This is a genomic window from Mesobacillus subterraneus (assembly GCF_020524355.2).
GTDB classification, from domain to species: domain Bacteria; phylum Bacillota; class Bacilli; order Bacillales; family Cytobacillaceae; genus Mesobacillus; species Mesobacillus subterraneus_C.
Genome location: NZ_CP129019.1, coordinates 4,090,348 through 4,321,033, shown reverse-complemented (window position 1 = coordinate 4,321,033; position 230,686 = coordinate 4,090,348). Strand labels below are relative to the sequence as shown.

The window sequence follows — 230,686 nt, the reverse complement described above, 5'->3', positions numbered from 1 at the left end:
CAATCCTGAGATTATTTTTTCGGGTAAAAATAATAAACTTACAATCACAAAGGGAAGTTCATCAAGCACGCTGGAGGGAAATCCTCTTGAGTTAATGAAAAATCAAATGGAAAAGTACCAGGTGCCTGAAGTAGAAGGCTTGCCGGATTTCCAGGGTGGTGCGATCGGCTATTTGAGCTATGATTATGCCCGTTATATCGAAAAGCTTCCAGCACTGGCTAAGGACGATTCGGGAATACCGGAAGTCTACTTCCAGCTATTCAAGGAATGGTTTGTTTTGGACCATGAGACAGATATGCTGTGGCTAATGACTTTAACAGAAAAAGGACAGGAAAACCAGGCTGAGGACAGGCTTTCCAAGTGGAAAGGGCAGTGGGAGGCTGATGTTTTAGCAGTTGTTGCTGAAAACAAGCATGCTGCAGATGAGCTGCAAGTATCCATGGATGAAACGGAATTCAACGAGGCAGTTGAAAAAGTGCAGCAATACATTGCGCAGGGGGACGTATTCCAGGTAAATCTTTCTGTCAGACAGTCCAAGCCAATCGAGACGGAAGCGATCGAAGTATATCGGCAGCTGCGGAAGCTTAACCCTTCTCCATACATGGGTTACCTGCATACCCAAGACTTCCAGCTCGTCAGCGGTTCGCCTGAACTTTTAGCAAAAGTAAAAGGTTCTGAGGTCAGCACAAGGCCGATTGCCGGCACGAGATCAAGGGGCAGGACAGACGAAGAAGATTTGCAGCTTGCCAATGAACTGATCAACAATGAAAAAGAGCGCGCCGAACACGTCATGCTTGTCGACCTTGAAAGGAACGATCTTGGCAGGGTGTGCAAGTACGGCACGGTCGAAGTCAATGAGTTCATGGTCATCGAAAAGTACTCGCATGTCATGCATATCGTTTCGAATGTCCGGGGAGAGCTGGCGGAAGGCGAGAGCTGGTTCGATGTCGTCAATGCAACCTTCCCTGGCGGCACGATTACCGGTGCCCCAAAGGTAAGGACAATGGAAATCATTGAAGAGCTAGAACCGGTGAGGCGCGGACCTTATACAGGCTCGCTAGGCTGGTTCGGTTTTAATGGCAATATGGAACTGAACATCATCATTCGGACGATGCTGGTCAAAGATGGGATGGCTCATGTTCAGGCAGGTGCAGGCGTCGTTATTGACTCCATTCCTGCCAATGAATACAAAGAATCGCTGAAGAAAGCAATCGCTCTTTGGAAGGCGAAAGAGCTTGCGGAGGGTAAAGCATGATTTTGATGATCGATAACTATGATTCATTCACATATAATCTCGTTCAATATTTGGGTGAAATGGGCGAAGAGCTAAAGGTCATCCGCAATGATCAGACTTCCATTCAGGGCATTGGGGAGCTTGATCCGCACTTCTTAATGATCTCGCCGGGGCCGTGCAGCCCGAATGAAGCAGGCATCAGCCTGGAAGCGATCAAGAATTTTTCAGGCAAGACGCCGATTTTCGGTGTCTGTCTAGGGCATCAGTCGATTGCCCAGGTATTTGGCGGTGATGTGATCCGTGCGGAGCGGCTTATGCATGGCAAAACTTCTTTGGTCTATCATGATGGCAAGACGATTTTTGAAGGGTTGGAAAATCCATTCCCTGCGGCTCGCTACCATTCACTCATCGTTAAAAAAGAAACACTTCCTGACTGTCTGGAGGTCTCAGCGTGGACGGAGGAGGGCGAGATCATGGCAATCCGCCATAAAACGCTGCCTGTCGAAGGCGTCCAGTTTCATCCGGAGTCCATTTTAACAACGCCAGGAAAGCAGTTGCTACGCAATTTCATTTCCAATTACAAAGCCGCTAAGGAAGTAAGTTTATAATGTTTGTATACAGTAATGGTCAGTTCGTCTCAAAGGAAGAAATCACTATTTCCCCTTTTGATCACGGCTTCCTATACGGGTTGGGCGTGTTCGAAACGTTCAGGATTTACAATGGTCATCCTTTTCTGCTCGATGATCATCTCGAGCGGTTGAATGCCAGTCTTCGCGTTTTAAATATCGAAGCTGAATTTACGCGGGAGGAAAGTGTAAAAATCCTTAAAGGCTTATTAGCTAAAAATAATCTCAAGGATTCCTATATCCGCTTCAATGTTTCGGCGGGGAATGGTGAAATAGGCTTGCGGACTGAAAGTTATCGGGAACCGAATGTAATTGTATTTGCCAAGCCGCTGCCGCCAGCAGGAGGCTTAAGTGAGAAAAAGGCTGTTATCCTCGACTTGAGGCGCAACACTCCCGAGGGAGCTGAGCGGCTGAAATCTCATCATTATCTGAATAATGTACTCGCCAAGCGTGAGGCAGGCCCTGCGTTGGATACGGAAGGGATTTTCCTGACGAGTGAGGGCTTTTTAGCCGAAGGAATTGTCTCGAATATCTTCTGGTACAGGAATGATGTCCTGTATACGCCTGCTGTCGAAACCGGAATATTGAATGGGATCACCCGCAGGTTCGTCATCGCACTTGCCCGCAACGCAGGGGTAGAGGTTCGTGAAGGCTTTTACAAAAAGGAAGAAGCTGACGAAGCTGACGAAATATTCCTGACTAATTCAATTCAGGAAATCGTACCGGTCAGGGACTTTTCAGGAAAAAGCTTTCCCGGGAAATCAGGCGTGTTGGCGAACAGCTTGTTTGGAAAATATGAAGCTAACCGGGAAACACTATGGAGCAGAATGAAACTGGATGGAGGAGCTCATATATGAATACCGTGATAAAAGCCGGTCCTTATACACTGGACTTCACCAATAAAACACTGATCATGGGAATATTGAACGTCACTCCTGATTCTTTTTCAGACGGCGGGAAATACAATCACCTTGAACATGCTGTCTTACATGCTGAACAAATGATCGCTGACGGAGCGGATATTCTTGATATCGGAGGCGAATCGACAAGGCTTGGACATGAACGGATTTCCGATGAAGAGGAAATTAGCAGGGTGGTACCGGCAATTGAAGCCATCTCGAAAGAAGTTCAAGTACCCATCTCCATTGATACTTATAAATCAAAGGTTGCCAAAAGTGCGGTCGATGCTGGAGCTACCATCATCAATGATATCTGGGGAGCTAAGGAAGATCCGGAAATCGCCGATGTCGCGGCAGAAACCGGAGTACCAATCATTCTGATGCACAATCGGAACGACCGAAATTATACAAACTTCATTCGTGATGTGCTCAATGACTTGTATGAAAGCATCACAATCGCTAAAAAAGCAGGAGTAAGTGATGAGCAAATCATCCTTGACCCTGGAATCGGATTTGCAAAAGACCTCAGGGAAAATCTTGAGATGATGCGTCACCTTGATACGTTAGTGTCCATAGGATATCCCGTCCTACTTGGCACGTCGAAAAAGTCGATGATCGGCGGAGTACTCGACCTGCCTGTGAAGGAAAGAACAGAAGGTACGGGAGCTACCGTGTGCTACGGAATCCAGAAAGGCTGCCAGATTATCCGTATTCATGATGTGAAAGAGATGGCACGGATGGCAAAAATGATGGACGCGATGATGGGAAAGGGTGAATACAGTGGATAAAATACATGTAAACCAAATGGAGTTTTACGGCTACCATGGTGTTTTTCCTGAAGAAACAAGGCTGGGCCAGCGTTTTATTGTAGATTTAGCCGTGGAACTCGACCTTTCAAATGCAGGAAAAAGCGATGATCTTACTGAGTCCATTAACTATGCGGAGTTATATATGGTCTGCAAGGATATCCTTGAAGGCCAGCCATTTAAGCTTGTAGAATCGATTGCTGAAAAAATTGCCGGGACGATTCTTGAACGCTTTCCGCTGGTGGAAGAATGCCACGTAAAAGTAATCAAGCCAGATCCGCCTATACCTGGTCATTACAAATCGGTCGCAGTTGAGATCACAAGGAGCAGATGACAGTGGAAAAACAATAACGCATATATTGCACTAGGGTCCAATATGGGTGACCGTTTTGGGTATTTGACACAGGCAATCATTCTCCTTGAAAAGTATGAAAACATCGCTGTGGTAAAAACTTCTTCCGTCTATGAGACTGACCCGGTAGGTTACACTGACCAGGATCAATTTTTAAACATGGTAATTCAGGTTAAGACGAGCCTTGAACCGATTGAACTTCTGGATACCTGCCTTGAGATCGAATTAAAACTTGGCAGAAAAAGGGAAGTGAAATGGGGGCCCAGAACGTTAGACCTTGACATTTTGCTGTACAATAACGAAAATGTTGAAACAGAGAAGCTTACAATTCCGCACCCTCGGATGAGCGAACGGGCGTTTGTAATCCTTCCATTGCTTGAAATGGACCCAAATCTCATGCTCCCAACGATGAAGGAGCCGCTGAAAAACTGTTTACTAAGTATACCGGACAGAGAAGGAGTACGAATATGGAAGCAGAAAAATGGGGAAGGCGTATTCGCGCTTATCGAAAGCTAAAGGGTTATACGCAGGAAAGCTTCGCAAAAGAGCTCGGCGTTTCGGTCTCCATACTGGGAGAAATCGAACGTGGCAACAGGATGCCTGATGATAGACTGATTATTAGGATCGCAGAATTCCTTGATGTCGGTTTAGATGAATTAGCCCCACAGTAGGATTACTATATTAATAGGACCATAAGGAGGAATGAAATGCTCAAGATTGGCGATATTGAAATGAAAAACCAGGTCGTCCTCGCACCGATGGCCGGCATTTGCAACTCAGCATTCCGCCTGACGGTCAAAGAATTCGGTGCTGGACTTGTATGTGCCGAAATGGTCAGCGACAAAGGAATTGTTTCTCAAAACGACAGGACACTTGATATGTTATATATAGATGAACGTGAAAAGCCGCTCAGCCTGCAGATTTTTGGCGGCGAAAAGGAAACGCTTGTCCAGGCAGCACAATATGTGGACAAAAATACCAATGCGGATATCATTGATATCAATATGGGATGCCCAGTGCCGAAAATCACGAAATGTGACGCAGGTGCGAAGTGGCTGCTAGACCCAAATAAGATTTACGAAATGGTATCAGCAGTAGTAGATGCTGTTGAAAAGCCGGTTACGGTTAAAATGCGCATGGGTTGGGATGAGGATCATATATTCGCCATCCAGAATGCTCAAGCGGTAGAGCGTGCGGGTGGAAAGGCAGTAGCTCTTCACGGCCGTACGCGTGTACAGATGTACGAAGGAACAGCAAACTGGGACATCATTCGTGACGTGAAGCAGGCTGTGAATATTCCTGTAATCGGCAACGGAGATGTCCAGACTCCTCAGGATGCCAAGAGAATGCTTGATGAGACAGGTGTAGACGGAGTTATGATCGGACGTGCTGCTCTCGGGAACCCGTGGATGATCTACCGTAGTGTAAAATATCTTGAAACAGGCGAATTAATGGATGAACCGAATGCACGCGAAAAAATCGATGTCAGCATCCTTCACCTTGACCGCCTGATCGCTTTGAAAAACGAACATATTGCCGTACGCGAAATGCGCAAGCATGCTGCATGGTACCTGAAGGGAATTCGCGGCAGCGGTACAGTCCGTAACGCAATTAACGAGTGCTCTACAAGAGATCAGTATGTCAGTTTGCTGACAAACTTTGCGGATGAAGTAGAAGCGAAAGAGCAAGAAGTGCACCAGGTTGGATAAAAATTGACATTAACCGTCACTTTTCCTATAATACCTTTATCCTTAAAAGTAACTGCCAGTAGTCAAACTGGCAGTTTTTATTCTATTTAGGTATGAAAAACAGATTTTTAATGTCTGAATACGTATGATTGTGTAAAATAATAAAAGTATCCACCAAACATAATCAGGATTACATAATAAATCTATTATATATATTGGAGTGAAAGCGATATGAGTCATGAAGAATTGAATGACCAGCTCAGAGTCAGAAGAGACAAAATGAGTTCATTGCGTGAAAAGGGTATGGATCCTTTCGGTAAAAGATTTGAGCGCACCCACCTTACGGATGAGTTGGTTAGCGAATACGGTGAATTGGAAAAAGAAGAGATTGAAACAAAGAATGTATCAGTCAAGATAGCTGGACGGATCATGACAAAGCGTGGAAAAGGAAAAGCAGGCTTCGCACATATCCAGGACCTAAATGGACAAATCCAGATTTATGTTCGCCAGGATGCAGTAGGTGAAGAACAATATGAAGTATTTGATTCTGCTGACCTCGGTGACATTATCGGCATAGAAGGAACGCTCTTCAAAACAAAAGTTGGCGAGCTTTCAATCAAAGCACAAAACTTTGTGTTCTTGACGAAGGCGCTTCGCCCGCTGCCTGAAAAGTTCCACGGACTGAAGGATGTCGAGCAGCGCTACCGTCAGCGTTATCTTGACCTGATTACCAGCAATGATAGTAAAACGACCTTCATCAACCGCAGCCGCATCATTCAGTCAATGCGCCGCTATCTAGATGAGCAGGGATATCTTGAAGTAGAAACACCATTAATGCATTCCATTGCCGGCGGAGCTTCGGCACGTCCTTTCATTACGCATCATAACACGCTTGATATGCAGCTATATATGCGAATCGCAATCGAGCTTCACTTGAAGCGTCTGATTGTCGGCGGCCTTGAAAAAGTATACGAAATCGGCCGTGTATTCCGTAACGAAGGTGTCTCGACTAGACATAACCCGGAATTCACTATGCTTGAGCTTTATGAAGCGTATGCTGACTGGAGAGACATCATGTCCCTTACTGAGAACATGGTAGCGTATATCGCCCAGGATGTTCTTGGAACAACAACCATTCAGTATGGCGAGTACGAAATCGATCTTAAGCCAGAGTGGAAGAGGGTTCACATGGTAGATGCAATCAAAGAACATACAGGAGTGGACTTCTGGCCGCAAATGAGCACAGAAGAAGCTCGTGCGTTTGCGAAAGAGCACGGAGTGGATATCACTGAGCATATGCAGTATGGCCACATCGTCAATGAATTCTTTGAGCAGAAAGTAGAAGAGCATCTGATTCAGCCAACATTCATTTACGGGCATCCGGTTGATATTTCTCCTTTGGCTAAAAAGAATGACGAAGATTCACGCTTCACGGACCGCTTCGAATTGTTCATCGTTGCAAGGGAACATGCGAATGCATTTACCGAGCTTAATGATCCGATTGACCAAAGAGAGCGTTTTGAAGCTCAGCTAAAAGAAAAAGAACAAGGAAATGACGAAGCGCACGAAATGGATGATGATTTCATCGAAGCTTTGGAATATGGAATGCCTCCAACAGGCGGACTCGGAATCGGGATCGATCGATTGGTCATGCTGCTGACGAATTCACCATCCATCAGGGACGTGCTTTTATTCCCATTGATGCGTCACCGTTAATAGTAATAGAAGAAAGGCAAAACGACAGAGGTCGTTTTGCCTTTTATTATATTTACTGTACTGTTTAGATATCATATGTAAGTGTGTAGTCTCTCCTCGTTAAAAGAAACATTTATACAGAGATATTTGCCCACATAAATATGAATTATCTTTCTTTTAATTTCGCGAATAAAAATAGCAAAAAGATATTGCTATTGCAGATTAAAGGTGCTATATTTATATCTGTTGCTACGAGCTACTCAGTTAGCAACAAAGAAAATGAAAAAACTTATTGACATCGGGTTATCAACCTGATAATATATAAGAGTTGCTTCTAACGGAGCGGCAAAATAATTGTTCTTTGAAAACTAAACAAACAAGCGTCAACAAACAATATTTATAGTGACTTCTATTATATAGATGATCACTAGCCAACGTTTTAAATTATGAGCTAAACTCATACTCTTTCTTGGAGAGTTTGATCCTGGCTCAGGACGAACGCTGGCGGCGTGCCTAATACATGCAAGTCGAGCGGATCTTCATTAGCTTGCTTTTGAGGATCAGCGGCGGACGGGTGAGTAACACGTGGGCAACCTGCCTGTAAGACTGGGATAACTTCGGGAAACCGGAGCTAATACCGGATAATCCTTTCCCTCTCATGAGGGAAAGCTGAAAGACTACCGGCTGTCACTTACAGATGGTACGCGGCGCATTAGCTAGTTGGTGAGGTAACGGCTCACCAAGGCAACGATGCGTAGCCGACCTGAGAGGGTGATCACCACACTGGGACTGAGACACGGTACCAGACTCCTACGGGAGGCAGCAGTAGGGAATCTTCCGCAATGGACGAAAGTCTGACGGAGCAACGCCGCGTGAACGATGAAGGCTTTCGGGTCGTAAAGTTCTGTTGTCAGGGAAGAACAAGTATCGGAGTAACTGCCGGTACCTTGACGGTACCTGACCAGAAAGCCACGGCTAACTACGTGCCAGCAGCCGCGGTAATACGTAGGTGGCAAGCGTTGTCCGGAATTATTGGGCGTAAAGCGCGCGCAGGCGGTTCCTTAAGTCTGATGTGAAAGCCCCCGGCTCAACCGGGGAGGGTCATTGGAAACTGGGGAACTTGAGTGCAGAAGAGGAGAGCGGAATTCCACGTGTAGCGGTGAAATGCGTAGAGATGTGGAGGAACACCAGTGGCGAAGGCGGCTCTCTGGTCTGTAACTGACGCTGAGGCGCGAAAGCGTGGGGAGCGAACAGGATTAGATACCCTGGTAGTCCACGCCGTAAACGATGAGTGCTAAGTGTTAGAGGGTTTCCGCCCTTTAGTGCTGCAGCAAACGCATTAAGCACTCCGCCTGGGGAGTACGGCCGCAAGGCTGAAACTCAAAGGAATTGACGGGGTACACAAGCGGTGGAGCATGTGGTTTAATTCGAAGCAACGCGAAGAACCTTACCAGGTCTTGACATCCTCTTGATTTCCCTAGAGATAGGGCGTTCCCCTTCGGGGGACAGAGTGACAGGTGGTGCATGGTTGTCGTCAGCTCGTGTCGTGAGATGTTGGGTTAAGTCCCGCAACGAGCGCAACCCTTGATCTTAGTTGCCAGCATTCAGTTGGGCACTCTAAGGTGACTGCCGGTGACAAACCGGAGGAAGGTGGGGATGACGTCAAATCATCATGCCCCTTATGACCTGGGCTACACACGTGCTACAATGGATGGAACAAAGGGTCGCGAAGCCGCGAGGTCGAGCCAATCCCATAAATCCATTCTCAGTTCGGATTGCAGGCTGCAACTCGCCTGCATGAAGCCGGAATCGCTAGTAATCGCGGATCAGCATGCCGCGGTGAATACGTTCCCGGGCCTTGTACACACCGCCCGTCACACCACGAGAGTTTGTAACACCCGAAGTCGGTGGGGTAACCTTTATGGAGCCAGCCGCCTAAGGTGGGACAGATGATTGGGGTGAAGTCGTAACAAGGTAGCCGTATCGGAAGGTGCGGCTGGATCACCTCCTTTCTAAGGATATTGCCGTAAAGGCAATCGGAATGCGAACCTTCTGGTTCGTACTGTGGATGTAATCCACATAGTTGACCGCTTGTTTGTTTAGTTTTGAGGGCAATTGCCTCAAGACTTTTTTGTTCCTTGAAAACTAGATAATCGTAAGTAAGAAGAACCAAGAAAAAACCGAGTGATCGCCATTTTAGTTTTTCTCTCTATATAATAGAGAAATGACCTTTTAGGTTAAGTTAGAAAGGGCGCACGGTGGATGCCTTGGCACTAGGAGCCGATGAAGGACGGGACTAACACCGATATGCTTCGGGGAGCTGTAAGCAAGCTTTGATCCGGAGATTTCCGAATGGGGAAACCCACTGTTCGTAATGGAACAGTATCTTTACCTGAATACATAGGGTATTGAAGGCAGACCCGGGGAACTGAAACATCTAAGTACCCGGAGGAAGAGAAAGCAAACGCGATTCCCTGAGTAGCGGCGAGCGAAACGGGACATAGCCCAAACCAAGAGGCTTGCCTCTTGGGGTTGTAGGACACTCAACATGGAGTTACAAAGGAACGGGGTAGATGAAGTGGTCTGGAAAGGCCCGTCAGAGAAGGTAAAAACCCTGTAGTTGAAACTTCGTTCCCTCCTGAGTGGATCCTGAGTACGGCGGGACACGAGAAATCCCGTCGGAAGCTGGGAGGACCATCTCCCAAGGCTAAATACTCCCTAGTGACCGATAGTGAACCAGTACCGTGAGGGAAAGGTGAAAAGCACCCCGGAAGGGGAGTGAAATAGATCCTGAAACCGTGTGCCTACAAGTAGTCAGAGCCCGTTCATGGGTGATGGCGTGCCTTTGTAGAATGAACCGGCGAGTTACGATTACATGCAAGGTTAAGTTGAGAAGACGGAGCCGCAGCGAAAGCGAGTCTGAATAGGGCGAGTTAGTATGTGGTCGTAGACCCGAAACCAGGTGATCTACCCATGTCCAGGGTGAAGGTTGGGTAACACCAACTGGAGGCTTCGAACCCACGCACGTTGAAAAGTGCGGGGATGAGGTGTGGGTAGCGGAGAAATTCCAATCGAACTTGGAGATAGCTGGTTCTCTCCGAAATAGCTTTAGGGCTAGCCTCACGTTGTAAGAGTCTTGGAGGTAGAGCACTGTTTGGACTAGGGGCCCTCATCGGGTTACCGAATTCAGACAAACTCCGAATGCCAAAGACTTATCCGTGGGAGTCAGACTGCGAGTGATAAGATCCGTAGTCAAAAGGGAAACAGCCCAGACCACCAGCTAAGGTCCCAAAGTATACGTTAAGTGGAAAAGGATGTGGAGTTGCTTAGACAACCAGGATGTTGGCTTAGAAGCAGCCACCATTTAAAGAGTGCGTAATAGCTCACTGGTCGAGTGACTCTGCGCCGAAAATGTACCGGGGCTAAACGTATCACCGAAGCTGTGGATTGACATCTTAGATGTCAGTGGTAGGAGAGCGTTCTAAGGGCGTTGAAGTCAGACCGTAAGGACTGGTGGAGCGCTTAGAAGTGAGAATGCCGGTATGAGTAGCGAAAGATGGGTGAGAATCCCATCCACCGAATGCCCAAGGTTTCCTGAGGAAGGCTCGTCCTCTCAGGGTTAGTCGGGACCTAAGCCGAGTAGAAAGGCGTAGGCGATGGACAACAGGTTGATATTCCTGTACCACCTCTTTATCGTTTGAGCAATGGGGGGACGCAGTAGGATAGGGTAAGCGCGCTGTTGGATATGCGCGTCTAAGCAGTAAGGCTGCAAGTGAGGCAAATCCCGCTTGCGTGAAGGCTGAGCTGTGACAGCGAGGGAAATATAGTACCGAAGTTCCTGATTTCACACTGCCAAGAAAAGCCTCTAGCGAGATAAAAGGTGCCCGTACCGCAAACCGACACAGGTAGGCGAGGAGAGAATCCTAAGGTGAGCGAGAGAACTCTCGTTAAGGAACTCGGCAAAATGACCCCGTAACTTCGGGAGAAGGGGTGCTCATTTGGGTGAATAGCCTAGATGAGCCGCAGTGAATAAGTACCAGGCGACTGTTTAGCAAAAACACAGGTCTCTGCGAAGCCGCAAGGCGAAGTATAGGGGCTGACGCCTGCCCGGTGCTGGAAGGTTAAGAGGAGGGGTTAGCTCACGCGAAGCTCTGAATCGAAGCCCCAGTAAACGGCGGTAGTAACTATAACGGTCCTAAGGTAGCGAAATTCCTTGTCGGGTAAGTTCCGACCCGCACGAAAGGCGTAACGATCTGGGCACTGTCTCAACGAGAGACTCGGTGAAATTATAGTACCTGTGAAGATGCAGGTTACCCGCGACAGGACGGAAAGACCCCGTGGAGCTTTACTGTAGCCTGATATTGAATTTTGGTACAGCTTGTACAGGATAGGTAGGAGCCTGAGAAACCGGAGCGCCAGCTTCGGTGGAGGCGCTGGTGGGATACTACCCTGGCTGTATTGAAATTCTAACCCACGCCCCTGATCGGGGCGGGAGACAGTGTCAGGTGGGCAGTTTGACTGGGGCGGTCGCCTCCTAAAGAGTAACGGAGGCGCCCAAAGGTTCCCTCAGAATGGTTGGAAATCATTCGCAGAGTGTAAAGGCACAAGGGAGCTTGACTGCGAGACCTACAAGTCGAGCAGGGACGAAAGTCGGGCTTAGTGATCCGGTGGTTCCGCATGGAAGAGTATCGCTCAACGGATAAAAGCTACCCCGGGGATAACAGGCTTATCTCCCCCAAGAGTCCACATCGACGGGGAGGTTTGGCACCTCGATGTCGGCTCATCGCATCCTGGGGCTGTAGTCGGTCCCAAGGGTTGGGCTGTTCGCCCATTAAAGCGGTACGCGAGCTGGGTTCAGAACGTCGTGAGACAGTTCGGTCCCTATCCGTCGTGGGCGCAGGAAATTTGAGAGGAGCTGTCCTTAGTACGAGAGGACCGGGATGGACGCACCGCTGGTGTACCAGTTGTCTTGCCAAAGGCATCGCTGGGTAGCTATGTGCGGACGGGATAAGTGCTGAAAGCATCTAAGCATGAAGCCCCCTCAAGATGAGATTTCCCATAGCGCAAGCTAGTAAGAACCCTGAAAGATGATCAGGTTGATAGGTCAGAGGTGGAAGCGCGGTGACGTGTGGAGCTGACTGATACTAATCGTTCGAGGACTTAACCAAATTAGATGACTCGTTTTTCTTGAATTCTTCTTACACATTATCTAGTTTTGAGGGAATAAAACCTCAAACCAAATAGTCTGGTGGCGATAGCGAGAAGGTCACACCCGTTCCCATACCGAACACGGAAGTTAAGCTTCTCAGCGCCGATGGTAGTTGGGGGTTTCCCCCTGTGAGAGTAGGACGCCGCCGGGCATATATTATGGAGGATTAGCTCAGCTGGGAGAGCATCTGCCTTACAAGCAGAGGGTCGGCGGTTCGATCCCGTCATCCTCCACCAATATTTTTTCGTTCTAGCGAAAATAATCTTCATTATAAATGCCGGTGTAGCTCAATTGGTAGAGCAACTGACTTGTAATCAGTAGGTTGGGGGTTCAAGTCCTCTTGCCGGCACCATCTTTCTCATTTCCCTGAATAGACTTCAGTGGAAAGATGCGAGAAAGACCGAAGGTCTTTTGAGTATGAAATGTACGAGCCATTAGCTCAGTCGGTAGAGCATCTGACTTTTAATCAGAGGGTCGAAGGTTCGAGTCCTTCATGGCTCACCAAGTTTTTTTTCGCACAAGCGAAAATTTATTATTTCATATGCGGGTGTGGCGGAATTGGCAGACGCACCAGACTTAGGATCTGGCGCCGCAAGGCGTGGGGGTTCGACTCCCTTCACCCGCACCATTTTTTGACTGTCAAAATAAAATTCCATAAATGCGGAAGTAGTTCAGTGGTAGAATACAACCTTGCCAAGGTTGGGGTCGCGGGTTCGAATCCCGTCTTCCGCTCCATTTCTTAGCCGGGGTGGCGGAACTGGCAGACGCACAGGACTTAAAATCCTGCGGTAGGTGACTACCGTACCGGTTCGATTCCGGTCCTCGGCACCAAGTTAGCTAAATTATTAAATATGCGCCCGTAGCTCAATTGGATAGAGCGTCTGACTACGGATCAGAAGGTTATGGGTTCGACTCCTTTCGGGCGCGCCATTATTTTTTCTCATATAACGGGGAGTAGCTCAGCTTGGTAGAGCACTTGGTTTGGGACCAAGGGGTCGCAGGTTCGAATCCTGTCTTCCCGACCATCTTCATTTCATATGGGGCCTTAGCTCAGCTGGGAGAGCGCCTGCCTTGCACGCAGGAGGTCAGCGGTTCGATCCCGCTAGGCTCCACCAAAAAAACATTTGACCATTTAAACCATACGTGTTAGTATATTAAAGCTGACGTGATGAACTGGTCGGTGAAATTGTTCTTTGAAAACTAAACAAACAAGCGTCAACAAACAATATTTATAGTGACTTCTATTATATAGATGATCACTAGCCAACGTTTTAAATTATGAGCTAAACTCATACTCTTTCTTGGAGAGTTTGATCCTGGCTCAGGACGAACGCTGGCGGCGTGCCTAATACATGCAAGTCGAGCGGATCTTCATTAGCTTGCTTTTGAAGATCAGCGGCGGACGGGTGAGTAACACGTGGGCAACCTGCCTGTAAGACTGGGATAACTTCGGGAAACCGGAGCTAATACCGGATAATCCTTTCCCTCTCATGAGGGAAAGCTGAAAGACTACGGCTGTCACTTACAGATGGTACGCGGCGCATTAGCTAGTTGGTGAGGTAACGGCTCACCAAGGCAACGATGCGTAGCCGACCTGAGAGGGTGATCACCACACTGGGACTGAGACACACCAGACTCCTACGGGAGGCAGCAGTAGGGAATCTTCCGCAATGGACGAAAGTCTGACGGAGCAACGCCGCGTGAACGATGAAGGCTTTCGGGTCGTAAAGTTCTGTTGTCAGGGAAGAACAAGTATCGGAGTAACTGCCGGTACCTTGACGGTACCTGACCAGAAAGCCACGGCTAACTACGTGCCAGCAGCCGCGGTAATACGTAGGTGGCAAGCGTTGTCCGGAATTATTGGGCGTAAAGCGCGCGCAGGCGGTTCCTTAAGTCTGATGTGAAAGCCCCCGGCTCAACCGGGGAGGGTCATTGGAAACTGGGGAACTTGAGTGCAGAAGAGGAGAGCGGAATTCCACGTGTAGCGGTGAAATGCGTAGAGATGTGGAGGAACACCAGTGGCGAAGGCGGCTCTCTGGTCTGTAACTGACGCTGAGGCGCGAAAGCGTGGGGAGCGAACAGGATTAGATACCCTGGTAGTCCACGCCGTAAACGATGAGTGCTAAGTGTTAGAGGGTTTCCGCCCTTTAGTGCTGCAGCAAACGCATTAAGCACTCCGCCTGGGGAGTACGGTACCAAGGCTGAAACTCAAAGGAATTGACGAAGGGCCACACAAGCGGTGGAGCATGTGGTTTAATTCGAAGCAACGCGAAGAACCTTACCAGGTCTTGACATCCTCTTGATTTCCCTAGAGATAGGGCGTTCCCCTTCGGGGGACAGAGTGACAGGTGGTGCATGGTTGTCGTCAGCTCGTGTCGTGAGATGTTGGGTTAAGTCCCGCAACGAGCGCAACCCTTGATCTTAGTTGCCAGCATTCAGTTGGGCACTCTAAGGTGACTGCCGGTGACAAACCGGAGGAAGGTGGGGATGACGTCAAATCATCATGCCCCTTATGACCTGGGCTACACACGTGCTACAATGGATGGAACAAAGGGTCGCGAAGCCGCGAGGTCGAGCCAATCCCATAAATCCATTCTCAGTTCGGATTGCAGGCTGCAACTCGCCTGCATGAAGCCGGAATCGCTAGTAATCGCGGATCAGCATGCCGCGGTGAATACGTTCCCGGGCCTTGTACACACCGCCCGTCACACCACGAGAGTTTGTAACACCCGAAGTCGGTGGGGTAACCTTTATGGAGCCAGCCGCCTAAGGTGGGACAGATGATTGGGGTGAAGTCGTAACAAGGTAGCCGTATCGGAAGGTGCGGCTGGATCACCTCCTTTCTAAGGATATTGCCGTAAAGGCAATCGGAATGCGAACCTTCTGGTTCGTACTGTGGATGTAATCCACATAGTTGACCGCTTGTTTGTTTAGTTTTGAGGGAGCAATTGCCTCAAGACTTTTTTGTTCCTTGAAAACTAGATAATCGTAAGTAAGAAGAACCAAGAAAAAACCGAGTGATCGCCATTTTAGTTTTTCTCTCTATATAATAGAGAAATGACCTTTTAGGTTAAGTTAGAAAGGGCGCACGGTGGATGCCTTGGCACTAGGAGCCGATGAAGGACGGGACTAACACCGATATGCTTCGGGGAGCTGTAAGCAAGCTTTGATCCGGAGATTTCCGAATGGGGAAACCCACTGTTCGTAATGGAACAGTATCTTTACCTGAATACATAGGGTATTGAAGGCAGACCCGGGGAACTGAAACATCTAAGTACCCGGAGGAAGAGAAAGCAAACGCGATTCCCTGAGTAGCGGCGAGCGAAACGGGACATAGCCCAAACCAAGAGGCTTGCCTCTTGGGGTTGTAGGACACTCAACATGGAGTTACAAAGGAACGGGGTAGATGAAGTGGTCTGGAAAGGCCGTCAGAGAAGGTAAAAACCCTGTAGTTGAAACTTCGTTCCCTCCTGAGTGGATCCTGAGTACGGCGGGACACGAGAAATCCCGTCGGAAGCTGGGAGGACCATCTCCCAAGGCTAAATACTCCCTAGTGACCGATAGTGAACCAGTACCGTGAGGGAAAGGTGAAAAGCACCCCGGAAGGGGAGTGAAATAGATCCTGAAACCGTGTGCCTACAAGTAGTCAGAGCCCGTTCATGGGTGATGGCGTGCCTTTTGTAGAATGAACCGGCGAGTTACGATTACATGCAAGGTTAAGTTGAGAAGACGGAGCCGCAGCGAAAGCGAGTCTGAATAGGGCGAGTTAGTATGTGGTCGTAGACCCGAAACCAGGTGATCTACCCATGTCCAGGGTGAAGGTTGGGTAACACCAACTGGAGGCTTCGAACCCACGCACGTTGAAAAGTGCGGGGATGAGGTGTGGGTAGCGGAGAAATTCCAATCGAACTTGGAGATAGCTGGTTCTCTCCGAAATAGCTTTAGGGCTAGCCTCACGTTGTAAGAGTCTTGGAGGTAGAGCACTGTTTGGACTAGGGGCCCTCATCGGGTTACCGAATTCAGACAAACTCCGAATGCCAAAGACTTATCCGTGGGAGTCAGACTGCGAGTGATAAGATCCGTAGTCAAAAGGGAAACAGCCCAGACCACCAGCTAAGGTCCCAAAGTATACGTTAAGTGGAAAAGGATGTGGAGTTGCTTAGACAACCAGGATGTTGGCTTAGAAGCAGCCACCATTTAAAGAGTGCGTAATAGCTCACTGGTCGAGTGACTCTGCGCCGAAAATGTACCGGGGCTAAACGTATCACCGAAGCTGTGGATTGACATCTTAGATGTCAGTGGTAGGAGAGCGTTCTAAGGGCGTTGAAGTCAGACCGTAAGGACTGGTGGAGCGCTTAGAAGTGAGAATGCCGGTATGAGTAGCGAAAGATGGGTGAGAATCCCATCCACCGAATGCCCAAGGTTTCCTGAGGAAGGCTCGTCCTCTCAGGGTTAGTCGGGACCTAAGCCGAGTAGAAAGGCGTAGGCGATGGACAACAGGTTGATATTCCTGTACCACCTCTTTATCGTTTGAGCAATGGGGGGACGCAGTAGGATAGGGTAAGCGCGCTGTTGGATATGCGCGTCTAAGCAGTAAGGCTGCAAGTGAGGCAAATCCCGCTTGCGTGAAGGCTGAGCTGTGACAGCGAGGGAAATATAGTACCGAAGTTCCTGATTTCACACTGCCAAGAAAAGCCTCTAGCGAGATAAAAGGTGCCCGTACCGCAAACCGACACAGGTAGGCGAGGAGAGAATCCTAAGGTGAGCGAGAGAACTCTCGTTAAGGAACTCGGCAAAATGACCCCGTAACTTCGGGAGAAGGGGTGCTCATTTGGGTGAATAGCCTAGATGAGCCGCAGTGAATAAGTACCAGGCGACTGTTTAGCAAAAACACAGGTCTCTGCGAAGCCGCAAGGCGAAGTATAGGGGCTGACGCCTGCCCGGTGCTGGAAGGTTAAGAGGAGGGGTTAGCTCACGCGAAGCTCTGAATCGAAGCCCCAGTAAACGGCGGTAGTAACTATAACGGTCCTAAGGTAGCGAAATTCCTTGTCGGGTAAGTTCCGACCCGCACGAAAGGCGTAACGATCTGGGCACTGTCTCAACGAGAGACTCGGTGAAATTATAGTACCTGTGAAGATGCAGGTTACCCGCGACAGGACGGAAAGACCCCGTGGAGCTTTACTGTAGCCTGATATTGAATTTTGGTACAGCTTGTACAGGATAGGTAGGAGCCTGAGAAACCGGAGCGCCAGCTTCGGTGGAGGCGCTGGTGGGATACTACCCTGGCTGTATTGAAATTCTAACCCACGCCCCTGATCGGGGCGGGAGACAGTGTCAGGTGGGCAGTTTGACTGGGGCGGTCGCCTCCTAAAGAGTAACGGAGGCGCCCAAAGGTTCCCTCAGAATGGTTGGAAATCATTCGCAGAGTGTAAAGGCACAAGGGAGCTTGACTGCGAGACCTACAAGTCGAGCAGGGACGAAAGTCGGGCTTAGTGATCCGGTGGTTCCGCATGGAAGAGTATCGCTCAACGGATAAAAGCTACCCCGGGGATAACAGGCTTATCTCCCCCAAGAGTCCACATCGACGGGGAGGTTTGGCACCTCGATGTCGGCTCATCGCATCCTGGGGCTGTAGTCGGTCCCAAGGGTTGGGCTGTTCGCCCATTAAAGCGGTACGCGAGCTGGGTTCAGAACGTCGTGAGACAGTTCGGTCCCTATCCGTCGTGGGCGCAGGAAATTTGAGAGGAGCTGTCCTTAGTACGAGAGGACCGGGATGGACGCACCGCTGGTGTACCAGTTGTCTTGCCAAAGGCATCGCTGGGTAGCTATGTGCGGACGGGATAAGTGCTGAAAGCATCTAAGCATGAAGCCCCCTCAAGATGAGATTTCCCATAGCGCAAGCTAGTAAGAACCCTGAAAGATGATCAGGTTGATAGGTCAGAGGTGGAAGCGCGGTGACGTGTGGAGCTGACTGATACTAATCGTTCGAGGACTTAACCAAATTAGATGACTCGTTTTTCTTGAATTCTTCTTACACATTATCTAGTTTTGAGGGAATAAAACCTCAAACCAAATAGTCTGGTGGCGATAGCGAGAAGGTCACACCCGTTCCCATACCGAACACGGAAGTTAAGCTTCTCAGCGCCGATGGTAGTTGGGGGTTTCCCCCTGTGAGAGTAGGACGCCGCCGGGCACACGAAACAACAGCTGTAATGGCTGTTGTTTTTTTTGTATGCAGAAATACTTTAGTTATAATGGAATCGAAAATAAGATGTAATGTTTGAGAAGAGGCATGGCAACTTCAGACAAGTTTAGATAACAAGAACGAAAGCTGTCGGAAGAAGGAGCAACTTTGGCCAGGTTTCCAGGAAAAAAATCAAAAAGCTGTCACAAGAAGAGTCAACATCGGACAGGTTCAGAGGAAAAGCACAAAAAGCTGTCCCAACCTACTACAACTTCAAACACGTTTGGAGCAACATAAAAGCTGTCAGAACTAAAACCCGCTTCCAACACAAAAAGACGAAATGACTTTAAAATTGTCAAATAATCACCTAGCAAACAATCATTATCTATCCATAGTCATAATACAATTAATCCCATGCCTCTATAGTTTCAGAAGGATAAATGAATCTTTTGTTGAATAATAAAATCATAAGCACATAAGCACCCGTCACTCCAATAATAGAAAGATCCTTCATTAAATAATTATCAATGATAATAGGAGGAATCCATGATAAGACTATTGAATTATTGGTCATTCATTTTATCGACTATCTGGGTTTTACTATTTTACCTATTTTCCTTTACAGGGCCAATTGATTACACCATCTTTGGAACACACCCACACGTCCTGCTTTTAGGTGCGACTTTAATGACTTTATGTATTGGGTTCATCGGGCTTTCAGGTATGAAAGACTGGAAGAGCATAGCCAGGAGCTTTTCAACAGTCTTCCTGACTATGGGGCTATCAGCGCTATTAGTCTTCATTATTTTCTTTGGTAAATTAGCAATTTAGTCGATACAGGCACAGGTGAGAATCTCAGACAATAAAATATAACAGCCTTCTCATTGATGAAAAATAGAAATTTTCCTTTTACTATTTTTCCGTGCAAATACACATTAACGCTGTACCATTCTTTCGCTCCGCCAGCTGCACTCCGAAGCTGTTCCTGATCATAAAATTTCTTGGATGTTTCCTGATATAAGTTTCCATTCGCCTTAAAATGGGTATAATAGCCAACAATCCCCTTATTAACATCTTTTGGCATACATAATTTTTGGAGAAGTGAATTCGGGATGCATTCATTGCATCGGAAAAATTTTTTTTGTATAATTAACGTCAAATATAGTCAAAGTCAGATTGGGGGAGGTTTAGTGAGGAATATATCGGACATCATAGAACATTACCTCAAGCAGGTTTTAGAAATGAGCGATAAAGACATCGTTGAAATCAAACGAAGTGAAATCGCCGATAAATTTCAGTGCGTGCCGTCCCAGATCAATTATGTCATCAATACAAGGTTCACGATTGAACGGGGCTATCTTGTTGAGAGTAAACGGGGTGGCGGCGGCTACATCCGGATCATCAAAGTCCAGGCTTATGATCATGCACATTTGATTGATGATTTACTGTCTTTGATTCAAGTACGTATTTCGCAAAGCAGCGCTGAGCATGTCATCTTCCGTCTTGTAGAGGAAGATGTAGTGACTGACCGTGAAGCAAAAATTATGCTGAGTGTGCTCGACAGGTCCGTCCTGTATATAGAGCTGCCACAGCGTGATGAGCTGCGTGCGAGAATGTTGAAAGCAATGCTGATGGCATTGAAGTATAAATAATATCAAAGCAGATAAAGAGGTGAGGGCATGATCTGCCAAGAGTGTAATCAAAGGCCGGCAACGCTGCACTTCACGAATTATTCAAATGGTGAAAAAACGGAATTGCACTTGTGTGAAATATGCGCACAAGAAAAAGGCGAATTGTTTATGATGAACAACGGCCCTGCTTTTTCGATCAATAGCTTACTTGCCGGACTATTAAATATGGAACCTGCTTTTCCGGAACAGAAAAAAGAGTTTGAAACGGAGCAAGTGGCCCAGTGCCCGCAATGTTCGATGACGTTTCCACAGTTTGTAAAAGTAGGCCGGTTTGGATGTGCGACTTGCTATGATGCTTTTCGCGAACAGCTGACCCCGATTGTAAGGAGGCTCCATAGTGGTAATTCCATGCATAATGGAAAGATTCCTAGAAGAGTCGGCGGGGACCTTCATGTAAGGAAGACAATCGATCATCTTAAGCAAACTCTGAAAAGCCTGATTTCTGCAGAGGAATTTGAGAAAGCTGCTGAGACAAGAGACCAGATCAGGGAACTTGAAAGAAAATTGTCAGCAGGTCAAGAGGGAGGGGAGTAGCCTTGTCATTGGAGAAGTTTATCAATCAGGCTGTCAGCTCCTGGATGAGTGATGATGGACCAGATTCAGATATCGTCCTTAGCTCTCGCATCCGTTTTGCAAGGAATCTTGATGAATATAACTTTCCGACGCTGTACACCAATGGAGAGGCAAAAGCAGTGGTAAGTACGATCATGGAACGTGCCAGTAATACATCAGTAGCTACCTTCGGTCAGTTGGAAATGATCAATATGGATGAAATTCCCCCTTTGCAGAAAAGGGTGTTAGTCGAGAAGCATTTGATCAGTCCGAATCTGGCAGAAAACTCCGTACATGGTGCTGTCTTACTATCTGAAAATGAAGAAGTGAGCATCATGATCAATGAGGAAGACCATGTCAGGATTCAGTGTTTATTACCGGGCTTCCAGCTTAGTGAGGCTCTAAGGGCTGCCAATCAGATTGATGACTGGCTAGAGGATTATGTCAATTATGCGTTTGATGAAAAATTCGGCTATTTGACTAGCTGCCCTTACTAACGTAGGGACCGGCCTTAGGGCATCGGTGATGATGCATCTGCCTGGTCTTGTTTTAACACAGCAAATGAACAGGATTGTCCCTGCGATTAACCAGCTTGGTTTGGTGGTAAGAGGTATTTACGGCGAGGGCAGTGAAGCGCTCGGCAATATTTTTCAAATCTCGAACCAAATTACGCTTGGAAAATCGGAAGAAGACATCGTAGACGATTTAAAAAGTGTCGTAAGCCAGATTATATCTCAGGAAAGGTCAGCGCGGGAAGCATTAGCGAAGACTTCGAACATACAATTAGAAGACAGAGTGTTTCGATCATATGGGACACTTGCCAATAGCAGAATCATCGAAACGAAGGAAGCCGCCCGTTGCCTTTCTGATTTAAGGCTTGGAATAGATATGGGCTTTATAAAAAATATTTCCAAATCGATTTTGAATGAATTGATGATATTAACTCAGCCTGGGTTTTTGCAGCAATATGCGGGAGGACCATTAAGACCGAATGAACGGGATATCCGCAGAGCTGCTTTAATAAGAGAACGATTGAAAATGGAAACAAAAGACGAGTCAGGAGGATGATCTTATGATGTTTGGACGATTTACCGAAAGAGCACAAAAAGTATTGGCACTCGCACAGGAAGAGGCAATCCGCCTTGGACATAACAATATCGGCACAGAACACATCTTGCTTGGCCTTGTGCGTGAGGGAGAGGGAATTGCGGCAAAGGCGCTTTATGGACTTGGCCTTGGAGCGGAGAAAATCCAGAAGGAAGTTGAAAACCTGATTGGCCGCGGCCAGGAAACTTCCCAGACAATCCACTATACGCCAAGAGCTAAAAAGGTTATCGAGCTTTCCATGGATGAGGCAAGGAAGTTGGGCCATTCCTATGTTGGAACTGAACATATCCTTCTCGGATTGATTCGTGAGGGAGAGGGCGTGGCTGCAAGAGTGCTGAACAATCTTGGAGTCAGCCTGAACAAAGCGCGCCAGCAGGTCCTGCAGCTGCTTGGAAGCAATGAAACTTCTGGTCATCAGGGAGGTGGAACGGCAAATGCCAATACTCCTACACTTGATAGCCTTGCAAGAGACTTAACTGCAATCGCCAGGGAAGGCAGCCTGGATCCGGTCATCGGGCGTGCTAAGGAGATCCAGCGTGTCATCGAAGTGTTAAGCCGCCGGACGAAGAATAATCCTGTATTGATCGGTGAGCCTGGTGTCGGTAAAACAGCGATTGCTGAAGGTTTGGCACAGCAAATCGTAAACAATGAAGTGCCTGAGATCCTCCGTGACAAGCGTGTCATGACACTGGACATGGGAACGGTTGTTGCCGGAACAAAGTATCGCGGTGAATTTGAGGACCGCCTGAAAAAGGTCATGGATGAAATTCGCCAGGCCGGAAATATCATTCTCTTCATCGATGAGCTTCATACCCTGATCGGGGCCGGCGGTGCAGAGGGTGCGATTGACGCGTCAAATATCCTGAAGCCTTCATTGGCTCGTGGTGAACTTCAATGTATCGGTGCGACAACACTTGATGAGTACCGTAAATACATCGAAAAAGATGCTGCGCTAGAGCGACGTTTCCAGCCGATTACCGTGGATGAGCCAACTGCGGAAGAATCAGTGCAAATTTTGAAGGGGCTTCGTGACCGCTATGAAGCACACCACAGAGTATCGATTACGGATGAGGCAATTGAAGCGGCGGTAAAATTATCTGACCGCTACATCTCTGACCGTTTCCTTCCGGATAAAGCGATTGACTTAATTGATGAAGCTGGTTCGAAGGTTCGCCTGCGCTCTTATACCACACCGCCTAACCTTAAGGAGCTTGAGGTGAAGCTGGAGGAAGTGCGCAAGGAGAAGGATGCTTCTGTACAAAGCCAGGAGTTTGAGAAGGCTGCTTCCTTAAGGGATACAGAACAGCGTCTTCGTGAACAGCTAGAAAATACGAAGAAAACATGGAAAGAAAAGCAGGGCAAGGAAAACAGTGAAGTGACAGTGGAAGACATCGCGCATGTGGTGTCCAGCTGGACGAATATCCCTGTTTCTAAGCTGGCGCAAACCGAAACAGATAAACTGCTGAACCTTGAGGAAATCCTTCACTCTCGTGTCATTGGCCAGGATGAAGCGGTTAAGGCAGTTTCCAAGGCGGTAAGACGTGCACGTGCAGGCTTGAAGGATCCAAAACGTCCAATTGGTTCATTCATCTTCCTTGGACCAACAGGTGTTGGTAAAACAGAATTGGCAAGAGCGTTGGCAGAGTCCATGTTTGGAGATGAAGACGCGATGATCCGTGTCGATATGTCCGAGTACATGGAAAAGCATTCAACATCACGTCTTGTCGGTTCACCTCCAGGCTATGTCGGATATGATGAAGGCGGCCAGCTGACTGAGAAGGTTCGCAGAAAGCCATATTCCGTCATCCTGCTCGACGAAATCGAAAAAGCACACCCAGATGTATTCAACATCTTGCTGCAGGTACTCGAGGATGGCAGCTTGACTGACTCCAAGGGCCGGACAGTCGATTTCCGCAATACAATCATGATCCTGACATCCAATGTCGGAGCTGAAGCGTTGAAGCGGAATAAATATGTTGGTTTCAATATCCAGGATGGAGAACAGGATTACAAAGATATGAAGGGTAAAGTGATGGAAGAGCTGAAAAAGGCATTCCGTCCTGAATTCCTCAACCGTATCGATGAGATCATCGTCTTCCATGCTCTAGAAAAGCCACATCTGAAAGAAATCGTGACATTGATGTCCGATCAGCTTGTGAAGCGCTTGAAAGAACAGGAAATCACTTTAGAGCTGACAGAAACGGCGAAAGAGAAAATTTCCGAAGAAGGCTACGATCCGGAATACGGAGCACGTCCGTTACGCCGTGCGATCCAAAAGCATATCGAAGACCAACTGTCTGAAGAATTGCTCAGAGGAACGGTCCTTACCGGGCAAAATGTCGTTATTGACGTTGAAAATGGCGAGTTTGTCGTCAAGACTCCAGAAGGATCGACAAAAGTTTAAAATGGCTTGATATGTTATTAAAAGGGGTATACGTACTAAATACGTGTACCCCTTTTTTTCTAATTGAATAAGAAGGTGTAAATTTTTTACACTTGGATTAGTGTCTAGCGCAAGCGCCTACCCCCTCGAGTCGCTTCGGTCCGACCAATGAAGTCAAAGAGCGACTTCACTGGCCGGGCCTCCAGCGCTTGTCGGGGCTGCCCAAGGCGCTTGCGCTTTACTAATTTAACTTTCCTCGTAATCCCCTGAGATTGCACTTGCAAGAAAACAGCTTTCAAAAAAATAGCTGGAATTGTTGCATCTGTATATGAACATAATTTAATTGAAGACGTAAAAGTTTTGGATTCATGACCTCCAATATGCCTTGTTGAAAAAATTACATAGGTGCTTCAGTCGCTATCATTTCTTTTATTACTTGTTTGGCTTTATTATAATGATAATAACTTTTTTTTATTGAGAGGCTAAGAAAATGGCAAAAAGAAAAACGAAATTCATGTGCCAGGAATGCGGCTATGAATCTCCAAAATGGATGGGGAAATGTCCGGGATGCGGGCAGTGGAATAAGATGGTCGAGGAAGTGGAAAGCACTGGCTCGACAAGAAGAGGAGCTTTTGCCAATACAGGGAATACGAGTGTTGCTGCAAAGGCCACTCCCAATCACTAGTATTGAAACAGTCAGCGAGCCGCGGATTACGACAGACTTGAATGAATTGAATCGTGTACTTGGCGGAGGCGTGGTCAGGGGTTCGCTGGTGCTGATTGGCGGAGACCCGGGTATCGGTAAGTCGACTCTATTGCTTCAGGTATCTTACCAGCTGGCAAAAAAGGCACATTCAGTGCTGTATATTTCTGGTGAGGAATCGATGAGGCAGACAAAGTTGCGCGCAGACCGCCTTGGAGTAACCTCGGATAACCTGTTTGTTTATTCGGAAACGAACCTGCAGGAAATCAGCCTGACAATTGAAAATAATAATCCGGATTTTGTAATCGTAGATTCAATCCAGACGATTTTCCACCCGGAAGTGACCTCTGCGCCAGGAAGTGTGTCACAGGTAAGGGAATGTACAGCAGAGCTTATGCGAATTGGGAAGACAAAGGGTATCGCCATTTTTATCGTCGGACATGTCACGAAGGAAGGTTCGATCGCCGGACCAAGACTGCTGGAGCATATGGTCGATACGGTTCTATATTTTGAAGGGGAAAGGCACCATACGTACAGAATCCTTCGGGCTGTCAAAAACCGTTTCGGGTCGACGAATGAAATGGGTATTTTCGAGATGAAGGAAGTGGGCCTTGAAGAAGTGGCGAACCCTTCAGAGATATTTTTAGAGGAAAGATCCCAGGGGGCATCAGGGTCAACAGTTGTGGCCTCGATGGAAGGAACACGCCCGGTATTAGTTGAAATCCAGGCCTTGATTTCGCCAACGAGCTTTGGGAATCCAAGGCGGATGGCTACCGGAATCGACCATAATCGCGTATCGCTGCTGATGGCTGTGCTGGAGAAGCGTGTCGGCTTGCTGTTGGCTAACCAGGATGCTTATTTGAAGGTTGCCGGGGGAGTTAAGCTGGATGAACCGGCTATTGACCTTGCGGTGGCTGTCAGCATTGCTTCGAGCTTCAGGGATAAACCAACCCGCGCTACAGATTGTATCATCGGTGAGGTGGGGCTGACAGGGGAAGTAAGGAGGGTTTCTAGGATTGAGCAGCGTGTGCAGGAAGCGGCGAAGCTTGGTTTTGAAAGAATTATTTTACCGGAGAACAATCTCGGCGGATGGACTCCTCCACGGGGAGTTGAGCTTATCGGGGTATCATCTGTCAGCCATGCACTAAAAGTCACCTTGGGAGGTTGATGGATTGGAACATAAAGAGCTTGAAGAAAAGGAGTTAGGTGAAATCCTTCAATTTATCGCTCCAGGCAAACCTCTAAGGGATGGAATCGATAATGTGCTCAGGGTCAAGACAGGCGGTTTGATTGTGTTTGGATACAATGAAAAAGTAAAAAACCTGGTTGATGGCGGCTTTGAAATCAACTGCAGGTTCAGTCCTAGCTATCTGTATGAACTGGCGAAGATGGATGGTGCGATCATCTTAAATGAGACTGGAAGCAAAATCTTATTCGCAAACGCCCAATTAGCTCCTGATACGGGAGTGCCTTCTACTGAGACAGGGATGAGGCACAGGACAGCAGAACGTGTCGCGAGACAGACAAAGGCACTTGTCATCGCCATTTCCCAGCGAAGGAATGTCATTACCCTATATCAGGGACACCTTCGTTATGCCCTGAAGGAAATCGGTGTTATTTTGACAAAGGCGAACCAGGCAATCCAGACGTTGGAAAAGTATAAGGTCGTCCTTGAACAAAGCATCACCAATCTGGGAATCCTCGAATTTGAAGATCTTGTCACCTATAATGACTTGCTTCAGGTTATCCATCGTTTTGAAATGGTATTGAGGATCAAGACGGAGCTTATGACCTATTTGAGCGAGCTTGGGCTAGAGGGACGGCTGATCCGTCTGCAAATGCAGGAGCTTTTATCTGAAATGGAAAGAGAAGCATTGCTTGTCATCAAAGATTATTCAGCAGAATCGGAGGTTAAGGCAGATGAGGTGATGGCTCGATTCCAGGAGCTTTCAAAAGCGGGAGTCATTGAAGATTCCACCATCCTGAAGCTTCTCGGGCATCAGGGATATGTGCATATGGATGAATTCATCTGTCCTCGAGGATATCGAATGCTGAATAAAATTCCGCGGCTGCCAATGATCATTACTGAGAATTTGATTAAACGTTTCAGCAAATTCACAAATATGATATCAGCTACCGTTGAAGAACTGGATGATGTAGAGGGCATTGGCGAAGTAAGAGCCCGGAAAATCAAAGAAGGCTTCAAACTCATAAGGGACCAGCTGATGGCGGACCGTCAAATGTAATCCCAAACTTTGGCGGACTGCTTTTAATTGACACTTGCATGCCCTGGTGCTACCTTAAAGATGAGATTTACTCCTATAGAGATAATGGCAATCTTGCAGTGTTTTTGTCATTTTAATTGTACAAATGATGTAACTTTTGTCAGGGTAAATTCGTATATTCATTTGGATGTTTTTTTAAAAAAATGTTTTTTACGAGGGTTTCAAAATTTGGAAGTTGTTTATAATGAGTAAAAGGAGGTGAAAGGATGTTAAGACGTATCATTCAAGCCTGCTTCCTGATCATTGGGGGAACGCTTGGTATATTCTTAATTCCTGATTTATTATCATTATTGAACGCGGGAGACATGACTCTCATCAATAATCCTTATGTTACTGCTGTTTTGGGCGCACTTATTTTTTATCTTCTTACTTTTTGGACCGTAGATCCTGTGACCAATTTTGTGAAGTGGGCTGAAGAGTCGCTGATCAAGGCGCCAATTACAGATGTCCTCTTTGGCAGTGTCGGCCTTTTCTTTGGTTTGCTGGTGGCATTTTTAGTGGGGTTTGCCCTTAATGCAATCCAGGTGCCTGTCGTGAATACAGTTGCACCGACTCTCCTGACACTATTATTTGGGTATCTTGGATTCCAAGTTGGTTTCAAAAAGCGTGATGAACTGCTTGGTTTATTTTCAAGGTCAAAGAAGAAGGGCACTGAAGAAGAAGCGGATAAAGAAAAAGAAACTCGTGCAAGAGAGTGGAAGATTCTCGATACAAGTGTGATTATTGATGGCAGGGTTGCGGATATCTGCCAGACTGGATTCCTTGAAGGCACCATCGTAATTCCCCAGTTCGTCCTGGAAGAATTGCAGCATATCGCTGATTCATCTGACGTGTTGAAGCGAAATCGAGGACGACGTGGATTGGACATCCTGAACCGTATTCAAAAGGAACTTAAGATTAAAGTAGAAATATATGAAGGTGATTTTGATGACATCCAGGAAGTCGACAGCAAGCTTGTAAAGCTGGCGAAGCTGACAAATGGTGTTGTCGTCACGAATGATTTCAACCTGAATAAAGTATGTGAATTGCAGAAGGTTGCCGTGCTGAATATCAATGATCTCGCAAATGCGGTAAAACCAGTTGTCCTTCCTGGAGAAGAATTGAGCATCCAGGTAATCAAGGATGGCAAGGAACATAACCAGGGCATTGCGTATCTTGATGATGGTACCATGATCGTAGTCGAAGAAGGCCGCGATTACATTGGAAAGCGTATCGATGTTCTTGTAACAAGTGTGCTGCAAACATCTGCTGGCAGAATGATTTTTGCTAAGCCAAAGCTGTTGGAAAAAAAGTATAATCAGTTGATTCCTCTTTGAATGAATCAAGCCTATATGGGCAGTTGATTCCCGCTTCCTTCATTGATTTATTGAAGGTGTGAAGCAGGGCCTCGACTGCCCGTTTATATGTATTTCACTTCTAGAGATGACTAGCTTGAGCACTTGTGTGGGCTGACAAGTTGCTTGATCTTGTAGTACCTATATAACAGAGTATAACTTTTATAATTTGGAATAGTGTATAGCCGTTCGAGTCGCTTCTCTAGCTGAGCCTCCTAACTCCTCGAGACGTTCCGGTGCTGCCAATGAAGTCAAAGAGTGACTTCACTGTCTAGCTCCTCGTGTCGCTTGTCGGTGCTGACCAAGGCGCTTGCACTTTTCAAAATAGATTGGAGTTTTTCGTCATGCCTTATCAGGTCATTATTCCGGCTGCGGGTCAGGGGAAGAGGATGGGAGCAGGGAAAAATAAATTGCTGCTCCCTTTGGCAGGAGTCCCAATCCTGATCCATACACTTAGGGTGTTTGAAGCAGATGCTGAATGCTCTGGCATCATTCTGGCAATCAGTCCAAGTGATGAGCAGCAGTTCAAGTCTTTGTTAAAAGAGTATAGTATACATAAGATATCTTCATTGGTACAAGGGGGAAAGGAACGCCAGGACAGTGTGTTCAATGGGTTAATGGATGTCCGTTTAAATGAGATTGTGCTGGTTCATGACGCTGCCCGCCCCTTCATAAAAGCGGAAACGGTCCACAAACTTGTGGAGGCTGCTAGCCAGGGTGGCGGGGCAATAGTAGCTGTTCCTGTCAAGGATACAATCAAGAAAGCGGCCAACGGCAGGGTAGCTGAAACAGTTGAGCGTTCAAGTTTGTGGTCAGTCCAGACCCCGCAGGCTTTTCGTGCTTCTGTATTGCTTGAGGCACATAACAAGGCAATGAGGGAACAATTCATCGGTACAGATGAATCAAGCCTTGTCGAACGGATCCCGCATCCAGTCAGCATTATCGAAGGGGATTATGATAATATTAAGCTGACGACACCAGAAGATTTATATTTTGCCGAAGCGATTCTGCGCAAGCGGAAGGAGTCCGGTGTTTGATAGAGTATATAAACCCAGCATAATTTTAAAAGGAGTAATTCATTATGTTTCGTATTGGACAAGGTTTCGATGTACATCAATTAACGGAGGGCAGGCCGCTGATCATTGGCGGAATTGAGATTCCATATGAAAAGGGGCTGCTTGGCCACTTCAGATGCCGATGTGCTTTTACATACAGTAGCTGATGCATGCCTTGGGGCAATCGGAGAAGGAGACATCGGCAGACATTTCCCGGACACTGACCCTGAATTCAAGGACGCTGATTCAGCAAAATTGCTTGAACACGTTTGGAAAATTGTAAAGCAAAAAGGATACGAGCTTGTGAACATCGACTGCACGATTATCGCACAGCAGCCTAAAATGGCCCCGCATATTGAAGCCATGCGTGAAAGGATTGCAGGCTTATTGGAAGGCACCCATGACCAGGTGAACGTCAAGGCGACTACCACAGAAAAGCTCGGTTTCCCTGGACGGGGAGAAGGTATCGCTTCCCAGGCAACTGTGTTGTTGAAGAAGATAGAGAAATAAAACACAGGCAGCTTGATAAGCCACTTCCGCTTTATATATCGATAGTGATACAATAATGGATAGCTATATTGGAGGAGGATTCACTATGTCATCAGATATCCGGGTGCGTTATGCGCCGAGTCCGACTGGACATTTACATATCGGGAATGCCCGTACAGCTCTATTCAACTATCTATTCGCACGGAACAGAGGCGGAAAGTTCATTATCCGCATTGAAGATACAGATAAAAAACGCAATATCGAAGGCGGAGAGCAAAGCCAGTTGAAGTACCTTCAGTGGCTTGGAATTGACTGGGATGAGAGCGTCGATGTTGGCGGCGAATACGGACCGTACCGCCAATCAGAACGCAACCACATATATGAGCAATACAATCAGGAGCTTCTTGAAAAGTGCCACGCCTACAAGTGTTATTGCACGGAGGAAGAACTGGAGGCTGAGCGCGAGGAGCAGTCTGCACGCAATGAGACTCCTCAATACTCCGGACGCTGCCGCAACCTGACAGCAGAACAGAAGGAGCAGTTTGAAAAAGAAGGTCGCCAGCCGAGCCTTCGTTTCAAGGTTCCTGCGGGAAAAATTCTTAAATTCGATGATATGGTAAAAGGCGAAGTAAGCTTTGAGTCCGACGGCATGGGTGATTATGTCATCGTCAAGAAAGATGGTACCCCTACGTATAACTATGCGGTTGTCATCGATGACCATTTGATGAAGATTTCCCACGTACTTCGAGGGGATGACCACATTTCTAATACACCGAAACAGCTTGTGATTTACGAAGCGTTTGGCTGGGAGCCACCGGTATTCGGTCATATGACGTTGATCGTCAATGAAAGCCGCAAGAAGCTGAGCAAGCGTGACGAATCAATCATCCAGTTTATTGAGCAGTATGAAGAACTTGGTTATTTGCCAGAGGCATTGTTCAACTTCATTACCCTGCTTGGATGGTCTCCATCAGGTGAAGAGGAAATTTATTCGAAGGATGAATTCATCGAGATTTTCGATCCGGCTAGACTTTCGAAATCTCCTGCGCTCTTTGACCAGCAGAAGCTTGCATGGATGAATAATCAATATATGAAAAAAGCGGATCTGGACCGTGTTGTTGAGCTGGCACTGCCGCATCTTGTTAAAGCTGGAAAAGTCAGCGAGAACCGCAGTGCAGAAGAGGAAGCATGGGTACTCAATCTCATCTCCCTGTATCATGATAAGATGAGCTTCGGAGCAGAAATCGTCGAGATGTCTGATTTATTTTTCCGCGATGAGGTAAACTATGATGAAGAAGCAAAAGAGGTCCTTGCAGGGGAACAGGTTCCAGAAGTGCTGAATGCATTCCTTGCCGAAGTCGATAAGCTTGAAGAGTTCAAGGCGGATGGAATCAAGGCAGCGGTCAAGACTGTTCAAAAAGGAACTGGTCATAAGGGGCAGAAGCTGTTCATGCCAGTCCGTGCGGCTGCGACAGGACAGACACATGGACCAGACCTGATGCTTGCAATGGAATTGATCGGCAAAGAAAAAGTCATGGAAAGAGTCCAGAAGCTTTTAGGCTAGTAACTTTTTTAAGCTTTTTTAGTTAACAGAAATTCAAAAATGTAATATAGTAAGAGTAATTCTATATAAGCAAAGTGTTGAAGAGGAAAAGTAGAAGAATGACGCTTATTAGAGAGAACCATCACCGGCTGAAAGTGGTTCAGGCCTCTCATTTTTTGAAATGCGCCTCAGAGTCCCTATGCGAAAAGGCAATCAGTGCCTGAGTAGTATCGGGCGGGACCTCCCGTTAACAGGTGAAAGTTGAGGCTATTGTTTTAGGTAGCCTAAACAGAGTGGAACCGCGCATCAAGCGTCTCTGTCGTTTACGACAGGGGCGCTTTTTTATATGGTGTACTGGCCAGGCGGATTGGAGCATGTGCCCGAAGAGGCTGGATTCAGGAGCTGCCGGTCACAAAAATGAAGAACATGTGCCCGAAAAAGCCTGAGGAGAAAGATTTCGGTCACAAAAATGAAGAACATGTGCCCGAAAAAGCCTGAGGAGCAAGATTTCGGTCACAAAAATGAAGAACATGTGCCCGAAAAAGCCCGAAGAGCAAGATTTCGGTCACAAAAACGAAGAGCATGTGCCCGAAAGAGCCGGAAGAGCAAGATTTCGGTCACAAAAACGAAGAACATGTGCCCGAAAAAGCCCGAAGAGCAAGATTTCGGTCACAAAAATGAAGAACATGTGCCCGAAAAAGCCGGAAGAGCAAGATTTCGGTCACAAAAATGAAGAACATGTGCCCGAAAAAGCCCGAAGAGCAAGATTTCGGTCACAAAAACGAAGAGCATGTGCCCGAAAAAGCCGGAAGAGCAAGATTTCGGTCACAAAAATGAAGAACATGTGCCCGAAAAAGCCGGAACAGTATAGTGATGGTCACATAAACCGAACTAATAAGGCTATAACCTAATATCGGCAATAAAGGTGTTAACTACTGAGCAAATTTCAAATCAATTTTTTAAAGAAGGAGGATTTCGCCATGTTTAAGATGATGAAGGAAGACATAGATGTTGTTTTTGACCAGGATCCTTCTGCCAGGAGCGTGCTGGAAGTAGTTTTGACATACGCTGGTCTGCATGCGATATGGTCCCATCGTTTGGCGCATGCTTTCTACAAGCGGAAGTTTTATTTTGTCGCAAGAGCCATTTCGCAAATCAGCCGTTTTTTCACCGGGGTAGAAATCCATCCGGGAGCCAAGATAGGCAGACGTTTTTTCATCGACCATGGAATGGGGGTCGTCATTGGTGAAACGTGTGAGATTGGTGATAATGTGACTGTGTTCCAGGGGGTGACCCTGGGGGGTACTGGCAAGGAGAAGGGAAAACGCCATCCGACTGTCAATGACAATGCTTTGATTGCGACCGGGGCGAAGGTTTTAGGGTCGATTACGATTGGGGAGAATTCTAAGGTGGGCGCCGGATCGGTTGTCCTGAAGGATGTACCTCCGAACTCTACCGTTGTTGGCATCCCTGGAAAAATCGTTATCCAGGATGGCATTAGGGTCAAGAAGGACTTCAACCATCGAGATCTGCCGGATCCGGTAGCAGATCGATGCAAAGAAATTGAAATGGAACTGGTTAAATTGAAAAACGAACTTGACTTAGTCAAATTACAAGAAGAATTGGAAGTTGCGAAGCAAGAAAGGGGCATGGGAAATGGGAATTAAAATTTATAATACACTTACTCGTAACAAGGAAGAGTTTATCCCGCTAGAAGAGGGAAAAGTGAAAATGTATGTTTGCGGTCCTACCGTTTATAACTATATTCACATCGGAAATGCCCGTCCGGCCATCGTTTTCGATACGGTCCGCCGCTACCTTGAGTTCAGGGGCTATGATGTAAATTTTGTTTCGAATTTTACCGATGTCGATGACAAACTGATTAAAGCAGCAAATGAAATCGGGGAAGATGTACCGACAATTGCCCAACGATTCATCGATGCTTACTTTGAGGATGTCCACGCACTTGGCTGCAAAAAAGCCGATGCACACCCAAGGGTAACAGAAACAATGGATTTGATTATCGACTTTATCAGCGCCCTGATTGAAAAAGGCTTTGCCTATGAGTCAGGCGGAGATGTGTACTACCGCACGAGAGAATTCAAAGAATACGGCAAGCTTTCCCATCAATCCATTGAAGAGCTGAAGGTTGGAGCAAGGATCCAGGTTGGAGAAAAGAAACAGGATGCGCTTGACTTTGTGCTATGGAAGACGGCAAAGGAAGGCGAGATTTCCTGGGATAGTCCTTGGGGAAAAGGACGTCCAGGCTGGCATATTGAGTGCTCGGCGATGGCCCGTGAATATCTCGGAGACACAATTGATATCCATGCAGGCGGACAGGATTTGGCCTTCCCGCACCATGAAAATGAAATCGCCCAGTCAGAGGCGTTAACAGGACAGACATTTGCCCGCTACTGGATGCATAATGGATATATCAATATTGACAATGAAAAGATGTCCAAATCACTTGGCAATTTTGTCACAGTCCATGACATCATTAAGCAGATTGATCCACAGGTATTAAGATTTTTCATGATTTCCGTTCATTACCGGAATCCAATCAATTACAGCCAGGAGTTGCTTGAAAAGACAAAGGCTGCATTCGAGCGATTGAAGACATCTTACCAAAATCTGAAGCACCGACTAGGAGCGACTGCTAATCTTACTGATGACAACCAGGAATGGCTGGATAAAATCGGCGGACTTCGTGAGCAGTTTATCAAGGATATGGATGATGACTTTAACACAGCAAATGGCGTTTCCACCCTGTTTGAACTTTCGAAGCTATCCAATCTGTATTTGATGGAGAAAAACACTTCCGAGGAAGTCATCAACGCATTCATGAAGGAATTCGAGATTTTGTTCAGCGTTCTCGGCCTGTCGCTAAAAGATGAGGAATTGCTTGATGAAGAAATCGAAGCCTTGATCGAAAAAAGAACGCAGGCTCGCAAGGACAGGAATTTCCAGCTTGCAGATGAAATTCGTGACCAGCTGAAGGAATTGAATATCATCATCGAAGATACTCCGCAAGGCATCAGATGGAAAAGAGGCTAAATGATGCTGCATTATGAACAAAAAGTAGATGAAAAACAATTGAATAGCCTGGCGCTTGCTTACATGGGTGATGCCGTATATGAACTGTATGTACGCCATCACCTGCTGCAAAGCGGCAAGGTTCGGCCAAACAAGCTGCATAAGGAAGCGACCGCCTATGTATCGGCAAAATCGCAAGCGAAATACCTTCACAAGCTAATCGAATTGGAGAAGCTGTCCGATGCGGAAATAACAATTGTAAAAAGGGGCCGGAATGCGAAGTCAGGATCTGTCCCGAGAAACACCGATGTCCAAACATACCGTTACAGCACAGCATTTGAAGCCTTGATCGGTTCCTTGTACCTAGAAGGCAATGTAAACCGGATTGAGGAACTGATTGCTACAATATTTGCACTTGCTGAAGAATAGAAGGGAGGAAGATTCCATGAGCCAGAAACAGCAACATAAACAAAAACGGAATAATAGGCAAAAGCCAGTTGATGATAAAAAGCGGAAGCCAGCGCGGAATCAGGCACAAAAGTCAGATGATAAGCCTAAGACCAAACCAGCCAGAGGCCAGGATCAGAAACATGAGGCAAGGCGTGACCAAAAACACGATCCAAGACGCGATAAAAAACATGAGCCAAGGCGTGACCAGAAACATGGGCAAAAACCAGACCAAATTCAAGAACAAAACGAAAACCAGGATTACATAATCGGAAAAAATCCGGTGATCGAAGCCTTGAAATCAGAACGTGACATTAACAAAATCCTGATTGCTGAGGGCTCTCAAAGCGGTCAGATGCAGCAGGTCATCGGGATGGCGAAGGAAGCCAATGTCATTGTCCAATTTGTCCCGAAAAAGAAAATCGACCAGCTTGCTGATGGAAATCACCAGGGTGTCATCGCCCAGGTGGCAGCCTATGAATATGCGGAAATCGATGATTTGTTCTCGGCAGCGGAGAAGAAAAATGAGGCTCCTTTCTTTTTGCTCCTGGATGAAATTGAGGATCCCCACAATCTTGGATCGATCATGAGGACAGCTGATGCATCAGGAGCTCACGGGATTATCATTCCTAAAAGAAGAGCTGTCGGACTGACAACAACAGTTGCAAAATTATCAACTGGTGCCATCGAATATATCCCGGTTGCGAGAGTCACGAATATGGCGCAGACAATCGATGAGTTGAAGGAACGCGGTGTCTGGATCGCAGGAACGGATGCATCGGCAAAGCAGGATTTTCGTCAAATCGACGGAGCATTGCCTCTTGGCCTGGTGATCGGCAGCGAAGGTAAAGGAATGGGAAGGCTGATCAGGGACAAGTGTGACTTTCTTTTAAGTCTTCCAATGGTTGGACATGTTACTTCGTTGAATGCATCAGTTGCAGCGGCACTGTTGATGTATGAAGTTCACCGCAAACGTCATCCGCTAGGGGAATAAGAATGGATATCCTGCTTGTTGACGGCTACAACATCATTGGCGCATGGCCGGAGCTGGTCGGCTTGAAGAAGAAAGAACTTTCCGCCGCCAGGGACCGGCTGGTGGAAATCATGGCTGAATATCAGGCATATACCGGCTATCGCGTCATCATTGTTTTTGATGCACATTTTGTATCAGGTAATCAAAAGAAATATAAAAATTATAAGGTGGAAGTTATTTTTACAAAAGAAAATGAAACTGCGGATGAGCGGATTGAGAGGCTGGCGATTGACCTCAGCAACCGCAAAACGCAGATCCATGTAGCCACCTCAGATTACACCGAGCAGTGGGCGATTTTTGGGCAGGGAGCCCTGAGGAAATCAGCAAGGGAGCTGCTTAACGAAACAAATTTAATCAGCAAAAAAATCGAAAAACGGGTGAAAGTAATCCAGGAAAAGAAGCCGAGTGCCAAGATTCCGCTTACAAAAGAAGTGGCAGAAATTTTCGAAAAATGGCGCAGAGGGGAGCATTGACCTGTTGACGCCTTGAAAAAGCCTGCTGTATAATATTTCTAACTGTATGTGCGGGCGGGGGGAAACGAAATGAGTGCTGACATCGCGAATCGTTTAAATGACGCTTATTTGTTGCTGGAAGATGAAGAAATTATTGAAGCAGTGCACAGAGGAGAAAGTGATGCCCTTGATTTTCTGATTCACAAGTACAGGAACTTTGTTCGGGCGAAAGCACGCTCTTATTTCCTGATTGGAGCAGATAAGGAAGACATCGTTCAGGAAGGAATGATCGGCTTATATAAAGCAATCCGTGACTTCCGGGAGGACAAGCTGACATCATTCAAAGCATTTGCAGAATTATGCATCACCCGCCAGATCATTACGGTCATCAAGACGGCTACTAGGCAAAAACATATTCCGCTTAACTCCTATGTTTCCCTGGACAAGCCAATTTATGATGAGGAATCAGACAGGACGCTGATGGATGTTTTATCCGGAGCCAAAGTGATGGACCCCGAAGAGTTATTTATTAATCAGGAAGAGTTTGACCAGATTGAAGTGAAAATGTCAGAGCTGCTGAGTGACCTTGAACGAAAAGTGCTCGCATTATATTTGGACGGACAATCCTACCAGGAAATTTCTGAAGAACTGAATCGCCATGTCAAGTCAATCGACAATGCGCTTCAGCGCGTAAAGCGGAAGCTTGAGAGGTACCTTGAGCTGAGAGAGCTGTCAGTGTAAGCTGAATTGCCGAGAAATAGCCACAAAACTGACTTTTAATCTCCCTTGCACTTATTGACACAAGCTATCAGCCGTGGTATCTTTTTAAAGATATAATAGATGGCGGTTTCATGGAATTAGATTGGAATCAGCCTGTTAAAAGCGGGTGTAGTGTCAATGAACAATAAAGTGACTCTTGCTTGTAAGGAATGCGGTTCCCGCAATTATTCCACAACAAGCAACAAGCAAACGCAAACAGAACGGCTGGAGCTGAAAAAGTACTGCAGCAACTGCGGTGCCCATACAGTTCATAAGGAAACGAAATAAGGTTTTCAGATAGATCATCATATGGAATCCCGATAAGTTGGAGGTTACAAAATGCAGCGCATCACTAATTTTTTCAGTGAAGTTGGACGTGAAATGAGAAAGGTCAGCTGGCCTAGACGCAAAGAACTGACTCGCTACACGATTACAGTTTTGTCTACAGTTGCTTTCGCTGCTCTATTCTTCGCAGTGTTAGACCTTGGTATTTCTGAATTGATTCGCTTAATTCTTGAATAACCACTGCGCACTCATGGTATAATGGAAAATATAAACGCAGGACAAGTTTAAAAGCCCGGATAACGGGTTTTTTATTTGCTTGAAAAATTCGCATTCAATGCCAGGGCTGCAGTGTTCGTATGACAGTAAGGCCCAGGTGTTTGGAAATGGGGAGGGACGGACGATTTAGTCCTCTAAGATGGAAAAGAATTGGTATGTAGTTCATACTTACTCAGGCTACGAGAACAAGGTCAAGACAAATCTTGAAAAGCGCGTTGAAACAATGGGCATGCAAGATAAAATCTTCCGTGTTATCGTTCCTGAAGAAGAAGAAACAGATTTCAAAAATGGTAAAAAGAAAGTTGTTAAGAGAAAGACTTTCCCGGGCTATGTCCTGGTAGAATTGGTCATGACTGATGATTCTTGGTATGTTGTCCGCAACACGCCAGGCGTAACTGGATTCGTTGGCTCTGCTGGTGCAGGTTCAAAACCGACCGCGTTATTGCCTGAAGAAGTGACGTTCATCCTCAAGCGCATGGGAGTTGAGGAGAAGAAGGTTGATATCAACTTCGAACTTGGTGAAACTGTCCAGGTAAGCGAAGGGCCATTTGCCAACTTTACAGGAACTATCGAAGAGATTGATAAGGACAAGGCAAAGCTTAAAGTTCTTGTTAATATGTTCGGCCGGGATACGCCGGTGGAACTCGAATTTTCACAGATTGAAAAATTATAATTTGAAAAAACTTGAATTCAACTTTAAAAAGTGTTAATATTTCATAGGTCAGTATGTCTTGGACGATTGACAGATATATTCAAGTACTTTATTTTATATAAAGACTTTTAAGATGAGTGGGAGGGGAAAATCCCCTATTACCACATCACGGACTTTAAGGAGGTGTGTCTCGTGGCTAAAAAAGTAATTAAGATGGTTAAATTGCAAATCCCTGCTGGCAAAGCCAATCCGGCACCACCAGTTGGACCTGCACTAGGTCAAGCCGGTGTTAACATCATGGGATTCTGTAAGGAATTTAACGCTCGTACAGCTGATCAAGCTGGACTAATCATTCCTGTTGAAATTACGGTTTTTGAAGACCGTTCATTTACATTTATTACGAAAACTCCTCCTGCTGCAGTTCTTTTGAAGGTAGCAGCTGGAATCCAGTCTGGTTCTGGTGAACCAAACCGTAATAAAGTAGCAACAGTCAAGCGTGAGAAAGTACGTGAGATTGCTGAACAGAAAATGCCTGACCTAAACGCAGCTAGCGTTGAAGCAGCAATGCGCATGGTTGAAGGTACTGCACGCAGCATGGGAATCAATATCGAAGACTAATTTCTGCTGCAGAGGATTAAAGGGTTGCGGAGCTGAATTAGATTTCACCCGCAACCTTTTGTCTGAAACGGCGCCTTTAATGGCGCCTTCGCTTTTCGAGCTCTGGTGCTTTGGAAAAAGGTGCCACCGCTTTTCGTTGTCTAGCTCCGGCGCCTAGCCCCCCGACCGCTTCGGTCCGCCCGGTGAAGTCAAAGAATGACATCATCGGTCGGCCCTCCAGCGCTTGTCGGGGCTGGATGAGGCGCCTCCGCTTTTCATCGTGGGAGGTTATTCCGTTAAAACCACAATACAGGAGGAAATAAAAATGGCTAAAAAAGGTAAGAAGTATCTTGAAGCTGCAAAGCTTGTAGATCGCTCTCAAGCATATACAGCTGCTGAAGCAGTTGAGCTTGCTAAAAAGACAAGCACAGTTAAATTCGACGCTACAGTTGAAGCTGCTTTCCGTCTGGGTGTAGACCCTAAGAAAGCTGACCAGCAAATCCGTGGAGCAGTTGTGCTTCCAAACGGAACTGGTAAAACTCAACGTGTACTAGTATTCGCTAAAGGCGAAAAATTAAAAGAAGCAGAAGCTGCTGGCGCAGACTATGTTGGCGATGCAGAATACATCAATAAGATCCAGCAAGGCTGGTTCGACTTTGACGTAATCGTTGCAACACCTGACATGATGGGTGAAGTTGGTAAGCTTGGCCGCGTATTGGGACCTAAAGGCTTAATGCCAAACCCTAAGACTGGCACAGTTACTTTCGATGTAACGAAAGCAGTTAACGAAATCAAAGCTGGTAAAGTAGAATACCGCGTTGATAAGTCTGGTAACATCCACGTACCTATCGGAAAAGTTTCTTTTGAAGATGGCAAGCTTGTTGAAAACTTCAACACAATCTTCGAAACTATGATGAAGGTTAAGCCAGCTGCAGCAAAAGGAACTTACATGAAGAACGTTACGATCTCTACTACAATGGGACCTGGCGTTAAGGTAGATCCTTCAACTGTAAAATAATAGTATTTGACAATTAAAGAAGCATTAGATATAATTCTTCTTGTTGTGAAAATAAAATAACATTTGTACCGCAGACAGCAGGGGCTCTTAGCTTAATAACCTGCCGAGGTCATACGATAGAGCAACAATTTTACTATTGTATACTTCCTCCGTGTCTGTCTTGATGCGGAGGTTTTTATTTGATCGGTATAAATGAAAAATCTACAGGAGGTGTAAGGATGAGCAAAATCATCGAAGTGAAAAAGCAAATCGTTGACGAGATTGCTGGCAAACTAAAAGAAAGCAAATCAACAATCGTTGTTGATTACCGCGGACTTACAGTTTCTGAAGTAACTGAACTTCGTAAAGAACTTCGTGAAGCTGGCGTAGAATTCAAAGTTTACAAGAACTCTATGACACGCCGTGCTGCAGAAGCTGCTGAACTTGCTGACTTAAACACATCTTTAACTGGTCCTAACGCAATCGCGTTCAGTACTGAAGATGTAGTAGCGCCAGCGAAGATTCTTAACGAATTCGCTAAGAAGCACGAAGCGCTTGAAATCAAGGCGGGCGTAGTTGAAGGCAACATCGTTACAGTAGAAGAAATCAAGGCACTTGCAGACCTACCGTCTCGCGAAGGTCTACTTTCTATGCTACTCAGCGTACTTCAAGCTCCAATCCGCAATCTTGCTCTTGCTACAAAAGCTGTTGCAGAACAGAAAGAAGAGCAAGGCGCGTAAGCTAAAAATAATTACCGCTTAACAATAAAAAACTAACCTATTAGGAGGAAACAAATCATGACTCAAGAACAAATCATTGAAGCAGTTAAAAATATGACTGTTTTAGAACTTAACGACCTAGTAAAAGCAATCGAAGAAGAATTCGGCGTAACTGCTGCTGCACCTGTTGCTATGATGGGTGGAGCTGCTGGAGCTGCTGTTGAAGAACAAACTGAATTTGACGTAGTACTTGCATCTGCTGGCGACCAGAAGATCAAGGTTATCAAAGTTGTTCGTGAAATCACAGGTCTTGGTCTTAAAGAAGCGAAGGAAGTTGTTGACAACGCTCCTAAAGCTCTTAAAGAAGGCGTTTCTAAAGAAGAAGCTGAAGAAATCAAAGCTAAGCTTGAAGAAGTTGGAGCTAACGTCGAAGTTAAGTAATCAACCTTACAATAAAAAGCTCGCTGCTACAGCGGGCTTTTTTTTCGCTTTTATTTTTTGAAGGCAAATTGGAAGAGAACTTTTGAAATAAGTAGAAATGTCCAGGTTCAGCGCTTGTCAGGGCTGACCAAGGCGCTTCCGCTTTTCGCTTTTGCTTTTTAATTTTAAAAAGTTTATAATACCGCAGTAGCAATGCAATCCGCGATCGCATTCTTCAAATGAATCCCCGTGGAGGTGAGAGATTTTGTCTGAACATTATTACTCCCGCAAACCCAGCACTGAAAGCAATCCTTCGAAATGGGAAAGTGAATTGAAGGGGAATAGCTTCCGCTTTAAGACTGACACTGGAGTTTTTTCGAAAAAGGAAGTTGATTTTGGGTCGAGGTTATTAATTGACACTTTTGAGTTGAATAAAAACGATGGTGTGATTCTCGATGTCGGCTGCGGCTATGGACCGATCGGCCTTTCGTTAGCCAAGGCTTATCCAGAAGCGATTGTCCACATGGTGGATGTCAATGAAAGAGCGATTATGCTTGCTGAGGAAAATGCGTCCGAAAATAAAGTGACCAACGTGAAGATCTATGAAAGTGACCGGCTGACTGGAGTGGTGGAAAAAGAATTCAATGCAATTCTGACGAACCCGCCGATTCGTGCCGGAAAAAAAGTCGTACATGATATTTTTGAACAAAGTTTTCTGCATCTAGCTAAAGGTGGAGAGCTATGGGTCGTCATCCAAAAGAAACAGGGTGCGCCGTCCGCGATGGAAAAAATGAAAGAGTTATTTAACGATGCTGACATTGTGGCGAAAAGTAAAGGTTACTTTATTCTCAAATCTGTTAAATGTTGACGTGAGAAAACCGCTATGTTAATATTATAAAATGCCAATATATTAGTTTTCTTTTCAATTGCTATTTTCATCGAAAGTTGTATAAATTTGGGCATAAAGGGAAAACTAACAAAATAATTGTTCGTTGCAGGAAATGTGGTTTTTAGGTGAAAACCCTTTTTCTTTTTGTCTTTTGAAATGGAGGAAACTTCATGGACAAGACAGGGATAGATGAATAATAACGCTTGATTTGAGGGGTGAATCAGTTGACAGGTCAACTAGTTCAGTATGGACGACACCGCCAACGTAGAAGTTATGCTCGCATCAGTGAAGTTTTGGAATTGCCGAATTTGATTGAAATTCAAACCTCTTCCTATCAGTGGTTTCTTGATGAGGGCCTCCGTGAGATGTTCCAGGACATTTCACCGATTGAAGACTTTACTGGTAACTTATCGTTAGAGTTTATCGATTACAGTCTTGGCGAACCGAAATATCCAGTGGAAGAATCGAAAGAAAGAGACGTTACTTACTCTGCACCATTGCGAGTAAAGGTCCGCCTTGTGAATAAGGAAACAGGTGAAGTGAAGGACCAGGATGTCTTCATGGGCGATTTCCCGCTTATGACAGAAACTGGCACGTTTGTCATTAACGGTGCTGAGAGGGTTATTGTTTCCCAGTTAGTGCGTTCACCGAGTGTGTACTACAGTGGAAAACTTGATAAGAACGGGAAGAAAGGGTTCACTGCGACCGTTATTCCTAACCGTGGCGCCTGGTTAGAGTATGAAACAGATGCCAAGGATGTTGTATATGTAAGGATCGATCGTACGAGGAAACTCCCTGTTACGGTTCTTTTGCGTGCATTAGGGTTCGGTTCTGATCAAGAAATCATTGATCTGATCGGTGATAACGAATATATCCGTAATACTCTTGAAAAAGACAATACGGAAAGTACGGAAAAAGCGCTTCTTGAAATTTACGAGCGTCTCCGTCCAGGCGAACCGCCTACAGTTGACAATGCAAAAAGCCTGCTGGTATCAAGATTCTTTGATCCAAAGCGCTATGACCTTGCCAATGTAGGGCGTTATAAAATCAATAAAAAGCTTCATATTAAGAACCGTTTATTCGGGCAAAAGCTTGCAGAAACATTAGTGGATCCTGAAACAGGAGAAATCATTGCCGAGAAGGGCGTCACTTTAGACCGCCGCACACTCGATAAGATCATACCTGCGCTGGAGAAGAATGTTGGCTTCAAGGATTTCAGTCCGTATGGCGGCGTGGTTGAAGAGGATGTAACGCTGCAAAGCATTAAAATCTATTCTCCGAATGATGTTGAGGGCGAGAAAGAAATTAATGTTTTAGGAAACGCGTATGTCCCTGAACCGATTAAAAATATCACACCTGCTGATATCATTTCATCCATCAGCTACTTCTTTAACTTGCTGCACGGTGTTGGCGATACGGATGACATCGACCATTTAGGAAACAGACGCCTTCGTTCTGTTGGTGAACTGTTGCAGAACCAATTCCGAATTGGTTTGTCCAGAATGGAGCGTGTAGTTCGTGAAAGAATGTCCATCCAGGACACAAATACGATTACACCACAGCAATTAATCAATATCCGCCCGGTCATTGCGTCCATTAAAGAGTTCTTTGGAAGCTCTCAGCTTTCACAGTTCATGGACCAAACAAATCCGCTGGCTGAATTGACACATAAAAGGCGTCTCTCTGCATTGGGACCTGGTGGTCTTACACGTGAACGCGCTGGTTTCGAAGTGCGTGACGTTCACTATTCCCACTACGGACGTATGTGCCCGATTGAAACGCCGGAAGGTCCAAACATCGGTTTGATCAACTCACTTTCAAGTTTCGCGAAGGTTAACCGCTTCGGATTCATCGAGACTCCGTACCGCCGCGTTGATCCGGAAACAGGTAAAGTGACAAGCCATTTTGATTACTTAACAGCTGATGAAGAAGATAACTATGTAGTGGCACAGGCGAATGCTCGTCTTGCTGATGATGGTTCTTTCATTGATGATGAAGTAATTGCCCGTTTCCGCGGAGAAAACACTGTTGTTAAGCGTGATCGCGTCGATTATATGGATGTATCACCTAAGCAAGTTGTGTCCGCAGCGACTGCTTGTATCCCGTTCTTGGAAAACGATGACTCCAACCGTGCGCTGATGGGTGCGAACATGCAACGACAGGCAGTTCCGTTAATGCAGCCGGAATCACCAATCGTAGGTACGGGAATGGAGCACGTGAATGCAAAGGATTCCGGTGCTGCCGTAATCTGTAAGCATGAAGGAATTGTAGAACACGTTGAAGCTCGTCAAGTATGGGTTCGCCGTGTTACTGAAGTAGACGGACAGGAAGTTAAGGGAGACCTTGATAAATACCGCATGCTTAAGTTCATTCGTTCGAATCAGGGTACTTGCTATAATCAGCGCCCGATCGTAAGTGTTGGTGACCGTGTAGTAAAAGGAGAAATCCTTGCTGACGGACCATCAATGGAAAAGGGTGAACTGGCACTTGGACGTAATGTCCTTGTCGGCTTCATGACTTGGAACGGCTATAACTACGAGGATGCGATCATCATGAGTGAGCGCCTCGTTAAGGATGATGTGTATACATCAATCCATATAGAAGAATATGAATCAGAGTCACGTGATACTAAGCTTGGACCTGAAGAAATTACACGTGATATTCCGAATGTCGGGGAAGATGCATTGAGAAACCTTGACGAACGTGGAATCATCCGTGTCGGTGCTGAAGTGAAAGATGGAGATCTTCTTGTAGGTAAGGTAACGCCTAAAGGAGTTACTGAATTGACTGCGGAAGAACGTCTCCTCCACGCAATCTTCGGTGAAAAAGCAAGGGAAGTCCGTGATACATCATTGCGTGTTCCACACGGCGGCGGCGGGATTGTCCTTGACGTCAAAGTGTTCAACCGTGAAGATGGCGACGAGCTTCCTCCTGGCGTTAACCAGCTTGTCCGTGCTTACATCGTTCAGAAGCGTAAGATTTCTGAAGGTGACAAAATGGCAGGACGCCACGGTAACAAAGGGGTTATCTCTAAGATCCTTCCGGAAGAAGACATGCCTTTCTTGCCGGACGGAACACCAGTCGATATCATGCTTAACCCACTAGGGGTACCATCTCGTATGAACATCGGTCAGGTTCTTGAGCTTCACCTTGGTATGGCAGCGCGCTACCTTGGAATCCATGTTGCCTCACCGGTATTCGATGGCGCTCGCGAGGAAGATGTATGGTCAACCATCCAGGAAGCCGGTATGGTCCGAGATGCGAAAACAGTCCTTTATGATGGACGTACAGGTGAACCATTCGATAATCGTGTATCTGTCGGTGTCATGTATATGATCAAGCTCGCTCACATGGTAGACGACAAGCTTCATGCTCGTTCTACTGGACCTTACTCACTTGTTACGCAGCAGCCACTAGGCGGTAAAGCCCAGTTCGGCGGACAGCGTTTCGGGGAGATGGAGGTTTGGGCGCTTGAAGCATACGGCGCTGCTTACACATTGCAGGAAATCTTAACTGTCAAGTCCGATGATGTTGTTGGACGTGTTAAAACATATGAAGCCATTGTAAAAGGTGAAAACGTACCAGAACCAGGCGTTCCTGAATCATTCAAGGTATTGATGAAAGAACTGCAAAGTCTTGGTATGGACGTCAAAATCCTATCAGGCGATGAAAAAGAGATTGAAATGCGCGATTTTGATGATGAAGAAGAATTGCAGCATGCAGAAACACTGACAATTGCTCCTGAAACAGAAGAAATGGGTTCTGAAAAAGTAGGAATGAAAGAATAGGTCCATCTAATTGGCACACGTGAACAAACAGTTGAATAACAGTATTGTCCACGTGTGTTCCTTTTTGGGATGACCATAAGGGTAAAACCCTAGATTAAAAGGGAGGTAGGCCCCTTGCTAGATGTTAATAATTTTGAGTACATGAAAATTGGCCTCGCTTCACCCGACAAGATCCGTTCATGGTCTTTCGGTGAGGTTAAAAAGCCGGAAACAATCAACTATCGTACTTTAAAGCCAGAAAAAGACGGCTTATTCTGTGAGCGTATCTTCGGACCGACGAAGGACTGGGAATGTCATTGCGGAAAGTACAAAAGAGTCCGCTATAAAGGCGTAGTCTGTGACCGATGCGGTGTTGAAGTAACACGTGCGAAAGTCCGTCGTGAAAGAATGGGACACATCGAGCTTGCAGCTCCTGTTTCTCACATTTGGTATTTCAAAGGAATTCCTAGTCGCATGGGATTAGTCCTTGATATGTCTCCGCGCGCGCTTGAAGAGGTTATTTACTTTGCTTCGTATGTAGTAACGGAAACTGGCGACACAGCTCTTGAGAAGAAGCAGTTGTTGTCAGAGAAAGAATACCGTGCTTACCGCGAAAAATACGGAAACAAGTTCCAGGCTGCCATGGGAGCAGAAGCAATTAAAAAACTGCTTTCAGATATCGACCTTGATAAAGAAGCAGATATGCTGAAAGAAGAATTAAGAACAGCACAAGGCCAGCGTCGTACACGTGCGATCAAGCGTCTTGAAGTAGTTGAAGCATTCCGTGGATCTGGCAATGAGCCATCTTGGATGATCCTTGATGTGCTGCCTGTCATCCCGCCGGAGCTTCGCCCGATGGTACAGCTTGACGGTGGACGTTTCGCAACTTCCGACCTGAATGACCTGTATCGCCGTGTAATCAACCGTAACAACCGCCTTAAGCGTCTTCTTGACCTTGGTGCTCCTAGCATCATCGTCCAGAATGAAAAGCGTATGCTGCAGGAAGCTGTTGATGCGTTGATCGATAACGGCCGCCGCGGTCGTCCGGTAACTGGACCAGGTAACCGTCCATTGAAGTCCCTTTCTCATATGCTGAAGGGTAAGCAAGGTCGTTTCCGTCAAAACCTACTTGGTAAGCGTGTTGACTACTCAGGTCGTTCGGTTATCGTTGTAGGTCCTAACCTGCATATGTACCAGTGCGGACTGCCGAAAGAAATGGCTCTTGAGCTATTTAAGCCGTTCGTCATGAAAGAACTTGTACAAAAGGGATTAGCCCATAACATAAAGTCTGCCAAACGCAAAATCGAGCGCGTACAGCCTGAAGTCTGGGATGTGCTTGAAGATGTCATCAAGGAGCACCCAGTATTGCTGAACCGTGCCCCTACTCTTCACAGACTTGGAATCCAGGCATTCGAGCCTACATTAGTCGAGGGACGCGCAATCCGTCTTCACCCGCTTGTATGTACAGCTTACAACGCTGACTTCGATGGTGACCAGATGGCGGTTCACGTTCCACTTTCTGCTGAAGCACAGGCTGAAGCACGCTTATTGATGCTTGCTGCTCAGAACATCCTGAACCCTAAGGATGGCAAGCCGGTTGTTACTCCTTCACAGGATATGGTTTTAGGTAACTATTACCTGACTCTTGAAAGAGAAGATGCTGTTGGCGAAGGCATGGTCTTTAAAGATGCGAATGAAGCATTGATTGCATACCAGAATGGCTATGCACATCTTCATACTCGTGTTGCTGTTGCCGCATCATCACTTGGCAACCAGACATTCACTGAAGAACAAAATGGCCAGCTCTTGATCACGACAGTTGGAAAGCTGATTTTCAATGAAATCCTTCCAGCGTCATTCCCTTACATCAATGAGCCTTCTAAGCAAAACCTTGAGGAGGAAACTCCAGAGAAGTATTTTGTGGAAAAAGGCGCAGATGTAAAGGAAGTCATCAAGTCTATGCCATTGGTGGATCCGTTCAAGAAGAAAATTCTTGGGAACATCATTGCTGAAGTATTCAAGAAGTTCAAAATCACTGAAACATCAAAAATGCTTGACCGTATGAAGGGGCTTGGCTTCACATACTCGACTAAAGCGGGTATTACGGTTGGTGTAGCTGATATCGTGGTTCTTAAAGAGAAGCAGGAAATCATTTCAGAAGCACAAACAAAGGTAGATAATGTTCTTAAGCAGTTCAGACGCGGTTTGATTACCGAGGATGAGCGTTATGATCGCGTTATTTCTATCTGGAGCCAGGCGAAGGATAATATCCAGGCTAAGCTGATGAAATCACTAGATAATTCAAACCCTATCTTCATGATGAGTGACTCCGGTGCCCGTGGTAACGCGTCCAACTTCACGCAGCTTGCTGGTATGCGTGGTCTGATGGCTAACCCGGCTGGACGGATCATCGAGTTGCCAATCAAGTCAAGTTTCCGTGAAGGTCTGACAGTATTGGAATACTTTATCTCCACTCACGGTGCTCGTAAAGGTCTTGCCGATACAGCACTTAAGACTGCTGACTCAGGATACCTGACTCGACGTCTTGTAGACGTAGCGCAGGATGTCATTGTGCGCGAAGACGATTGCGGAACAGATAGAGGCTTATTCATCAAGTCGCTTAAAGATGGTACAGAAGTAATTGAACCACTAGATGAGCGCTTAATTGGCCGTTATGCAAGAAAGGCAATCAAGCATCCTGAAACGAAGGCTGTGATTGTACCTGAAAACGGACTAATCACGGAAGACTTGGCTGTCGAAGTAACGGAAGCTGGAATCGAAGAAGTATGGATTCGCTCCGCTTTCACATGTAATACACGCCACGGCGTATGTAAAAAGTGTTACGGACGCAACCTTGCGACTGGCCAGGAAGTTGAAGTTGGCGAAGCGGTCGGTATCATTGCTGCCCAGTCAATTGGTGAGCCAGGAACACAGCTTACAATGCGTACCTTCCACACAGGCGGTGTTGCAGGAGACGATATCACACAAGGTCTTCCGCGTATCCAGGAATTGTTCGAAGCTCGTAATCCTAAAGGGCAAGCTGTCATCTCTGAATTGGAAGGTGTCGTAGTCGGCATCAACGAAGGAAAAGATCGTCAGCAGGAAATCGTCATTCAAGGTGAAATCGAAAGCCGCACATACAATGCGCCATATACAGCACGCCTAAAGGTTGCTATAAATGACCATGTAGCCCGCGGTCAGGAACTCACTGAAGGATCGATCGATCCTAAGGAACTTTTGAGAGTCAAAGACGTTCAATCCGTGCAGGAATACCTGTTGAAAGAAGTTCAAAAGGTATACCGTATGCAGGGTGTTGAGATCGGCGACAAGCACGTAGAAGTAATGGTGCGCCAGATGATGCGCAAAATCAGGGTAATCGACGCTGGTGAAACCGATGTACTTCCAGGCACATTGCTTGAAATCCATCAGTTCACTGACGCCAACCGCAAAGCACTTCTTGATGGCAAAATGCCGGCAACAGGACGTCCAGTACTGCTTGGTATCACAAAAGCATCACTTGAGACGGATTCATTCTTGTCTGCTGCATCCTTCCAGGAAACAACAAGAGTGCTTACAGATGCTGCGATCAAAGGCAAGCGAGATGAACTTCTCGGCCTGAAAGAAAATGTTATCATCGGTAAACTCGTTCCAGCGGGAACAGGCATGCAGCGCTACAGAAGAGCTGAGCCAATCGCAATGGAAGAAGAAAATGCCGAAGATGCAATCACTGTAGAATAAAATAAGAAGCGCGGTGCTTTCTGCCACGGCAGAAAGTGCCGCCTTTTTAAAGAAAAAAGAATTATTCTATGAATAAAAGGAACATTTCAGCGAAAAAGTTTTTAGATGTTGTTGACATCCCTTGCACTAGATGTTACTATTTCAAAGGTGCTCCTATTTACCGGTTACTTTGGAGGATATCATGTCTTATGAAAAAGTAGCTCAGGCTAAAAAGATTATAGTAGGATCAAAGCAAACAGTGAAAGCACTGAAGGCTGGCGAAGTAATCGAACTGGTCGTCGCGACAGACGCTGACGTGAAAGTGACAGCAAACCTATTGCAGACTGCCAGAGAAATGAACACCGCCATCACCTATGTCGACTCTATGAAAAAATTAGGGAAGGCGTGCGGGATTGCCGTTGGGGCTTCAGCTGTAGCGATAACCAAGTAAAAACTGTTTTTGCAGTGGACTGCAAGAACGTTGTTTTTTGTAAAAAAATGAACCACCTGGATGTGTGGGCTTACACAAAATGTGAAGGGAGGAAAAAGATCATGCCTACAATTAACCAATTAGTGCGCAAGCCACGTAGCTCAAAGGAGGAGAAGTCAAAATCTCCTGCGCTAAATAAAGGTTACAACAGCTTCAAGAAAGCACAAACAAACGTTTCATCTCCACAAAAGCGTGGTGTATGTACTCGTGTTGGTACTATGACTCCGAAGAAGCCAAACTCAGCGTTGCGTAAATACGCTCGTGTACGTTTGACTAACGGAATCGAGGTAACTGCTTATATCCCAGGAATCGGGCACAACCTTCAAGAACACAGTGTTGTTCTTATCCGCGGAGGACGTGTAAAAGACTTACCGGGAGTACGTTACCATATCGTACGTGGAGCTCTTGATACTGCTGGTGTTAACAACCGTATGCAGGGACGTTCTAAGTACGGTACTAAGAGACCAAAAGCAGCTAAGAAATAATAAACCAAAAACTATCAACCCTTTTTGAAAGGAGGAAATAACATGCCACGTAAAGGTCCAGTTGCAAAAAGAGACGTATTGCCGGATCCGATTTATAACTCAAAGCTTATCACTCGCTTGATCAACAAGATGATGATCGATGGCAAGAGAGGTAAATCACAAAAGATCCTTTATTCAGCTTTTGATATCATTCGTGAGCGTTCAGGCAAAGAGCCAATCGAAGTATTCGATGCAGCTCTTAAGAACATCATGCCTGTTCTAGAAGTAAAAGCACGCCGTGTAGGTGGAGCTAACTATCAAGTACCAATCGAGGTGCGTGCAGATCGCCGTACTACTTTAGGTCTTCGCTGGTTGGTAAACTACTCACGTCTCCGTGGGGAAAAGACAATGGAAGAGCGTCTAGCTAACGAAATTCTTGACGCTGCTAACAACACTGGTGCTTCTGTTAAGAAGCGCGAAGATACACACAAAATGGCGGAAGCAAACAAAGCATTCGCTCACTATCGTTGGTAGAATTACCTTCAATCTAATAACATTCACACTAGGAAGGAGAAAGACCAAATGGCAAGAGAGTTCTCCTTAGCAAAAACTCGTAATATTGGAATCATGGCTCACATTGATGCTGGTAAAACAACAACAACTGAGCGTGTTCTTTATTATACTGGCCGTATTCACAAAATCGGCGAAACTCACGAAGGTGCTTCTCAAATGGACTGGATGGAGCAGGAACAAGAGCGTGGAATCACGATCACTTCTGCTGCAACAACAGCTTCTTGGAAAGAACACCGCGTTAACATCATCGATACACCAGGACACGTAGACTTCACTGTTGAAGTTGAACGTTCTCTTCGTGTACTTGATGGTGCAGTAGCTGTACTTGATGCACAGTCAGGTGTTGAGCCTCAAACTGAAACAGTATGGCGCCAGGCTACTACTTACGGAGTTCCACGTGTAGTATTCGTTAACAAAATGGATAAGCTAGGCGCGGACTTCCTTTACTCTGTTTCAACTATTCACGATCGCCTTCAAGCTAATGCTCACCCGATCCAATTACCGATCGGTGCTGAAGATGAGTTCGAAGCTATCATCGACCTAGTTGAAATGAGAGCAATCTTCTACGGTAATGACCTTGGTACAGAAATCACTGTTGGGGAAATTCCAGAAGAGTATATGGCTAAAGCTGAAGAATACCGTGAAAAGCTAGTTGAAGCGGTAGCTGAGCTTGATGAAGAGCTAATGGAAAAATACCTTGGCGGAGAAGAGCTTACAGTCGAAGAGATCAAAGCTGCAATCCGTAAAGGTACTACAAATGTTGAGTTCTACCCAGTTATCTGTGGATCAGCATTCAAAAACAAAGGTGTTCAGCTAATGCTTGACGCTGTAATCGACTACCTTCCATCTCCGCTTGATGTACCTGCGATCCAGGGCCATCTTCCGGATACAGAAGACGTGGTTGAGCGTCACTCTGACGACAGCGAGCCATTCTCGGCTCTTGCGTTCAAAGTTATGACTGACCCTTATGTTGGTAAGTTAACGTTCTTCCGCGTTTACTCTGGTACTCTAGATTCTGGATCTTATGTCCAGAACTCAACTAAAGGAAAGCGTGAACGTATCGGACGTATCCTTCAAATGCACGCGAACAGCCGTCAGGAAATCTCAACGGTTTACGCTGGCGACATCGCTGCAGCTGTTGGTTTGAAAGATACAACTACTGGTGACACTTTATGTGACGAAAAGTCTCTAGTAATCTTAGAGTCCATGCAGTTCCCAGAGCCTGTAATCCAGTTATCAGTTGAGCCTAAGTCAAAAGCTGACCAAGACAAAATGACAACTGCATTGCAAAAGCTTCAAGAAGAAGATCCTACATTCCGTGCACACACTGACCAGGAAACTGGACAAGTTATCATCGCTGGAATGGGTGAACTTCACCTTGATATCATCGTTGACCGTATGCGTCGTGAATTTAAAGTGGAAGCAAACGTAGGTGCACCTCAGGTTGCATACCGTGAAACTTTCCGCGAATCAGCTAACGTTGAAGGAAAATTCGCTCGTCAATCCGGTGGACGTGGTCAATACGGACACGTTTGGATCGAATTCTCTCCAAACGAAGAAGGAAAAGGCTTCGAATTCGTTAACGGCATCGTCGGTGGTGTAGTTCCACGTGAATACATCCCTGCGGTTCAAGCTGGTCTTGAAGATGCTCTAGATCGCGGAGTTCTTGCAGGATATCCACTTGTTGACATTAAGGCAAGACTGTTTGACGGTTCTTACCACGATGTTGACTCCTCTGAAATGGCGTTTAAAATCGCTGCTTCAATGGCACTTAAGAATGCGGCTTCTAAGTGTAAGCCAGTCATACTTGAGCCTGTCATGAGGGTAGAAGTTGTTATCCCTGAAGAATACCTTGGAGATATCATGGGTATGATTACTGCTCGTCGCGGACGCGTCGAAGGTATGGATGCTCGTGGTAACGCACAAGTTGTTCGTTCGATGGTTCCACTTTCAGAAATGTTCGGTTATGCAACTGCTCTTCGTTCAAGCACACAAGGACGCGGTGTATTCTCAATGCACTTCGACCACTACGAAGAAGTACCTAAGTCTGTTTCTGAAGAAATCATCAAAAAAAATAAAGGTGAATAATTGATTTTCACCTTTTAATCAAGTATAACTACTAATGTAAGCATAACGCTGTGGAATAGGTGATCCTGTTCCACGGCACATTATAATATACTTAATTTTCATATATTAAAGGAGGATTTTTCTAATGGGAAAAGCTAAATTCGATCGTTCTAAGCCACACGTTAACATCGGTACAATTGGTCACGTTGACCATGGTAAAACTACTCTAACTGCTGCTATCACTACTGTTCTTTCTAAAGTAGGCGGCGGTGAAGCACGCGGATATGACCAAATCGACGCTGCTCCAGAAGAGCGCGAGCGCGGAATTACAATCTCAACTGCACACGTTGAGTATGAAACTGCAACTCGTCACTATGCACACGTTGACTGCCCAGGCCACGCTGACTATGTTAAGAACATGATCACTGGTGCTGCACAAATGGACGGCGGTATCCTTGTAGTATCTGCTGCTGACGGCCCAATGCCACAAACTCGTGAGCACATCCTTCTTTCTCGTCAGGTAGGCGTACCTTACCTTGTTGTATTCATGAACAAGTGTGACATGGTTGACGACGAAGAACTTCTTGAACTAGTAGAAATGGAAGTACGTGACCTTCTTTCTGAATACGACTTCCCTGGCGATGACATTCCAGTTATCAAAGGTTCTGCTCTTAAAGCTCTTGAAGGAGAGCCAGAATGGGAAGAAAAAATTAACGAGCTTATGGCTGCAGTTGATGAGTACATCCCAACACCAGCACGTGACACTGAAAAGCCATTCATGATGCCTGTTGAGGACGTATTCTCAATCACTGGCCGTGGAACAGTTGCTACTGGCCGTGTTGAGCGTGGAGTAGTTAAAGTCGGTGACGTTATCGAAATCATCGGTATGACTGAAGAGCCAAAATCAACTACTGTAACAGGTGTTGAAATGTTCCGTAAGCTTCTTGACTATGCAGAAGCTGGAGACAACATCGGTGCACTTCTTCGTGGGGTAGCTCGTGAAGATATCCAACGTGGACAAGTACTTGCTAAGCCAGGTTCTGTTAAGCCACACACAAAGTTCACTGCTGAAGTATACGTTCTTTCAAAAGAAGAAGGTGGACGTCACACTCCATTCTTCACAAACTACCGTCCACAGTTCTACTTCCGTACAACTGATGTAACTGGTATTTGTAACCTTCCTGAAGGCGTAGAAATGGTTATGCCTGGTGACAACATCGAAATGACTGTTGAACTAATCGCTCCAATCGCTATCGAAGAAGGAACTAAGTTCTCAATTCGTGAAGGCGGCCGTACTGTAGGCGCTGGCGTTGTAGCTTCAATTCAAGAGTAATTTTAATAAAACAATGAAAGCGGCTGGATGACGATTCAGCTGCTTTTTTTTTATTGGGTTGAAAATGTAGGATGCGTGTATCAAGTCTCTATCTAATACTAGAATTAACTTGATCAATGTTTTGATGGTAGGAAGATGACAACACCGATATTGATGTGAGGATAAAACAAGATCGTAAGAGATTAACGTCAGATTAAAGAAGATTATGTGCGATTAAAAGGAAACTAAGCGAGTTTATCATTACATTAAAATGTTTAGCAGACAAAGTAGAAGCAAAAGTGTGTATCGTTCCGTTTATTTCACTTTCAACAGTTTCAATGTAGCCAGTTAATCAGCCATCAACTTCAGTGATTGAACAAGGTGTTCACTTACTACTCCGCACGCATTTATGATATCCTCACCTAAAGATCAGATCAGTTTCTTCTATAATATATGCACACTCTAACACACTGCATGATATTCCACTGAATTTATGACCTTGCGGAGGAAAGGAATATTTTTCTCTGCGTCCAAATAGTTAGAAATCTTCTCACGCACTTGTAAAATCTCCGCGCGCCCGCTATAATAGTAAAAGTGTGTTAAACATAATTAAAAAGCGGAATACTTCTTGCATTTGGGTTATGTTTTATGTATAATAGACAATGTTGGTCTTTGACTGCGATGATGCGAAAGGTTGCTGACACACCCGGCCGCTTTGCCATGGCGAGTGTGTGGGAAATTTTCGCGGAGAATGTCTATTTTAAAATAGGCGAAAAGGAGGGAAAGTAATGGCAAAACAAAAAATTCGTATCCGTTTGAAAGCTTATGATCACAGGATTCTTGATCAATCCGCAGAGAAGATTGTTGAAACTGCGAAACGTTCTGGTGCGGCGGTGTCTGGTCCAATCCCACTACCTACAGAAAAGTCAATCTACACAATTCTTCGTGCGGTGCATAAGTACAAGGATTCACGTGAGCAGTTCGAAATGCGTACGCATAAACGTCTGATTGATATCATCAATCCGACTCCGCAAACGGTCGATTCACTAATGCGTTTAGACCTGCCATCAGGTGTAGATATCGAAATCAAACTTTAATAAATAAACATTATAATTCACAGGAGGTGTGACTGAAATGACCAAAGGAATCTTAGGAAGAAAGATCGGTATGACTCAAGTATTTGCTGAAAATGGCGACCTTATCCCGGTTACTGTGGTAGAAGCTTCTCCAAACGTAGTGCTTCAAGTGAAATCTGCTGAAACAGATGGTTACGAAGCAATCCAGCTTGGCTTTGAAGACAAGCGCGAAAAGCTTTCTAACAAACCTGAAAAAGTCCACGTTTCAAAAGCAAACACTGCTCCTAAGCGCTTCGTAAAGGAATTCAACGGAGTCGATGTAGCAGGATATGAAGTTGGTCAGGAAGTCAAAGTTGATATTTTCGCAGAAGGCGATATCGTAGATGTTACAGGAATCTCAAAGGGTAAAGGTTTCCAGGGTGCTATCAAGCGTCACGGACAATCTCGCGGACCAATGGCTCACGGTTCTCGTTACCACCGCCGCCCTGGTTCAATGGGTCCTGTTGCTCCAAACCGCGTATTCAAAGGTAAATTACTACCTGGACGTATGGGTGGAGAGCAAATCACTGTTCAAAACCTGCAAATCGTTAAAATTGACACAGAGCGTAACCTTCTTCTAATCAAAGGAAACGTTCCTGGTGCTAGAAAAGCCCTTCTAAAAATCAAAGGTGCTGTAAAAGCTAAGTAATTTTTACAGGAAAGGAGGAAACAAGAATGCCTAAAGTAGCATTATTAAACCAAGCTGGTTCACAAGTTGGAGAAATCGAACTTAACGATTCAGTATTTGGTATTGAGCCTAACAACCACGTAATGTTCGAAGCTGTTGTAATGCAGAGAGCTTCATTACGTCAAGGAACTCATAAAACTAAAATTCGTTCTGAAGTAGCGGGCGGTGGACGTAAGCCGTGGAAACAAAAAGGAACTGGACGCGCGCGTCAAGGTTCAATCCGTTCTCCACAATGGCGCGGTGGCGGTACTGTTTTCGGACCAGTTCCACGCAGTTACAGCTATAAATTGCCTAAGAAAGTTCGTCGTTTAGCAATCAAATCTGCTTTATCATCAAAAGTACAATCTGAAAACATCCTTGTTCTTGAAAGCCTTGCTTTTGAAGCTCCAAAGACAAAGGAATTCAAAACTGTACTTAGCGGTCTTTCCGTTAACACGAAAGCCTTGATCGTTACAGCAGGTCTTGAAGAGAACGTAGCACTTTCAGCACGTAACATTCCTGGAGTAACTGTTGTTACTGCTGATGGAATTAACGTATTGGATGTTCTAAATCATGATAAGCTGATCATGACAAAAGCAGCTGTTGAAAAAGTAGAGGAGGTGCTTGCATAATGGATGCACGCGATATCATTAAGCGCCCCGTTATTACAGAACGTTCTTCTGACCTAATGGCTGAGAAGAAATACACTTTCGAAGTTGATACTAGAGCTAACAAGACTCAAGTTAAAGATGCTATTCAAACTATTTTCGGCGTAAAAGTTGAAAAAGTTAACATCATGAACTACAAAGGTAAGTTCAAGCGTATGGGCAAGTTCGGCGGTTACACAAATAAGCGTCGTAAAGCAATCGTTAAACTTACTCAAGACAGCAAAGAAATCGAATTCTTCGAAGTATAATAATCCAATAAGAAGAGGAGGGAAACGAAATGGCGATTAAAAAGTACAAACCTACCTCCAACGGTCGTCGTAATATGACAGCATCTGATTTTGCTGAAATTACAACTGACAAGCCGGAAAAATCCTTGCTTGCTCCGTTGCACAGAAAAGGCGGTCGTAACAACCAGGGTAAGTTAACTGTTCGTCATCAAGGTGGCGGTCATAAGCGTCAGTACAGAATCATCGACTTTAAACGTACAAAAGATGGCATTCCAGGACGCGTTGCCACAATTGAGTATGATCCAAACCGTTCAGCAAACATTGCGTTAATTAATTATGTAGATGGTGAAAAGAAGTATATCCTAGCTCCTAAAAACCTAGTAGTAGGTATGGAAGTTATGTCTGGCCCAACAGCTGACATTAAAGTAGGTAACGCTCTTCCACTAGCTAACATTCCAGTTGGTACAGTAGTACACAACATCGAGTTGAAGCCTGGTAAAGGCGGACAATTAGTTCGTTCTGCTGGAACTTCTGCACAGGTTCTTGGTAAAGAAGGTAAATATGTATTGATTCGTTTGAACTCAGGCGAAGTACGTATGATTCTTGCTGAGTGCCGTGCGACTGTAGGTCAAGTTGGTAACGAACAACACGAATTGATCAACATCGGTAAAGCAGGTCGTTCACGCTGGTTAGGCAAGCGCCCAACAGTTCGTGGATCTGTAATGAACCCTAACGATCACCCACACGGCGGTGGTGAAGGACGCTCTCCAATCGGACGTAAATCACCAATGTCACCATGGGGCAAGCCGACTCTTGGATTCAAGACTCGCAAAAAGAAAAACAAATCCGACAAGTTTATTGTACGTCGTCGTAAAAAATAACGGGATTGATCTACGGTTCGCGGGAACCGTAGCGCAATCACGAAGGGAGGTTCAATCATGGGTCGCAGCTTAAAAAAAGGACCTTTTGTTGATGAGCACTTAATCACAAAGATCGAAAAGTTAAATGAAACTGAAGGCAAGAAGGTTGTTAAAACTTGGTCTCGCCGTTCAACGATCTTCCCACAATTCATCGGACACACTATTGCTGTCTACGATGGTCGCAAACATGTACCTGTTTATGTCACTGAAGACATGGTAGGCCACAAGCTTGGAGAATTCGCTCCAACTCGTACTTACAAAGGTCATGGTAATGACGATAAGAAAACAAGACGTTAATGAGAGGAGGGCATCCAAATGCAAGCTAAAGCTGTTGCAAGAACAGTTCGTATTGCTCCTCGTAAAGCTCGCTTAGTTCTAGATTTAATTCGAGGAAAGCAAGTTGGTGAAGCAGTTGCTATTTTAAACCTTACCCCAAAAGCAGCTTCTCCAATCGTAGAAAAAGTGTTGAAGTCTGCATTGGCGAATGCAGAGCACAACTATGAGATGGATGTTAATAACCTTGTCGTATCGGAAGCTTACGCTAACGAAGGACCAACGTTGAAACGTTTCCGTCCACGTGCTATGGGACGTGCAAGTGCTATTAACAAACGTACTAGCCACATTACAATCGTTTTATCAGAAAAGAAGGAGGGATAATCAGTGGGTCAAAAAGTAAATCCAGTCGGTTTGCGTGTCGGAATCATCCGTGATTGGGAATCAAAATGGTACGCAGGCAAAGACTACGCTGATCTTTTACACGAAGACCTTAAGGTTCGTGAGTACATCACTAAGCGTTTACGCGATGCATCTCTTTCTAAAGTAGAAATCGAGCGCGCTGCAAACCGCTTGAATGTAACTGTTCACACTGCGAAGCCAGGAATGGTTATCGGTAAGGGTGGTACAGAAGTTGAAGCACTTCGTAAAGCGCTAAACGAACTGACAGGCAAACGTGTTCATATAAACATTCTTGAAATCAAAAAAGCTGATATCGATGCGAAATTGGTTGCTGAAAACATTGCACGCCAATTGGAAAACCGTGTATCTTTCCGTCGCGCACAAAAGCAAGTTATCCAACGTGCAATGCGTGCTGGTGCTAAAGGTATCAAGACAATGGTCTCCGGACGTCTTGGCGGTGCAGACATCGCTCGTTCAGAACAATACAGCGAAGGAACAGTTCCACTTCATACTCTTCGTGCCGATATCGATTATGCTACTGCTGAAGCAGATACAACTTACGGTAAGCTAGGCGTTAAAGTATGGATTTATCGTGGAGAGGTCCTTCCTACGAAGAAGAAAACTGAGGAAGGAGGCAAATAATATGTTATTGCCTAAACGCGTTAAATATCGCCGTCAACACCGTGGCAAGATGCGCGGTCAAGCTAAAGGCGGTACTGAAGTAAACTTCGGTGAATTCGGTTTACAAGCTCTTGAAGCTTCTTGGATCACAAACCGTCAAATCGAATCTGCCCGTATTGCAATGACTCGTTACATGAAACGTGGCGGTAAAGTCTGGATTAAGATTTTCCCTCATAAGCCATATACTGCAAAGCCTCTAGAAGTCCGAATGGGTTCTGGTAAAGGTGCTCCTGAAGGTTGGGTAGCAGTTGTTAAACCAGGCAAAGTAATGTTCGAAGTTGCTGGCGTATCTGAAGAGATCGCACGCGAAGCATTACGCCTTGCATCACACAAGCTTCCTGTAAAGTGCAAGTTTGTTAAACGAGAAGAAATTGGTGGTGAATCTAATGAAAGCTAATGACATTCGTGACCTTACCACTGCTGAAATTGAACAAAAAGTTAAATCATTAAAAGAAGAGCTATTCAACCTGCGCTTTCAATTAGCGACTGGACAACTTGAAAACACAGCTCGCATTCGTGAAGTACGCAAAGCGATTGCTCGCATGAAAACTGTAATTCGTGAACGAGAGATCGGCGTTAACAGATAATTGAGAGGAGGTTCTCACAATGAGTGAACGCAACCAACGCAAAGTTTATACTGGACGCGTAGTATCTGACAAGATGGACAAAACTGTTACTGTTCTTGTAGAAACTTACAAAAAGCATCCTTTATACGGCAAGCGTGTAAAATACTCTAAGAAATTCAAAGCTCATGATGAGCAAAACGAAGCAAAAATCGGCGACGTAGTACGTATCATGGAAACTCGTCCGCTATCTGCCACAAAACGCTTCCGTCTTGTAGAAGTGGTGGAAAAAGCTGTTATTATCTAATTGTTCGGATTAAGGTTTATTCCGAAGGGAGGTTACTCGCATGATCCAACAGGAAACACGTTTAAAAGTTGCTGATAATTCAGGTGCACGTGAGGTTCTTACTATTAAGGTTCTTGGCGGTTCTGGCCGTAAGACTGCAAATATCGGAGACGTTATCGTTTGCACAGTGAAACAAGCAACACCAGGTGGCGTTGTTAAAAAAGGTGACGTTGTCAGAGCAGTTATCGTTCGTACAAAAACTGGTATGCGCCGTACTGACGGTTCATACATCAAATTTGACGAGAATGCTTGTGTAATCATCCGTGACGATAAGAGTCCTCGTGGTACTCGTATCTTCGGACCAGTTGCACGTGAGCTTCGTGATAACAACTTCATGAAGATCGTTTCATTAGCTCCAGAAGTACTATAATCTATTTCAAATGCCTTTAAGGAGGTGCACACAGATGCATGTAAAAAAAGGTGACAAAGTAATGGTCATCTCTGGTAAGGACAAAGGCAAAACAGGGATCATCCTTGAAGCTTTTCCAAAGCAAAGCCGAGTTCTTGTAGAAGGAATCAACATCGTGAAAAAACACGCTAAGCCTTCTCAAGTAAATCCACAAGGTGGAATCTTGAACCAGGAAGCACCTATCCATGTATCAAACGTAATGCCTGTAGATCCGAAGTCTGGCAAGCCAACCCGAGTTGGTTACACTGTCGAGAACGGCAAAAAGGTACGCGTTGCTAAACAATCCGGTGAAGTTCTAGATAAATAGTCTATTGAAGAAGGGAGGTACAATCGATGAACCGCCTAAAAGAAAAGTTCAACAATGAAATTACTCCTGCTCTTATGAGCAAGTTTAACTATAAGTCAATCATGGAAGTTCCTAAACTTGAAAAGATCGTAATCAACATGGGTGTAGGTGACGCTGTTGCCAACGCTAAAGCTCTTGATGTTGCAGTTGAGGAATTAGCTACGATCACTGGTCAAAAGCCAGTTGTGACTCGTGCTAAGAAATCAATCGCTGGTTTCCGCCTTCGTGAAGGTATGCCAATCGGTGCGAAAGTAACTCTTCGCGGTGAGCGCATGTACGAATTCATCGACAAGTTAATTTCAGTATCTTTACCACGTGTACGTGACTTCCGCGGTATTTCGAAGAAGTCTTTCGACGGACGCGGTAACTACACACTTGGTGTTAAAGAACAGTTAATCTTCCCTGAAATTGATTACGATAAAGTAAATAAAGTACGTGGCATGGACATTGTTATTGTAACGACTGCTAACACTGATGAAGAAGCTCGTGAACTATTAACACAATTCGGAATGCCATTTCAAAAGTAATCTCTAATAAGAGGGAGGCGAAAACGTGGCTAAGAAATCAATGATTGCGAAACAAAAACGCACGCCTAAATATAAAGTACAAGAGTACACTCGCTGTGAGCGCTGCGGCCGTCCGCACTCTGTATACCGCAAATTTAAGCTTTGCCGTATTTGTTTCCGTGAATTAGCATACAAAGGACAAATTCCTGGTGTGAAAAAAGCTAGCTGGTAAAACTGAAAGCTCTGGAAGGAGGTAAATTAAATGGTCATGACAGATCCGATTGCAGATTTGCTAACTCGTATTCGTAATGCGAATATGGTTCGTCACGAAAAATTAGAAGTACCTGCTTCTAACATTAAAAAAGAAATCGCTGAGATCCTTAAGCGTGAAGGTTTCGTGCGTGACGTTGAATATATCGAAGACAATAAGCAAGGTATCATCCGTATCTTCTTGAAGTACGGTTCAAACAACGAGCGTGTTATCACTGGTCTTAAGAGAATCAGTAAGCCAGGACTTCGCGTTTATGCAAAATCTACTGAAGTACCACGTGTACTTAACGGTTTAGGTATTGCTCTAGTTTCAACTTCAAACGGCGTTTTAACTGACAAAGAAGCTCGCGCTAAGCAAGTGGGCGGAGAAGTTCTAGCATACGTTTGGTAATAGATTTTTCTGAATGAATGGAGGTGCAACAAATGTCACGCGTAGGTAAAAAACCAATTGAAATTCCAGCTGGTGTTACTGTTACTCTTGATAATAATCATGTAACAGTAAAAGGACCAAAAGGTGAATTGTCTCGTACTTTTCACTCTGACATCGAAATCAAGATCGAAGAGAACGTAATCAACATCGCTCGTCCAACTGATAACAAAGAACATCGTGCATTGCACGGTACGACTCGTGCGGTTCTTGCTAACATGGTTGAGGGTGTATCTAAAGGATTCGAAAGAGGTCTTGAGCTAGTAGGTGTCGGTTACCGTGCAGCTAAGCAAGGTAACAAGCTTGTACTTAACGTAGGATACTCTCATCCAGTTGAAATCGAGGCAGAAAAAGGCCTTGAAATCGAAGTTCCTTCTAATACGAAAATCGTTATTAAAGGTACTGATAAAGAGCGTGTTGGCGCATTGGCTGCTAACATCCGTGACGTACGTCCACCAGAGCCTTACAAAGGCAAAGGTATTCGTTATGAAGGCGAATATGTACGCCGCAAAGAAGGTAAAACAGGTAAGTAATGCCGCATAGGTTAACGAAAGGAGTGACGTAAATGATTACGAAGGCTGATAAAAACGCTACTCGCCGTAAAAGACACGGTCGTGTCCGTGCGAAACTTAGCGGAACTGAAGCTCGTCCTCGTCTAAATGTGTTCCGTTCTAACAAGCACATTTATGCTCAACTAATCGACGATGTAAAGGGAGTAACTCTAGCGAGTGCTTCTACTTTAGATAAAGAAATTAATGTTGAAGGCAACAACCTTGAAGCAGCAAAGCAAATCGGTGAATTGATCGCTAAGCGTGCTGTGGAAAAAGGTTATAAGTCAGTAGTATTTGACCGTGGCGGATACCTCTATCATAGCCGCATCCAGGCACTAGCTGATGCTGCCCGCGAAAACGGCTTAGAATTTTAATAAAAAAAGGAGGGACATACAAAGATGCGTCGTATTGATCCAAACAAACTTGAACTTGAAGAACGCGTAGTTACGATTAACCGTGTTGCTAAAGTTGTTAAAGGTGGACGCCGTTTCCGTTTTTCTGCTCTTGTAGTAGTAGGAGATAAAAACGGTAATGTCGGGATGGGTACTGGTAAAGCACAAGAAGTACCTGAAGCGATTCGCAAAGCTATCGAAGATGCGAAGAAGAACCTAATCCAAGTACCTATGGTTGGTACTACAATTCCACACCAGGTTATCGGACACTTTGGTGCTGGTGAAATCCTTCTGAAGCCTGCTTCTGAAGGTACAGGAGTTATCGCTGGCGGACCAGTTCGTGCGGTACTAGAATTAGCAGGTGTTGCTGACATTCTGTCTAAGTCACTTGGAACTAACACTCCAATCAACATGGTTCGTGCAACTCTTGAAGGTCTATCTCAACTTAAGCGTGCAGAGGAAGTAGCGAAGCTTCGCGGTAAATCTGTGGAAGAACTTTTAGGTTAAGGAGGGAAATCAAATGGCTAACAAATTAGAAATTACCCTCACTCGCAGCCTGATCGGCCGTCCGCAAGATCAGCGCGAAACAGTTAAGGCTCTTGGCTTACGTAAAATGAACCAAACAGTTGAGCAACAAGATAATGCAGCAATCCGCGGCATGATCAACAAAGTTTCTCACCTTGTAACTGTAAACGAAAAATAATTTATCCTTTTTAAAATAAGGAGGTGCCAACATGAAACTTCATGAATTAAAACCTGCAGAAGGTTCCCGTAAAGAACGTAAACGTCTAGGACGTGGTATCGGTTCTGGTCAAGGTAAAACTGCTGGTAAAGGTCATAAAGGTCAAAACGCTCGTTCTGGCGGCGGTGTACGCCCTGGTTTTGAAGGTGGTCAAACTCCTTTATTCCGACGCTTGCCGAAACGCGGTTTCACGAACATCAACCGCAAAGAGTACGCAGTCGTTAACCTTGATGCTTTGAACGTATTCGAAGATGGAACTGAAGTGACTCCAGAACTTTTAATTGAGACAGGTCTTGTCAGGAAAGAATTAGCGGGTATTAAAGTACTTGCTAAAGGAAGCCTTGAAAAGAAACTAACTGTTAAAGCTCATAAGTTCTCCTCTGCAGCCGAAGAAGCGATCAAAGCTGCCGGCGGTCAAACTGAGGTGATTTAATGTTCCAGACAATCTCCAATTTTATGCGCGTGGGTGAAATTAGAAATAAAATTCTCTTCACCCTTTTAATGTTGATTGTATTTCGTCTCGGTACATTTATTCCTGTACCGAACGTAAATGCAGATATTTTAAAAGCACAGGATGACATGAGTGTCTTCGGAGTGCTGAATACTTTCGGTGGCGGTGCGCTGCAGAACTTCTCCATCTTCGCGATGGGAATCATGCCGTACATCACCGCTTCAATCATCATCCAGCTCTTGCAGATGGATGTTGTGCCAAAGTTTACCGAATGGTCCAAACAAGGAGAAGTCGGACGCCGTAAATTAGCTCAGTTTACCCGCTATTTCACGATCGTTCTTGGTTTTATCCAGGCACTAGGTATGTCTTATGGCTTTAACAATATGGCAGGCGGATTATTGATCCAGAATGCCGGTATCGCTACTTACCTGCTGATTGCTACGGTCTTGACTGCCGGAACTGCATTTCTAATGTGGCTCGGCGAGCAAATCACTGCAAAAGGCGTAGGGAACGGTATTTCAATCATTATCTTTGCAGGTATCGTTGCTGGTATTCCGACAATGGTCAACCAGATTTATGCACAGCAGTTCTCTGATGCTGGGGACGCATTGTTCCTGCGCATTGTGACTATGTTGCTTATTCTATTGGCTGTTATTGCAATCGTTGTGGGTGTTATTTTCATCCAGCAGGCAACACGTAAGATACCAATTCAATACGCTAAACGCATGAGCGCAGGAAACAACGCGGTTGGCGGCCAGAACACTCACCTTCCTTTGAAAGTGAATGCTGCTGGTGTCATCCCGGTCATCTTTGCGATTTCGTTTATCGTTACGCCTCCGACAATCGCTCAGTTCTTCGGCACAAATGATGTGACACTTTGGATTCAGAAGACGTTTGATTATACACAGCCGATCGGTATGATCGTCTATGTGGCATTGATCATTGCGTTCACGTATTTCTATGCGTTCATCCAGGTGAATCCTGAACAGGTTGCCGAAAACCTGAAGAAGCAAGGTGGATATGTCCCAGGCATCCGGCCGGGCAAAAACACACAGGAGTACCTGACTAGGGTTCTTTACCGCCTGACATTCGTCGGCGCGATTTTCCTTTCAGTAATCTCTGTGCTGCCAGTATTTTTCATTCAATTTGCTGGTCTGCCTCAATCCGTGCAGATTGGCGGAACAAGCTTGCTGATCGTAGTCGGCGTTGCGCTTGAAACGATGAAGCAGCTTGAAGCTCAGCTTGTAAAACGCCATTATAAAGGCTTTATAAAATAAGATTTAGGGGACTCATTAGTTCCCTGATTCTTTAATAGAGACTGAGGGGGGAAATCTTGTGAATTTGGTTCTGATGGGGCTTCCGGGTGCCGGGAAGGGCACGCAAGCCGATAAAATTGTTGGTAAGTACAACATCCCTCATATCTCAACAGGAGATATGTTCCGTGCAGCTATCAAAGAAGGAACGGAACTTGGATTACAGGCAAAATCATTTATGGACAAAGGAGAGCTAGTTCCTGATGAAGTTACAATCGGGATTGTCCGTGAACGCTTAAGCAAAGCTGACTGTGAAAAAGGATTCCTCTTGGATGGATTCCCACGCACAGTAGCCCAAGCTGAAGCTCTGGACACTATGCTTGCTGATCTTGGAAAGAAAATTGATTTTGTCATTAACATTGATGTTGATCAAAGCATCTTAATGGAACGTCTGACAGGACGCAGGATTTGTAAGAACTGCGGCGCTACCTACCACCTTGTGTTCAACCCTCCTGCAAAGGAAGGCGTGTGTGACCGTTGTGGCGGCGAGCTTTACCAGCGCGCTGATGATAATGCCGAAACTGTTCAAAACCGTCTGGATGTAAATGTCCAGCAAACAAAGCCTCTGTTGAACTTCTATGAAGATAAAGGCTACCTACGCAATATTAACGGTCAGCAAGACATTAATGTCGTTTTTGCTGATATCGAAGGATTGCTTGGGGGCTTAAATTAATGATCGTTTGTAAAACCTCTCGTGAAATAGAGATTATGCGAGAAGCAGGTCGCATTGTAGCGATGACTCACCAGGAGTTGAAAAAGCATATTGCTCCTGGCATTACAACTAAAGAATTGGATGCCATTGCCGAGGATTTCATCCGCAAACAAGGTGCAAGTCCTTCTTTTAAAGGTTATAATGGTTTTCGCGGCAGCATCTGTGCATCTGTTAATAACGAACTAGTTCACGGGATACCTGGCGAACGGGTTCTGAAAGATGGGGACATCATCAGTATCGATATCGGAGCAAAGTACAACGGATACCACGGGGACTCTGCATGGACTTACCCGGTAGGAAAGATTGATGAGCAAGCCCAGCGTCTATTGGACGTGACTGAAGAGTCGTTGTTCACAGGCTTGAAAGAAGCCAAGCCAGGGGAACGTCTTTCGAACATCTCCCATGCGATTCAAACGTATGTGGAATCAGAAGGCTTTTCTATTGTTCGTGAGTATGTCGGCCATGGAATTGGGCAAGAATTGCATGAGGACCCGCAAATTCCTCATTACGGACCTCCTAACAGAGGACCTAGGCTGAAGCCTGGTATGGTTCTATGCATAGAACCGATGGTGAATGCAGGAAGCCGCTATGTTAATACGTTAGCCGATGATTGGACTGTTGTAACGGTTGACGGTAAAATGTGTGCCCATTTTGAGCATACAATCGCAATCACAGAGACTGGTTATGAGATTTTAACCAAAGTCTGATTACAGTGATTGACCGTCTGGATCTGTTTTTAGTCTTTAAATAGGCGGAAATGTGATTTCTATGCGGACGGGATGCCAGCTTTATGTTATAATCATAAGGTTGAGTTTTTCTCAATGATATTCTCAATTACTTGCTGCTTAGAACGTGTCACAAATAGGAAGCTACATTCCGTCAACGCGGAGTATTTGATTTAATACGATTTGAATAAAGAAGGGAGACCAGTTTATGGCGAAAGATGATGTAATTGAAATTGAAGGCACAGTATTAGAAACTTTGCCTAATGCAATGTTTAAGGTAGAATTAGAGAATGGTCATACAGTGTTGGCTCATGTTTCCGGCAAAATCAGAATGCACTTCATTCGGATCCTGCCTGGAGATAAAGTAACAGTTGAGCTTTCTCCATATGATTTGACTCGCGGAAGAATTACTTACCGCTTTAAATAAACCGTGACTCCGTACTATCAAGGAGGTTAGAGTAATGAAAGTGAGACCATCTGTTAAGCCGATTTGCGAAAAATGTAAAGTTATTCGCAGAAAAGGCAAAGTTATGGTGATCTGTGAAAACCCTAAACATAAACAAAAACAAGGATAATTTTAAAGGAGGTGCGCATCTAGATGGCACGTATTGCTGGTGTAGATATTCCACGTGAAAAGCGTGTAGTTATTGCTTTAACATACATTTACGGAATCGGCAGACCAACTGCTGAGAAGGTTCTAGCTGAAGCTGGTGTTACTGAAGACACTCGTGTTCGCGATCTTACTGAAGAAGAACTTAACAAAATCCGTGATATCATTGACAAGTTAAAGGTTGAAGGTGACCTTCGCCGTGAAATCTCATTAAACATCAAGCGTCTAATGGAGATTGGTTCATATCGTGGCTTGCGTCATCGTCGTGGCTTGCCTGTTCGCGGTCAAAACACGAAGAACAACGCACGTACTCGTAAAGGCCCACGTAAGACTGTAGCTAACAAGAAAAAATAATCCGTAAAGGAGGGTAACATTTAAATGGCTCGTAAAACTAATACACGCAAACGCCGCGTCAAAAAGAATATTGAAAGTGGAGTTGCGCATATTCGTTCAACTTTCAACAATACTATCGTAACAATTACAGACGTACATGGTAATGCATTATCATGGTCTAGTGCAGGTGCGCTTGGTTTCAAGGGTTCACGTAAATCCACTCCATTCGCAGCACAAATGGCAGCAGAAACTGCGGCTAAAACTTCAATGGAACATGGTTTGAAAACACTTGAGGTTACTGTTAAGGGACCAGGTGCTGGCCGTGAAGCAGCAATCCGTGCTCTTCAAGCAGCAGGTCTTGAAGTTACAGCAATTAAAGATGTAACTCCAGTTCCACATAACGGTTGCCGCCCGCCAAAACGTCGCCGTGTTTAATTTTTCTGTATAGAATTTGTAGTCCTGTCTATAATGGGATATGATACAAATATTTTCTAGGTATACAGAAATCTTTAATCCAGTTGTTGTGCACAAACGGGAACGTATACATGGGGGAATTTCGGTAAGGTAAAGAACCTGCCGGGGTTTCGACGTTTTGAAGGAGGGTATATTTGATGATCGAAATAGAAAAACCAAAAATCGAAACGGTTGAGATCAGCGATGATGCCAAGTACGGCAAGTTTGTCGTAGAACCGCTTGAGCGTGGATATGGTACAACTTTGGGTAACTCCTTACGTCGTATCCTATTATCCTCACTCCCAGGTGCAGCTGTCACATCGATTCAAATCGATGGAGTACTTCATGAGTTCTCAACAATTGAAGGCGTCGTAGAAGATGTAACATCAATCATTCTAAACGTTAAGAAATTAGCGTTGAAAATCTACTCTGATGAAGAGAAGACACTTGAAATCGATTTACAGGGCGAGGGTCCAGTGACTGCAGCTGCAATCACGCATGATAGTGATGTTGAAATCCTTAATCCGGATCTTCATATCGCTACTCTTTCTAGCAAAGGTTCATTGCGTATGCGCCTGACTGCAAGAAGAGGCCGCGGATACAATCCTGCTGACCAAAATAAGCGGGAAGACCAGCCGATCGGTGTCATTCCTATCGACTCAATCTATACACCGGTTTCACGCGTATCTTATCAAGTAGAAAACACTCGCGTAGGGCAAATGACGAACTATGACAAGCTGGTATTTGACGTATGGACAGATGGCAGCACAGGTCCTAAGGAAGCAATTGCACTAGGTTCTAAAATCCTGACTGAGCACTTGAACATTTTTGTCGGCTTGACTGATGAAGCTCAAAATGCTGAGATCATGGTAGAGAAAGAAGAAGACCAAAAAGAAAAAGTTCTGGAAATGACAATTGAGGAACTCGATCTTTCTGTTCGTTCATATAACTGCTTAAAGCGTGCCGGTATCAACACTGTCCAGGAGCTTGCTCACAAGACAGAGGAAGATATGATGAAGGTTCGCAACCTAGGCAGAAAATCACTAGAAGAAGTAAAAGCAAAACTAGAAGAGCTAGGCTTAGGCTTACGCAAAGATGACTAGTTAATGCAGATTAACTAGGCATTTTGCTGTCAGTACTAATACTGCCGGCTTATGACTTCAACAAAGGAGGGAAACACTCATGGGATACAGAAAGTTAGGACGCACAAGTGCCCAGCGTAAAGCAATGCTACGTGACTTAACAACTGATTTGATTATCAATGAGCGTATTGAAACTACTGAAACACGTGCGAAAGAGCTTCGTTCAGTTGTTGAGAAAATGATTACTCTTGGAAAGCGCGGAGACCTTCATGCTCGCCGTCAAGCATCTGCTTGGGTTCGTAACGAAGTTGCAAACGCTGAAACAAACCAGGATGCAGTTCAAAAACTATTCGCTGACATCGCTCCACGCTATGCAGAGCGCCAAGGTGGATACACTCGTATTATGAAACTTGGACCACGTCGCGGTGACGGTGCGCCAATGGTAATTATCGAGTTAGTTTAATACCCCATTAAACACTCAAACAAGGGCGATGGACAGTTTATACAAACTTGTTTCATCCCCTTTTTTTGCTATATAGGGTCAATTTCTTTTAAAACTAAAAAAGCAGCACAAGCCAAAAACGAGCGTTATGATGCGCAGGCCATTGGGAAAGAAGAGTTCACTGGCCCCATCGGCCGGTTACTTCAGGACTCTCCTGAATCGGTTATCGATAGTTGCTTCATCTATTGATAATCGGAGCTGTTCTGCCTGTCTCGTCTAGCTCATGTACTTCTCCCCCCGGTCCTAATAGGACCTGCAGTTTGCGGATCGCTTCCGCCTGGGGAGAGGTGCAGGCTTTTTTTTATATGCAACGAATTTTTATATTATAAAAAAGTAAATACAAAGAGAAGAGCCAGTTAAGAAGAGTTGAGAGGAGGGCGGAGATGAATAAACCCTTAGTTAGAATAGAAAATGTATCTTTCAGTTATGAAGGGCAGCAGACTCCCGCATTAAAAGACATCAGTTTTGATATTTTTGAAGGAGAATGGCTGGCGATTGTCGGGCATAACGGTTCTGGCAAATCCACACTTGCAAAACTATTGAATGGCCTTCAATTTCCGCAGCAAGGTTCGATTGAGGTTTGCGAAGTCACTTTGTCAGAGGATACAGTATGGGATGTAAGAGAAAATGTAGGAATGGTTTTTCAAAATCCTGATAACCAGTTTGTAGGAACAACGGTTCGGGATGATGTGGCTTTTGGTCTGGAAAATCACGGTATACCTAGAGAAACAATGGTAGAGCGCGTGCAGACTTCACTTGATAAAGTCAATATGGGAACCTTTCTAAATCAAGAGCCGCACCATCTGTCTGGCGGCCAAAAACAGCGCGTTGCCATTGCTGGTGTGCTGGCACTGCAGCCGTCGATCATTATATTGGATGAAGCAACATCCATGCTTGACCCAAGAGGCCGTGCAGAGGTAATCAAAACGATCCGTGAGTTGAAGGATCGTGAAAACATAACGGTCGTATCAATCACCCATGACCTTGAAGAAGCAGCAAAAGCGGACAGGATCATCGTCATGAACAAAGGGGAGCTATACCGTGAAGGAACTCCCGAGGAAATTTTTGAAATGGATGAAGAGCTGATTAATCTGGGTCTGGATATTCCCTTCCCTGTAAAAATGAGCAAAATCATGCGTGAAAAAGGAATTGAACTTACGAAATCATATTTGACAGAAGAAGAGCTGGTGACGGAATTATGGACATCTCACTCAAAAATGTAGAATATCGTTACCAGGCTGATTCCCCATTCGAGCGTCTCGCGATTTCAGATGTATCGATCGATGTACCTTCAGGAACGTACCTGGCCATTATTGGTCATACAGGATCAGGCAAGTCAACTGTGCTGCAGCACTTGAATGCTCTTTTGAAGCCGACAAAAGGCTCTGTTCTGATCGGCAGCAGGGAAATCAAGGCTGGACGGAAAGAGAAGAACTTGAAGGGTGTCCGCCAGAAGGTGGGGATTGTCTTTCAGTTCCCGGAACATCAGTTATTCGAGGAAACTGTCGAAAAGGATATCATGTTTGGTCCGATGAATTTTGGCGTTACGGAGAAAGAAGCGAAGTCACGGGCAAAAGCCGCAATCAACCTGGTCGGTTTACCCGAAGAAATCCTTGAAAAATCACCGTTCGATCTTTCAGGCGGACAAATGCGCCGTGTAGCCATTGCCGGAGTTCTGGCAATGGAGCCGGAGGTCATCGTATTGGACGAGCCAACTGCAGGTTTGGATCCACGAGGACGGAAAGAAATCATGGACTTATTTTATTCCCTTCATAAAAAAAGAAATTTATCTACTGTTCTTGTTACCCACAGTATGGAAGATGCTGCCCGCTATGCGGATGATATCGTTGTCATGCACCATGGAAAAGTTTTTACAAAAGGCACGCCTGAACAGATTTTCTCAAATCCCAAGGCTTTGATGGAATTGGGGCTGGATGTACCGGAAGTAGTTGGCTTGCAGTTGAGGATCGAAGAAGCCTTCAATACTAAGTTTAGCAAAATCAGCCTTTCCGAGGATGAACTCGCCGAAATGGTGGCAGAGTTTCTGGAAGGGGGCGTTCCAAAATGATGGAGAAAATGATTTTTGGTCGTTATGTGCCTGGAGACTCTATCCTTCATCGGATGGACCCGCGTTCCAAGCTGATCATCGTATTCCTTTTCGTGATAGTCGTATTTATCGCGAACAATGTGATGACGTACGGAGTGTTAGCTGCTTATACGCTTATTATGGTCGGACTCTCGAGGATCCCGCTTAGGTTTTTATATGGCGGGCTCAAGCCAGTATTTTTTCTGGTGATTTTCACGTTCCTGCTCCATATCTTCATGACAAAAGAAGGCGATGTCATCTTCGAGTTGGGATGGCTGCAAATATATGAAGAAGGTCTCAGGCAAGGTATCTTCATTTCATTGAGGTTCCTGCTGCTGATTTTGATCACGTCACTATTGACCCTGACTACTACGCCAATCGAAATCACTGATGGACTGGAGACATTGCTGAATCCTTTGAAGAAATTTAAATTCCCCGTCCATGAGCTGGCGTTGATGATGTCGATTTCGCTTAGATTCATTCCGACGCTCATGCAGGAAACAGACAAAATCATGAAGGCTCAAACGGCCAGGGGAGTAGAGTATAACAGCGGTCCGATCAAAGACCGAATCAAAGCGATTGTTCCATTGCTGATTCCCTTGTTCATCAGTTCGTTCAAGCGGGCGGAGGAACTGGCGGTCGCAATGGAAGCAAGAGGCTACAAGGGCGGCGAAGGACGCACGAAATACCGCCAGCTGAACTGGGGTATGCCGGATACTATGATGATTTTATTCCTGGCTACTGTCACGGTTCTATTATTCGTTTTAAGAGGGTAATCACTATGCCGCGAATCAAATGCACAATTTCATACGATGGCACAGGTTTTTCTGGCTACCAGGTTCAGCCAGGAAAAAGGACTGTCCAGGGTGAGCTGGAAAAGACCCTTGAAAGGCTGAACAAGGGTACAAGCATCAGGGTCAATGCGTCAGGCCGTACAGACGCAGGAGTCCATGCCCGCGGTCAGGTCATCCATTTTGACACAACGCTTGAAATTGAGCCTGCCAGGTGGCTAAAAGCGCTTAATTCATTATTACCTGATGAAATTGCCGTTCTTTCAGTAGATATAGCGGAATCCGATTTCCATGCACGCTTTGATGCCGTCGGCAAGGAGTACCGTTATTTCTTGCTGCTGTCAAAGCATCGGAACCCTTTCCAGCGCAACTATGCTTACCAATTCCAGTATGAACTCGATCTTGAGGCAATGAGAGAAGCTAGCAAACAGTTGTTAGGGACACATGACTTCACTAGTTTTTGCTCAGCCAGAACAGAAGTAGAGGACAGGGTAAGAACCTTGAAGGAAATCGATTTTTACGAGGAGAACGGTCTGCTGGTATTAAGGTTTGTCGGTGATGGCTTTCTGTACAATATGGTAAGAATCCTGGTTGGGACATTACTGGAGGTCGGGGCAGGCAGGAGAGCACCAAACAGCATGCTGCAGCTGCTTGAGGACATGGACCGTACCAGGGCGGGCAAGACTGCCCCTGGACATGGACTGTACTTGTGGAAGGTCTTTTATAACGAAAAAGAGTTAGCAATTCGAAAATAAATTTTAAAAAAATGATATGACAACTAATCCTGGTGTTGACAATCTCTCAACCACAGGTTAAGATATCATATGTATGTATTTTAAACCCACGATCAGCCCCGGAAGAGCTTTATCGTGTTTGAAAATATACCAAAATGAACTTGATTTTTTTTTGACTATTTAGGAGGGAAACTCATGCGTACAACGTTTATGGCAAATGCCAACAATATCGAGCGTAAATGGTACGTAGTTGACGCTGCAGGCAAGACTCTTGGTCGCCTTTCAACTGAAGTTGCAGCTATTCTACGTGGTAAACATAAACCAACTTTCACACCACATGTTGACACTGGTGATCACGTAATCATCATCAACGCTTCTCAGATCGAACTTACTGGTAAGAAACTGACTGACAAAATCTACTACCGCCACACAATGCACCCAGGTGGATTGAAGCAAAGAACAGCTCTTGAAATGCGTACGAACTACGCTGAAAAGATGCTTGAACTTGCAATCAAAGGCATGCTTCCAAAGAACTCTCTTGGACGCCAAATGTTTAAAAAGCTTCATGTATATGCTGGTAACGAGCATCCACATCAAGCACAACAACCTGAAGTTTACGAACTTCGCGGATAATTAAGAGGAGGTAATTAACTTGGCACAGGTTCAATATATCGGTACCGGTCGTCGTAAGAGCTCCGTTGCGCGAGTTCGTTTAGTACCAGGCACTGGAAAAATTACAATCAATGATCGTGAAATCGAAGACTATATCCCATTCGCAGCTCTACGTGAAGTAGTTAAGCAGCCGCTTGTTGCTACTGAAACTGTAGGAAGCTACGATATCCACGTTAATGTAAATGGCGGTGGATACACTGGCCAGGCTGGCGCAATCCGTCACGGTATCGCTCGTGCATTGCTTCAAGCTGACCCAGAATTCCGTCCAACACTTAAGCGTGCTGGCTTACTGACTCGTGACGCTCGTATGAAAGAACGTAAGAAATACGGTCTTAAAGGCGCTCGTCGTGCACCTCAGTTCTCAAAGCGTTAATTTTTGGCGCTTCCGAAAGGCTCTCAACCATTTTGGGTTGGGGGTCTTTTTTATGCAGATTCTTGTTTTTGAAAACTGAAAAAAAAAACGCCCGGAATTTCCAAGTCGCCAATAAAAACTGATTTTCGCTAATATGTAGATGATTATCGCCAATAAAATCCGAAAATCACCAATATAGTTGTGAAAATCGCCAATAAAAACTTCCAAACTTAAAAATACAGGCGTTGATTGGTGTGTACATCGCAAATTTTATTCCATTCAAAGCGAAAGTAAAGTCGGAGCATAATTTTTAAGAGTAATTTTAATAATAAATTCCTAAATCTACTCATGACATGGATGAAAAGCAACAAATTGAACGAAACCCTAAAAAAGCGGAGGCATCATTCTATGCCCCCGACTCAGTAGTTTAATCATTATATCCCTGCATCGAATTCATGTTGCTTGCAATCATTGCGATGATGGTTGGAGCTTCTTCTTTGGTGAAAATAAAATTAGTTTCGTCTTTAATCATTTCATCATCCTCGGTCCATATCCTGTTAATGCGGCGAAGAACTCCGTCACCCGTCTCCTCAACCAGACCGAACTGATAAGTAACCTCAACTTCATCCTCTTTTAAAAATGCTGTGACCTCAGGTGTCTCCCACTCAACATTGATTTCTTCAAAAATATCGTCATCGTCTATAAACTCAGCCACATATAGCTCATCATCGATTCCTTCATCTTCATAATATAGCGTGTCATCATCTTCTGTTGCATAAACGACATTGAGGTCGTCCTCATCATCATTTATGTAATCATGAAAACCTTCGTGAACCGCGTCGACAATATCATCAATATCTGAAAGAATGACACGCGCCGGCTGCTCCAAATCTTCATCAATGGTTTCTGTATAGAATTCGTCGTTATGCGGATCAAAATATAATATATAGAAATAGTCTCTTTCGCCATCAGCGTAATCCACAAAGAACTGAATCCTTGGATGCTTCGAGCCTCTTTCAATCGCCATTTGGCCTTCTTGATCATACTTTTCACAAATAGACTCTAGATGATCCTGCAACTCTCCAACGACACGATCGAACCATTCCATAGACATAGATATCCATCCCTTCATCTGTATTCAGGTTTAGCTTGCCCTTTTGTCCACTTTAAATTAAAGGAAAATCATATTGGAGGTAGTTGCTGTACCAGCGTGATGAAAGCCTGCAATACCTAAAAATGTGAGAATGGAGTGAAAAAGGGTAAAAAGAGAGGTGTTATCAATATAATCCTCATACAAGAAGAAAAACCGCCTAAGCACATGCTTAAACCGTTCTGTTTTAGGGTGCATGTCTTTTAAATGACAATAAATGGCGTGTAAACTGACTTCAGTTTTGACACGCCATTTTTCTAATTTAATGTATTTTCGGATCCGAAATATAATGGTTCTTATTCAACAAAGCACCTGTTTATTCCACACCAAAAAGAACGGACCCTGGTGAGGTGGTCACCAGTGGCTGATAAATAAGCGGAGAAACTTCCCTTATTTAAAAAATGGCATGGAAAACAGCTTAAATAGACGGAAGATTTCCGTCTATTTTCTTGAAAAACATAAAAAATTGGCATTCGCACTTGCTTAACCGGAAAACCTCCGCTTATTTACCCCTTACCGAGCTATACATATAGTTTAACCGGATATTCTCCGCTTATTTCTAGGATTGTTTGTTACTCAATTAAGTGTAAGTCTTTCCTTGTTTTAGAAAAAATCCATCTTCCGCTAACTGCTCCGTTCGTTGAAGAAAAAAATAAAGTGAAATTCCATGTTCATCCTTATACTGGCTATACATGAATGTAATGTTGATAGAATGCACCCCTTAAATTGACTTCCGAACTGGTCATAAAATTGACAGTGTAAACAAACATTGTCAATGGCATTTAATATCATTTTGCAGGTGCTAACTTGTAATGAAATGGCTTATAAATGCTGGCACAATAGGAAAAAATGACGTGGACTATTCCCACGCCATTTACTGTGCCATTTTCGACATATGCACCTCAAAACGGAACGGTTTAGCACATGCTTTCAGGCGGTTTTTCTTTTACAAGTCAAGCATCTCCCCAGCTAAATCCGGAAAATCAATGAATGGGTTTCGATTCCCCTGTAGTTCTTGGATTGCTGCATTCCGATGCTTTTCGTATAGCGAAACAGGATATTCATGATGCCAGTTAATCAGAAGCTTAAAGTCCATCTGAGAACCGAGCTTGATAACATTCATATATCTCACAGTGAAATAAAACACCGCTCTCGCGACAATTCCTTTCCCATACTCGGGTTCGAATTTCCCTGCTTCCACCATGCCGCAGCCTGTCCTGATTCCTGAAAGAGCAAAACCGGGATCGTAAGACTGAAAATCATGATACGGAAGATTGCTCCTCATGCTATTGCATCCAGGCTCACAAGCGAACAAGTGATGGAGATCGCCTCGCATTGGCTCATCGCCATCAAACCAAGATTGTGGCACAACATGTTCTGTATTGAAAAGAACTTCGGTATACGCTGTAAATCCTCCTTCACTTAAAGTTTTGATGAGTCGCAAATCCTCTTCAATCACCTCCACCGGGTCTAAGTCCTGTCCAGAGTACAGACTCTTCAACTGAAGGTTTTCCTGCAAATCCACCCACGGATAAACATACTCATGCGGCGAATACCTTAAATGGGAGGAATGAGTCCTGACCAGCAGGGAATGAAGTTCTTCCGTTGTAAAAGCAATATCACAGTAATACGTATCGCGTAATCCACCGTCCAGGTCTGCATCATAATACGTTTTATTCTCTATGTTATAAATGTAAGCCTCACTGGCCGAAAGAATCATATCGCATCCATGACCATCGTTTTAAAGCTTTGGTCAAAGATTTCAGCTAGATGATCCAGAACAGTCAGATAAACGAGGCCATTGCCTTCAAGCTTAGGCGAATTGCCGAGCGGCACAGTCCGTTTGACCAGCTGCGCATACAATTCAGGTTCTGTCAGATCTCTCTCAAAATGGGCTATTGCATATGTTTTAATCAGTGCCAGGGCACCGGATACGTGAGGAGCTGCCATTGAAGTACCGCTCAAGGTCGCATATTTTCCATTCAAGTAGGTTGAGGTGATCCGCTCACCCGGAGCCACGAGATCAATTTCATTATTTGAGTTGGTAAAATCGGATGAACCTCTGTCAAGATTTATTGCTCCCACACTGATGACTTCGTTATAAGCACCAGGGTAGGCAAATTCATTGGTAGAATCGTCGCCATCTCCCTCATTGCCAGCGGCACATACGACAAGGATGTTCTTTTTAACCGCAGCTTGTATCGCCTCATGCAATTCAGGAACATCCGCTGGTCCACCCAGCGACATGGAGATAATGTCCACTTCCTGCTCAATGGCATAATGAATACCTTTGATAATCCAGTCATATTTGCCTGAACCAGCCTTGTTCAACACTTTTACAATCAGCAGCCCAGCCTCGGGTGCAACGCCGATAACGCCGGCCCCATTTTCCTGGGCAGCAATCGTTCCTGCCACATGTGTACCGTGGCCATTATAATCAGTATAAAGATCCGGGTTGCTGCGGTCGTCATCGGTAAAATTCCTTCCGCCAATAATTCTGTCCTTTAAATCAGGATGTGTAATTTCACAGCCAGTATCCAAAACAGCAACCTTCATTCCCATTCCTTTCGTTTCGTTCCAAAGCTTGGGTGCCTGAATCAACTCAACACCTTTTGGCACCTCTTTGATTTCGTCAGCTTCATCAATCAGGGTATAAGGAATAACGCGAACACAATGCTCCATTTCTTTCCCTCCTTAGAGATAAAATTGAAGCTAGTTCTAGTTGTAATAATAAGTCTAACAATTCTGACTATTATTGAACAGGACCGATAGTAGGGTATTTACTAGAAGCAGATATCCATACTTGGGCATTTCATCCTAATAACAAGGCGTGAATTTTATTCAGTAAACGTTTGAGAAAACTGGAAAAGGAATCGTCGGTCAAAATTGCATTACTCCCTTACGAAGGTTGAACACTACTTTGTAAGGGGTGAGATTACTTTGAACGTCGTAACGACATTTATAGATAAAAGAAAACAACAACAAGTGAAATACGAGCGGTCCATGCTCCGTGAATTATCAATCAACATCCTGCAAGCCAGGGTGAAACAATATTTTGGCTCATCAAGGCTGACCTCGAATCTCATCATGAATTCAGGAATCGAAGAAGCTTGTTATGATGTAGCGATTGAAGCCTATTTACTCGGTGCAAAGTTCAGCCGTTTTGGATATTTCGGTGAATCGATAGAGGGGGTTAAGCCCCGCTGTGAAAAAGAAGAGCGGCATTTGATAGACACCTTATATAACTTTTTCCTTTTTTGGGGGAAGGGTGAAGAAGGAGTAGGGTCAGAAGAGCTTTATTACTTGTGCGAACAGTATGTTGACAGCTGGTGGAGAGAAGGGTTCATGAAGGGTGAAAAGAAATATAAAATGAGGCTGCATTAGCAAAAGTTCTAAACCATTGACCTGTCCCATATAGTTTATTATCAGGACTAGCTGGAAGGATGGTTTAGAACATGATGAAGAAACTCAAGATAGGATTATTTGCAGCCGGCCTTGCTGTGCTGTTCCTTATATTGCAGTATGATTTTACTGAACATGACTCCTGGGAATCCTGGAACCTGCCGCTTTCAGGAAAAATCATTTATTTAGACCCAGGACATGGAGGGGTCGACCCGGGGGCAGGAGAAGAGGAACCCTTTGAAAAAGATATCGCGCTTAACGTTACCTTGAAATTACGGGATTACCTGCAACAACAGGGTGCCCTTGTTGTCATGACCCGTGAGACAGATGTCGACCTCGCGGATAAAGGACTCAAAGGCTACAGCAAGCGGAAGGTGCAGGACTTAAAAAGGCGGCTGGATTTGATAAATGATTCTGAAGCAGATTTTTTTGCAACGATACACTTGAACGCGATCCCATCCTCCAAATGGAAAGGGGCGCAAACATTCTACTCTACGAATTATAAAGAGAACAAACGAGCAGCGAAACTTATCCAGGATGAAATGCGCCGCAATCTGGAAAACACTGATCGCGATGCAAAGGCTGCGAACAGTATCTATTTATTGAAGCATACAAATAAACCTGGGGTACTGGTCGAGATAGGGTTCTTATCCAATCCGCAGGAAGCTGAAAACCTAAAAAATGAGGCTTATCAGGAAAAAGTTGCAGCCTCAATTTATGAAGGCATGCTAAGATACTTTACAGACGAACAGAAATTTTGGGAAAAATAAAGAAGGGTCCTGGATCCTTCTTTTCTTTATGGAAAAAATATCTTCGAGAAATGTGTGATAGGTTTAACACTTAGGAGTTTTATCAATATGTTATACTGTCCATGGAGATAAATTTTTACAGAGGAAGGTGTCATTATGTTAACTGAAGCTAAGGTACGCGAAAGTTTAAAAGACCTTAAGGAACCATTTTTACATAAAACACTCGAAGAGATAAATGCAATTGAAGAGATCAAGATTAAAGAAGAGAAGAACCATGTAAGCGTTAAAATTGGTATCGCAAAAACTGGTACTGCAGAACAACTGCAGCTGCAAACGGAAATTGTCAATATTTTAAAAAGCGCTGGAGCGGCATCTGTAGGATTGCGTTTCTTTGAATTGCCTGCCGAAGTTCTATCAAAATTCCAGACAGCGGCTCCTGAAGAAGAGGAAGGCTTGCTGTCTCCAAATAGCCAAACAACATTCATCGCGATTGCAAGCGGAAAAGGAGGAGTAGGTAAATCTACTGTTTCTGTTAACCTTGCTGTCTCACTAGCTCGTTTAGGGAAAAAAGTAGGACTTGTTGATGCTGACATCTACGGTTTCAGTGTTCCTGATATGATGGGCATCACAAAGCGTCCTGTCGTAAGAGGAGAAAGCATCATTCCGGTTGAAAGACACGGAGTAAAGGTCATCTCTATGGGATTCTTTGTGGAGGATAATGCACCGATCATCTGGCGCGGACCAATGCTTGGCAAAATGCTGAACAGCTTCTTCAATGAGGTCGAGTGGGGAGAACTTGATTATCTTCTGTTAGACTTGCCTCCTGGAACAGGGGATGTGGCTCTGGATGTACACACCATGCTGCCATCATGTAAAGAAATCATCGTCACCACTCCGCATCCGACAGCGGCATTCGTTGCTGCGCGTGCAGGTGCGATGGCTCTTCGTACAGATCATGAAATCCTCGGTGTCATTGAAAACATGTCTTACTTTGAAAGTAAGCTGACTGAGGAAAAAGAATATGTCTTTGGACAAGGCGGCGGTGAAAAGCTGGCTGACGAGCTTAATACTCAGCTGTTAGGCAAACTGCCATTAGGACAGCCAACATGGAATGAAGAAGACTTTGCACCATCCATTTATCAGGAAGACGATAAGATTGGCGCACTATACACAAATATTGCCCAGCAAGTTGTCCAAATGCTTGGAAAGTAATAAATAGAGCCTCTCCGATTGCAGGAGAGGCTCATTTACTTTCTATTCAGCTAAACAGTTGCCGGGGCTGATCAAAGACTAATGCAATCATTATCATTATTGACCTCCAGAGCCACCGCCTTCTTCATTGCCGCCGCCGGAACCACCGCCGCCTTCCTCAGAACCGCCTTCAGACTTTTGGGTTGGCATGTCCTCAGCGGCTTTTACGATCAATGCCTGCAGCTTCGCTTTGAATAATGGGCTCTCAAAGGTTTCTGTCATGACCTTTTGTAAATGTTCACGGTATTCTTTGCTTTTAAGGACGTTAGTTAATTCCTTTTCAAGTTCAGGATCCTTCATGACTTCAATCATCATGCCCTTGTACTCAGGATCTTTCATGAGGTCCTTCAACAGTTTTTCATTTTCCTTCTTCATGCTTTTTGCGACGCTCTCAGCGAACTTTGGATCCTCGAAGGATTTTTTCCAAAACTCCATGCCTTTTTCGGAGGTCATTGTCTTTTCGACTGTATCAATTACGACCGGCTGGTCCATTATTAACTTTTCCTTCATGCCATCGTCACCCATGACTTCCTGAATCGCTTTTTTTCCATCGTCAGTCTTCAGGATGTCGACAACCATTTTCTTTGTTTCTTCATAATCGACTTCCCCTGCTGACTGGGCTGGAGAAGCACAGCCGGCAGCTAAAAGTAAAAAGGTTGCAGGGAGTATAAATTTTATAATCTTTTTCATCTTCCATTCCCCTTTCACATAAACAGCCCTAATTTTAGGATGAGTAAAATAACAAATTGTTATACACGAATAACGACACCTAGATTTTTCAAACCCGCATTGGTACAATCATAAGGTAAGTTTAATTTTCTTTTGGGGGAAAAAATCGTGACAAGCCGTAATTGGGTACACTTATTTCTCACCACGCTGGTTGTAGGAGCAGTGACAACTGCTGTGGTTGGTTTTATTGTCCGCTGGAATGAATTCCAGCAGCTGTTAAGTGATTTCAACATTCTAGAGTTCCTTTCAATTTTAGTATGGCTAATGGGTGTGGGTCTTATATTTAGTATTCTTAGCCAAATGGGTTTCTTTGCTTATTTAACCGTCCATCGTTTTGGTCTTGGAATTTTCAAATCTTTATGGAATGCCGTACAGGTCCTGTTGATAGTCTTTGTATTGTTTGACCTCGTCTATCTGCGTTATGACGTATTTGCGGAAAGCGGCGAGAGCATCATGTCTTATATAGTCCTCGCGGCAATCGTCCTGGTCGCTGGGTTGACTGTGGCGTTCATGAAAGTTAAACAAACAAATAACGAAGCATTTATTCCAGCATTGTTCTTCATGGTGGTCGTAACAGTGATCGAATGGGTGCCGGTACTTCGAGTGAACGAGCACAGCTGGCTTTATCTCATGCTATTTCCATTGTTGGCATGTAATGCCTACCAGCTGCTGGTATTGCATAAGCTTAACCAGAAATCATTGGAAGAGCGCAAAGCTCTCGAAAAAAAGGCTAAACCAAAAGCGAATGAAAAAGCACAAAAAAAACCGTCCAACGCATAGTTGGACGGTTATTTTATTTCAGTTGATTTAGAGTCACCATTGGCGATCATTTCTGAAACTGTGACCATCTTCAGATTCTTTGACCTGATATCCTTTAACACCAGAGGCAGTGCTTCCGCTGTTTGTTTCGCTGAATCAGAAGCATGCATCAATAGGATATCACCCTTCTTTGCCTTTGAAGCATTCTTGGCAATGACCTCAGTGCCAGGATTGGTCCAATCCTTTGTATCCAAACTCCAGTGGACCACTGTAATCCCGAGCCGCTCGGCAATTTTTAAGGTGCGTTGGTCAAAATGACCTGTAGGGGCTCGCAGCAGCTCGATATTCTTCACATTAAGCTTTTTAAAAGCCTCCTGAGCTTTCAGGATATCACGCCTGATTTTATCTTCCTCTAAATCGGTATAATCCTTATACTCATATCCAAGCATGCCAATTTCATACCCATCTTTCACCATCCGGTTCACCAGGTCAGGATGTCTTTCCGCCCAGGATCCTGACAAGAAAAAGGTGACAGCTCCTGCTTTCTCTTTCTTTAAAACGTCAAGAATCGGTTCCGCTTTTTCATCGCCCCAGCCAATATTAAAGGTCAAAGCTAAATCCTTTTCGCTTTTATAAATGGCTTTAGGACCGTCTTTTGCTGAAAAAGCAGGGAGTTGTACCATGTTTTCCATGTAAAAGAACCAAGCTGTAAAAAAGGCTGCTATCACGATGACAAAAGCTGTTTTAATCGACTTAGCATTCATAACATAAAAGAAATTCATTTTTCTCACCACCTCGTCCAATGCACTCCTTGTCTCATTTTTATTCCGCAAGTCAAAAAGATATGATAATAAAAAATCAGATTATAAAAATCCAAAAAAAAGACAACACTACAATCACTATGTGAAAATGAACAGGAGTGTATGTATGCTTGGTGTTCTGATCAATGAAAAGGAACTGAAAGAGCTAGAATACTTAATTAAAAGGGAAATGGATGAAATCCTCTTCGATTTGAAGGATGATCGTATTGATCATGTAGTAAAAAGGTCGATGAAAGAGAGATATCAAATACTGTTTTCGCTCTTTAAAAGAGTAGCATCTCCAAAAGAATGTCTTAAGTATATGCCAGCGAAGAAGAGTATATATAAAGGTTAACACTCAATTAGAAAAATTTTTCGTGATTTTTATTGACGGAAATAAATTATCCTGTTATATTAATAAACGTCGCTGCTGAGCCACTCGATAACACGGGGAAATCAGCAGAAAATAATAAAAAATGTGGTTGACATCAAGTTACTCACATGTTATATTATGAAAGTCGCTTCTGAGCGGCCGGACAATAGATTGTTCTTTGAAAACTAAACAAACAAGCGTCAACAAACAATATTTATAGTGACTTCTATTATATAGTTGATCACTAGCCAACGTTTTAAATTATGAGCTAAACTCATACTCTTTCTTGGAGAGTTTGATCCTGGCTCAGGACGAACGCTGGCGGCGTGCCTAATACATGCAAGTCGAGCGGATCTTCATTAGCTTGCTTTTGAAGATCAGCGGCGGACGGGTGAGTAACACGTGGGCAACCTGCCTGTAAGACTGGGATAACTTCGGGAAACCGGAGCTAATACCGGATAATCCTTTCCCTCTCATGAGGGAAAGCTGAAAGACGGTTTCGGCTGTCACTTACAGATGGGCCCGCGGCGCATTAGCTAGTTGGTGAGGTAACGGCTCACCAAGGCAACGATGCGTAGCCGACCTGAGAGGGTGATCGGCCACACTGGGACTGAGACACGGTACCAGACTCCTAGGGAGGCAGCAGTAGGGAATCTTCCGCAATGGACGAAAGTCTGACGGAGCAACGCCGCGTGAACGATGAAGGCTTTCGGGTCGTAAAGTTCTGTTGTCAGGGAAGAACAAGTATCGGAGTAACTGCCGGTACCTTGACGGTACCTGACCAGAAAGCCACGGCTAACTACGTGCCAGCAGCCGCGGTAATACGTAGGTGGCAAGCGTTGTCCGGAATTATTGGGCGTAAAGCGCGCGCAGGCGGTTCCTTAAGTCTGATGTGAAAGCCCCCGGCTCAACCGGGGAGGGTCATTGGAAACTGGGGAACTTGAGTGCAGAAGAGGAGAGCGGAATTCCACGTGTAGCGGTGAAATGCGTAGAGATGTGGAGGAACACCAGTGGCGAAGGCGGCTCTCTGGTCTGTAACTGACGCTGAGGCGCGAAAGCGTGGGGAGCGAACAGGATTAGATACCCTGGTAGTCCACGCCGTAAACGATGAGTGCTAAGTGTTAGAGGGTTTCCGCCCTTTTAGTGCTGCAGCAAACGCATTAAGCACTCCGCCTGGGGAGTACGGTACCGCAAGGCTGAAACTCAAAGGAATTGACGGTACCGCACAAGCGGTGGAGCATGTGGTTTAATTCGAAGCAACGCGAAGAACCTTACCAGGTCTTGACATCCTCTTGATTTCCCTAGAGATAGGGCGTTCCCCTTCGGGGGACAGAGTGACAGGTGGTGCATGGTTGTCGTCAGCTCGTGTCGTGAGATGTTGGGTTAAGTCCCGCAACGAGCGCAACCCTTGATCTTAGTTGCCAGCATTCAGTTGGGCACTCTAAGGTGACTGCCGGTGACAAACCGGAGGAAGGTGGGGATGACGTCAAATCATCATGCCCCTTATGACCTGGGCTACACACGTGCTACAATGGATGGAACAAAGGGTCGCGAAGCCGCGAGGTCGAGCCAATCCCATAAATCCATTCTCAGTTCGGATTGCAGGCTGCAACTCGCCTGCATGAAGCCGGAATCTGCTAGTAATCGCGGATCAGCATGCCGCGGTGAATACGTTCCCGGGCCTTGTACACACCGCCCGTCACACCACGAGAGTTTGTAACACCCGAAGTCGGTGGGGTAACCTTTATGGAGCCAGCCGCCTAAGGTGGGACAGATGATTGGGGTGAAGTCGTAACAAGGTAGCCGTATCGGAAGGTGCGGCTGGATCACCTCCTTTCTAAGGATATTGCCGTAAAGGCAATCGGAATGCGAACCTTCTGGTTCGTACTGTGGATGTAATCCACATAGTTGACCGCTTGTTTGTTTAGTTTTGAGGGAGCAATTACCTCAAGACTTTTTTGTTCCTTGAAAACTAGATAATCGTAAGTAAGAAGAACCAAGAAAAAACCGAGTGATCGCCATTTTAGTTTTTCTCTCTATTTAATAGAGAAATGACCTTTTAGGTTAAGTTAGAAAGGGCGCACGGTGGATGCCTTGGCACTAGGAGCCGATGAAGGACGGGACTAACACCGATATGCTTCGGGGAGCTGTAAGTAAGCTTTGATCCGGAGATTTCCGAATGGGGAAACCCACTGTTCGTAATGGAACAGTATCTTTACCTGAATACATAGGGTATTGAAGGGAGACCCGGGGAACTGAAACATCTAAGTACCCGGAGGAAGAGAAAGCAAACGCGATTCCCTGAGTAGCGGCGAGCGAAACGGGACATAGCCCAAACCAAGAGGCTTGCCTCTTGGGGTTGTAGGACACTCAACATGGAGTTACAAAGGAACGGGGTAGATGAAGTGGTCTGGAAAGGCCGTCAGAGAAGGTAAAAACCCTGTAGTTGAAACTTCGTTCCCTCCTGAGTGGATCCTGAGTACGGCGGGACACGAGAAATCCCGTCGGAAGCTGGGAGGACCATCTCCCAAGGCTAAATACTCCCTAGTGACCGATAGTGAACCAGTACCGTGAGGGAAAGGTGAAAAGCACCCCGGAAGGGGAGTGAAATAGATCCTGAAACCGTGTGCCTACAAGTAGTCAGAGCCCGTTCATGGGTGATGGCGTGCCTTTTGTAGAATGAACCGGCGAGTTACGATCCCATGCAAGGTTAAGTTGAGAAGACGGAGCCGCAGCGAAAGCGAGTCTGAATAGGGCGAATTAGTATGTGGTCGTAGACCCGAAACCAGGTGATCTACCCATGTCCAGGGTGAAGGTTGGGTAACACCAACTGGAGGCTTCGAACCCACGCACGTTGAAAAGTGCGGGGATGAGGTGTGGGTAGCGGAGAAATTCCAATCGAACTTGGAGATAGCTGGTTCTCTCCGAAATAGCTTTAGGGCTAGCCTCACGTTGTAAGAGTCTTGGAGGTAGAGCACTGTTTGGACTAGGGGCCCTCATCGGGTTACCGAATTCAGACAAACTCCGAATGCCAAAGACTTATCCGTGGGAGTCAGACTGCGAGTGATAAGATCCGTAGTCAAAAGGGAAACAGCCCAGACCACCAGCTAAGGTCCCAAAGTATACGTTAAGTGGAAAAGGATGTGGAGTTGCTTAGACAACCAGGATGTTGGCTTAGAAGCAGCCACCATTTAAAGAGTGCGTAATAGCTCACTGGTCGAGTGACTCTGCGCCGAAAATGTACCGGGGCTAAACGTATCACCGAAGCTGTGGATTGACATCTTAGATGTCAGTGGTAGGAGAGCGTTCTAAGGGCGTTGAAGTCAGACCGTAAGGACTGGTGGAGCGCTTAGAAGTGAGAATGCCGGTATGAGTAGCGAAAGATGGGTGAGAATCCCATCCACCGAATGCCCAAGGTTTCCTGAGGAAGGCTCGTCCTCTCAGGGTTAGTCGGGACCTAAGCCGAGTAGAAAGGCGTAGGCGATGGACAACAGGTTGATATTCCTGTACCACCTCTTTATCGTTTGAGCAATGGGGGGACGCAGTAGGATAGGGTAAGCGCGCTGTTGGATATGCGCGTCTAAGCAGTAAGGCTGCAAGTGAGGCAAATCCCGCTTGCGTGAAGGCTGAGCTGTGACAGCGAGGGAAATATAGTACCGAAGTTCCTGATTTCACACTGCCAAGAAAAGCCTCTAGCGAGATAAAAGGTGCCCGTACCGCAAACCGACACAGGTAGGCGAGGAGAGAATCCTAAGGTGAGCGAGAGAACTCTCGTTAAGGAACTCGGCAAAATGACCCCGTAACTTCGGGAGAAGGGGTGCTCATTTGGGTGAATAGCCTAGATGAGCCGCAGTGAATATACCAGGCGACTGTTTAGCAAAAACACAGGTCTCTGCGAAGCCGCAAGGCGAAGTATAGGGGCTGACGCCTGCCCGGTGCTGGAAGGTTAAGAGGAGGGGTTAGCTCACGCGAAGCTCTGAATCGAAGCCCCAGTAAACGGCGTAACTATAACGGTCCTAAGGTAGCGAAATTCCTTGTCGGGTAAGTTCCGACCCGCACGAAAGGCGTAACGATCTGGGCACTGTCTCAACGAGAGACTCGGTGAAATTATAGTACCTGTGAAGATGCAGGTTACCCGCGACAGGACGGAAAGACCCCGTGGAGCTTTACTGTAGCCTGATATTGAATTTTGGTACAGCTTGTACAGGATAGGTAGGAGCCTGAGAAACCGGAGCGCCAGCTTCGGTGGAGGCGCTGGTGGGATACTACCCTGGCTGTATTGAAATTCTAACCCACGCCCCTGATCGGGGCGGGAGACAGTGTCAGGTGGGCAGTTTGACTGGGGCGGTCGCCTCCTAAAGAGTAACGGAGGCGCCCAAAGGTTCCCTCAGAATGGTTGGAAATCATTCGCAGAGTGTAAAGGCACAAGGGAGCTTGACTGCGAGACCTACAAGTCGAGCAGGGACGAAAGTCGGGCTTAGTGATCCGGTGGTTCCGCATGGAAGAGTATCGCTCAACGGATAAAAGCTACCCCGGGGATAACAGGCTTATCTCCCCCAAGAGTCCACATCGACGGGGAGGTTTGGCACCTCGATGTCGGCTCATCGCATCCTGGGGCTGTAGTCGGTCCCAAGGGTTGGGCTGTTCGCCCATTAAAGCGGTACGCGAGCTGGGTTCAGAACGTCGTGAGACAGTTCGGTCCCTATCCGTCGTGGGCGCAGGAAATTTGAGAGGAGCTGTCCTTAGTACGAGAGGACCGGGATGGACGCACCGCTGGTGTACCAGTTGTCTTGCCAAAGGCATCGCTGGGTAGCTATGTGCGGACGGGATAAGTGCTGAAAGCATCTAAGCATGAAGCCCCCTCAAGATGAGATTTCCCATAGCGCAAGCTAGTAAGAACCCTGAAAGATGATCAGGTTGATAGGTCAGAGGTGGAAGCGCGGTGACGTGTGGAGCTGACTGATACTAATCGTTCGAGGACTTAACCAAATTAGATGACTCGTTTTTCTTGAATTCTTCTTACACATTATCTAGTTTTGAGGGAATAAAACCTCAAACCAAATAGTCTGGTGGCGATAGCGAGAAGGTCACACCCGTTCCCATACCGAACACGGAAGTTAAGCTTCTCAGCGCCGATGGTAGTTGGGGGTTTCCCCCTGTGAGAGTAGGACGCCGCCGGGCGATGATGCTTTTTCATCTTGGATCACTTCTAAGATGAGGCAGCCGAATCTTCTGCAAGAGTTATGTAAAATTACCATTATTCCGCAGTAGCTCAGTGGTAGAGCACTCGGCTGTTAACCGAGCGGTCGTAGGTTCGAATCCTACCTGCGGAGCCATTATCTCTAAATGACAAAAGTCATTTGAGCTGGCAGCAAAATGCTTCCATAGCTCAGCAGGTAGAGCACTTCCATGGTAAGGAAGAGGTCAGCGGTTCGAGCCCGCTTGGAAGCTCTGAAAATATTATTAATGGCCCCTTGGTCAAGCGGTTAAGACACCGCCCTTTCACGGCGGTAACACGGGTTCGAATCCCGTAGGGGTCACCAAGATTTTTTCACACCAGTGATAAAAACATCAGGGAATTTAATAATGGAGGATTAGCTCAGCTGGGAGAGCATCTGCCTTACAAGCAGAGGGTCGGCGGTTCGATCCCGTCATCCTCCACCATGATTTTTTTTACCTGATGAAATTAATCTTCATTAACATGCCGGTGTAGCTCAATTGGTAGAGCAACTGACTTGTAATCAGTAGGTTGGGGGTTCAAGTCCTCTTGCCGGCACCATGCTTCTTTCTTCCTTGAATAACTTCAGCGGAAGCATGCGAAAAATCCCGAAGGGAATTTGAGCATCTAACTAGGTACAGAAGCACTTATATGTGGAGGGGTAGCGAAGTGGCTAAACGCGGCGGACTGTAAATCCGCTCCCTCCGGGTTCGGCGGTTCGAATCCGTCCCCCTCCACCATTTTAATACATATTAAAATTGGACAAGCTATTAATGTCCTTTTTATTTTTTTCATTGGGCTATAGCCAAGCGGTAAGGCATCGCACTTTGACTGCGACATGCGTTGGTTCGAATCCAGCTAGCCCAGCCATTAACGAGCCATTAGCTCAGTCGGTAGAGCAGATTGCTCGCTGCATTGAGTTTCCTCCCTGGCAATCTGCGAGAAAGACCGAAGGTCTTTTGAGCATCAGATGCGACAGGGAATATAAATGGGTGGAGGCAATCTTTGTCCCACTTTAAATTTGAGCCATTAGCTCAGTCGGTAGAGCATCTGACTTTTAATCAGAGGGTCGAAGGTTCGAGTCCTTCATGGCTCACTCATGTTAAGACCCCTAAGAATGAACTTAATCCTTTATTTTTAGGGGTTTTATCTATTATAATAAAATCATGCGGAAGTAGTTCAGTGGTAGAATACAACCTTGCCAAGGTTGGGGTCGCGGGTTCGAATCCCGTCTTCCGCTCCAATTGGGTCCTTAGCTCAGCTGGGAGAGCGCCTGCCTTGCACGCAGGAGGTCAGCGGTTCGATCCCGCTAGGCTCCACCATCACACTACATAAATACCATTTCAGCCATAAATCCAACCGGGTTTATGGCTTTTTTTATTATTTCCCTCCAAACAGTTTGGTGGATTATTGCCCTTCTATATCAGGGATATCAGTAATGGGACAGTGTTCAGACAGCGTAGCAGGAGAAAGGGCTAGAGTTGTCAAGAAGCCAGTGTAATTGTGACGGGTTTCAGCTAATGGAGCTCAAAGCTGTCAAGAAAAAGCAGTTATTGTGACAGGTCTCAGGATGCGGAGACCTAAGCTGTCAAGAAATTGCAGTTATTATGACAGGTTACAGGCTGCGGAGCTCAAAGTTGTCAAGAAAAGGCAGTTATTATGACAGGTTTCAGGCTGAGGAGCCCAAAGTTGTCAAGAAAAGGCAGTTATTATGACAGGTTTCAGGTATCGGAACTCAAAGCTGTCAAGAAAAAGCAGTTATTGTGACAGGTTTCAGGCTGCGGAGCCCTAAGCTGTCAAGAAATTGCAGTTATTATGACAGGTTTCAGGCTGAGGAGCTCAAAGTTGTCAAGAAAAGGCAGTTATTATGACAGGTTTCAGGCTGCGGAGCTCAAAGTTGTCAAGAAAAGGCAGTTATTATGACAGGTTTCAGGCTGCGGAGCTCAAAGTTGTCAAGAAAAGGCAGTTATTATGACAGGTTTCAGGCTGAGGAGCCCAAAGTTGTCAAGAAAAAGCACTTATTATGACAGGTTTCAGGTATCGGAACTCAAAGCTGTCAAGAAAAAGCAGTTATTGTGACAGGTTTCAGGCTGAGGAGCCCCAACCTGACAAGAAAGTGCAGATCGAAGGGTGGGGGCTGCCGTATTTCTTCACCAAGAATGTTCACACTCTCTAACGAGTTGGTGGTATGAATCCCTTAAATCAGTCCGTAAATTCGCTGAATTCCAAACCGTATATATATTCATGAAACTGTCCGGTTGAGTCATTTGAATGAAAGCGTTTAAAATAGAGTGTAGATAAGAGAAAGCAAGGGGGAGAAATATATGAAGAAACTTTCGATTATTGGCATGCCGATGGATTTGGGGCAGATGAGAAGGGGAGTCGACATGGGCCCAAGTGCGATCCGTTATGCTGGAATAAATGAACGATTGAGAGTGTTATTTGATGAGATAGAGGATTTGGGAGATATAGCCGTTGGAAGACCAGAGGTAAAGATTGATCCTAACAGCAATCTTCGCAATCTGGAGCTTGTAGCAGAGAAAAATGCTTTGCTTGCTGATGAGGTAGACAGGATTATTGATTCTGGATCATTCCCACTTGTATTAGGAGGAGACCACAGTATTGCGATTGGCACTTTGACTGGTGTATCTAAGCACTATAAAAATCTGGGTGTGATTTGGTATGATGCACATGGTGACCTGAATACAGCAGATACTTCACCATCTGGGAACATCCACGGAATGCCGCTTGCTGCCAGCCTTGGGTTGGGACATGAAATGTTAACTCAATTAGGTGGATTTTCACCAAAGGTAAAACCGGAAAACATAGTCATCATCGGGGCACGTTCATTGGATGAGGGGGAGAAGGACCTAATCAAGGAAATGGGCATTAAAGTGTTTACAATGCACGAGATCGATCGTCTCGGAATGGCCACGGTCATTGAGGAAACAGTCAATTACCTGAAAGATAAGACAGATGGCGTCCATCTTTCACTTGATTTGGATGGGCTGGACCCAACAGATGCTCCTGGCGTCGGTACCCCGGTAATCGGAGGGATCAGTTACCGTGAGAGCCATCTGGCAATGGAGATGCTGGCTGAGGCAAAAATCATCACTTCAGCTGAATTCGTCGAAGTAAATCCTATACTTGATGAAAAGAATAAGACAGCTGTCGCAGCAGTAGCGTTGATGGGTTCTTTATTTGGAGAGAAACTTTTGTAATGCTCCGGCAGTTTTAGAATAGGCTCATAGTAGTGATAAAAAATAGGGAGCAGCGGCCAAATGTCTGGCTGCTGCTCTCTTATTATTAATATAGAAATGAATTTTTGGATGATAAGTGATAATATTTATTTAGTAAATGGTCGAGTTTAGTACTGATGTCGACAACCCGTTGATTTGACAGCGAGGTTTTTGCAGCTAATTCAACCATCTCTTTACGGCAATTCTCAATATCCTTCAACAACGTTTCTGCACACATTAATTGTTTCCTCGCCTTCAATAAAATATAGTTCATTTATACCCCAGCCAAAACTTTTTAAACCAAACTGGTAGTAATTTGTTAATATTAACTTATCGTGTTTTTTAGACTTTTTTTGCAAAAATAAGTCAGTTAGTAGATGATTTTGTCAATTACATACATAAATAAAGTTTTTATAAAAAAAAACGAAACCTTTTACGGAATCGATTCGTATATCGATTAGCCGCATGAAGCGCGGAGGTAAAATAATGGAGACAATTGTAAAACACAGAATAAAACAGGTAATCAAGGGAGACCAGAATGCCTATGGAGAGATTGTTGAGGTATACAAGGACAAGGTGTTCCAGCTTTGCTACCGTATGCTTGGGAATCGGCATGAGGCAGAGGATATTTCACAAGAAGCTTTTATCCGTGCATATATCAATATCAACAGCTTCAATCAAAACTTGAAGTTTTCAACATGGCTTTATAGAATTGCCACAAATCTATGTATTGACCGGATTCGCAAAAAGAAACCAGATTACTTTCTGGATGCGGAAGTGCCCGGAACAGAGGGCCTAACCATGTACTCTCAGGTCCCATCTGAAACGCGTTTGCCAGAGGATGAGGTTGAAAGTATCGAATTGCAGGATGCGATTCAAAAAGAAATTTCAAAACTACCCGATAAATACAGGTCGGTCATCGTATTAAAGTATATTGAAGAACTCAGCCTGAATGAGATCAGTGAAATACTGGATTTGCCTCTTGGCACAGTGAAGACGAGAATCCATCGAGGAAGAGAAGCCTTAAGGCAACAGTTGCGACACGTATAAGGTGAGGTGAAAGAATATGAAATGCTCGGAACAAATTATTGATTATATGCATGAATATCTAGATGAAGAAATCTCTGAAGAACATGAAAAGATTTTAAGAGAACACCTGCAAAGCTGTTCAGATTGCCAGGAATATTTCAGGGAGCTGAATAAAGCCATCGCTCTTGTTCAGAGCACCTCTCACATCCAGGCACCAGATGATTTTACTTCAAAGGTAATGTCTGGCCTGCCGAGAGAAAAGAAAAACGGAAATCCAGCGTTGGTTCAGGAGTCATCCGGTTTTAACAGCTGCCTCGCTTTTCCTGGCGCTGATGACAGGGAGCATCTTTTCGACCTGGAATCAAGAACACCAGTTTTCTGTATCGAAACAGCCTAATCTGATTGTCGAAAATGATACAGTTATTGTCCCTGAAGGAGAAGTTGTCAAGGGAGATGTCGTTGTCAGAAATGGCAAGGTCAAAATCGAGGGTGAGGTCCAGGGGAATGTCACAGTGATTAACGGTGAGTTGATCAATGGTGAGAAATATCTAGCTTCAGCTGGTAACGTCACTGGTGAAATAAATGAAGTCAATGAGATATTCGAGTGGATTTGGTACCATATAAAGAAGACGGCTAAAAGCACGGCAGACCTTTTTGAAAATGAGGAAAAGGAACAGTCATTCCAGTAGGAATGGCTGTTTTTTAAGAGTCTCTTTTAAAAAGGGTGAATGAGGGTAAATAGACAAGGTTTCTACAAATGACATCATTATTAATTTAAACAGTGCTTGTGTTATAATAAGAAAGTTATCTTGGTTTATAGGCTGAAGTGCATTGGTCATCTTCCGCTTTTTTTACGTCTGGCTTTTTTCGTCATTTTAACGAAAAAAGCTCTACTACAAGGCTGATTGAACTTTCAGGAAGGTTAGCGGCTTTTCTGAAAGAGTCTTACTAAACAACTGGAGGAAGTGCAATGTCGTTTGCGGATTTCGATTTTTTGGAATATCTAGCTTATATTGTTGACATTCTCCTGGTTTGGTTCGTCATTTATAAGCTGATTGCGATAATTCGAGGGACAAAGGCTGTCCAGCTTTTAAAAGGAATCTTTGTCATCCTGATCGTAAAGTTTGTCAGTGATTACTTCGGATTGAATACTCTTAGCTGGATGATGGAACAAGTACTGACCTGGGGATTCTTGGTCATTATCATCATCTTCCAGCCCGAATTGCGGCGGGCACTCGAACAGCTCGGCAGAGGACGGCTATTTGCCAGATCAGGGCTGCAGGAAGAGGAAGATGAAGAGAAGATGGTGGAGGCCATTATCAAGGCAACCGATTATATGGCTAAGCGCCGAATCGGAGCATTGATCTCAATTGAAAGAGAAACAGGAATGAGTGATTACATAGAAACAGGAATACAGCTTCAATCCAGAATCTCTTCTGAACTGTTGATTAATCTTTTTATACCGAATACACCGCTTCATGATGGAGCTGTAGTCATACAGAAAAACATCGTAGCAGCGGCTGCCTGTTATTTGCCGCTGTCGGAAAGTCCGTTCATTTCGAAGGAGCTGGGTACACGGCACAGGGCTGCACTGGGAATCAGTGAAGTCACAGACAGTATCACGATCGTTGTTTCTGAGGAGACAGGGAATGTTATCAGTTACCCGGAATGGCGAACTTTACCGTGATTTGAGCGGGGAAACGCTAAGGGAACTGCTCACAGCCGAGCTGATTTCTCCATCAAGAATCAAGCAGGCCGCTTCTACCCGCTGGAATTGGAGGGGGAAGAAAAATGGATAAATGGATGGATAATCCCTGGTTCATAAAAGTAGTTGCCCTGGTTCTTGCCGTCCTGCTCTTTGGGTCTGTACCTAAAAACGATCCAGATAAGCCTAGTGATGTGAATGTGCCTTCAGATGAAAAGGTGGAGACGATTGAAGAAGTGCCAGTAAAAAGGATTTATGATACAGACACCCTGGTAGTATCTGGTGTTCCTGAAACTGTTTCAATCACGCTGCAGGGACCGAAAAACCTTGTTCAGCAGGCGAAAACTCTAAGGAATTTCGAAGTGTTCGTAGATTTGACAGATGCGGAACTCGGAAATCAGCGAGTCCCAATTACGATTAAAGATGTCTCGGATCGCCTGACCGTTACTATTGAACCTGGTTATGCGAATGTTTCCATCCAGGAGAAGGTAACGAAAGAATTCAAGGTGGAGGCTGAGTTCAGCGGTAATATAGTTGAGGAAGGCTATCTAGCTGAGAAGCCAGCGGTCAAGCCTAATAAAGTCAAAATTACAGGGGCTAAAGATGTAGTTGATAAAATCACCTTTGTCAAAGCTACTGTCAATTCATCAGGAAAGATATCAGAAACAATCACAAGAGAAGCAAGCGTGCTTGCTCTGGATAAAGATATGAACAAGCTTAATGTCATCGTGGACCCTCAAGTTGTCGAGGTAACCATTCCGATTAAAAGCTCAAGTAAGATGGTACCTATTAATATTGTACGGAAAGGGACTCCTCCAAGTGGAGTCACAATCGATTCAATAACGTTGGAAACGAAGGAAGCGGAGATTATTGCTGACCCAAGCGTTCTCGAGAAATTTGATAATGTCAGGGTAGAAGTGGATGTTAGTAAGGTTGACGAGGATACGGAGATCACTCTCCCAGTAATCATTGGTGAAGGAATTGTCAAGATATCACCTGAAACGGTAAAAGTGGCCTTGAAAGTTACAAAGGCTTCCGAAAAAAGGATCTCCAATGTCCCTATAGATATCGGTGGGATAGATGAGGGGTATGAAGTCGATTTCCTTGATCCTGAAAACGGTCAGACGATTCTAACCATTTCTGGGCCAGTGAAATTGTTTCATCCCTGTCATCTGATGATTTTAAGATTCTGATCGATGTGTCGGAACTGGGTGAAGGAAATCATGAAGTCGACATGAAGGTGACAGCACCTCAAAACATAACGTGGAAATTGGCTAAAGAAAAAGCCAGTATATCGGTTGCGAAAAAAGATGCGTAATTGACTGCAATTTTTCATACAAGGAGAGATTTTAAGAATGGGTAAATATTTCGGTACAGATGGAGTACGTGGTGTTGCGAACAGCGAATTAACACCAGAATTAGCCTTTAAGCTTGGCCGCTTTGGAGGCTATGTCCTTACAAAGGAACATGATCGCCCTAAAGTTTTAATTGGAAGGGACACTCGTATTTCTGGACATATGCTTGAAGGAGCACTAGTTGCCGGTCTATTATCGATTGGAGCGGAAGTCATGAGGCTCGGCGTCATCTCCACTCCAGGGGTATCGTATTTGACAAAGGCCCTTGGCGCGCAGGCTGGAGTCATGATTTCTGCCTCTCACAATCCAGTTGCGGATAATGGCATCAAATTCTTTGGCCCGGACGGATATAAGCTATCTGATGATCAAGAGAATGAAATCGAGCAATTGATGGATTTGGAAGTGGATCAGCTTCCTCGTCCTGTAGGAGCTAATCTTGGCCAGGTGAATGATTACTTTGAAGGCGGACAAAAGTACCTTCAGTATCTAAAGCAATCTATAGATGAAGAGTTCACGGGGCTGCATATCGCGCTTGACTGTGCACATGGAGCAACCTCCTCATTGGCAACGCACTTGTTCGCTGACCTTGATGCGGATACTTCCACAATGGGCGCATCGCCTAACGGGTTGAATATCAATGATGGTGTTGGATCAACTCATCCTGAAGCACTTGCAGCATTCGTTAAAGAAAAGGGTGCAGATCTTGGGCTTGCGTTTGATGGAGATGGCGACCGCCTGATTGCGATTGATGAAAAGGGGAACATCGTTGATGGCGACCAAATCATGTACATTTGCGGCAAGTTCTTGAAGGAAAGAGGCCAGCTGAAGCAGGGTACAGTTGTTTCTACCGTAATGAGCAACCTTGGTTTTTACAAAGGCCTGGAAGAGCACGGGGTCCAAAGTGTTCAGACTGCGGTTGGCGACCGCTATGTAGTTGAAGAAATGAAGAAGAATGGTTACAACCTTGGCGGAGAGCAGTCAGGGCATATCATCTTCCTTGATTACAACACAACAGGTGACGGCTTGCTAACAGGTCTTCAGCTAGCCAATATCATGAACGCTACGAACAAGCCGCTTTCTGAACTGGCTGGAGAAATGAAGAAATACCCTCAGGTCCTCGTGAATATCCGGGTGACTGATAAGCATCATGTAACAGATAATGAAAAGGTAAAAGCTGTGATTGAACAGGTTGAGGCGGAAATGAACGGCAATGGCCGCATCCTTGTTCGTCCATCGGGCACGGAGCCATTGGTACGTGTCATGGCAGAAGCAGCAACGGCAGAGCTTTGTGAAGAATATGTAAGAAGAATTGCTGTGGTAGTTGAAGAAGAAATGGGATTAAAAGAATAGCAATCAGTCATATGCATAAGGGCTTCGGAACATACAAGAGCCCTTATGCATATTTATTTATAGAGAAAGTTTATTGTTCTTCACATAGAGAAGTGTAAAGCTCCAGCGCCCGCCCTCTGAGGCACACGATGTGCTAGACCCGCCAGCCACAGGGCGTGGCGTTATCGGCGGGAAGCGTTTGTCAGGACTGACCAAGGAGGTGCGTTTTTCTTGTGAAGGGAAGTTTTAGCCAGAATATAAAGGGTAATTGTACGGGAAGGCTGTTTTCCTTTGTTTTCTATTGACGAATGCATGTGTATCATGTATGATTATCCTGTTTTTGTAAATGAGGCTGTTAATGTAGTAAGCCTTAAAAAACGATGTTATCGAAAGGTGGGCAGAGGTAGATCAATGGAAAATTAAAGCGCCAGGACTAATTCTTGACCGTAAGTGTGGATTAGTTGACGAGGTGGAGGTTTATCGAAGTTTCGGCGGATGCCTCCCGGCTGAATGCACAGCCGCGAATTCCATCTTTAAAACATTAAGGCAACTTAATGCACAAAGAGATGGGGATGCTAAAACTAACGAGGGATTGGATATTTAAAGTCTGACCTCAGGACCAATTATATGAGATAAGGGGGCAAGCTGCCCCTATATAAGAGGCTTCTTGCCCCCTGTCGTACAGGAGGAAAAGAAGTTATGTGTGGAATCGTTGGATATATCGGAAATAACGACTCGAAAGAGATTTTATTAAAAGGTCTGGAAAAGCTTGAGTATAGAGGGTATGACTCTGCGGGGATCGCGGTCATGAACGAAAAGGGAGTTCACGTTTTCAAGGAAAAAGGACGCATTGCGGATCTTCGCAATGCAGTGGACAACGGTGTCATGGCGAATGCTGGTATTAGCCATACTCGCTGGGCGACTCACGGTCCTCCAAGTAAGGTGAACGCTCACCCTCACCAGAGCTCAACAGGCAGACTGACTCTTGTCCACAATGGTGTAATCGAAAACTACGATCTATTGAAGCGCCAGTACTTGCAGTATGTTGAATTGAAAAGTGAAACAGATACTGAAATTATCGTCCAGTTAATCGAACTGTTCGTAAAAGAAGGTCTGAGCTTAGAAGAAGCGTTCCGTAAGACGCTGACACTTTTACATGGTTCATACGCACTTGCCCTTATAGATGAGCAAAATGAAGACACAATTTTTGTGGCGAAAAACAAGAGTCCTCTTCTTGTCGGCCTTGGCGATGGCTTCAATGTTGTTGCCAGTGACGCAATGGCAATGATCCAGGTAACAAACCAATATGTTGAACTGATGGACAAGGAAATGGTCATTGTCACGAAAGATGAAGTGACAATCAAGAACCTTGAAGGAGAAGTAGTTTCACGCGCTCCTTACACTGCAGAGCTTGATGCAAGCGACATTGAAAAGGGAACATACCCGCACTATATGCTCAAGGAAATCGACGAGCAGCCGCTTGTGATGCGTAAAATCATCCAGAACTATCAGGATGGCGAAGGCGCACTTGAAATCGACTCTGACATCGTTAAGGCGATGAAAGATGCAGACCGCATTTACATCATTGCTGCGGGTACTTCCTATCATGCAGGACTTGTCGGCAAGCAGTTCATCGAAAAATTGGCGAAGATTCCTGTTGAAGTCCATATCTCAAGTGAGTTCGGCTACAACATGCCGCTACTATCTGAAAAGCCATTGTTCATCTTCATTTCCCAGAGCGGAGAAACTGCGGACAGTCGCCAGGTTCTTGTTCAGGTGAAGGAAATGGGCTATAAAGCATTGACGATTACGAATGTACCTGGTTCAACGCTTTCCCGTGAAGCAGATTACACACTTCTTCTTCATGCTGGGCCGGAAATTGCGGTTGCTTCAACAAAAGCATATACTGCACAGCTTGCGGTCCTGGCAATTTTAGCGGAAGTAACAGCTCGCGGAATCAGCCACGAAGTAGACTTTGATCTTGTACAGGAACTGGGAATCGTGGCGACAGCTATGGAAGCTCTTTGTGATGACAAAGAGGAATTCGAAAGCATCGCGCGTGAATACCTGACTGTGACAAGAAACGCATTCTTCATCGGACGCGGAATCGACTTCTACGTAGGACTTGAAGGCGCGTTGAAGCTTAAAGAAATTTCGTACATCCAGGCTGAAGGCTTTGCCGGCGGAGAACTGAAGCATGGAACAATTGCTTTGATCGAAGAAGGCACACCAGTAATCGCTCTTGCAACACAAGGATTTGTAAACCTGAGCATCCGTGGAAACGTTAAAGAAGTCGCTGCCCGCGGAGCAAACCCGTGCATCATTTCCATGAGTGGACTGGAAACAGACGAAGACCGCTTCGTCATCCCAGAAGTGCACAGCCTATTAACACCTCTTATCTCAGTAATCCCGCTGCAGTTGATCTCATACTACGCAGCGCTGCACCGCGACTGTGACGTTGATAAGCCACGTAACCTGGCTAAATCTGTTACGGTTGAATAAATAGGTATTGGAACCCAGTCAGCATTTGATGCTGGCTGGGTTTTTGTTTTGTATTGAGCACGAAAGTACGAATCTCGAAAAAATCCGCATCCATAGAGGGGATGGAGACACGAAAAGGAGTCCTCGGTGAATAAAACGTCATCCATAGAGTCGTAGACCCAAAAAGAAGCGAATCCCGAAAAAAAGCGCCATCCATTGGGTCGATGGAGACACGAAAAGGAGCAAATCCCAACAAAAGGGCCATCCACACAGGCGATTGAGACCCAAAAAGAATCGAATCCAAAAAAAGCGCCATCCAACCTAAAGGTGGATGACGGGACAAATAAACTTCTTAGTGAAAAAATTAAAATCTGAGACAATTAGCCTTATTTACTTAAAGTAGGACCATTGTGCATGGCCAGTTAACTCGAGGTTTTTATTCAGTACCCTCCTAATTGTCCGTTTAGGTATATGCTCATTACTCCACTCATAAATGAGGTTAGTAGTAATCCTCCTATCAGGAAATAATAGTTTTATTTCGCTGATACTCCTCATGAGTGCTGTTTCAATTTCTTCATGTGAACCGCATGCGCAATTTATATATATTTTTTGAGACGTTGCCGGCGTCGATAAAACTATGGCAAGTGGGACAGATGATCCCTTTCTGTAGTTGTTCATACGCATAGGATGGCATTCGCTGATAAGGGGATTTAGTTATATGGAGAGATAGTAGTTTTTCCGTTATTTTATAATGCAGGTTGGTCAATTTGGATTGCTTGTTGTTCAAGTTTTTTAGGAAACGGTTTAACTGGGTGGGGAGAATGATGGGTGCATCCCTGGGTGCCTGAAATAAGGCGAATTCAAGGTTTGTAAAAATAAGGAGTGCTTTGATTGGTAGTGTAAAGCCGAGGCTGCTGAGTAGTTGCCGAAGCAGGGAACTACCTCGTTTTAGCTGTATCAGAGGATCCTTGACTTCGTTTCCGTTGACTCTTTTAAGATGCTCGCACTTCGTAATAGTAGTCACCTTCGTAATGCTTTACATTTGAAATAAATGGAATCCTGCATGATGACAGTAGAATCAATTTGGTAAAGGGACCGCCCATCTCGAAAAGTAAATCATTTAAAGTTAGATTTTCAATTTCGAGCCCCGTCATCCAGGCATCATATCGGACCTCGCCTTCGTAGCCTTTCCTCAGGCTATAATGTCTTTGTTTTTCTTTTTCAGAGAAGTTCATTCGTGGTTCCAGGAAATTCGTGATTTTCAATTCATCTGACTCTGTGCGGTGTTTTAGAATCATAATCCACATCTTTTCAATTTATATTCTTATGTAAAAAAGGTCCGAAATCCAGTAGACATTCTATGGCGAAATTTACAATGAAAAATAAAACAGTGTGATCCCTCAAGAGGATCACACTGTAAAAAGATTATTCGTCTGCTTCTTCGCTCTGCCTGTTTGTCTGATAAGGCAGCGTATCCCAAAAGCTAGTATCCATTGTTTCGATCGAGTCATCAGCAATCGCTCTGACGGTCGCATCCAATGTGGTTATAGTCTGTTTGATCAGATAGCCATTGCTTTTTTGTCCCAAAGCGTAAGATTCGATATAATGATCGGACATGCCTCGCATTTCAAATAACAGAGTCGAGATGTCATAGCGGACGGCAGCTCCGTTGCGGCCAATGTTTTCACCGGTACCGCCGCGGTATTTGCCGATATGACCCCAGCCAGTATCCTCGAGGGCATTATAAACAACTGCCCCAAGCTTCTTGGAGCCTTCAAGCACATCAGGTTTCACATTTTCATTCGTAGGATAAAGAATCGAGCCCGAAACGAGTTCACCCTCTGTTTCACTGAGCGTGCCCTGATGATGAAGGTCAATCATGTAATCAATATCATATTTAGCAAAAACATTCTCATGAAGCGCACGTGCCTCTGGTTCCATCTCGCTAGTATCTTTGTCATGCTCACGGTTAAGGTCAACCTCGTTCGCATTGTAACGAGTCAGGTGGCGATCGCCATCTGCTAAATAGTCATCAAGCGAGAAGTCGACATCACCCATCGCCCCGTCCGCATTCAGCATTGGAATTACAAGAATGTTAACATTTTTAAGAACACCACTTGTTTTACCTGTGCCTAAGTGTTTGATGAAATCAAGTGCACCCTCTGTTGTCAGCTGTTCGTTCCCGTGCTGCTGAGTTAGAAACAGGATGGTTGGATTATCCGGGTTGGAAATATACTTCGCCATGTGAATATCACGGCCTTTGACAGTCTGGCCAATCACTTCTAGCTCCATTGCCTCCTGCTTGGCATCTTGCGTCTTAAGGTAATCTACTAAACTTTCATATGTATGCAAAATCGATGTTTGGATGGATCCATGACCGGTACTCGGCCCATTTCCAACAGCGCCTGCCGGCAATGCCACCGCAGTTACGGCTCCAAGTGCCATCATGCTTGATAAAGAAACGGAAAGAACCTTCTTTTTCAATGTCATATCGTCATTCCTCCTATAAAACTAGATTCACTATAAATATTACTGAATCTTTAAAAAATAATTAATAGAGTATGATGCCTATTTTTCAGACAAATTTCGAGCATCGAAATAAGTAAAAATGATTGAGTTTAAAAGTGTGAAAACGGGGTTTGATAGGTAAAAAGTAGTCAGATAGGATGGGTTTGGAGAATTCGCTGATATTAGACTAACGTGGACTGGGTAAGGAGACACAGTGATAGCAGGGATCTTAACTTTTCGATGGGAACGTTCAGAGATTATGGTCAGTTAGGAAAATAATAGGGCCGCAAGAGGTAAATTAATAGCTTTAGGCCGCAAAAGGTAAAATAAAAACAAAAAACGTGCTCAGCTGTGGCACGCTTTTTGTTCGTGATGCATTAATTTCTTTCTAGTTCTTCCTCAAAGTAAAATGTGCTTGGGTATTCTTTAACAGTGTATGAATATCTTTTCATGTTTTTCACGTATTGGGATTTCATGATTGTCACTGTTTCGCCGGTTTCTTTGATATTGACCGATTGACCTGTTTTATAAAGGTTGCTTGCGCTTTTCAATTAGCCACGCCCTTTCATGTTCTCTTAATTATACCACATTTTTTGATTCACTTTTATTAATCCATTATGGGCTTTTGCATGATTATTTATAAAATCCTGTTTTTGGAAAATTCCTAAATGCTTGCACTATCCTATCAATTCTGTTATTCTTAGGAAGAATTATTTTTGTTCGGTATGCAAGGAAAGAACATGCACTGCTTGATTCGCCTGGATATCACTGAGACAAGAATAGTAACAAATTGTGTGGATATCACACTAGGGAGGCAACAAAAATGGAAAACGGTAAAGTAAAATGGTTTAACGCAGAAAAAGGTTTCGGATTCATCGAACGTGAAGGTGGAGAAGACGTATTCGTACACTTCTCAGCTATCCAAGGCGAAGGCTTCAAGACTCTTGAAGAAGGCCAAGAAGTTTCTTTCGACGTTGAGCAAGGCGCTCGTGGACCACAAGCAGCTAACGTTACAAAACTATAATAACGGATTAGCCCATACAAACAAGCTCTGAGTAATCAGGGCTTGTTTTTTTATTTTGAAGTAAAAACATAAAAAAACCCCACTCCGGTTGAGTGGGGTTTAATGCGGTAAAGCAATGGTTGTTCTTATTATAGCATAAGTTTGACAGACACTGTAAAAAAAGTTTTTCGGATTATAAACTTTATTGGTTATTTGCGCCCCTCCTCTTTCATTCCCTCCCAAAAACCTGAGTTCAGGGTGTTACATTTCAAAACTTCGTTGTAAAGTCTTTAAATAGTCAAATTTATGAGATTTTATTAAAATATCAGAATTTTTCATTGAAGTATCTGTATGGAGAGTAGATAATAATTGTGTAGGTGTAAATTCATATTTTGAAGAACCCTGGGGGATACAATGATAGAGTTTATAAAAGATTTGATCCTGCATTTTTCAATTATATTATCGCTGGGCTTCATGTATAACTTTCTATGGATGCAGAAGCGTTCGGTATATAAAAAACAAGTCTTTAAAGTGGCAATTTTAGCAGCGCTATTGATGACGATGGCTTTACCAGTACGATTTCATGGTGGCCTGGGAATTCGACTTAAAGCTGATTCCAGTCTTCGTTGCCTTTTTCTATCTAAGCAGGACTGATAGCTTTTTACTAGTGGCTGTCCTGTTATTATTGCAAGGCTTCGTTGAGATAGATAAACTCCCCGTCACGGCCGTCAATTATCTTGTCATATTGATTTTATTTTTTTCGATTGAAAAATTATATATGAAAACAACTGTTAACAAAAAAATAGCGCTCGGGCTATTGGTGTACGGCCTGATTACGACGACAAGGCTTGCAGCGATGGTCAACGCTGGCAAAGCTGAGGAATATCTGTATTTGCTGGTCTTTTCAATCGTCTCCTTCGTTGCGCTTTCGGTCACCATATACATCATTGAGATGACCAACTTGCAGCTTAAATTGATGCATGAGCTTCACAAGGCTGAGAAGTTTTCAGCAATCAGCCAGCTCGCAGCTTCGGTAGCCCATGAAATCCGAAATCCAATGACAACAATCAGAGGCTTCATGCAGGTTCTTCAGGGAGAAAGAAATTTAAATGATAACCAAAACCTCTTCATCACGATATCCCTCCAAGAGCTTGATCGTACCCAGACAATCATTGATAATTTCCTTTCGCTGGCAAAACCAAATACAGGAAGCATGGCGAAAATTGACCTGAGCGAACTTTTAAAAGAAACGATTGACTTCATGAGATCATACTCGCATCTCGCTAGTACAGAATTAGTGGGGGCCATCGATAAGAACCTATGCATCAAAGGTGATGCTCATGAAATCAGACAAGTTTTCATCAATATTTTAAAAAATGGAATAGAAGCTATGCCTTCTGGAGGAAGCATCTACATCATCGCCAAGGTCGACAAAAATAATGTGAGAATCCAGTTCCGGGATGAAGGCGTCGGCATGAATAAAGAGCAGCTCGGGAGACTTGGTCATCCTTATTACTCTACTAAGGAAAAAGGAACAGGTCTCGGGATGATGATCTCCTTTGATATTATCCAAAGAATGAGAGGCCGAATCAATGTCGACAGTGTAGAAGGAAAAGGAACGACATTTACGATTCTCCTTCCCTGTGAGTGATAGAATACAGACCTTGTAGAAGATCTGTATGGGACAAACGGAAGGCGGAAGCGGGAAAAAGTGTCCAATAGGAGGGGGCTATCGGACACACGGAAGCCAGAAAACGGAATCTTAAATAACAGAGGAGACTGATAGCAGTCTTCTTTTTTTATTGATTGAAAGATGAAGGACTCATTAATTAACTTCGGGGGTTCCGCCGTCTCCTCCGCTTTTCGAGTTTGGATGTAATTTTTAGTGCGTCGAAATACAATCTTAAGTTATAATAATTTTTAAAAGATTTTTATAATTATTTTGACAGGAAGGGGAAGTGCTCCATGGCGGATTTTAATACTTATTTTTTGATGAATGTTGATGAGGTCGGTTCGTATGTGAAAGAAAAGACCGATTTCTTTGATAAAGATGTTGAATTGAGTTGTACAGAAATTGGGGATGGCAATTTGAATTATGTTTTCCGGGTGATTGATGAGCAATCAGGAAAGTCAGTGATTGTTAAACAGGCAGGTGATACTGCGAGAATTTCCGATGAGTTCAAGCTTTCTACCAATCGGATCCGGATTGAATCTAATGTTCTTAAGCTTGAGGGTGAGCTGGCGCCAGGATTGGTACCGGATGTGTACCTGTTTGATAAAGTCATGAACTGCTGTGTGATGGAGGATCTGTCTGATCACACGATTCTGCGTACTGCGCTTAATGAAGGACGTATTTTTCCGAAGCTTGCGGATGACCTGACAACTTTCATGGTCAATACGCTGCTGCTCACTTCTGATGTGGTCATGGAGCATAAAGCGAAGAAGGCACTTGTCCAGGATTATATCAACCCTGAATTATGCGAAATTTCTGAGGACCTAGTATACTCTGAACCTTTCACTGATCATAACAATCGAAATGAGCTGTTTCGGGCTAACAAAGAATGGATAGAAAAGAATATATATCGTGATGAAAAATTGCGCTTTGAAGCAGCGAAACTGAAGTTTGCTTTCATGACAAATGCTCAGGCCCTTGTGCATGGTGATTTGCATTCGGGTTCAGTTTTTGTAAAAGAAGATTCTACAAAAGTGATCGATCCTGAATTCGCGTTTTACGGACCGATGGGCTATGACGTTGGCAATGTGGTTGCGAACCTGATGTTCGCGTGGTCACGTGCATATGTAACAAATGTTGATGAGAAATTTGTTTCCTGGCTTGAGGAAACGATTAGTGATATGGTTGATCTCTTTGTCGAAAAATTCCTGGCAAGCTGGAAGGAAAATGTCACTGATATCATGGCGAAGGAGCATGGCTTCGACCGCTGGTATCTTGATACTGTTCTTCAGGATACGGCATCGGTCACTGGCATGGAGATGATTCGTCGTATTGCCGGGTTGGCGAAGGTTAAGGATCTGACGACAATTGCAGAGGACGAGCAACGAGTGGCGGCAGAGCGGATTTGTCTGTCTGCAGCGAAGCAGTTCATCTTGGAATCAGGCAGCTGTAAAACGGGCGATCAATTTCTAAAAGTATTAAAGGATTCAGCTTCAATACATAATATGCGATAATAGGACGTTCCCATCGAGATTTTTGAGAAAGAGAGGCGCATCATATGTTGCTTCTGGAAGAACGGATGAAAGTCGTAGAATACGGAAAGAAAATCATGACAAACGGCCTGACGAAAGGGACGGGTGGAAATATCAGCATTTACAATCGAGATCAGCAGCTGGTTGCCATCAGTCCAAGCGGGATTGACTATTACGAAACGAAGCCTGATGATGTGGTCATCATAAATTTGAATGGCGAAATTGTCAATGGCACGAGGAAGCCGTCGAGTGAGCTTGATATGCATTTGATTTTTTACCAGCGTCGCGAGGATTTAAACGCACTGGTCCATACCCATTCGCCATATGCAAAAACGATAGCGACACTGGGTTGGGATATTCCGCCGATCACCTATTTAGTGGCGTTTGCAGGTCCGAATGTCAGATGCGCTCCCTATGCAACATTTGGAACGAAGGAGCTGGCGGAAAAAGCTTTTGAAGGAATGGTGGATAGAAGAGCCGTGCTGTTGGCGAACCACGGTATGATTGCCGGCGCCCATAACATCGAAACAGCATTTACGGTCGCTGAGGAAATTGAATTCAGTGCTCAGATTTATTATCAGGCGAAAGCGATTGGTGAGCCAACAGAGCTTAGCGAAGAAGAAATGGCACGCCTGTCCAAAGAATTTGAAAGTTATGGTCAGAGATGACCCCCTTTATTAGAGGGTTTTTTCTTTTGGATAGCCTTATACAGTAGAAGTATGATACATAATAGTAATACCTCTGCCAATTCAACCTTTCAGCTATATTTCATAAAAGTGAATCACAAAGTCACTAGATTATGCTATGATTATTAAAAGAAAAAAATGGACTGATTGGATAGTTTTACTAGAGGGGGACAGGCTGGCTATGAGAGCGAGGACAAGGAAGAGTGAACCTTTTTCATTTGATAGATTGAAGGATTTTTTCACTACTGTGATTCTGCATCTTAGTTTTTATGCCTTCATCGTGTTTCTCGTCATTTTTTTCATTGATAATTTTAGTTGAATACATAAAAACACAGCTGCCGTGATTTAATTGGCAGCTGTGTTTTGTTTTCTAAGGATTCATAGGGTTGTTATCATTATGAGGATCCATAGGGTTATTGTTACCATTCTGGTTCCGGTTGTTCAATTTGGGTCCAGTACCAGGATTCTGATACTTATTGTTTAAGTCTGGTCCAGTACCAGGATTCTGGTACTTATTGTTTAAGTCTGGTCCAGTACCAGGATTCTCGTACTTATTGTTTACATCTGGTCCAGTACCAGGGTTTGGATTCTGGTTCAGATTGTTCAGGTTTGGTTGTGTTGCATGGTTCGGGTTGACTGGGTTGTTCTTTTTCATTTTCTGCTGCTGGACTGCTTCATGGTCAATGCTGGTTTTTTCGATTTTATCATCGAACTTAGCCAGGTATTTCGACGCGAAGTTCTTGCCGCCAAGACCAAATGCCAGTCCGAACGCAAGCGCCAGTCCGCCAAGTGTCAGGATGAATGCTGCTGCGTTCACGATTGCTGGTGCTACTCCAAGCTGGTCTAGGGCCATGAAGACAGCAATTGTGATAATCGCATATTTTGCGACAGTTGCGAGCACATTGGAAGAGTCTCCTTGCAGGATACTGCTGAGAACTTTCTTTGCAAGGCCGGCGAGCCACAGGCCACCAAGGATAACAATTGCCGCAATCACATTAGGCAAATAAGCAATTACGCCTCGTGCCAGGTCGACGAAGAAATCAAGATTCACTACATTCAATGCTTCAGCTACAAATAGCAGGACAACAATGACCTGGACGATATAGCCGACAACTTCTGACAAGCTTAATGAGTTAGGACGCTTTGCTGCCCCGCCTACCATTACTCCTTTAAAATAAGAGTCAAAGCCAATTCTTCTTAATAAATCGGTTGTGAATTTCTTCAGCCACTTTCCAAGCCATAAGCCAATCATGACAAGGATGATGGTACCACAACGATATTTGGAATCATCGTCAGGATATCGTTCAGCATCGCGATGGCTGGTTCAGATATTCCTTCGACATCAAGGCGCTCAAGAGCAGCGATGACCGTCGGAATCAAAATCAATACGAAAGCAATTGTGCCGATCACTCGTGAAAGGCTAGTGCCTTCAAATAACCGGGAAATCCCAAATCGCTGAACTAATTTTTCAGTGCCAATGCTTTGTAAAAAGTTCGTCAGGATATCACGGACGATTTTAGCAACAAAATAACCGACTAAAAGAATCAGCGCTGCTGCAAATAATTTAGGAATGAAAGAAAGGATTCCCTCGATCATGTTTTCGAAAGGCTGTGAAACGCCATGCAGGTTCAGTGCGGATAATACGGCCGGCAACGCCATTAGCAACACAAGATAGAAGACGATGTTTGCAACCGTGTCAACTGCGTTTGTAGTCTGCTGGTTATCGTCCGTTAGCTTGTACTTGCTCAGTTTTTCATGGACACCGAGCGTCTTGCCGCCTTTTTGGATCAGGAACTTCAGCCCTGATGCAATCAACCAGGCAAATAACAGAATCAAACCTGCTTTCAGTATGTTCGGGATCGCTGCGGCAATCGTTGAGAACATTCCGACGAGCGGCTCCGTCAAAACATATAAATCTAAGATATTCAGGAACATGATGAAGACAAATACTAGAATTAAAATATAGACAATCTTGCTGATGATCTTTTCCGCTGAGTACTTTTTATTATTTACGTTTGAAAAAAGCTTGTTATCAAGGCTCGTTTTCTGCAGCCCCTTATAAACTGCTTTTTCGATTAATTTTGCGACAAGCCACCCGACAAGAAGGACTGCGAGCGCGATCAGCATATTTGGCAGCTTGCCAAGAATGCTGTCCCAGCCATTATAAAAATAATTGTTCAAACTTCTCACTCCTTATTTTAATTGGACTTTCAAAGCGAGCTCTGGATGCGTATAGATAAGAACAAGAACTAGCAAAGCTTATACCTGTGAAAAAAGTCCTTAGCTAGCTAGCAAGCATACTTTAATCTACCCAATTGTTGTCTATGTAAACAATGCAGGCAACATTGCTTTCAGAGGTTAATGTGTTTTTAATTGATCGATATAAAGAGAGAGCAGAGGGATTATTGCTTGGGACTTTATGATGTCTTTAATGGGATGTATATGGAATGATTAGGAGGGTCGTTAAACAATAAAAAACCGGGCAATCGCCCGGTTATGCTTTCTTTGATCTTTTTAAATATGCGTAAATCAGGTATCCGACAATCACGACGACACCTAAAATAATCGTGAGCATCGCGAAGTTTTCTTCGATGAATGGCATTGCTTTGTCACCAAGAGCAACGATGATCGCTGCTTCCAGGAAGAAGCGCAGGCCTCGTCCAATGATGGACCAGATGATTAGTGTTGGAATCTTCACATTGGAGATTCCGGAAAAAATCGTGAACACTTTGTATGGAATTGGAGTGAATCCAGCTATTAAAATCGCCATCGCTCCGTACTTTTCAAAGTAACCTTCAACTAGGGCAATTTTTTCTTCTTTTATAAAATAACGCAGAATTGGACGGCCAACTTTTTTACCGATGTACCAGCCCAGCAATGCTCCAAGTACAGATCCGGCTGTTGTGATGAATGCGTACCACAATGCCCGGTCAGGGTTCGCGATTCCCATTGGTATCATCAAGACATCAGGCGGAATCGGGAAAAAGGAAGATTCCAGGAAAGACACGAAGAATAGTCCCCACGAACCAAATTCAAGCAGCCATTCTTCAAACGCATGTATCCATTCAGACATGAAACAGTATCTCCTTTAAGTTGTTATAGGAAGGCCGCAAAAAGAGCCTAATAAAAAGTATACCATGTTTAATTCTGCTAGAGCCAACTATTTCAGCAATGAGAAGATCCCATTTCACTGGCCGGAGATTAATAAAGAGACTGCGTTGATTTATTTAAAGGATAAAAGTGGTAATGTATAATGGAACTCAATAAAAAGAGGGAGTTGCCTATGGAATATATAATCTATTTGCTGCTGGGCGGCTTGATCAGCGTCCTCTCTGGATTTTTCGGTGTGGGCGGGGGCTTTATCCTGACGCCCATTTTACTGTTGATCGGCTTTTCGCCGCTTGAGGCAATCACGACAAGCTTGTTTTTCACAGTGGGTACATCCATTTCGGGAATTACAGCTCATATCCGTCTGAAGAATATCCTCTGGAAAGAGGGCCTGATCATGGGAGCAAGTGGTATTGTCGCGACACAGCTGGCAAGGCCGCTTGTATATAGTCTTGAGGCACGAGGGTGGGACGACGTCGTCATTCCGTTCCTCTATATCATACTGCTGTTATTTTTTGCGATAAAAATGATTCGTCAGGGCAAGAAGACAGACGATGGGAACACTGCCCTAACTTCTTTTTCGATGCCAAAGCTATTGGCTGTTGGCTTTGTCGGCGGTTTTGTTTCGGCAACACTTGGAGTTGGCGGGGGGTTCATCATCGTTCCGCTTATCATTACATCGCTGGGCTTCAATCCGAAAAAGGCTGTCGGAACGAGTCTTTTTGCTGTATTGTTGATCGTCTCAGTAGGGTTTATCTCCTATGCGATCAACACGGATATCGATTATTTCATAGGCCTGATGCTGGTTGCCGGTACGCTGTTTGGCTCCCATTTCGGCGCAAGAATGACTGGATATTTTGAAAACAGGGAAATGAACCAAATGCTAGGTATTCTATATCTTGTCACGCTCGCAGGAGCAGTTCTAAAGCTGTTTGACTTGAATAAAATGGGCCTTTGGATCATGGGTATTTTCATCGTGTATTTTTTTGTAAAATCAACACTTAAAACCAGGGTAATGAAAAAAGTATAAATTTTTTCACTTAGATTAGTATCTAGCTCCAGCGCCTAGCACCTCGAGTCGCTTCGATCCGCTCAGGTGAAGTCAAAGAGCGACTTCACTGATCGGCCCTCCAGCGCTTGTCGGGGCTGACCAAGGCGCTTGTGCTTTTCTTATGTTTATGCCTCAGAGGTAATTGGATGCTTAAAGAACTTAGGAAGCTCCATCCCAGGTCTCTTTTTCACGAATAATGCTCCTTCTCTTTTGAAAGGTGCTCGTTGATATTGGTGGTCATGATCATCAGGTGTGAAGTGAAATTGAATTTCAACAAGGGACCCGAAGCAGGTGATTAAATCATTTATTCTAATTGGAGAAGAGCTGATAACATCATATAGTTGAATCATGTTATTTTCCCTGGTGAAAATAACAATAGCGCCTTTTTCTATATGATAGTAGAGATGTTCAGGAAAAACATTCAGGATGTGGTACATCGTAATCCCGGACGAATTCGCAGTCGAAAAGGTCTTTGAAACCGGCACTCTGCCATTCACGATTTTTTCAATGAGGTCCAGATCATCTGCCAGCTCAAGTTTCCTGTATTCAGATCCTTCCGGGGCGGGAAATCCCTTGGCTGTAAACTGATATTCTTCAACTTCTATAAAACCGAACTTAGGATAAAAGTCGAGCACACTATCATTTGCGAACAGGTACATAAAATCATACTTTCCCTGATACACTTCCAAAACATGGTTCATCAGACTTGCTGACAGCCCCCTGCTCCGATAATCCGGATGGGTCATGACGGTGCCGATCTGAAGAGCTTTATAGTTTTTTTCATCGATAATAAAATCGAGCTCGTTGACCGATACATTGGCAATAATCTTGTCGCCGTCTGCAAAGGAGAACGGGATGTATTCCTTGCCCCAATATCCGTGTTCGTTCCAGCTTTTAAAATCAAGCCCGAAAATATCAGTGGCAAGCTGGAAAAAGCTATCCCTCAATACCTCATTCTCGCGGTAATGGCTTACTAGCTTCATATATCAAAACTCCTGTCTTTGGAGGCGAACATATACGTTTTATGATGGAACCGGATCCCGTAAATCAATCCAATTGCGAGCATATTGCCCATAAGCGAACTGCCTCCATAACTGATGAATGGGAGCGGGATACCGGTAATCGGAAGCAGCTGGATCGTCATCCCGATATTCTGAAAAACGTGGAAGGTGATCATGCTGATGACACCCGCACTAATATAGGTATTGAATGGATCATTCGTATCCAGTGCGGTTTTTGTCAAATGATAGATTAACAGGAAATACAGGCTGATGACAAAGCTGCCGCCCGCAAAGCCGAATTCCTCGCCGATCACACTGAAGATGAAGTCCGTATGGCTTTCAGGAATATAGACTTCACTGCCATTCAGGCCTTTCCCGGTCAGCATACCAGAACCAATGGCACTGAGGGATTTCTGCAGATGGTAGCCATATTCAGGATAGCTCTCAGGGTCAAGCCACGCATAAATGCGCCCAAACTGATACGTTTTTACACCCAGGTATTCTTTCAGGATCTCCGGCTTCCAAATCACGAGATACAATATGCCTGCTCCTAATGCCGCACCTCCGCCATAAAGAGGCAGGATGATCTTCCACGTGATACCTGATACAAGGATGATACCGGTGAAAATCGCAAGGACGACGAGAGAGGTTCCCAGGTCAGGCTGCAGCATGATCATTCCGAGTGGCAAACCGGTTATGAAACCAAGCTTGATGAAAAGCAGGAAGTCAGTCTGGAGTGTCTTTCTTGTATGCTTTTTATGGTGAGTATAGATCGTGCTGCTAAGCGCAAGAATCAGAAAGACTTTCATGAATTCTGAAGGTTGGATGGAACCGAAGGGCTCGATGAAAAACCAGCTTTTTGCGCCATTCCTTTCTTCGGCTATGCTTGCAGGAGCGAAAAAAAGGAAGACGAGCAGGAAGACTCCGAAGCCATACAAATACCAGCTGAGCTTCCGGTATTGTTCACTGTCGAACATCATTACAACCGCAATGATCCCTGACCCAACTACGTACCAAAAGATTTGTTTATATAAAAAGTTCTGTCCAAAATATTGCCCTGTTCTCTGTGCGCTGTAAATCGCGAAGCAGCTAGTCAAAAAGAACAACAATAAAAGGAGCGTCAACGTCCAATCAAATCGATCGATTTTTTTAATAGGCTTTTCCATTTGCTACACCCTGTCTCCATCCGTTTTTACAATATTATGCTAGCAGAGTTGAATTATCCTTACAATCCCTTATCAGGTAACATATTCCTACTCAAGTAATAGACGAATGAAATGGGAGAATAGTTTCTTTTGTAATAGGGATTCTTAAACGTGTTCGTACGATAATATTTATGTTTTTGAAGAGTCAGAATAAGATATTTTCATGGGTTTTTGTTAGAATGGAAGAAGTGATATTTGTACGGAGTCAGAGTGTCGCTGGCCATCATGCAGCTGAGAATTTTCGGGAGGTCGTGCTTTTTGAAAAAGAACCATCCTTATAGCAGGGATATACTATATGTCCATTTGAACGAGCGGGACCAGTACGTGCTCTCGCATGGTATGGAATTTCATGAATTTGCAAGGTCACTGTCTGATTCGCTTAACCATCTGCTGCTGCTGAAGCATCGTTATGAGGATGGTGAGTTCAATAGACATACCTTATTTGAATTTGTACCTGAAGACAGCGTTGAAAAGTTGGTCGCCGCAAATGTCCATGCATACGGTGATTTTTGCTGGATCGATTTTGAGGAAGTGGAAGCGCTGAATGTGCTGACGGTCCAGGAGATTGCCGAGCTTCTTTATCTAGGCCATATCAAGCACCATTTGAAGCAGCCATTTTATAACCAGCTCAATAATCGCTTTGTTTTTCTTTCCCATGAGGATGGCTGGTTCAACAAAATATACTACCGCAACTTTAATGATTTTTTCCGGATGCTCGGTACGGTCCTGTCCGGAAAGCTAGGTGAAATGAAACCAGAAAAAACATTGCTGGGAATCAGGAAAAAGAAGTCCTACCCAGCTATCAGCAAGGAAATCCTGAAATCATTGACGCCTGCGATGAAGGAAGGGGCGGTTTTTTCGCTCAAAAACATCCAGCAAAACCGCAGCAGAATTGAAATACCGATTTGGATCATCGGAGATTTTGCCAATATGGATGACATGCATGATGAATATAAAGAAGCAAGCCGCAGTAATCCTGACGGCAGGCTAGTTTTTGATAAAAAAGTAAAAGAGTGGAGTCTGCTTGCCCAATAAAGTCGGAAAAGCAAAATTTTTGGAGCAATTTCTGGCAAATCGTGTATAATGGGGTTTAGCGGAAAATTACATATCGAAATGAACAGGTGTCTTTTTAAACAAGACTTAATAGGGAAGTTGGTGAAAATCCAACGCGGTCCCGCCACTGTAAATGGGAGCAAGCTGCATTATGCCACTGTACAAACGTATGGGAAGGCGCAGCGAGCATTGACCATGAGCCAGGAGACCTGCCTGTCCATTGCACCAGCAAACCTACGAGGATAGGGAGGTGCCGACAGGCTCTATGTCTTTTATGAGGATAAAAACATTTGCTTACTCGGACATCTCCCCTTCAGGTGGAGATGTTTTTTTAGTATTTATAGCTTTGTTGAAGTCGAAATGCTGGTATTTAACAGCCTGATTAGACGAAGCTAACCGAAAAATTGGAGGAGAAGCAAATGAAAAAATTATTATTATTGTTGATGACAGCCATGATCTTGGCTGGCTGCGGTACAGAAGCACAGCCTGAAAAGAAGGAAAACGAAAAAACCGCGCAGGAGCAGAAAACAGGATTCCCTGTCACGGTAAAAGATGCGCTTGATGAAGAAGTGGTCATAGAAGAAAAGCCTGAAAGAATCATTTCCCTGATTCCGAGCAATACGGAAATTGTATACGCACTTGAGAGCGGAGAGGCGATTGTAGGCGTCACTGATTTCGATAATTATCCTGAGGATGCAATGTCAAAGGAAAAAATCGGCGGCATGGAATTCAATATTGAAAAAATGATTTCTCTGAAGCCAGACCTTGTCCTTGCTCCTGGTTCAACTGCGGACACTGTAAAAGAAGGTCTTCAGCAGCTAAAGGATGCGGGAATTGCTGTTGTCGTTGTGAATGACGCACAGTCATTTGAAGAAGTATTTGTATCGATCGAGATGATTGGCAAGGCCATTGGCGAGACAGAAAAAGCCGATCAGCTTGTAGAAAAGATGAATAACAGTTTTGCAGAATTGAAAAAGAAAGCTGAAGCAATCAAGCCGGAAGAGCAAAAAACGGTCTTTGTAGAAGTCTCGCCTGCGCCGGAAATCTACACTGCCGGCAAAAACACTTTTATCAATGAAATGCTTGAGTTGATTGGTGCGAAGAACGCTGCCGGAGATCTGGATGGCTGGCCGAAAGTTGACCCTGAAGCAATCGTCGAGCGTAATCCCGATGTGATTGTGACAACCTATGGATATTATACAGACAAGCCAATCGAACAGGTTCTCGCGAGACCAGGCTGGAATAATGTAAAAGCAGTCAAGGACCAGCAGGTATTCGATGTCCACTCTGACCTCGTAACCCGTTCTGGCCCAAGGCTCGCTGAAGGAGCAGAGGAGCTTGCAAAAGCCATTTATCCAGACATTTTTAAATAGTAAAGCAATAGCCTATCTGATCACGGCAACGTTTTTAATCATTTCCATGCTGCTAGGCATATCAATCGGAACGGTTTCCATCCCTGTACCCCGCTATTATTAAAATCATTGGTGCTGAGATTTTCCGCTACCAGGGACAGGGAATCGATCCGATGCATGCTAGTATTGTCATGGATATCAGGCTGCCGCGTGTTTTGCTGGCAGGGCTAGTCGGTGCGTCCCTTGCCATTGCCGGTGCGGCATTCCAGGGACTGCTCCGTAACCCGTTGGCAGATCCATATACCCTGGGGATTTCATCAGGGGCCTCCATCGGTGCGGTCATCACGCTGTTTTTTGGGATCTCAATGCCGCTGGTTGGGGCATTCACGTTGCCGGTGCTGAGCATTTTGTTCGCATTCGCAACCGTGTTGTTTGTGCTATTTTTTGCCCGGAGAGTCGACAGACTGCTCAGGGTTGAGACGATTATTCTGACTGGAATCATTCTAAGTTCATTTCTTGGGTCATTCATTTCATTGATGATTGCCTTATCTGGAGAGGAGCTGCGGCAAATCATAGGCTGGCTGCTTGGCAGCGTGTCGATGAGAGGCTGGGAATACATCAATATTATTTTCCCTTTTTTTATTATTGGATTGCTGATTTTGCTTGCAAATACCAGGGAGTTAAATGCAATGTCCTTCGGTGAGGAACGGGCGCAGCACATGGGTGTCAATGTCGAGCGCCGCAAGCTGCTGATCTTATTGTCTGGTTCTCTTTTAACAGGCTCAGCGGTTGCGGTCTCTGGGACAATAGGCTTTGTCGGTCTCGTCATCCCGCATCTGACAAGGACAGTCTGGGGACCGGACCATCGTCATTTGCTGCCGTTATCTGTGCTGATCGGCGCCGGCTTTCTGATTCTTGCCGATCTTGTATCGAGGACAATCATCGCGCCATCAGAATTACCGATTGGCGTGATCACAGCCTTGATCGGTGCTCCGGTTTTTGCATTGATTTTAATGAGAAGTCGTAAGGAAAGAAGTGCTGGCCGATGATTACAGTGAAGAGTTTGACAGGCGGATATGCAGGCGGAGAGGTGTTAAAGGGAATTTCCTTCGAGGTCTGCAAGGGGGGAGTTGTTTGGAATTCTTGGGCCCAATGGCAGCGGCAAAACAACCCTTTTAAAAATGATCAGCCGAGCTCTGGATTTCAGAGAAGGTTCAATCGATGTGGATGGACGTCCGTTGACACAATACTCACCAAAGCAGCTTGCAAGGATGATGGCGGTCCTGCCTCAGCACGGTGAACAGGCCTTTCCTTATTCGGTAAAAGAAACTGTATCACTTGGGCGCTATGCACACCAGAAAGGCTGGTTCAATAGCTGGCGAGCCGAGGATGAACAGGTTGTCGAGAAGGTGATGGAACAGACAGGGATAACTCACTTTCAGGATAAATCGATCGTAGAATTGTCCGGCGGTGAAAAGCAGCGGGTATTTCTCGCGCAAGCATTGGCTCAACAGCCCAGAATCCTCCTGCTCGATGAGCCGACGAACCATCTTGATCTCAGCTTTCAAAAGGAACTGCTCGATTTGCTGAAAAAGTGGGCGGTGGAAGAGGAGTTGACGGTCGTCTCGATTTTTCATGACTTGAATCTGGCTTCTTTATATTGTGACAGGCTAATGTTAATGGAAAATGGTGAAGTCTTGATAGTTGACTCTCCTGTAGAGGTTTTAAAAGAAGAAAGGATTAAAAGAGTCTATAAAACCCAGATTAAAAACCATCCGCATCCGGAAATTGCCAGGCCGCAATTGCTGTTGTTGCCAGAAGATGACGGGGTACATGAAGCCAATCTTACAATAGACAGCAGGCTTCTGGATGTAGGGCGAGACCGGATCGTCCTCCAGTCTCCAGTGACATTGAGGACGATGTCTTCGGGAATCACTGGTGCCGGGATTGGCTGGCACAGTTCGTTCGTACACCGAGTTGTACCAATGGAATATGACTGCAGCGACCATAAGGCGGAAATGGCAGAATATCTGGAGGATAACGGCTTCCTGCCAAGCGAGACAGTGGGGATGATGACAGCTGTTCCGGCAGAGACCGCATCATACCAACTGTTTGAAGGTGACGGCCTTTCCATTTTCATCATTGTCTCGGCCGGGAATACTCAACGTGACAGACCGAGGAATATCAATACATGGCTGTTCATTAATGGCAGGATTTCCGAGGAGGCTTTTATCCAGAGCGCACTGACCGCGGCAGAGGCGAAAATAAGCGTCTTGCATGAGCTGGAGGGGAGTGGATCTGGTAGTGCTGGCCAGTCAACTGGCATATCTACGGACAGCATTTGCATCGCCGCAACCCAGCAGGGCCGAACAACTTCGTATGCAGGCACCGCAACACCACTCGGAAAGCTGATCAGCGAGGGGATTTCCACCTGCACGAAGCAAGCAATTCTGAACTATAGAACAAGCAAAAGCACATTTAAGCATCTATGAAGGAAACAATCCACTTCATCTCGAATGTATTCATAAGAGGTGATGAGAATGGAAATGAAAATGGGCTATGTCATTCTATATGTATCCGACCTGGAAAAAACAAAGCATTTTTACGGAGAGCTGCTTGGTCTGAAACTTCGTAATGAGTTTGGAACCTACATCGAATACGAAACAGGCAATACCGTTCTGTCGATGAACACAAGAGAAAGCGGCCGTGAAATTACGACACTCCCAATCCCGGATGGCCTAAGGAATGAACAAACCTTCGAGCTCGGGTTTGTAACAGAGGATGTCCCGGGCGCAGTTGAAACACTGCGAGCCGCTGGAATCCCAATCCTGCTCGAGCCAAACGAAAAACCATGGGGTCAGGTTGTCGCCTATGCAGCCGACCCGGATGGACACTACATAGAAATCTGTACGCCGATTGGGTGAAAAAAAGGTCCTGCAGTTCACTGAGCTGCAGGACCTTTTATTTGGATAAGTATATAAGGGGAAGTTGGAAGTACAATGGCGATTAAGGCTAATATGTGCCCGAAAACCGGAAGGAACGGTAATTTCGGTAACAAGTGAGGCCGCCATGTGCCCGAAAAAGGGAAGGAGCAGTGATTTCGGTAACAAGTGAGGCCGCCATGTGCCCGAAAAAGGGAAGGAGCAGTGATTTCGGTAACAAGTGAGGCCGCCATGTGCCCGAAAACCGTAAGGAACGGTAATTTCGGTAACAAGTGAGGCCGCCATGTGCCCGAAAACCGTAAGGAACGGTAATTTCGGTAACAAGTGAGGCCGCCATGTGCCCGAAAAAGGGAAGGAGCAGTGATTTCGGTAACAAGTGAGGCCGCCATGTGCCCGAAAACCGTAAGGAGCGGTAATTTCGGTAACAAGTGAGGCCGACATGTGCCCGAAAAAGGTAAGGAGCAGTGATTTCGGTAACAAGTGAGGCCGCCATGTGCCCGAAAACCGTAAGGAGCGGTAATTTCGGTAACAAGTGAGGCCGCCATGTGCCCGAAAAAGGGAAGGAGCGGTAATTTCGGTAACAAGTGAGGCTAACATGTGCCCGAAAAAGGGAAGGAGCGGTAATTTCGGTAACAAGTGAGGCCGCCATGTGCTCGAAAACCGGAAGGAACGGTAAATTCGGTAACAAGTGAGGCCGCCATGTGCCCGAAAAAGGGAAGGAGCAGTGATTTCGGTAACAAGTGAGGCTAACATGTGCCCGAAAAAGGGAAGGAGCAGTAATTTCGGTAACAAGTGAGGCTAACATGTGCCCGAAAAAGGGAAGGAGCGGTAATTTCGGTAACAAGTAAGGCCGCCATGTGCCCGAAAAAGGGAAGGAGCAGTAATTTCGGTAACAAGAGAGGCCGCCATGTGCCCGAAAAAGGGAAGGAGCAGTGATTTCGGTAACAAGAGAGGCCTCCATGTGCCCGAAAAAGGGAAGGAGCGGTAATTTCGGTAACAAGTGAGGCTAACATGTGCTCCTGAACCGAGAGTTCCGTGATTTTAGTAAGAAGCTAGAACCTGCGTTTATATCCGTTGCAATTAACTGCGAAACGCATCAACCAATTTATTGGTATCACTAAAACTCCTTCACTGGTTTCTTGGCAAGGAGTGCAGCAGTCATTCCCAAAAGCGGCAGCGCAATGGACATCAACAGAATTTCCTCATACCCGCCGAAATAATCGTAGGCAAGCCCGAATGGCAATGGCCCCAATGCGGATCCAAGAACGGTGACGGTCATTGCGGATCCTTTGATGCTTCCAAGCGATTTTCGTCCGAAAAAGCTCGGCCAGACGTAGTTCAAGGTAATCCTTTCAAATCCTCCGCTAATTCCCCATAATACGCCGAAGGCAATCGCGATTGATGTTTGATCAGCTGCCAGCAGCACGAGTATGAAAATGATCTCACCTGCAAAAATTCCTGCGAGCACGTATTGCACTTTTACACGATCAAGTAATGGTCCAGCAATCAGAGTGACCGGAAAACCGATTAAAGCCATCAAACTTAACACAAGTGCGGCAATTGCAGGAGAAATCCCATTTGTTTTAAAAATAGAGATTAAGTGGAAAGTCAACCCCGTGTTGACGAGGGAAGGAATTCCCACACAAAACAGCAAAAGCCAGTATGCACGTGTTTTGACTGCTTCCTGGACCGTCCAGTTCACCTCTTCAAAAGGTTGGAGGGGTCTGTTTGGGTCAGCGGGATCGTTTGTCCAATCAGGCTTAACGCCATCTGGATATTCGCCGATATCCTCGGGTTTGTTCCTAATTAAAAAATAGACCAGCGGAACATAAATGACGAGAAGCAGAACTCCCCAAACCTTCCAAGAAAAACTCCAGCCCCAGGTAGCGACTAACCATGCATTCAAAGGCGGCAGTGCCGCTGAGCTGGCAAATCCTCCAATGGCCATCAGGCTCATTGCCTTTCCGCGCTTCATTATGAACCACTGTGGAACTAATGTGTTTGGAATCAGGCTCATCGAACCCTGACCGAGTACCCTGATCAGGAAAAAGCCGATGAACAGCATCGCGGTATTAACGACCATACTGTTCCAGAAGCTTGCTAGTGCCAGCCCGATTCCAACGATAACAGACATTTTTCTTTGTCCCCACTTATCTACGAAGCGGCCGACAAAGAACATGCAAACCGCAGCGGCAAGGGTCGCAAGTGAATAAACGGCGGATACATGCGAGCGGCTCCAGCCGAAATCTTTTATGTAAGAATCGATAAATACCGACACCGAGTATGTTTGTCCTGGACCTGAAAAGAACACTCCCAGGCCAGCGATGAAAACGATGACCCAGCCGTAATAATAATTTGTCTTGAATGGTGCGGATGAACCTGATGTCTTCATGTCAAAACCCCCCCAAACCATCATAACAAAATTGTCCTTTCTATAGCTTGCAAGAAGCAGAGTCAGCATGGAGATTTTACATTTAAAGGTTTTTATTGTACACATACGAAAAATGGAGATATAAGTCGATATTTAAAGAAAATCGTAAAATATAGCGCTTACAATAATGGTTGCTAGTTTTTATAAATATGTTATGATAAATCCTGTTTTTATCGGACCCGGCTTGCTTGAGAGTAGGAAGCCACAAAAACTATTAAGGGGTGTTTACTTGAATACTACTACAATTAAAGAACAATGGTTTGGCAACGTTAAAGGAGATATCCTTGCTGGAATCGTCGTAGCGCTTGCTTTGATTCCTGAAGCGATCGCCTTTTCGATTATTGCTGGCGTTGACCCGATGGTAGGACTTTACGCCTCATTCGCTATTGCTGTGACAATCGCGATTGTCGGCAGCCGTCCTGGCATGATTTCAGCAGCGACCGGTGCGATGGCGCTGTTGATGGTGACGCTTGTTGCTGACCATGGTTTGCAATATTTAATGGCAGCTACGATTTTGACAGGTCTCCTGCAGATTCTGTTTGGTGTGTTTAAATTAGCGAGGTTCATGAAGTTCATTCCGCGTTCCGTTATGATTGGCTTCGTTAACGCACTTGCAATTTTGATTTTCATGGCGCAGCTAGAGCAGTTTGTAGACGCAACATGGGTGATGTATGCAATGGTAGCAGGTGCTCTTGCGATCATTTATCTCTTCCCGCGTATTACTAAGGCTGTTCCGTCCCCGCTTGTGGCGATTATCGTCATTACGGTGTTAGCTCTTATGACAAAGAGTGATGTAAGAACAGTTGGCGATATGGGGAATCTGACTTCAGCATTGCCGACATTCTTGATTCCTAATGTACCTTTTACCCTTGAAACGCTAAAAATTATTTTCCCTTACTCATTGGCTTTGGCGATTGTCGGCTTGCTTGAATCATTGCTGACCGCTTCTATCGTCGATGATATGACAGATACTTCTAGTGATAAAAATAGAGAAAGCCGCGGTCAGGGAATTGCGAATATCGTTGCAGGATTATTTGGCGGTATGGCAGGCTGTGCAATGATTGGCCAGTCCGTCATTAACGTTAAATCTGGCGGCCGAGGCAGATTGTCTGCTCTTGTCGCAGGTACTTTCTTGATGTTCCTGATTATTGTATTAGGTAATATTGTTGTCCAAATACCAATGGCTGCCCTGGTAGGTGTCATGATCATGGTATCGATTGGAACATTTGATTGGTCATCAATCAAAGGCATGGCAAAGGCTCCTCTTACAGATTCAATTGTCATGGTTGTCACAACGGTAACAACAGTTTTCACACATGACCTATCAAAAGGTGTATTTGCCGGAATCATCTTGAGCGCGATATTCTTCGTAGCGAAAATCTCAAAGGTGAAAGTCACATCAACATTGGATGTAGCAATGAGTCGCCGTACGTATTTCGTTACTGGACAAGTATTCTTCGCTTCAGTAACGGACTTGGTTGAATCCTTCGACTTGAAAGAATCGGCCAAAGAAGTCGTGATTGACCTGACACATGCCCATGTTTGGGATGACTCAGCCGTTGCTGCAATCGATAAAATCGTCATTAAATTAAGAGAGAATGGAACATTGGTCCGCTTGCACGGTCTAAATGAACCAAGCTCCCACTTAATTGACAAGCTAGCCGTTCACAAACAGGAAGGTGCCAAGCTGTCCGGACATTAAAACGTAAAATATATCCTTGGAAAGCACGTTGACGAATCAGCGTGCTTTCTTTATATATAAGATAATGAAATAAATTCGGGAGGAATGGCATGTTTAAAAGTATCTTGTTAGCCTCTGATGGTTCAGACCATTCAGTGCGCGCGGCGAAAAAAGCGGTAGAATTGGCAAAGCTCAGCAGTGATAGTGAAATAACAGTTGTTTATGTTGTCGATGGTCAAACTTCCAAGGAAGATGTCCTTCACAATGCAGACCGGACAGTAGTCGAGGAAAAAAGAAAAATCAGGCTCCAGCCGGTAACAAACATGCTTGAAGAAGAGAACTTGAACTTCAGGTTTGAAAAATTATTAGGTGAACCAGGACCGGCAATTGTCGACTATGCCAACAAAAATCAATTTGATGTCGTCATCGTTGGAAGCCGGGGTTTGAACGGCCTCCAGGAAATGGTACTTGGCAGCGTCAGTCACAAAGTGGCAAAACGGGTAAAAGTACCGGTTTTAATCGTTAAATAAGCTGCGCTCAGGGAATCCTGAGCGTTTTTCTTATTTTGCAAAGTTTTTTTCTCCGCAACTGGATGCCAAACGTCTAGTCATGACTGCCGAATTATGGTTTTATAGCGAAAAATACATTTTAATAGCGAAAAATACATTTTAATAGCGAAAAAATCGATTTTATAGCGAAAATCTAATTATTATAGCGAAAACGAGAGTTTTATAGCGAAATGGAAAAAAAGATTTTTTCCAATTGAAAATCAGCAAATCCCGGTTTCCATCTTTAGGTCACCCTGGCCATTCACAGAATGATCAATCAACTCATATGGTAATTTAGGCGGTAAAATTGGGTTTTTACCCGATTATGGTCTCTGGAAACATACATCTACCTCATCTTTTAACTGCTGTATAGGTTTCATGCTGGTGAAACAGGAAATAGTATAGCTGGAGAGCAAATATTAAATATTGATAACAATTCCTTAATTAAAAAATAAAGTGGTAAAATAATAAACGGATTGAATTTTATTGGAGGTCTATTTTTATGAAGACAAGAATCGGGCTGCTGTACGGCGGCAAATCGGCTGAACATAAAGTATCGATGCAGACAGCATTAGCTGTGACAAAAGCATTGGATTTTGAAAAATTCGAGATTTATCCTATATACATAACGGAGGAAGGAGAGTGGGTCAAGGGTCCTCAATTGGATGCACCTGCAGAGAATGTTAAGGCGCTTGAGTTCTCCAATCATTCGAACCTGCCGACTCCTTCATTTACACCGGCATTATTCCAGGCGGGCGGTGCAGAATCCAGCCAGACTCTTGATGTCATCTTCCCATTACTTCACGGACCGAACGGTGAGGATGGAACGGTACAAGGCTTGCTTGAATTATTGAACCTTCCTTACGTTGGCAATGGTGTCCTTGCTTCAGCTGCAGGCATGGATAAGATCGTCATGAAAAATGTTTTTGCACAGGCGGGACTGCCTCAAGTGGACTATGTGTCCGCTTTAAGAAGCGAATGGGAAAAGGGCAGTGAAAAAGTATACGGTCAAGTTGAAGAAAGATTGGGCTATCCATGCTTCGTAAAGCCTGCAAACCTTGGATCCAGCGTAGGGATCAGCAAGGCTTCCAACAAGAAGGAGCTTGAAGAAGCGTTCCAAGAGGCCTTCCAGTTCGACCGGAAAATTATCATCGAACAGGGTGTCATCGCCCGTGAAATCGAAATCGGCGTACTGGGTAACGATGAACCTGAATGCTCCGTAGTTGGGGAAATTGTCCCTAAGAAGGATTTTTATGATTACAAAGCGAAGTATGAAGATGGCGATACAGCGATGATCATTCCTGCTGAAATCACTGATCAGCAATATGCTGATTTAAAAGAAATGGCAATCACTGCTTTCAAGGCGCTGGATTGCTCAGGCCTTGTTCGCGCCGACTTTTTCCTCACGAAGGATGGCCAGCTTTTGATCAATGAAGTCAACACAATGCCAGGTTTCACGCCATTCAGCATGTTCCCGCTATTGTGGAAGCATACCGGCGTTGAATATCCGCAGTTAATTGAAAAGCTGGTGAACCTAGGAATAGAGCGCCACGCTGAAAAGCAGAAGATTAAATATACTTTTTAACCTATAAATCAACCAGGGAGACACGGCAAAGGCCGTGCTCTCTCTTTTCATGGGAGGAATTCTATATGATCCAAAAATCCTTAAAGCAAATCGCCCAAATGGCCGGTGGATTGAATGATGTCAGCAAATTTGCTGATGTAACCGTCAAGGGGGGTTTCAATCGACACTCGAAAAATTGAAGCAGGAAATTTGTTTGTTCCTTTTAAAGGGGAACGGACAGATGGACATAACTTTGTCGCTGATGTCATCAAGAACGGCGGAGCTTCTGCTGCATTATGGCAAAAAGATGTCCCGAACCCTCCTGAGGATTTGCCAATCATCATTGTCGAAGATACGACAACTGCTTTGCAGGAGCTGGCAAGAAGCTACCGCAACTCGCTGGATATCAAGGTTGTCGGTATAACCGGCAGCAATGGAAAAACGACGACGAAGGACATGACGGCTAATCTGCTGGCACAAAAATACAAGGTGCAAAAGACTGAAGGGAATTTCAATAATCATTTGGGTCTTCCGCTGACGCTCCTTCGCTTGCGTGAAGATACTGAGGTTGCCGTGCTTGAAATGGGCATGAGCAGCAAAGGTGAGATTGAATTTTTAACAAAAATGGGCCGGCCGGATGCTGTAATCATCACGAATATCGGTGAATCCCATCTGTTAGACCTCGGTTCAAGGGAAGGTATTGCTGATGCGAAGCTTGAAATCATCGAAGGTCTTCAGGAGAATGGGCTGATTATATTCCATGGAGACGAGCCCCTACTAAAGGAGAGGCTGCAGGACTATACAGGGAATGGTCAGCTGAAAACGTTTGGGGCAAGTAAGGATAATGACCTTTATCCGGTCAGCATCGAGTCGGTCGAAAATGGGAGCAAATTTAAAACCAACGCCGGTGAAGAAATCTTCTATCTGCCGGTACTGGGCAACCATAATATCCTGAACGCGCTGGCAGCGATGCTTGCAGCAGAGTTCTTGGGCGTTCCTTTTGAAAAAATGAATGGTGGCTTGGCGAACCTGAAGCTGACGAATATGAGAATGGAGCTTTCTGAAGGAGCTCAGGGAGAAAAAATCATTAACGATGCCTACAATGCGAGTCCGACATCCATGAAGGCGGCAATCGACCTGGTTGCCAATCTGTCAGGCTATAATCGCAAAATCCTAGTGCTCGGTGACATGCTCGAGCTAGGGCCTCTGGAGGAAGAGTATCATTATAAGGTGGGTTCTTCCGTTGATACCGGTAAGATTGATTATGTATTTACCTACGGCAAGCTCAGCGAAGCCATCGCCAGAGGTGCGAAAGAAGTACTAGGCGGCGAAAGAGCATTCTCCTTCCAGGATAAAAAGCAGCTGAGCAATGAACTGAAGAAATACGTAACAGGCGATACAATCGTCCTTGTGAAAGGATCACGCGGCATGGCGCTAGAAGAAGTCGTCCATGCCTTGCAGCAATAAAAGCCGACAACACAAGATGTCCTGCCTAACAGGGCATCTTGTTGTATTTAACAGTATGATTACAAAAGGATATATCGATGAAAATTCGGGTTAAATGATTTAAAATGGGGAAAGATTAAATACGAGAAAAACTAATGGGTGATTGGTTATGATAGGTTGTCTGTTAATACATGGTTTTACCGGGTCACCGTTCGAAGTGGAACCACTTTCCCAATCGTTGAACAATAGGACTGACTGGAAAATTGTAGTTCCTACCCTGCCTGGCCATGGCGATGAGCTCAGATTGAAGGGAATCAAGCATAATGATTGGCTTGACCATGCCGAAAATGAACTGAAAGCGCTATTGCAAGAGTGTGATACCGTATATGTTGTCGGATTTTCGATGGGTGGGCTGATTGCGAGCTACCTCGCTTCGAATTATCCGGTAGACAAGCTTGTCCTGCTCAGTGCAGCTGCTTACTATGTAAATCCTAAACAGCTTGCTTCTGACATCAAAGAAATGATGAAGGACACGGTAAAAGGGAAGTTAAAAGAAAATGAGCTATTTAAGCGTTATTCAAAAAAAATCAAAGAAACACCTATGACCGCTACCTTGCAGTTTCGCAGGCTTGTGAGCAAAATCAAGCCTATTCTCAACGACGTAAAAGTGCCTACATTGATCGCGCAAGGCGAGAGTGACGGCATCGTTCCCCCGAAAAGCGCCCATTACTTATATGAAAATATTGGCGCTGAAGAAAAACGGCTGATTTTTTATAAGAACTCCAAACATCTGATCTGTCATTGCGATGAGAAAGAACACTTATTTAACGAGGTATATGACTTTTTGAACTCCAAACCGAGAGAAGGAATTGGAAGCTGAAGTAATTCCTCAAAAATTGCTTTTCCTTCCTAAAGATGGTATGATGAATATTGAGTGTCTAACTGAGAAAATCCTTAAAGCGGACATACTCCCGTGTTGGAGAATGTCTTTTTTTGCTAATATTTCAGGTTCTGTGCTTCAGCATGTTGTAACTGCTGATTCAGCCCTGCTTAAAACACAAGGTGCTTACACCTATTTTGCCGTAAAGGTACGATAAACTAACCAGAATCAGAAATGGTTTGGATCCTTAAACAGCCACTTAAATAACGAAGCATCGGTTGTTAACCGATGCGGGATAAATGTGAACATAAAGGAGAATGAGCAAAGTTGACAATGTTCCAAGACATGGGCATTAGCCCCGCAACATTAAAAGCTGTAAAGAATATGGGTTTTGAGGAAGCAACTCCAATTCAGGCAGAGACGATTCCAATCAGCCTTCTGAACAAAGACGTGATTGGCCAGGCGCAGACAGGTACCGGTAAGACTGCTGCTTTCGGTATTCCTCTAGTGGAAAAAATCAAGAAAGAAAACCATAACATCCAGGGAATCATCATTGCGCCAACTCGTGAATTGGCAATCCAGGTTTCTGAGGAATTATATAAAATCGGTGCTGGCAAGAGAGTAGGCGTCCTTGCGATTTATGGTGGCCAGGATATCAACCGCCAGATCCGCGCATTGAAAAAAGGGCCTCACATCATCGTCGGAACGCCAGGACGACTGCTTGACCACATTAACAGAAAGACAATCCGTCTTGATAGTGTCGAAACTGTAATCCTTGACGAAGCAGATGAAATGCTGAACATGGGCTTCATCGAAGATATCGAATCAATCCTTGCAAAAATCCCTAGCGAACGCCAGACATTATTGTTCTCGGCAACAATGCCAGGACCAATCCGCAAGATTGCTGAGCGCTTCATGAAGGATCCGGAAGTCGTTCGGGTCAAAGCGAAGGAAATGACAGTTCCTTTGATCGAGCAATACTATGTAGAAGTACAGGAAAAGAACAAGTTCGATGTTCTTACACGACTTCTTGACATCCAATCTCCGGAATTGGTCATCATCTTTGGACGCACGAAGCGCCGTGTTGATGAGCTTGCTGAAGCATTGAACCTGCGCGGCTACACTGCAGAAGGTATCCACGGTGACCTTACGCAGGCGAAACGTATGTCAGTCCTTAGAAAATTCAAGGAAGGTTCAATCGACGTGCTAGTTGCGACAGACGTGGCAGCTCGTGGACTTGACATTTCCGGTGTAACTCACGTTTACAACTTCGATATCCCACAAGACCCTGAAAGCTATGTACACCGTATCGGACGTACTGGCCGTGCAGGTAAAGAGGGTATGGCGATCACGTTTGTTACACACAGAGAGACTTCATACCTTCATGTAGTGGAAAAAACAACGAAACGCCGCATGGAGAAAATGACTGCTCCAACATTGGATCAAGCTCTTGAAGGCCAGCAAAGAGCAGTTGTTGACAAGATTACACAAACAATCGAGTCAAATAATCTTCAATACTACCGTCAGGCAGCAGATGAGCTATTGAAAAACCATGATGCTCAAACAGTCGTTGCGTCAGTATTGAAAATGCTGACTAAAGAGCCTGATACAACTCCTGTTAAGCTTACTGAGGAAAAGCCTCTTCCAAACAGAAGAGACAAGAAACCTCAAGGAGACCGCAGAAGATACGATAACAGAGGCAGCGATGGACGCAATAAAAAGCCTTACAAGCCACGTTCTGGAACGAAACGCACAGGCGGCGGCGGTGGCGGCAGCAGAGAAGGCGGCAGCTACAAATCAAGATCATCACGCTAAAATAAACACCACAAACTCGGTTTAGTTAACTAAACCGGGTTTTTTTTATTCACTAGGAAATTATAAAGTAAATTTTAATGTGGATAACTATACGGGTTTTCATAATCCAGCTCCAGCGCCTAGCCCCTCAAGTCGCTTCGGTCCGCTCAGGTGAAGTCAAAGAACGACTTCACTGGTCGGCCCTCCATCGCTTGTCGGGGCTGAACGAGGCGCTTGCGCTTCTTGTTCTGGAATTTTTTACGGAAAGCTGAACTTCTTACATGCATTAAGGATTCAAATGAATCATTTTCATCCAGAATCACTAAATTTAGCTGTCATAGCGGCTTCACATTGACTAAATGGTAAATATTCAGCTGTTATTTGGGATAATTCGACCGCTTTTCGAAATAATTTGACCCCATTCCAAGATAATTCGACTACTTTTCGAAATAATTCGATCACATTCCGAAATATATCGACCAACCCCTTCTAAGCATTAATTTTACCAGTCCAACATCGACCAAACCTGGGCATACTACCTATAAAAACGAGAGGTGGCTAATATGACGATTGTCAGGCTTGGTTATGTGGCGATGAGCGAGGAATTGAAGAATGCTTCGCCGTCACAGACAATGACTTTCAAACAATTCCAGGGAATCAAAGATAGGGATGCGTCCATTAATAAGCTGGAGAGAATCGCAACCTCCAATCTTGAAAACTGCCTGCGCCTATTAAGGCATAGTAAAGCAAACGATATTCATTTTTTTCGGCTGAGCTCGAGGTTGATTCCTCTTGCCAATCATGAAGAGCTATCAGACTGGAAGTATATGCGCGCGTTAAAAGAACCATTAAAGGATATAGGAGATTTTTTGCAGGAAAATCCGATGCGTGTTGATTTTCACCCGGACCATTTTGTCTTGCTGAATACATTGAAGACGGACACGCTGAACAATTCAATCAAGACGCTGGCGATGCATCACGCATTATTGAAGGGGATGGGAATCGATCCTGAGCATCGATGTGTCCTCCATGTCGGCGGCGTTTATGAAAACCGGGAAAAAGCGCTTGAACAATTCATTCATAATTGGGGACTCGTTTCAACCAGTCTGCAAGACATGATCATCCTTGAAAATGATGATACATCGTTCACGCTCCATGATACTCTTTACCTGTGCGAGAAGCTTGCAATACCGCTAGTGTTCGATTATCACCATCACCTGGCCCATCATGAGGACGTAAACTGGCAGGAACAATGGGGGCGAATTGTCGGGACATGGGAACACTCGAAGCTGCCAGTGAAAATGCATATTTCAAGTCCTCGTTCGGAAAAAGAGTTTCGGGCGCATGCCGAATACGTGGATGCTGACATGTTCATGGATTTCCTTAACGGCATCAAAGGCTCAGTCCCTGAAATCCACTGCATGATCGAAGCAAAAAAGAAGGACCTTGCTCTGTTCAAACTTGCTGAAGAAATGAAGCAAATGCCGGAAGTTGAAGTGATTGATGGGAGCAGTTTCATGTTAAAATAATTCCGCATAACTCATTTTCCTCCAATATAGTGCCATTCATATGTATGGTTGTTGTATACTTAGGAAGGTGCTATTAATTGGAAAAATGGGAGGAGACTTTATGACGATTTCTGAGCCGCAAAAGCGGATTTCCGAGCAGGCATTGACTGTCTGGAAAATTGCCGCAACACTTCATTCCCTTGTGGTATGGGTATTAGCGGGCGGTTTGATCGCCATTACGATATTTTTTGGTTTTCCTAAATGGATTATCGCTGCAGCTATAGCTGTGGCTGTTGTATATAGCTATTTATTTATCCTGTTATTGCCGACCTTGCGCTGGAAACGCTGGCGTTATGAAGTGAGGGAGCAGGAAATTGAACTTCAATATGGTGTATTCATCATAAAAAGGACGCTCATTCCGATGATCCGTGTCCAGCATGTTGATACACAGCAAGGTCCTCTGTTAAGAAAATATCGTTTATCAACAGTAACGGTTTCGACGGCTGCGACTGTCCATGAAATACCTGCGCTTGATATGGAGGAAGCCGAAAACTTGAGGATTTCCATTTCAAGACTTGCAAGGGTGGCGGATGAAGATGTCTGATCCGAAAAGGCTGCATCCGATCGCCGCTGTCGTCAATGGATTGCGCCAGCTGAAAGAAATGATCATCCCTTTCCTCATTTTCGTTGTTTTTGGGAGCAGGGGAACGGATTGGGATCTGTTTTACTTCTTTGGTTCCATTGGTGTTGTCGTGCTGGTGTTAGTTTATGGAGTTTTGTCGTGGTACAGATTTACATATCGCATCGAGCAAGGTGAATTGCGTATTGAATATGGATTGATCGTCAGGAAAAAGCGCTATATTCCATTCGACCGGATCCAAAGCCTTGATCTGTCAGAAGGGATTTTACAGCGGCTGTTCGGTCTTGTGAAGGTGAAGGTGGAGACAGCTGGCTCAGGTGGAATGGGACTGCAAGATGGAGAGGCGGTCCTCACGGCGATTACAAAGCAGGATGCACACGCAATCCATGATTATCTGGTATCCATTAAAAAATCAGGCCAAATCCTCCAAGGAGATGAAGAGCCGCAATCATCCGATGACCTTCTATATAAAATGTCGGTTTCAGAGTTATTGATGCTGGCGACTACATCAGGCGGAGTCGGTGTTGTCATTTCCGCTGTGTTTGCGTTCGTATTTCAATTTGAAGAATTCATTCCTTATGAGCAGATATTTGATGGAGTCGAGAACTTTGTCCAAAACGGTGTTGTTTTTATCAGTGTCGTGGTTTTTATCGGTTTCCTGCTTGCTTGGATGATCGCGCTGTTTGGCACGATGCTAAAATACGCTAATTTTACCGTAAGAAAAGTGGATAATGACCTTGTCATCACACGCGGATTGTTGGAAAAGCGCCAGTTTACGATTCCGCTTAATCGAATCCAGGCTGTCCGGATCAGCGAGAATTTCGTCAGGCAGCCTCTAGGCTATGCTTCGGCTTATGTAGAAAGCGCAGGCGGATCGGCATTAGATCAGGAAAGTTCGAAGGTTCTTATTCTGCCAATCGTGAAAAAAAGAAAAATCCCTGGCTTACTTGAACCGCATTTGACTGAGTACCACTTCCGAGTCGATTTATCACCTGCACCCAAACGGGACTACAGCAGATATTTATTGAAAGGATGGCTTTTCACGCTGCCGATCATTATTGCTGCTATCTGGTTTTTGAAGCCATGGGGCTATGCCGCACTGATTCTGCTTCCTATATCGGCATTATGGTCCTACCTTAATTACAAGGACGCGGGCTGGAGCCTTGATCAGGGAATGCTGACCTTTCGATACCGGAATATTGTCAAGAATACAGTGTATATGAGGAAAAATAAAGTCCAGTCCTTCAGCGTCAAAGAAAGCTTTTTTCAGCGGAAAAAGAATCTCGCCACCGTCGAGGCAATTGTTAAATCTGGTCATGGCGGTGCCGGCGGTAAAGTCATTGACCTGGAGAAAAAGCACGTCGACAGGATGTATCGTTGGTATTCGCATGAAACCGCGGAATAAAGAAAAAAGCGCCGATTAGGCGCTTTTTTAAAACTCTATTATCTTCTGTAAGTAGCTGCTCCAGTCAGGAAGCCTGCGAGCATTCCAAAGATATGAGCAGTAATATTGATGTTCGATTGGACGAATGTCATCACTATGGCAATGATGGCGATGGTCATAATCGTCTGGGAGTTTTCACGGGACATCATCGTTTTTCGGAACATAATGATAGAAATATAGAAACCGAACAGCCCGAAGATTGCCCCGCTTGAGCCAACATGTGTATATGTCAGCGGCTCAAGGATCAGTGTGGCGATGTTTGCAGCGATTCCTGTAAATAGATAGAGCAGGATGAATTTAGTTTTCCCAAGCAGCTGCTCGAGTGCCGGGGCGAACAGGACGAGTGAAAAGCTGTTGAATAGCATATGCGCAAACCCTGCATGCATGAAAATGGGTGTGACAAGCCGCCAATACTCGCCGTTCACAACATACAGGTTCACACCTGCTAAAAGTTCAAACAGGTATTTACTCGGAAAAATTGGCAATGCCGTCAGCAGGTATAATAAGATATGGATGGTAATGATTATTGTAATTACCGGGTAAAGCCTAATGAAGTCACGCAAGCTTTCAGTTCTTGTAAACATAGAAACCTCCTCGGTCCTCATTATTGCGAGGCTCGGATATTTGTAAATAAAGAGTTCGTTTATGCGTAAAAGTTCTAATTTTAAGGATAGCCTTAATCGGCGAAAGTTGTACACTATTTTCTATGCTGGATTCATCTTTTTTAGAAGGGAGCTTGGAAAATGATCATCGGAACGGGAATCGATATAGTCGAAATTGAGCGGATCCGCAAGCTGGTTGAATCTCAGCCGCGTTTTCCAGAACGAGTTTTAACGGAAAAAGAAAGGGAAGTTTACAGGCGATATAATGAACGGAGGGGAATGGAATTCCTTGCCGGTCGCTGGGCGGCAAAAGAGGCTTTTTCTAAGGCGAAAGGTACTGGCATCGGCAAGGAATTGTCCTTCATGGATATCGAAATAGAATCCGACCCAAACGGCCGTCCTATTGTGACGAAGCCTTATGTGGGGGGAGTCCACCTCTCCATTTCACACAGTGAACAATACGCTATTGCGCAGGTGGTCATCGAAAAAATTTAAAAGCTTGTCGGGTCCCGGGGGCATATTCGCCCAGGTTGTCTCATATATTCATAATGCAGTAAGGGAGACAAGGCTAGGGCGGCGAGAACAAGGCTGCACAAAGACTACTCAAGCAATTTTGCAGCCAGTGTCTTATTCCTGTCCTTTCTTTCCCTTTACACGTTTAAATGAGACTAAAAGGGGTTGGAAGAATGAAGAAAAGGTTATTGCTGCTTCTCGCCGGGCTCATGGTTGTTTTTGCTCTGGCTGCCTGCGGTACGAAATCACAGGAATCTGTGGTTAAGGAGTTGGATGGAACGCTCGAAGATCTGAAGAGCTACAAGGCCAAGGCAAAGATGACATTGCAAATGGGTACCGAGCCGCAAGTGTATGATGTGGAGATTTGGCATAAAGATCCGTCATTTTACCGCGTGAACTTAAAGAATGCCCAGAAGGACCAGAGCCAGATGATCCTCAGGAATGAAGAAGGAGTTTTTGTTCTGACGCCTGCCCTTAACAAAAGCTTCAAATTCCAGAGCGAATGGCCGAAAAACAGCAGCCAGGCGTACCTTTACGAATCTTTAATCATGGATATTCTCGAGGATAAGCAAGCAAAATTCTCGGCGACGAAGGAACATTATGTGTTCGAAACGAAAACAAGATATCAGAACAACAAAATGCTTCCGATCCAGGAAATCAAGCTGAACAAAAAGAACCTGGCGCCAGTCAGCGTCAAGGTGATGGACCCTGACCGGAATTCGCTCGTTACGGTTGAATTCTCCGATGTAAAATTCGACGCAAGCTTTGACAAAGATGCGTTTGATATGAAGAAAAACATGACAGGTGCACAGCTTGAGGTACCGGTTATGGCGGATGTAGAAGATAAAGAATTCACTGTGAAATATCCAGTCGCAGAAATTCCAGGCGTGACTTTAATTGATGAAAAGGAAATCACGACAGAGAACGGAAAGCGCGTGGTACTCACATATGACGGTGAAAAATCCTTCACGCTGATCCAGGAGAAAGCAGACGCGATGCCTGCAATGTCATCTGCGATCAAGATGACAGGAAAGCCAGTCGATCTTGGGTTCACAATTGGTGCGATGAATGAAACCTCAGTTTCATGGACCCACCTTGGAGTCGATTATATGCTGGCTTCAACAGATCTATCACCAGAAGAATTGGAAATGGTAGCTAAATCGGTATTGGCTGATATGGAAAAATAAGATTCCTAATGCAGGCTCAGTGTAACCTGGGACTGTTTTTTTATGGATTCAGGAATATAATGAGAGTTTTAAGGAAAAAATTTGATTTTAAGGAATATAATGCGGGTTTTAAGGAATATTATCCGCTTTTAAGGAATATATCTATTTTTTTCGGAATAAATAGTGTGGCAGTTCAATCCACGTGTCTCCCCCGCAAACTTTCTGTTCAAAAATCCGTATATATTATCCATTTGACAATGAGTTCTTTCGGTTTGATAATAAAACAATATAAATAACGTTCGGGTTGAAGGAAGTGGAGTTTTCGTTGGAGGAGCAAGGATTTTTTTACCGTGATACATGGGACGAAGTTGACCTGGATCGAGTCAAAAGAAATGTAAAAGAGATCAAGGGGCATCTGCCTGAAGATGTTGAATTTATTGCAGTTGTGAAAGCCAATGCCTACGGACACGGAGATTCGCAGGTGGCCGAGGCGGCATTGAAAGCGGGAGCATCCATGCTTGCGGTGGCGTTCATGGATGAGGCACTCGCGTTAAGGAAAAAAGGGATTACTGCTCCGATTCTTGTACTTGGTGCAAGCAGACCAGAGGATGTGAATATCGCCGCTGAAGAAGGGATCATTCTGACCGTTTTCCAGGAGGAATGGCTGGCGAGAGCGCAAGATGTACTGAAAAAGGATTCAACCCTTATGCTTCATATAAAAATAGATACAGGAATGGGACGGATAGGGATTCGGTCAGTTGAGGAATTGAAGGCAGCAGAAAGACTGATTGAAGAAGATGAGAGGTTACAGCTTCATGGAATCTACACTCACTACGCAACAGCGGATGAATTAGATGATGCGTATTTTAACAAGCAGCTCGCATTGTTCCGGGAAATGCTCAGCTCAATGGAAAAGCAGCCATCTGTTGTACACAGCAGCAATAGTGCTGCAGCCCTGATGCATGAAGAAGCACAGTTCAATGCTGTTAGAGTAGGAATCGCCATGTATGGACTGCCGCCATCAATGGAAATACAACCGGAGTTACCCGTTGATTTGCAGGAAGCGTTCACGCTCCATTCGCGTCTCGTGCATGTGAAGAAGCTGGAAAAAGGTGAAAAAGTCAGCTACGGAGCAACCTATGAAGCGCCAGAAGAAATTTGGGTAGGGACGCTCCCAATTGGGTATGCTGATGGATGGATACGCAGACTTCAAGGGCAGGAAGTGCTGGTTGATGGCAAAAGATCGCCCATCATAGGGCGTATTTGCATGGATCAATGCATGGTGAAGCTTCCGAATGAAGTTCCGGTGGGGACAATCGCGACCCTGATTGGCAGCCAGGGAGAAGAGACAATCTCGATCAATGAGATTGCCAGCAAGCTAGAAACAATCAACTACGAAGTCCCATGCATCATTTCTTCTAGAGTCCCGCGTCTGTACAGGCAGGACGGCAAAGTAGTCGATTTAAACAATTCGCTGTTATAAGACACGACCAATAATTAACAAACCTGTTTAATTTGGCTAATAACCTGAATAAAACACTATTTTTTAGGCGGATAATACTGAAGAATTGCGGATTTATCTTTGCATCTTGCATAAATAGTGATAAGATTAGAAATGGTAGAGAGATAACGAACTTAATAATGGTATGTAGTGATGATGGTGGAGGTGTATGTTTGTGTCTGAATCCAGCGCAACAACGGAGATTTTGGTAAAGTTACCGCAGCATCTTTTAAGTGAACTAGATGGATTTGTTAAGCAAGAGAACGTAAACCGCAGCGAATTTATTTATCAGGCTACAAAAATGTTCTTGCGTGAGAAGAAAAAGAGACAAATTCGTGAATCCATGAGACGTGGCTATATGGAAATGGTCAAAATTAATCTGACCATTGCATCTGAAGCATTTCAAGCAGAATACGAGGCAGAACACACAGTTGAACGTCTAGTCAGCGGAGGATAATCCTTTGATTGTCAAACGTGGTGACGTCTATTTTGCGGACCTATCCCCAGTTGTTGGTTCAGAGCAAGGCGGAGTTCGTCCTGTCCTGGTCATCCAAAACGACATCGGGAATCGGTTTAGTCCCACAGTCATTATCGCAGCGATCACAGCACAGATCCAAAAAGCCAAGCTTCCAACACACGTAGAAATTGATGCGAAGCGGTACGGTTTTGAACGAGATTCGGTCATCTTATTGGAACAAATACGCACAATTGACAAACAGCGCCTAACCGATAAAATTACCCATCTCGATGACGAAATGATGGAAAAAGTGGATGAAGCCCTTCAGGTAAGTTTAGGTCTTATTGAATTTTAATGAACAGCACGCTCTTTAATGGAGCGTTTTTTTGTAACCGATCACCTGGCCTGCGAGCAGGCCTTATACATAACCATAAAATAAAAACGGATGTTTTCCTGTGTGGAGAGGCAAGCTTAGCGGCTTGTCTCTTTTTTAGTTGCCCGGGATGATTGGGCTGGTTATGGAAGTGAAAAGCTGGGGTTGTGTGACAGGTTTAGGACTATCGAGTGAAAAGCTGTCAAGAAAAGCTCAGAATCGTGACAGGTTTGGCAGTGAAAGCGGAAAAGCTGTCAAGAAAAGCCCGGAATCGTGACAGGTTTGTCTATGAAAGCGGAAAAGCTGTCAAGAAAAGCCCGGAATCGTGACAGGTTTGTCTATGAAAGCGGAAAAGCTGTCAAGAAAAGCCCGGAATCGTGACAGGTTTGTCTGTGAAAGCGGAAAAGCTGTCAAGAAAAGCTCAGAATCGTGACAGGTTTGGCAGTGGAAGCGGAAAAGCTGTCAAGAAAAGCCCGGAATCGTGACAGGTTTGTCTGTGAAAGCGGAAAAGCTGTCAAGAAAAGCCTGGAATCGTGACAGGTTTGTCTGTGAAAGCGGAAAAGCTGTCAAGAAAAGCTCGGAATCGTGACAGGTAACTCGCCTGACACAAAAGGTATTCTGCTAATCGCATTCCTAAACCAGCACAAATATTTAAAGCAATAAAATTGAATCCAAGAAAAAAGGAATAATAAGAATATCTGTCATGCGATATCCGTTGAATCCTGTCGACAAGTTGATTTTATTTGACGAAAGGAAACTGTTATCATTAAATGGAGATATATAATTCAGGAATTTATGAATATTTATTTACAGTTTTAAAATTGGTTTACAATTGGTCATAAAAGGGTAATGTAAAATTTTGTTGTGATAGAATGGGGAGGATGGAATGAATAAAACAATTTCTAAGTATATCCAGGCTCATAAAGAAGAAATCCTGGACCAATGGATAAATAGGACGAAGGAAGAAGCAGATGATAGAGTAATCCGTCTTGTTTCGGATCGGGTTTTTCAATCTACAAGCAAGGAATTCATCGATCTGATCATTACGAATTTTATAGGCACGAGCGAAGAATATAATGAAAGGCTGACCGACTTTGCTGAAAAAGTGGTCAGGCTTGGCTGGCCATTGACGTTCGTCACAAAGGGGCTCCATACCTTTAATCTGATTGTGTTTGAAGGCTTGCAAAAAGAGGGGCTCGTCACACCAGAAAATCAGATGGATATGGTGTATGAATTCGATCGTTGGTCAACGCCGATGAACAATGAAATCGTCAGTGTATATTCATCCACATGGGAAAGAACGGTTTCCCTCCAGAAAATTGCCTTGCAGGAGCTTTCGGCGCCGCTCATTCCGGTGTTTGAGGGAATCACGGTAATGCCATTAGTCGGTACGATCGATACCGAGCGTGCAAAGCAAATCATGGAGAATCTGCTTAAGGGGGCAGTGAAACACCGTTCCGAGGTGGTCCTGATCGATATTACAGGCGTTCCGGTTGTAGATACGATGGTTGCCCATCATATCATCCAGGCAGCTGATGCTGTCCGGCTCATCGGTGCCAAGTGCATGCTTGTAGGGATCCGTCCTGAAATTGCACAGACGATTGTGAATCTCGGTATCGACCTGAACCAGTTTACAACGAAGAATAACCTGAAAAAAGGTATAGAAGCAGCTCTAGAGCTGACAAATAAAAAAATCGTTTCATTGGAGGGAGCAAAGTGAGAATACCTATTCTAAAGCTGGATGATTGTCTGCTAGTTTCCATACAATGGGAGCTTGACGACCAGACAGCTCTTCAATTCCAAGAGGACTTGCTCCATAAGATTCATGAGACAAGTGCCAATGGAGTTGTCATTGATTTAACCTCAATTGACTTCATTGACTCTTTTATCGCAAAGGTTCTTGGGGATGTCATCAATATGTCCAAGCTCATGGGTGCGATTGTAGTCATTACCGGAATCCAGCCTGCTGTTGCCATAACACTAATTGAATTAGGGATCGGCCTTGATGATGTCCTAACTGCATTAGATTTAGAAAAAGGTTTGGAGAAATTACAACAGGAATTGGGGGAATAGGTGAATGGACATCCAATCCTGCGTTACGATCATTAACGAATGGGACATCGTCGCAGCTCGCCAGCTTGGCCGGAATGTTGCGAAGGAGCTTGGTTTTGGAACAGTTGACCAGGCGCGAATCACCACCGCCATCAGTGAATTGGCCAGAAATATCTACTTGTACGCCGGAAAAGGGCAGATTTGCATCGATAAATTATATGACGGCGGTAAAGCGGGATTGCGAATCAACGCAGTGGACAGCGGCCCGGGAATAAAAGAAATACGCCAAGTCATGGAAGATGGATTTTCAACATCAGGAGGACTTGGAGCCAGCCTTCCCGGAGTGAAACGTCTTATGGATGAATTCGACATTGACTCATCACCCGGACAAGGAACACAGATTAAAGCGACTAAATGGCTCCGTTAGGGGGAGAAAGTATGGATTTCCGAGAAATGATGGAATCAAAGTATCGGGATATTCTTGACAATTATATTAAAGAGCAATCAGAACAGGCTTTGTATGCAGGGCAGAAATTCAGCCGGAAGTCGATTGAGCACAAAATCGCGCCGGAAGAAATCATCAGTGTGCATAAAAGCTTGCTTCTGGAGATGTATCCTGAACTTCCGGAAGATATTATGCATTCCTTTGATATCCTCCTTGAGGTGATGATTGGCTATGGTATTGCTTATCGAGAGCACCAAAGCTTAAGGCATCAGCAAGAGGAGTTAAGATCAGAAATGGAGATTGCCGCCAATGTTCAGCAAACCTTGCTTGGTACGAAAATCCCGGCAGTACCTGGCATTGATATCGGGGCAATAAGCGTTCCCGCTAGGCATATGAACGGTGATTACTTCCATTTTGTCCAGGATGAGAACAATAATATCAGTGTTGCAATCGCTGATGTCATCGGGAAAGGAATTCCGGCAGCGCTTTGTATGTCCATGATTAAGTATGCGATGGACAGCCTGCCAGAAAACCGGCTTGATCCGAGCAGCATCCTGGAAAACCTGAACAGAGTCGTTGAGCAGAATGTCGATCCAAGCATGTTCATCACGATGTTCTACGGAATGTTCAATCCTTCCAATAATATCTTCTATTATGCATCCGCAGGGCATGAGCCAGGCTTCTATTACGATTCCAAAAAGAAGGAATTCTCAGAGTTAGTCGCAAGAGGCTTACTGTTAGGAGTGGACAAGCGGACGAAGTATATCCAGTATGAGAAAGAAATACTTCCTGGGGATATGGTGATCCTGATGTCTGACGGAGTAACAGAATGCAGGACAGAAGAAGGGTTCATTGAGAAGGAAACATTAATCGGATATATAAATAAATATATTCACTTAAATGCTCAGGAAATTGTCAATAATATCTTTAGGGAACTTGAAAAACTTCAGCACTTCCAATTGCGGGATGATTTTACATTGATCATTTTGAAAAGAGATGTTTAATCGGGTTTTAAATGGGGTAAATCAAAAGAGCAATTGAATTGTAAAGGGTGGTCATTTATGAATATTTCGATAGATGTTAAAGAAAAAGAATCAAAGTTAGCAGTTAAAGTAAGCGGCGAAATTGATGCATATACAGCTCCACAGCTTCGTGAAAAGCTTTTCCCTTTGTCCGAAAAAGAGGGCGTAGAGATGGTTGTTGACCTTTCTGAAGTCAATTATATGGATAGTACCGGGCTTGGAGTATTTGTAGGAGTATTCAAGAATGTCCGTGCACATGACGGTGAATTTAAAATCGTTGGGTTGTCCGAACGTTTGCAGAGACTTTTCGAAATCACCGGCTTGGCCGATATTATCGATATAAACAGCCAGATTGAGGGTGGAGTGCAATGAACCAGTCATTTGACTATATTGAAATGAAAATCCCGGCTAAACCAGAATTCGTGGGTGTCATTCGTTTGACTCTTTCTGGTATTGCTAGCCGCATGGGATTTTCCTACGACGAAATTGAAGATCTGAAAATCGCTACGAGTGAAGCTTGTACAAACGCTGTGCAGCATGCCTATCAAAACAATGAGAACGGCGAAGTCATCATCGGTTTTGGACTATATGAAGACAAGCTTGAAGTTATGGTTGCGGATAATGGCCAGAGCTTTGATTTCCATTCAGCGCGCCAGGGGCTTGGTCCGTATGACCAGAATAGTTCTGTAGAATTCCTTCGCGAAGGAGGCTTGGGACTGTATCTGATCGAAACCTTGATGGACGAGGTTCGAATTCATCACAAAGAGGGCGTCACGGTCTTTATGACCAAGTACCGAGAAGGAGAGCAGGTGGAGAGAGATGCAGAGACAATCTCAACCTAAGCAGAGGCCAAAAGAAGAGATTAATAAATTAATCAAAGCCTACCAGCTGCATGAGGATGCAGACGCCCAAAATGAGCTGGTTCTTCATTATCAAAACCTTGTCGAAACAATCGCCAGAAAATATTCCAAAGGAAGGTCATTTCACGAAGATATCTTCCAGGTTGGGATGATTGGACTTTTAGTGGCCATCCGACGCTATGATGAAACATTTGGCAAAAGCTTTGAGGCATTTGCCGTACCGACCATCATTGGAGAAATCAAAAGATTCTTAAGAGATAAAACGTGGAGTGTCCACGTACCGCGGAGGATAAAGGAGCTTGGTCCAAAAATCAAGACGACTGTCGAAGATTTGACCACACACTTACACCGCTCTCCACGGGTAGATGAAATCGCTGAAGCACTCGAGGTTTCCGAAGAAGAAGTATTGGAAGCTATGGAGATGGGCAAAAGCTACCAGGCCTTATCCGTTGACCATTCAATAGAAGCCGATTCTGATGGAGGAACAGTAACCCTGTTGGACATCGTCGGAAACATTGATGAAGGTTATGAAAAGATCAATCAAAGAATGGTGCTCGAAAAAGTACTGCATGTATTAAGCGAACGCGAAAAGTTAATTATCCAATATACCTACCTTGATACTCTTAGCCAGAAAGAGGCAGGGGACAAGCTTGGTATTTCACAGATGCATGTATCACGACTTCAAAGAAGAGCGATTAAAAAGCTTCAAGAAGCGATCCATGCTGAAAACAACAACTCGGAGTACATTACATGATCCAACAGTTCAAAGACAAAATAGAACTTTATGCTTACCAGACAATCAAAGAAGGTAAAATAGAGTGCGGTGACAGCTATTATTATACAGCTACTGATGAATATTTTGTCTGTGTACTTGCTGATGGATTAGGGTCGGGGCAATATGCCCATGAAGCTTCTGCCGCTGTCGTTTCAGTAGTAGAGCAACACCATCACGAAGACGTAGATACGCTCATGAAATACTGCAACAATATTTTAGTGCAAAAAAGAGGAGCCGCTGTCTCGATCTTCAAAGTCTACTTCGAAACCCGCGAATTTGTATACAGCTGTGTCGGAAATATCCGGTTCTTCCTCTATACCTCAAATGGCAAGCTGACATACCCATTGCCTGTAACAGGTTATCTGTCAGGGAAACCGCAGGTATTTCACACCCAGAGATTCATTTATGAGCCACAGTCAAAATTCCTGATTTACTCAGACGGTTTTGATAATATCCACGGCGCTAAAACGATATTGAATGGGTATCGCTCAGTAGGTGCCATCGCAGAGCAAATTAAAAGTGAATATGCAAACTCAATGGATGATGCAACTTTTATTGTGGGAAGTCTACTTTAGCCGGTGGGCTTCTTTTTGTTTGTTGTGGAAATTATTAATTATTCCAGTGAGGTTCACTACATGTAGTTTTCCTCCAGCGCCTAGCCCCTCGAGGCGCTTCCGTCCTGTAGATGTGCTAGACCGGACAGCCAAAGGACGTGGCGTTATCGGCGGGCAGCGCTTGCGCTTATTGTTCTTTATTTTCTATGAGAAATGGGAAAGGGATTAATCCTGTGTGTACATTGATGAGATGCTAATATAGCGGGAAGACCTGAGCTCACTGTAAACCTTCCGCTTATTTTGGTACACTATTAAAGTGACAAGTAATATCAATATAGATTATGGAGGATTGTCTCTTGACTCAAACAATGGATAAGCAGGATCAATATGTAAAAATCATTGCCAAAGAGCAATCGTTAACAGCTAAACAAGTGCAAAGTGTCATTTCATTAATTGATGAAGGAAACACTGTACCGTTCATAGCCCGTTACCGAAAGGAAATGACTGGTGCGCTTGATGAAGTGCAAATTCGTGACATCGTTGAAAGATGGCAATACATACAGAACTTAGAACAGCGAAAAGAAGAAGTCATCAGGCTCATTGAAGAACAAGGAAAGCTGACTGACGAACTGAAGTCGAACATTGAAAAAGCAATCAAGCTTCAGGAAGTAGAAGATTTATACCGGCCATACAAGCAAAAAAGAAGAACAAAAGCGACTGTTGCAAAAGAGAAGGGACTTGAGCCGCTTGCTCAGTGGATGCTGGAGTTCCCTGTGAACGGAAATCTCGAAGAAAAAACCCGGGAGTTTTTTTCAGAAGAGAAAGGTGTCGAATCTATCGAGGATGCGATTGCAGGGGCGAAAGACATCATCGCTGAAGTTGTCTCCGATGACGCAGACAGCCGCAAATGGATTCGGAATGAAACCTATAAATCTGGATCCATCGATTCATCCGTAAAAAATGAAGAGCAGGATGAGAAGAATGTTTATGAGATGTATTATGAGTATTCCGAGCCAGTCAATAAAGTGGTGCCGCACAGAATCCTTGCGCTAAACCGCGGTGAAAAAGAAGATTTGTTGAGGGTTTCAATAAAGCCAAAAACAGATGTCATCATGAGCTTTTTGCAGCGTAAATGGGTTACTAAAAATCACTCTATCACAGCTGCTTCAGTAACAGAAGCGATCGAGGATGCATATAAGCGTCTGATTCAGCCGTCAATCGAACGCGAGATCAGGAATGAACTGACAGAAAAAGCTGAAGAGCAAGCAATTCACATCTTCTCGGAAAACCTCAGAAAGCTGCTTTTGCAGCCTCCGTTAAAAGGGAAGGTTGTTCTCGGGGTAGACCCGGCATTCAGAACGGGATGTAAACTGGCTGCCGTAGATGAAACAGGAAAAGTTTTGTCGATCGGTGTGATTTACCCTCATACCTCTGGCTCGAAAAATACTGAGGCAAAGGACAAATTCATTAAAGTCCTGAAAGAGTATGATGTGGAAATGGTTGCAATCGGTAACGGAACTGCTTCCAGGGAAACAGAACAATTCGTTTCAGACATCCTGAAAGAGATGGATAAAGAAATTTATTATCTTATTGTTAATGAAGCAGGCGCGAGTGTCTATTCCGCATCCGATCTTGCCCGCGAAGAATTCCCTAACTTTCAGGTAGAAGAACGAAGTGCGGTATCGATTGCCCGCAGATTGCAGGACCCGCTTGCGGAGCTTGTTAAAATCGATCCGAAATCCGTCGGTGTCGGTCAATATCAGCATGATGTCAGCCAGAAAAAACTATCCGAGTCGCTGACATTCGTTGTTGAGACGGCAGTTAACCAGGTAGGCGTCAATGTGAATACAGCTTCATCTTCTTTATTGCAGTACGTATCTGGCCTTTCAAAAACAGTGGTCAATAACATAGTAAAGAAGCGAGAAGAAGAAGGAAAGTTTACGAGCAGGACTCAGTTGAAGAAAATTCCGCGCCTCGGGGCCAAGACCTATGAACAGGCAATTGGATTCTTGCGTGTCATTGATGGGAAAGAACCTCTTGACCGGACCGGCATCCACCCGGAAAGTTATGGTGAGGTAAAACAGCTCCTTGATAGCCTGGGATTCAAAACAAAGGATTTAGGCACTCGGGATTTGAAGGACGCGCTTGCTAAAATCAACATCGATCAAACAGCAGATGAACTAGGAATCGGAAAACTTACGCTGAAGGATATTATCGATGCACTCATAAGGCCTGAAAGGGATCCGCGAGATGAGCTTCCGGCGCCACTTTTGAAAAAGGATGTATTGAAGCTAGAGGACCTAAAAACGGGAATGGAGCTTCAAGGTACTGTACGGAACGTGGTTGACTTCGGTGCATTCGTTGATATTGGTGTAAAACAAGATGGACTGGTCCATATATCAAAACTAAGCAATCGATTCGTAAAACACCCGCTGGATATTGTATCCGTTGGGGATGTAGTCACGGTATGGGTGGACAGTGTCGATCAGAAAAAAAGGTCGCGTCGCCTTGACGATGCTTAAGCCTGACCAGGCATAATACAGAAGACTGCAGGGATTCCTGCAGTCTTCTAATCGTTTAAATTTTGTTTATTTCTATAAAAGTACCAACATTGGTTTAAAAGTTTGATTTGATACCGATTTTTCTCATAGAAGGCTCGTTTCATTTGATTCTGAAACCAGACAGGCATGGCAATACCTCCTTAAGATAATGCGTTAAAAGGTAACATTAATATATGCTATAATGGGTTGTCATGTTCTATAAAAGGCAGGCGTTTTAAAGATGACTGATCAAGAATTGCATAGTCTTGTAGTGACGATTTCCAATGAATACTTCCATAAGCCATTCAGGCATAAGGCATTCTTCAATCCAAGACTTCGGACAACTGGCGGCCGCTATATGCTGAGCAGCCACAACATTGAAATTAATAAAAAGTATTTTGAGCAGCTTGGCGAGGCGGAGTTGGTTGGGATCATCAAGCATGAACTTTGCCATTACCATCTTCATATAGAAGGAAAAGGCTACAAGCATCGCGATAAAGATTTTCGAGATCTATTAAAGAAGGTAGATGCCCCGAGGTTTTGTTCTGTTCTTCCGGAGGAGAAAAAAGAGAAGGGCGAAACAGAAGTTCGTTTTTTATCAGTGCAGCAGCTGTAAGTTATCCTATCGTCGCAAAAAATCTATCAATACCTTGAAATACGTGTGTGGAAAATGCCGGGGGAAGCTGATAAAGGTGAAGGAAATGACTGTAGAATAAGGCTTTGAGGGCTTCTGAAAAAGAAATAAAAAACTTATCAAAAACACCCTTGACTTTTGCTGGGCAGCTCCCTATAATAGTAAGAGTCGACAAGACAACGACATCGAAAATTAAAGTTATTCCGCAGTAGCTCAGTGGTAGAGCACTCGGCTGTTAACCGAGCGGTCGTAGGTTCGAATCCTACCTGCGGAGCCATTAATTTTTAAGGTATGGGGAAGTACTCAAGAGGCTGAAGAGGCGCCCCTGCTAAGGGTGTAGGTCGGGTAACCGGCGCGAGGGTTCAAATCCCTCCTTCTCCGCCAGAACCTTTTAAATGGCCCCTTGGTCAAGCGGTTAAGACACCGCCCTTTCACGGCGGTAACACGGGTTCGAATCCCGTAGGGGTCACCAAGATTATTTCGCGACAGCGAAAGTAATATTATAATTCCATATCTGGTCCCGTGGTGTAGCGGTTAACATGCCTGCCTGTCACGCAGGAGATCGCCGGTTCGATCCCGGTCGGGACCGCCATTTTATTGGGCTATAGCCAAGCGGTAAGGCATCGCACTTTGACTGCGACATGCGTTGGTTCGAATCCAGCTAGCCCAGCCATTTTTGAGCCATTAGCTCAGTCAGTTGCTCGCTTCATTGAACAACATCAGCGGCAACTTGCGAGGAAGACCGAAGGTCTTTTGAGCACAGGATTTCAAACAAAACTTGTTTAGGGTTTTGTTTAATACGAGCCATTAGCTCAGTCGGTAGAGCATCTGACTTTTAATCAGAGGGTCGAAGGTTCGAGTCCTTCATGGCTCACCAAAGTTTTTTCGCACCAGCGAAAATAACTTTCCTTAATTTTCGCTTCGGCGAATGAATATCAATATGCGGGTGTGGCGGAATTGGCAGACGCACCAGACTTAGGATCTGGCGCCGCAAGGCGTGGGGGTTCGACTCCCTTCACCCGCACCATTAATTACCTGTTTAATAATGAATCTCGATTAGTTATTATATAATCCTGTCATGTTTTGCGGTCGTGGCGGAATGGCAGACGCGCTAGGTTGAGGGCCTAGTGGGGGCAACCCCGTGGAGGTTCAAGTCCTCTCGGCCGCACCAAAAAAAGTGTTGACACCTTTTATCGGGTGTGGTAAGATATAAAAGTTGCTATTAAAAACAATGCGCCCGTAGCTCAATTGGATAGAGCGTCTGACTACGGATCAGAAGGTTATGGGTTCGACTCCTTTCGGGCGCGCCATTATTTTTTCCTTAATAACGGGGAGTAGCTCAGCTTGGTAGAGCACTTGGTTTGGGACCAAGGGGTCGCAGGTTCGAATCCTGTCTTCCCGACCATTCAGTATTTCAACTTTATATGCGGGTGTAGTTTAGTGGTAAAACCTCAGCCTTCCAAGCTGATGATGAGAGTTCGATTCTCTTCACCCGCTCCAATTTCATTGTTCTTTGAAAACTAAACAAACAAGCGTCAACAAACAATATTTATAGTGACTTCTATTATATAGTTGATCACTAGCCAACGTTTTAAATTATGAGCTAAACTCATACTCTTTCTTGGAGAGTTTGATCCTGGCTCAGGACGAACGCTGGCGGCGTGCCTAATACATGCAAGTCGAGCGGATCTTCATTAGCTTGCTTTTGAAGATCAGCGGCGGACGGGTGAGTAACACGTGGGCAACCTGCCTGTAAGACTGGGATAACTTCGGGAAACCGGAGCTAATACCGGATAATCCTTTCCCTCTCATGAGGGGAAGCTGAAAGACGGTTTCGGCTGTCACTTACAGATGGTACGCGGCGCATTAGCTAGTTGGTGAGGTAACGGCTCACCAAGGCAACGATGCGTAGCCGACCTGAGAGGGTGATCACCACACTGGGACTGAGACACGGTACCAGACTCCTACGGGAGGCAGCAGTAGGGAATCTTCCGCAATGGACGAAAGTCTGACGGAGCAACGCCGCGTGAACGATGAAGGCTTTCGGGTCGTAAAGTTCTGTTGTCAGGGAAGAACAAGTATCGGAGTAACTGCCGGTACCTTGACGGTACCTGACCAGAAAGCCACGGCTAACTACGTGCCAGCAGCCGCGGTAATACGTAGGTGGCAAGCGTTGTCCGGAATTATTGGGCGTAAAGCGCGCGCAGGCGGTTCCTTAAGTCTGATGTGAAAGCCCCCGGCTCAACCGGGGAGGGTCATTGGAAACTGGGGAACTTGAGTGCAGAAGAGGAGAGCGGAATTCCACGTGTAGCGGTGAAATGCGTAGAGATGTGGAGGAACACCAGTGGCGAAGGCGGCTCTCTGGTCTGTAACTGACGCTGAGGCGCGAAAGCGTGGGGAGCGAACAGGATTAGATACCCTGGTAGTCCACGCCGTAAACGATGAGTGCTAAGTGTTAGAGGGTTTCCGCCCTTTAGTGCTGCAGCAAACGCATTAAGCACTCCGCCTGGGGAGTACGGCCGCAAGGCTGAAACTCAAAGGAATTGACGGGTACACAAGCGGTGGAGCATGTGGTTTAATTCGAAGCAACGCGAAGAACCTTACCAGGTCTTGACATCCTCTTGATTTCCCTAGAGATAGGGCGTTCCCCTTCGGGGGACAGAGTGACAGGTGGTGCATGGTTGTCGTCAGCTCGTGTCGTGAGATGTTGGGTTAAGTCCCGCAACGAGCGCAACCCTTGATCTTAGTTGCCAGCATTCAGTTGGGCACTCTAAGGTGACTGCCGGTGACAAACCGGAGGAAGGTGGGGATGACGTCAAATCATCATGCCCCTTATGACCTGGGCTACACACGTGCTACAATGGATGGAACAAAGGGTCGCGAAGCCGCGAGGTCGAGCCAATCCCATAAATCCATTCTCAGTTCGGATTGCAGGCTGCAACTCGCCTGCATGAAGCCGGAATCGCTAGTAATCGCGGATCAGCATGCCGCGGTGAATACGTTCCCGGGCCTTGTACACACCGCCCGTCACACCACGAGAGTTTGTAACACCCGAAGTCGGTGGGGTAACCTTTATGGAGCCAGCCGCCTAAGGTGGGACAGATGATTGGGGTGAAGTCGTAACAAGGTAGCCGTATCGGAAGGTGCGGCTGGATCACCTCCTTTCTAAGGATATTGCCGTAAAGGCAATCGGAATGCGAACCTTCTGGTTCGTACTGTGGATGTAATCCACATAGTTGACTTTTGTTTGTTTAGTTTTGAGGGAGCAATTGCCTCAAGACTTTTTTGTTCCTTGAAAACTAGATAATCGTAAGTAAGAAGAACCAAGAAAAAACCGAGTGATCGCCATTTTAGTTTTTCTCTCTATTTAATAGAGAAATGACCTTTTAGGTTAAGTTAGAAAGGGCGCACGGTGGATGCCTTGGCACTAGGAGCCGATGAAGGACGGGACTAACACCGATATGCTTCGGGGAGCTGTAAGTAAGCTTTGATCCGGAGATTTCCGAATGGGGAAACCCACTGTTCGTAATGGAACAGTATCTTTACCTGAATACATAGGGTATTGAAGGCAGACCCGGGGAACTGAAACATCTAAGTACCCGGAGGAAGAGAAAGCAAACGCGATTCCCTGAGTAGCGGCGAGCGAAACGGGACATAGCCCAAACCAAGAGGCTTGCCTCTTGGGGTTGTAGGACACTCAACATGGAGTTACAAAGGAACGGGGTAGATGAAGTGGTCTGGAAAGGCCGTCATAGAAGGTAAAAACCCTGTAGTTGAAACTTCGTTCCCTCCTGAGTGGATCCTGAGTACGGCGGGACACGAGAAATCCCGTCGGAAGCTGGGAGGACCATCTCCCAAGGCTAAATACTCCCTAGTGACCGATAGTGAACCAGTACCGTGAGGGAAAGGTGAAAAGCACCCCGGAAGGGGAGTGAAATAGATCCTGAAACCGTGTGCCTACAAGTAGTCAGAGCCCGTTCATGGGTGATGGCGTGCCTTTGTAGAATGAACCGGCGAGTTACGATCCCATGCAAGGTTAAGTTGAGAAGACGGAGCCGCAGCGAAAGCGAGTCTGAATAGGGCGAATTAGTATGTGGTCGTAGACCCGAAACCAGGTGATCTACCCATGTCCAGGGTGAAGGTTGGGTAACACCAACTGGAGGCTTGAACCCACGCACGTTGAAAAGTGCGGGGATGAGGTGTGGGTAGCGGAGAAATTCCAATCGAACTTGGAGATAGCTGGTTCTCTCCGAAATAGCTTTAGGGCTAGCCTCACGTTGTAAGAGTCTTGGAGGTAGAGCACTGTTTGGACTAGGGGCCCTCATCGGGTTACCGAATTCAGACAAACTCCGAATGCCAAAGACTTATCCGTGGGAGTCAGACTGCGAGTGATAAGATCCGTAGTCAAAAGGGAAACAGCCCAGACCACCAGCTAAGGTCCCAAAGTATACGTTAAGTGGAAAAGGATGTGGAGTTGCTTAGACAACCAGGATGTTGGCTTAGAAGCAGCCACCATTTAAAGAGTGCGTAATAGCTCACTGGTCGAGTGACTCTGCGCCGAAAATGTACCGGGGCTAAACGTATCACCGAAGCTGTGGATTGACATCTTAGATGTCAGTGGTAGGAGAGCGTTCTAAGGGCGTTGAAGTCAGACCGTAAGGACTGGTGGAGCGCTTAGAAGTGAGAATGCCGGTATGAGTAGCGAAAGATGGGTGAGAATCCCATCCACCGAATGCCCAAGGTTTCCTGAGGAAGGCTCGTCCTCTCAGGGTTAGTCGGGACCTAAGCCGAGTACCGAAAGGCGTAGGCGATGGACAACAGGTTGATATTCCTGTACCACCTCTTTATCGTTTGAGCAATGGGGGGACGCAGTAGGATAGGGTAAGCGCGCTGTTGGATATGCGCGTCTAAGCAGTAAGGCTGCAAGTGAGGCAAATCCCGCTTGCGTGAAGGCTGAGCTGTGACAGCGAGGGAAATATAGTACCGAAGTTCCTGATTTCACACTGCCAAGAAAAGCCTCTAGCGAGATAAAAGGTGCCCGTACCGCAAACCGACACAGGTAGGCGAGGAGAGAATCCTAAGGTGAGCGAGAGAACTCTCGTTAAGGAACTCGGCAAAATGACCCCGTAACTTCGGGAGAAGGGGTGCTCATTTGGGTGAATAGCCTAGATGAGCCGCAGTGAATAAGTACCAGGCGACTGTTTAGCAAAAACACAGGTCTCTGCGAAGCCGCAAGGCGAAGTATAGGGGCTGACGCCTGCCCGGTGCTGGAAGGTTAAGAGGAGGGGTTAGCTCACGCGAAGCTCTGAATCGAAGCCCCAGTAAACGGCGGTAACTATAACGGTCCTAAGGTAGCGAAATTCCTTGTCGGGTAAGTTCCGACCCGCACGAAAGGCGTAACGATCTGGGCACTGTCTCAACGAGAGACTCGGTGAAATTATAGTACCTGTGAAGATGCAGGTTACCCGCGACAGGACGGAAAGACCCCGTGGAGCTTTACTGTAGCCTGATATTGAATTTTGGTACAGCTTGTACAGGATAGGTAGGAGCCTGAGAAACCGGAGCGCCAGCTTCGGTGGAGGCGCTGGTGGGATACTACCCTGGCTGTATTGAAATTCTAACCCACGCCCCTGATCGGGGCGGGAGACAGTGTCAGGTGGGCAGTTTGACTGGGGCGGTCGCCTCCTAAAGAGTAACGGAGGCGCCCAAAGGTTCCCTCAGAATGGTTGGAAATCATTCGCAGAGTGTAAAGGCACAAGGGAGCTTGACTGCGAGACCTACAAGTCGAGCAGGGACGAAAGTCGGGCTTAGTGATCCGGTGGTTCCGCATGGAAGGGCCATCGCTCAACGGATAAAAGCTACCCCGGGGATAACAGGCTTATCTCCCCCCAAGAGTCCACATCGACGGGGAGGTTTGGCACCTCGATGTCGGCTCATCGCATCCTGGGGCTGTAGTCGGTCCCAAGGGTTGGGCTGTTCGCCCATTAAAGCGGTACGCGAGCTGGGTTCAGAACGTCGTGAGACAGTTCGGTCCCTATCCGTCGTGGGCGCAGGAAATTTGAGAGGAGCTGTCCTTAGTACGAGAGGACCGGGATGGACGCACCGCTGGTGTACCAGTTGTCTTGCCAAAGGCATCGCTGGGTAGCTATGTGCGGACGGGATAAGTGCTGAAAGCATCTAAGCATGAAGCCCCCTCAAGATGAGATTTCCCATAGCGCAAGCTAGTAAGAACCCTGAAAGATGATCAGGTTGATAGGTCAGAGGTGGAAGCGCGGTGACGTGTGGAGCTGACTGATACTAATCGTTCGAGGACTTAACCAAATTAGATGACTCGTTTTTCTTGAATTCTTCTTACACATTATCTAGTTTTGAGGGAATAAAACCTCAAACCAAATAGTCTGGTGGCGATAGCGAGAAGGTCACACCCGTTCCCATACCGAACACGGAAGTTAAGCTTCTCAGCGCCGATGGTAGTTGGGGGTTTCCCCCTGTGAGAGTAGGACGCCGCCGGGCTGTTTGAACAATTTAATGGATTAGCTTTTAATATTATCGACGCGGGGTGGAGCAGTTCGGTAGCTCGTCGGGCTCATAACCCGAAGGTCGCAGGTTCAAATCCTGCCCCCGCAATAATCCATCTTTTCATACATTTTGGTCCCGTGGTGTAGCGGTTAACATGCCTGCCTGTCACGCAGGAGATCGCCGGTTCGATCCCGGTCGGGACCGCCATTTTTATAGTTTGGTAGTTTATCAGGACGAAACAAGGTTTCGTTTTTTTTATTGCCTGAAAAGGAAAAATTGCTGGTTTTTTTGCTCGTCCTTGATAAATCGTGTAAACTACATATAGAATCTTCATCCTTAGGAGACTTCCTAAGGTTTTTTATCTTTTAGGGGAAGTAAACTTTTGAACTTAGATAAGTGTCTGTGTCTGAATAAGGGACTTGCGCTTTTCATTATAAAATTGATTATTAGTTAGGTGATATAAATGGCGAGTTATCAATTCATTTCAAAGCAACCAGAAGAAACAAAAGATTTTGCCAAGAGGCTTGCTGGTCTTCTTCAAGCCGGGGATGTGATTGCCCTTGAAGGGGATTTAGGTGCAGGGAAGACGACTTTTACAAAAGGCCTTGCAGAAGGATTGGGAATCACCAGGAATGTGAACAGTCCTACTTTTACAATTATCAAGGAGTACCAGGGACGTCTTCCTTTGTACCATATGGATGTATACCGTGTGGAAGATGCCTTTGAAGATCTTGGTTTTGAAGAATACTTTGAAGGTAATGGGGTGACGGTCGTAGAATGGGCTCATTTAATTGGAGCTCAGTTGCCTGAAGAGCGATTGCTCCTTCAATTATTTCTTGATGAAGATGGCGCTAGAAGAATCGTTGCTGAGCCAAGGGGCAATCGATATGAAGAATTATGTAAGGAGATTTTTTAAATGAAGGTATTATCGATTGATACGTCCAATTATGTTTTAGGTATTGGTTTGCTTGATGGTGAGAACGTTTTGGGCGAGTATATCTCCAATATAAAAAAAGAATCACTCCGTACGAGTCATGCCTGCAATTCAGACATTGATGGCAGAGTGTAATATAAAGCCTGGGGATCTATCGAAGATTGTTGTCGCTGAAGGACCTGGATCATACACTGGTGTCCGGATTGGAGTGACGATCGCGAAAACAATGGCCTGGACATTGAAGATTCCGTTATCAGGCGTCTCGAGCCTTGAGGCTGCAGCAGCAACGTCTGGCCGTTATTTTGACGGGTATGTTTCTCCGTTCTTTGATGCGAGGAGAGGACAAATTTATACAGGTTTATATAAGTTTGTGAATCAAAACTTACATATTGTGAAAGAAGACCAGCTTGTCATGTCAGCTGATTGGGTAAAAGCCTTAAATGAAAAGAACAGCAGAATTTTGTTCACGAGCAATGATTTGATACTCCATGAAGAGGTCATCAAGGAGGAGCTTGGCGACAAGGCAATTTTTGCAGCTATCACAGAACAGAATCCTAGACCTGCAGAGCTTGCATTATTGGGACGGGATAAAGAGGCTGTTGACCTGCATACATTCGTTCCTAATTATATCCGCCTGGCAGAAGCAGAGGCTAATTGGCTGAAAGCACAAAAGACTAAAAGTTGAGTGGGAAGAGAAGATGAATAAAACGATAACGATCCGCAATATGACGGTTGATGATCTGGATCAAGTGATGGAAGTAGAGGTTAATTCCTTTACCATTCCATGGAGCAGGGAAGCATTTTTCAATGAATTGACGAAGAATCAGTTTGCACAGTATCTAATAGTAGAAGTGGACCAGAAGGTAGTCGGCTACTGTGGAGTGTGGATCATCATTGATGAGGCACATATTACAAATATTGCCGTGCTTCCGGAATACAGAGGATTGAAGCTGGGTGGGGCGCTTATGGGCAAGGTAATGGAACTGGCTCGTGAGTTCGGCGTATTAAGAGTGACGCTTGAAGTCAGGGTTAGCAATGGAAGGGCCCAAAAACTTTATCGCAAGTTTGGATTTGAAGAAGGGGCTATTAGAAAACAGTATTATACAGACAATATGGAAGACGCTTTAGTAATGTGGGTGAATTTATAATGACAAAAGATCAATTAATAATGGGAATAGAGACGAGCTGTGATGAGACGGCTATAGCGATTGTGAAAAATGGACGGGAAATCCTTGCGAATGTCGTCGCCTCTCAGATTGAGAGTCATAAGCGATTCGGCGGCGTAGTTCCAGAGATTGCATCAAGGCATCATGTTGAACAGATTACGCTTGTATTAGAAGAAGCATTAGCACAGGCAAATGTGGATATTAAAGACCTGGATGCCATTGCGGTAACGAAAGGACCAGGCCTGGTGGGTGCATTATTAATCGGGGTAAACGCAGCCAAAGCGCTGGCGTTTGCGAATGGCATTCCACTGATTGGTGTACATCATATTGCCGGCCATATTTATGCGAACCGGCTTGTAACGGAGATGAACTTCCCGCTGCTGTCACTTGTAGTTTCTGGCGGGCACACGGAGCTCGTATATATGAAGGAGCACGGTCATTTCGAGGTTATTGGCGAGACAAGGGATGACGCAGCAGGTGAAGCCTATGATAAGGTTGCAAGGACATTGCATCTTCCATATCCGGGTGGGCCGCATATCGACAGACTTGCTCATGAAGGAAAGGCGACAATTGACCTCCCCCGTGCATGGCTAGAGGAAGGCTCTTATGATTTTAGCTTTAGCGGGCTGAAATCGGCTGTGATCAATGTTGTGCATAACGCAAGGCAAAAGGGTGAAGAAATTGCTCCTGAAGAACTAGCAGCCAGTTTCCAGGCAAGCGTTATAGATGTACTTGTCACTAAAACTCAAAAAGCTGTGAAGGAATATGGAGTAAAACAGGTTCTGCTTGCTGGAGGAGTTGCGGCGAATAGAGGTTTGAGGGAGAAATTATCCACAGATTTTGCTGATTCAGATGTGGAAATTGTTATTCCACCATTGTCTTTATGCACAGATAATGCTGCGATGATTGCAGCTGCAGGAAGTGTTTTTTATGAAAAAGGCCAACGCGCCGATTTAACTTTGAATGGAAATCCAGGTCTAGAGATAACTATCCACAACTAAAGTCGTAAATGAAAAAAAATGTTGTCAGACTCTTCTGTGGATATGTGGGTGTTTTACCTACACAATTGTGTATAATGTGGAAAACTCTCTGGATAAGCTATAAATCAATCTTTACTATATGAATAACTATGTGAACAAAAAGTCCCGGTTTTTAAATCGGGACTTTTTTGTGGATTATTTGGAGGAAAATTAAAGAATTTAATATAAAAAATGATTTTCAATGCCATTTTACAAAAGAGAAGTTGAATGTAGACAACAATTTAAACAATTAAAATCACTTTTATAGCGAAAATCTAATTTTTATAGCGAAATTCTTGATAATATAGTGAAAATCTAATTTTTATAGCGAAAACGAAAATAATATAGCGAAAATCACATTTTTATAGCGAATTGGAAATTTCATTTGTTTTTTTCCAATTTTATATGAGACTAAATTAAGCTTAGGTCTAGAATGGATTTTCTGTACAAAAAACCGGACACAACCATGCCCGGTTTTTTCTAAATACTAAGCCAGCTCTGTCCACTCTTCCATCAATTCATCGAGTGTCTCTTTTGTGGCTTCAATTTTGCTATTGATTTCTCCAGCTTTTTCGTGATCCTGGAAGATTTCAGGATCACAAAGCAATTCTTCATATTCAGCGACTTCCAACTCTAGCTGTTCAATTCTTGCTTCCACTTCTTCCATGCGGCGTTTGCGCTGGCGTTCGAGTTTTTTGGCTTCTTTGTCCTGTTGGTAGGAGGTCTTGTCTTGCTTTGAGTTGTCCACAGCACTTCCTGAAGCTTTGGCGGCCTGCTCGGCCAGTGCTTTCAGCTCTTCCTGCTCAAGCTTTTTCTCTACGTAATAATCGTAATCGCCAAGGTATTCAGTTGAGCCACCACGGTCTAGCTCAAGGACCTTTGTCGCAATCCTGTTGATAAAATAGCGGTCATGTGAGACGAACAGGATGGTACCTGGATAATCAATAAGTGCATTCTCAAGGACTTCTTTGCTATCAAGGTCGAGGTGGTTTGTTGGCTCATCCAAAATAAGGAAATTTGAATATTGCAGCATCAGCTTGGCAAGTGCCAAGCGCGCTTTTTCGCCACCGCTCAGGGTGGAAACGATTTTTAGGACATCGTCTCCTGAGAATAAGAAGTTCCCCAGGACTGTACGTATCTCTTTTTCGGACTTCAATGGGTATTCATCCCAGAGTTCATTCAACACCTTTTTGTTCGAGCTAAGCTCTGCCTGTTCCTGATCATAGTAGCCAATCGATACATTGGAACCGTATTGAATATTCCCTGTAATCGAAGGCAGTTTCTCAACAATTGTTTTTAATAAAGTTGATTTACCAACGCCATTCGGTCCAACCAGTGCCGTGCTGTCTCCACGTGAAAGATTGAACGTGATATTTTCTGATACGATATCATTCTGATACCCGACAGCAAGTGTATCGGCTTTGAGAACATCATTACCGCTCTGGCGTTCGATTTGAAAGCTGAATGAGGCGGATTTTTCATCGCCCTTGGGCCTGTCCATGCGGTCTATTTTTTCAAGCTGTTTCCGGCGGCTCTGAGCACGCTTGGTTGTAGATGCCCTGGCCAGGTTCCTCTGGATAAAATCCTGAAGCTTGTTGATCTCATCCTGCTGTTTCTCAAAAAGTTTCAGATCACGTTCGTAATTCGCGGCTTTCTGTTCTAAATACGAGCTGTAATTGCCAGGAAACTTCGTCAGCTGGTGACGAGAGATTTCATAAACCTGGTTCACAACCTTATCAAGGAAGTAGCGATCGTGTGAAACGATCAGAATGGCTCCGTTATAGCCCTGCAAATACTGCTCAAGCCAGGACAGCGTGTCAATATCCAGGTGGTTCGTCGGTTCATCTAGAATCAAAATATCCGGACGGGTCAACAAAAGCTTCGCCAATGCGAGTCTAGTTTTCTGTCCACCGCTTAAAGTGGATATTTTTGTGGAATAATCAAAAGAATGGAAGTTCAGACCGTGCAGGACGGAACGAATATCGGCTTCATACTGGTAGCCGCCTTTTTCCTTGAACTGAACCTGAAGCAAGTCATAATCTTTCAAAACCCTGTCGTATTCTGTCTGGTTGGAGAGAATGTCAGGATCCGACATTTTTTCTTCCAATCTGCGTAAGTCTTTTTCCATGCTGTGCAGATGGTCAAAAACAGCCAGCATTTCATCCCAGATGCTTTTTTCGGATTCAAGTCCGGTATTCTGAGCGAGATAGCCAATCATTGTCCCTTTAGGACGGATGATTTCACCGCCATCATGAGCTTCATACCCGGCGATGATCTTCAGCAGGGTTGATTTTCCTGCGCCATTCCTTCCAACAAGCGCGACACGGTCGTTGGTCTGTATTTCAAACTTTATATTCGATAAAATAAGATCAGCAGCAAAATATTTTGATAGCTGATTAACCTGTAATAAAATCATTATTTTTCACCTCTATTGCCTTAGAGATAGTGTAACTCAATAATATAGGCACGGCAATATGTGTGAACTGCGATAGGGGGATAGTGTAACCCTGAGTATTGTGAATACTGAAACAAAGTTCACACACAAGTTTGACAAAATAGTGTATCATTTGATAGAAAGGAGCTTACATATGGCAGAATTTACTCACTTTAATGAAGAGGGCAGAGCGAAAATGGTCGATGTCAGTGAAAAACCAGAGACGGTCCGCACAGCAGTCGCCCATTCAAGCATAACCGTGAACGAAGATATATATAGTAGAATCACTGAAAATAAGATGAAAAAAGGGGATGTACTGGCTGTCGCGCAGGTAGCGGGCATCATGGCAGCAAAAAAGACATCTGAAATCATCCCAATGTGCCACCCTATTCCTTTGACAGGGATTGACCTTTCATTCGATTGGGAGCAAAATGGTAATGACTATATCTTAAATATCGCCGCAGCTGTAAAAACAAAAGGGAATACAGGTGTAGAAATGGAAGCGTTAACAGCAGCTTCAGCATGTGCGCTGACTGTTTATGATATGTGCAAGGCCGTTGATAAAGGCATGGTGATTGGCAAGACGTATCTGGTCGAAAAAACCGGCGGTAAAAACGGTGATTTCAAGAGAGAAGAAAAGTTGAGATAGAAATACGGACAGGGTGGAGGATGGAGAATGACGAATGATGCTATGAAGATTCCGCAGGCAACCGCAAAACGTTTGCCACTGTATTACCGGTTCTTATTGAACTTGCATTCTTCAGGAAAGCAAAGGGTATCATCCGCGGAGCTAAGTGAAGCGGTAAAAGTGGATTCAGCAACAATCCGAAGAGATTTTTCCTACTTTGGAGCTTTAGGTAAAAAGGGATACGGCTACAATGTGAATTACCTGCTTTCCTTTTTCCGTAAGACATTGGATCAGGATGAACTGACGAAGGTTGCCTTGATTGGTGTCGGTAATCTGGGAACAGCATTTTTGAATTATAATTTTTCAAAAAACAATAATACTAAAATTGAGATTGCTTTTGATGTGGATCCTGGTAAGGTTAACACGAAGATCGGCGACGTGGCAGTGTATCACATGGATGATCTTGACAGGGTTGTCGTCGAGGAAGGAATCCAGGTGGCTATCTTGACTGTTCCTTCAGCGGTAGCACAGCCGATAACAGACCGATTGGTGCAGGCGAATATCAAGGGAATTCTGAACTTCACGCCGGCAAGGCTGAATGTGCCGCCTTCCATCAGAATCCATCACATTGATTTGGCGGTTGAATTGCAGTCATTGATTTATTTCTTAAAACATTATCCAACAGATACGGAAACAACTGAATCAGTGGAATAAAAAAATAGCTCCTTGCTGAAGGAGCTATTTTTTCTGTACATTCTTCAGTTTGAAATGGAACATGATCATTCTAATGCCTGATCCAAAATCGAACGTGGCTAGGGCAACAAGTAAATAGCTAAAGAATCCCCAGCCTGTCTCGGTTACATTCTGGATGGCAAAATAGGTAAACAAGCTGCCTAACAAGATGTAGACAATGCCTGAGAATAAAGGCGATTGCTTCATAACTTAAAATCCCCCAATAAAGCTTTGAATTTTCTCTGCTTCTTTTATCATTCTCTCAATGTCTTCCCTAAATACAGATTGAAGCAGGACAACCATTGTATTCATAGTAACGTGGGCGATTATCGGCACGATGATCCGTTTCGTTTTGACATAAAGGAAAGCAAAGGTGAAGCCCATCGCTGAGTACAGGATCACATGCTCCGGCTCCATATGCGCAAGCGCAAAAATGACAGAGCTGATCAGCGCGGAGAAAAAGAAATTCATTTTCTTATGCAGACTGCCAAATATGATTTTACGAAAGACGATTTCCTCTAATATTGGGCCGATAATTGAGCTGACCAAAATGATGACTGGGAACATTTCAATCAGTTTAATGATTTCCTGTGTATTCTCCGAGCCCATTTCGATGCCAAGCATATTTTCGATGTTGGCAGCTATTGATTGTGCGAACAGAGCAAGGAATACACCTGCGAAAGCCCAGGCAGCAGAACTTGCCGGAGATGAAGCATCACGTAGGTCAGCCTCTGTCTTGCGTTCTTTCCTTAGAAGCAGAAGCACGATCACAAGTGTCAGTGAAAAGCTGATTACGAGCCAGTATGGAATTGAGAGTGTCTCCATTTCCTCAAGGCTTTTTCCCATTGCAGCTCCGATAATGGCAACAATCGGGATGCCAATCAAGCTAGAAAGCTGCATGGCAATATAGGCAATAATGACGTACCAGTATTCCTTTTTCAATAGGATAATCTCCTTCTATTCGGATCGGTTTATGTGTATGCCATAAAATCTTTAATAAAGAATGTTATCTATCCATTTTACTAGTAATCATCAGGAAAGTTCAAATATCAGGGTGTCATTTGAATGTTTTGGTTAAAATTCCTTTGAACTGGCATACTCTTTAAGGTGTCCTTTTTTTGCCAGGCATACTTCCAAAGCACGAAATATAGGACTTGCTGTCGAAGGGAAAGAGGTTAGATTTAACTGCTGAATTTTATAAAAAAAGTTAGGCTTCACACTTGCAAAAAAAATTGAGATTCATTATTATATAAATTGTGTTAGCACTCTATCGAGGAGAGTGCTAATAAAAAATTCTACATATAATTTGAGGAGGTTGTTTCACTTGATCAAGCCACTAGGAGATCGCATTATTATCGAGCTTGTTGAGTCTGAAGAAAAAACTGCAAGCGGTATCGTTTTACCCGACACAGCGAAAGAAAAACCTCAAGAAGGTAAAGTCGTAGCTGTTGGAACTGGCCGTGTACTTGAAAACGGTGAGCGCATTGCTCTTGAAGTTGAAGTCGGTAACCGCATTATCTTCTCAAAATACGCAGGCACAGAAGTGAAGTACCAGGGAACTGAGTACCTGATCCTACGTGAAAACGACATTCTAGCAGTAGTGGAATAGAAAAGCGCAGGCGACTGCCCAAATCCGACAAGCGCTGGAGGTCCTGACAGTGAAGTCGTTCTTTGACTTCATTGGCTGGACCGAAGCAACTCGAGGAGTTAGGAGCCGCAGCTAGACAAGCGACTCGAGGGACTAGGCGCTCGAGCTAGACACTAACAAAAGTGTAGTGGGATAACATATAAATTAAAAATTCTGAGGAGGTCTTTCTACAATGGCAAAAGAAATTAAGTTCAGTGAAGAAGCACGCCGCGCGATGCTTCGCGGGGTTGACTCTCTTGCAAATGCAGTAAAAGTAACTCTTGGACCAAAGGGACGCAACGTGGTTCTTGAGAAGAAATTCGGTTCACCGCTTATCACGAACGATGGCGTAACAATCGCAAAAGAAATCGAGCTTGAAGATGCATTCGAAAACATGGGTGCTAAGCTTGTTGCTGAAGTAGCGAGCAAGACGAACGACGTTGCTGGTGACGGTACAACTACTGCAACAGTTCTTGCTCAAGCGATGATTCGTGAAGGTCTTAAGAACGTAACTGCCGGCGCTAACCCAATGGGCATCCGCAAAGGTATGGAGAAGGCTGTTATTACAGCTGTTGAAGAGCTGAAGGCTATCTCTAAGCCAATCGAAGGCAAAGCTTCTATCGCACAAGTTGCTGCGATTTCTGCTGCTGACGAAGAAGTTGGCCAATTAATTGCTGAAGCGATGGAGCGCGTTGGCAACGACGGCGTTATCACAATCGAAGAATCTAAAGGCTTCACTACAGAATTGGACGTTGTTGAAGGTATGCAGTTCGACCGCGGATATGCATCTCCTTACATGGTAACTGATTCTGACAAGATGGAAGCAGTTCTTGAAAACCCATATATCTTGATCACTGACAAGAAAATCGGCAGCATCCAGGAAATCCTTCCTGTTCTTGAGCAGGTTGTACAGCAAGGCAAGCCATTATTGCTTGTTGCTGAAGATGTTGAAGGTGAAGCACTTGCTACATTAGTAGTCAACAAGCTTCGCGGAACATTCAACGCAGTAGCTGTTAAAGCTCCTGGCTTTGGTGACCGCCGTAAGGCTATGCTTGAAGACATCGCTGCATTAACTGGCGGTGAAGTGATCACTGAAGAGCTTGGACGTGACCTTAAGACTGCTACAATCACTTCTCTTGGACGCGCTTCTAAAGTGGTGGTTACGAAAGAAAACACAACAATCGTTGAAGGTGCTGGAGACAGCGCTCAAATCGCAAGCCGCGTAAACCAGATCCGCGTTCAAATGGAAGAAACAACTTCTGAATTTGACCGTGAAAAGCTGCAAGAGCGCCTTGCTAAGCTAGCTGGCGGTGTTGCAGTCATCAAGGTTGGTGCTGCTACTGAAACTGAATTGAAAGAACGCAAGCTTCGCATTGAAGATGCTCTTAACTCAACTCGCGCTGCAGTTGAAGAAGGAATTGTATCAGGCGGTGGCGTAGCGCTTCTGAACGTCTACAACAAAGTAGCTGGAATCCAGGCTGAAGGCGACGAAGCTACTGGCGTGAACATCGTCCTTCGTGCAATGGAAGAACCAGTTCGCCAAATCGCTCACAACGCTGGCCTTGAAGGATCAGTCATCGTTGAGCGCCTGAAGCGCGAAGAAGTCGGCACAGGCTTCAACGCTGCAACTGGCGAGTGGGTAAACATGATCGAATCCGGTATCGTGGACCCAACTAAAGTGACTCGTTATGCACTTCAAAACGCAGCATCCGTATCTGCAATGTTCTTGACTACTGAAGCAGTAGTTGCTGACATTCCAGAAGAAGGCGGCGTTGGCATGCCTGACATGAGCGGCATGGGCGGAATGGGCGGCATGATGTAATGACCGCTCAAGCCCTTGGTATATAAGGGGTTTGAAGTGATTTGCTAACAAAATGCTAACATAGGGGAATTTAAAAAGGGCTTCTCCTTAGCTGACCAAGCTAAGGGGAAGCTTTTTTTATTTCTAGTGTAAGAATGGTAAACACATCAATGGAAAGCCAGGGTGCAAAAAATAATGTCAAACGATAAATCTTGCAAATAGGAATCATTACGGTTTATACTGATTTAGTGATTCCGGAATCAATGTGTTATGTGGAATGTCATATCTTATAAGAGATGTTAATGAAAGTGAGGTTAAAGAGAAAAATGTTCTTAGATAGAACAAGGTGAGTATCCAATGCAGTAAAGATAAGGATCTACCGGAGGTTTTATGAATAATGGTGCTATTTTAGCAATTGTTTCATCTTTAATCTTCAGCATAATGAATGCACTAGTTAAAGAAGTTAGTGATACCATTCCTGTTGCTGAAATTGTATTTTTTAGAAGCATTATTGGAACAGTTTTAATTTACATACTCATGAAAAACAGTAAAGTTTCATTTTCTGCCACTGGAATTCCAATGCTTGCGTTGCGTGGACTGCTAGGTGCACTATATTTAATCGCCTATTTTTATACAATTTTTAAAATTCCGCTTGCTGATGCTAGTATTCTGGCCCACTTGTCACCATTTTTTGCTGTTGCCTTTTCTATTTTTCTTTTAAAGGAAAAGATTCCAAAGGGTGTTTTATACATAATGCCGCTTGCATTAATAGGAATGGTCTTGCTTGTAAAGCCATTTGAGTTTTCATCATACTCACTATACGCATTAATTGGAGTTATAAGCGCATTTTTTGCTGGGGCAGCCGCAACAAGCATCCGTTATTTAAGCAGCAGGCACCATTCATATGAAATTGTATTTTATTTTTTAGCTACCGCAACCGTAGTGTCCATACCAATGATTTGGAATAACATGGTTATACCTTCAATAAGAGACCTTTTCCTACTCATTTGCATAGGAGTCGTGTCATTAATAGGACAAATCTATTTAACGAAGTCGTTAACCCATGCAAATGTGATCGTAGTTGAGATTACTAGATATATTGGTATTGTGTTTAATGCAATGTGGGGGCTATTGTTTTGGGCAGAGGTACCCGACACGTTCACATTTCTAGGTGGTCTGCTGATCATTGCTTCATGTATTGCATTATCACGAATGAAAGATCACTCACCAGAGACTAAGCTTAATTAAAAAATTATAAGGACTAAATATACACTTTAAATCGTAATCATTACGTTTAGGAGGAAACTAGATGTTTAAGAAATTGTTTAAATTTAGTTTACTATTTACTTTGATATTAATTTTACTTTCAGCGTGCTCTTCAAAAGAAGGTTCTAACACAACAGGTGAAACAGAAGCTGAAAATAGCAAAGAGTTAACATTTCTTTCGAATTTCCCAAGTGATACAATGGATCCTCATTTAAACTGGACTCCACTAAGAGCAGGAATGGTTGAGACCCTTGTTAAGATTAACGAGGATTTAAAAATTGAGCCTTGGCTTGCTGAAGAATGGAACAGTGAAGATGGGCAAACATGGACATTTAAAATTAGAGAAAATGTAACATTCCAAAATGGAAGTAAGCTGGATGCTGAAGCTGTTAAAGCATCTTTTGAAAGATTAATGAAAGTTAGCGAATCCATGAAAAATGCATTAAAGATTCAATCTATGAATGCTAAAGGACAAACATTAACAATTACAACAGAAGTTCCATTGCCACAATTTCCTTCAGAGCTTGTTCATCCCAATGCTGCCGTTATTGATGTTAAAGATGAGAACTTTGAGCAGAAACCAGTTGGGACAGGACCGTTCGTGGTTGTTTCATTTGAAGCGGGTACTAAAGTTACTTTAGAGGCCATATGATCAATATTGGGATGGAAAACCAAATCTAAATGCTGTAACCCTTACATTTAATGAAGACGCAAATGCCCGTACTTTAGCATTACAATCAGGAGATGCAGATATTTCATTTAGACCAGCAATTGAGAGTATTGAAACGCTTCAAGATGATAAGGCGATCAAAACTGATGTTGCCCCAAGCAGTCGCACACACCTTCTGATGTTTAACACAAATACAGAAGCGTTAAGTGATGTCAAGGTAAGAAAAGCAATTGATGCAATGATTGACAGAGATGCCATTGTGCAAAGCATCATGGTCAATCAAGGTACTGTGGCTCATGGTCCATTTTTACCCGAATTTCCATTTTCGCCAGAATACGAACAAAAGCAATTTAATATGGACGTCGCAAAACAATATTTACAAGAAGCCGGCTATGAAATGGTAAATGGTGAAGCAGTAAAGAATGGAAAACCTCTCACGCTAACAGTTGTAACCTATTCTTATCGCCCAGAGTTACCATTAATTTCAGAACTTTTACAATCCAATGCAAAACAATTAGGAATTAAGATTGACATTCAAGTGGTAGAAAATATTGATGAATACTTGATGAGCAATAGTTGGGATTTAGCAACTTACAGTCTAAATACTGCTCCTAGAGGTGACGCTAGTTATTTCTTAAATTCAGTATATATGCCAGGTGGAGCAATGAACTTTGCTAAGCATGAACACAAGGGTCTTCAAACGATTATCAATGAATTAAATGGAACCATCGATGAAGAAAAGCGAATTGAATTGGCAAAAGAAGCCGTATCCCTCATTGATGAAGAATATTTACATTCTTCCATTGTCTATCCAAACATTTTTGTTGCTTATAAAGATAACGTAAAAAATTGGATGACAAATAAAAGCGAGTTCTACATGATTACGAAAGACTTAGGTGTGAAGTAATCGTGAAATTACTTTTTAAAAGGGTTATTGAATTAGTTATATTTTTATTCTTTCTCTCATTTGTTAGCTTTGTCCTAATGAAGCTTGCACCGGGAGACCCGGCAAGGTATATGTTAGATGTGATAGACGTTCAAACGACAGAAGATCAAATTGAGGAATTTAGAGAAGAAATGGGTTTTAATGACCCCGTTTATATTCAATATTTAAATTGGCTCAAACAATTTGTCCAATTTGATTTAGGGGATTCTTATATGACGAAGAAACCGGTGTTTGAGGAATTATGGAGCAGGTTTCCATCTACCCTCGGTATTACCCTTTCATCACTTATTGTCATGACGCTAATTGCTGTTCCGATTGGCACAATATCTGCCTTATATAAAGACAAATGGATCGATCATATTAGTAGAGCGCTCTCTTTAATTGGCGCAGCAGTTCCTAGCTTCTGGCTAGGACTGCTGTTTATTCAGTTCTTTTCAGTCAAGTTAGGATGGCTGCCCTCAATGGGGAAGGGAACATTCCAGCATATATTATTACCTTCTATAACACTTGGGATTGCCATGTCAGCAGTCTATATTCGTCTTCTCCGTTCGAGTTTATTAGAAACACTAGGTCAAGATTTTATTCGTTCAGCAAGGGCTAGAGGTTTGAGTAATAGCAGAATTTTTATTTTTCATGCATTTCGTTATAGCTTAATTCCTATCATTACGATATTTGGAGTAAGCTTAGGCAGTTTACTTGGAGGGACTGTTGTTATTGAAGTTCTTTTTGCCTACCCCGGTATAGGGAAGTTTGTAATCGAGGCAATAGGAAAACGAGACTATCCAGTTATTCAAGGATATATTCTTTTTATGGGCGGATTTGTTATTGCTATAAATATTCTTGTCGATTTATCTTATCGCTATCTTAATCCGGAGATTCGACTAAAGGAGGCAGATCGTCAATGATAGCAGTCCGCCAGACACTTGTGAAAATTTTGGATAGGTCACCATTAAAACTATATGGAATGGTTGCTTTAATTGGTGTTCTTTTCATACTTGTGCTTGGGGCTCCATTTATAGCACCCCATGATCCTACAGAGGTTCAGTTAAGCGAGAGATTAAAGCCAATGAGTTCGGAGTACTTATTTGGAACAGACCATATGGGAAGAGATATAGTATCGCGTATTCTCGTTGGTGCTCAAACAACAGTGGGAACAAGTATGCTTGTGCTAATACTTGCTCTTGGTATTGGCTTACCCATAGGGCTATTGTCTGGATATATCGGTGGTGCACTTGATCGATTTTTTATGAGAATCGTCGACGCTTTTTTAGCATTTCCTGACTTTATTATTGCGATTGTTCTAAGTGGGTTACTAGGTCCAGGCATGGTGAATCTTGTCGTGGCGTTAGTTACTGTGAAATGGGTTAACTATGCCCGATTAGTAAGAAGTACAGTCCTGTCAGAAAAACAAAAAGAGTACATTTCGGTTGCGAAGATTAATGGATTATCATCATTTACGATATTAAGAAAACATATAATTCCTCATGTAGTTGGAAATTTAGTGGTTTATGCTTCACTAGATCTTGGAAAAGTCATTTTGGTTATTGCTTCTCTCTCATATATTGGTCTAGGTGCTCAACCACCAACACCAGAGTGGGGAGCGATGCTAAATGAGGGGAGCAACTTTTTTCATAATGCACCACAGCTTATGTATATTCCAGGCCTCGCAATTATGCTCGTTGTCCTTATTTTAAATCTGCTAGGGGACTCCCTGAGAGATCTACTTGATGTCAAAAGTAAATAGGGGGAAAAATGGCTATCTTAGAAATTAATAACCTAACGATTAAACACGAAGATACTGCTCTTGTAAACCAGGTTAATATTTCAATTGGTGAAGGAGAATGGTGTGCGTTAGTTGGTGAGAGTGGAAGCGGTAAGAGTATTACAGCCTCCTCAATTGGTGGGATTTTGCCAAAAGAATTAAAGGTTGTTTCAGGCTCAATTTCTTATTGTGGAACAAACCTTACGAATCATACAGAAAAAGAGTATCGAAAAATTCGGGGTAAGGAAATCTCATATGTATTCCAGGATTACCAGGGTGCGTTTACACCATTCATAAAAATAGGCAAACAAATGGATGAACTGTTAATAACGCATACCCCTTTATCTAAACAAGCTAGGAAGGAAGCGTCATTGTCTATCTTTAATGAGGTCAATCTTCCTGCTGAACGTGTTTATAATAGTTATCCCTTCCAATTGAGTGGTGGACAACTACAAAGAGCTGCGATGGCAATGGCTGTTGTTTTAAAGCCTAAGCTGCTCATTGCAGATGAACCAACTACAGCGCTTGATAGTATGTCGGCTGTAAGAGTACTAGACATGATTGCAAAGTTGAGAAAGCAGACAGGCTGTGCAGTATTTTTTATCACACATGATTTAAGGCATGTAAAAAAATTTGCAAACCAGATTGCCATTATGAAAAAAGGAAAAATAGTGGAACAAGGAGGTAAAGAAAGTATTTTTAATAATCCACAGCATGATTATACAAAGCAATTATTTGCAGCGTTACCACCTCTTAGGGAAACACCGTCAAGACTATTTATGATGAATGAAAATCTTGTATAAGATTAATGGATAAAGGATGATTGTAAGTGATTGGATTAGCAGATAGAGCACTTACTTGTAAGGATGTTACAAAGAAATTCTCTTGTGGTCACAAAGCGGTTGATTCCGTGTCATTCCATATTAAAAAAGGTGAATGCTTAGGTTTAGTAGGGGAAAGTGGCAGTGGAAAAAGTACACTTGCTCGTTGCTTGTTACAACTAGAAAAAATGGACCAAGGTGAAATCTTTCTTGCCAATCAGCCTTTACATGGGATGAATAAGCGCTTATTGAGTAAAGCAAGAAGGCATATTCAAGCTGTCTTACAAAATCCAACCGCTTCTTTAAATCCGCGAATCAAAATTATAGATCAGGTAATGGAACCATTAGACGTTCAAAAAGAATATACTCCTTCATTCTTAAAAGAAATCGGTCATAATCGTCAAAAGGCAGCACATTATTTAATGGAGATGGTAGGAGTTCCATCAAAATATTTATCGATGTATCCACATGAACTAAGTGGCGGTCAAAAGCAAAGAGTAAATATTGCAAGAGCCATCAGTATTGAGCCTTCATTGATTATTCTCGATGAACCAACAGCTAGTCTTGATGTTTCCATTCAAGCAATGATTCTCAATTTACTTAAAGATTTGCAAGAATCTCTAGGATTATCATATTTATTTATTTCACATGATTTAGCTGCTGTTAATTTCATCAGTCATAGGATTATGGTTATGCAGAACGGAAAAATCGTAGATGAATGTAAAAAGCAAGATCTCTTTTCAGAAAGCCGACACTCATATACTAAAAATATGATACGCGTGTTTGAATCGTAAACAAAGAATTTAAAAGGTATAAACCTATAAAGTAAAAATGAAATATTATCGATTACATTTTGTCAGTATCCACTTCTCTATGGGCAGTGGATATTGCTGTTATTGGATGATTATCTGAAACCTCATTATTGGAAGATTACACTAGATTTATTAATTTAAAGTACAAATTTTGGTATTGATGGAATAATTACGCGGGAGGAATTTATGAAAGTGGCAACAAACTCAATGGGCTTGAATAGCATTACACCCTTTAGCCAAAGGGAGTCATCGTTTGCTTCCACTTATTTTTCTATTCGAATTTGGGGAGCTCCTTTCATACGTTATTATTGGTTGGCTCATTGGATTGGGCAAGGTTCGTTTAGCATTAGCTACTCAAAGATGGATGAATGTCTTAAAATGACACTAACTTTTACTTCTATCGGAGCAAGTATAGGCGAAGTTACATTAGCGGCCAATGCCATCTTACTGCAAATTCACTATATAATCGCTTATTTATTTGGTGGTTTTGCGAATGCTTCTAGTATCTTAGTTGGCAGAGCCATTGGTGGCATTTACAACTATTCCAGATGTTATATCTAAGTCAGAAGAGTTCCTGGTGTGGATGCTGGTGTTTCCGATAGTTGGATTCTGGGGTTTACAGCTAGAAGGGGTTTTTTCAGGTGCTACCGAAGCAAAATCCATTCGGGATTCCATCGCATTAGCATTGATTGTATTTTTAGGTGCTCTCGGGTTGTTTGTTCCTCTATATCAAAACCATGGATTATGGCTTGCACTTGTCGAATTTAGTCTATGTAGATCATTCTTTTTATCGTTATTTGTTCCTAAATTAACTCGTCAAAAATTTTACTGACTATTTTTAGGAATATATTTGAAAGTGATTTGCAACATAATGCAAATTTAAAGAGGCTTTCTCATTAGTTGAAAAAATTTTGGGAGGCTTCTTTTTCATTTCTTACGTTTTATAGAGATAGACATTTTTGGTCATTTGGTCGTCTCTATGACCAAGGAAGTGGATTTCTGCTGAGACAGTGATTTGGCAAGAAACAAAAACATGGGTGTATTAAGCTTTACGGCTGATCAATCCTGATATATGCTCCTAGCGGAAGTGAGTTTAAATGAAAGCAGTCTAACCGCTAAACAATGAAGAAAGACCAAATTCCCCAATAGAAGAATCTGGTCTTATATTTTTCTTGCAAAAACTCCATCATAATTTTTCCATTAAACGCTTTTTGATTAATTCATAATCGTCCCTAGTGATGCCAGGAGCAAATTCTTCGGGCAGTTCCTCTAAGTCTGGAATTAGCCCGCCTTCAGGAGTGCCAATTTTCACTTCAAGCTGTTGCCCATTTTCCGGATTTGTTCCTTTCCAAATCATTCCAATATCCCTGTAATCTGTTTCGCTCCATGTATATAACACATTGCTTAAGCCTTGTTCTATGAATGGTCGGGCATAATCAAATTTTGAGTTATCAAGATTTGGAACTGGAAGCATTTTCGTCAGATCTACCCCGGTAGCAATTTCGATCGCTTTCGCATAGGCGAGGACATGTGTTCCTCCACGAACAAGCAAATATCCAATCATGGTTCTGGCAACTGGGTTATCAGTCATCTCATAAACTCTCATTTTATGTGTTCGTGCACCAATCTCGAGGAAAAAGTTATGTGTTAAATCCAAAACCAGATTACCGCTATTAAAAACATTATCACCAGTCCAAGCCCTACCCATTGAATCACCTGGTATAGCTGTTTGAGCTGTAGAAATAAAATGGTGGGTGTTTCTTGCATCCAGCCCATTCTGAAGTGGAGTGATATCCGGAACCCCTGGAAAGGTATTACCCACAGACAACAAATTAATCGTATTAGAAACAAGTTCTACATGACCAAATTCTTCTGCTGTAATGCTCGCCACTAACTCATAGAATGGCTTTAGTTTTTTTTTATTTCTGAAATTAAAAGACTGGAACATATAGTTATTTAAAGTAGACATCTCCCCAAACTTGCCACCCAGGAGCTCTTGTACTGCTGCTGCAGCATTCATATCCCCGTGTGCAGGTGTAGGAAGTTCAATTGCCAATTTATTTATTCTTTTAAACATTATTTCCCCTCCACATGCCTTTTGTTAACCAGGAAAAACCCAAATTATTTGCTGCGTACGAATAAAAAAGGGTGTTTCGTTAGATTCAACAACAATGTGATCTGGCATGACCATTTTCAGAGAGCCACGAACGCTGCCTCTTATGGTTTGAACAGTAACAATTTTACCTACAATAGTTGTTAAAGTCTGATAAACATAGGGATCATAGAAGCTTAACCAATCATTATTCGTCATTATATCCTCCTATATTTAAGTCATTCTTACTGAGTATATGTTTCTCGATATACAAAAAGACTGATAAGCAACTGTTCAAGTTGACTCTCTTTGTTAAAGACTATTTCGCGGTTCGTTAAAGACATGGTGTGGCGACTGGGGGCCTTCAAGACATGCATGGCTCTTAGCCAAAATCGGGCGGTGAATGGATCACCATGAATCCGACATGTGGCTCCGGATATGTTGACGAGGGCAAGTTATGAACAGATTTCGAATACAGCCGACTTCCTGTGTACTTTCAGAGGAGAATAAATACTCTCTAAACGATATAGGATGCGATATATCTGCTAAAATATAAATAATGACGATATGACTCTTGCAAATATTGTTGAAACTCGTCATATTGGATAATAGGAGGTGCGATATGCGACACGATATACAACCGAATGAGCAGGCGTTCTCAACAAAAGAAGTGGCGGAAGAAGTAGGGATAGCTACTCCCACTGTCCGAAAGTACGGTCAAATTCTGGAGCGAAACGGTTACGAGTTTCTGAAAGATGGAGACCGACGGATTTTTGTGCAATCGGATATTCTAGCGCTTATAGCGCTTCGCGATACGGACAAGCCGTTGGATGATACAGCTAAGAATCTCGTGCAACAGCAAAAGGAAAGACTGGAAGGCTCGGGTGGAACGGGAGTAGCGCTCAGCGATACATCATACGATAAACTGCCTCAGGACCCGAATCAATTAAAAGAATTGTTGCTTTTTGTCGCTAATGAACTTGCAGCCGCACGTGAAATGAATGTCCAACTGAAAAATGATATGACACAGTTGAAAACAAATGTTGCCCAGCTACAACAGGACCACCATGTGATTAGTTCCAGTATTGGGAATTCAGCACAAAGAACAAATTCTAAGATTGAAAGATTCATTGAACAGCAAAACACCCAGTATGAAAGTTTGCTGGAGCAGGAAAGAGAGAGAAGTGAGCTTCTGCAAAAAGAGATACAAAAAATGCGTGAGGAACAAAAGAATGAATGGAATTCCCAAAATGATTTTAACAAACGTCTAGAAGAAGAAATCCAGAAAAGAAAATGGGGATGGCTAACAGCGATATTTAGGAAATAAAGGAATAGAGATACTTGAAATTAAAAGCTATCCCTAATATTTCATGCAGCGTATTGATGGCGGATATATTAAAGAAAAAATACCAGATGTGATGGTCACAATGTTGATCATATATCGCCTGCCGATACGCTATGTCTGTTCATTCATTAAGCCTCCAGACAGGATGACATAGTATGGTCCCTGGAAACAAATAATCCCACTTTCAAAATCCAACAATTTCCCGAGAAATATCTACAAATTTTGAATCCATTTCGACAACAACTACCCGGTCGTTAAATGACATGGAATCTCTTATTTTCTTGCGATGACCTGAATACATAAAAAACCCCTATGAAGCAGGAGCTCCATAGGGGTTTTTCACCTCATTCAATTTATAATAACTTTTTAATGCGTCCTGCAAGTGGTATAACAATCAGGCCTGCAATCACAACTTGCAACACATTGCCTGGGATTGAGCCGAATGGCTGGATCCAGTTGCCGTAAAGTACTACTTCAGTGAAATAGTAGCCTACGATTTTAATGACAAGGGCAGCAACAACTGCCAGAGAGTAAACGACCACTTTCTTGCCAGGCAATTTTTCAGCCATCAAACCCGCTACATAGCCCATCGCGCCGACGATAACGAAAGTGAATGGTGCCCATAATGCCCATCCTGAGATAATGTCGAACAATCCCATGCCGAACGCTCCTGCTATCGCACCTGTTTTTCTGCCGTAGACGAAAGCAGCAATAAATAGAGGGATATTACCCATATGGATCAGGCCACCATTCCCCATGATTGGGAGCCTGATGTTTATGAACATCGTTGCTACAACGGTCAGTGCAATGAAAAGGGCATTAATGACTAATACCTTTGTTTTTGTTGTTTCTTTTGTAGGAGAGTATGTTGCATTCATTTAGAAACCTCTTTCTTTTTTCAGGACTTTTTCGTATGCCTCGAAACTTCCTTTTTACTTACTATCATACTCCTTATTGGCAACTTAATAAATACATAATAATATGCAGTTGTACAGAATTTTGGGAATTTAATTTTTCACCCTTTTGGCAGATAGGAATCGATGCATTGATTTCGGGAAACATAACGATATCTTATTTGGAAATCGATTATGGGGAGTTGGCTAAAGTGAGTAAGGTATCAAATGTATTCTGGATTTCTCTCGTTATTGCGAGTGCATTTGTGATTTGGGGCGTGGTTGCTCCGGTCCAATTAGGTGAAGTAATGGATCAAACTAAGACATTCTTTTTAGACACATTTGGCTGGTTCTATCAATTGGCAGCTTCTTTCTTCCTCCTGTTTGCGATATTTTTGATTTTTAGCAAGTATGGAAAAATAAAATTAGGAGCCGATGACGACAAACCTGATTTTAAAAGAAAAACATGGTTTGCCATGCTATTCAGTGCTGGTATGGGGATTGGGCTCCTATTCTTTGGAGTATCGGAGCCTATCTCCCATTTTGCCAATCCACCGATTGGTGAAGGGGGCACACCTGAGGCAGCAAAAGTTGCCTTGAGATACACCTATTTGCATTGGGGTTTTCATGCTTGGGCTATTTACGCTGTCATCGCGCTTGTCCTGGCATACTATAAATTCAGGAAAAAGAAACCGGGACTGATGAGTATCACCCTCAGTCCTCTTATAGGAGAACGCTCAAAAGGCGCGATTGGAACCATCGTGGATGTAGTCGCGGTATTTGCGACGATCTTTGGTGTAGCAGCTTCTGTAGGGTTGGGAGCGGCACAAATTAACGGGGGTCTCAACTATGTAGCCGGGATACCGAACAACTTCACAATTCAGCTTATCATTATTGCGATCGTGACCGTTCTCTTTTTGCTTTCTGCCAGCACTGGTCTGCAAAAGGGAATTAAGTATTTAAGCAATGCGAACTTAGTTTTAGCGGTCCTTTTGCTTTTTGGCCTTTTAATTTTGGGTCCAACAGGATTTGTGCTGGATCTATTTACGACAACGCTCGGAAGTTACGTGCAAAACCTGCCAAGCATGGGTTTAAGGCTCACTCCATTTAATGAAGAACAAGCAGGTTGGATAAAAGACTGGACAATCTTTTATTGGGCATGGTGGATAGCGTGGGCACCTTTTGTTGGGACATTCATTGCACGTGTATCCAAGGGAAGGACGGTGAGGGAGTTCATGATTGCCGTCCTCATAATTCCTACACTGGTTTGTGCTTTCTGGTTTGCGATATTTGGAGGTACTGCTATTTACTTCGAATACTTTGAAGGAGCTAACATAGCAGGGCAAAACTTAGAAACCGCACTTTTTTACGTATATGAACTTTTACCATTTTCGGGTGCATTAGTTGTGGTTACATTGCTGCTGATTACTACATTCTTTGTCACTTCAGCAGATTCGGCGACATTCGTCTTAGGAATGCAAACTACTAAAGGAGATTTGAACCCTCCTAATGTGACCAAAATTGTCTGGGGGCTTTTTCTATCAGCTTCGGCTATTGTATTAATGCTCTCTGGCGGGCTGGATGCAATGCAAACAGCCATCATAGTCAGTGCCTTTCCATTGACCTTTGTATTGATTGCTATGTCATTCTCGATATTAAAAGACTTTAGATCGGAGGTCATTGTAAAAAAGCCGAAAAAGGAAAAAGGAAAATGGTTTGAAAAAGAGGATAAGCCAGATCCTAACCCTCTTTAAGCACAGTGGAACTTTGATTATGTATAAGGAATTACATTATGGCAACTTTAACGTTAATCGGTATAGGAAGGACTCTCATTGTTGAGGGTCCTTTTATACTTTATTGGATTGATTAAAAAGGGCAATTGAAAGTATGGTGGTAGGTATAATATTAAAATTAAAATTTACTATTGTCCTGAGGTTGAGCACGTGTTAATATCAGAATATTAAAAATAATATAAAAACGTTTACAAAAGGAGGACCGACTGCTTTTTCATTCACCAAGAGAATACATAACCATTTTCATGAATTTGGGGAGGATAAAGGATGAAGAAGAGTTTGGCAGTTATATTAAGTGGGGCTATGCTCATGCTTGCGGCCTGTGGCGGCGGCAGTAACGAGGCGAGCGGGGACAAGAAAGAAAAAATGGTTAAGATCGGTATTACCCAGATTGTCGAGCACCCATCTTTGGATGCGACAAGAGAAGGATTTATTGCTGCTCTTAAGGATGCAGGATATGAAGAAGGCAAAAATCTTAAGCTCGATTACCAGAATGCACAGGGTGACATGAATAATAATGCATCGATTGCCCAAAAGCTGGTTTCGGATAAGAATGATCTTATTTTAGCCATTGCAACACCTAGTGCCCAGGCGGCAGTCCAGGCGACGAAGGATATACCGATTCTGTTCTCTGCAATTACCGACCCTGTCTCTGCCGAGCTTGTACAAAGTCTGGATAAGCCCAGCGGAAATGTGACTGGAACATCTGATACTCATCCAGATGCTATCAAGAATACAATCGCTGCGATCAAAAAATTCGTCCCTGATGCGAAAAAGGTCGGTATCATTTATAACAATGGTGAGCCGAACTCTGTCATTAATGTGAAAAACGCAAAGGAAGCGCTTAAGGAAGCAGGCCTTAGAAGCGGTGGAAACCACCATCTCAACGAGCTCTGAAGTGAAGCAGGCGGCTGAATCGATGGTCGGCCGTGTCGACGTACTGTATATACCAAAGGATAATACGGTTGTGGCTGCGCTGGAATCTGTCATCGCGGTAGCAAATGACAAGAACATCCCAACATTTTCTGGTGATGGGGATTCAGTAAAACGCGGAACGTTTGCTTCCTATGGATTTGATTATCATGACCTGGGCTACACGACTGGTAAAATGGCAGTGGAGATTCTTAAGGGCAAAAAGCCGAGCGAGATACCTGTCGGCTTTCCTGAAAACCTGGATCTAATCATTAATAAGAAAGCTGCTGAAGAAGAAGGCATTGCCTTGACTGAGGATTTGCTCAAGGACGCCAAGATTGTAGGAGAATAATAGTGAGGAGCCTGCACGATTTTTGCGGGCTTTTCTTACTGGATAAGGGAGTATAAAATTTTTGTCTTAGACTAGTGTCCAGCTCCAGCGCCTAGCCCCTCGAGACGCTTGTCCAGCTGCGGCTCCTAACTCCTCGAGACGCTAGTCTAGTGTCGCCTCCTAGAAACTCCGAAACTTCAACTCTACCGGCAGAAGCAAAAAGCGCTTCTTTGTCGGAGTCTCCAGTTTCTGCGTTTCTGGACAGTCGGCTATACATTTCGATTTCGGTCCTGCCAATGTAGTCAAAGAACGACTTCACTGTCAGGCCCTCCAGCGCTTGTCAGGGCTGAACGAGGCGCTTGCGCTTTTCCAATGTATCTGACCAGATAATACCATTTTCCCATTCGAAATAAGTCAAATTGCCCTTCTATTCAAACAAGCACATTAATAGTTTTTAATGATGTATGAAAAAAGAGGAGGGGTATTGGCTTGAGAAGGAGTAAAAGGATTATGTCATTATTGATGGTTTTATTGTTGATGGTACCTGTTGGAGCAAGAGCGGGGAATCTGGGTGGTGGTTCTTCCGGAATACCGGGGACATGGTATTTAGGTGCAGAACCGTCTTCGGTTGATCCGGCTAAATCTCCAATTGTATTTGTCCATGGCTATAATAATTCGGCATCTGTCTGGTGGGAAGGCAATGATATGTATGAGACTGCGCTTGCCAATGGCTACCAGACAGCCTTCATCGATCTCTACTCAGATCGGGATATGTGGGAGAATGGAGTGATGTTAGCGCAAAAGCTGAAGGTAATCTATGACCACTTTGGAGGTAAAAAGCTGGTTGTTGTAGGCTATAGCAAGGGGGGAGTCGATGCGCAGACTGCACTTGTCCACTATGGTGCACACCCTTATGTATCAAATATGATTTCCCTGTCCTCGCCACATCATGGCACACCGCTTTCTGACCTAGCCCACAGCAGCGCAGCCTGGTGGCTGGCAGCATTGCTTGGAAACAACAATGATGCGACGCGTTCACTTCAGACAGGAAATATGAGATATTTCCGGAGCATTACAGATACTCATTCAAACGCCTCAAAGAACCGCTACTATACACTAGGAGGGTATAAGTGGGGTTCGTTTGGAAGCGCTTTATATTGGGGTGGACTGTATTTGAGCAGCTACGGCTCAAATGATGGGGTTGTCACAGTCGCGAGCTCCCGTCTGCCAGGCGGGACAATTGTCCGGGAAGGTGCCTGGAACCATACGACCATCCGTGAGGGCTCATATACTTTTTCCGTATTTAAACCATACACCATGTCAGAACAGCCAGCAGTTGCGAATGCATTCTCAGCAGCCGAGAGCATTGTCGCAGAACCAGAAACAAGCCAGATTGTAAAGGGCGGTAAAGCCGAAAAAGCAATCAAGGAGAGCTTTGTGATCGAAGATGGAGCAGAAAGCTTTCAAATGGCCTTCCTCAGTGAAAAGAAGATGGCTTCACTCAAACTGAAGGGGCCTGATGGAAAGGAGTACAAGGCGGCAAAAATCGAACAGGATAAGGGTGACTTCTTTAAAGGTGCCTGGGTCCATACGTTTGAAATCGCCAAACCAGAGTCTGGGAAATGGAAGGTGGAAGGACCAGCCGCGGCATACCTGCTAATGGTCGGCATTGACAGTCCTCTTGATGTTGAATTGAAAAAGGATAAAATCCAAAGTGTGAAAGCTTCCTATAAAACAAAGTGGATCAAATATGAGCGAGATGGCAAAAAGAAGCTAAAAGAATCAGGAAAAGGCTCCAAAGCAGGCAAGGTACTTGATGGGGATCTAACCGATCCAGGTGTATACAACCTAACCACAGAAATCACGGGAGTTGACGCTAAAGGTAAGCCTTTCGAAAGGACCATCATTGAATCCATATATGTTGATGAGAATGGAAAGACTCATAGATAGAGCAGGAATATTTTCCAAACTCACGAAGCATTGCAGGAGGCGGCTGAAGTCTCAGCCGCCTCCTGAATTAAAGAATAGGGAGGGACAGTATCTTACCTTAGACCAATCTCCTAGCCTGACCTAAAAGTGTATAAGACTAATAGCCTAATTTTTACATAAAGTATGGAGTGGATAGGTGATTGGCCGATATAGAAGATAAGCAGAGTTTGTACACCAGGAGGAGAAAGTAATGCACGTATTGGATTTGATTGCCAGGATCAACAACTGTGTCGAGGAACTTGATTTTGCTGCTGCAAGAATGTATATGGAAGAGAACATCGATGTCCTGAACGAAAATCGGAGCCGTTTAAAGTCAAATGCGAGGGAATTGCTTGAATTTTTGACGAAGCGGATGGAAGCTGGACAACAGCCGCTTAAGAGGAATGACATGGCGGTCATCAACACAGTGAATAACTATGCTTCAAAGTTTGACCTGAGGGGCTTGAAGGTAATCGTCAGGGATCACTCGCTTTTGTTTTTGCGGAATGATATTGAAGCATATTTGAATAATGATGCGAAAATCATCCTTGAGGGCATGGGTGCGATTCCTAAGGCTGCAAGTTAGATAGAATTCATATAAAAGTTGATGGCGGCTTCTCGAGACGAGGACGTTTTTTTATTTCGTGATAAAAATACACTTCGAATAACTTCCAACTCAAAGCCTGCCATGTGTCCATAGCTGAGTCGCTTCCTCGATGCGAGAAGCTGTAGCCTTAATTAGATCGAGCCGTCTGGTATTTTTGTTCTTGCTTAAAACATTTTCCTGAAATCTTCCGTCTATGATAAAGTGGATATATTTTCATTCCGTATATTACAGGATTTTTACAGAAAATAGAGAATATAGACATATTGGAGTGGAAAAGTAAGTGTTTTAACGTAGATAAATAGATTTAAGGGGGAAATTTCGGTGCGGAGTCAGATGAATCCAACAGTTGATAGAATTCTAGGAAATATTGATAAGGTAATGACGGGTAAGCGTAATGTGGCGGAGCTAAGCTTAATTGCATTGCTTGCGGGCGGCCATGTGCTGCTTGAGGACGTGCCCGGGGTCGGTAAGACGATGATGGTTCGTGCGCTGGCGAAGTCTGTCAGCGCCAAGTTCAGAAGGATTCAGTTTACACCAGATTTGTTGCCTTCTGATGTGACAGGTGTTTCTATATACAATCCAAAGGAGATGGAGTTTGAATTCAGGCCGGGCCCGATCATGGGCAACATCATTCTTGCGGATGAGATCAACAGGACCTCTCCAAAGACACAGTCTGCCTTGCTTGAAGGAATGGAAGAGCATAGTGTGACGGTAGATGGTGAAACACACCTGCTCGGTAGGCCGTTTTTCGTCATGGCGACTCAGAATCCGATTGATTATGAAGGTACGTATCCACTGCCGGAAGCACAGCTTGACCGTTTCCTGCTAAAAATGAAAATGGGCTATCCTGCACCGGAAGAGGAAATGGAAGTTCTGAACCGGGCACAGCGGAGTCTTCCGATAGAAGACTTGCAGCCTGTTGTATCACTTGAAGAGCTGCGCGATCTGCAGCAGAGTATCAAAGAAGTGATAGTAGACGATACACTTAAGCGATATATTGTGGAACTGGCTGGCCGGACCCGCGGACATTCGAGTGTTTATCTGGGTGTGAGTCCTCGTGGATCGATCGCTTTAATGAAGGCTGCCCAGGCGTATGCGTTCATTTATGGAAGGGATTATGTCATCCCGGATGATATCCAGTACCTGGCTCCATTTGTTTTCGCCCACAGGATCATTTTAAAATCAGAGGCCAGGTTCGAGGGGATTACAACCGAGGATGTCGTCAACAGAGTGTTGGCGAGAGTGTCTGTACCGGTCCAGAGGCTCGTGAAGTAATATGAAAAAGTATTTCCAAAAGTTCAAAGAAGTTTGGAAACTCATCGTATTGCTGTTATTGATCCTGATCACCTTTTCCTATGCGATGTTCCAAGGTGGATTTGTCAGCTGGTTCCTGTTTTACAGCTTCTTGCCATTTGCTCTCTATGCCCTTGGTCTCGCTTTTTATTCCATCAAGGATATCAAGGCGGAAAGGGTATTTACGAAACAGGAATATAACGCTGGCGAGAAGCTCTGGGCTAGCATTGTGCTTGAAAGGAAGGTAGGATTTCCGCTATTTTATGCGATTGGGGAAGAAGAGGACGGTGATACGCTTTCGGGGAACAGCGATTTACAAAAGGCGAAAACAATGTTGTTTCCCGGATTCAATCGTGTATTCGGCTTTGACTATTCCATTGAAAATCTTCCTCGAGGTGAGCATACATTAATGGGCATCAAGTTGAAAACGGGGGACCCGCTCGGATTAATTGAAAAAGAAAAAATCTTGCCAGTGGAAAATAAGATACTCGTTTATCCTGCTTATCAGGATATGGTGTATAGGCCGGTAGCCCATCATTTTGACCAGGGGATGACCGCCTCAAAAGAGCGTGTCCAGCGTGATACATCAATGGCGATCGGGGTTCGCGAATACCAGCCGGGAGACCGCTTTTCGTGGATCAACTGGAAAGCGACGGCAAGACGGAATGACATTATGACGAAGGAATTCGAACAGAGGCAATCACATGATGTGGTCATTTTAATGGATTGCGCCCCAGAACCGCGCTTTGAAGTCGTCGTTTCTTTTACAGCTTCCGTTATCAGGGCAATTTTACGGAAAGGCGCACAGGTGGGCTTGTTGACATTAAGCGCTGAGCGTAAGGCGTTTCCGGCACGCGGCGGGGAAGCCCATCAGCAACAGCTTCTCCATCACCTTGCTAAAATCCAGGATGGGAGTCCCGTATCGTTTGACCGGGTTCTTGAGGCAGAGAGCTTTTTAGCGCAGCAGAACAATTCAATTATGCTGATTACCGCGCAACTGACGAAAGAGTTGATTGAGAAAGCGGTCTTCTATAATCAAAGAAATGCATCAGTGAGCATTTTTCTGATTAAAAATGGTCAGGAATCCCCGACAAAAACGGAGAAGAATTTAAGAGCCTCTGCAAATGCCAGAGGAATCCGGCTTGTCATGGTCCATGACGGTCAGTTCGCAGAAGCCTTTTCGGAGGTGAACAGAGGTTGAGGATCGATAAATCGAAAAAGGACTTCACCTTCTTTTTACTATATATTTTCAGCTTTTTACTGCTATGGGAGTGGCTGCGACCATTGGAAGAGTTGACAGATACCGGCCACTTAAGTGTTTTTCTTGGTTTTGTATTTGTCTCGCTGATGATGTCCTACTTCAATATGCCGATTTTGCCGTCAGCTCTCATTAAAGTCATCATTGTCCTTTATGCCGTTCACTTTATGTATTATGAAGGAACATTCTTCAGCCTGGAGTGGTTTGGCCAGCTCATCAATGAGGTTATCGTGAATTCAGGTGTCATCCTCAATGCAGAATGGACGGAAATTTCGAATGTGTTTCGGACATTGTTGTTCTTTACCTTGCTTTGGCTGATGGCTTATCTGATTCAATATTGGTTGATCAACAGGAAACAAATTTTTGTATTTTTCTTCATGACGCTGGTTTATATAACGGTGCTGGATACATTCAGTCCTTATGAAGCGGACGCAGCGATTGTCCGAACAGTCATAGCTGGTTTTGCTGTGATGGGAATGCTGGCTTATTACCGGATTGCCGATAAGGAAGTAGTGAAGAAGAGCATCAAAAGTGCGAAAAAATGGATGATTCCCCTTGTCGCCATGATTGTCTTGAGTGTGGGGATTGGCTATGCGGCTCCAAAGCCTGATCCAATCTGGCCGGACCCTGTCCCGTTCATTACCTCGTATAATCAGGATTCAGGCGAAGGGGACGGAGGGGTTAAAAAGGTCGGCTATGGAACAGATGATTCCGCACTTGGGGGTCCGTTTATTGGAGACGACCGGGTCGTTTTTACTGCGGAAGCAGATGGACGTCATTACTGGCGAATTGAGACAAAGGATGTTTATACGGGAAAAGGCTGGATTGCAGAAAAAGGCACAGCGGTGCCGGTAGCATTTTTACCTGAGCAAAATATTCCAATGCAGCCTTTTGAAGAGGAAGTTAAAACGGAACAGCGCACGAGCAGAGTCACCCCGAAGATTGGGTATCCGCACCTTGTTTATCCGCTCGGCGTGACAGAAGTAGAAGCATCTGCAGGGAACTCCACCCTCCAGTTCAGTCTTAATCCTGCAACAGAGAAAATCACATCGATTGCTGACGGGCAAGCCGGTTCGATTGGGTCATACTCGCTTAACTTTAATCACCCGGTATTTAGCATAGAGAAGCTTAAGGCAGCGGGACCTGAAGAACTCGCAGCAGAGTTTGCCTTCGTCTCGAAATACACACAGGTACCAGCTGAGCTTCCAGAGCGGGTAGTGGAGCTTGCTGAGGAAATAACAAAAGATAAAGAGACCTGGCTTGAAAAAACGCAGGCGATTGAAAAGTACTTCCGCTCAAACAATTTTGTATATGATCAAACGCTTGTTGCTGTCCCAGAAGAGGACCAGGATTATGTCGATCAATTCCTGTTTGAAACTCAGCGTGGCTATTGCGACAACTTCTCGACGTCGATGGTTGTCATGATGCGTTCCGTGGGTATTCCTGCACGCTGGGTAAAGGGCTATACGGAAGGCGAATATATCGATACACTTGAGAATGGGCGCCGTCTTTATGAGGTCACAAACAACAATGCCCACTCCTGGGTTGAGGGATATTTCCCAGGTGTCGGATGGGTTCCATTTGAGCCGACGCAAGGCTTTTCAAATAATGTTCAATTTGAGTATGACAATAAAGACGACTCGCAAAATGAGACGGGGCAAGAAGAAGAGGAAGATCAAACACCTGCTGCTCCTAAAAAGCCGGAACTGCCAGAAGAGCAGGCACAGGTTGACAAGCCAAAGGTTTCTTTTTCCGAAGGCCTTAAAAACGCAGGAGCATTCCTGAAGGATAATCTGCAGAAGATTTTCCTGACATTACTCGTACTGGCTGTGTTCTCCGCGATCATGTATAGATTGAGAGGAAGATGGCTGCCTGTCCTGTATATCCTTCTCTATAAGTATAAAAAGCAAAACAAGTATATGGAAAAAGCCTATATGGCTCTATTGATGCAGCTGGAAAGATACGGGCTGAAGAGAGAGAAAGTCCAGACACTGCGCGACTATGCCAATTATGTGGACTCATTCTTCTCGACAAACGAGATGCGCTGGCTCACAGAAAAGTATGAAGAGTATTTATACCGAGGCGATATGGATGAAGAAATGTGGCAGAATGCGAAAAAGTATTGGGAGTTCATGATTCGGAAAGTTAGTGCTTGACCGCTAAAATATTATACTGATACAATGTTTGCAACTATATAGAATCAACCTTCATATATCCTCGATAATATGGTTCGAAAGTATCTACCAAATCACCGGAAATGATTTGACTATGAAGGCAGGTTTCTTTTTGTTCGTAACGGGCTGGAATCCTGCTTTCCTTTTATTTGAGGCGGCAGGATTCTGGCTTTTTTAATGGGGAAAAACGCAGATATGGGCATATTAACTACATACGATTCCAGTTCCGCGTTCTATTTTTTAAATGAGGTGACTTTATGAAAACCGAGCTGCAAGACCAGGAAAAGATTATTGTTTTAGACTTTGGCAGCCAGTATAACCAGCTGATCACGAGACGGATCAGGGAGTTTGGCGTTTACAGCGAACTGCATCCACACACGATTACAGCAGCTGAAATCAAGGAAATGAATCCAAAGGGCATCATATTTTCTGGCGGCCCTAACTCTGTCTATGATGAGGGAGCCTTCCGCTGTGATGAAGAGATTTTCGAGCTGGGACTGCCGATATTGGGCATCTGCTACGGAATGCAGCTGATGACGATGCATTTCGGCGGCAAGGTCGAGAAGGCGAAGAACCGTGAATATGGAAAAGCATTGTTGACTCTTCATAACCAGAACAGATTATTTGAAGGCACACCGGGTGAGCAGGTTGTCTGGATGAGCCACGGTGACCTTGTCACGATGTCACCTCCAGGTTTCACGGTGGACGGCATCAACCCATCCTGCCCTATTGCGGCGATGAGCGATGAAAGCCGCAAATTATATGCTGTTCAATTCCATCCTGAAGTGCGCCATTCGATTTACGGAAATGATCTTTTGAAAAACTTCGTCTTCAAAGTTTGCGAATGCGAAGGCAATTGGTCGATGGAAAACTTTATCGAAATCGAAATAGAAAAAATCCGTCAGCTGGTCGGTGACAAGAAAGTTCTTTGTGCGCTCAGCGGGGGAGTGGATTCCTCGGTAGTCGCAGTACTGATTCACAAAGCAATCGGTGACCAGCTGACTTGCATCTTCGTCGATCACGGTTTATTGCGAAAAGATGAAGCGGAAGGCGTCATGAAAAATTTAGCTGACGGCTTCAATATGAATGTGATCAAAGTCGATGCGAAGGACCGTTTCCTCAGCAAGCTGGAGGGAGTTTCCGACCCTGAGCAGAAGCGTAAAATCATTGGTAATGAGTTCATCTATGTGTTTGACGATGAAGCCGAAAAGTTGGAAGGCATTGAGTTCCTGGCACAGGGAACATTGTATACCGATATTATCGAAAGCGGTACGGCGACAGCACAGACCATCAAGTCACACCATAATGTCGGCGGACTGCCTGAGGATATGCAGTTCAAATTGATTGAACCATTGAATACATTATTCAAGGATGAAGTCCGTGCGCTTGGCACTGAGCTAGGCATGCCAGATGAAATCGTCTGGCGCCAGCCATTCCCTGGCCCTGGGCTAGGGATCCGTGTCCTGGGTGCGATATCTGAAGAAAAACTAGAGATTGTTCGGGAATCAGATGCGATTCTCCGTGATGAAATTAAAAAAGCCGGTCTTGACCGCGAAATCTGGCAATACTTCACCGTGCTTCCAGACATCCGCAGCGTTGGTGTCATGGGCGATGCGAGAACCTATGATTACACGATTGGAATCCGTGCTGTTACGTCCATTGATGGGATGACGTCAGACTGGGCAAGAATTCCTTGGGATGTCCTTGAAATCATCTCCACAAGGATCGTCAACGAAGTGGATCATGTGAACCGGGTTGTTTATGACATCACAAGCAAACCGCCTGCTACCATTGAATGGGAATAAATACGAACGATTTTAAAGAACGGACATGAAAATGTTCGTTTTTTTTATTGACTAAGGGCAAAAGTCCTGTTAGAATGAAACAGAACTTAATAATTTGTCATAATTCGTCGTATAATCTTGGGGATATGGCCCAAAAGTTTCTACCGAGCTACCGTAAATGGCTTGACTACGAGGTGAAGAATCCATGGCTGGCAATCTATCAATCTATTGCCACCAGACTTTCTTATACCCCTTCAGTCAACGCCCGGTAACCCGAGGCGTTTTATTTTTGGCCTTATTTCCTGAATACTATTCAGGGGGAAATGAAAAAATGAAGAAGTATTTCGAGTTTGAGAAGCTGGGTACGAACTATCGCCGCGAATTCATTGGCGGGATGACCACATTCCTTGCTATGGCCTACATCCTTGTTGTTAATCCGAGTATACTTACTCTGGCAGACGTACAGGACCTGCCTGAGGCATTAAGAATGGACTACGGCGCTGTTTTCGTAGCGACAGCACTCGCTGCAGCTATTGGATCGATCATCATGGGCTTGATCGGAAAGTACCCAATCGCCCTTGCACCGGGAATGGGCTTGAACGCATTTTTCGCTTACACAGTTGTTTTAAGCCATGGAGCACCTTGGCAACATGCACTTGCCGCAGTCTTCATTTCAAGCGTATTCTTCCTGCTCCTGACGATTTCAGGCTGGCGGGAAAAATTGATCAATGCCATCCCTGTTGAACTGAAGCATGCAGTCGGAGCTGGTATCGGATTGTTCATCACATTCATCGGATTGAAAAACGCGGGTATTATCGTCGATAATCCAGCAACACTTGTTGGGCTGGGCGATCTGACAAACGCCAATACTTTACTAGCGCTTTTTGGCTTACTGATTACTGTCATCATGCTGACAAGAGGCATTCACGGAGCGGTATTCTTCGGGATCATCATTAGTGTCATTGTCGGAATGATCTTCAATCTAATTGATACACCAGAAAAAGTAGTTGGAGCAGTTCCAAGCGTCGCGCCAACTTTCGGTGCAGTATTCACTGCATTCGGAGATCCATCTTTCTACACATCGACAATGCTCGGTATTATATTGACATTCTTATTCGTTGATTTCTTTGATAACGCAGGAACACTCGTTGCAGTTGCCAACCAGGCAGGATTGATGAAGGATAACAAATTGCCGCGTGCTGGCCGTGCATTATTCGCTGATTCGATTGCATCTCTTGTTGGTTCCATCTTCGGTACATCGACAACGACTTCGTATATTGAATCATCTGCGGGTGTAGCTTCAGGAGCAAGAAGCGGCTTCGCATCACTTGTAACAGCCGGGTTCTTTCTGTTGGCACTGTTCTTTTTCCCGCTGCTGTCAGTCGTTACTCCGGCTGTAACAGCACCAGCCTTGATCATCGTTGGTGTCTTGATGGTTTCGTCTCTTGGAAAAATCGAGTGGGGCCGATTCGAAATCGCCGTTCCATCATTCCTTACAATGATCTCCATGCCACTGTCATCAAGTATCGCAACGGGGATTGCAGCAGGTTTCATCTTTTACCCAATCACGATGCTCGTGAAAGGGAAATCGAAAGAAGTTCATCCGATTATGTATCTATTCTTTGTGATTTTCGTTCTATACTTTGTGTTTTTGACAGAATAGTAGATAGGATTCAGCCTTCGCGGCTGGATCTTTTTTTTTGCCAAATATTGAAGGAGGAATGAACAACGCTTGAGATTGACTTCTAAATCTTCCTTATATACGATATTCCCATAGAACAAGCTGAAACGGGGAAACAGGATGGACCAAATTGCAGTGAAAAAAGGGTTGAATAATAATGTCATGATTGCGGATCATCCTGCATTAGGGGAGGTCATTCTGATTGGCAAGGGGATCGGCTTCAACCGGAAAAAGGGAGATTTGATAGAAGAAGGGCACGCTGAAAAAATGTTTGTCCTCAAGGATGAAAAAGAGCGAGCCAACTATATCAAATTGTTGCCATTCGTCGAGAACGAGCTCCACGATGCCATCATTTCTTCTATTGAGCTGATCAAAAAGAGTACTCAGAGCCAATTGAATGAACACATCCATGTCGCTTTGACGGACCACCTGATGTTCGCCGCAAATCGAATTGCAAATGGATTGGACTTCAAAAATCCATTTTTAGTCGAAACGAAGACGCTGTACCCGACAGAATTCCAAATCGCCAAAGAGGTTGTACAGCTCCTTAAGGATAAATCAGGGATCGAATTTCCAGATGGTGAAATAGGCTTCATCGCGCTTCATATTCACAGTGCGGTAATGAACCGAAGCCTTTCGGATGTGAACAGACACTCACAGCTTGTGACAAAATTGGTGCAAATGATTGAAGAAAACCTGGATGTCGTCATCGACAAAGAAGGCATTGACTACACCCGTCTCGTGCGCCATATACGTTTCACGATTGAAAGAGTTAATAACGGAGAAACTGTAGAGGAACCAGAAAAATTTGCAAACCTCTTGAAAGAGGAATACCCTCTGTGCTACAATCTTTCGTGGAAACTCATTAAAGTGATGCAGCAGACTTTGAAAAAACAAGTATGTGATGCTGAAGCTGTCTATTTGACAATGCATTTGCAAAGGCTTCAGAAAAAAGTTAAATAGGTTATTATTTTTTACGTGTTACTGATACGATCAGGCATGAGTAAAGAATGTAATTGAAATGTAGTTTTATGGGTAATATATCCGTATGCTTCTTTCACTACATCTTTCTCATGCCTTTTTTATTTGTTTTTTTTAATGTTTGTAACCGCTTTAGGAGAAAAAATTTCAGGAGGTATTCCTATGTTTAAGAAAGCTTTTGGTGTTCTTCAAAAAGTAGGTAAAGCGCTTATGCTTCCAGTTGCGCTATTACCAGCTGCAGGTATCTTGCTTGCTCTTGGTGCCGCACTTAGAAATCCTGCTTTGCTGGAGCTTGCTCCATTTTTAGATAACAGCGGTGTTGATATGGTTGCTGCTGTTATGCAAAAGGACGGGGATGTTGTCTTCGGCAATCTGCCGCTATTATTTGCGGTCGGTGTAGCTGTTGGTTTGGCTGGCGGTGAAGGTGTTGCCGGTCTAGCAGCAATTATCGGGTACCTGATCATGAATGTGACAATGGGTACTGTTCTTCAAATCACTCCAGAGGATGTAAACGGTCTTAACTACCAAAACATTCTCGGTATTCCAACCCTGCAAACGGGTGTATTCGGCGGGATCATCGTAGGTATAATTGCCGCTGCTCTTTACAATAAGTTCTATGAAATTGAGTTGCCATCCTATCTAGGGTTCTTTGCAGGTAAACGTTTCGTTCCAATCATCACTGCAGGAACAGCAATCCTGCTTGGATTAGTAATGCTTGTCATCTGGCCGCCAATCCAAAATGGTCTGAATGCATTCTCGCAAAACATGGTACACGCAAACTTGACACTTTCTGCATTTGTCTTTGGTGTGGTTGAACGTTCATTAATTCCATTCGGCTTGCACCATATCTTCTATTCACCATTCTGGTATGAGTTTGGCCAGTATACTACTTTAGCTGGCGATGTTGTCCGTGGAGACCAGCGTATCTTCATGGCACAGATTGCAGATAACGTTCAAAATCTCGAAGCTGGTACTTTCATGACAGGTAAATTCCCATTCATGATGTTTGGTCTTCCAGCTGCAGCATTAGCGATTTACCACGAAGCACGTCCGGAAAGAAAAGTAGTAGTTGGCGGTTTAATGGTATCCGCTGCATTAACTTCATTCTTAACAGGGATCACAGAACCTCTTGAGTTCTCATTCTTGTTCGTAGCACCAGTATTATTTGGAGTACACGCGATCTTTGCAGGTCTATCATTCATGACTATGCACCTTTTAAATGTAAAAATTGGTATGACTTTCTCCGGTGGTCTGATTGACTACATTCTGTTCGGTTTAATCAACCCTCAGACAAATGCGTGGATTGTTATTCCGGTTGGTTTAGTTTTCGCAGTAATTTACTACTTTGGTTTCCGTTTCGCAATCCGCAAATTCAACCTGATGACTCCTGGCCGTGAAGCAGTGGAAGATGATCAGGAAGATGGCGGAGCAAAAGGACAAGCTGGAGACCTTCCATATGAAGTCCTTGATGCAATGGGTGGCAAAGAAAACATCGCCCACCTTGATGCATGTATTACGCGACTTCGTGTATCTGTTAATGACATTAACAACGTCGATAAGGATCGCCTGAAAAAGCTGGGTGCTGCCGGAGTTCTTGAAGTAGGAAACAACATCCAGGCAATCTTCGGACCGCGGTCAGAGACCATTAAAGGTCAGATGAGAGATATCATGAATGGTAAAAGGCCTCGTCCGGTAGAAACGAACCAGGCAACAGAGGTTGAACAGCAAATTGAAGAAGTAAATCCAGAAGCATTGCAGACACATCATGATGCAGATGTATTTGTTTCTCCTATTAAAGGTGAAATCCTGCCGATCACAGAAGTGCCTGACCAAGTCTTCTCAGGCAAGATGATGGGTGACGGATTTGCTATCGTACCTGCTGAAGGTACAGTTGTATCACCGGTAGATGGAAAAATCGTTAACCTGTTCCCGACAAAGCATGCTATCGGAATTCTGTCAGACTCTGGACGGGAAATCCTCATTCATGTGGGTATTGACACAGTTAATCTGAAGGGACAAGGATTTGAAACACTTGTTTCTGAAAATGACACTGTGACAAAAGGACAGCCGTTATTGAAAGTGGATCTTGATTACATTAAGAAAAATGCGACGTCTATTATCACTCCGATTGTTTTCACCAACCTTTCTGAAGGGGAAAGCATTGTTATCAACAAGAAGGGCAATGTGGATGTGAAGGACGAGAATATTATTAAGATTTCTAAATAAGAAAGAAGACAGTCGGTCTCCTGAATGGGGATCGGCTGTTTTAATATATAGAGGAAAATCAAGTAGCTGAAGTTTTTACCAACTTTTTCAAGGTTTAAACATGTTGACTCTGGGCATCTCGGGTGATAGTATATAGAAACAGTCGCGAACAGGTTAACAACATTTTGATGATGAAAAAATAAATCGAAAAAAGCTGTTGACATTAAACGCTGTGATGTGATAAATTATTAAAGTCGCTTCTGAGCGGCGCTAACAACTTGCTCTTTGAAAACTAAACAAACAAGCGTCAACAAACAATATTTATAGTGACTTCTATTATATAGTTGATCACTAGCCAACGTTTTAAATTATGAGCTAAACTCATACTCTTTCTTGGAGAGTTTGATCCTGGCTCAGGACGAACGCTGGCGGCGTGCCTAATACATGCAAGTCGAGCGGATCTTCATTAGCTTGCTTTTGAAGATCAGCGGCGGACGGGTGAGTAACACGTGGGCAACCTGCCTGTAAGACTGGGATAACTTCGGGAAACCGGAGCTAATACCGGATAATCCTTTCCTTCTCATGAAGGAAAGCTGAAAGACGGTTTCGGCTGTCACTTACAGATGGGCCCCGCGGCGCATTAGCTAGTTGGTGAGGTAACGGCTCACCAAGGCAACGATGCGTAGCCGACCTGAGAGGGTGATCGGCCACACTGGGACTGAGACACGGCCCAGACTCCTACGGGAGGCAGCAGTAGGGAATCTTCCGCAATGGACGAAAGTCTGACGGAGCAACGCCGCGTGAACGATGAAGGCTTTCGGGTCGTAAAGTTCTGTTGTCAGGGAAGAACAAGTATCGGAGTAACTGCCGGTACCTTGACGGTACCTGACCAGAAAGCCACGGCTAACTACGTGCCAGCAGCCGCGGTAATACGTAGGTGGCAAGCGTTGTCCGGAATTATTGGGCGTAAAGCGCGCGCAGGCGGTTCCTTAAGTCTGATGTGAAAGCCCCCCCGGCTCAACCGGGGAGGGTCATTGGAAACTGGGGAACTTGAGTGCAGAAGAGGAGAGCGGAATTCCACGTGTAGCGGTGAAATGCGTAGAGATGTGGAGGAACACCAGTGGCGAAGGCGGCTCTCTGGTCTGTAACTGACGCTGAGGCGCGAAAGCGTGGGGAGCGAACAGGATTAGATACCCTGGTAGTCCACGCCGTAAACGATGAGTGCTAAGTGTTAGAGGGTTTCCGCCCTTTAGTGCTGCAGCAAACGCATTAAGCACTCCGCCTGGGGAGTACGGCCGCAAGGCTGAAACTCAAAGGAATTGACGGGGGCCCGCACAAGCGGTGGAGCATGTGGTTTAATTCGAAGCAACGCGAAGAACCTTACCAGGTCTTGACATCCTCTTGATTTCCCTAGAGATAGGGCGTTCCCCTTCGGGGGACAGAGTGACAGGTGGTGCATGGTTGTCGTCAGCTCGTGTCGTGAGATGTTGGGTTAAGTCCCGCAACGAGCGCAACCCTTGATCTTAGTTGCCAGCATTCAGTTGGGCACTCTAAGGTGACTGCCGGTGACAAACCGGAGGAAGGTGGGGATGACGTCAAATCATCATGCCCCTTATGACCTGGGCTACACACGTGCTACAATGGATGGAACAAAGGGTCGCGAAGCCGCGAGGTCGAGCCAATCCCATAAATCCATTCTCAGTTCGGATTGCAGGCTGCAACTCGCCTGCATGAAGCCGGAATCGCTAGTAATCGCGGATCAGCATGCCGCGGTGAATACGTTCCCGGGCCTTGTACACACCGCCCGTCACACCACGAGAGTTTGTAACACCCGAAGTCGGTGGGGTAACCTTTATGGAGCCAGCCGCCTAAGGTGGGACAGATGATTGGGGTGAAGTCGTAACAAGGTAGCCGTATCGGAAGGTGCGGCTGGATCACCTCCTTTCTAAGGATATTGCCGTAAAGGCAATCGGAATGCGAACCTTCTGGTTCGTACTGTGGATGTAATCCACATAGTTGACTGCTTGTTTGTTTAGTTTTGAGGGAGCAATTGCCTCAAGACTTTTTTGTTCCTTGAAAACTAGATAATCGTAAGTAAGAAGAACCAAGAAAAAACCGAGTGATCGCCATTTTAGTTTTTCTCTCTATTTAATAGAGAAATGACCTTTTAGGTTAAGTTAGAAAGGGCGCACGGTGGATGCCTTGGCACTAGGAGCCGATGAAGGACGGGACTAACACCGATATGCTTCGGGGAGCTGTAAGTAAGCTTTGATCCGGAGATTTCCGAATGGGGAAACCCACTGTTCGTAATGGAACAGTATCTTTACCTGAATACATAGGGTATTGAAGGCAGACCCGGGGAACTGAAACATCTAAGTACCCGGAGGAAGAGAAAGCAAACGCGATTCCCTGAGTAGCGGCGAGCGAAACGGGACATAGCCCAAACCAAGAGGCTTGCCTCTTGGGGTTGTAGGACACTCAACATGGAGTTACAAAGGAACGGGGTAGATGAAGTGGTCTGGAAAGGCCGTCAGAGAAGGTAAAAACCCTGTAGTTGAAACTTCGTTCCCTCCTGAGTGGATCCTGAGTACGGCGGGACACGAGAAATCCCGTCGGAAGCTGGGAGGACCATCTCCCAAGGCTAAATACTCCCTAGTGACCGATAGTGAACCAGTACCGTGAGGGAAAGGTGAAAAGCACCCCGGAAGGGGAGTGAAATAGATCCTGAAACCGTGTGCCTACAAGTAGTCAGAGCCCGTTCATGGGTGATGGCGTGCCTTTTGTAGAATGAACCGGCGAGTTACGATTACATGCAAGGTTAAGTTGAGAAGACGGAGCCGCAGCGAAAGCGAGTCTGAATAGGGCGAATTAGTATGTGGTCGTAGACCCGAAACCAGGTGATCTACCCATGTCCAGGGTGAAGGTTGGGTAACACCAACTGGAGGCCCGAACCCACGCACGTTGAAAAGTGCGGGGATGAGGTGTGGGTAGCGGAGAAATTCCAATCGAACTTGGAGATAGCTGGTTCTCTCCGAAATAGCTTTAGGGCTAGCCTCACGTTGTAAGAGTCTTGGAGGTAGAGCACTGTTTGGACTAGGGGCCCTCATCGGGTTACCGAATTCAGACAAACTCCGAATGCCAAAGACTTATCCGTGGGAGTCAGACTGCGAGTGATAAGATCCGTAGTCAAAAGGGAAACAGCCCAGACCACCAGCTAAGGTCCCAAAGTATACGTTAAGTGGAAAAGGATGTGGAGTTGCTTAGACAACCAGGATGTTGGCTTAGAAGCAGCCACCATTTAAAGAGTGCGTAATAGCTCACTGGTCGAGTGACTCTGCGCCGAAAATGTACCGGGGCTAAACGTATCACCGAAGCTGTGGATTGACATCTTAGATGTCAGTGGTAGGAGAGCGTTCTAAGGGCGTTGAAGTCAGACCGTAAGGACTGGTGGAGCGCTTAGAAGTGAGAATGCCGGTATGAGTAGCGAAAGATGGGTGAGAATCCCATCCACCGAATGCCCAAGGTTTCCTGAGGAAGGCTCGTCCTCTCAGGGTTAGTCGGGACCTAAGCCGAGTAGAAAGGCGTAGGCGATGGACAACAGGTTGATATTCCTGTACCACCTCTTTATCGTTTGAGCAATGGGGGGACGCAGTAGGATAGGGTAAGCGCGCTGTTGGATATGCGCGTCTAAGCAGTAAGGCTGCAAGTGAGGCAAATCCCGCTTGCGTGAAGGCTGAGCTGTGACAGCGAGGGAAATATAGTACCGAAGTTCCTGATTTCACACTGCCAAGAAAAGCCTCTAGCGAGATAAAAGGTGCCCGTACCGCAAACCGACACAGGTAGGCGAGGAGAGAATCCTAAGGTGAGCGAGAGAACTCTCGTTAAGGAACTCGGCAAAATGACCCCGTAACTTCGGGAGAAGGGGTGCTCATTTGGGTGAATAGCCTAGATGAGCCGCAGTGAATAAGTACCAGGCGACTGTTTAGCAAAAACACAGGTCTCTGCGAAGCCGCAAGGCGAAGTATAGGGGCTGACGCCTGCCCGGTGCTGGAAGGTTAAGAGGAGGGGTTAGCTCCCGCGAAGCTCTGAATCGAAGCCCCAGTAAACGGCGGCCGTAACTATAACGGTCCTAAGGTAGCGAAATTCCTTGTCGGGTAAGTTCCGACCCGCACGAAAGGCGTAACGATCTGGGCACTGTCTCAACGAGAGACTCGGTGAAATTATAGTACCTGTGAAGATGCAGGTTACCCGCGACAGGACGGAAAGACCCCGTGGAGCTTTACTGTAGCCTGATATTGAATTTTGGTACAGCTTGTACAGGATGGGTAGGAGCCTGAGAAACCGGAGCGCCAGCTTCGGTGGAGGCGCTGGTGGGATACTACCCTGGCTGTATTGAAATTCTAACCCACGCCCCTGATCGGGGCGGGAGACAGTGTCAGGTGGGCAGTTTGACTGGGGCGGTCGCCTCCTAAAGAGTAACGGAGGCGCCCAAAGGTTCCCTCAGAATGGTTGGAAATCATTCGCAGAGTGTAAAGGCACAAGGGAGCTTGACTGCGAGACCTACAAGTCGAGCAGGGACGAAAGTCGGGCTTAGTGATCCGGTGGTTCCGCATGGAAGAGTATCGCTCAACGGATAAAAGCTACCCCGGGGATAACAGGCTTATCTCCCCCAAGAGTCCACATCGACGGGGAGGTTTGGCACCTCGATGTCGGCTCATCGCATCCTGGGGCTGTAGTCGGTCCCAAGGGTTGGGCTGTTCGCCCATTAAAGCGGTACGCGAGCTGGGTTCAGAACGTCGTGAGACAGTTCGGTCCCTATCCGTCGTGGGCGCAGGAAATTTGAGAGGAGCTGTCCTTAGTACGAGAGGACCGGGATGGACGCACCGCTGGTGTACCAGTTGTCTTGCCAAAGGCATCGCTGGGTAGCTATGTGCGGACGGGATAAGTGCTGAAAGCATCTAAGCATGAAGCCCCCTCAAGATGAGATTTCCCATAGCGCAAGCTAGTAAGAACCCTGAAAGATGATCAGGTTGATAGGTCAGAGGTGGAAGCGCGGTGACGTGTGGAGCTGACTGATACTAATCGTTCGAGGACTTAACCAAATTAGATGACTCGTTTTTCTTGAATTCTTCTTACACATTATCTAGTTTTGAGGGAATAAAACCTCAAACCAAATAGTCTGGTGGCGATAGCGAGAAGGTCACACCCGTTCCCATACCGAACACGGAAGTTAAGCTTCTCAGCGCCGATGGTAGTTGGGGGTTTCCCCCTGTGAGAGTAGGACGCCGCCGGGCGAAAAGACAGAGATTCATATCCCTGTCTTTTTTAATCCCTATAATAGAAAACATTATAGAGATCTGTTGTTTTAATAACGAAGTTATCTTGTTCTGCACATTGCCTTGAACAGTAAAAAAGAGTTTTAAAAAACTTTTAAAAAACTGTTGACTGCTAACTTGGTAGATGATAAGATATAAAAGTTGTCACTGAAACAACAACACAAATTGTTCTTTGAAAACTAAACAAACAAGCGTCAACAAACAATATTTATAGTGACTTCTATTATATAGTTGATCACTAGCCAACGTTTTAAATTATGAGCTAAACTCATACTCTTTCTTGGAGAGTTTGATCCTGGCTCAGGACGAACGCTGGCGGCGTGCCTAATACATGCAAGTCGAGCGGATCTTCATTAGCTTGCTTTTGAAGATCAGCGGCGGACGGGTGAGTAACACGTGGGCAACCTGCCTGTAAGACTGGGATAACTTCGGGAAACCGGAGCTAATACCGGATAATCCTTTCCCTCTCATGAGGGAAAGCTGAAAGACGGTTTCGGCTGTCACTTACAGATGGGCCCGCGGCGCATTAGCTAGTTGGTGAGGTAACGGCTCACCAAGGCAACGATGCGTAGCCGACCTGAGAGGGTGATCAGCCACACTGGGACTGAGACACGGCCCAGACTCCTACGGGAGGCAGCAGTAGGGAATCTTCCGCAATGGACGAAAGTCTGACGGAGCAACGCCGCGTGAACGATGAAGGCTTTCGGGTCGTAAAGTTCTGTTGTCAGGGAAGAACAAGTATCGGAGTAACTGCCGGTACCTTGACGGTACCTGACCAGAAAGCCACGGCTAACTACGTGCCAGCAGCCGCGGTAATACGTAGGTGGCAAGCGTTGTCCGGAATTATTGGGCGTAAAGCGCGCGCAGGCGGTTCCTTAAGTCTGATGTGAAAGCCCCCGGCTCAACCGGGGAGGGTCATTGGAAACTGGGGAACTTGAGTGCAGAAGAGGAGAGCGGAATTCCACGTGTAGCGGTGAAATGCGTAGAGATGTGGAGGAACACCAGTGGCGAAGGCGGCTCTCTGGTCTGTAACTGACGCTGAGGCGCGAAAGCGTGGGGAGCGAACAGGATTAGATACCCTGGTAGTCCACGCCGTAAACGATGAGTGCTAAGTGTTAGAGGGTTTCCGCCCTTTAGTGCTGCAGCAAACGCATTAAGCACTCCGCCTGGGGAGTACGGCCGCAAGGCTGAAACTCAAAGGAATTGACGAAATACACACAAGCGGTGGAGCATGTGGTTTAATTCGAAGCAACGCGAAGAACCTTACCAGGTCTTGACATCCTCTTGATTTCCCTAGAGATAGGGCGTTCCCCTTCGGGGGACAGAGTGACAGGTGGTGCATGGTTGTCGTCAGCTCGTGTCGTGAGATGTTGGGTTAAGTCCCGCAACGAGCGCAACCCTTGATCTTAGTTGCCAGCATTCAGTTGGGCACTCTAAGGTGACTGCCGGTGACAAACCGGAGGAAGGTGGGGATGACGTCAAATCATCATGCCCCTTATGACCTGGGCTACACACGTGCTACAATGGATGGAACAAAGGGTCGCGAAGCCGCGAGGTCGAGCCAATCCCATAAATCCATTCTCAGTTCGGATTGCAGGCTGCAACTCGCCTGCATGAAGCCGGAATCGCTAGTAATCGCGGATCAGCATGCCGCGGTGAATACGTTCCCGGCTTTGTACACACCGCCCGTCACACCACGAGAGTTTGTAACACCCGAAGTCGGTGGGGTAACCTTTATGGAGCCAGCCGCCTAAGGTGGGACAGATGATTGGGGTGAAGTCGTAACAAGGTAGCCGTATCGGAAGGTGCGGCTGGATCACCTCCTTTCTAAGGATATTGCCGTAAAGGCAATCGGAATGCGAACCTTCTGGTTCGTACTGTGGATGTAATCCACATAGTTGACTTCTTGTTTGTTTAGTTTTGAGGGAGCAATTGCCTCAAGACTTTTTTGTTCCTTGAAAACTAGATAATCGTAAGTAAGAAGAACCAAGAAAAAACCGAGTGATCGCCATTTTAGTTTTTCTCTCTATTTAATAGAGAAATGACCTTTTAGGTTAAGTTAGAAAGGGCGCACGGTGGATGCCTTGGCACTAGGAGCCGATGAAGGACGGGACTAACACCGATATGCTTCGGGGAGCTGTAAGTAAGCTTTGATCCGGAGATTTCCGAATGGGGAAACCCACTGTTCGTAATGGAACAGTATCTTTACCTGAATACATAGGGTATTGAAGGCAGACCCGGGGAACTGAAACATCTAAGTACCCGGAGGAAGAGAAAGCAAACGCGATTCCCTGAGTAGCGGCGAGCGAAACGGGACATAGCCCAAACCAAGAGGCTTGCCTCTTGGGGTTGTAGGACACTCAACATGGAGTTACAAAGGAACGGGGTAGATGAAGTGGTCTGGAAAGGCCCGTCAGAGAAGGTAAAAACCCTGTAGTTGAAACTTCGTTCCCTCCTGAGTGGATCCTGAGTACGGCGGGACACGAGAAATCCCGTCGGAAGCTGGGAGGACCATCTCCCAAGGCTAAATACTCCCTAGTGACCGATAGTGAACCAGTACCGTGAGGGAAAGGTGAAAAGCACCCCGGAAGGGGAGTGAAATAGATCCTGAAACCGTGTGCCTACAAGTAGTCAGAGCCCGTTCATGGGTGATGGCGTGCCTTTGTAGAATGAACCGGCGAGTTACGATTACATGCAAGGTTAAGTTGAGAAGACGGAGCCGCAGCGAAAGCGAGTCTGAATAGGGCGAATTAGTATGTGGTCGTAGACCCGAAACCAGGTGATCTACCCATGTCCAGGGTGAAGGTTGGGTAACACCAACTGGAGGCTTGAACCCACGCACGTTGAAAAGTGCGGGGATGAGGTGTGGGTAGCGGAGAAATTCCAATCGAACTTGGAGATAGCTGGTTCTCTCCGAAATAGCTTTAGGGCTAGCCTCACGTTGTAAGAGTCTTGGAGGTAGAGCACTGTTTGGACTAGGGGCCTCATCGGTTACCGAATTCAGACAAACTCCGAATGCCAAAGACTTATCCGTGGGAGTCAGACTGCGAGTGATAAGATCCGTAGTCAAAAGGGAAACAGCCCAGACCACCAGCTAAGGTCCCAAAGTATACGTTAAGTGGAAAAGGATGTGGAGTTGCTTAGACAACCAGGATGTTGGCTTAGAAGCAGCCACCATTTAAAGAGTGCGTAATAGCTCACTGGTCGAGTGACTCTGCGCCGAAAATGTACCGGGGCTAAACGTATCACCGAAGCTGTGGATTGACATCTTAGATGTCAGTGGTAGGAGAGCGTTCTAAGGGCGTTGAAGTCAGACCGTAAGGACTGGTGGAGCGCTTAGAAGTGAGAATGCCGGTATGAGTAGCGAAAGATGGGTGAGAATCCCATCCACCGAATGCCCAAGGTTTCCTGAGGAAGGCTCGTCCTCTCAGGGTTAGTCGGGACCTAAGCCGATAGAAAGGCGTAGGCGATGGACAACAGGTTGATATTCCTGTACCACCTCTTTATCGTTTGAGCAATGGGGGGACGCAGTAGGATAGGGTAAGCGCGCTGTTGGATATGCGCGTCTAAGCAGTAAGGCTGCAAGTGAGGCAAATCCCGCTTGCATGAAGGCTGAGCTGTGACAGCGAGGGAAATATAGTACCGAAGTTCCTGATTTCACACTGCCAAGAAAAGCCTCTAGCGAGATAAAAGGTGCCCGTACCGCAAACCGACACAGGTAGGCGAGGAGAGAATCCTAAGGTGAGCGAGAGAACTCTCGTTAAGGAACTCGGCAAAATGACCCCGTAACTTCGGGAGAAGGGGTGCTCATTTGGGTGAATAGCCTAGATGAGCCGCAGTGAATAAGTACCAGGCGACTGTTTAGCAAAAACACAGGTCTCTGCGAAGCCGCAAGGCGAAGTATAGGGGCTGACGCCTGCCCGGTGCTGGAAGGTTAAGAGGAGGGGTTAGCTCACGCGAAGCTCTGAATCGAAGCCCCAGTAAACGGCGCGTAACTAACTATAACGGTCCTAAGGTAGCGAAATTCCTTGTCGGGTAAGTTCCGACCCGCACGAAAGGCGTAACGATCTGGGCACTGTCTCAACGAGAGACTCGGTGAAATTATAGTACCTGTGAAGATGCAGGTTACCCGCGACAGGACGGAAAGACCCCGTGGAGCTTTACTGTAGCCTGATATTGAATTTTGGTACAGCTTGTACAGGATAGGTAGGAGCCTGAGAAACCGGAGCGCCAGCTTCGGTGGAGGCGCTGGTGGGATACTACCCTGGCTGTATTGAAATTCTAACCCACGCCCCTGATCGGGGCGGGAGACAGTGTCAGGTGGGCAGTTTGACTGGGGCGGTCGCCTCCTAAAGAGTAACGGAGGCGCCCAAAGGTTCCCTCAGAATGGTTGGAAATCATTCGCAGAGTGTAAAGGCACAAGGGAGCTTGACTGCGAGACCTACAAGTCGAGCAGGGACGAAAGTCGGGCTTAGTGATCCGGTGGTTCCGCATGGAAGGGCCATCGCTCAACGGATAAAAGCTACCCCGGGGATAACAGGCTTATCTCCCCCCAAGAGTCCACATCGACGGGGAGGTTTGGCACCTCGATGTCGGCTCATCGCATCCTGGGGCTGTAGTCGGTCCCAAGGGTTGGGCTGTTCGCCCATTAAAGCGGTACGCGAGCTGGGTTCAGAACGTCGTGAGACAGTTCGGTCCCTATCCGTCGTGGGCGCAGGAAATTTGAGAGGAGCTGTCCTTAGTACGAGAGGACCGGGATGGACGCACCGCTGGTGTACCAGTTGTCTTGCCAAAGGCATCGCTGGGTAGCTATGTGCGGACGGGATAAGTGCTGAAAGCATCTAAGCATGAAGCCCCCCTCAAGATGAGATTTCCCATAGCGCAAGCTAGTAAGAACCCTGAAAGATGATCAGGTTGATAGGTCAGAGGTGGAAGCGCGGTGACGTGTGGAGCTGACTGATACTAATCGTTCGAGGACTTAACCAAATTAGATGACTCGTTTTTCTTCTTATTCTTCTTACACATTATCTAGTTTTGAGGGAATAAAACCTCAAACCAAATAGTCTGGTGGCGATAGCGAGAAGGTCACACCCGTTCCCATACCGAACACGGAAGTTAAGCTTCTCAGCGCCGATGGTAGTTGGGGGTTTCCCCCTGTGAGAGTAGGACGCCGCCGGGCGAAAAGACAGAGATTCATATCCCTGTCTTTTTTAATCCCTATAATAGAAAACATTATAGAGATCTGTTGTTTTAATAACGAAGTTATCTTGTTCTGCACATTGCCTTGAACAGTAAAAAAGAGTTTTAAAAAACTTTTAAAAAAACTGTTGACTGCTAACTTGGCAGATGATAAGATATAAAAGTTGTCACTGAAACAACAACACAAATTGTTCTTTGAAAACTAAACAAACAAGCGTCAACAAACAATATTTATAGTGACTTCTATTATATAGTTGATCACTAGCCAACGTTTTAAATTATGAGCTAAACTCATACTCTTTCTTGGAGAGTTTGATCCTGGCTCAGGACGAACGCTGGCGGCGTGCCTAATACATGCAAGTCGAGCGGATCTTCATTAGCTTGCTTTTGAAGATCAGCGGCGGACGGGTGAGTAACACGTGGGCAACCTGCCTGTAAGACTGGGATAACTTCGGGAAACCGGAGCTAATACCGGATAATCCTTTCCCTCTCATGAGGGAAAGCTGAAAGACGGTTTCGGCTGTCACTTACAGATGGTACGCGGCGCATTAGCTAGTTGGTGAGGTAACGGCTCACCAAGGCAACGATGCGTAGCCGACCTGAGAGGGTGATCAGTACACTGGGACTGAGACACGGTACCAGACTCCTACGGGAGGCAGCAGTAGGGAATCTTCCGCAATGGACGAAAGTCTGACGGAGCAACGCCGCGTGAACGATGAAGGCTTTCGGGTCGTAAAGTTCTGTTGTCAGGGAAGAACAAGTACCGGAGTAACTGCCGGTACCTTGACGGTACCTGACCAGAAAGCCACGGCTAACTACGTGCCAGCAGCCGCGGTAATACGTAGGTGGCAAGCGTTGTCCGGAATTATTGGGCGTAAAGCGCGCGCAGGCGGTTCCTTAAGTCTGATGTGAAAGCCCCCGGCTCAACCGGGGAGGGTCATTGGAAACTGGGGAACTTGAGTGCAGAAGAGGAGAGCGGAATTCCACGTGTAGCGGTGAAATGCGTAGAGATGTGGAGGAACACCAGTGGCGAAGGCGGCTCTCTGGTCTGTAACTGACGCTGAGGCGCGAAAGCGTGGGGAGCGAACAGGATTAGATACCCTGGTAGTCCACGCCGTAAACGATGAGTGCTAAGTGTTAGAGGGTTTCCGCCCTTTAGTGCTGCAGCAAACGCATTAAGCACTCCGCCTGGGGAGTACGGCCGCAAGGCTGAAACTCAAAGGAATTGACGGGGGCCCGCACAAGCGGTGGAGCATGTGGTTTAATTCGAAGCAACGCGAAGAACTTTACCAGGTCTTGACATCCTCTTGATTTCCCTAGAGATAGGGCGTTCCCCTTCGGGGGACAGAGTGACAGGTGGTGCATGGTTGTCGTCAGCTCGTGTCGTGAGATGTTGGGTTAAGTCCCGCAACGAGCGCAACCCTTGATCTTAGTTGCCAGCATTCAGTTGGGCACTCTAAGGTGACTGCCGGTGACAAACCGGAGGAAGGTGGGGATGACGTCAAATCATCATGCCCCTTATGACCTGGGCTACACACGTGCTACAATGGATGGAACAAAGGGTCGCGAAGCCGCGAGGTCGAGCCAATCCCATAAATCCATTCTCAGTTCGGATTGCAGGCTGCAACTCGCCTGCATGAAGCCGGAATCGCTAGTAATCGCGGATCAGCATGCCGCGGTGAATACGTTCCCGGCCTTTTGTACACACCGCCCGTCACACCACGAGAGTTTGTAACACCCGAAGTCGGTGGGGTAACCTTTATGGAGCCAGCCGCCTAAGGTGGGACAGATGATTGGGGTGAAGTCGTAACAAGGTAGCCGTATCGGAAGGTGCGGCTGGATCACCTCCTTTCTAAGGATATTGCCGTAAAGGCAATCGGAATGCGAACCTTCTGGTTCGTACTGTGGATGTAATCCACATAGTTGACTTCTTGTTTGTTTAGTTTTGAGGGAGCAATTGCCTCAAGACTTTTTTGTTCCTTGAAAACTAGATAATCGTAAGTAAGAAGAACCAAGAAAAAACCGAGTGATCGCCATTTTAGTTTTTCTCTCTATTTAATAGAGAAATGACCTTTTAGGTTAAGTTAGAAAGGGCGCACGGTGGATGCCTTGGCACTAGGAGCCGATGAAGGACGGGACTAACACCGATATGCTTCGGGGAGCTGTAAGTAAGCTTTGATCCGGAGATTTCCGAATGGGGAAACCCACTGTTCGTAATGGAACAGTATCTTTACCTGAATACATAGGGTATTGAAGGCAGACCCGGGGAACTGAAACATCTAAGTACCGGAGGAAGAGAAAGCAAACGCGATTCCCTGAGTAGCGGCGAGCGAAACGGGACATAGCCCAAACCAAGAGGCTTGCCTCTTGGGGTTGTAGGACACTCAACATGGAGTTACAAAGGAACGGGGTAGATGAAGTGGTCTGGAAAGAGTACCCGTCAGAGAAGGTAAAAACCCTGTAGTTGAAACTTCGTTCCCTCCTGAGTGGATCCTGAGTACGGCGGGACACGAGAAATCCCGTCGGAAGCTGGGAGGACCATCTCCCAAGGCTAAATACTCCCTAGTGACCGATAGTGAACCAGTACCGTGAGGGAAAGGTGAAAAGCACCCCGGAAGGGGAGTGAAATAGATCCTGAAACCGTGTGCCTACAAGTAGTCAGAGCCCGTTCATGGGTGATGGCGTGCCTTTGTAGAATGAACCGGCGAGTTACGATTACATGCAAGGTTAAGTTGAGAAGACGGAGCCGCAGCGAAAGCGAGTCTGAATAGGGCGAATTAGTATGTGGTCGTAGACCCGAAACCAGGTGATCTACCCATGTCCAGGGTGAAGGTTGGGTAACACCAACTGGAGGCTTCGAACCCACGCACGTTGAAAAGTGCGGGGATGAGGTGTGGGTAGCGGAGAAATTCCAATCGAACTTGGAGATAGCTGGTTCTCTCCGAAATAGCTTTAGGGCTAGCCTCACGTTGTAAGAGTCTTGGAGGTAGAGCACTGTTTGGACTAGGGGCCCTCATCGGGTTACCGAATTCAGACAAACTCCGAATGCCAAAGACTTATCCGTGGGAGTCAGACTGCGAGTGATAAGATCCGTAGTCAAAAGGGAAACAGCCCAGACCACCAGCTAAGGTCCCAAAGTATACGTTAAGTGGAAAAGGATGTGGAGTTGCTTAGACAACCAGGATGTTGGCTTAGAAGCAGCCACCATTTAAAGAGTGCGTAATAGCTCACTGGTCGAGTGACTCTGCGCCGAAAATGTACCGGGGCTAAACGTATCACCGAAGCTGTGGATTGACATCTTAGATGTCAGTGGTAGGAGAGCGTTCTAAGGGCGTTGAAGTCAGACCGTAAGGACTGGTGGAGCGCTTAGAAGTGAGAATGCCGGTATGAGTAGCGAAAGATGGGTGAGAATCCCATCCACCGAATGCCCAAGGTTTCCTGAGGAAGGCTCGTCCTCTCAGGGTTAGTCGGGACCTAAGCCGAGTAAAAGGCGTAGGCGATGGACAACAGGTTGATATTCCTGTACCACCTCTTTATCGTTTGAGCAATGGGGGGACGCAGTAGGATAGGGTAAGCGCGCTGTTGGATATGCGCGTCTAAGCAGTAAGGCTGCAAGTGAGGCAAATCCCGCTTGCATGAAGGCTGAGCTGTGACAGCGAGGGAAATATAGTACCGAAGTTCCTGATTTCACACTGCCAAGAAAAGCCTCTAGCGAGATAAAAGGTGCCCGTACCGCAAACCGACACAGGTAGGCGAGGAGAGAATCCTAAGGTGAGCGAGAGAACTCTCGTTAAGGAACTCGGCAAAATGACCCCGTAACTTCGGGAGAAGGGGTGCTCATTTGGGTGAATAGCCTAGATGAGCCGCAGTGAATAAGTACGAGGCGACTGTTTAGCAAAAACACAGGTCTCTGCGAAGCCGCAAGGCGAAGTATAGGGGCTGACGCCTGCCCGGTGCTGGAAGGTTAAGAGGAGGGGTTAGCTCACGCGAAGCTCTGAATCGAAGCCCCAGTAAACGGCGGCCGTAACTATAACGGTCCTAAGGTAGCGAAATTCCTTGTCGGGTAAGTTCCGACCCGCACGAAAGGCGTAACGATCTGGGCACTGTCTCAACGAGAGACTCGGTGAAATTATAGTACCTGTGAAGATGCAGGTTACCCGCGACAGGACGGAAAGACCCCGTGGAGCTTTACTGTAGCCTGATATTGAATTTTGGTACAGCTTGTACAGGATAGGTAGGAGCCTGAGAAACCGGAGCGCCAGCTTCGGTGGAGGCGCTGGTGGGATACTACCCTGGCTGTATTGAAATTCTAACCCACGCCCCTGATCGGGGCGGGAGACAGTGTCAGGTGGGCAGTTTGACTGGGGCGGTCGCCTCCTAAAGAGTAACGGAGGCGCCCAAAGGTTCCCTCAGAATGGTTGGAAATCATTCGCAGAGTGTAAAGGCACAAGGGAGCTTGACTGCGAGACCACAAGTCGAGCAGGGACGAAAGTCGGGCTTAGTGATCCGGTGGTTCCGCATGGAAGGGTCATCGCTCAACGGATAAAAGCTACCCCGGGGATAACAGGCTTATCTCCCCCAAGAGTCCACATCGACGGGGAGGTTTGGCACCTCGATGTCGGCTCATCGCATCCTGGGGCTGTAGTCGGTCCCAAGGGTTGGGCTGTTCGCCCATTAAAGCGGTACGCGAGCTGGGTTCAGAACGTCGTGAGACAGTTCGGTCCCTATCCGTCGTGGGCGCAGGAAATTTGAGAGGAGCTGTCCTTAGTACGAGAGGACCGGGATGGACGCACCGCTGGTGTACCAGTTGTCTTGCCAAAGGCATCGCTGGGTAGCTATGTGCGGACGGGATAAGTGCTGAAAGCATCTAAGCATGAAGCCCCCCTCAAGATGAGATTTCCCATAGCGCAAGCTAGTAAGAACCCTGAAAGATGATCAGGTTGATAGGTCAGAGGTGGAAGCGCGGTGACGTGTGGAGCTGACTGATACTAATCGTTCGAGGACTTAACCAAATAGATGACTCGTTTTTCTTCTTATTCTTCTTACACATTATCTAGTTTTGAGGGAATAAAACCTCAAACCAAATAGTCTGGTGGCGATAGCGAGAAGGTCACACCCGTTCCCATACCGAACACGGAAGTTAAGCTTCTCAGCGCCGATGGTAGTTGGGGGTTTCCCCCTGTGAGAGTAGGACGCCGCCGGGCACAAAAAAAGAACAGCTATAATGGCTGTTCTTTTTTTGTGTGTGAAAAATTATTCTACTGATATGTGTCCATTTTATGAAATCAATGGCAGGTAATGAATATATATCCAAACTCTTCCGATATTACTCTAGCATGTATTATTTCCTACTTAAATAATAAAGAGTTTGATTTTGATCGAAGGGGAGCAAATATTTTTAGGTGAAAATGGGGAGATTTCAGATGAAATTAGGGACAAAGATCAATTTAATTGTATTAAGTACGGTGCTATTACTTTCTGTGATCATTGGGACTGTCGTGACAAGGGAAGTAACAGATGGAATTAAGTCTTTTGCGGTGGAAAAAGCCAAGGGAGATCTAGCGTTAAGCGAACGTTACATTGACAACCAATATGCTGGTGAGTGGGAAGTAAGAAATGGCGAGTTATATAAAGGAAGTCAACTTTTTAATGGATACTTCGAAGTAGTAGACACTATTGGTAAAGACACAGGAGATACGGTAACTATTTTTCAAGGGAATACTCGCATAGCAACAAATGTCATGTTGGACGGAAAGCGTGCTGTAGGGACGACGGTTTCTGAAGAGGTGGCGAATGTGGTGCTAAAACAGGAAAAGCCATATTATGGGGAAGCAGTGGTAGCAGGAAATTCGTATCAAACAGCATATACACCTATTAAGGACAAAAATGGGAAAGCAATAGGGATTTTGTATGTAGGTGCTTCCGAAAAGACAATAGATAGTATTTTATCTTCTTTTATGAAAAAATTCATACTCCAAGTTATAGTGGTCGTCATTGTAGCATCCATCGTGATTTACTGGTTTACACGGAATTTAAGAAGAAGATTGGAAGCGATTTCTTCAGCAATGATCAAAGCAGGCACGGGTAATTTTACGGCAGAGGTTGAAGATCATAGTAGTGATGAACTTGGTGAGCTTTCAAAAAGCTATAATAAGATGAAAGAAAATCTTAGCTCGATGTTGAAAGGCGTAATGGAAACCTCTGAACAGGTAGCCGCTTCTTCAGAAGAACTGAATGCAGGGGCAGAACAGACAAGCAGGGCTACCGAGCAAATAACAGAAGCAATTCAGCAGGTAGCCGGTGGTTCTGATGTCCAGGCGCAGGGGATAGAGGAAAGTGCTAGGGCTTTGGAGGAGCTGGCAAAGGGAGTAGCCAATATTGCAGAGACTTCTTCACAAATAGCTGAATCAAATTTACAGGCAAGTGATAATGCTAAACAGGGTGGAGCGCTTGTCCAGGAGACTGCCAGTCAGATGCATATGATTCATTCTTCTGTAGAGGAAACAGGGGAAGTATTCAACTTGCTAAATGAGCGCTCAAGGGAAATTGGGAACATCTCAAAAGTCATTACAGAAATCGCGGATCAGACAAATTTACTTGCTTTGAATGCAGCTATTGAAGCAGCGAGAGCAGGGGACCTTGGGAAAGGATTTGCTGTTGTTGCTGCAGAGGTCAGGAAGTTGGCTGAGCAATCCCAAACCTCTTCTAACCAAATTTCTGATTTAATCAGCAAAATTCAAACCGATATGGAACATTCTAACGACTCGATTGAAAATGTGAAAAAAGAAGTACTTAGCGGCTTAGGGGTTGTTGAGGGTACTCAAAAAAGCTTCCAGGAGATTCTTCAATCCATGGAAAAAATGGGTGAACAAATTGGAGAGATGGCAGCGACTGCTGAACAAATGTCTGCGAGTACTGAAGAAATATCCGCAACAGTACATGAGGTATCGACCATATCTAAGGAATCTTCCTTGCACACGCAAAATGTCGCGGCTTCAGCTGAGGAACAATTGGCTTCAATGGAGGAAATTACCGCATCGGCTATTAATTTGTCAGCAATGGCAGTATCATTAAAAGATACTGTCAGCCGATTTAAGATTTAAATTGAAAACATCAAGCCATTCCGGTCACGGTTTAAGGCTTGATGTTTTTTTGGATATTAATGTTATCATAATCGTCAATGCCGTAATATTTTCAATGTAAAAAAGTTTCAAATCCATAGGTTAAGGAAACCTTAAGATGAGATATCTTTTTCGTTAAGAACTTGCATGTTGCTTTACAAGTGATTTGTTTAATGCGAACATTAGGGATTATTAGAAGAGATGTTTGGAGGGTTTTTGAATGCTTGAAAATAGTTTTGTCATGGTGGTCATCATCTTAATCATCAATATTGTGTATGTGTCTTTTTTTACAATCAGGATGATTTTGACTTTGAAGGGGCAGCGTTACTTGGCTGCGGGGCTCAGCACGATTGAGGTTGTCATTTATGTTGTTGGTCTTGGCCTGGTACTTGAGAATTTAAATCAGATACAGAATCTGGTTGCATATGCTGTCGGTTATGGCATCGGTGTCATTGTCGGGATGAAAATTGAAGAGAAGCTGGCACTTGGCTATATTACGATCAATGTGATTACGAAAGAGTATGATGTAGATTTGCCTAAGGCTTTGCGTGCACTTGGTTACGGGGTGACGGATTGGGCTGCGCATGGACTTGAGGGCGACCGGATGGCGATGCAGATTTTAACGCCGCGAAAGTATGAATTGAAGTTGTATGAGAAGATTAAGGAATTGGATCCGAAGGCTTTTATCATTGCGTATGAGCCAAAATCGATTCATGGCGGGTTCTGGGTAAAATCGGTACGGAAAGGAAAGCTGTTTTCATGAGCAAGGGTAAAAAGAAGCAAATGTTTGAAGTCGGTGAACATGAATCAATTGATGATTGCCTTAATAGAATGAAGAAGGACGGATTTGCACCTGTCCGCAGAATGGAAAAGCCGATTTTTAAAGAAGTTGAACAGAATGGCAAAGTTGAATACGAGCCTGCTGGCAGGCAGATTATTTTTGAGGCAAAGTTGATTGAAAGCTGACTTGCGTTAGTTGTTTAAAGCCCTAAACACGAACAATATAAAATAGAAATTATGTAATGTTCGATTATTAATTGACAACAAGTCGAATTAGTTGTTAATATGTAGATGTCGAAAGTGAAATTTAGTTTTCCCTCGTATAATAATGGGGATATAGCCCATGAGTCTCTACCCGGTAACCGTAAATCGCCGGACTATGAGGGAAAGTAGTTTTTAAGTGAAGGGAAAAGAAATCGCGTTCACTTATGGATTTCTTTGCTTATGCACCCGGACAGACTACTTTCTCTTCTATTAGAGGAAGCAGTCTATCCGGTTTTTTTGTTTTTTAACTCCAAAGGGGGTAGAAATATGACAGTTGCAGTCATTATGGGGAGCAAATCGGATTGGGAAACAATGAAGCATGCGTGTGACATACTCGATCAGTTAGAAGTTTCTTATATAAAGAAGGTCGTTTCAGCGCACCGCACACCGGATTTAATGTTTGATTTCGCCGAGAAGGCTAGGGAAGAAGGTATGAAAGTGATCATCGCTGGAGCAGGCGGGGCTGCGCACCTTCCGGGGATGGTAGCGGCGAAAACAACTTTGCCGGTCATCGGAGTTCCTGTCCAGTCGAAGGCGCTGAACGGACTGGATTCTTTATTATCGATTGTCCAAATGCCTGGCGGAGTGCCGGTTGCGACAGTAGCAATCGGGAAAGCTGGAGCGACAAATGCGGGTTTGCTCGCAGCACAGATACTTGGCGCACATGACAATGAGGTAGCAGAGAGACTCGAAATGCTGAGGGAAAAGACGAAGATGTCAGTGATGGAAAGCAGTGATGAGCTTGTCTAAGGTAATTTTACCAGGGGAAACGATTGGGATTATTGGCGGCGGACAGCTTGGGAAGATGATGGCGCTGTCGGCAAAAGCGATGGGATTCAAGGTGGTCGTGCTTGACCCGACAGAAGATTGTCCGTGCGGTCAGGTGGCTGACGAGCAGATTGTCGGAGGTTACGATGATATTGGTAAAATAAAGAAGCTATCAGAACAGAGTGATGTGATCACTTATGAGTTTGAAAATATAGATGCAATTGCCCTCGAATGGTTGAATGAAAACGCCTATGTGCCGCAGGGTACGGAATTGCTGCGGGTCACTCAGGACAGGATAGAAGAGAAGCGCCATATCGAGGCAGCGGGTGTTAGCGTGGCTCCATACGCGGTTGTGACCAAGGTGGAGGATGTCAGGGCAGGAATTGAAGCGCTTGAACTGCCTGCTGTTTTGAAAACAGCCAGGGGCGGTTATGATGGCAAAGGACAACTGGTTATGAGGTCTGTTGATGATATTGATTTAGCAGAAACATTAGTCAGCCAGGGTGTTTGTGTGCTGGAAAAGTGGATTCCGTTCGATAAGGAAATTTCAGTGATCATCACTCGCGGTACCAATGGTGAAACGAGCGTATTCCCGGTTGCTGAGAATGTTCATAAGGAAAACATTCTGCATCAGACAATTGTGCCAGCAAGAATCAGCGCGAAAGCTGAAGCACAGGCTATAGAGGCAGCGAAACAAATTGCGTCAGCATTAGGGTTGGTTGGAACACTGGCAGTTGAGATGTTTTTGGCTGACAATGATGAGCTTTACATAAATGAACTCGCGCCGAGGCCGCATAACTCGGGGCATTATACGATTGAAGCATGTGAAACGTCGCAGTTTGAGCAGCATGTCAGGGCAGTTTGCGGCTGGCCATTGGGAAGCACGAATTTGCTGAAACCTGCGGTGATGGTGAATATTCTAGGGAGAACACCAACAACCTTTATTGGATAAAATTCCTGAATTACAGGGTTGGAACATCCACTTATACGGCAAAAAGGAAGCCAAACATAAGCGCAAAATGGGCCATGTGACCCTGTTGCGTGAAACAGTAGAGATTGCACTCGAGGATGCGGAGCAGAGCGGTATCTGGAGATATGCAGCAGAAATGATCGGAGGACAAAAGAGATGATAGATCGTTATACAAGACCGGAAATGGGAGCAATTTGGACGGAGGAAAATCGCTTTAAGGCATGGCTCGAGGTCGAGATCCTTGCATGTGAAGCTTGGGCAGAACTTGGAGATATTCCTAAGGAAGACGTAAAGAAACTCCGACAGAATGCCTCTTTTGATATCGACCGGATTAAGGAAATCGAAGAAGAGACGCGCCATGATGTCGTTGCTTTTACAAGAGCGGTATCAGAAACACTTGGAGAAGAGCGGAAATGGGTCCACTATGGTCTTACTTCGACGGATGTAGTTGATACAGCTTTGTCTTATGTGCTTAAGCAGGCAAATGAAATTTTAATGAAGGACCTTGAGAACTTTGTAGAGATCCTGACTAACAAAGCAAAGGAACATAAATACACAGTCATGATGGGACGTACGCACGGTGTTCATGCCGAACCGACTACATTTGGCTTGAAGCTGGCTCTTTGGTTAGAGGAAATGAAGCGCAACCTTGAGCGTTTCAAAATGGCTTCCCGCGATGTGGAATTCGGCAAGATTTCTGGTGCGGTCGGTACTTATGCGAATATCGATCCATTTGTTGAATCGTATGTTTGTGAAAAATTAGGGCTGCAGGCGGCACCGATTTCGACACAGACTTTGCAGCGTGACCGTCATGCCTACTATATGTCGGCGCTCGCTTTGATTGCGACTTCAATTGAAAAGTTTGCGGTTGAAATTCGCGGTTTGCAAAAGAGTGAAACTCGTGAGGTGGAGGAGTTTTTTGCGAAAGGACAGAAGGGTTCATCTGCTATGCCGCATAAGCGCAACCCGATTGGTTCTGAGAACATGACAGGAATGGCGAGGGTCATCCGTGGGTATATGACGACGGCTTACGAGAATGTGCCACTATGGCACGAGCGCGATATTTCGCATTCATCAGCAGAAAGGATTATCCTGCCGGATGCAACGATTGCATTGAACTATATGTTGAATCGTTTCGGAAATATCGTCAAGAACTTGACGGTCTACCCTGAGAACATGAAGCGTAATATGGACCGGACACTGGGCTTGATTTACTCTCAGCGTGTGCTGCTTGCATTGATCGACAAAGGCATGTCCCGTGAGGAAGCGTATGACACTGTCCAGCCGCGGGCGATGGAAGCGTGGGAAAAGCAGGTGCAGTTCCGCAGCCTGATCGAACAGGATGAAAAGATTGCCGGACTGCTGAGTGAAGCTGAAATTGATGACTGCTTCGATTACAACTACCATATCAAGCATGTTGATATGATTTTTGAAAGACTGGGACTTTAAATATGAACGGGCAAGATTTCTTGCCCTTCTTTTATATGATAGAGACTGAAGATTGCCAATTATCTCAATCGGAGGGCGTTGAAATGGAAGAGCTGTTATACGAAGGGAAAGCAAAACGGATTTACGCAACGGATGACGAGCGGGTTGTAAGGGTTCAATACAAGGATTCGGCGACGGCGTACAACGGTGAGAAGAAAGCAGAGATTGTCGGCAAAGGAAGATTGAATAACGAGATTACAAGTCTATTATTCTCAAAGCTTAGCGAAGCGGGGATTCAGTCCCATTTTATCGACAAAATTTCTGCCAATGAGCAGCTGGTGAAGCGGGTTGCCATCATTCCGCTTGAGGTCGTTGTGAGGAACTTTGCTGCCGGCAGCTTTTCTAAGCGGCTTGGTGTCGAGGAAGGCGAAAAGCTTTCGAGGCCGATTGTTGAGTTTTATCTGAAGGATGATGCGCTTGGCGATCCGCTGATCACGGATGAACATGTTGATGTGCTGGATTTGGCGACTGCAGAAGAAGTAGCTGAGCTGAAGGCAGCGGCTTTGAAGATCAATGATGTACTGGGTGGATTTTTCACAGAGATTGGCGTGACGCTGATTGACTTCAAGCTTGAATTTGGCAAGGATGCCGAGGGCAATATCCTGCTTGCGGATGAGATTTCGCCGGACACTTGCAGGCTTTGGGATAGGGAGACCCAACAGAAGCTGGATAAGGATGTATTCCGCCGCGATTTAGGGAACCTGACAGATGCTTACGAAACCATTTTGACGAGATTGGGAGGACAATTGAATGTATAAAGTGAAGGTGTATGTCACGTTAAGGGAAAGTGTTTTGGATCCACAGGGGACGGCTGTTAAAAAATCACTTGCGACTCATGGTTACGAAGGCATCCAGGAGGTTCGAATCGGCAAGTACATGGAACTTACTTTGGATGAGAGTGTGAAAGATGTAGACGGCGCGGTGAAGGAAATGTGCGAGCGTCTGCTGGCGAATCCGGTGATCGAGGACTACAAGTATGAAGTCGAGGAGGTTGTTGCACAGTGAAGTTTGCGGTGATCGTATTTCCGGGTTCGAACTGTGACATCGACATGTACCATGCGGTAAAAGATGAGCTGGGAGAAGAAGCAGAATATGTCTGGCATGACACTGAAAGTCTTGAAGATTATGATGCCGTGCTTTTGCCAGGCGGTTTCTCATATGGAGATTACTTGAGATCAGGCGCAATCGCGCAGTTCAGCAATGTCATGAAGGAAGTCGTGAAAGCGGCTCAAGCAGGCAAGCCTGTGCTAGGTGTCTGCAACGGATTTCAGATTTTGCTGGAGGCTGGGCTGCTTCCAGGTGCCATGCGACGCAATGAAAGCTTGAAGTTCATTTGCAAGCAGGTCGAGCTGAAGGTAGAGAATAACGAAACGATGTTTTCTGCTGGCTATGCAAATGGGGAAGTCATCACGATCCCTGTTGCACATGGCGAGGGCAATTATTATTGCGATGAGGAGACTCTATCAAGTTTGAAGTCAAATAACCAGATCGTGTTCACTTACAATGGCGAGAATCCGAATGGAAGCCTTCAAAATATTGCCGGGATCATCAATGAGCGCGGGAATGTCCTCGGGATGATGCCTCATCCTGAACGTGCTGTCGATGAAATGCTGGGCGGTGCGGACGGACTGAAGTTTTTCAAATCAATCGTTAAACAATGGAGGGAAGCAAATGCGATTAATGCTTGAACCAAGTCCAGAGCAAATTAAACAGGATAAAATTTATCGGGAAATGGGGCTGTCAGACAGCGAGTTTGCTTCTGCCGAACAGATTCTTGGCCGTACTCCTAACTATACAGAAACGGGCTTGTTTTCGGTTATGTGGTCGGAGCACTGCAGCTACAAGAACTCGAAGCCTGTGCTGAAAAAGTTCCCTGTCACTGGGGAGCGCGTTTTACAGGGACCAGGCGAAGGCGCGGGAATTGTGGATATTGGCGATGGCCAGGCGGTCGTTTTTAAGATCGAGAGCCACAACCATCCATCTGCGATTGAGCCTTACCAGGGTGCTGCTACAGGTGTCGGCGGCATCATCCGCGATGTTTTTTCGATGGGAGCAAGGCCAATTGCTTTATTGAACTCCCTCCGTTTTGGTGAACTTGAATCGCCACGCGTGAAATATTTATTTGAACAGGTTGTTGCCGGGATTGCTGGCTACGGAAACTGCATTGGCATTCCCACTGTTGGGGGCGAGGTCCAGTTTGATGCCGCTTATGAGGGCAATCCGCTTGTGAACGCGATGTGCGTTGGGCTGATCAACCATGAGGATATCAAGAAGGGGCAGGCGCATGGTGTTGGCAATACCGTTATGTATGTGGGCGCGAAAACAGGCCGTGACGGCATCCATGGTGCCACATTTGCTTCTGAGGAATTGAATGAGTCATCTGAAGATAAGCGTCCAGCTGTCCAGGTTGGCGATCCGTTTATGGAAAAATTGCTTTTAGAGGCTTGTTTGGAGCTTGTGAAAAATGACGCGCTTGTTGGCATCCAGGACATGGGGGCGGCTGGTCTGACGAGTTCATCTGCCGAGATGGCAAGTAAGGCAGGTTCAGGAATCGAAATGAACCTTGACCTAGTGCCACAGCGTGAAACAGGAATGACTGCATACGAAATGATGCTATCAGAGTCCCAGGAGCGTATGCTGATCGTCGTTGAAAAAGGCCGCGAGCAGGAAATCATCGATCTTTTTTCAAAATATGAGCTTGAAGCAGTTGCGATTGGAAAAGTAACGGATGACAAGATGCTTCGTCTTTTCCATAAAGGGGAAGTGGTGGCTGATGTTCCGGCAGATGCGCTGGCTGAAGAAGCGCCTGTCTATTATAAGCCTTCGAGCGAACCAGCTTATTTCCGTGAGTTCCAAGCGATGGTCAATGAAGCGCCTGATGTTGAAAACTATGAAGCTACTCTTTTACAGCTGCTGCAACAGCCGACAATCGCGAGCAAAGAGTGGGTTTATGACCAATATGACCATATGGTCCGCACGAGTACGGTCGTTTCTCCAGGATCAGATGCTGCGGTTGTACGGATTCGCGGAACGGAGAAAGGCCTAGCGATGACGACGGACTGTAACTCTCGTTATATCTATCTTGATCCGGAAACAGGCGGGAAGATTGCCGTTGCTGAGGCAGCGCGCAATATTGTCTGCTCTGGCGGCGAACCATTGGCGATCACGGACTGCCTGAACTTTGGGAATCCTGAGAAGCCGGAGATTTTCTGGCAGTTTGAAAAAGCGGTCGACGGCATGAGCGAAGCGTGCCGGACACTGAGTACGCCTGTCATTGGCGGAAATGTGAGTTTGTATAACGAAACGAATGGAACAGCAGTCTACCCGACCCCGGTTGTCGGAATGGTTGGACTGGTTGAGGATCTTAAGCATGTAACCACTCAGCATTTTAAAAATGCCGATGATTTAATCTATCTTCTGGGTGACACAAAAGATGAGTTCGGCGGCAGTGAGCTTCAGAAGCTTATTTATGGCCGGATTTTTGGCAAGGCACCTGAATTGGATTTAGAAGTGGAGGCCAGCTATCAGGCTCAAATTTTAACAGCGATTAAAAAAGGGCTTGTTGCATCTGCTCATGATGTGGCGGAGGGCGGCGTCGCAGTTGCGCTTGCTGAATCCGTGATTGGCAGCAAGGGGCTTGGTGCTTCTGTTGAACTGGAAGGCAATGCTGTATCGGCATTGTTCAGCGAATCGCAATCCCGCTTTCTTTTATCAGTAAAACCAGAGCACCAGATCGAGTTTGAAAGTTTAACAGCTGCGGTGCTGATTGGTAAAGTTGTAGAAACGACAGTTTTAAAGATTGATGTAAACGGGAAGAACGTGATCAATCATGATGCAGAGGGGCTGAAAAAGGCTTGGAAAGGAGCCATCCCATGCTTGCTGAACTAAAAGGCTTGAATGAGGAATGCGGCGTTTTTGGAATCTGGGGACATCCCGAGGCAGCGCAAATTACGTATTACGGACTTCACAGCCTGCAGCATCGCGGACAGGAAGGCACGGGCATTGTTGTCAGTGATGGCCAGCAGCTTAAGGGGCGTAAAGGCGAGGGGCTTGTAACGGAAATTTTTACGGCTGATGCGATGGAAGACCTTCAGGGTGTTGGCGCAATCGGCCATGTCAGATATGCGACAGCGGGAGGCGGCGGCTATGAAAATGTCCAGCCGCTTCTGTTCCAATCACAGAACGGCGGACTTGCTCTTGCGCATAACGGAAACCTTGTGAATGCCGATGCGTTAAGGAATCAGCTGGAAGCTCAAGGGAGTATTTTCCAGACAAGTTCTGATACAGAGGTGCTCGCTCATCTGATTAAGCGCGGAGGCTTCAGCCATTTGAAGGATCGTGTCAAAAATGCTCTTCCGATGCTGAAGGGTGCTTACGCTTTTTTAATCATGACCGAAACCGAAATGATGGTGGCATTAGATCCGCATGGACTTCGCCCGCTGTCATTGGGCCGTCTTGGAGATGCGTATGTGGTCGCTTCAGAGACTTGCGCGTTCGATATTGTTGGCGCTGAATTTGTAAGGGACATCCTTCCTGGAGAATTGCTAGTGATTGATGCAGACGGCCTTCACTCTGAGATGTACTCAATGAGCTCAAGCACAGCAATCTGTACGATGGAATATATCTATTTTTCAAGACCAGATAGCAACATTCATGGAATCAACGTGCATGCGGCCCGTAAAAATCTCGGCAAACAGCTGGCGAAGGAAGTACCGATTGAGGCGGATGTTGTTACAGGTGTACCAGATTCAAGTATATCCGCGGCGATTGGCTATGCGGAAGAATCGGGAATCCCGTATGAAATGGGACTGATCAAGAACCGTTATGTTGGCCGAACATTCATCCAGCCATCCCAAAGCTTAAGGGAACAGGGTGTTAAGATGAAGCTTTCGCCGGTACGCGGAATTGTGGAAGGCAAGCGTGTCATCATGGTGGACGATTCAATTGTCCGCGGTACGACCAGCCGCCGAATTGTGAAGATGCTGAAGGAAGCGGGCGCAACCGAGGTACACGTCGTCATCAGTTCGCCGCCAATCCAGAATCCATGCTTCTACGGAATCGATACATCTACTCGCGAAGAGTTAATTGCTTCAGAGCACACAGTTGAAGAGATTCGAAAATTGATTGGTGCCGACTCACTGACTTTTTTGACTGTAGAAGGCATGCTTGAGGCAATCGGACGAAATGAACCTGGCGAAACACGCGGCCAGTGCCTCGCCTGTTTTACCGGGAAGTACCCGACAGAGATCTATCCGCAGGCAGTGCCTGCTGGGCAAAAGTGCTGATTTTAAATTTACCAAGGAGACAATCCTGAATTTTTAATAGTATATTTCCAAAAATAGGATAAATACGCAATTACGAGTGATTTTCGCGCAATTATGGAAAGTGAGTGTGCAATTCCAGCAGTTTTTCGTGCAATGATGCTAAGTGGAGTCTGCAATTCCAGCAGTACTTTGCCCAATGGTGATAAAGAGGGGGCAATTTGTGCAAAGACTGGTTCTTCTAATATGAATATCAAGAAATAATAGCTTAAACAAGAGAAATACAGCCAAATCGGAGGTAGTGAACATGGCAAATGCGTATAAGCAGGCTGGTGTGGATATAGAGGCCGGGTACGAAGCGGTTGAGCGAATCAAAAAGCATGTGAAGCGGACGGTCAGGCCTGGTGTAATGGGTGCTCTTGGCGGATTCGGCGGGATGTTCGACCTTTCCAGCCTTGATCTGAATGAACCGGTGCTCGTTTCGGGAACGGATGGTGTTGGCACGAAGCTGATGCTGGCATTCATGATGGACCGACATGATACAATCGGCATAGATGCGGTTGCGATGTGCGTGAATGATATCGTCGTCCAGGGTGCGGAACCTTTATATTTCCTTGATTACATCGCCTGCGGCAAGGCTCAGCCTGAAAAAATCGAGGCGATTGTCAAGGGGATTGCCGATGGCTGTGAACAGGCAGGCTGCGCGCTTGTTGGTGGTGAAACTGCCGAAATGCCGGGGATGTACTCTCCGGAAGAATATGATTTGGCTGGGTTTGCGGTCGGAGCCTGTGAAAAAGCTGAAATTATCACCGGCCAGCAAATCAAAGAAGGCGATGTGCTGATTGGGCTGGCATCAAGCGGCATCCACAGCAATGGCTACTCGCTTGTGCGCAAGGTGTTTTTTGAACAGGCAGGCTGGGAGCTGGAGCGTTATGTCGATGAGTTCGGTTGTACGCTTGGTGAAGAGCTGCTGAAGCCGACACGCATTTATGTAAAATCGGTGCTTGAAGCGATGAAGCAGTTCAAGCTTAAAGGACTTGCCCATATCACGGGCGGCGGTTTTATTGAAAATATCCCAAGGATGCTTCCGCAAGGACTTGGTGCTGAAATTGAGGAAGGAAGCTGGGAAATTCCGCAGGTATTCAAAACATTGGAATCTTTAGCCCGACTTGAGCGGGATGACATGTATAATACATTTAATATGGGCATCGGCATGATCGCTGCAGTTGATAAAAGCATTGCCCATGAAGTGGTCCAGTATTTTAACGAACTGGGTGAAAAGGCTGAAGTGATCGGCACAGTTACCGGGTCAGAAGGAATTCAGGTGAAAAGAGCTGGTGAGCAGGTATGAAAAAAATAGCCATTTTTGCTTCAGGGAGTGGCAGCAATTTTCAGGCAATTGCTGTTGCAGCCCAGGCTGGCACGCTGAATGTTGAAATCAGCCTGCTTGTATGCGACAAGCCAGGCGCTTTTGCGGTTGATCGCGCTGAAATGCTAGGCATCCCTGCACTCGTCATCAGCCCGAAGAGCTATCCTTCCAAGGCAGACTATGAGGGAGAGGTTTTACAGAAACTTGCGGGTCTTGAAGTCGACATGATTGTCCTTGCCGGCTATATGCGTCTCATCGGTCCGACATTGCTTGAGGCTTTTGAAGGAAAAATAGTCAACATCCACCCGTCATTATTGCCTGCGTTCCCTGGGAAGGATGCAATTGGCCAGGCGCTGGCAGCGGGAGTGGAGAAAACCGGAGTGACCATCCATTACGTCGATGAAGGGATGGACACCGGGCCGATCATTGCCAGTGTGTCAGTGAAAATCACGCCAGACGAAACGAGAGAAACCCTTCAGAAGAAAATACAGCGGATTGAACACAGCTTGTATCCAGATGTTTTGGAGGAGCTGTTGAACGGAGAAGAGGAGGCAGTACAATGGGAAAAAAGCGTGCATTGATCAGTGTTTCAAATAAGGAAGGAATTGTTGAATTAGCGAAAGAGCTTGTCGGCCTTGGGTTCGAGATCGTCTCGACTGGTGGTACGAAGCAGGCGCTCAAGGATGGCGGTGTGCCAGTGATTGGAATCAGTGATGTGACTGGTTTTTCGGAAATCCTTGAAGGTCGTGTGAAGACGCTGCACCCTAAAATTCATGGGGGTCTCCTTGCGAAGTATGATGATCCATCCCACCAGGCACAGCTGGCTGAAAATGAAATCGAGAAAATCGAGCTAGTCTGCGTGAATTTATATCCTTTCAAAGAAACGATCTCAAAACCTGGTGTATCGCCAGAGGATGCAATCGAAAACATCGATATCGGCGGTCCTGCGATGCTGCGTGCCTCAGCAAAAAACCATCAATACATAACCGTGCTCGTCGATCCTGTTGATTACAAGCAGGTAATTGAAGAGTACAAAAATCAAAACGGAACCACAGTGGAAACGCGCCGCAGCCTTGCTGCGAAGGTATTCCGCCACACGGCTGCTTATGATGCACTGATTGCAGAATACATGACCAATCTTGCGGGAGAAGAGCAGCCGGAAAAAATGACGGTAACATACGAGTTGAAGCAAAGTCTTCGATATGGCGAAAATCCGCATCAACAGGCAGCTTTTTACCAGAAGCCGCTTGGATCGGCCTTTTCGGTAGCAGCTGCTGAGCAGCTTCATGGAAAAGAACTTTCCTATAATAATATCAATGATGCGAATGCTGCTTTGCAGATTGTAAAAGAGTTCTCTGAGCCTGCTGCGGTTGCAGTCAAGCACATGAACCCTTGCGGAGTGGGCATTGGAAAAGATGTTTTTGATGCTTTCGGAAAAGCGTTCGAAGCAGATCCTGTTTCAATTTTTGGCGGCATTATTGCCTTGAATCGTGAAGTAAATGCTGAGACAGCTCGCAAGCTATATGAGATCTTCCTTGAGATTATCATCGCTCCTTCTTTTAGCGATGATGCCATTGAAATTTTAACGGGAAAGAAAAACCTCCGCTTGTTGAAGGTCTCTTTTGATGGAGAAGCTTCAAAGGAAAACACACTATCCTCAATTGAAGGCGGATTGCTCATCCAGGAACAGGATGCATATGGTTTTGAGGATGCGGAAATCTCCGTGCCGACAAAGCGTGAACCGACGGAAACTGAGTGGGAAGCCTTGAAGCTTGGCTGGAAGGTTGTTAAGCATGTTAAATCCAATGCGATTGTCGTAGCGAATAAAGACATGACAATCGGAATCGGTGCAGGGCAAATGAACCGTGTCGGTGCCGCTAAAATTGCCCTGGAACAAGCTGGTACCAAAGCGGATGGAGCAGCGCTCGCATCTGACGCGTTCTTCCCGATGGATGATACCGTCGAAGCAGCAGCAAAAGCCGGAATCACAGCGATCATCCAGCCAGGCGGTTCAGTACGCGATGCAGATTCAATCAAGAAAGCGGATGAATATGGCATTGCGATGGTGTTCACAGGTGTAAGGCATTTCAGACATTAATATCCATTGAATTATAAAAGATAAGCAGTTCTGAAATTTACGGGGGTGCGTGATATGAAGGTTCTTGTGATTGGAAAAGGTGGTCGTGAGCATGCGATTTGCCAGAAGGTCAGTGGCAGTCCGCTTGTGAAAGAGGTGTTCGCGGCACCAGGGAATCCAGGAATGGCCGATTGTGCGAAGCTAGTGGAAATCAATGAAACGGATTTGGATAGACTTGTTTCTTTTGCAAAGGAAGAACAAATCGGGCTGACGATTATCGGTCCTGAGGTTCCGCTGCTTGAAGGTTTGGCAGATCGTTTCATTGAGGAAGGGCTGAAGGTATTCGGTCCGTCCAAAGCGGCCGCAATCATCGAAGGCAGCAAATCGTTCGCGAAGGACCTGATGAAAAAGTACGGAATCCCAACAGCCAAATATGAAACATTCAGTGACTATGTAGAAGCAAAGGCGTATCTTGACGAAGTCGGAGCACCGATTGTCATCAAGGCAGACGGACTGGCGGCCGGCAAGGGCGTGGTCGTTGCGATGACTGTGCAGGAAGCAGAATTGGCTTTACAGGAAATGTTGCTGAACAGCAAGTTCGGCGAGGCATCCGCCAGCGTGGTGATAGAGCAATTTTTAACAGGGGAAGAGTTTTCGCTGATGGCGTTTGTGAACGGCGGCAATGTGATTCCCCTTGAAATCGCCCAGGACCATAAGCGAGCCTACGACGGCGACAAAGGACCGAACACCGGCGGCATGGGCGCGTATTCTCCGGTCCCTCACATCCGAAGGGAATCCATTGTGGTTGCAGTGGAACAAATCCTTCAGCCGGCAGCCATTGCGATGGAAATGGAAGGCCGCAGTTTTACCGGAATTCTATATGCTGGTCTGATCGAAACAGAAGAAGGTCCTAAAGTGATTGAATTCAATGCGCGTTTCGGCGATCCGGAAACACAGGTCATTTTGCCAAGGATGAAATCGGACTTGGTTCAGGTCATACTGGAAGTGCTTGAAGGAAAAAAGCCGGAGATTCAGTGGCATGAAGAAGCAATGATTGGTGTGGTCGTCGCGGCCAATGGCTATCCTGAAGAGTATGAAAAAGGCGCAGTTTTGAAGGGCATCGAAAACATCTCGCAGGTGTATCATGCGGGTACTGCGAAAAACATAGAGGGTGAATTTATTACGAACGGCGGAAGGGGTAATCCTTGTCGGAGCAAAAGCGGCATCATTAAAAGAAGCACAGCAAAAGGTATATGCTGAGCTTGAAAAACTGGACTGCCCCGAAACGTTTTACCGCAAGGACATCGGCAGCAGGGCTATCGGGCACGTCTCTTGTTAGAGCCTTTCATATAAACGAGCAGCAGGGCAATAATGCTTCCAATGAGTGCAATCCAGACAAAGCTGACGTCCGTGATATATTCCCAGAACATAGTATCATCTCCTTTTAGCAAGCCCCCAGAGTTTAGGGGGGCTTTGTTTTTTATCAGATCAGCTCGGATTATAGGGAATCCAGCCCTCAGAATCCCCGTTTTCCGCGTTCTTATCCCCCATCATGTCCTGACCTTTTTCATATGCGGCTGTCAGCGGGCAATAGCGGACGATCCCTTCGCCAACTTTCATGGCACCCAACATCGCCATGAAAATATAGGAATCCTTCCACGGGCGTTTCACCATTTTTGAAGTTGACCATGCCAGGATTGTCAGGCCAGCTGTAATCCTGATGAGCGCGTTGATGATTCCAATATTCGGGCGTACATTCATATTCAATCGCTCCTTTACAATTAATTTGAAATTCTTTAATGCGTTAAACAGTGAAATATGTTACGATAGTACAATAATGTAAGGGCTTTCTTCTAAAGAAAAATTCAAGAAATGGCCAGCTCCAGCGCCAAGCCCCTCGAGGTCGCTTCGGTCCGCTCGGGTGAAGTCAAAGAACGACTTCACTGGTCGGCACTGCAGCGCATGTCGGGGTGATCAAGGCGCTTGCGCTTTTCGTTTTAACATAGAGAAAAGGGGAACATGGTATGGAACAACGTTATCGATGGAAAAACAAACAATTGCGCGACCATGCTGCTGTTTTGGACGGCACCCTTTCACCGACGGTCTTATTGAAAAATGCGACATATTTGAACCAGACATTCCGCAAGTGGATGACTGCGAACATTTGGATTTACAATGACAGGATTGTGTATGTTGGTGAAAACCTGCCTGAAAATACGAAGCAAAGTGAAATAGTGGATTGCACAGGGATGAAGCTGGTGCCTGGTTATATTGAACCTCATGCTCATCCATTTCAACTTTATAATCCCCATTCTTTCGCTGCCTATGCATCGCAGACGGGGACGACGACACTGATCAATGACAATATGGTACTGGCTCTACAATTAGGTAAAAAGAAAGCGTTTTCTTTTATTAATGAGCTGAATGATAATCCAGTCACGATGTACTGGTGGTGCCGTTTTGATGCACAGACTGAAATCCAGCATGAGGAGGAAGTCTTCTCGAACAGCAATGTAAGAGCATGGCTTGAGCATGAGAATGTCGTCCAGGGCGGTGAGCTGACATGCTGGCCGAAGCTGATGAACGGCGATGACATGATCCTTCATTGGATGCAGGAAACGAAACGCCATCACAAAAAAATTGAAGGGCATTTCCCTGGTGCATCGGAAAAGACGCTCGCGAAAATGATGTTGTTCGGCGCGGACTGCGACCATGAGGCGATGACGGGCGAGGAAGTCCGCAGAAGGCTGATGCAGGGGTACATGGTGTCTTTAAGGCATTCATCGATCCGTCCGGATTTGCCGAAGCTGCTCGATGAGATTCACGAACTGGATATCGGGGTATACGACCGTTTTATGATGACGACAGATGGGTCATCGACCGCTTTTTATGAAAAAGGCGTGATGGATGACCTGATTCGGATTGCAATTGAAAAAGGTGTTCCTGTCATCGATGCTTATAATATGGCAACAATTAATGTCGCCCGTTATTATAACTTCGAGCATCTTCATGGCAATATTGCGACAGGCCGAGTGGCGAACATCAATATTTTGAGTGATGAATTGACCCCGAACCCTGTTTCTGTGCTGGCAAAAGGCCAGTGGGTGAAGCGTGATGGTGAAGCCATACATGCAGCCAAAGAAATGGACTGGTCCGAAATGGGCTTCGATCCGCTTAAAATGGATTGGGATTTGACGTTGGATGATATGCAATTCTCAATGCCATTTGGGATCAAGATGGAGAATTCGGTCATTACGAAGCCTTATTCGATTTCAATCGATGTGTCTGCTGAGGAATTATCTTCAAAGCATGATGAGTGCTTTTTCATGCTGATCGACCGTCATGGAAAATGGCGTATCAACACGATGTTAAAAGGATTTGCGACGAGTCTTCAGGGGCTTGCAAGCTCCTTTTCCAATACCGGCGATATCATTCTGATTGGTAAAAGCAAGCAGGATATGATTGCCGCTTTTAACAGGATGAAGGAGCTAGGCGGGGGGATTGTCGCCTGTGAAAATGGGGTGCCGGTCAAGGAGATTCCATTGAGGCTGCAGGGGATCATGTCCAGCCATCCAGTGACAGAGCTGATGGCGGAGGAGAAGAAGCTGCTTGAATATTTAAAGGAAAAAGGGTATAAATTCGCCGATCCAATTTATTCACTATTATTCTTCAGTTCAACGCATTTACCTTATATCCGCATCACACAAGAGGGCATCTATGATGTGATGAAAAAAACGGTACTCTTTCCAACGATAATGCGTTAAAATATAACAGTGCATCTAGAGATAGACAACCATGATCGAACTTGGAGATCAAGGGGTGGCGAAAATGGGAAAAAATGGATCGCTGTGCTGGCGGCCGCGATGGTGCTTACCGCCGGATGCAGCAGTAAAGAGACAGAGAAAAAAGAAGCAACAGAACATAAAGAAAAAGAAATTGAAGTAGATGAGGTTGTCGCTCCGGAGGAACTTCCGTATCAATTCCCGCTGACAGGAGTCGGTACTGCCGAGGAGAGTTTTGACCGGGCGGTGGCCGTGGTGGTGAATAACCATCCAAAGGCGCGTCCGCAATCCGGCCTTCACAAAGCAGACGTCATCCACGAGGTCCTTGCTGAAGGAGACGTGACAAGATTCGTGGCCATTTTCCAAAGCGAACAACCTGAAAAAATAGGGCCAGTCCGCAGTGCAAGGGAGTACTTTATCGACCTGGCATCCGGGTTTGACAGTTTTTTCATCGCCCATGGCTATAGCCCTGAAGCGAAGGACATGCTTGAGCGCGGAGTGCTTGATAATATCAACGGAATGCAATACGATGGGACATTGTTCAAACGGTCCGATTTCCGGAAGGCCCCTCATAATTCTTATATCACTTATAAGAATATTTTGAAAGGCGCGGAAAAGAAAGGTTACGGACTTGATGCAGCACCGTCTTCTGCCGTATTCTTGAGCAGTGAAGAAGCCGGACAGCTGGAAGGTACACCGGCTGAGGAATTCATGGTAAAATACGGTTCTCCGTCGTTCGACGCGATCTACGAGTATGACACGGATGAGCAGAAATACCATCGTTTTAATGGCAGTGAGGAAAGTGTTGATTTGGAATCGAAGGATCCTGTCCTGCTAGACAACATCCTTGTTGTACAAATGGATCATCAGGTAATTGATAGTGCAGACCGAAGGGTCATTGATCTGGATTCGGGCGGCAAGGGATACCTGTTCCAAAAAGGCAAAGTGAATGAGATTCAATGGAAAAATGAAGCTGGCAGGATCGTCCCTTATAAGGATGGGGTAAAAGCTGGTTTCGTTCCCGGGAAAACATGGATCAACATTGTCCCATCAATCAGCGATGTCTCATTCGACTCACAACAATAACGGCGAAATTTGTGAAATATCGGATTGATAACAGTAGCGCAAAAACAGCCATAATAAAATTTGAGTGAATTAAGGGGTAGACTATATGCAAATTGATAAATTAAGAGGGAAAGAACTCGATCAATTATTCAATGCGATTTTATCGCTGAAAGATCTCGACGAAGCCTATCGATTTTTCGACGACCTGGCAACAGTGAATGAAATCCAGTCGCTGGCACAGCGCCTTGAAGTTGCCCGCATGCTTCGCGAAGGCAAGACTTATCATAAAATCGAGACCGAGACAGGCGCGAGCACGGCAACGATTTCCCGTGTCAAACGCTGCTTGAATTACGGAAATGACGCGTATGAAATGGCGCTCGAAAGATTGAAAGAGCAGGAAAACGCTGAAAAAGCGCAATAGTTTTTTGATGAGGGCGGAACCAATTTTGGTTTCGTTTTTTTTATTGGAAAAAAACGCTGTTAATTTCCAGTTCGCTATAAAAATGACAATTTCGCTATAAAAAAATTGTTTTCGCTTTAATATTTAGATTTTCGCTATAAAATCTATTTTTTCGCTATAAAAAGTTTATTTTCGCTATAAAGTATTACGGTCGAAGCAAAAACCAGGTCGGGTAATTAACCGTAATGAATCGGAGTGCTTTTCTCACATGTTTCCTTTTTTATATATTCAAAACAAATGCTATAATGATGGAATGGATAGATAGAATGGGGGCAATTCTGGAATGTACGATGTTCGCGAGTGGAGACATGTGTTCAAACTCGATCCAAATAAAGAGATAACTGATGAGGAATTAGATAGAATTTGCGAGTCTGGAACCGACGCGATCATGGTGGGAGGGACGGATGGAGTCACTCTAGAAGGAGTTCTTGATTTGATGTCCCGAGTCCGCCGTTATACGGTTCCGTGCATTCTCGAGGTTTCGACGATTGACTCGATCACGCCGGGATTCGATTTTTATTTTATCCCGACGGTGCTGAACAGCGGCAATCCACAGTGGATCACTGGCCTGCACCATGAAGCGGTCAAGGAGTATGGCGACCTGATGGAATGGGACGAAGTGAAAATGGAAGGTTATTGCATCCTCAATCCGGATTGCAAGGCAGCGAAATTGACTGATGCGAAGACAGATCTTTCTATTGAAGATGTGCGTGCTTACGCGATGATGGCAGAGAAAATGTTCAACCTGCCGATTTTTTATTTGGAATACAGCGGGACATATGGCAATCCTGAGTATGTGGAAGCAGCCAAAGATGTTCTTGATAACACCGTCCTCTTTTACGGCGGCGGAATTGAAACAGCACAGCAAGCAGAAGAAATGGCCAAGCATGCAGATGTCATCGTGGTTGGTAATGTCATTTACAGCAACCTTGATGAGGCCTTAAAGACAGTCGCTGCGTCGGAAAAATAAAAGAATAGACAAGTTGTTTGTTACATTGTTTTGAGATAAAATAAGAACAAATGTTTGTATGGTGGTGACAAGTGTGCAATTTTTAACGGATAAATTATTGAATGGCTTGAACCCGGAGCAGCAGAAGGCTGTCAAGACAGTGGATGGACCGCTGCTGCTGATGGCAGGTGCTGGCTCTGGTAAAACCAGAGTTTTAACACATAGGATTGCGTATTTGATGGTGGAAAAAGGGGTAAATCCTTATAACATCCTGGCGATTACGTTTACGAATAAAGCAGCGCGCGAAATGCGCGAGAGGATTCAAAAAATGATGGGCGGCGCGGCAGACGACATCTGGATTTCAACTTTCCACTCGATGTGCGTAAGGATTTTGCGCAGGGACATCGACCGTCTCGGATATAACCGCAACTTTACAATCCTTGACTCGACTGACCAGCAGTCTGTAATCAAGTCGATTTTGAAGGACAAAAATATGGATCCGAAAAAGTATGATCCTCGTGCGATTCTTGGAACAATCAGCTCGGCGAAGAACGAATTGATTACGCCGGAGGAATATGCGAAGACAGCGGGGGATTATTTTTCCCAGAAGGTCAGCGATGTGTATACGGAATATCAGCGCAGGCTGCGCAAAAATAATGCGCTTGATTTTGATGATCTGATCATGACGACGATTACGCTGTTCATCCGCGTACCTGAAGTGCTGGAGTATTACCAGCGCAAGTTCCAGTACATCCATGTGGATGAGTACCAGGATACGAACAGGGCACAATACATGCTTGTAAAATTGCTTGCGCAAAGATTCCAGAACCTTTGTGTTGTTGGTGATTCGGATCAGTCAATCTATCGCTGGCGCGGTGCCGATATCACGAATATCCTTTCATTTGAAAAGGACTATCCAAGGGCAAGCGTGATTTTGCTTGAGCAGAACTACCGCTCGACGAAAAAGATACTTCTGGCTGCTAATATGGTTATCCAGAACAATATGAACCGCAAGCCGAAGAATTTATGGACGGAAAACGCTGAGGGCAACAAAATCATGTATTATCGCGCTGACAGTGAGCAGGGCGAAGCGCAGTTCGTCATCGGCAAAATCCAGGAGCAGATGCGCAATGGCCGCAAGCTCTCCGATATCGCAATTCTTTACCGTACGAATGCGCAGTCCCGTGTAATTGAGGAATCTTTCCTGAAGTCGAACATCGATTACTCAATCGTTGGCGGCACTAAGTTCTATGACAGGAAGGAAATCAAGGATATCCTGGCGTATCTGCGTTTGATTTCGAATCCGGATGATGATATCAGCTTGCAGAGGATCATCAATGTTCCGAAGCGTGCGATTGGTTCAACTTCTATTGATAAAATTGCGAACTTCGCGACAATGCATGACCTTTCGATGTTCCAGGCCTTAGAGACAATAGAAATGATCGGACTGAGCCCGAAGGCAGAAAAAGCTGCGGCAGAATTCCGCAACCTGGTCAGCAATTACACTCATCAGCAGGAATATCTGTCAGTGACCGAGCTAGTAGAGGAAGTCCTTGATAAAACAGGCTACCGAGACATGCTGAAGGCGGAAAAATCGCTGGAGTCACAGAGCCGACTTGAAAACATAGATGAATTTTTAACGGTAACAAAAAGCTTTGAAGAAAGCAGTGAAGATAAAAGCCTGGTGGCGTTCCTGACGGATTTGGCACTTGTTGCTGATATCGACCGCCTGGATGATGACGGGGAGCAAAAAACAGACTTCGTCACATTGATGACATTGCACTCAGCTAAGGGTCTCGAGTTCCCGGTCGTCTTCCTGATTGGAATGGAAGAGGGCGTATTCCCGCACAGCCGCTCTTTAATGGAGGAGGATGAGATGGAGGAAGAACGCCGTCTTGCCTACGTGGGAATCACGCGAGCTGAAGAAGAATTGTTCATCACGAATGCACAAATGCGTACCCTTTTCGGTCGTACGAATATGAATCCGGAATCACGGTTCATCAAGGAAATTCCTGCTGATTTGGTTGAAGACGCTGTGCCAAAAGTGAGAAGGCCTGCACCAACAAGCGGCGGAAGATCAGCATCAGCCAGTGGTGGAAGACCAGGTACTTCTGCCAGACCTTCTA

The 230,686-nt window shown here is 45.1% G+C and carries 183 protein-coding genes, 32 tRNA genes, 21 rRNA genes, 15 pseudogenes, 4 riboswitches and 2 other annotated features (2 of these 257 running past the window's edge); of the genes and pseudogenes, 225 read left to right on the top strand and 26 right to left on the bottom strand.

Annotated elements, in window-relative coordinates:
* From LC048_RS22585 to rplK, 45 genes and pseudogenes are all read left to right on the top strand, one after another.
* Positions 1–1,255 carry the 3' portion of an anthranilate synthase component I family protein gene (locus tag LC048_RS22585; RefSeq protein WP_226607236.1) on the top strand. It extends 143 nt beyond the left edge of the window, so 1,255 of the gene's 1,398 nt are visible here — the last part of the coding sequence; its start codon lies beyond the left edge, outside the window; the stop codon is at positions 1,253–1,255.
* Positions 1,252–1,842, top strand: a complete 591-nt coding sequence (gene pabA, locus LC048_RS22580; RefSeq protein WP_226607233.1) for an aminodeoxychorismate/anthranilate synthase component II — start codon at positions 1,252–1,254, stop codon at positions 1,840–1,842. Before LC048_RS22585 ends, pabA begins: the two co-directional genes overlap by 4 nt.
* Entirely contained in the window at positions 1,842–2,717 is an 876-nt protein-coding gene (pabC, locus tag LC048_RS22575) for an aminodeoxychorismate lyase (protein ID WP_226607231.1), read from the top strand. Before pabA ends, pabC begins: the two co-directional genes overlap by 1 nt.
* Complete coding sequence (gene folP, locus LC048_RS22570; RefSeq protein ID WP_306048844.1) at positions 2,714–3,547, top strand: dihydropteroate synthase; 834 nt, start codon at positions 2,714–2,716, stop codon at positions 3,545–3,547. Before pabC ends, folP begins: the two co-directional genes overlap by 4 nt.
* Positions 3,540–3,899 carry a dihydroneopterin aldolase gene (gene folB / locus LC048_RS22565; RefSeq protein ID WP_226607225.1) on the top strand — a complete coding sequence of 120 codons (360 nt, stop codon included), beginning with the start codon at positions 3,540–3,542 and terminating at the stop codon, positions 3,897–3,899. Before folP ends, folB begins: the two co-directional genes overlap by 8 nt.
* A gap of 42 nt (positions 3,900–3,941) precedes the next feature.
* Complete coding sequence (gene folK / locus LC048_RS22560) at positions 3,942–4,433, top strand: 2-amino-4-hydroxy-6-hydroxymethyldihydropteridine diphosphokinase (protein WP_371931951.1); 492 nt, start codon at positions 3,942–3,944, stop codon at positions 4,431–4,433.
* Positions 4,385–4,588, top strand: a complete 204-nt coding sequence (locus LC048_RS22555) for a helix-turn-helix domain-containing protein (RefSeq protein ID WP_226607219.1) — start codon at positions 4,385–4,387, stop codon at positions 4,586–4,588. Before folK ends, LC048_RS22555 begins: the two co-directional genes overlap by 49 nt.
* Positions 4,589–4,624: 36 nt before the next feature.
* Positions 4,625–5,626 (top strand): tRNA dihydrouridine synthase DusB, encoded by a 1,002-nt coding sequence (dusB, locus tag LC048_RS22550; RefSeq protein ID WP_226607217.1) that lies wholly within the window; start codon positions 4,625–4,627, stop codon positions 5,624–5,626.
* A 210-nt stretch (positions 5,627–5,836) separates the two neighbouring features.
* Complete coding sequence (lysS, locus tag LC048_RS22545; RefSeq protein WP_226607214.1) at positions 5,837–7,321, top strand: lysine--tRNA ligase; 1,485 nt, start codon at positions 5,837–5,839, stop codon at positions 7,319–7,321.
* Between the two features lie 445 nt (positions 7,322–7,766).
* Positions 7,767–9,312 (top strand): 16S ribosomal RNA (locus LC048_RS22540).
* 223 nt (positions 9,313–9,535) lie between these two features.
* Positions 9,536–12,468 (top strand): 23S ribosomal RNA (locus LC048_RS22535).
* Positions 12,469–12,544: 76 nt separating this feature from the next.
* A 5S ribosomal RNA gene (gene rrf / locus LC048_RS22530) occupies positions 12,545–12,660 on the top strand.
* Positions 12,661–12,669: 9 nt separating this feature from the next.
* Positions 12,670–12,745, top strand: a tRNA-Val gene (locus LC048_RS22525).
* Between the two features lie 40 nt (positions 12,746–12,785).
* Positions 12,786–12,861, top strand: a tRNA-Thr gene (locus LC048_RS22520).
* 76 nt (positions 12,862–12,937) lie between these two features.
* Positions 12,938–13,013 (top strand) — tRNA-Lys (locus tag LC048_RS22515).
* A gap of 39 nt (positions 13,014–13,052) precedes the next feature.
* Positions 13,053–13,137 (top strand) — tRNA-Leu (locus LC048_RS22510).
* A 32-nt stretch (positions 13,138–13,169) separates the two neighbouring features.
* Positions 13,170–13,244: transfer RNA gene (locus LC048_RS22505), tRNA-Gly, on the top strand.
* Between the two features lie 7 nt (positions 13,245–13,251).
* A tRNA-Leu gene (locus LC048_RS22500) sits at positions 13,252–13,340 on the top strand.
* Positions 13,341–13,362: 22 nt separating this feature from the next.
* Positions 13,363–13,439: transfer RNA gene (locus LC048_RS22495), tRNA-Arg, on the top strand.
* Between the two features lie 18 nt (positions 13,440–13,457).
* Positions 13,458–13,534, top strand: a tRNA-Pro gene (locus tag LC048_RS22490).
* Between the two features lie 14 nt (positions 13,535–13,548).
* Positions 13,549–13,624: transfer RNA gene (locus LC048_RS22485), tRNA-Ala, on the top strand.
* Positions 13,625–13,807: 183 nt separating this feature from the next.
* Positions 13,808–15,352 (top strand): 16S ribosomal RNA (locus LC048_RS22480).
* A 225-nt stretch (positions 15,353–15,577) separates the two neighbouring features.
* A 23S ribosomal RNA gene (locus tag LC048_RS22475) occupies positions 15,578–18,510 on the top strand.
* 76 nt (positions 18,511–18,586) lie between these two features.
* A 5S ribosomal RNA gene (gene rrf / locus LC048_RS22470) occupies positions 18,587–18,702 on the top strand.
* The 16S, 23S and 5S rRNA genes sit together here with 9 tRNA genes alongside, the layout of an rRNA operon.
* Before the next feature lie 537 nt (positions 18,703–19,239).
* The gene (locus tag LC048_RS22465) at positions 19,240–19,524 is read left to right on the top strand and encodes a hypothetical protein (RefSeq protein ID WP_306048842.1); all 285 of its coding nucleotides are present in this window, start codon (positions 19,240–19,242) and stop codon (positions 19,522–19,524) included.
* 359 nt (positions 19,525–19,883) lie between these two features.
* Entirely contained in the window at positions 19,884–20,345 is a 462-nt protein-coding gene (locus LC048_RS22460) for a CtsR family transcriptional regulator (RefSeq protein WP_226606683.1), read from the top strand.
* Positions 20,346–20,372: 27 nt separating this feature from the next.
* Entirely contained in the window at positions 20,373–20,918 is a 546-nt protein-coding gene (locus LC048_RS22455) for a protein-arginine kinase activator protein McsA (protein WP_226606680.1), read from the top strand.
* A 2-nt stretch (positions 20,919–20,920) separates the two neighbouring features.
* A pseudogene (locus LC048_RS22450) lies at positions 20,921–22,004 on the top strand (protein arginine kinase).
* A 4-nt stretch (positions 22,005–22,008) separates the two neighbouring features.
* Complete coding sequence (gene clpC / locus LC048_RS22445; protein ID WP_306048840.1) at positions 22,009–24,447, top strand: ATP-dependent protease ATP-binding subunit ClpC; 2,439 nt, start codon at positions 22,009–22,011, stop codon at positions 24,445–24,447.
* A 469-nt stretch (positions 24,448–24,916) separates the two neighbouring features.
* A pseudogene (gene radA / locus LC048_RS22440) lies at positions 24,917–26,297 on the top strand (DNA repair protein RadA).
* A 4-nt stretch (positions 26,298–26,301) separates the two neighbouring features.
* Positions 26,302–27,375 carry a DNA integrity scanning diadenylate cyclase DisA gene (disA, locus tag LC048_RS22435; protein ID WP_306048838.1) on the top strand — a complete coding sequence of 358 codons (1,074 nt, stop codon included), beginning with the start codon at positions 26,302–26,304 and terminating at the stop codon, positions 27,373–27,375.
* A gap of 245 nt (positions 27,376–27,620) precedes the next feature.
* The gene (locus LC048_RS22430) at positions 27,621–28,730 is read left to right on the top strand and encodes a PIN/TRAM domain-containing protein (protein WP_306048836.1); all 1,110 of its coding nucleotides are present in this window, start codon (positions 27,621–27,623) and stop codon (positions 28,728–28,730) included.
* A gap of 362 nt (positions 28,731–29,092) precedes the next feature.
* Positions 29,093–29,785, top strand: coding sequence for a 2-C-methyl-D-erythritol 4-phosphate cytidylyltransferase (ispD, locus tag LC048_RS22425; protein ID WP_226606667.1), 693 nt, complete (start codon positions 29,093–29,095; stop codon positions 29,783–29,785).
* 44 nt (positions 29,786–29,829) lie between these two features.
* Positions 29,830–30,313 (top strand): annotated as a pseudogene (gene ispF, locus LC048_RS22420) (2-C-methyl-D-erythritol 2,4-cyclodiphosphate synthase).
* An 85-nt stretch (positions 30,314–30,398) separates the two neighbouring features.
* A complete protein-coding gene (gltX, locus tag LC048_RS22415; RefSeq protein WP_306048834.1) occupies positions 30,399–31,856 on the top strand; it encodes a glutamate--tRNA ligase in 1,458 nt (485 codons plus the stop codon).
* Between the two features lie 68 nt (positions 31,857–31,924).
* Positions 31,925–32,156, top strand: a binding site (T-box leader).
* Positions 32,157–32,815: 659 nt separating this feature from the next.
* Entirely contained in the window at positions 32,816–33,502 is a 687-nt protein-coding gene (epsC, locus tag LC048_RS22410; RefSeq protein ID WP_226606660.1) for a serine O-acetyltransferase EpsC, read from the top strand.
* Positions 33,492–34,889 carry a cysteine--tRNA ligase gene (cysS, locus tag LC048_RS22405; protein WP_226606658.1) on the top strand — a complete coding sequence of 466 codons (1,398 nt, stop codon included), beginning with the start codon at positions 33,492–33,494 and terminating at the stop codon, positions 34,887–34,889. The genes epsC and cysS overlap by 11 nt, the downstream gene beginning before the upstream one ends.
* Positions 34,890–34,892: 3 nt before the next feature.
* Entirely contained in the window at positions 34,893–35,297 is a 405-nt protein-coding gene (locus LC048_RS22400; RefSeq protein WP_226606656.1) for a Mini-ribonuclease 3, read from the top strand.
* 253 nt (positions 35,298–35,550) lie between these two features.
* Positions 35,551–36,309: a 23S rRNA (guanosine(2251)-2'-O)-methyltransferase RlmB gene (rlmB, locus tag LC048_RS22395; protein WP_226606687.1), complete on the top strand. Its 759-nt coding sequence runs from the start codon at positions 35,551–35,553 to the stop codon at positions 36,307–36,309.
* A gap of 2 nt (positions 36,310–36,311) precedes the next feature.
* A complete protein-coding gene (locus tag LC048_RS22390) occupies positions 36,312–36,821 on the top strand; it encodes an NYN domain-containing protein (RefSeq protein ID WP_226606653.1) in 510 nt (169 codons plus the stop codon).
* A 69-nt stretch (positions 36,822–36,890) separates the two neighbouring features.
* The gene (gene sigH / locus LC048_RS22385; protein ID WP_306048831.1) at positions 36,891–37,541 is read left to right on the top strand and encodes an RNA polymerase sporulation sigma factor SigH; all 651 of its coding nucleotides are present in this window, start codon (positions 36,891–36,893) and stop codon (positions 37,539–37,541) included.
* Positions 37,542–37,697: 156 nt separating this feature from the next.
* A complete protein-coding gene (gene rpmG / locus LC048_RS22380) occupies positions 37,698–37,847 on the top strand; it encodes a 50S ribosomal protein L33 (protein WP_031308209.1) in 150 nt (49 codons plus the stop codon).
* A 51-nt stretch (positions 37,848–37,898) separates the two neighbouring features.
* A complete protein-coding gene (gene secE, locus LC048_RS22375; protein ID WP_041966537.1) occupies positions 37,899–38,081 on the top strand; it encodes a preprotein translocase subunit SecE in 183 nt (60 codons plus the stop codon).
* Between the two features lie 178 nt (positions 38,082–38,259).
* Entirely contained in the window at positions 38,260–38,793 is a 534-nt protein-coding gene (gene nusG / locus LC048_RS22370) for a transcription termination/antitermination protein NusG (RefSeq protein WP_102265214.1), read from the top strand.
* A 171-nt stretch (positions 38,794–38,964) separates the two neighbouring features.
* Complete coding sequence (rplK, locus tag LC048_RS22365) at positions 38,965–39,390, top strand: 50S ribosomal protein L11 (protein ID WP_142999694.1); 426 nt, start codon at positions 38,965–38,967, stop codon at positions 39,388–39,390.
* Between the two features lie 76 nt (positions 39,391–39,466).
* Here rplK and LC048_RS22360 read toward each other — a convergent pair whose 3' ends face one another.
* On the bottom strand, positions 39,467–39,595 hold the full coding sequence (locus LC048_RS22360; RefSeq protein WP_264188532.1) for a hypothetical protein: 129 nt from the start codon (positions 39,593–39,595) through the stop codon (positions 39,467–39,469).
* Positions 39,596–39,694: 99 nt separating this feature from the next.
* Between LC048_RS22360 and rplA the strand changes: the two genes are divergently transcribed.
* From rplA to rpsI, 47 genes are all read left to right on the top strand, one after another.
* Positions 39,695–40,387, top strand: a complete 693-nt coding sequence (gene rplA, locus LC048_RS22355; RefSeq protein ID WP_226606648.1) for a 50S ribosomal protein L1 — start codon at positions 39,695–39,697, stop codon at positions 40,385–40,387.
* 50 nt (positions 40,388–40,437) lie between these two features.
* Positions 40,438–40,574, top strand: a sequence feature (ribosomal protein L10 leader region).
* Between the two features lie 31 nt (positions 40,575–40,605).
* Positions 40,606–41,106 carry a 50S ribosomal protein L10 gene (gene rplJ, locus LC048_RS22350; RefSeq protein ID WP_226606645.1) on the top strand — a complete coding sequence of 167 codons (501 nt, stop codon included), beginning with the start codon at positions 40,606–40,608 and terminating at the stop codon, positions 41,104–41,106.
* Between the two features lie 57 nt (positions 41,107–41,163).
* A complete protein-coding gene (gene rplL / locus LC048_RS22345) occupies positions 41,164–41,526 on the top strand; it encodes a 50S ribosomal protein L7/L12 (RefSeq protein ID WP_023626441.1) in 363 nt (120 codons plus the stop codon).
* A gap of 244 nt (positions 41,527–41,770) precedes the next feature.
* Positions 41,771–42,373 (top strand): class I SAM-dependent methyltransferase, encoded by a 603-nt coding sequence (locus LC048_RS22340; protein WP_226606642.1) that lies wholly within the window; start codon positions 41,771–41,773, stop codon positions 42,371–42,373.
* 245 nt (positions 42,374–42,618) lie between these two features.
* Positions 42,619–46,182: a DNA-directed RNA polymerase subunit beta gene (rpoB, locus tag LC048_RS22335; RefSeq protein ID WP_306048824.1), complete on the top strand. Its 3,564-nt coding sequence runs from the start codon at positions 42,619–42,621 to the stop codon at positions 46,180–46,182.
* Positions 46,183–46,296: 114 nt separating this feature from the next.
* Positions 46,297–49,899: a DNA-directed RNA polymerase subunit beta' gene (gene rpoC / locus LC048_RS22330; protein WP_226606636.1), complete on the top strand. Its 3,603-nt coding sequence runs from the start codon at positions 46,297–46,299 to the stop codon at positions 49,897–49,899.
* A 181-nt stretch (positions 49,900–50,080) separates the two neighbouring features.
* A complete protein-coding gene (locus LC048_RS22325; protein WP_226606633.1) occupies positions 50,081–50,329 on the top strand; it encodes a 50S ribosomal protein L7ae-like protein in 249 nt (82 codons plus the stop codon).
* Positions 50,330–50,430: 101 nt separating this feature from the next.
* A complete protein-coding gene (rpsL, locus tag LC048_RS22320) occupies positions 50,431–50,853 on the top strand; it encodes a 30S ribosomal protein S12 (protein WP_023626436.1) in 423 nt (140 codons plus the stop codon).
* A 42-nt stretch (positions 50,854–50,895) separates the two neighbouring features.
* Positions 50,896–51,366, top strand: a complete 471-nt coding sequence (rpsG, locus tag LC048_RS22315; RefSeq protein ID WP_041966528.1) for a 30S ribosomal protein S7 — start codon at positions 50,896–50,898, stop codon at positions 51,364–51,366.
* Positions 51,367–51,414: 48 nt separating this feature from the next.
* Positions 51,415–53,493, top strand: coding sequence for an elongation factor G (gene fusA, locus LC048_RS22310; RefSeq protein ID WP_226606631.1), 2,079 nt, complete (start codon positions 51,415–51,417; stop codon positions 53,491–53,493).
* A gap of 124 nt (positions 53,494–53,617) precedes the next feature.
* Positions 53,618–54,805: an elongation factor Tu gene (tuf, locus tag LC048_RS22305; RefSeq protein WP_215033429.1), complete on the top strand. Its 1,188-nt coding sequence runs from the start codon at positions 53,618–53,620 to the stop codon at positions 54,803–54,805.
* Between the two features lie 767 nt (positions 54,806–55,572).
* The gene (gene rpsJ, locus LC048_RS22300; RefSeq protein WP_009791329.1) at positions 55,573–55,881 is read left to right on the top strand and encodes a 30S ribosomal protein S10; all 309 of its coding nucleotides are present in this window, start codon (positions 55,573–55,575) and stop codon (positions 55,879–55,881) included.
* A 37-nt stretch (positions 55,882–55,918) separates the two neighbouring features.
* Positions 55,919–56,548 (top strand): 50S ribosomal protein L3, encoded by a 630-nt coding sequence (rplC, locus tag LC048_RS22295; protein WP_306048819.1) that lies wholly within the window; start codon positions 55,919–55,921, stop codon positions 56,546–56,548.
* A 26-nt stretch (positions 56,549–56,574) separates the two neighbouring features.
* The gene (rplD, locus tag LC048_RS22290; protein ID WP_102264856.1) at positions 56,575–57,198 is read left to right on the top strand and encodes a 50S ribosomal protein L4; all 624 of its coding nucleotides are present in this window, start codon (positions 56,575–56,577) and stop codon (positions 57,196–57,198) included.
* Positions 57,198–57,482 carry a 50S ribosomal protein L23 gene (rplW, locus tag LC048_RS22285; RefSeq protein WP_144481260.1) on the top strand — a complete coding sequence of 95 codons (285 nt, stop codon included), beginning with the start codon at positions 57,198–57,200 and terminating at the stop codon, positions 57,480–57,482. The genes rplD and rplW overlap by 1 nt, the downstream gene beginning before the upstream one ends.
* A gap of 29 nt (positions 57,483–57,511) precedes the next feature.
* On the top strand, positions 57,512–58,342 hold the full coding sequence (gene rplB, locus LC048_RS22280; protein ID WP_102264858.1) for a 50S ribosomal protein L2: 831 nt from the start codon (positions 57,512–57,514) through the stop codon (positions 58,340–58,342).
* Between the two features lie 57 nt (positions 58,343–58,399).
* On the top strand, positions 58,400–58,678 hold the full coding sequence (gene rpsS / locus LC048_RS22275) for a 30S ribosomal protein S19 (protein WP_044393904.1): 279 nt from the start codon (positions 58,400–58,402) through the stop codon (positions 58,676–58,678).
* 18 nt (positions 58,679–58,696) lie between these two features.
* Positions 58,697–59,038: a 50S ribosomal protein L22 gene (gene rplV, locus LC048_RS22270; RefSeq protein ID WP_079504264.1), complete on the top strand. Its 342-nt coding sequence runs from the start codon at positions 58,697–58,699 to the stop codon at positions 59,036–59,038.
* Positions 59,039–59,041: 3 nt separating this feature from the next.
* Complete coding sequence (gene rpsC / locus LC048_RS22265) at positions 59,042–59,698, top strand: 30S ribosomal protein S3 (protein WP_079504263.1); 657 nt, start codon at positions 59,042–59,044, stop codon at positions 59,696–59,698.
* 1 nt (position 59,699) lies between these two features.
* Complete coding sequence (gene rplP / locus LC048_RS22260) at positions 59,700–60,134, top strand: 50S ribosomal protein L16 (protein WP_102264859.1); 435 nt, start codon at positions 59,700–59,702, stop codon at positions 60,132–60,134.
* Positions 60,124–60,324, top strand: a complete 201-nt coding sequence (gene rpmC / locus LC048_RS22255; RefSeq protein WP_023626422.1) for a 50S ribosomal protein L29 — start codon at positions 60,124–60,126, stop codon at positions 60,322–60,324. The genes rplP and rpmC overlap by 11 nt, the downstream gene beginning before the upstream one ends.
* Positions 60,325–60,343: 19 nt before the next feature.
* Positions 60,344–60,607, top strand: coding sequence for a 30S ribosomal protein S17 (gene rpsQ, locus LC048_RS22250; RefSeq protein ID WP_023626421.1), 264 nt, complete (start codon positions 60,344–60,346; stop codon positions 60,605–60,607).
* Positions 60,608–60,647: 40 nt separating this feature from the next.
* On the top strand, positions 60,648–61,016 hold the full coding sequence (gene rplN, locus LC048_RS22245; RefSeq protein ID WP_023626420.1) for a 50S ribosomal protein L14: 369 nt from the start codon (positions 60,648–60,650) through the stop codon (positions 61,014–61,016).
* A gap of 34 nt (positions 61,017–61,050) precedes the next feature.
* Positions 61,051–61,362 (top strand): 50S ribosomal protein L24, encoded by a 312-nt coding sequence (gene rplX, locus LC048_RS22240; RefSeq protein WP_102264860.1) that lies wholly within the window; start codon positions 61,051–61,053, stop codon positions 61,360–61,362.
* A gap of 26 nt (positions 61,363–61,388) precedes the next feature.
* On the top strand, positions 61,389–61,928 hold the full coding sequence (gene rplE / locus LC048_RS22235) for a 50S ribosomal protein L5 (protein WP_041966519.1): 540 nt from the start codon (positions 61,389–61,391) through the stop codon (positions 61,926–61,928).
* A gap of 25 nt (positions 61,929–61,953) precedes the next feature.
* Positions 61,954–62,139, top strand: a complete 186-nt coding sequence (gene rpsN, locus LC048_RS22230; RefSeq protein ID WP_009499044.1) for a 30S ribosomal protein S14 — start codon at positions 61,954–61,956, stop codon at positions 62,137–62,139.
* A gap of 30 nt (positions 62,140–62,169) precedes the next feature.
* Positions 62,170–62,568, top strand: a complete 399-nt coding sequence (gene rpsH, locus LC048_RS22225; RefSeq protein ID WP_102264861.1) for a 30S ribosomal protein S8 — start codon at positions 62,170–62,172, stop codon at positions 62,566–62,568.
* Positions 62,569–62,600: 32 nt separating this feature from the next.
* On the top strand, positions 62,601–63,137 hold the full coding sequence (gene rplF / locus LC048_RS22220) for a 50S ribosomal protein L6 (protein WP_102264862.1): 537 nt from the start codon (positions 62,601–62,603) through the stop codon (positions 63,135–63,137).
* Positions 63,138–63,169: 32 nt separating this feature from the next.
* Positions 63,170–63,529: a 50S ribosomal protein L18 gene (gene rplR / locus LC048_RS22215; protein WP_306048812.1), complete on the top strand. Its 360-nt coding sequence runs from the start codon at positions 63,170–63,172 to the stop codon at positions 63,527–63,529.
* A 24-nt stretch (positions 63,530–63,553) separates the two neighbouring features.
* A complete protein-coding gene (rpsE, locus tag LC048_RS22210) occupies positions 63,554–64,054 on the top strand; it encodes a 30S ribosomal protein S5 (protein ID WP_102264864.1) in 501 nt (166 codons plus the stop codon).
* A 13-nt stretch (positions 64,055–64,067) separates the two neighbouring features.
* Positions 64,068–64,250, top strand: a complete 183-nt coding sequence (rpmD, locus tag LC048_RS22205) for a 50S ribosomal protein L30 (protein WP_023626413.1) — start codon at positions 64,068–64,070, stop codon at positions 64,248–64,250.
* Positions 64,251–64,281: 31 nt separating this feature from the next.
* Positions 64,282–64,722 carry a 50S ribosomal protein L15 gene (rplO, locus tag LC048_RS22200; RefSeq protein ID WP_041966516.1) on the top strand — a complete coding sequence of 147 codons (441 nt, stop codon included), beginning with the start codon at positions 64,282–64,284 and terminating at the stop codon, positions 64,720–64,722.
* Complete coding sequence (gene secY / locus LC048_RS22195; RefSeq protein WP_226606628.1) at positions 64,722–66,017, top strand: preprotein translocase subunit SecY; 1,296 nt, start codon at positions 64,722–64,724, stop codon at positions 66,015–66,017. Before rplO ends, secY begins: the two co-directional genes overlap by 1 nt.
* Before the next feature lie 58 nt (positions 66,018–66,075).
* Positions 66,076–66,726 carry an adenylate kinase gene (locus LC048_RS22190; RefSeq protein WP_226606624.1) on the top strand — a complete coding sequence of 217 codons (651 nt, stop codon included), beginning with the start codon at positions 66,076–66,078 and terminating at the stop codon, positions 66,724–66,726.
* On the top strand, positions 66,726–67,472 hold the full coding sequence (gene map, locus LC048_RS22185) for a type I methionyl aminopeptidase (RefSeq protein WP_226606622.1): 747 nt from the start codon (positions 66,726–66,728) through the stop codon (positions 67,470–67,472). The genes LC048_RS22190 and map overlap by 1 nt, the downstream gene beginning before the upstream one ends.
* 226 nt (positions 67,473–67,698) lie before the next feature.
* The gene (infA, locus tag LC048_RS22180) at positions 67,699–67,917 is read left to right on the top strand and encodes a translation initiation factor IF-1 (protein WP_019157108.1); all 219 of its coding nucleotides are present in this window, start codon (positions 67,699–67,701) and stop codon (positions 67,915–67,917) included.
* A 34-nt stretch (positions 67,918–67,951) separates the two neighbouring features.
* Positions 67,952–68,065, top strand: a complete 114-nt coding sequence (gene rpmJ / locus LC048_RS22175; RefSeq protein WP_003156543.1) for a 50S ribosomal protein L36 — start codon at positions 67,952–67,954, stop codon at positions 68,063–68,065.
* 23 nt (positions 68,066–68,088) lie between these two features.
* A complete protein-coding gene (gene rpsM / locus LC048_RS22170) occupies positions 68,089–68,454 on the top strand; it encodes a 30S ribosomal protein S13 (RefSeq protein WP_226606619.1) in 366 nt (121 codons plus the stop codon).
* Positions 68,455–68,478: 24 nt separating this feature from the next.
* Positions 68,479–68,868, top strand: coding sequence for a 30S ribosomal protein S11 (gene rpsK / locus LC048_RS22165; protein WP_023626407.1), 390 nt, complete (start codon positions 68,479–68,481; stop codon positions 68,866–68,868).
* 176 nt (positions 68,869–69,044) lie between these two features.
* Positions 69,045–69,989 (top strand): DNA-directed RNA polymerase subunit alpha, encoded by a 945-nt coding sequence (locus LC048_RS22160; RefSeq protein WP_102264870.1) that lies wholly within the window; start codon positions 69,045–69,047, stop codon positions 69,987–69,989.
* A gap of 79 nt (positions 69,990–70,068) precedes the next feature.
* Complete coding sequence (rplQ, locus tag LC048_RS22155; protein WP_041966509.1) at positions 70,069–70,431, top strand: 50S ribosomal protein L17; 363 nt, start codon at positions 70,069–70,071, stop codon at positions 70,429–70,431.
* Between the two features lie 422 nt (positions 70,432–70,853).
* Complete coding sequence (locus tag LC048_RS22150; protein ID WP_226606615.1) at positions 70,854–71,693, top strand: energy-coupling factor ABC transporter ATP-binding protein; 840 nt, start codon at positions 70,854–70,856, stop codon at positions 71,691–71,693.
* Complete coding sequence (locus LC048_RS22145) at positions 71,669–72,538, top strand: energy-coupling factor ABC transporter ATP-binding protein (RefSeq protein WP_226606612.1); 870 nt, start codon at positions 71,669–71,671, stop codon at positions 72,536–72,538. Before LC048_RS22150 ends, LC048_RS22145 begins: the two co-directional genes overlap by 25 nt.
* Entirely contained in the window at positions 72,535–73,332 is a 798-nt protein-coding gene (gene cbiQ / locus LC048_RS22140) for a cobalt ECF transporter T component CbiQ (RefSeq protein WP_226606609.1), read from the top strand. The genes LC048_RS22145 and cbiQ overlap by 4 nt, the downstream gene beginning before the upstream one ends.
* 5 nt (positions 73,333–73,337) lie before the next feature.
* Entirely contained in the window at positions 73,338–74,102 is a 765-nt protein-coding gene (gene truA, locus LC048_RS22135; protein WP_226606606.1) for a tRNA pseudouridine(38-40) synthase TruA, read from the top strand.
* A 174-nt stretch (positions 74,103–74,276) separates the two neighbouring features.
* The gene (rplM, locus tag LC048_RS22130; RefSeq protein WP_167834111.1) at positions 74,277–74,714 is read left to right on the top strand and encodes a 50S ribosomal protein L13; all 438 of its coding nucleotides are present in this window, start codon (positions 74,277–74,279) and stop codon (positions 74,712–74,714) included.
* Positions 74,715–74,733: 19 nt separating this feature from the next.
* On the top strand, positions 74,734–75,126 hold the full coding sequence (gene rpsI / locus LC048_RS22125) for a 30S ribosomal protein S9 (RefSeq protein ID WP_023626399.1): 393 nt from the start codon (positions 74,734–74,736) through the stop codon (positions 75,124–75,126).
* Positions 75,127–75,532: 406 nt separating this feature from the next.
* On the opposite strand, the gene LC048_RS22120 is transcribed toward rpsI, so the two are convergent.
* From LC048_RS22120 to LC048_RS22110, 3 genes are all read right to left on the bottom strand, one after another.
* Positions 75,533–76,219 carry a hypothetical protein gene (locus LC048_RS22120; RefSeq protein WP_226606603.1) on the bottom strand — a complete coding sequence of 229 codons (687 nt, stop codon included), beginning with the start codon at positions 76,217–76,219 and terminating at the stop codon, positions 75,533–75,535.
* A 982-nt stretch (positions 76,220–77,201) separates the two neighbouring features.
* On the bottom strand, positions 77,202–77,975 hold the full coding sequence (locus tag LC048_RS22115; protein WP_226606601.1) for an endonuclease I family protein: 774 nt from the start codon (positions 77,973–77,975) through the stop codon (positions 77,202–77,204).
* A complete protein-coding gene (locus LC048_RS22110) occupies positions 77,972–78,937 on the bottom strand; it encodes a S8 family peptidase (protein WP_226606599.1) in 966 nt (321 codons plus the stop codon). Before LC048_RS22110 ends, LC048_RS22115 begins: the two co-directional genes overlap by 4 nt.
* Before the next feature lie 258 nt (positions 78,938–79,195).
* Between LC048_RS22110 and LC048_RS22105 the strand changes: the two genes are divergently transcribed.
* From LC048_RS22105 to LC048_RS22095, 3 genes are all read left to right on the top strand, one after another.
* Positions 79,196–79,639 (top strand): YbaK family protein, encoded by a 444-nt coding sequence (locus LC048_RS22105; RefSeq protein ID WP_226606596.1) that lies wholly within the window; start codon positions 79,196–79,198, stop codon positions 79,637–79,639.
* Positions 79,640–79,710: 71 nt separating this feature from the next.
* A complete protein-coding gene (gene cwlD, locus LC048_RS22100; protein WP_226606593.1) occupies positions 79,711–80,427 on the top strand; it encodes an N-acetylmuramoyl-L-alanine amidase CwlD in 717 nt (238 codons plus the stop codon).
* Between the two features lie 135 nt (positions 80,428–80,562).
* Positions 80,563–81,618, top strand: coding sequence for a P-loop NTPase (locus LC048_RS22095; RefSeq protein WP_226606591.1), 1,056 nt, complete (start codon positions 80,563–80,565; stop codon positions 81,616–81,618).
* A 96-nt stretch (positions 81,619–81,714) separates the two neighbouring features.
* On the opposite strand, the gene gerD is transcribed toward LC048_RS22095, so the two are convergent.
* Positions 81,715–82,347 carry a spore germination lipoprotein GerD gene (gene gerD, locus LC048_RS22090; protein WP_226606588.1) on the bottom strand — a complete coding sequence of 211 codons (633 nt, stop codon included), beginning with the start codon at positions 82,345–82,347 and terminating at the stop codon, positions 81,715–81,717.
* A gap of 147 nt (positions 82,348–82,494) precedes the next feature.
* On the opposite strand from gerD, the gene LC048_RS22085 reads away from it, so the two are divergent.
* Positions 82,495–83,166 carry a KinB-signaling pathway activation protein gene (locus LC048_RS22085; protein WP_226606586.1) on the top strand — a complete coding sequence of 224 codons (672 nt, stop codon included), beginning with the start codon at positions 82,495–82,497 and terminating at the stop codon, positions 83,164–83,166.
* A gap of 8 nt (positions 83,167–83,174) precedes the next feature.
* Here LC048_RS22085 and pdaB read toward each other — a convergent pair whose 3' ends face one another.
* Positions 83,175–83,927 (bottom strand): polysaccharide deacetylase family sporulation protein PdaB, encoded by a 753-nt coding sequence (pdaB, locus tag LC048_RS22080; protein WP_226606583.1) that lies wholly within the window; start codon positions 83,925–83,927, stop codon positions 83,175–83,177.
* Positions 83,928–84,072: 145 nt separating this feature from the next.
* On the opposite strand from pdaB, the gene LC048_RS22075 reads away from it, so the two are divergent.
* From LC048_RS22075 to rocF, 15 genes are all read left to right on the top strand, one after another.
* Complete coding sequence (locus LC048_RS22075; RefSeq protein ID WP_226606580.1) at positions 84,073–84,300, top strand: hypothetical protein; 228 nt, start codon at positions 84,073–84,075, stop codon at positions 84,298–84,300.
* A 301-nt stretch (positions 84,301–84,601) separates the two neighbouring features.
* Positions 84,602–86,155, top strand: a 16S ribosomal RNA gene (locus tag LC048_RS22070).
* Positions 86,156–86,380: 225 nt separating this feature from the next.
* A 23S ribosomal RNA gene (locus LC048_RS22065) occupies positions 86,381–89,307 on the top strand.
* Between the two features lie 76 nt (positions 89,308–89,383).
* Positions 89,384–89,499 (top strand): 5S ribosomal RNA (gene rrf, locus LC048_RS22060).
* Positions 89,500–89,579: 80 nt separating this feature from the next.
* Positions 89,580–89,654, top strand: a tRNA-Asn gene (locus LC048_RS22055).
* A 42-nt stretch (positions 89,655–89,696) separates the two neighbouring features.
* Positions 89,697–89,769, top strand: a tRNA-Thr gene (locus LC048_RS22050).
* A gap of 17 nt (positions 89,770–89,786) precedes the next feature.
* A tRNA-Glu gene (locus LC048_RS22045) sits at positions 89,787–89,861 on the top strand.
* Positions 89,862–89,906: 45 nt separating this feature from the next.
* A tRNA-Val gene (locus LC048_RS22040) sits at positions 89,907–89,982 on the top strand.
* 39 nt (positions 89,983–90,021) lie between these two features.
* A tRNA-Thr gene (locus tag LC048_RS22035) sits at positions 90,022–90,097 on the top strand.
* Between the two features lie 94 nt (positions 90,098–90,191).
* A tRNA-Tyr gene (locus LC048_RS22030) sits at positions 90,192–90,276 on the top strand.
* A 55-nt stretch (positions 90,277–90,331) separates the two neighbouring features.
* A tRNA-Gln gene (locus LC048_RS22025) sits at positions 90,332–90,406 on the top strand.
* Positions 90,407–90,559: 153 nt separating this feature from the next.
* Positions 90,560–90,632, top strand: a tRNA-Lys gene (locus tag LC048_RS22020).
* A gap of 72 nt (positions 90,633–90,704) precedes the next feature.
* A tRNA-Gly gene (locus tag LC048_RS22015) sits at positions 90,705–90,779 on the top strand.
* Between the two features lie 3 nt (positions 90,780–90,782).
* Positions 90,783–90,858: transfer RNA gene (locus LC048_RS22010), tRNA-Ala, on the top strand.
* 1,002 nt (positions 90,859–91,860) lie between these two features.
* Positions 91,861–92,757 (top strand): arginase, encoded by an 897-nt coding sequence (rocF, locus tag LC048_RS22005; protein ID WP_226607206.1) that lies wholly within the window; start codon positions 91,861–91,863, stop codon positions 92,755–92,757.
* 85 nt (positions 92,758–92,842) lie between these two features.
* On the opposite strand, the gene LC048_RS22000 is transcribed toward rocF, so the two are convergent.
* On the bottom strand, positions 92,843–93,049 hold the full coding sequence (locus LC048_RS22000; protein ID WP_371931949.1) for a Spo0E family sporulation regulatory protein-aspartic acid phosphatase: 207 nt from the start codon (positions 93,047–93,049) through the stop codon (positions 92,843–92,845).
* A gap of 212 nt (positions 93,050–93,261) precedes the next feature.
* Between LC048_RS22000 and sigW the strand changes: the two genes are divergently transcribed.
* From sigW to glmS, 6 genes and pseudogenes are all read left to right on the top strand, one after another.
* Positions 93,262–93,825 (top strand): RNA polymerase sigma factor SigW, encoded by a 564-nt coding sequence (gene sigW / locus LC048_RS21995; RefSeq protein WP_226607204.1) that lies wholly within the window; start codon positions 93,262–93,264, stop codon positions 93,823–93,825.
* 16 nt (positions 93,826–93,841) lie between these two features.
* A pseudogene (locus LC048_RS21990) lies at positions 93,842–94,493 on the top strand (zf-HC2 domain-containing protein).
* Between the two features lie 281 nt (positions 94,494–94,774).
* Positions 94,775–95,603: pseudogene (cdaA, locus tag LC048_RS21985) on the top strand (diadenylate cyclase CdaA).
* Entirely contained in the window at positions 95,596–96,702 is a 1,107-nt protein-coding gene (locus tag LC048_RS21980) for a CdaR family protein (protein WP_306048805.1), read from the top strand. Before cdaA ends, LC048_RS21980 begins: the two are co-directional and overlap by 8 nt.
* Before the next feature lie 162 nt (positions 96,703–96,864).
* The gene (gene glmM, locus LC048_RS21975) at positions 96,865–98,214 is read left to right on the top strand and encodes a phosphoglucosamine mutase (RefSeq protein ID WP_226607193.1); all 1,350 of its coding nucleotides are present in this window, start codon (positions 96,865–96,867) and stop codon (positions 98,212–98,214) included.
* Positions 98,215–98,892: 678 nt separating this feature from the next.
* Positions 98,893–100,695, top strand: coding sequence for a glutamine--fructose-6-phosphate transaminase (isomerizing) (gene glmS, locus LC048_RS21970; RefSeq protein WP_306048803.1), 1,803 nt, complete (start codon positions 98,893–98,895; stop codon positions 100,693–100,695).
* 971 nt (positions 100,696–101,666) lie between these two features.
* On the opposite strand, the gene LC048_RS21965 is transcribed toward glmS, so the two are convergent.
* The 3 genes from LC048_RS21965 to LC048_RS21955 form a co-directional block, all read right to left on the bottom strand.
* Positions 101,667–101,972, bottom strand: coding sequence for a hypothetical protein (locus LC048_RS21965; RefSeq protein ID WP_226607188.1), 306 nt, complete (start codon positions 101,970–101,972; stop codon positions 101,667–101,669).
* Between the two features lie 127 nt (positions 101,973–102,099).
* Positions 102,100–103,164 carry a M14 family zinc carboxypeptidase gene (locus LC048_RS21960; RefSeq protein WP_226607178.1) on the bottom strand — a complete coding sequence of 355 codons (1,065 nt, stop codon included), beginning with the start codon at positions 103,162–103,164 and terminating at the stop codon, positions 102,100–102,102.
* A 395-nt stretch (positions 103,165–103,559) separates the two neighbouring features.
* On the bottom strand, positions 103,560–103,733 hold the full coding sequence (locus LC048_RS21955; RefSeq protein ID WP_226607175.1) for a hypothetical protein: 174 nt from the start codon (positions 103,731–103,733) through the stop codon (positions 103,560–103,562).
* Between the two features lie 272 nt (positions 103,734–104,005).
* Here LC048_RS21955 and LC048_RS21950 point away from each other — a divergent pair, with 272 nt between their 5' ends.
* The 4 genes from LC048_RS21950 to LC048_RS21935 all read left to right on the top strand — a co-directional run bounded on the left by LC048_RS21950 (position 104,006) and on the right by LC048_RS21935 (position 108,057).
* Positions 104,006–104,206 (top strand): cold-shock protein, encoded by a 201-nt coding sequence (locus LC048_RS21950; protein ID WP_023626356.1) that lies wholly within the window; start codon positions 104,006–104,008, stop codon positions 104,204–104,206.
* Positions 104,207–104,768: 562 nt separating this feature from the next.
* The gene (locus LC048_RS21945; protein WP_306048799.1) at positions 104,769–105,836 is read left to right on the top strand and encodes an ATP-binding protein; all 1,068 of its coding nucleotides are present in this window, start codon (positions 104,769–104,771) and stop codon (positions 105,834–105,836) included.
* Positions 105,837–106,150: 314 nt separating this feature from the next.
* Positions 106,151–107,371, top strand: a complete 1,221-nt coding sequence (gene mtnK, locus LC048_RS21940; protein WP_226607170.1) for an S-methyl-5-thioribose kinase — start codon at positions 106,151–106,153, stop codon at positions 107,369–107,371.
* Between the two features lie 44 nt (positions 107,372–107,415).
* A complete protein-coding gene (locus LC048_RS21935) occupies positions 107,416–108,057 on the top strand; it encodes an L-fuculose-phosphate aldolase (RefSeq protein WP_226607167.1) in 642 nt (213 codons plus the stop codon).
* A gap of 649 nt (positions 108,058–108,706) precedes the next feature.
* On the opposite strand, the pseudogene LC048_RS21930 reads toward LC048_RS21935, so the two are convergent.
* Together LC048_RS21930 and LC048_RS21925 are read right to left on the bottom strand one after the other, a co-directional pair.
* Positions 108,707–110,202, bottom strand: a pseudogene (locus tag LC048_RS21930) (mechanosensitive ion channel); the annotation flags it as partial.
* 367 nt (positions 110,203–110,569) lie between these two features.
* Positions 110,570–111,148, bottom strand: a complete 579-nt coding sequence (locus tag LC048_RS21925) for a YqaA family protein (RefSeq protein ID WP_226607162.1) — start codon at positions 111,146–111,148, stop codon at positions 110,570–110,572.
* Positions 111,149–111,358: 210 nt separating this feature from the next.
* Here LC048_RS21925 and LC048_RS21920 point away from each other — a divergent pair, with 210 nt between their 5' ends.
* Positions 111,359–112,213, top strand: coding sequence for a sulfite exporter TauE/SafE family protein (locus tag LC048_RS21920; protein ID WP_226607161.1), 855 nt, complete (start codon positions 111,359–111,361; stop codon positions 112,211–112,213).
* A 146-nt stretch (positions 112,214–112,359) separates the two neighbouring features.
* Here LC048_RS21920 and LC048_RS21915 read toward each other — a convergent pair whose 3' ends face one another.
* Both LC048_RS21915 and LC048_RS21910 read right to left on the bottom strand, forming a co-directional pair.
* On the bottom strand, positions 112,360–113,217 hold the full coding sequence (locus tag LC048_RS21915) for a GNAT family N-acetyltransferase (RefSeq protein ID WP_226607159.1): 858 nt from the start codon (positions 113,215–113,217) through the stop codon (positions 112,360–112,362).
* The gene (locus LC048_RS21910) at positions 113,214–114,401 is read right to left on the bottom strand and encodes an FtsW/RodA/SpoVE family cell cycle protein (protein ID WP_226607157.1); all 1,188 of its coding nucleotides are present in this window, start codon (positions 114,399–114,401) and stop codon (positions 113,214–113,216) included. The genes LC048_RS21915 and LC048_RS21910 overlap by 4 nt, the downstream gene beginning before the upstream one ends.
* 297 nt (positions 114,402–114,698) lie before the next feature.
* Here LC048_RS21910 and LC048_RS21905 point away from each other — a divergent pair, with 297 nt between their 5' ends.
* The 5 genes and pseudogenes from LC048_RS21905 (at position 114,699) to LC048_RS21885 (ending at position 119,769) form a co-directional block, all read left to right on the top strand.
* Positions 114,699–115,475, top strand: coding sequence for a hypothetical protein (locus LC048_RS21905; RefSeq protein WP_306048796.1), 777 nt, complete (start codon positions 114,699–114,701; stop codon positions 115,473–115,475).
* Positions 115,476–115,542: 67 nt separating this feature from the next.
* A riboswitch (cobalamin riboswitch) is annotated at positions 115,543–115,724 on the top strand.
* Positions 115,725–115,912: 188 nt separating this feature from the next.
* Positions 115,913–116,866, top strand: coding sequence for an ABC transporter substrate-binding protein (locus LC048_RS21900; protein ID WP_226607154.1), 954 nt, complete (start codon positions 115,913–115,915; stop codon positions 116,864–116,866).
* Positions 116,832–117,894: pseudogene (locus tag LC048_RS21895) on the top strand (FecCD family ABC transporter permease). Before LC048_RS21900 ends, LC048_RS21895 begins: the two are co-directional and overlap by 35 nt.
* An 81-nt stretch (positions 117,895–117,975) precedes the next feature.
* Positions 117,976–119,337: an adenosylcobinamide amidohydrolase gene (locus LC048_RS21890; RefSeq protein WP_371931948.1), complete on the top strand. Its 1,362-nt coding sequence runs from the start codon at positions 117,976–117,978 to the stop codon at positions 119,335–119,337.
* A 48-nt stretch (positions 119,338–119,385) separates the two neighbouring features.
* Entirely contained in the window at positions 119,386–119,769 is a 384-nt protein-coding gene (locus LC048_RS21885) for a VOC family protein (protein ID WP_226607148.1), read from the top strand.
* A 1,135-nt stretch (positions 119,770–120,904) separates the two neighbouring features.
* On the opposite strand, the gene LC048_RS21880 is transcribed toward LC048_RS21885, so the two are convergent.
* Positions 120,905–122,179, bottom strand: coding sequence for an MFS transporter (locus LC048_RS21880; RefSeq protein WP_306048794.1), 1,275 nt, complete (start codon positions 122,177–122,179; stop codon positions 120,905–120,907).
* 268 nt (positions 122,180–122,447) lie between these two features.
* Here LC048_RS21880 and LC048_RS21875 point away from each other — a divergent pair, with 268 nt between their 5' ends.
* From LC048_RS21875 to LC048_RS21830, 10 genes and pseudogenes are all read left to right on the top strand, one after another.
* Positions 122,448–123,920 (top strand): SulP family inorganic anion transporter, encoded by a 1,473-nt coding sequence (locus LC048_RS21875; RefSeq protein ID WP_306048793.1) that lies wholly within the window; start codon positions 122,448–122,450, stop codon positions 123,918–123,920.
* A gap of 89 nt (positions 123,921–124,009) precedes the next feature.
* Positions 124,010–124,429 (top strand): universal stress protein, encoded by a 420-nt coding sequence (locus LC048_RS21870; RefSeq protein WP_226607142.1) that lies wholly within the window; start codon positions 124,010–124,012, stop codon positions 124,427–124,429.
* Positions 124,430–124,949: 520 nt separating this feature from the next.
* Complete coding sequence (locus LC048_RS21865) at positions 124,950–126,032, top strand: D-alanine--D-alanine ligase (RefSeq protein ID WP_226607139.1); 1,083 nt, start codon at positions 124,950–124,952, stop codon at positions 126,030–126,032.
* A gap of 65 nt (positions 126,033–126,097) precedes the next feature.
* Positions 126,098–127,478 (top strand): annotated as a pseudogene (locus LC048_RS21860) (UDP-N-acetylmuramoyl-tripeptide--D-alanyl-D-alanine ligase).
* Positions 127,479–127,626: 148 nt separating this feature from the next.
* On the top strand, positions 127,627–128,337 hold the full coding sequence (locus LC048_RS21855) for an alpha/beta hydrolase (RefSeq protein WP_226607135.1): 711 nt from the start codon (positions 127,627–127,629) through the stop codon (positions 128,335–128,337).
* On the top strand, positions 128,327–128,554 hold the full coding sequence (locus LC048_RS21850) for a hypothetical protein (RefSeq protein ID WP_226607133.1): 228 nt from the start codon (positions 128,327–128,329) through the stop codon (positions 128,552–128,554). The genes LC048_RS21855 and LC048_RS21850 overlap by 11 nt, the downstream gene beginning before the upstream one ends.
* Before the next feature lie 110 nt (positions 128,555–128,664).
* Positions 128,665–130,152 (top strand): degradosome RNA helicase CshA, encoded by a 1,488-nt coding sequence (locus LC048_RS21845; RefSeq protein WP_306048788.1) that lies wholly within the window; start codon positions 128,665–128,667, stop codon positions 130,150–130,152.
* Positions 130,153–130,694: 542 nt separating this feature from the next.
* Positions 130,695–131,660 carry a UV DNA damage repair endonuclease UvsE gene (uvsE, locus tag LC048_RS21840; RefSeq protein WP_306048786.1) on the top strand — a complete coding sequence of 322 codons (966 nt, stop codon included), beginning with the start codon at positions 130,695–130,697 and terminating at the stop codon, positions 131,658–131,660.
* Positions 131,661–131,760: 100 nt separating this feature from the next.
* Complete coding sequence (locus tag LC048_RS21835) at positions 131,761–132,243, top strand: PH domain-containing protein (RefSeq protein WP_226607127.1); 483 nt, start codon at positions 131,761–131,763, stop codon at positions 132,241–132,243.
* On the top strand, positions 132,236–133,684 hold the full coding sequence (locus LC048_RS21830; RefSeq protein WP_306048784.1) for a PH domain-containing protein: 1,449 nt from the start codon (positions 132,236–132,238) through the stop codon (positions 133,682–133,684). The genes LC048_RS21835 and LC048_RS21830 overlap by 8 nt, the downstream gene beginning before the upstream one ends.
* 38 nt (positions 133,685–133,722) lie before the next feature.
* Here the strand turns inward: LC048_RS21830 and LC048_RS21825 are convergent, their stop codons facing one another.
* Complete coding sequence (locus tag LC048_RS21825) at positions 133,723–134,307, bottom strand: rhomboid family intramembrane serine protease (RefSeq protein ID WP_226607122.1); 585 nt, start codon at positions 134,305–134,307, stop codon at positions 133,723–133,725.
* Positions 134,308–134,466: 159 nt separating this feature from the next.
* Between LC048_RS21825 and acpS the strand changes: the two genes are divergently transcribed.
* From acpS to LC048_RS21755, 14 genes and pseudogenes are all read left to right on the top strand, one after another.
* Positions 134,467–134,820: a holo-ACP synthase gene (gene acpS, locus LC048_RS21820; protein WP_226607120.1), complete on the top strand. Its 354-nt coding sequence runs from the start codon at positions 134,467–134,469 to the stop codon at positions 134,818–134,820.
* Positions 134,821–135,011: 191 nt separating this feature from the next.
* The gene (locus tag LC048_RS21815) at positions 135,012–136,025 is read left to right on the top strand and encodes a LolA family protein (protein ID WP_226607117.1); all 1,014 of its coding nucleotides are present in this window, start codon (positions 135,012–135,014) and stop codon (positions 136,023–136,025) included.
* 304 nt (positions 136,026–136,329) lie between these two features.
* Positions 136,330–137,487 (top strand): alanine racemase, encoded by a 1,158-nt coding sequence (gene alr, locus LC048_RS21810; protein ID WP_371932083.1) that lies wholly within the window; start codon positions 136,330–136,332, stop codon positions 137,485–137,487.
* 193 nt (positions 137,488–137,680) lie between these two features.
* On the top strand, positions 137,681–137,962 hold the full coding sequence (locus LC048_RS21805; RefSeq protein WP_306048781.1) for a CopG family ribbon-helix-helix protein: 282 nt from the start codon (positions 137,681–137,683) through the stop codon (positions 137,960–137,962).
* 4 nt (positions 137,963–137,966) lie between these two features.
* Positions 137,967–138,317, top strand: a complete 351-nt coding sequence (gene ndoA, locus LC048_RS21800) for a type II toxin-antitoxin system endoribonuclease NdoA (RefSeq protein ID WP_041967053.1) — start codon at positions 137,967–137,969, stop codon at positions 138,315–138,317.
* Between the two features lie 904 nt (positions 138,318–139,221).
* On the top strand, positions 139,222–140,055 hold the full coding sequence (locus LC048_RS21795; RefSeq protein ID WP_226607112.1) for an RsbT co-antagonist protein RsbRA: 834 nt from the start codon (positions 139,222–139,224) through the stop codon (positions 140,053–140,055).
* Positions 140,052–140,408: an STAS domain-containing protein gene (locus LC048_RS21790; protein ID WP_041967776.1), complete on the top strand. Its 357-nt coding sequence runs from the start codon at positions 140,052–140,054 to the stop codon at positions 140,406–140,408. The genes LC048_RS21795 and LC048_RS21790 overlap by 4 nt, the downstream gene beginning before the upstream one ends.
* A 4-nt stretch (positions 140,409–140,412) precedes the next feature.
* Positions 140,413–140,814 (top strand): anti-sigma regulatory factor, encoded by a 402-nt coding sequence (locus LC048_RS21785; protein WP_306048778.1) that lies wholly within the window; start codon positions 140,413–140,415, stop codon positions 140,812–140,814.
* An 11-nt stretch (positions 140,815–140,825) separates the two neighbouring features.
* Positions 140,826–141,836: a PP2C family protein-serine/threonine phosphatase gene (locus tag LC048_RS21780; RefSeq protein WP_226607109.1), complete on the top strand. Its 1,011-nt coding sequence runs from the start codon at positions 140,826–140,828 to the stop codon at positions 141,834–141,836.
* A 57-nt stretch (positions 141,837–141,893) separates the two neighbouring features.
* Entirely contained in the window at positions 141,894–142,226 is a 333-nt protein-coding gene (locus tag LC048_RS21775; protein ID WP_226607106.1) for an anti-sigma factor antagonist, read from the top strand.
* The gene (rsbW, locus tag LC048_RS21770; RefSeq protein ID WP_102264925.1) at positions 142,223–142,696 is read left to right on the top strand and encodes an anti-sigma B factor RsbW; all 474 of its coding nucleotides are present in this window, start codon (positions 142,223–142,225) and stop codon (positions 142,694–142,696) included. Before LC048_RS21775 ends, rsbW begins: the two co-directional genes overlap by 4 nt.
* Positions 142,674–143,468, top strand: a complete 795-nt coding sequence (sigB, locus tag LC048_RS21765; protein WP_306048776.1) for an RNA polymerase sigma factor SigB — start codon at positions 142,674–142,676, stop codon at positions 143,466–143,468. Before rsbW ends, sigB begins: the two co-directional genes overlap by 23 nt.
* Positions 143,465–144,064: a PP2C family serine/threonine-protein phosphatase gene (locus LC048_RS21760; RefSeq protein ID WP_226607102.1), complete on the top strand. Its 600-nt coding sequence runs from the start codon at positions 143,465–143,467 to the stop codon at positions 144,062–144,064. Before sigB ends, LC048_RS21760 begins: the two co-directional genes overlap by 4 nt.
* Positions 144,065–144,411: 347 nt before the next feature.
* Positions 144,412–146,581: pseudogene (locus LC048_RS21755) on the top strand (Tex family protein).
* Positions 146,582–146,612: 31 nt separating this feature from the next.
* Here LC048_RS21755 and cmpA read toward each other — a convergent pair.
* Positions 146,613–146,732 carry a cortex morphogenetic protein CmpA gene (cmpA, locus tag LC048_RS21750; protein ID WP_102264929.1) on the bottom strand — a complete coding sequence of 40 codons (120 nt, stop codon included), beginning with the start codon at positions 146,730–146,732 and terminating at the stop codon, positions 146,613–146,615.
* Positions 146,733–146,824: 92 nt separating this feature from the next.
* On the opposite strand from cmpA, the pseudogene LC048_RS21745 reads away from it, so the two are divergent.
* The 21 genes and pseudogenes from LC048_RS21745 (at position 146,825) to tsaD (ending at position 156,837) form a co-directional block, all read left to right on the top strand.
* Positions 146,825–147,299, top strand: a pseudogene (locus tag LC048_RS21745) (SprT family protein).
* 120 nt (positions 147,300–147,419) lie between these two features.
* Positions 147,420–147,494: transfer RNA gene (locus LC048_RS21740), tRNA-Asn, on the top strand.
* Positions 147,495–147,510: 16 nt separating this feature from the next.
* Positions 147,511–147,601 (top strand) — tRNA-Ser (locus tag LC048_RS21735).
* A gap of 13 nt (positions 147,602–147,614) precedes the next feature.
* A tRNA-Glu gene (locus tag LC048_RS21730) sits at positions 147,615–147,689 on the top strand.
* A 44-nt stretch (positions 147,690–147,733) separates the two neighbouring features.
* Positions 147,734–147,809 (top strand) — tRNA-Asp (locus LC048_RS21725).
* 6 nt (positions 147,810–147,815) lie between these two features.
* Positions 147,816–147,890, top strand: a tRNA-Gln gene (locus LC048_RS21720).
* Between the two features lie 128 nt (positions 147,891–148,018).
* Positions 148,019–148,094: transfer RNA gene (locus LC048_RS21715), tRNA-Lys, on the top strand.
* Between the two features lie 65 nt (positions 148,095–148,159).
* Positions 148,160–148,244 (top strand) — tRNA-Leu (locus tag LC048_RS21710).
* Positions 148,245–148,302: 58 nt separating this feature from the next.
* Positions 148,303–148,388, top strand: a tRNA-Leu gene (locus LC048_RS21705).
* Positions 148,389–148,450: 62 nt separating this feature from the next.
* Positions 148,451–148,527, top strand: a tRNA-Arg gene (locus LC048_RS21700).
* A gap of 18 nt (positions 148,528–148,545) precedes the next feature.
* A tRNA-Pro gene (locus LC048_RS21695) sits at positions 148,546–148,622 on the top strand.
* A 21-nt stretch (positions 148,623–148,643) separates the two neighbouring features.
* Positions 148,644–148,717 (top strand) — tRNA-Gly (locus tag LC048_RS21690).
* Between the two features lie 118 nt (positions 148,718–148,835).
* Positions 148,836–150,382 (top strand): 16S ribosomal RNA (locus tag LC048_RS21685).
* A 224-nt stretch (positions 150,383–150,606) separates the two neighbouring features.
* Positions 150,607–153,538 (top strand): 23S ribosomal RNA (locus tag LC048_RS21680).
* Positions 153,539–153,614: 76 nt separating this feature from the next.
* Positions 153,615–153,730: ribosomal RNA gene (gene rrf, locus LC048_RS21675) — 5S ribosomal RNA — on the top strand.
* A 40-nt stretch (positions 153,731–153,770) separates the two neighbouring features.
* Positions 153,771–153,844, top strand: a tRNA-Met gene (locus tag LC048_RS21670).
* A gap of 23 nt (positions 153,845–153,867) precedes the next feature.
* Positions 153,868–153,943: transfer RNA gene (locus LC048_RS21665), tRNA-Asp, on the top strand.
* Positions 153,944–154,199: 256 nt separating this feature from the next.
* Entirely contained in the window at positions 154,200–154,652 is a 453-nt protein-coding gene (tsaE, locus tag LC048_RS21660; protein ID WP_226607596.1) for a tRNA (adenosine(37)-N6)-threonylcarbamoyltransferase complex ATPase subunit type 1 TsaE, read from the top strand.
* Positions 154,653–155,355 (top strand): annotated as a pseudogene (tsaB, locus tag LC048_RS21655) (tRNA (adenosine(37)-N6)-threonylcarbamoyltransferase complex dimerization subunit type 1 TsaB). It begins immediately after the preceding gene.
* Positions 155,356–155,368: 13 nt separating this feature from the next.
* Positions 155,369–155,818, top strand: a complete 450-nt coding sequence (rimI, locus tag LC048_RS21650) for a ribosomal protein S18-alanine N-acetyltransferase (RefSeq protein ID WP_226607600.1) — start codon at positions 155,369–155,371, stop codon at positions 155,816–155,818.
* Positions 155,818–156,837 (top strand): tRNA (adenosine(37)-N6)-threonylcarbamoyltransferase complex transferase subunit TsaD, encoded by a 1,020-nt coding sequence (gene tsaD, locus LC048_RS21645; RefSeq protein ID WP_226607602.1) that lies wholly within the window; start codon positions 155,818–155,820, stop codon positions 156,835–156,837. The genes rimI and tsaD overlap by 1 nt, the downstream gene beginning before the upstream one ends.
* 505 nt (positions 156,838–157,342) lie before the next feature.
* On the opposite strand, the gene LC048_RS21640 is transcribed toward tsaD, so the two are convergent.
* Positions 157,343–159,271, bottom strand: a complete 1,929-nt coding sequence (locus LC048_RS21640; RefSeq protein ID WP_226607603.1) for an ABC-F family ATP-binding cassette domain-containing protein — start codon at positions 159,269–159,271, stop codon at positions 157,343–157,345.
* A gap of 172 nt (positions 159,272–159,443) precedes the next feature.
* On the opposite strand from LC048_RS21640, the gene moaC reads away from it, so the two are divergent.
* Both moaC and LC048_RS21630 read left to right on the top strand, forming a co-directional pair.
* Entirely contained in the window at positions 159,444–159,938 is a 495-nt protein-coding gene (gene moaC / locus LC048_RS21635; RefSeq protein ID WP_041967791.1) for a cyclic pyranopterin monophosphate synthase MoaC, read from the top strand.
* A 27-nt stretch (positions 159,939–159,965) separates the two neighbouring features.
* Positions 159,966–160,631, top strand: a complete 666-nt coding sequence (locus LC048_RS21630) for a redox-sensing transcriptional repressor Rex (protein ID WP_226607605.1) — start codon at positions 159,966–159,968, stop codon at positions 160,629–160,631.
* 24 nt (positions 160,632–160,655) lie between these two features.
* Here the strand turns inward: LC048_RS21630 and LC048_RS21625 are convergent, their stop codons facing one another.
* Together LC048_RS21625 and LC048_RS21620 are read right to left on the bottom strand one after the other, a co-directional pair.
* Positions 160,656–160,856: a YdiK family protein gene (locus LC048_RS21625; protein WP_226607607.1), complete on the bottom strand. Its 201-nt coding sequence runs from the start codon at positions 160,854–160,856 to the stop codon at positions 160,656–160,658.
* 3 nt (positions 160,857–160,859) lie between these two features.
* Positions 160,860–161,591 carry a CPBP family intramembrane glutamic endopeptidase gene (locus LC048_RS21620; protein ID WP_226607610.1) on the bottom strand — a complete coding sequence of 244 codons (732 nt, stop codon included), beginning with the start codon at positions 161,589–161,591 and terminating at the stop codon, positions 160,860–160,862.
* A gap of 382 nt (positions 161,592–161,973) precedes the next feature.
* Between LC048_RS21620 and groES the strand changes: the two genes are divergently transcribed.
* The 10 genes and pseudogenes from groES to LC048_RS21570 all read left to right on the top strand — a co-directional run bounded on the left by groES (position 161,974) and on the right by LC048_RS21570 (position 171,186).
* Positions 161,974–162,258 carry a co-chaperone GroES gene (gene groES, locus LC048_RS21615; RefSeq protein WP_226607613.1) on the top strand — a complete coding sequence of 95 codons (285 nt, stop codon included), beginning with the start codon at positions 161,974–161,976 and terminating at the stop codon, positions 162,256–162,258.
* Between the two features lie 211 nt (positions 162,259–162,469).
* The gene (gene groL, locus LC048_RS21610; protein ID WP_226607615.1) at positions 162,470–164,098 is read left to right on the top strand and encodes a chaperonin GroEL; all 1,629 of its coding nucleotides are present in this window, start codon (positions 162,470–162,472) and stop codon (positions 164,096–164,098) included.
* A 369-nt stretch (positions 164,099–164,467) separates the two neighbouring features.
* Complete coding sequence (locus LC048_RS21605; protein WP_226607618.1) at positions 164,468–165,325, top strand: DMT family transporter; 858 nt, start codon at positions 164,468–164,470, stop codon at positions 165,323–165,325.
* A gap of 61 nt (positions 165,326–165,386) precedes the next feature.
* Positions 165,387–166,920, top strand: a pseudogene (gene nikA / locus LC048_RS21600) (nickel ABC transporter substrate-binding protein).
* Positions 166,921–166,922: 2 nt separating this feature from the next.
* Positions 166,923–167,864: a nickel ABC transporter permease gene (gene nikB / locus LC048_RS21595; protein ID WP_226607621.1), complete on the top strand. Its 942-nt coding sequence runs from the start codon at positions 166,923–166,925 to the stop codon at positions 167,862–167,864.
* Positions 167,865–167,923: 59 nt separating this feature from the next.
* Entirely contained in the window at positions 167,924–168,703 is a 780-nt protein-coding gene (gene nikC, locus LC048_RS21590; protein WP_226607673.1) for a nickel transporter permease, read from the top strand.
* A gap of 8 nt (positions 168,704–168,711) precedes the next feature.
* Complete coding sequence (locus LC048_RS21585) at positions 168,712–169,524, top strand: ABC transporter ATP-binding protein (RefSeq protein WP_226607624.1); 813 nt, start codon at positions 168,712–168,714, stop codon at positions 169,522–169,524.
* Between the two features lie 26 nt (positions 169,525–169,550).
* Positions 169,551–170,336: an ATP-binding cassette domain-containing protein gene (locus tag LC048_RS21580; RefSeq protein WP_226607627.1), complete on the top strand. Its 786-nt coding sequence runs from the start codon at positions 169,551–169,553 to the stop codon at positions 170,334–170,336.
* A gap of 204 nt (positions 170,337–170,540) precedes the next feature.
* Positions 170,541–170,915, top strand: a complete 375-nt coding sequence (locus LC048_RS21575) for a hypothetical protein (protein WP_226607629.1) — start codon at positions 170,541–170,543, stop codon at positions 170,913–170,915.
* Positions 170,881–171,186, top strand: coding sequence for an MATE family efflux transporter (locus LC048_RS21570; protein ID WP_226607632.1), 306 nt, complete (start codon positions 170,881–170,883; stop codon positions 171,184–171,186). Before LC048_RS21575 ends, LC048_RS21570 begins: the two co-directional genes overlap by 35 nt.
* 354 nt (positions 171,187–171,540) lie before the next feature.
* Here the strand turns inward: LC048_RS21570 and LC048_RS21565 are convergent, their stop codons facing one another.
* Both LC048_RS21565 and LC048_RS21560 read right to left on the bottom strand, forming a co-directional pair.
* The gene (locus LC048_RS21565) at positions 171,541–172,431 is read right to left on the bottom strand and encodes a manganese catalase family protein (protein WP_306048770.1); all 891 of its coding nucleotides are present in this window, start codon (positions 172,429–172,431) and stop codon (positions 171,541–171,543) included.
* 24 nt (positions 172,432–172,455) lie between these two features.
* On the bottom strand, positions 172,456–172,665 hold the full coding sequence (locus tag LC048_RS21560; RefSeq protein WP_226607637.1) for a YuzF family protein: 210 nt from the start codon (positions 172,663–172,665) through the stop codon (positions 172,456–172,458).
* 403 nt (positions 172,666–173,068) lie between these two features.
* On the opposite strand from LC048_RS21560, the gene LC048_RS21555 reads away from it, so the two are divergent.
* Positions 173,069–173,773 (top strand): SH3 domain-containing protein, encoded by a 705-nt coding sequence (locus tag LC048_RS21555; protein ID WP_226607640.1) that lies wholly within the window; start codon positions 173,069–173,071, stop codon positions 173,771–173,773.
* Between the two features lie 371 nt (positions 173,774–174,144).
* Here LC048_RS21555 and LC048_RS21550 read toward each other — a convergent pair whose 3' ends face one another.
* Positions 174,145–174,669 carry an ECF transporter S component gene (locus LC048_RS21550; RefSeq protein WP_226607641.1) on the bottom strand — a complete coding sequence of 175 codons (525 nt, stop codon included), beginning with the start codon at positions 174,667–174,669 and terminating at the stop codon, positions 174,145–174,147.
* 227 nt (positions 174,670–174,896) lie between these two features.
* Between LC048_RS21550 and LC048_RS21545 the strand changes: the two genes are divergently transcribed.
* Complete coding sequence (locus tag LC048_RS21545) at positions 174,897–176,438, top strand: glycine betaine uptake BCCT transporter (RefSeq protein ID WP_226607644.1); 1,542 nt, start codon at positions 174,897–174,899, stop codon at positions 176,436–176,438.
* Between the two features lie 306 nt (positions 176,439–176,744).
* Positions 176,745–177,741: pseudogene (locus LC048_RS21540) on the top strand (ABC transporter substrate-binding protein).
* A 91-nt stretch (positions 177,742–177,832) separates the two neighbouring features.
* On the opposite strand, the gene LC048_RS21535 reads toward LC048_RS21540, so the two are convergent.
* Entirely contained in the window at positions 177,833–178,039 is a 207-nt protein-coding gene (locus LC048_RS21535; protein ID WP_226607649.1) for a hypothetical protein, read from the bottom strand.
* Positions 178,040–178,209: 170 nt separating this feature from the next.
* On the opposite strand from LC048_RS21535, the gene LC048_RS21530 reads away from it, so the two are divergent.
* From LC048_RS21530 to purD, 33 genes and pseudogenes are all read left to right on the top strand, one after another.
* Positions 178,210–179,670 carry an esterase/lipase family protein gene (locus LC048_RS21530; RefSeq protein WP_226607652.1) on the top strand — a complete coding sequence of 487 codons (1,461 nt, stop codon included), beginning with the start codon at positions 178,210–178,212 and terminating at the stop codon, positions 179,668–179,670.
* Between the two features lie 229 nt (positions 179,671–179,899).
* Positions 179,900–180,274: a hypothetical protein gene (locus LC048_RS21525; protein ID WP_226607655.1), complete on the top strand. Its 375-nt coding sequence runs from the start codon at positions 179,900–179,902 to the stop codon at positions 180,272–180,274.
* 354 nt (positions 180,275–180,628) lie between these two features.
* Positions 180,629–181,570, top strand: a complete 942-nt coding sequence (locus tag LC048_RS21520; RefSeq protein WP_226607677.1) for an AAA family ATPase — start codon at positions 180,629–180,631, stop codon at positions 181,568–181,570.
* 1 nt (position 181,571) lies between these two features.
* On the top strand, positions 181,572–182,789 hold the full coding sequence (locus LC048_RS21515) for a DUF58 domain-containing protein (protein WP_306048766.1): 1,218 nt from the start codon (positions 181,572–181,574) through the stop codon (positions 182,787–182,789).
* Positions 182,786–185,002, top strand: a complete 2,217-nt coding sequence (locus tag LC048_RS21510; protein WP_306048764.1) for a transglutaminase TgpA family protein — start codon at positions 182,786–182,788, stop codon at positions 185,000–185,002. The genes LC048_RS21515 and LC048_RS21510 overlap by 4 nt, the downstream gene beginning before the upstream one ends.
* 31 nt (positions 185,003–185,033) lie before the next feature.
* A riboswitch (purine riboswitch) is annotated at positions 185,034–185,135 on the top strand.
* A 142-nt stretch (positions 185,136–185,277) separates the two neighbouring features.
* Positions 185,278–186,825, top strand: a complete 1,548-nt coding sequence (gene guaA, locus LC048_RS21505) for a glutamine-hydrolyzing GMP synthase (RefSeq protein ID WP_226607663.1) — start codon at positions 185,278–185,280, stop codon at positions 186,823–186,825.
* A gap of 87 nt (positions 186,826–186,912) precedes the next feature.
* Positions 186,913–187,014, top strand: a riboswitch (purine riboswitch).
* A 121-nt stretch (positions 187,015–187,135) separates the two neighbouring features.
* Entirely contained in the window at positions 187,136–188,467 is a 1,332-nt protein-coding gene (locus tag LC048_RS21500; RefSeq protein ID WP_226607665.1) for an NCS2 family permease, read from the top strand.
* Positions 188,468–188,605: 138 nt separating this feature from the next.
* Positions 188,606–189,448 carry a glucose PTS transporter transcription antiterminator GlcT gene (glcT, locus tag LC048_RS21495; RefSeq protein ID WP_306048762.1) on the top strand — a complete coding sequence of 281 codons (843 nt, stop codon included), beginning with the start codon at positions 188,606–188,608 and terminating at the stop codon, positions 189,446–189,448.
* A gap of 180 nt (positions 189,449–189,628) precedes the next feature.
* Positions 189,629–191,692, top strand: coding sequence for a glucose-specific PTS transporter subunit IIBC (gene ptsG, locus LC048_RS21490; RefSeq protein WP_306048760.1), 2,064 nt, complete (start codon positions 189,629–189,631; stop codon positions 191,690–191,692).
* Between the two features lie 369 nt (positions 191,693–192,061).
* Positions 192,062–193,616: ribosomal RNA gene (locus LC048_RS21485) — 16S ribosomal RNA — on the top strand.
* Positions 193,617–193,841: 225 nt separating this feature from the next.
* A 23S ribosomal RNA gene (locus tag LC048_RS21480) occupies positions 193,842–196,773 on the top strand.
* A gap of 76 nt (positions 196,774–196,849) precedes the next feature.
* Positions 196,850–196,965 (top strand): 5S ribosomal RNA (gene rrf, locus LC048_RS21475).
* Between the two features lie 319 nt (positions 196,966–197,284).
* Positions 197,285–198,834: ribosomal RNA gene (locus LC048_RS21470) — 16S ribosomal RNA — on the top strand.
* Between the two features lie 225 nt (positions 198,835–199,059).
* A 23S ribosomal RNA gene (locus LC048_RS21465) occupies positions 199,060–201,993 on the top strand.
* Between the two features lie 77 nt (positions 201,994–202,070).
* Positions 202,071–202,186: ribosomal RNA gene (rrf, locus tag LC048_RS21460) — 5S ribosomal RNA — on the top strand.
* Positions 202,187–202,506: 320 nt separating this feature from the next.
* A 16S ribosomal RNA gene (locus LC048_RS21455) occupies positions 202,507–204,058 on the top strand.
* A gap of 225 nt (positions 204,059–204,283) precedes the next feature.
* Positions 204,284–207,218: ribosomal RNA gene (locus tag LC048_RS21450) — 23S ribosomal RNA — on the top strand.
* A gap of 76 nt (positions 207,219–207,294) precedes the next feature.
* Positions 207,295–207,410 (top strand): 5S ribosomal RNA (gene rrf / locus LC048_RS21445).
* A gap of 219 nt (positions 207,411–207,629) precedes the next feature.
* A complete protein-coding gene (locus LC048_RS21440; protein WP_226605186.1) occupies positions 207,630–209,309 on the top strand; it encodes a methyl-accepting chemotaxis protein in 1,680 nt (559 codons plus the stop codon).
* 238 nt (positions 209,310–209,547) lie between these two features.
* Positions 209,548–210,090 carry a DUF2179 domain-containing protein gene (locus tag LC048_RS21435; RefSeq protein ID WP_306048758.1) on the top strand — a complete coding sequence of 181 codons (543 nt, stop codon included), beginning with the start codon at positions 209,548–209,550 and terminating at the stop codon, positions 210,088–210,090.
* Positions 210,087–210,293, top strand: coding sequence for an NETI motif-containing protein (locus LC048_RS21430; RefSeq protein WP_226605187.1), 207 nt, complete (start codon positions 210,087–210,089; stop codon positions 210,291–210,293). The genes LC048_RS21435 and LC048_RS21430 overlap by 4 nt, the downstream gene beginning before the upstream one ends.
* Positions 210,294–210,405: 112 nt before the next feature.
* Positions 210,406–210,507: riboswitch (purine riboswitch) on the top strand.
* A gap of 131 nt (positions 210,508–210,638) precedes the next feature.
* Positions 210,639–211,121, top strand: a complete 483-nt coding sequence (gene purE, locus LC048_RS21425) for a 5-(carboxyamino)imidazole ribonucleotide mutase (RefSeq protein ID WP_226605190.1) — start codon at positions 210,639–210,641, stop codon at positions 211,119–211,121.
* Positions 211,108–212,269: pseudogene (purK, locus tag LC048_RS21420) on the top strand (5-(carboxyamino)imidazole ribonucleotide synthase). The gene purE and the pseudogene purK overlap by 14 nt, the downstream one beginning before the upstream one ends.
* Positions 212,266–213,558, top strand: a complete 1,293-nt coding sequence (purB, locus tag LC048_RS21415) for an adenylosuccinate lyase (protein ID WP_226605196.1) — start codon at positions 212,266–212,268, stop codon at positions 213,556–213,558. Before purK ends, purB begins: the two are co-directional and overlap by 4 nt.
* An 83-nt stretch (positions 213,559–213,641) precedes the next feature.
* Positions 213,642–214,355, top strand: coding sequence for a phosphoribosylaminoimidazolesuccinocarboxamide synthase (gene purC, locus LC048_RS21410; RefSeq protein ID WP_264188512.1), 714 nt, complete (start codon positions 213,642–213,644; stop codon positions 214,353–214,355).
* Positions 214,348–214,602 carry a phosphoribosylformylglycinamidine synthase subunit PurS gene (purS, locus tag LC048_RS21405; protein ID WP_226605199.1) on the top strand — a complete coding sequence of 85 codons (255 nt, stop codon included), beginning with the start codon at positions 214,348–214,350 and terminating at the stop codon, positions 214,600–214,602. The genes purC and purS overlap by 8 nt, the downstream gene beginning before the upstream one ends.
* Positions 214,599–215,285, top strand: a complete 687-nt coding sequence (gene purQ / locus LC048_RS21400; protein WP_226605200.1) for a phosphoribosylformylglycinamidine synthase subunit PurQ — start codon at positions 214,599–214,601, stop codon at positions 215,283–215,285. The genes purS and purQ overlap by 4 nt, the downstream gene beginning before the upstream one ends.
* Positions 215,269–217,485, top strand: a complete 2,217-nt coding sequence (purL, locus tag LC048_RS21395; RefSeq protein ID WP_226605204.1) for a phosphoribosylformylglycinamidine synthase subunit PurL — start codon at positions 215,269–215,271, stop codon at positions 217,483–217,485. Before purQ ends, purL begins: the two co-directional genes overlap by 17 nt.
* Positions 217,470–218,882 carry an amidophosphoribosyltransferase gene (gene purF, locus LC048_RS21390; RefSeq protein WP_226605206.1) on the top strand — a complete coding sequence of 471 codons (1,413 nt, stop codon included), beginning with the start codon at positions 217,470–217,472 and terminating at the stop codon, positions 218,880–218,882. The genes purL and purF overlap by 16 nt, the downstream gene beginning before the upstream one ends.
* Before the next feature lie 283 nt (positions 218,883–219,165).
* Complete coding sequence (gene purM, locus LC048_RS21385; protein ID WP_226605209.1) at positions 219,166–220,209, top strand: phosphoribosylformylglycinamidine cyclo-ligase; 1,044 nt, start codon at positions 219,166–219,168, stop codon at positions 220,207–220,209.
* Positions 220,206–220,808, top strand: coding sequence for a phosphoribosylglycinamide formyltransferase (gene purN / locus LC048_RS21380; protein WP_226605212.1), 603 nt, complete (start codon positions 220,206–220,208; stop codon positions 220,806–220,808). The genes purM and purN overlap by 4 nt, the downstream gene beginning before the upstream one ends.
* The gene (gene purH, locus LC048_RS21375; protein ID WP_226605213.1) at positions 220,787–222,325 is read left to right on the top strand and encodes a bifunctional phosphoribosylaminoimidazolecarboxamide formyltransferase/IMP cyclohydrolase; all 1,539 of its coding nucleotides are present in this window, start codon (positions 220,787–220,789) and stop codon (positions 222,323–222,325) included. The genes purN and purH overlap by 22 nt, the downstream gene beginning before the upstream one ends.
* Positions 222,326–222,379: 54 nt before the next feature.
* A pseudogene (purD, locus tag LC048_RS21370) lies at positions 222,380–223,643 on the top strand (phosphoribosylamine--glycine ligase).
* Here the strand turns inward: purD and LC048_RS25205 are convergent.
* Both LC048_RS25205 and LC048_RS21365 read right to left on the bottom strand, forming a co-directional pair.
* Positions 223,621–223,734, bottom strand: a complete 114-nt coding sequence (locus tag LC048_RS25205; protein WP_371931947.1) for an EYxxD motif small membrane protein — start codon at positions 223,732–223,734, stop codon at positions 223,621–223,623. The pseudogene purD and the gene LC048_RS25205 overlap by 23 nt on opposite strands.
* 58 nt (positions 223,735–223,792) lie before the next feature.
* Complete coding sequence (locus tag LC048_RS21365) at positions 223,793–224,065, bottom strand: YgaP family membrane protein (RefSeq protein WP_226605219.1); 273 nt, start codon at positions 224,063–224,065, stop codon at positions 223,793–223,795.
* 263 nt (positions 224,066–224,328) lie between these two features.
* Here LC048_RS21365 and LC048_RS21360 point away from each other — a divergent pair, with 263 nt between their 5' ends.
* From LC048_RS21360 to pcrA, 5 genes are all read left to right on the top strand, one after another.
* Entirely contained in the window at positions 224,329–226,068 is a 1,740-nt protein-coding gene (locus tag LC048_RS21360; protein ID WP_306048754.1) for an adenine deaminase C-terminal domain-containing protein, read from the top strand.
* 9 nt (positions 226,069–226,077) lie between these two features.
* Positions 226,078–227,172 (top strand): DUF3048 domain-containing protein, encoded by a 1,095-nt coding sequence (locus LC048_RS21355; protein ID WP_371931946.1) that lies wholly within the window; start codon positions 226,078–226,080, stop codon positions 227,170–227,172.
* 85 nt (positions 227,173–227,257) lie between these two features.
* A complete protein-coding gene (locus LC048_RS21350; protein ID WP_226605224.1) occupies positions 227,258–227,572 on the top strand; it encodes a YerC/YecD family TrpR-related protein in 315 nt (104 codons plus the stop codon).
* Positions 227,573–227,894: 322 nt separating this feature from the next.
* Complete coding sequence (locus tag LC048_RS21345; protein ID WP_226605238.1) at positions 227,895–228,581, top strand: heptaprenylglyceryl phosphate synthase; 687 nt, start codon at positions 227,895–227,897, stop codon at positions 228,579–228,581.
* Between the two features lie 73 nt (positions 228,582–228,654).
* Positions 228,655–230,686: the 5' portion of a DNA helicase PcrA gene (gene pcrA / locus LC048_RS21340; protein ID WP_226605241.1), read on the top strand. 221 nt of this gene lie beyond the right edge of the window; only the first 2,032 of its 2,253 coding nucleotides appear in the window; it begins with the start codon at positions 228,655–228,657; the stop codon falls past the right edge of the window.

What these genes read in the sequence shown, in the direction of transcription:
- LC048_RS22000 (WP_371931949.1), bottom strand. Translation starts at nt 93,049, where the DNA reads ATGAACTATATTTTATTGAAGGCGAGGAAACAATTAATGTGTGCAGAA.
- LC048_RS21910 (WP_226607157.1), bottom strand. Translation starts at nt 114,401, where the DNA reads ATGGAAAAGCCTATTAAAAAAATCGATCGATTTGATTGGACGTTGACG.
- cwlD (WP_226606593.1), top strand. Translation starts at nt 79,711, where the DNA reads ATGATGAAGAAACTCAAGATAGGATTATTTGCAGCCGGCCTTGCTGTG.
- guaA (WP_226607663.1), top strand. Translation starts at nt 185,278, where the DNA reads ATGAAAACCGAGCTGCAAGACCAGGAAAAGATTATTGTTTTAGACTTT.
- LC048_RS21825 (WP_226607122.1), bottom strand. Translation starts at nt 134,307, where the DNA reads ATGTTTACAAGAACTGAAAGCTTGCGTGACTTCATTAGGCTTTACCCG.
- sigH (WP_306048831.1), top strand. Translation starts at nt 36,891, where the DNA reads ATGAGTGCTGACATCGCGAATCGTTTAAATGACGCTTATTTGTTGCTG.
- LC048_RS21760 (WP_226607102.1), top strand. Translation starts at nt 143,465, where the DNA reads ATGATCCAACAGTTCAAAGACAAAATAGAACTTTATGCTTACCAGACA.
- LC048_RS21965 (WP_226607188.1), bottom strand. Translation starts at nt 101,972, where the DNA reads ATGATTCTAAAACACCGCACAGAGTCAGATGAATTGAAAATCACGAAT.
- rpsM (WP_226606619.1), top strand. Translation starts at nt 68,089, where the DNA reads ATGGCACGTATTGCTGGTGTAGATATTCCACGTGAAAAGCGTGTAGTT.
- LC048_RS21960 (WP_226607178.1), bottom strand. Translation starts at nt 103,164, where the DNA reads ATGACATTGAAAAAGAAGGTTCTTTCCGTTTCTTTATCAAGCATGATG.
- LC048_RS21430 (WP_226605187.1), top strand. Translation starts at nt 210,087, where the DNA reads ATGAGCAAGGGTAAAAAGAAGCAAATGTTTGAAGTCGGTGAACATGAA.
- LC048_RS21775 (WP_226607106.1), top strand. Translation starts at nt 141,894, where the DNA reads ATGAATATTTCGATAGATGTTAAAGAAAAAGAATCAAAGTTAGCAGTT.
- purN (WP_226605212.1), top strand. Translation starts at nt 220,206, where the DNA reads ATGAAAAAAATAGCCATTTTTGCTTCAGGGAGTGGCAGCAATTTTCAG.
- cysS (WP_226606658.1), top strand. Translation starts at nt 33,492, where the DNA reads ATGGGAATTAAAATTTATAATACACTTACTCGTAACAAGGAAGAGTTT.
- LC048_RS22325 (WP_226606633.1), top strand. Translation starts at nt 50,081, where the DNA reads ATGTCTTATGAAAAAGTAGCTCAGGCTAAAAAGATTATAGTAGGATCA.
- rplR (WP_306048812.1), top strand. Translation starts at nt 63,170, where the DNA reads ATGATTACGAAGGCTGATAAAAACGCTACTCGCCGTAAAAGACACGGT.
- rpsL (WP_023626436.1), top strand. Translation starts at nt 50,431, where the DNA reads ATGCCTACAATTAACCAATTAGTGCGCAAGCCACGTAGCTCAAAGGAG.
- folP (WP_306048844.1), top strand. Translation starts at nt 2,714, where the DNA reads ATGAATACCGTGATAAAAGCCGGTCCTTATACACTGGACTTCACCAAT.
- rplE (WP_041966519.1), top strand. Translation starts at nt 61,389, where the DNA reads ATGAACCGCCTAAAAGAAAAGTTCAACAATGAAATTACTCCTGCTCTT.
- rplF (WP_102264862.1), top strand. Translation starts at nt 62,601, where the DNA reads ATGTCACGCGTAGGTAAAAAACCAATTGAAATTCCAGCTGGTGTTACT.
- purH (WP_226605213.1), top strand. Translation starts at nt 220,787, where the DNA reads ATGGGAAAAAAGCGTGCATTGATCAGTGTTTCAAATAAGGAAGGAATT.
- LC048_RS22075 (WP_226606580.1), top strand. Translation starts at nt 84,073, where the DNA reads ATGCTTGGTGTTCTGATCAATGAAAAGGAACTGAAAGAGCTAGAATAC.
- LC048_RS21440 (WP_226605186.1), top strand. Translation starts at nt 207,630, where the DNA reads ATGAAATTAGGGACAAAGATCAATTTAATTGTATTAAGTACGGTGCTA.
- LC048_RS22360 (WP_264188532.1), bottom strand. Translation starts at nt 39,595, where the DNA reads ATGATGTCATTCTTTGACTTCACCGGGCGGACCGAAGCGGTCGGGGGG.
- LC048_RS22110 (WP_226606599.1), bottom strand. Translation starts at nt 78,937, where the DNA reads ATGGAGCATTGTGTTCGCGTTATTCCTTATACCCTGATTGATGAAGCT.
- rocF (WP_226607206.1), top strand. Translation starts at nt 91,861, where the DNA reads ATGAAGAAACTTTCGATTATTGGCATGCCGATGGATTTGGGGCAGATG.
- epsC (WP_226606660.1), top strand. Translation starts at nt 32,816, where the DNA reads ATGTTTAAGATGATGAAGGAAGACATAGATGTTGTTTTTGACCAGGAT.
- purF (WP_226605206.1), top strand. Translation starts at nt 217,470, where the DNA reads ATGCTTGCTGAACTAAAAGGCTTGAATGAGGAATGCGGCGTTTTTGGA.
- mtnK (WP_226607170.1), top strand. Translation starts at nt 106,151, where the DNA reads ATGGCGGATTTTAATACTTATTTTTTGATGAATGTTGATGAGGTCGGT.
- tsaE (WP_226607596.1), top strand. Translation starts at nt 154,200, where the DNA reads ATGGCGAGTTATCAATTCATTTCAAAGCAACCAGAAGAAACAAAAGAT.
- LC048_RS21835 (WP_226607127.1), top strand. Translation starts at nt 131,761, where the DNA reads ATGACGATTTCTGAGCCGCAAAAGCGGATTTCCGAGCAGGCATTGACT.
- LC048_RS21555 (WP_226607640.1), top strand. Translation starts at nt 173,069, where the DNA reads ATGCGACACGATATACAACCGAATGAGCAGGCGTTCTCAACAAAAGAA.
- LC048_RS21830 (WP_306048784.1), top strand. Translation starts at nt 132,236, where the DNA reads ATGTCTGATCCGAAAAGGCTGCATCCGATCGCCGCTGTCGTCAATGGA.
- LC048_RS21605 (WP_226607618.1), top strand. Translation starts at nt 164,468, where the DNA reads ATGAATAATGGTGCTATTTTAGCAATTGTTTCATCTTTAATCTTCAGC.
- LC048_RS21925 (WP_226607162.1), bottom strand. Translation starts at nt 111,148, where the DNA reads ATGTCTGAATGGATACATGCGTTTGAAGAATGGCTGCTTGAATTTGGT.
- dusB (WP_226607217.1), top strand. Translation starts at nt 4,625, where the DNA reads ATGCTCAAGATTGGCGATATTGAAATGAAAAACCAGGTCGTCCTCGCA.
- purE (WP_226605190.1), top strand. Translation starts at nt 210,639, where the DNA reads ATGACAGTTGCAGTCATTATGGGGAGCAAATCGGATTGGGAAACAATG.
- LC048_RS22145 (WP_226606612.1), top strand. Translation starts at nt 71,669, where the DNA reads ATGGACATCTCACTCAAAAATGTAGAATATCGTTACCAGGCTGATTCC.
- cbiQ (WP_226606609.1), top strand. Translation starts at nt 72,535, where the DNA reads ATGATGGAGAAAATGATTTTTGGTCGTTATGTGCCTGGAGACTCTATC.
- rplW (WP_144481260.1), top strand. Translation starts at nt 57,198, where the DNA reads ATGGATGCACGCGATATCATTAAGCGCCCCGTTATTACAGAACGTTCT.
- LC048_RS21880 (WP_306048794.1), bottom strand. Translation starts at nt 122,179, where the DNA reads ATGAAGACATCAGGTTCATCCGCACCATTCAAGACAAATTATTATTAC.
- LC048_RS21560 (WP_226607637.1), bottom strand. Translation starts at nt 172,665, where the DNA reads ATGACGAATAATGATTGGTTAAGCTTCTATGATCCCTATGTTTATCAG.
- rpsH (WP_102264861.1), top strand. Translation starts at nt 62,170, where the DNA reads ATGGTCATGACAGATCCGATTGCAGATTTGCTAACTCGTATTCGTAAT.
- LC048_RS21815 (WP_226607117.1), top strand. Translation starts at nt 135,012, where the DNA reads ATGAAGAAAAGGTTATTGCTGCTTCTCGCCGGGCTCATGGTTGTTTTT.
- folK (WP_371931951.1), top strand. Translation starts at nt 3,942, where the DNA reads ATGGGTGACCGTTTTGGGTATTTGACACAGGCAATCATTCTCCTTGAA.
- LC048_RS21630 (WP_226607605.1), top strand. Translation starts at nt 159,966, where the DNA reads ATGACGAATGATGCTATGAAGATTCCGCAGGCAACCGCAAAACGTTTG.
- pdaB (WP_226606583.1), bottom strand. Translation starts at nt 83,927, where the DNA reads ATGAATTTCTTTTATGTTATGAATGCTAAGTCGATTAAAACAGCTTTT.
- acpS (WP_226607120.1), top strand. Translation starts at nt 134,467, where the DNA reads ATGATCATCGGAACGGGAATCGATATAGTCGAAATTGAGCGGATCCGC.
- rplM (WP_167834111.1), top strand. Translation starts at nt 74,277, where the DNA reads ATGCGTACAACGTTTATGGCAAATGCCAACAATATCGAGCGTAAATGG.
- LC048_RS21435 (WP_306048758.1), top strand. Translation starts at nt 209,548, where the DNA reads ATGCTTGAAAATAGTTTTGTCATGGTGGTCATCATCTTAATCATCAAT.
- LC048_RS21870 (WP_226607142.1), top strand. Translation starts at nt 124,010, where the DNA reads ATGTTTAAAAGTATCTTGTTAGCCTCTGATGGTTCAGACCATTCAGTG.
- rpmC (WP_023626422.1), top strand. Translation starts at nt 60,124, where the DNA reads ATGAAAGCTAATGACATTCGTGACCTTACCACTGCTGAAATTGAACAA.
- gerD (WP_226606588.1), bottom strand. Translation starts at nt 82,347, where the DNA reads ATGAAAAAGATTATAAAATTTATACTCCCTGCAACCTTTTTACTTTTA.
- LC048_RS21945 (WP_306048799.1), top strand. Translation starts at nt 104,769, where the DNA reads ATGGTGGCCTGGGAATTCGACTTAAAGCTGATTCCAGTCTTCGTTGCC.
- rplO (WP_041966516.1), top strand. Translation starts at nt 64,282, where the DNA reads ATGAAACTTCATGAATTAAAACCTGCAGAAGGTTCCCGTAAAGAACGT.
- LC048_RS22430 (WP_306048836.1), top strand. Translation starts at nt 27,621, where the DNA reads ATGTTAAGACGTATCATTCAAGCCTGCTTCCTGATCATTGGGGGAACG.
- secY (WP_226606628.1), top strand. Translation starts at nt 64,722, where the DNA reads ATGTTCCAGACAATCTCCAATTTTATGCGCGTGGGTGAAATTAGAAAT.
- purL (WP_226605204.1), top strand. Translation starts at nt 215,269, where the DNA reads ATGCGATTAATGCTTGAACCAAGTCCAGAGCAAATTAAACAGGATAAA.
- rplA (WP_226606648.1), top strand. Translation starts at nt 39,695, where the DNA reads ATGGCTAAAAAAGGTAAGAAGTATCTTGAAGCTGCAAAGCTTGTAGAT.
- LC048_RS21780 (WP_226607109.1), top strand. Translation starts at nt 140,826, where the DNA reads ATGGATTTCCGAGAAATGATGGAATCAAAGTATCGGGATATTCTTGAC.
- cmpA (WP_102264929.1), bottom strand. Translation starts at nt 146,732, where the DNA reads ATGCCTGTCTGGTTTCAGAATCAAATGAAACGAGCCTTCTATGAGAAA.
- glmS (WP_306048803.1), top strand. Translation starts at nt 98,893, where the DNA reads ATGTGTGGAATCGTTGGATATATCGGAAATAACGACTCGAAAGAGATT.
- LC048_RS21980 (WP_306048805.1), top strand. Translation starts at nt 95,596, where the DNA reads ATGGATAAATGGATGGATAATCCCTGGTTCATAAAAGTAGTTGCCCTG.
- rplD (WP_102264856.1), top strand. Translation starts at nt 56,575, where the DNA reads ATGCCTAAAGTAGCATTATTAAACCAAGCTGGTTCACAAGTTGGAGAA.
- rplP (WP_102264859.1), top strand. Translation starts at nt 59,700, where the DNA reads ATGTTATTGCCTAAACGCGTTAAATATCGCCGTCAACACCGTGGCAAG.
- LC048_RS22465 (WP_306048842.1), top strand. Translation starts at nt 19,240, where the DNA reads ATGATAAGACTATTGAATTATTGGTCATTCATTTTATCGACTATCTGG.
- LC048_RS22150 (WP_226606615.1), top strand. Translation starts at nt 70,854, where the DNA reads ATGAATAAACCCTTAGTTAGAATAGAAAATGTATCTTTCAGTTATGAA.
- clpC (WP_306048840.1), top strand. Translation starts at nt 22,009, where the DNA reads ATGATGTTTGGACGATTTACCGAAAGAGCACAAAAAGTATTGGCACTC.
- rpmJ (WP_003156543.1), top strand. Translation starts at nt 67,952, where the DNA reads ATGAAAGTGAGACCATCTGTTAAGCCGATTTGCGAAAAATGTAAAGTT.
- LC048_RS21640 (WP_226607603.1), bottom strand. Translation starts at nt 159,271, where the DNA reads ATGATTTTATTACAGGTTAATCAGCTATCAAAATATTTTGCTGCTGAT.
- LC048_RS22120 (WP_226606603.1), bottom strand. Translation starts at nt 76,219, where the DNA reads ATGTCTATGGAATGGTTCGATCGTGTCGTTGGAGAGTTGCAGGATCAT.
- nusG (WP_102265214.1), top strand. Translation starts at nt 38,260, where the DNA reads ATGGAAAAGAATTGGTATGTAGTTCATACTTACTCAGGCTACGAGAAC.
- purS (WP_226605199.1), top strand. Translation starts at nt 214,348, where the DNA reads ATGTATAAAGTGAAGGTGTATGTCACGTTAAGGGAAAGTGTTTTGGAT.
- rplV (WP_079504264.1), top strand. Translation starts at nt 58,697, where the DNA reads ATGCAAGCTAAAGCTGTTGCAAGAACAGTTCGTATTGCTCCTCGTAAA.
- LC048_RS21855 (WP_226607135.1), top strand. Translation starts at nt 127,627, where the DNA reads ATGATAGGTTGTCTGTTAATACATGGTTTTACCGGGTCACCGTTCGAA.
- infA (WP_019157108.1), top strand. Translation starts at nt 67,699, where the DNA reads ATGGCGAAAGATGATGTAATTGAAATTGAAGGCACAGTATTAGAAACT.
- groL (WP_226607615.1), top strand. Translation starts at nt 162,470, where the DNA reads ATGGCAAAAGAAATTAAGTTCAGTGAAGAAGCACGCCGCGCGATGCTT.
- purC (WP_264188512.1), top strand. Translation starts at nt 213,642, where the DNA reads ATGGAAGAGCTGTTATACGAAGGGAAAGCAAAACGGATTTACGCAACG.
- LC048_RS21360 (WP_306048754.1), top strand. Translation starts at nt 224,329, where the DNA reads ATGGAACAACGTTATCGATGGAAAAACAAACAATTGCGCGACCATGCT.
- rpsG (WP_041966528.1), top strand. Translation starts at nt 50,896, where the DNA reads ATGCCACGTAAAGGTCCAGTTGCAAAAAGAGACGTATTGCCGGATCCG.
- LC048_RS21950 (WP_023626356.1), top strand. Translation starts at nt 104,006, where the DNA reads ATGGAAAACGGTAAAGTAAAATGGTTTAACGCAGAAAAAGGTTTCGGA.
- uvsE (WP_306048786.1), top strand. Translation starts at nt 130,695, where the DNA reads ATGACGATTGTCAGGCTTGGTTATGTGGCGATGAGCGAGGAATTGAAG.
- rpsS (WP_044393904.1), top strand. Translation starts at nt 58,400, where the DNA reads ATGGGTCGCAGCTTAAAAAAAGGACCTTTTGTTGATGAGCACTTAATC.
- LC048_RS21565 (WP_306048770.1), bottom strand. Translation starts at nt 172,431, where the DNA reads ATGTTTAAAAGAATAAATAAATTGGCAATTGAACTTCCTACACCTGCA.
- rplB (WP_102264858.1), top strand. Translation starts at nt 57,512, where the DNA reads ATGGCGATTAAAAAGTACAAACCTACCTCCAACGGTCGTCGTAATATG.
- LC048_RS21935 (WP_226607167.1), top strand. Translation starts at nt 107,416, where the DNA reads ATGTTGCTTCTGGAAGAACGGATGAAAGTCGTAGAATACGGAAAGAAA.
- LC048_RS21915 (WP_226607159.1), bottom strand. Translation starts at nt 113,217, where the DNA reads ATGAAGCTAGTAAGCCATTACCGCGAGAATGAGGTATTGAGGGATAGC.
- fusA (WP_226606631.1), top strand. Translation starts at nt 51,415, where the DNA reads ATGGCAAGAGAGTTCTCCTTAGCAAAAACTCGTAATATTGGAATCATG.
- nikC (WP_226607673.1), top strand. Translation starts at nt 167,924, where the DNA reads ATGGTTGCTTTAATTGGTGTTCTTTTCATACTTGTGCTTGGGGCTCCA.
- rplC (WP_306048819.1), top strand. Translation starts at nt 55,919, where the DNA reads ATGACCAAAGGAATCTTAGGAAGAAAGATCGGTATGACTCAAGTATTT.
- LC048_RS22455 (WP_226606680.1), top strand. Translation starts at nt 20,373, where the DNA reads ATGATCTGCCAAGAGTGTAATCAAAGGCCGGCAACGCTGCACTTCACG.
- LC048_RS21920 (WP_226607161.1), top strand. Translation starts at nt 111,359, where the DNA reads ATGGAATATATAATCTATTTGCTGCTGGGCGGCTTGATCAGCGTCCTC.
- rpmD (WP_023626413.1), top strand. Translation starts at nt 64,068, where the DNA reads ATGGCTAACAAATTAGAAATTACCCTCACTCGCAGCCTGATCGGCCGT.
- LC048_RS21625 (WP_226607607.1), bottom strand. Translation starts at nt 160,856, where the DNA reads ATGAAGCAATCGCCTTTATTCTCAGGCATTGTCTACATCTTGTTAGGC.
- glcT (WP_306048762.1), top strand. Translation starts at nt 188,606, where the DNA reads ATGGACCAAATTGCAGTGAAAAAAGGGTTGAATAATAATGTCATGATT.
- LC048_RS22390 (WP_226606653.1), top strand. Translation starts at nt 36,312, where the DNA reads ATGGATATCCTGCTTGTTGACGGCTACAACATCATTGGCGCATGGCCG.
- rpsQ (WP_023626421.1), top strand. Translation starts at nt 60,344, where the DNA reads ATGAGTGAACGCAACCAACGCAAAGTTTATACTGGACGCGTAGTATCT.
- rpsK (WP_023626407.1), top strand. Translation starts at nt 68,479, where the DNA reads ATGGCTCGTAAAACTAATACACGCAAACGCCGCGTCAAAAAGAATATT.
- LC048_RS21585 (WP_226607624.1), top strand. Translation starts at nt 168,712, where the DNA reads ATGGCTATCTTAGAAATTAATAACCTAACGATTAAACACGAAGATACT.
- gltX (WP_306048834.1), top strand. Translation starts at nt 30,399, where the DNA reads ATGTCATCAGATATCCGGGTGCGTTATGCGCCGAGTCCGACTGGACAT.
- rpsJ (WP_009791329.1), top strand. Translation starts at nt 55,573, where the DNA reads ATGGCAAAACAAAAAATTCGTATCCGTTTGAAAGCTTATGATCACAGG.
- LC048_RS21885 (WP_226607148.1), top strand. Translation starts at nt 119,386, where the DNA reads ATGGAAATGAAAATGGGCTATGTCATTCTATATGTATCCGACCTGGAA.
- rplX (WP_102264860.1), top strand. Translation starts at nt 61,051, where the DNA reads ATGCATGTAAAAAAAGGTGACAAAGTAATGGTCATCTCTGGTAAGGAC.
- LC048_RS22555 (WP_226607219.1), top strand. Translation starts at nt 4,385, where the DNA reads ATGGAAGCAGAAAAATGGGGAAGGCGTATTCGCGCTTATCGAAAGCTA.
- LC048_RS21785 (WP_306048778.1), top strand. Translation starts at nt 140,413, where the DNA reads ATGGACATCCAATCCTGCGTTACGATCATTAACGAATGGGACATCGTC.
- LC048_RS21350 (WP_226605224.1), top strand. Translation starts at nt 227,258, where the DNA reads ATGCAAATTGATAAATTAAGAGGGAAAGAACTCGATCAATTATTCAAT.
- map (WP_226606622.1), top strand. Translation starts at nt 66,726, where the DNA reads ATGATCGTTTGTAAAACCTCTCGTGAAATAGAGATTATGCGAGAAGCA.
- lysS (WP_226607214.1), top strand. Translation starts at nt 5,837, where the DNA reads ATGAGTCATGAAGAATTGAATGACCAGCTCAGAGTCAGAAGAGACAAA.
- ptsG (WP_306048760.1), top strand. Translation starts at nt 189,629, where the DNA reads ATGTTTAAGAAAGCTTTTGGTGTTCTTCAAAAAGTAGGTAAAGCGCTT.
- LC048_RS21365 (WP_226605219.1), bottom strand. Translation starts at nt 224,065, where the DNA reads ATGAATGTACGCCCGAATATTGGAATCATCAACGCGCTCATCAGGATT.
- purM (WP_226605209.1), top strand. Translation starts at nt 219,166, where the DNA reads ATGGCAAATGCGTATAAGCAGGCTGGTGTGGATATAGAGGCCGGGTAC.
- rpsE (WP_102264864.1), top strand. Translation starts at nt 63,554, where the DNA reads ATGCGTCGTATTGATCCAAACAAACTTGAACTTGAAGAACGCGTAGTT.
- purB (WP_226605196.1), top strand. Translation starts at nt 212,266, where the DNA reads ATGATAGATCGTTATACAAGACCGGAAATGGGAGCAATTTGGACGGAG.
- ispD (WP_226606667.1), top strand. Translation starts at nt 29,093, where the DNA reads ATGCCTTATCAGGTCATTATTCCGGCTGCGGGTCAGGGGAAGAGGATG.
- LC048_RS22160 (WP_102264870.1), top strand. Translation starts at nt 69,045, where the DNA reads ATGATCGAAATAGAAAAACCAAAAATCGAAACGGTTGAGATCAGCGAT.
- LC048_RS22095 (WP_226606591.1), top strand. Translation starts at nt 80,563, where the DNA reads ATGTTAACTGAAGCTAAGGTACGCGAAAGTTTAAAAGACCTTAAGGAA.
- rplL (WP_023626441.1), top strand. Translation starts at nt 41,164, where the DNA reads ATGACTCAAGAACAAATCATTGAAGCAGTTAAAAATATGACTGTTTTA.
- rplQ (WP_041966509.1), top strand. Translation starts at nt 70,069, where the DNA reads ATGGGATACAGAAAGTTAGGACGCACAAGTGCCCAGCGTAAAGCAATG.
- rplN (WP_023626420.1), top strand. Translation starts at nt 60,648, where the DNA reads ATGATCCAACAGGAAACACGTTTAAAAGTTGCTGATAATTCAGGTGCA.
- LC048_RS21520 (WP_226607677.1), top strand. Translation starts at nt 180,629, where the DNA reads ATGAATCCAACAGTTGATAGAATTCTAGGAAATATTGATAAGGTAATG.
- LC048_RS21515 (WP_306048766.1), top strand. Translation starts at nt 181,572, where the DNA reads ATGAAAAAGTATTTCCAAAAGTTCAAAGAAGTTTGGAAACTCATCGTA.
- LC048_RS21865 (WP_226607139.1), top strand. Translation starts at nt 124,950, where the DNA reads ATGAAGACAAGAATCGGGCTGCTGTACGGCGGCAAATCGGCTGAACAT.
- tuf (WP_215033429.1), top strand. Translation starts at nt 53,618, where the DNA reads ATGGGAAAAGCTAAATTCGATCGTTCTAAGCCACACGTTAACATCGGT.
- secE (WP_041966537.1), top strand. Translation starts at nt 37,899, where the DNA reads ATGCAGCGCATCACTAATTTTTTCAGTGAAGTTGGACGTGAAATGAGA.
- rpmG (WP_031308209.1), top strand. Translation starts at nt 37,698, where the DNA reads ATGAACAATAAAGTGACTCTTGCTTGTAAGGAATGCGGTTCCCGCAAT.
- LC048_RS21575 (WP_226607629.1), top strand. Translation starts at nt 170,541, where the DNA reads ATGAAAGTGGCAACAAACTCAATGGGCTTGAATAGCATTACACCCTTT.
- LC048_RS21500 (WP_226607665.1), top strand. Translation starts at nt 187,136, where the DNA reads ATGAAGAAGTATTTCGAGTTTGAGAAGCTGGGTACGAACTATCGCCGC.
- rplJ (WP_226606645.1), top strand. Translation starts at nt 40,606, where the DNA reads ATGAGCAAAATCATCGAAGTGAAAAAGCAAATCGTTGACGAGATTGCT.
- rimI (WP_226607600.1), top strand. Translation starts at nt 155,369, where the DNA reads ATGAATAAAACGATAACGATCCGCAATATGACGGTTGATGATCTGGAT.
- LC048_RS22400 (WP_226606656.1), top strand. Translation starts at nt 34,893, where the DNA reads ATGCTGCATTATGAACAAAAAGTAGATGAAAAACAATTGAATAGCCTG.
- pabA (WP_226607233.1), top strand. Translation starts at nt 1,252, where the DNA reads ATGATTTTGATGATCGATAACTATGATTCATTCACATATAATCTCGTT.
- LC048_RS25205 (WP_371931947.1), bottom strand. Translation starts at nt 223,734, where the DNA reads ATGTTCTGGGAATATATCACGGACGTCAGCTTTGTCTGGATTGCACTC.
- LC048_RS21900 (WP_226607154.1), top strand. Translation starts at nt 115,913, where the DNA reads ATGAAAAAATTATTATTATTGTTGATGACAGCCATGATCTTGGCTGGC.
- LC048_RS21345 (WP_226605238.1), top strand. Translation starts at nt 227,895, where the DNA reads ATGTACGATGTTCGCGAGTGGAGACATGTGTTCAAACTCGATCCAAAT.
- truA (WP_226606606.1), top strand. Translation starts at nt 73,338, where the DNA reads ATGCCGCGAATCAAATGCACAATTTCATACGATGGCACAGGTTTTTCT.
- rsbW (WP_102264925.1), top strand. Translation starts at nt 142,223, where the DNA reads ATGAACCAGTCATTTGACTATATTGAAATGAAAATCCCGGCTAAACCA.
- LC048_RS21550 (WP_226607641.1), bottom strand. Translation starts at nt 174,669, where the DNA reads ATGAATGCAACATACTCTCCTACAAAAGAAACAACAAAAACAAAGGTA.
- LC048_RS22115 (WP_226606601.1), bottom strand. Translation starts at nt 77,975, where the DNA reads ATGATTCTTTCGGCCAGTGAGGCTTACATTTATAACATAGAGAATAAA.
- pabC (WP_226607231.1), top strand. Translation starts at nt 1,842, where the DNA reads ATGTTTGTATACAGTAATGGTCAGTTCGTCTCAAAGGAAGAAATCACT.
- LC048_RS21525 (WP_226607655.1), top strand. Translation starts at nt 179,900, where the DNA reads ATGCACGTATTGGATTTGATTGCCAGGATCAACAACTGTGTCGAGGAA.
- tsaD (WP_226607602.1), top strand. Translation starts at nt 155,818, where the DNA reads ATGACAAAAGATCAATTAATAATGGGAATAGAGACGAGCTGTGATGAG.
- LC048_RS21795 (WP_226607112.1), top strand. Translation starts at nt 139,222, where the DNA reads ATGAATAAAACAATTTCTAAGTATATCCAGGCTCATAAAGAAGAAATC.
- moaC (WP_041967791.1), top strand. Translation starts at nt 159,444, where the DNA reads ATGGCAGAATTTACTCACTTTAATGAAGAGGGCAGAGCGAAAATGGTC.
- sigB (WP_306048776.1), top strand. Translation starts at nt 142,674, where the DNA reads ATGCAGAGACAATCTCAACCTAAGCAGAGGCCAAAAGAAGAGATTAAT.
- glmM (WP_226607193.1), top strand. Translation starts at nt 96,865, where the DNA reads ATGGGTAAATATTTCGGTACAGATGGAGTACGTGGTGTTGCGAACAGC.
- sigW (WP_226607204.1), top strand. Translation starts at nt 93,262, where the DNA reads ATGGAGACAATTGTAAAACACAGAATAAAACAGGTAATCAAGGGAGAC.